Consider the following 230,686-nt stretch of genomic DNA (forward strand, 5'->3'; position numbering starts at 1 on the left):
GAGCACGTCGAGCAGCTCGGGACGGGAGGCCACGGTGTCCCAGAAGTACTTCTCGCGGTCGCCGCCGTACTCCTGGAAGCGCTTCTTCTGGCTGACGACACCGATCGAGGTGATGGTGTCGGTGATCGGGATCTGCCAGACCCAGGTGTCGATGACCGGCAGGAAGTGGATGAAGATGTAGTCCGCCTGGTCCTTGTTGACGGCGAGGGCCTTGCGGTCCAGGCCCTCGAACCAGGTGTGCACGGCGTACTGGTTGAAGACCGGGTCCGGGACCTTGGTCTTGAGCTGGTTGCCCAGACGGGTCTGCCGGCCGCTCGCGTCGACCACCATCTTCACCGGGATGTGCGTCGACGAGGCGCCGACCTTGACCTCCACGACGGGCAGTTCGCCGTCGAAGTCGACCTTGCCGACCCGGACGCCCTGGAACACCTTGGCGCCCAGCTCCTCGGCGTGCTTGAGGAGGATGTGGTCGAACTTGCTGCGGTCGACGTGGAAGGTGTGGTCGCGGTCCACGCCGTCCTGGTCCCGCTCGCTGAACAGGACCTCAGCGGCGCGGAAGTCATGGTTCAGGCCACGGAAGCCGTTGTGGTTGATGTCGCGGTCCTCGGCGGAGGTCCAGGCGGCACCGTACTTCTTCGGGAAGCCGGCGGCCTCGACCTTGTCCATGGCCCCTATCTCCAGGAGCACCGGGGTGGTGGCCGGGACCAGGGACTCGCCGACGTGCTCACGAGGAAAGTTCTCCGCCTCGAACACGGCCACGGACAGCCCGGCCTTGGCCAGGTACGAGGCCACGGTCGATCCCGCGGGGCCGCCGCCGATGACTGCGACGTCGAATTGTGCGTCCACGATGCTCTCTCTTCCTTCGGTCGGTTCAGGCAGCGGGCTGCGGGGCCAGGGAATGGACCATGTCCGTGATGGCCGCCAGGTTCGCGAAGTTCCGGCCGGTGATGTGGGTCGGGGGCACGACGACCCCCAACTCGGTACGGATGAACGAGAGCAGCAGAGAGGTGTTCATGGAGGTGAGGACGCTCCACTCCAGCAGCGGGGTGTCGTCCGTCAGCTCCGAAACCTCGCTCTCGCCGAGGAACTGCTGCTCGATGTACTCGCTGATCCTCTGACGGATCTCTTCATGGGACAGCGCCGCCACTGGGGCCTCCTGATGGTCTCGGGCTTGGGCGTGGGGGGAGAGCCGTACAGGCGGTGATGCTGGGCGCTCGCGGTTGAGGTTCACTCGGCAACCGCTCGGGCGACCGCCGCACGGGCCGCCGGGAAGCGGCGCGCGGTGGCCGCGAACCGGGTCAGCCGGACGCCCAGCGCGGCCCTGAACTCCGGTTCCTGGAGGAAGAAATGGCCACCGGAGACCAGCGTGAGATCGAAGACCCCGGTGGTGATCCGGGACCACGCGGCCATGGACGAGGCATCGGTCAGCACGTCCTTGCGCCCGGCGAAGGTGGTCACCGGAACCGTCAGCCGGGGGCCCGGGGCGTGCGTGTACGTCTCGACGACCTTCAAGTCGGCGCGGATCGCCGGAAGGTAGAACTTCAGCAGCTCCGGCTCGGCGAGCAGCGCCTCGGGCAGACCGCCGATCCGCTGCAGCCCCTGCACGAAGCCGTCGTCGGGCAGATGGTGGAAGGGGCGGTGCGAGAGCGGCTCGGTGGGCCCGTTGCGCCCGGACACCAGCAGCAGCTCCGGCGGGGTGCCCTGGGCGGTCAGCGCCCGGGCGGCCTCGTAGCCGAGCAGGGCGCCGAAGCTGTGCCCGTACAAGGCGTACGGCTCGTGCCGGCGCTCGCCGATCAGCCGTACCGCCTCCTCGGTCAGCGCGGACAGACCGTGCAGCAGGGGTTCTCGTACCCGGGTGCCGTGCCCGGGCAGTTCCAGCGGTACGACCGTGACGTGGTCCGGCAGATCGGCCGAGAGCCGGATGTAGGGATGCGCGCTGCCGCCCGCGTGGGCGAGACAGAACAGCGTCAGCTGTGGGTCGGTGGTCAAGGGAGAGTTTCCTTCCGTGCTCGCAGGAAGGTCGGCGGACCTTGTTCGACCGCGATCGCAACAGGGGGCGCTCAAGCCGCCGTCAACAGGTGTTCAAGGGGGGAGGGGCCCCGTCCGCCCGCTCCTGGCCGGAAGGCATCGCACCGGCGAGGCCGTCGACGGGCAGGCCAGACGGCCGGGTTCGACGGGCCGGACGCACTCGACTCCTCGCGCTCCCCCGCCCGTTCACCGCCCTCGCGGGGGCGAACATCGGCCAACCTCCCGCTCTCTCAAGGGCGTCTTGAGTCCGCCTCCCTACCGTCGCTTTCGGCCGCACTTGAGGATGAGAGGTGCCACGGTGAGCGGACCTGCGAGGGAGATCACTTCCGAAGCGGTGGAGAACTGGCTGGTGGAGCAGATTGCCCAAAGGACCTTGCTGCCCCCGGCGATGGTGTCGGTTCACCTGTGCTTCGACGAGTTCGACATCGACTCTGCCGACAGCCTGGTGATCACCACGGCCCTGGCGGACTGGCTCGGCGACGAGGTTGACCCGCGTGCACTAGTCCGGCATCCGACGATCCGGTCGCTCGCCGGATACCTGGCCGGCCGACGTGGCCAGGTCACAATGGGAGGTACTCCGGTCCATGGCTGAGAACCGACGGTACGAGCCGCGCCCCGACGACATCGCAGTCGTCGGGGCCGGTTGCCGCTTCCCCGGCGGGGTACGCGACCTCGACGGGCTGTGGCGGGTGCTGATGGACGGCGTGGACGTCATCACGCCGGTGCCCGCCGACCGTTGGAGCGAGGACTTCCACCACCCGGACCGGCACAACCCGGGCACCACGTACTGCCGTGAGGGCGGATTCCTCGACGAGATCGACCGGTTCGACGCCGACTACTTCGGCGTCTCCCCACGCGAGGCCCGGGGCATGGACCCCCAGCAGCGGCTGCTGCTGGAGGTGTGCTCCGAGGCCATGGAGGACGCGGGCCTGCCGCGCGGCGACTGGGAAGGCAGCCGGACCTCCGTCCATATGGGCATCCTCGGCTCCGACTATCTGCTGCTGCACGCGCGGACCTCCGGGATCCGCGCCATCGACCCGTACTTCGCCTCCGGCAAGGAGTTCAGCTTCGCCGCCGGACGCATCGCCTACACCTTCGGGCTGCACGGTCCCGCGATGACCGTCAACACCGCCTGCTCGTCCTCGCTGGTCGCCGTCCACCTGGCCTGCCAGGCACTGCGCAACGGCGAGGCCGACACGGCGCTGGCGGGCGGCGTGAACGTGATCGTCGCGCCCGAACTCTCCGTTTTCATGGGCAAGGTGCAAGCGCTGTCCCCCACCGGACGGTGCCGCCCCTTCGACGCCCGCGCCGACGGCATCGTCCGCGGCGAGGGCTGCGGCGTCGTCGTGCTCAAGCGCTACGCCGACGCCGTGCGCGACCACGACCGCATCCACGGGCTGATCCGTGGCTCGGCCGTCAACCAGGACGGCCGCAGCGCCGGACTGACCGCCCCCAACGCCCTCGCCCAGCAGGACCTGCTGCGCGCGGCGCTGGCGTCGGCGTCCATCGCGCCCGAGGAGCCGGTGTTCGTGGAGGCGCACGGCACCGGCACCCCGCTCGGGGACCCGCTGGAGATCTCCGCGCTCACCGAGGTGCTCGGCCGGGTCCGGCCCCCGGAGGAGCCGCTCCTGGTCGGCTCCCACAAGGCGCACTTCGGGCACATGGACTCCGCCGCCGGTATCGCGGGCCTGCTCAAGACCCTGCTGGTGCTGCGGCACCGCACGGTCCCGGGGCAGATCCACCACGTCTACCCGGCCCCGATGATCGACTGGGAGTCCTCCGGGACCCTCGTCCCGGTGGAGCACGTACGGCTGCCCGGCGAGGACCTTGCACTGACCGCGGGAGTGAGCGCTTTCGGCCTCTCCGGCACCAATGCGCACGTGGTCCTCGGCAGCGCGCCGCAGACCGCGGCCGGCACCGGCGCCCCCGCCGGACCGCACACCCTCCTCGTCTCCGCGACCACCGCGGAGGGACTGCGCAAGCTGGCCGCCGACTACGCCGGAACGCTCGCCGACCCGGTCGGACCGGCCGCGGCCGCCTCCGCCGTGCGCCGCACCCACCTCAAGCACCGGATCGCCGTCGTCGGCAAGGACGCCGCCGAACTCACCGCGGCGCTGGGCGATGCCGAGGGCAGCCGGGCGGCCGAGAACCCGCCGAAGCTCGTCCATGTCTTCTCCGGGCAGGGCTCGCAGTGGCCGCGTATGGGCCTCGACCTCGCCGAGACCGAGCCCGTGGTCCGCGAGACCCTCGACGACTGCGACGACCTGCTGCTCTCCGAGGCCGGCTGGTCCCTCTACGACGTCCTGCGCGACCCCGACCCGGCCCGCGTGAAGGCCACCGACGTCGCCCAGCCCGCGATCTTCGCGGTCCAGGTCGCGCTCGGCCGGCTCTGGCAGTCCTGGGGGGTCCGCCCCGACGCGGTGATCGGCCACAGCATGGGCGAGGTCGCCGCCGCGCACATGGCCGGGGCGCTCGAACTCGAGGACGCCGTACGGCTGGTGGCCCACCGCGGGCGGCTGATGCACCGCGCCGCCGGCACCGGCCGGATGGCCAACGTCGAGCTCGGCGCGGACCAGGTCCGCGAGCGGCTCGCCGCCCGGCACCCCGAGGTGGTCGTCGCCACCGAGAACGGGCCCGCCTCCGTCGTCATCGCCGGGCCCAAGGAGGCCGTGGAGGCCGCGGTCCGGGACCTCACCGAGGACGACGTGAACGTGGTCGCGCTCCCCGTCGACTACGCCTTCCACTCCCCGCTGATGCAGCCCTACGCCGATGAACTCGCCGAACTGCTGCAGGGGTTGACGCCCAGCACGCCCACGGTGCGATTCCTGTCCACCGCGCTGCCGGGCCAGGACGCCCCGCTGGACGCCGCGTACTGGAGCGCCAACCTGCGTGAGCCGGTGCGGCTGTGGCCCGTCGTGGACGGGCTGCTGGCCGAGGGCGAGACGGCGTTCGTCGAGATCGGCGCGCATCCCGTGCTGTCCCGTCCGCTGCAGTCCGCGCTCGCCCATCGCGAGCGGCGCGGACCGGTCGTCTCCTCGCTGGTCCGGGCCCAGGACGGTCCGACCATGCTGGCCCGCTCCCGGGCCACGCTGCACGAGGCGGGCGTCGACATCGACTGGGCCACCGCGCACGGTTCACCGGTGCGTCCGGTGACGCTGCCGCCGCACCGCTGGGCCGATGAGCGGTTCTGGCTGGACGGCGTGGAGCGGGGCGAGCAGGGCTCGGGGCCTGCCGAGCTGGACGGACTGCGGGCCGAGGTGCGGCTGGTGGACGCGAGTGGGCGGGTGGTCGCGGAGCTGGCGGCCGGCGCCGAGTCCGCGACGCCGGTCACTTCGGTCGCCCCGGTCACTCCGGCCGCGGTGCCTGTGGCTCCGGCCGCCGTCGTTGCGGAGGAGCCCGTCGAGGAGGCTGCGCCCGCTGCTCACGACCGGGAGCATGTCGCGTCCACTGTGCACGCCATGCTCATCAAGGTCCTCGGGCACGGGCCGCGCAAGCGGCTGCCGCGTACTCGGGGGTTCTTCGAGTTGGGTATCGACTCGATCTCCGTCGCGGAGTTCGCGCGGCGGGTGGCGGAGCAGCTGCATGTCGCTGTTGATGGGGCGGATGCGCTGGCTCACGGCACGATTGAAGGATTCACGGACTACATCATGACGCTTGTGCCTGAGCACTCCGTTGAGAGTGCCGGCGAGAGCGCCTCTGAGAGTGCCGCGACGGGTAGTGGGGCGGGTGCGGCGCCGTCTGAGCCGGTCGCGCCCCGCGGCGGAGCCGCAGATCGATACAGCCCCGCGCCCCTTGGCGGCGCTGCCGAACCGGGCGTTTCGAAGGAGCCGGTCGCCGTCCCCCAACCCGACGACGGCTTCGAGTACGACACCGTCGAACCCATCGCCATCGTCGGTATCGGATGCCGCCTCCCCGGTGGTGTCGCCGGGCCCGAGGACTTCTGGCGGCTGCTCGATCAGCGCGTTGACGCCAGCGGTGATGTGCCTGCCGAGCGCTGGGACGCCGCCGCCCTCGACGGGGTGCCTGCCCGGGGGTCCTTCCTCGGTGCGGTGGACGGATTCGACAACTCCTTCTTCCGGATCTCGCCCCGCGAGGCCCGCACCATGGACCCGCAGCAGCGGCTGTTCCTGGAGGTGGCCTGGGAGGCGCTGGAGGACGCCGGGGTTCCGGCCGACCGGATCGGCGGCACCCGTACCGGTGTGTTCGTCGGTCTCAACACCACCGACTACCAGCAGCTGGTGACCCGCCGCGAGTCCGATGTCGACCTGTACTACGGCACCGGCAACTCCTTCAGCGCTACGGCGGGCAGGATCTCGTACTTCCTGGGACTGCGCGGTCCGAGCATCGCCGTGGACACCGCCTGCTCCTCCTCCCTCACCGCCGTGCACCTGGCCTGCCAGAGCCTGCGCGCGGGGGAGAGCCGGCTGGCGCTGGCCGGCGGGGTGAATGTGATGGCCACCCCGACGGTCTTCCTCTCCATGGGGGCGGCCGGGGCGCTCGCCCCCGACGGACGGTGCAAGACCTTCGACGACTCCGCCGACGGCTACGGCCGGGGCGAGGGCGCGGGTGTGGTCATCCTCAAGAAACTCTCGAGCGCGCTGCGCGACGGTGACCGGGTGTACGCGATCATCCGCGGCAGCGCGGTCAACCAGGACGGGGCCAGCGGCGGATTCACCGTGCCCAGCGGCACCGCCCAGGAAGAGGTCATCCTCACCGCGCTGGAGCAGGCCGGAATCGCACCGCACGAGGTCTCGTACGTCGAGGCGCACGGCACCGGCACCCGACTCGGCGACGCGGTCGAACTGCGCGCCCTCGCCGGGGCGTTGGGTACGGGCCGCCCTGCCGATCAGCCGCTGGTCGTGGGCTCGGTGAAGACCAACATCGGCCATCTGGAGGCCGCCGCCGGAGTCACCGGGCTGATCAAGACGGTGCTGGCGCTCGGCCGGGAGCGTATCCCCGCCCAGCTCCACCTGTCCGAGCCGACCCGCCAACTGGACTGGGCCAAGCTGCCGTTGAACGTGGCCGCAGACCCCGTACCGTGGCCGCGCGGCGCACAGCCCCGGATCGCCGGCATCAGCGCGTTCGGCTTCACCGGCACCAACGCCCACGTCCTGGTCCAGGAGGCCCCCGTGCAGCCGGTGCCCCCGGCCGCACCCCGGCCCGTACGGCCCTGTGTGCTGACCGTGTCCGCCGCGACACCGGAGGCCCTGACCGCGGCGGTGGCCCTGATGCGCGAGCGCGTCGCCGCCACCGCCGACAGCGAACTCGCCGACCTGTGCTGGACGTCGGGCGCCCGCCGCGCCCACCTCGCGCACCGGATCACCGCCGTCGGACGCACCCGCGACGAACTCCTCGCCGCCCTCGACCGGGCCCGCCCGGTACAGGCCCGCGACGAGGCGTCGGTGCTGTTCGTCTACGGCCGCACCCCCGCCGACATGTCGGCCTACGAGGAGGCGCTCGCCGGCGACCCGGAGGCCGCCGAGACCTACCGCACCGCCCTCGCCGAGGCCCACGAGGCCCTGCGCGCCGAACTCGGCGAGCCGGAGGGCCCGCCGCACCCGGGCAGCGTGGAGCACGCCGGCGAGGTGTTCGCCGGCCAGCTCGCCACGACCGCCCTGTGGAAGGCGCTCGGCGTGCAGCCCGACGCGGTCGTCGGCTGGGACATAGGCGAGTACGCCGCCGCCGTGGTCGCGGGCGATCTCACGCTCCTGAACGCCGTACGGCTGCTCGCGGCCGGGGTGCCCGTCCCCGCCCAGCCCGACGGGGCGCGGGTGGCCCGCCACTCCGCCGCGGACGGCTGGTCGTCGCTGGCCAACGAGGTCATCGTGGCCGGCACCGACGTCCTGCTGGACATCGGCACCGGCAGCCGGGCGATCCGGATGCTGGGCGCCGCCCTGGACGCGGCGGCCGAACCCGGCGAGAACGTCCCGGCCCAGCTCACCGCGCCGCGCAAACGTCAGCCCAGCGGCGTCGAGAAGGCCTACCTCGGCCCGGTCGAACTGCTGGAACTGGCGGCCGCGCTGCACGCCCACGGTGTGAGCGTCGACTGGGACCGGCTGGTGCCGGGACCGCACCGCCCGGTGCCGCTGCCCGCCTACCCCTGGCAGCGCAAGGCCTATTGGGTGGACACTGCCTACTCGGTGGAACCCCGGCCGCAGTCCGAGCCGCAACCCGCGGCCGAGACCGCACCGGAGCCCGCCGGTGATCTCGCCACCGAACTGCTCGCGCTGTCGCCCGACCGGCGGGAGGAGCGGCTCGTCGACCTGCTGCTCAAGCTTGTTGCGCAGGTGCTGGGCGAGGAGGCCGATGTCGCCCCCGACCAGGGCTTCTTCGACCTCGGCATGGACTCGGTGCTCTCGCAGGACCTCAAGCAGCGCGCCGAGCGCGAGCTGGGCCTCGAACTGCCCGGCACCGTCATGTTCGAGTGCCCCAACGTCACGTCCTTCGCCCGCTTCGTCCTCGACGAGGTGCTCACCGAACCGCAGGACACGACCGAACCCGCCGCGGCGACCGCAGCCCCGGAGGAACCGGCCGAAGATCTCGCAGACCTCGACGACGACTCCCTGCTGAGCCGTCTCGACGACGCCCTGGCGTCGTCCGAAGCCCTGTTGACCGAGGGAGACTGACCATGACGACCCCGGACTACCGGGCCCGCCTCGTCGAAGCCGTCCGCACCATCGAGAAGCTCCAGGGCGAGCTGGCGAAGAACCGCAGCCGCCCGCTGGACGAGCCGATCGCCGTCATCGGACTCGGCTGCCGGCTCCCCGGCGGCGCCAACAGCCCCGAGTCGTTGTGGCGGATGCTGGCCGACGGCACCGACACCATCCGGGACTTCCCGGCCGAACGCGGCGACGCGCAGGCGGTCTTCGACGACGACCCCGACCAGCCCGGCAAGGCGTACGTCACGCAGGGCGGCTTCCTCGACGAGCGCGTGGACCTGTTCGAGCCCGGCGTGTTCGGTATCTCGCCGCGCGAGGCCGTCGGCATGGACCCGCAGCAGCGGATCGTGCTGGAGGTCTCCTGGGAGGCGCTGGAGCGGGCCGGCTACGCGCCGGACCGGCTGACCGGCAGCGCCACCGGCGTCTACTTCGGCGTCTCCACCACCGACTACGCCCGGCTGCGGCAGAGCGAGGGAGACATCCGGGACGTCGACGCCTACCAACTGGTGGGCGAGCCCAGCTTCGTGGCCGGACGGATCTCCTACACCCTCGGCCTGATGGGACCGAGCAAGGTCGTCGACACGACCTGCTCCTCCTCCCTGGTCGCGCTGCACGAGGCCTGCCAGGACCTGCGCACCGGCGAGTGCGACATGGCGCTCGCAGGCGGCGTCAACCTGATGCTCTCGCCGTACGGCTTCGTCATGATGAGCAAGTTCGGCGGGCTCTCCCCGGACGGGCGCTGCAAGACCTTCGACGCGAGCGCGAACGGCTATGTGCGCGGCGAGGGCGCCGGTGTGGTCGTCCTCAAGCGCTACTCCGACGCGCTGCGCGACGGCGACCCGGTGCTGGCCCTGGTGCGCGGCTCGGCCGTCAACCACGACGGGCGCAGCAGCGGGCTCACGGTGCCCAACCCGGCCGCCCAGCAGGGAGTCATCCGGGGCGCCCTGGAGCAGGCGGGCATCGCCCCCGGCGACGTGGACTACATCGAGGCGCACGGCACCGGCACCTCGCTCGGCGACCCGATCGAACTGAGGGCCCTGCAGGCCGTGATCGGCCGCAACCGCCCGGCGGACAGCCCGCTGAAGGTCGGCTCGATCAAGACCAACATCGGCCACCTGGAGTCGGCGGCCGGCATCGCCGGTGTACTCAAGCTGGTCCTCGCCCTCCAGCACGGCCACCTCCCGCCGCACCTGCACTTCAACGACCCCAACCCGAACGTCGACTGGGGCAAGCTGAACGTCGAGGTAACCAAGGACGGCGGCCCCTGGGGCGCCACCGGCGACCGGCCCCGGATCGGCGGCATCAGCAGCTTCGGCGCGAGTGGCACCAACGCGCACGCCGTCATCAGCGCGCCGCCCGTGAAGGCCGAGCCCCCGGCGTCCGCGGGACCCCAGGTGCTGACCCTGTCCGCGCACTCCGCCGAGGGTCTCGCCGAACTGGCCGGACGGTACACGGGGCATCTGCGCGACCACCCCGAGGAGCCGCTCGCCGACATCAGCTGGACCAGCCAGGTCGGCCGGTCCCGGCAGCGCAACGGAGTCGCCGTCACCGGCTCCACCGGAGGCGAACTCGCCGACGCGCTGGAGGCGTTCGCGCGCGGTGAGCGTGCCTCCGGCGTCGTCACCGCCGAACTCCCCGTCCACAAGCACCGCAAGACGGCCTGGCTGTTCACCGGCCAGGGTTCGCAGTACGCCGGAATGGCCCGCGGCCTTGCCGACGAACCCGCCTTCCGCACCCCCTTCGACGAGGCCGCGGAGCTGTTCGACGCGCACCTGGACCGCCCGCTGGCGTCCGTGGTGTGGCCGGAGCCCGGCCAGGAATCCCCGGTCGACGACACCCGCTACACCCAGCCCGCGCTGTTCGCGGTCGAGTACGCGCTCGCCCGGATGTGGCAGTCCTGGGGGCTCAAGCCCAGCGGACTGCTCGGCCACAGCATCGGCGGCATCGTCGCCGCCTGTATCGCGGGTGTCTTCGAACTGCCGGACGCCGTCCGTCTGGTCGCGGCGCGCGCCGCCCTGATGGCCGCGCTGCCCGCGGGCGGTGCGATGGCCGCCCTGGACTGCGACGAGGCCACGGCCCGCGCGGCCATCGCCGGCTACCGCGACACCGTGTCGCTGGCCGGGGTCAACGGCCCCTCCAGCGTGGTGATCTCGGGCGCCGCCGCCGATGTGGACGCGGTCCGCACGGCGCTGGAGCAGCGCGGGATGCGCACCACCCGGCTGACCGTCAGCCACGCCTTCCACTCCCCGTTGCTGGCGCCGATGCTGGCGGAGTTCCGCGCGGTCGCCGAGTCGCTGACCTACCGGATGCCAAACCTGCCGCTGATCTCCGACCACACCGGACGCGCCTGGACCGCCGAGGACAGCGGCCCGGAGTACTGGGTGCGGCACGCGGCCGGCACGGTCCGCTTCCACGACGGCCTGACCGCGCTGCACGCGGAAGGGGCCCGCACCTTCCTGGAGATCGGACCCGCCCCGGTGCTCAGCGGCATCGGGGAACGCACCGGGCTGGACGGCGACTGCCTGTACGTGCCGTCCCTGTACAAGCCGAGGGCCGGCGCACCCGAGGACCGCACCGCCGTCCAGCGGGCGCTTGGTCTGCTGCATCTGCGCGGCGAGACCGTGGACTGGACGGCGGTGCACTCGGGTTCGGGCCGCACTCCGCGTCGGGTGGCCCTGCCGGTCACCCCCTGGCACGGCGAGCGCTACTGGTACGAGGAGCGCCGTGAGGCGCCCCGGGCCTCGGCGGGCACTCCGGTGCCGCAGGCCGGGATCCGGCTGCACAGTGCCGTACCGACCTATGAGCTCCAGCTGGACGCGCCGGACTGGGACCGCTTCGCGCGCACCGGATCGGACGGCTTCCGGTTCCTGCCCGTCGGCTCGCTGGGCCGCGCGGCGCGGGCGGCGGCCGCGGACGCGCTCGGCGGAGTGTGGTCCTGCGTCGAGAAGCTCGATGTGTTCCAGCCGCCGCCGATGGACCGGGCCGGGCGGGTCCTGCAGATCACCGTCAACGGCGACGACGACGGCTGCGCGATCGTCGAACTGCACAGCCAGACCCCGGCCGAGGCGGCCGCCGGAGCACCCTGGACCCGGCATGCCCGCGCGCTCCTGCGGCGCCGGGCGAGCACCCGCTCGCGGCACTCCGGCAGCAACGCCCCGACGCTGGCCGGGCAGGAGTACAGCGACGAAGTCCACTACGAGACCGCGTCGTTGTCGGACGCCCTGATCGGTGCCGTCGTCTCGGCGCACCGCGGTGACGAGGGCGTGCTGGTGGCCCTCGGCCTGGACAGCGGGGAGACCGCCGACCACGCCGTGCAGGTCTTCGACGCGGCTGTCGCGGCCGTGTCCTGGGACGCGGGGCTCAGCGAGGCGGGCTTCGCCGGGCGGGTCGTCGAGGCCACCCTCGAATCCCTGGACGGCGCCCGCTACATCCGGGCCATCGCCCAGCCGGGCAAGGAGCCCGGCACGGTCTGCGGCAGCGTCGACCTGTTCGCCGAGGACGGCGCCTACCTGGGCGGCATCCGCGAGCTGATGGTCGTCAGCCAGCCGGCGACCGCCGCCCCCGCCCCGGCGCCCTGGCGGCACCCGGACGAGCTGCTCACCCGGCTCGAATGGCAGGAGATCGAACCGGCCACCGCCGAACCGGACCTGTCCGGGCAGAGCTGGCTGCTGGTGCCCGACCGCACCGGCACCGCCCGCCGGCTGGCCACGGCCCTGCGCGCCCGCGGTGCGCACTGCCGGATCGAGGAGTCCGGCGCCGCCGACCTGGACGACTGGCTGCGCGAACTGCCCGACGGGGTCGCCCCGCACCGGGTCGTGCTGCTGACCGGCCTGGACGCGCCGCGCCCGGACGCCGCCGACGCCGAGTCGCTCACCGCCTTCCGGGACCGCTCCGAACTGGCCGCCGTCGCCCTGGTCCAGGGCATGACCGCCCGCTCGGCCTGCACCAAGACCGGGCTCAGCCTGGTCACCCGGGGCGCCGTGCCCGCGCTGCCGGAACAGGGCGTCACCTCGCCCTTCGCCGGAACGCTGTGGGGCCTTGGCCGGGTGGTCGCGCTGGAGCACCCCGAGCACTGGGCCGGGGCCATCGACCTGGACCCGGCGGCGGGGGAGACCGACGAGGGCGCGGCGCTGGTCGCGGCGCTCGCCGACACCGCCGCCGAGGACCAGCAGGCACTGCGCGGCCAGACCCGCCGGGTGGCCCGTCTGGTGAAGTTCCCGCTGACCGCCGAGGAACTCCAGCGGCGGCCGCGGATCGACCGGCAGGGCACCTATCTGATCACCGGCGCGTTCGGCGGCATCGGGCAGACCCTGGCCCGCAATCTCGCCGACAGCGGCGCGGGCAAGCTCGTCCTGCTCGGCCGCACCCCGCTGCCGCCCCGCCACCAGTGGAACGACCCCGCCCTCACCGGCTCCGTCCGCGAACGCGTCGACTTCGTCACCTCGTTGGAGGAGACCGGCGTGCAGGTCGACGTGGTCGCGGCCGACGTGAACGACATCGAGGACATGCTGCCGGTGATCCAGGGCCTGGCGACGGGCCTTCGGCCGCTGCGCGGTGTGGTGCACGCGGCCGGTGCCTCCGTACCGCAGTTCCTGCGGGACATCCCGGTGTCGGATCCGCACGAGTACGACGCGGTGTGGCGGTCCAAGGTGGTCGGCGGCTGGCTGCTGCACCAGCTGACCGAGGGACTCGAGCTCGACTTCTTCCTGGGCTTCTCCTCGATCGCCGCCACCTGGGGCTCGCAGCACCTGACCAGCTACGCCGCCGCCAACTCCTTCCTCGACGCGCTCGCCGAGTACCGGCGCGCCCAGGGTCTGACCGCGCTCACCGTGAGCTGGGGACCGTGGGAGCTGGCGTCGAACCTGTTCGGCGCCGACGTCCTGGAGTTCCTGACCTCCACCGGTCTGCGCACCCTGTCCGCACCGCAGTGCCTCAAGCTGCTGAACGCCCTGCTCGCCGGGGACGCCCCGCAGGCCGTGGTGTGCGCCGCCGACTGGTCGGTGTACAAGCCGGTCATGGAGGCCCGCGCCGACCGTCCGGTGCTGCGCACCGTCGAGATCGACGAGGGCATCGGCTCGGGTACGTCGACCGCGGTGCTCCAGGCCCTGGAGGGCGCCGACCCGGCAGGCCGTACGACCGTGCTGACCGGCTATCTCCAGCAGGTGCTCGGCGAGGTGCTGGCGGTGGAGCCGGAGTCGGTGCTGCCCGAGGCGGACGTGATGTCGCACGGCCTGGACTCGCTGATGGTCATGGAGGTCGTCAAGCGCTGCAAGGGCGATCTGGGCATCAGCGTGCGTCCCGGCCAGTTCTTCGAGCGGACCGCGCTGGAGGACTGGGTGCGGCTGCTCGACACCGAGCTCGGCGGCGAGGGCGAGGCCGCCCCTGAGCCGGCCGCGGACTGGACGGAGCCGGCGCTCATCGCCGCCGATGTCTCCCTCGACCCGGCGATCGTGCCGGCCGGACCGCTCGGCGACGGCTACACCGACCCGCGCAACGTCCTGCTCACCGGCGCCACCGGCTTCCTCGGGGCCTACATCCTCGACGAGCTGCTCGGCACCACCGAGGCCACCGTGCACTGCCTGGTCCGGTGTGACACACCGGAGTCGGGCCTGGCCCGGATCCGGCAGAACCTGGAGCAGTACCTGCCCTGGCGCGAGGGCGCCGAGGACCGGATCACGGTCGTCCCCGGCGACCTGGGCAAGCCCCGACTGGGCCTGACGGACGCGGACTTCACCCGGCTCGCCGGCTCGCTGGACGGGATCTACCACAACGGCGCCTGGGTCAACTTCTCCTACACCTACGAGCAGTTGCGCCCCGCGAACCTGATCGGCACCGAGGAGATCATCCGGCTCGCCTGCGCGGGCCCGACGCAGATCCCGGTCTCGTACGTGTCGACGTACGGCATCTGGGGCATCCCCGCCGACGGCCGTACCGTGATCGGCGAGGGTGACGACATCCTCGGCGCCGGGAAGCTGGTGACCGGATATGTCCAGACCAAGTGGGCGGCCGAGCTGCTGGTCCGCCAGGCGCAGGAGCGCGGTATCCCGGTCGATATGCACCGGCCCGGCCGGGTGCTCGGCGACTCGCGCACCGGGGCCTGTCTGACCACGCACTTCACCACCCGGGTGATCAAGGGCTGTGTGCAGCTCGGGATGGCTCCGGATCTCGATCTGGAGATCGAGATGACCCCGGTCGACTATGTCACCTCGGCCCTGGTGCGGATCTCCCGCGGGGCGCACGAGTGGGGGCTGACGTACCACCTGGTCAACCGGCGCAAGGCGGCCTTCAAGGAGCTGCTGTCCGCGATGGCGCGGCACGGCTGGGAGTTCCGCACGGTGCCGGTGGAGCAGTGGTGGGGGGCGCTGCAGGAATCCTTCGGCGTCAACGACAACGAGCTGCACCCCGTCATGGGGGTGGTCGAGGAGTTCGTCGTCGGCGGCGAGGAGGCCATCGACTACGACGCCACGAACACTGTGCAGGCGCTGGCAGGGTCGGGTATCGCTTGTCCTCCGCTTGACGAGTCACTGCTCTCGCTCTACTTCGGGTGGATGGTCCGAACTGGGTACTTGCCTGCACCGTCGCGCAGGGAGAATAATTCATGGCAGGATGAATCCATCAACGGGTGAATTCATGTCGCGGTGACGCCCCCGCCCCTTGCGGCGGCCGACCCGCCCGGCCGAGCAAAGGACCGCGGCCCCCGCTGGGGGCCGCGGAACACGACGGAGAAAGGCATCTCCCCCCATGACCACATCCGAAGACCGGGTCCCCGGCGGTACCGCCGTCGGAGCGGCCCCGTTAGCGAACCCCAAGCGCTGGACGGCCCTCGTCTTCATCTGCCTGGCCCAGCTGATGGTGGTTCTCGACATAACGATCGTGAACATCGCGCTGCCGGAGATGCAGTCCGACCTCGCCTTCTCCAATGAGAACCGGCAGTGGGTCGTCACCTCGTACACCCTGGCCTTCGGCAGCCTCCTGCTGCTCGGTGGCCGTATCGCCGACTACACCGGCCGCAAGCGGGCCTTCCTGATCGCCCTGGCCGGCTTCGCGATCGCCTCCTGCCTGGGCGGCGCGGCCGGCAACATCGAGCTGCTGCTCACCGCGCGTGCCCTCCAGGGTGTCTTCGGCGCCCTGCTGGCCCCCACCGCGCTCTCCCTGATCTCGGTGAACTTCACCGACCAGAAGGAACGGGCGAAGGCGTTCAGCATCTTCGGCTCCATCGTGGCCAGCGGTGCCGTCATCGGTCTGCTGCTCGGTGGTTTCCTCACCGAGTACATGGACTGGCGCTGGTGCATGTACGTGAACGCGCCGATCGCCGTGCTCGCCGCGTTCGGCGTGCTCTACCTCGGCCCGGAGCAGCGCGCCGCGGTGCGCGCCCGCTTCGACATCCCCGGCGTCCTGCTGGTCACCAGTGGCCTGGTCGCCGTCGTGTACGCGTGCAGCGAGGCCGAGTCCGAGGGCTGGGACTCCAGTCTGGTGATCGGTCTGTTCGTGGCCGGGGCCGTGCTGCTGGGGGCGTTCATCGCCGTCGAGGCCCGCTCCTCGCATCCGCTGCTGCCGCTGCGGGTGATCGCCGACCGCACCCGTGGCAGCGCCTACCTCGCCATGGCTGTCGGCATGATCGCCATGCTCGGCGCGCTGTTCTTCCTGACCTTCTACCTCCAGCTGGTCAAGGGGTACTCGCCGGTGGAGACCGGTCTGGCCTTCCTGCCGATGCCGGTCGGCGTCGGCATGTTCGCCGGCGGTCTGTCGCCCAAGATCCTGCCCAAGGTCCCGCCGCGCGCCATGGTGGTGCCCGGCATGGTCATCGCGGCCACCGCGCTGTTCTGGCTGGCCGCGCTGGACGCCGACTCCTCCTACTGGGGCACCGTCATGCCCGCCCTGTTCGTCCTGGGCGCGGGTATGGGTCTGCTGATCGCGCCGTCCGTCAACTACGCGACCTACCGGGTCGCCGACGAGGACGCCGGTGTGGCCTCCGGCAGCGTCAACACCGCCCAGCAGATCGGCGGTTCCATCGGTACGGCGCTGCTCAGCACGCTGGCCGCGGACGCGGCCGCCGAGTCCCTCGCCGAGCACGGCGCACAGGCGAAGGACCCTGCCGTGGTGCAGGCGGCGATGGTGGAGGGCTTCACCACCGCCTTCACCTGGGCCGGGGCCATCATGGCGTGCGGTGCGGTGATCCTGGCCGCGCTGATGAACACGCCGAAGCCGGCGCCGGGGGAGGCCTCGCACGGGTCTCCCATGGCGCACCTCGGCTGAGTTCTCGACCGAACACAACGGCCGGCTTCCCCTTCGGGGGAGGTCGGCCGTTGTGTTGTTGGTCGTCCTGCTGTGTTCATCTGTTGTTCTAAGGCGTGACGGATGGTCGACCGCGGGCGTTTGTGTGACTAAACGTGCGGTTACCCGCGGTTATAGATCAGCCTGACCGGAATGTGAGCGAGCCTTGAGGGGCTGCTTCTAGCTTGGCCGAAACGAAAGCCCGAAGGGCTAAAAACGGCTAAGGAGAGGCTCATGCCGACTGCCGCCCTCCGCTCGATGCACCCCACGTCACCGCAGTACGACGTGGCCATCCTGGGGTCAGGCCTGGCCGGAACCACGTTGGCCGCGTGCCTCGCACGCAACGGGGCGAAGGTGATCGTGCTCGACGCCGGCACGCACCCCCGTTTCGCGATAGGCGAATCGACGATCCCGTACACCTCGATGCTGATGCGACTGGTCAGCGAGCGGTACGGCGTGCCGGAGATCAAGTGGCTGACGACCTTCGAGGCCGTACAGTCGAAGATCTCCACCAACTGCGGGGTGAAGCGCAACTTCGGCTTCCTCTACCACCGCGAGGGCGCCCGGCAGAACCCGCTGGAGACCAACGAGTTCCCGATCCCGAAGATCACGCACACCGAGAACCACTTCTTCCGCCAGGACACCGACGCCTGGATGCTCGGCGTGGCCGTCAACTACGGCGCCGAGGTCCGTCAGCAGACGAAGATCGTCGATGTCGACATCGACGACAACGGCGTCACGGTCATCCCCGACAAGGGCGACCCGGTGCGGGTCAAGTTCGTGGTGGACGCGAGCGGTCACCGCTCGCCGCTGGCCCAGAAGTTCGGCGTACGCGAGGAGCCCAGCCGGCTGCGCCACCAGTCCCGCTCCCTGTTCACCCACATGGTCGGCGTGAAGCCGTACGAGGCGACCGTCCCCAAGGGCACCCACCACAACCCCAGCCCGTGGAGCGAGGGAACCCTCCACCACATGTTCAAGGGCGGCTGGATGTGGGTCATCCCCTTCGACAACCACCCGCGCGCCACCAACGCGCTGTGCAGCGTCGGCCTCAACCTCGACCCGCGCATCCACCCCAAGCCGGACTGCTCCCCCGAGGAGGAGTTCCGCTCCTTCATCGCCAAGTACCCGGACATCGCCCCGCAGTTCGAGGGCGCGGTCGCGACCCGGGACTGGGTGAGCACCGGGCGGCTGCAGTACTCGTCCAAGCAGACCATCGGCTACCGCTGGTGCCTGACCTCGCACGCGGCCGGCTTCGTGGACGCGCTCTTCTCGCGCGGTCTGTCCAACAGCATGGAGATCATCCACGCGCTGGGCTGGCGGCTGCTGGACGCCATCAAGGAGGACGACTTCTCCGTCGAGCGGTTCGAGTACGTCCAGGAGCTCGAGCAGGGCCTGCTGGACTTCAACGACGACCTGGTGGCCAACGCGTACACCTCGTTCGGCAGCTGGTTCCTGTGGAACGCCTACTTCCGGGTGTGGTCGCTCGGCCAGATCCTGGCCACCTTCGAGATCAACCGCTCCTACGCCCGCTTCCTGGAGAACCACGACCCGAAGGTTCTCGAACGCCTGGAGCGGCAGGCACCCGACGGCGCCATCCCCGACTACGCGCCGGCCCGGGAACTGCTCAAGGCCATGAGCGAGACGGTCCAGGAGGTCCAGAACGGGCACCGCGACCACCGCGAGGCAGCCGACATCCTCATCCAGCTGCTGCGGGACGCCGACTTCGTGCCGCCCGCCTTCGGCCTGGCCGACCCGGACAACCACTGGACCGACGCGTCGACGGCCAAGATCCTGCAGACCCTGCACTGGGCGCGGACCCAGGCTCCCAAGGAGATCGGGGATCTGACCTGGGAGGGGCTGACGCTCTTCATCAAGAAGCGCTTCGACAAGGACGAGTTCAAGATCTCGGAGGAGCTCACCCACATCGCCGCGGGCTGGCCGTTGATCGGGCGGGCGCTGCGCGTGCCCGAGCCCAAGTGACCGCACCCGAACACAGCCCGACCTCCCATCGGCTCCACATTCCTCAGGAGTTCCTCATGTCCGACACCCCGACCTCGGCCGGCGGCTCGTCCCCCGTGCATGACGTGGCCATCCTGGGGTCCGGCATCGCCGGCTCCATGCTCGCCGCAGTCCTCGCCCGCAACGGCGTCAAGGTGCTGCTCCTGGACGCCTCGGCCCACCCGCGCTTCGCGATCGGCGAGTCCACCATCCCGTACACGCTGGTCTGCCTGCGCACCATAGCCGAGCGCTACGACGTGCCGGAGATCAAGACGCTCGCGACCTTCACCAACGCCACCAAGGTGCTCGGACCCAGGTTCGGGGTGAAGAAGCACTTCGGCTTCCTGCTGCACCACGAAGGCCAGCCGCAGGACCCGCAAGAGGTCAACCAGTTCGGTACGCCCGGGCTGCTGCACGAGGCGAGCCACCTGTACCGGCAGGACACCGACGCGTACATGTACCACGTCGCCCTGAAGTACGGCGCCGTGGCCCGGCAGAACTTCCGGGTCGCCGATGTCGACTTCGACGACGCGGGCGTCACCCTGAGCACCGCCGAGGGCGAGCAGTACCGCGCCCGGTACGTCGTCGACGCGAGCGGTCACCGCTCCCCGCTGGCCGAGAAGTTCAACCTGCGCGAGGACCCCTGCCGGTTCAGCCACCACTCCCGGTCGATCTGGAACCACATGACGCGGGTACGGCCCACCGACGAGCTCTTCGACCGCGCCCCCGAGGACACCCCGCCCTCGCCCTGGTACCAGGGCACGGTGCACCACCTCTTCGAGCGCGGCTGGTTCTGGGTGATCGGCTTCGACAACCACCCCGTCTCCCGCAACCCGCTGTGCAGCGTCGGCCTGACCCTCGACGAGCGCACGTACCCCAAGTCCGCGGACATGACGCCGGAGGAGGAGTTCTACCACCACGCGGCGCGCTTCCCGGACATCGCCCGCCAGTTCGAGGGCGCGCGCCCGGTCCGCTCCTGGACCTCCACCGACCGTCTGCAGTACTCCTCCCGGCAGTGCGCCGGCGACCGCTGGTTCCTGCTCTCCCACGCGGCCGGCTTCATCGACCCGCTCTACTCCCGCGGCCTGTCCAACACCGCCGAGGCCATCAACAGCCTCGCCTGGCGACTGCTGGACGCCGTCAAGGACGGCGACTTCTCCCGCGAGCGCTTCGACTACGTCGACCGCATGCAGCAGGGGCTGTTCGACTACAACGACTCGCTCGTCAACGCCTCCTTCATCTCCTTCAGCGACTACGACCTGTGGACCGCCGTCTACCGGATCTGGTCCTGGGGTGCCAACGCGGGCACCTACCGGCTGTCCGAGGGCCTGTTCAAGTACTTCAAGGACGGCCGCGACCAGCACTTCAAGGACCTGGAGAAGGCCCCGCACCTCGGTCTGTACTGGCCCGACCACGACGGCTTCAAGGGTCTGTACGACAGCCTGATCGAGGAGTGCCTGGCCTACGAGGCCGGCAAGGTCACCGCGAAGGAAGCGGCGGACACGGTCTACGCGCAGCTGGAGAGCGCGAACTTCGTGCCCAAGCACTTCGGCTTCGCCGAGCGGGACCTGCGCTTCATGATCCCCAACGCCAAGGTGATGGCGAAGACCGCGCGTTGGCTGGCCACCGAGGCCGACCCAGTGGTCAAGCGGATGATGCAAGGCAATGCTCGTGAGGCGGTCAAGGCGAAGTTGAAGGGCAGGCGCATCTTCTGACGGCGCCGGAACCTCCTGCCCAGACGGCCGCCGGCCCCGACGCCGCCGCGTCGGCCACATCCGCGGCAACCCAGACAAGAGAGGCCATCGTTGTGGACAAAAAGACCGCCGCGTACGACGTGATCATCGCCGGCGCCGGCCCCACCGGTCTGATGCTGGCGGGGGAACTCGCCATGGCCGGCGTGCGCTGCCGGGTGGTCGAGCGTCGCGAGGACCGCACCAGGGAATCCAGGGCGCTCGGACTGCACGGACGGACCATGGAGGTCCTGAACATGCGCGGGCTCGCCGAAGAGGTGCTGGCCCGCGCCAACCCGGTGCCGCGGGTGCGGGTGTCGCTAGGTGACTCGCTCTTCGACATGGGGCGGCTCGCCACCGACTACGGGCAGCTGACCATCATTCCGCAGGGCGAGACCGAGGAGATCCTGGAGAAGCGCGCCACCGGTCTCGGAGTGGTCGTGGACCGCGGGGTCGCGCTCACCGACTGCCGGCAGGAAGGCCGTATCGTCTCCGTCACCCTGGAGCAGGACGGCCGGGAGTGGGAGGAGACCGCCTCCTGGCTGGTCGGCTGCGACGGCTCGCGCAGCCGGGTGCGGGAGGCCATGGGTGCCGAGTTCACCGGCGCGACCTACCCGTACACGATCATCGTCGCCGATGTGAAGCTGGGCACCCCGCTCGACGACCAGCTGCTGATCCGCGTCGGCCGTGCCGGGCTCGTGGTGGCGACCGACTTCGGCAACGGCTGGTACCGCATGGGCGTCATCGACCGGGACAAGCCCTGGTCGGACAACCCCGTCACGCTCGCCGAGGTCGACCAGACCCTGCGCAAGCTGTTCGGGAAGGACATGCGGCCCAGCGAGCCGCTGTGGACCTCGCGCTTCCACATCCAGGAGCGGCAGGCGTCGTTCTACCGCAAGGGCCGCATGGTCATCGCCGGTGACGCCGCGCACGTCCACTCCCCGCTCGGCGGCCAGGGGCTCAACCTCGGTATCCAGGACGCCATGAACCTCGGCTGGAAGCTGAGCGCGGTGGTCAAGGGGCGGTCCGCCGACGACCTCATCGACACCTTCGCCGAGGAGCGGCGCCGGGTGTCGCAGGGCGTGATCAAGGTGACGGACATCGCCACCCGCATGATGACGTCCGACCGGCTGCCCGCACGGATCGCCCGCAAGGCCGTGATGACCGTGGCCAGCCGGGTCCCCGCCACCCACCAGACGGCGGTCGGGCATCTGTCGGGCATCTACACCAGCTACCCGTCGATGGGCGCCGCCGCCGGGGCCTCGCCCCTCGTCGGCACCCGGGTCCCCGATCTGAAGATCGCCGGGCGCGGCACCCCGCAGCGGGTCCACGAGGCGCTGCGCCAGGGCGGGTTCGTCCTGATCGACTCCGGCACCGGTGCCCCGCTGCTGCCTTCGGTACCGGAGACGGACGTCAACCTCGTCCGCCTCGCCGGCCGGGTCGTCGCGGACTCCGGACAGTGGCGCAAGCCGGAGGTCATCCTGATCCGCCCCGACGGCTACTGCGCCTGGGCGGGCACCCGTGCCCGCGCCCAGGCCGAGCTGTCCAACACCTATCTCCGCTGGATCCAGGCCTGACCCAGCACCCGGTCCGCCCGGCGTGCCGCCGCCCCACGACGGCGGCGGTACGCCGTGGACGGTGGCCGGGCTGAAGTGCGGTGGCCCTGAGCGGTGGCCGAGTCTGCCTCAAGCGGGCGTTCTTACGGTGTGCCGAAACGGATGCCGGGACCACTGAGGAGAGATCTGATGCCCCCTGCCACCACGCCAAAACCCATGGCGGCACCGCAGTACGACGTGGCCATTCTCGGGTCCGGTCTTGCTGGTACGACGCTGGCCGCGTGCCTCGCCCGCAACGGCGCGAAGGTGATCGTGCTCGACGCCGGCACGCACCCCCGTTTCGCCATCGGCGAGTCGACCATTCCGTACACGTCGATGATGATGCGGCTGGTCAGCGAGCGGTACAACGTGCCCGAGATCAAGTGGCTGACGACCTTCGAGGCCGTGCAGTCGAAGATCTCCACCAACTGCGGGGTGAAGCGCAACTTCGGCTTCCTCTACCACCGCGAGGGCGCACGGCAGAACCCGCTGGAAACCAGCATGTTCCCCATCCCGAAGATCACGCACACCGAGAACCACTTCTTCCGTCAGGACACCGACGCCTGGATGGTGAACGTCGCCATCAAGTACGGCGCCGACATCCGCCAGCAGACGAAGATCGTCGATGTCGACATCGACGACAACGGGGTCACGGTCATCCCCGACAAGGGTGACCCGGTGCGGGTCAAGTTCGTGGTGGACGCGAGCGGTCACCGCTCCCCGCTGGCCCAGAAGTTCGGCGTACGCGAGGAGCCCAGCCGGCTGCGCCACCAGTCCCGTTCGCTCTTCACACACATGATCGGTGTGAAGCCGTACGAGGACACGCTGCCCAAGGACACGCACCAGAACCCCAGCCCGTGGAGCGAGGGCACCCTCCACCACCTCTTCGAGGGCGGCTGGATGTGGGTCATCCCCTTCGACAACCACCCGCTGTCCACCAGCCCGCTGTGCAGCGTCGGCATCAACCTGGACCCGCGGATCCACCCGTTGCCCGAAGGCCTCTCCCCCGAGGAGGAGTTCCGCGCCTTCATCGCCAAGTACCCGGACATCGCCCCGCAGTTCGAGGGCGCGGTCGCGACCCGGGACTGGGTGCGCACCGGTCGGCTCCAGTACTCCTCCAAGCAGACCGTCGGCTACCGCTGGTGCCTCACCTCGCACGCGGCCGGCTTCGTCGACGCGCTCTTCTCGCGCGGTCTCTCCAACACCATGGAGATCATCCACGCGCTCGGCTGGCGCCTGCTGGACGCCATCAAGGAGGACAACTTCTCCGTCGAGCGGTTCGAGTACGTCCAGGAGCTCGAGCAGGGTCTGCTCGACTTCAACGACGACCTGGTGGCCAACGCGTACACCTCGTTCGGCAGCTGGTTCCTGTGGAACGCGTGGTTCCGCGTGTGGTCGCTCGGCCAGATCCTTGCCACCTTCGAGATCAACCGGGCCTACGCCACCTACCTGGACCGCCGGGACCCGGCCGGTCTCGAACGGCTGGAGCGCCAGGCCCCGGACGGCGCCATCCCCGACTACGCCCCGGTCCGCCAGCTGCTGAAGAACGTCAGCAGCCTGGTGCAGGAGGTCCAGAAGGGGGAGGTCGATCCGCGGGACGCCTCGGAGGAGATCCTCGCGCAGCTGCGCGCGGCCGACTTCGTGCCCCCCGCCTTCGGTCTCGCCGACCCCGACAACCACTGGACGGACGCCACCACGGTCAAGGTCCTCCAGACGCTGCAGTGGGCCAAGAAGGACGCCCCGGACGAGATCGGCGAGCTGGTCTACGACGGTCTCACCCTCTTCCTGCGCAAGCGGTTCGACAAGGAGGAGTTCAAGGTCACCGAGGAGCTGAAGCACATGGCCGCGTACTGGCCGGTGATCGGCCGGGTCATCAAGCAGCGGAACGCGAGCGCGAGCTGATGGCCACCGAGACGAGGAGTGAGATGAAGCAGCAGTCGAACGACACCTACGACGTCGTCATCCTCGGTACCGGCCTGGCCGGCTCCGTCCTCGGCGCCATCCTGGCCAAGGCCGGAAACAAGGTCCTGCTCATGGACGCCGGCTCCCACCCGCGGTTCGCCATCGGCGAGTCCACCGTCGGCTACACGCTGGTCCACCTGAGGATGCTCGCCCACCGCTACGGCGTGCCGGAGATCGGTCACCTCGGCAGCCTGGAGGAGTGCAACAAGTACATCAGCACCTCCTCCGGACTGAAGCGGCACTTCGGCTTTATGATCCACCGCGACGGCCAGGAGCCCGACCCGCGGGAGATCAACCAGTTCCGGCTGCCGAAGGTCCTCCACCTGGCCAGCCACTACTTCCGCCAGGACATCGACCAGTATCTGTTCCATGTGGCCCTGAAGTACGGCTGCGAGGCGCTGCAGAACTACCGCGTCGACAAGGTGGACTTCGACGACGACGGCGTCACGGTCATCGGTGAGGACGGTACGACTCACCGGGCCCGCTTCGTCGTCGACGGCAGTGGATTCCGCTCCCCGCTCGCCGAACAGCTGGGCCTGCGGGACGAGCCGACCAAGCTCAAGCACCACGCCCGCTCGATCTTCACCCACATGATCAACGTCGACCGCGTCGACGACCACACGCGGATGGGCCCGAACGATGTGCCCCCGCGGCCCTGGCACGAGGGCACCATGCACCACATGTTCGACCGCGGCTGGTTCTGGATCATCCCGTTCGACAACCACCCCAAGAGCACCAACCCGCTGTGCAGCGTCGGACTCCAGCTCGACCCGCGTCGCTACCCCAAGCCCAGCGACATGACGGCCGAGGAGGAGTTCTGGCACCACGTCGACCGGTTCCCGCTGGTCAAGCGGCAGCTGGCCAACGCGCGCAGCGTCCGCCCCTGGGTCAGCACCGGCCGGCTGCAGTACTCGTCCAAGCAGGTCGTCGGCGAGCGCTGGATCCTGCTGCCGCACGCGGCCGGCTTCGTCGACCCGCTGTTCTCGCGCGGTCTGTCCAATACCTCCGAGATCCTCAATGTGCTCGCCTGGCGCCTGATCCGGGCGCTGAAGCGGGACGACTTCGACCCGGCACAGTTCGAGTACGTCGAGAAGCTGGAGCAGAACCTGCTCCACTTCAACGACCGCCTGGTCAACTCCGCGTTCATCAGCTTCTCGGACTACGACCTCTGGAACGCGGTCTTCCGGATCTGGAGCTACGGCTCCCTGCCCGGCGCCTTCCGCGTCATCCACGAGGACCTCAAGGCCCGGCGGCAGAACGACCCGGAGATCTGGAAGGCGATGGAGGACGTGCCGAGCCCCGGCCTGTGGTGGCCGGACAAGCCCGAGTACCGGGAGATCTTCGACGAGATGGCCGACTACTGCGAGGCCGTCGACGCCGGGGAAATGGATTCCCAGGACGCCGCGGACAAGCTGTTCGCCAAGCTGCGCCAGGCCGACTGGATTCCGCCCTCCCTGCAAATCGCACAGCGTGACGTCAGGTTCATCGACCCGAGTCCCAAGCGGCTGCGCAACATGCTGCTCTGGTCCCGCACCAAGGCGCCCGAGGACATGCGGCCGTACATGGTGGGAACCGCGGTCGAGGCGATCAAGCACTTCGTGAAGGGCAAGCGCATCTTCTGAGCGGGCCGAGGGGGCCCGCTTCAGGCCGACGGGACGTCATGTCCCGTCGGCCACAGGGCTGTTACGGCGAACTCGCGCCGTACACGAACGACATGCCAGACATCAGGAGGAGAGCGTGACGAAATCCCAGGCGGCCGCACTGCCCGACCCGGGCAGCGCCCGGGCCCCCGATCCCGCGGAGAAGTACGACGTGGCCATCCTCGGCGGCACGCTCGCGGGCGGCCTGCTCGGCGCCGTGCTGTCGAAGCAGGGCGTGCGGGTCCTGCTCGTACCGTCCGCACACGACCGCACCGAGGCCTCCGGGGAGACCACGGTCCCGTACACGGCCGAGGTCTTCCTGCTGCTGGCCAAGCGCTTCGGCATCCCGGAGATCGCGGCCTTCGGCCTCTTCCCGGACCTGCCCGAGGACATCCGCCGGGACAGCGGCATCAAGAAGAGCCTCGGCTTCCTCTACCACCGCCCGGGCGAGGAACAACGCCCCGACGAGAGCGTGCAGTTCAACGTGCCCGGCGAGCATGCCGAATGGCACCTGGAGCGGCGCAGCGTCGACATGTACACCGTGCGCCTGGCACACCGCTACGGCGCCGCCGTGCTCAACCACGGCGTGCACGCGACCGACGCCTGGACCGATGTCGACGGGGCCCGGGTCGAGACCAGCGACGGCCATGTGTGGCGCGCCCGCTACATCGTGGACGTCAGCGGCCCCGGCTCCCCCCTGCTGGCCCGCAACGGCGGCGACGACACCGAGCCCCGGCTCGCCCTGCGCTCGAGGGTCGTCGCCACCCATATGACGGGCGTCGCCCGCTTCGAGGAGGTGCGCAGCGCAACGGACTATCCGCGCACCACCGCCTGGTCCCAGGGCACGGTGCACCACATCTTCGACGGCGGCTGGATCCAGCTCGTCCGCTTCGACAACCACCGCGACGGCGCCAACCCCGCCACCGGCGTGACGCTCAGCCTCGACCCCGGCCGCTGGGAGCACCTTCCGGAGGACCCCGAGAAGGCCTTCCGGGTCGTGGTCGAGCAGTACCCCGACCTGGCACGGCAGTTCGCCTCCGCGCAGGCGGTGCGGCCCTGGACGAGCGCCCCGCTGTACCAGCGCACCGCCGCCCGCACCCACGGCGACCGCTGGTTCGCGCTGGAGCGGACCGCGGCACGCAACGACATGTTCCTCTCCCGTGACGTCACCATGGCCGCGGAGCTGGTCCACGCCCTCGCCACGGCCCTCGTCCCCGCGGTGCGCCGCGACGACTTCTCGACCGCGCCCTTCGCGCGCATCGCCGCCTTCCAGGACGAGCTCGCCGCCTTCAACGACCGGTGGCTGGCCGGCGCCCGCATCGCGAGCCAGGACTTCCGGCTCTGGAACGCCTTCTCCCGGGTCTGGCTGCTCTGGCAGATCCTCGCCGACCTCTCGCTCAAGCGGGCCCGTCTTGACGTCGAGGCGAGCCACGGGCGGGACTGGACGCCGGTGGAGCGCTTCGAGCTCGGCGGCATCTGGTTCCACGTACCCGAGGGACTGCGGGGCATCATCGACCGCTCGCTCAGGACGATCGAGCGCGTGGGCGCCGGCGAACTGTCGGCCGCGCCGGCGGCCGACGGCATCTTCGCCGAACTGCGCCGGGAGAAGTTCATCCCGCCGCTGTACGCCTTCGGTGACCCCGAGGCCAAGGTCTACCACTTCACCATCCCCAAGCGCCTGAAGATGCTGTGGTGGGTGAAGACCTCGGCCCCCGCGGACTTCCGCCGCCTGCTGACCCGCGACAACGTGACCTCGGTGACGTCGGCAACATCCCGCTGACCGCACCGCCTCCCCAACACCGCGCCGCCCCCTCACAAAGGGGGCGGCGTGGTGGTGTGTGCGGGCCCGCCCGGTCTCGTGAACCCCAAAGCCCGCCACCGAGTCCGGTGGCGGGCTGAAGGGGAGGCCGGGCCGGGAGAACTACGAGGCGTTGGGGAGGAGTCGGGCGTAGGCGCCTCGCCAGTAGGTGAGCGGGAAGCGGTTCTCCGCGGTGCCGCCGCCCACCACCCGGCCTATCAGCAGGGTGTGGTCGCCGGCCTCCACCGCGTCGTGCAGCTCGCACTCCGCGTGGCCCACGGTGACCGCCAGCAGCGGGGTGCCCGTCTCCGGGCCCGGGGTCCAGCGGACGCGCTCGAACTTGTCCGTCGCGCCGGAGGCGAACAGCTGCGAGGCCATCTGGCCCTGCGAACCGAGGATGTTGACCGAGAACTGGGCCCGGTCCAGCACCGCCTGGAGCGTGCCGCTGCGGTTGCTGACGCTCGCCAGCAGCAGCGGCGGGTCGACGGAGACGCTGCACACCGCGGAGCAGGTCAGACCGCGCGGCTCGTCCTCCTTGTCGAGTGTGGTCACGATGGAGACGCCGCTGGCCAGGGACGCCATGACGGTACGGAACAGCTGGATGTCGACGGACTGGGCCAGCGTGGGCATGGCGGTCTGCATCACAGCTCACCCGCCTCTACGGCCGTGACCAGCGCGGCCCGGTGGAGCTTGCCGTTCGGCGTCCTGGGCAGATCCTCTGCGATGTGCAAACGGTCGATGTTCATATAGGTGGGCAACCTTTCCGCACAACGGCGTTTGATGGCGAGCAGGGAGGGCCGCTGCCCCGGCGAGGGGACGACGACCGCGTGCAGTTGGGACGTGAGGCCGGTGCCGATCACCAGAACCGTCACCTCGGCGACGGACTCGAGGGTGCCGATGGCCGCCTCGATCTCGCCCAGCTCGATCCGGTTGCCGCGCACCTTCACCATGTGGTCGCGGCGTCCGACGTACTCCAGGTTCCCGTCCGCCCCGAGGCGCGCGATGTCGCCGGTGCGGTACGGACCCTCGTGGGGGCCGCGCCCCCAGTAGCCCAGCATCACCGTCGGACCGGTGACGACCACCTCGCCCTCACCGCCCTCGGGGCCGTCGAGGGTGACCGTGTCACCGGAGCAGGCCGTGCCGATCGGCAGCGGGGTGTCCCGCTTCAGGTCGGCCTCGGTGACCTCGTAGGAGGTGCAGACATTGGTCTCGGTCGGGCCGTACCAGTTCAGCAGCCGCACCCCGGGCCAGGCCTTGCGCAGCTCCTGGACGTGGTGGATGGCGAACGGCTCGCCGGCGAAGAGACAGACGCGCAGCGCCGACGGGACAGGCCCGTCCAGCAGACCGCCCTCCCGCATCATCAGGCTGATCGCCGACGGCACCGAGTACCAGACGGTGATCAGCCGCTGCCGCATGAACTCCGCCAACTGCAGCGGGGCGTAGGCGAGTTCCTCGGGGACCAGATGCACCGAGGCACCGGAGGCGAAGGCGCCGTACAGATCGAAGACGGACAGGTCGAAGTTGAACGGCGCGTGGTTCGACAGCCGGTCGGAGACGGTGAGCTGAAGCTCCTCGACCGCCCAGTCCACGAAGGCCAGCGCATTGCGGTGGCTGATCACCACGCCCTTGGGCTCACCGGTGGAACCGGAGGTGTAGAGGATGTACGCCGGGTCGTCCGCGTCGTTCACGAAGTGCTTGGGACGCGCACCCTCCTCGGCCCGCCCGAACAGCTCCTCGAACCCGGCCAGCGGCGCCGCGTCCCACTCGGCCGCCTGCGCCCGCTCCACCCCGCCCGCGTCTGCCACGACCAGCGCCGGCTCACAGCCGGCGGCGATCCGGGCCACCCGGGCGGGCGGGTTGGAGCCGGTGACCGGCACATACACGGCGCCGATGCGCAGCGCGGCCTGCATGACCGCGATGGCCTGGACGCTCTTGTGGCTCCATATGATCACCCGGTCGCCGGGGCCCACCCCGCTCGCCAGCAGGGCCTCGGCGGCCCGGTCGGCGAGGCGGTCGAGCTTGCGGTAGTCGATCGGGCCGTCCGCCCCGTGCACCGCCACCGAGTACGGATAGCGCCGGGCGGAGTCGTACAGCAGGCGGTGCAGGCTGACGTTGGTGCTCATAGTCCCAGCTCCCTGGAGATGATGTCGCGCTGGATGTCCGATGTGCCGGAGAAGATGACGGAGGGCACCGCGTCCCGCAGCGCGGCCTCGATGCCCTCGGCGCGCTGGTAGCCGCGACCGCCGAAGAGCCGGATGGCGTCCAGCGCCGTGGCCACCACGCCCTCGGAGACCGCCAGCTTGGACAGGGCGATCCACAGGGTGGCCGGGCCGCCCCGGTCCATCTCCCAGGCCGCCCGGTACAGCAGCAGCCGGGCGCTCTCGGTGCGCAGCTTCATGTCCGCGATCCGGTGCGACACGGCCTGGAAGCGGGAGATCCGGCGCCCCGACTGCTTGCGGGTGCGGGCGTGTTCGACGGCCCGGTCCAGCAGATGGTCGGCGAGTCCGAGGAACCCGGCGAACAGACAGCACCGCTCCCAGCCCATCGAGTGCTGGAAGATGAAGCCGCCCTGGCCCTCCTCGCCGAGGAGCTGGTCGTCCGGCACGAAGCAGTTGTCGAACGTCAGCCGCCCGGCCGGGACATGAGCCATGCCCATCTTCTCGAAGGGCTCACCGATCGTCAGACCGGGCGCGGAACGCTCCACCACGAACCCGGTGACGCCCAGATAGCCTGCCTTGGGGTCGGTCGTCGCGTACGTGGTGAAGACGTCCGCGGCCGGCCCGTTGGTGACGAAGCTCTTCTCGCCGTTGAGGATCCAGCCGCCGTCGGTGCGCTCGGCGACCGTGCTGAGCCGGGAGACGTCCGAGCCCGCCTCGTCCTCCGTCATCGCGTTGCCCGCGATCAGCTCGCCCGCGCACATCCCGGGCAGGATCCGGGACTTGAGGGCCGCACCGGCGAAGTCGACGATCGGCATGGCGCAGGCGAACAGATGCGCCGAGGCACCGAAGACAAGACCGGTGCGGTCGCAGCCGCGGCCGAGGGCCTCCACCTGCCGTGCGGTGTCCATCGCGCCGAGCCCGCCGCCGCCGTACTCGGCCGGCACCGAAAGGCCCAGCAGACCGAGCTCACCGAGCTGCTTCCAGTCGGCCCGGTCGTAGTACTCGGCTGTGCCGTCGCTCGCGGGGAACGCCTCACGCACGGCGGCCAGGGTGCGGTCGTATGCCTGACGCTGTTCCTCGGTCCAGGCGAAGTCCATGGTGCGTGCCTGCCTTTCAGTCACTTTGGGGAGGTGAGCACGGAGTCCTGATGGACCGCGGGCCGGGACTTCAGCAGCTCCTCGTGGGCGCGCTCGTTGGGCCGGGCCAGCAGGGCGGACAACAGCGGCGCGGCCATCGCGGTCGTGACCAGCGCCATGATGACCATGGCGCTGAACAGCTCGACGGTGAGCAGGCCCAGTTGCAGACCGACGTTGAGGATGACCAGCTCGGTCAGACCGCGGGTGTTCATCAGCAGCCCGAGCGTGGTGGCGTCCCGCCAGTTCATCCCGGTCAGCTTGGCCGGGATCGCCACGCCGCCGAGCTTGCCGAGGCAGGCCACCGTGATGACGGCCAGCATCACGAGCAGACCCTGACCGGTCATCGTGGTGAGGTCGACGGACAGACCGGTCACGACGAAGAACAGGGGCAGCAGCAGCTTGCTGGCGCTCTCCATCGGACCGAAGGCCGACTGCATCAGCATGCGGTCGCGCGGCATGACCAGACCGAAGAAGAACGCGCCGAAGATGGCGTGGATGCCGATCTCCGAGGTGAGCCAGGCGGAGCCGAAGGCACCGCACGCGGCGAAGACCATGATGTAGGGGCCCGCCGACTGCGACAGCTTGGCGGAGACCTTGGCGAGCAGCGGCTTGGCGATCCACAGCATCCCGGCGACGTACACCAGCGACCACAGCAGCATCGTGACGAACGCGCCCGTGCCGGAGGCCGTCACCAGCGCCACGACCAGGGCGAGCATGCACCAGGCCAGTACGTCGTCGGCGGCCGCCAGCGCCAGCGAGAGCGCGCCGGCCCGGCTGAACTGCAGGCCCTGGTCGGCGACGATGCGGGCCAGTACCGGGAAGGCCGTGATCGACATGGCCACACCGAGGTAGAGGGTGAACTCGAACATCCCTGTCTCTTTGCCGTTCACCGTCCCGTAGGTGCCGTAGATCAGCGCGGCCAGGCCCATGCCCAGGGCCAGCGGGCAGGCGATGGAGCTCAGCCAGATGATGCCGGTGGACTTGCGGCGTCCGCTGAAGCTCGTGCCGTCGAACTCCCAGCCGATGACGAACATGAAGAGGATGAGGCCGATCTGGGCCGCGGTGCCCAGATGGGCCCGAGCCTCGGCCGGGAAGAACTTCTCCGGTAGATCTCCTGGCAGCAGACCCAGCAGACTCGGGCCCAGGCAGATGCCCGCGGCGATCTCACCGACGACCGCGGGCTGGCGTACGCGGCGGGCACCGATGGCGAAGGCGACACCTACCAACAGCGTCAGTGCGACGCCACCGATCACTGTTGTGGTCAACCACTCGGAGTGGGCGGCAGCAGCAGAGCTCACTGGGTCTCCTTACATACGGGCGGGGCGGGCACGGATCAGCGGCTCCATGTGTCGCTGCCGGCGAGGACGGCCGCGAGGTCGCCCTTGCCGTTCTGCTCGATGGCGGCGTCCAGTTGGTCGGCCATCGTCGTGTCGTAGACCGGCCGCTGAACGTCCCGGAAGACTCCGATCGGCGTGTGGTGCAGGGTCTGCGGGTCCGCCAGCCGGGACAGCGCGAAGGCGGTCGTGGGGGAGGTCGAGTGCGCGTCGTGCACGAGGATCCGGTCCTCGTTCCGCGCGGTCACCTCGACCACCTCCAGATCGCCGGTGGCCGGGTCACGGACGACGCCCTTGGCGCCGTCCGCTCCGAAGCGGATGGGCCGGCCGTGTTCCAGACGGATCACCGACTCCTGCGCCTGCTGCTTGTCCTTGAGGACGTCGAAGGCGCCGTCGTTGAAGATGTTGCAGTTCTGGTAGATCTCCACCAGCGCGGTGCCCGGATGCTGATGAGCGGCGCGCAGAACGTCGGTGAGGTGCTTGCGGTCGGAGTCGACGGTCCGGGCGACGAAGGAGGCCTCCGCGCCGATCGCCAGCGACACCGGGTTGAAGGGTGCGTCCAGCGAGCCCATCGGCGTCGACTTGGTGATCTTGCCGAGCTCCGAGGTGGGGCTGTACTGGCCCTTGGTCAGGCCGTAGATCCGGTTGTTGAAGAGCAGGATCTTGAGGTTCACATTGCGGCGCAGGGCGTGGATGAGGTGGTTGCCGCCGATGGACAGCGCGTCGCCGTCCCCGGTCACCACCCACACGCTCAGGTCGGGCCGGGTCACGGACAGGCCGGTGGCGATCGCCGGGGCGCGGCCGTGGATGGAGTGCATGCCGTACGTGTTCATGTAGTACGGAAAGCGGGAGGAGCAGCCGATCCCGGAGATGAAGACGATGTTCTCCCGTGCCACCCCGAGCTCGGGCATGAAGCCCTGCACGGCCGCGAGGATCGCGTAGTCACCGCAGCCCGGGCACCAGCGCACCTCCTGGTCGGACTTGAAGTCACGGGCGAGCAGGTCAGCCGGCATGGATCTCCTCCTTCAGAACCGAGGCGAGCTGCTCCGCCTTGAATGGCATGCCGCTCACCTGGGTGTGGCCGCGTACGTCGACGAGGTAGCGGGCACGCAGCAGTGCCGCGAGCTGGCCGAGGTTCATCTCGGGCACCACGACTCGCTCGTAGCGGCCGAGGACCTCGCCGAGATTGCGCGGGAACGGGCTGAGATGGCGCAGATGCGCCTGCGCGATCGGCTCCCCGGCCCTGCGCAGCCGGCGCACGGCCGCGGTGATCGGGCCGTAGGTCGAACCCCAGCCCAGGACCAGGGTCCTGGCGCCGTGCGGATCGTCGACCTCGATGTCCGGCACCCAGATACCGTCGATCTTCCGCTGCCGGGTGCGGACCATGAAGTCGTGGTTGGCCGGGTCGTAGGAGATATTGCCCGTGCCGTCCTGCTTCTCGATGCCGCCGACGCGGTGCTCGAGACCCGGCGTGCCCGGGATCGCCCAGGGGCGGGCCAGCGTCAGCGGATCGCGCTTGTACGGCCAGAAGACCTCGGTGCCGTCCGCCAGCGTGTGGTTGGGACCGTCGGCGAAGTGCACCCGCAGATCGGGGAGTTCGTGCAGCTCCGGGATCCGCCACGGCTCGGCACCGTTCGCCAGGTAGCCGTCGGAGAGCAGATAGACCGGGGTGCGGTAGGTCACCGCGATCCGGACCGCCTCCAGCGCCGCGTCGAAGCAGTCGGCAGGTGTCTGCGGCGCCACGATCGGCACCGGGGCCTCGCCGTTGCGGCCGTACATCGTCTGCAGCAGGTCGGCCTGCTCCGTCTTGGTCGGCAGTCCCGTCGAGGGGCCGCCGCGCTGGATGTCGACGATGACCATGGGCAGTTCGAGGGCGACGGCGAGGCCGATCGTCTCGCTCTTGAGCGCCATCCCGGGACCCGAGTTGGAGGTCACCGCAAGCGAGCCGCCGAACGCCGCACCGAGCGCCGCGCCGGCCGCCGCGATCTCGTCCTCCGCCTGGAAGGTGCGCACCCCGAAGTTCTTGTGCCGGCTCAGCTCGTGCAGGATGTCGGAGGCCGGGGTGATGGGGTACGAGCCCAGGAACAGCGGCAGATCCGCCTGCTGGGCGGCGGTGAGCAGACCGTAGGACAGGGCGAGGTTGCCGGAGATGTTGCGGTAGGTGCCGGACGGGAACGTGTTCGCCGCCGGGGCGATCTCGTAGGAGACCGCGAAGTCCTCCGTCGTCTCGCCGAAGTTCCAACCGGCCTTGAACGCGGCGATGTTCGCTGCCGCGATCTGAGGCTTCTTCGCGAACTTCGACTTCAGGAACTTCTCCGTGCCCTCGGTGGGCCGGTGGTACATCCACGACAGCAGACCGAGCGCGAACATGTTCTTCGCGCGCTGGGCCTCCTTGCGGGTCAGCCCGTACTCCTTGAGCGCCTCGACGGTGAGGCTGGTCAGCGGCACGGGGTGCAGGCGGTACCCCTGGAGCGAGTCGTCGTCCAGCGGTGAGGTCTCGTACCCGGCCTTGGCCAGCGCGCGGGCGTCGAACTCGTCCCTGTTGACGAGGAGTTCGCCGCCGGAGCGCAGGTCGGACAGATTGGTCTTCAGCGCCGCCGGGTTCATCGCCACCAGCACGTCCACGGCGTCGCCGGGCGTGAGGATGTCGTGGTCCGCGAAGTGCAGCTGGAAGGAGGAGACACCGCCCAGGGTGCCGGCGGGGGCGCGGATCTCAGCGGGGAAGTTCGGCAGGGTCGACAGATCGTTGCCGAACGACGCGGTCTCCGACGTGAACCGGTCACCCGTCAGCTGCATGCCGTCTCCGGAGTCGCCCGCGAACCGGATGACGACACGGGACAGTTGCTCGGTCCGCTGCTCGGTCCGCGAGTCGGCGGCCGAGGCCGCCGGTGGATGGATGCTGGGGTGAGGAGCTGCAGTCACCGAGCCTCTACCTCTCTCTCGGGGGGTGCCCACGGCGGTTGCAGTTTGGGTAGATGTCCTAGAGAGGTGGTCAAGAAGCGGTGCACCAGGGGAGCTTGTGTCAACCGACGCCGGTCGGCCATCTCCGGGTCACCCGGGGCCCCCTCTACCGCTCCACCGCCGCTTGAGCGAACGCCCCGACCATCCCCGCATGACCCGACGCGCAGTGATCACAGGGCTGGGTGTGGTCGCCCCCGGTGGGATCGGCACCAAGGACTACTGGGCGCTGCTCACCGGCGGCCGGGCCGCGACCCGGCACATCAGCTTCTTCGACGCCTCCACCTATCGCTCCCGGGTCGCCGCCGAGGTCGACTTCGACCCCGCGGCCGCCGGCCTCGGCGTCCGGGAGATCCACCGTATGGACCGCTCCGCGCAGTTCGCCGTGGTCAGCGCCTGGGAGGCGGTCGCCGACAGCGGCCTCGCACTCGGCGGCCTCGACCCGCTGCGCACCGGCGTCAGCATCGGCAGCGCGGTCGGCGCGGCCACCAGCCTGGACCGGGCCTACCCGCTGCTCAGCGACGAGGGCCGCGACTGGCGCACCGACACCACCTACGCCGTCCCCCAGCTGTACGACTACATGGTGCCGAGCGCGCTCGCCCGCGAGGTCGCCTGGACCGTCGCCGCCCAGGGCCCGGTCGCGCTGGTCTCCACCGGCTGCACCTCGGGCCTGGACGCCCTCGGTCACGCCGCCGGGATCATCGCGGAGGGGTCGGCCGATGTGATGCTCGCCGGGGCGGCCGAGGCGCCCGTGTGCGCCATCACCGCGGCCTCCTTCGACGCCATCAAGGCCACCACGCCGTACGAGGGCGACGACCCGACCGAGGCCTGCCGCCCCTTCGACCTCAACCGCGACGGGTTCGTGCTCGGTGAGGGCGGCGCCATCCTCGTACTGGAAGAGAAGGAGCACGCCCGCCGCCGCGGCGCGCATGTCTACGCCGAGATCGCCGGGTTCGCGACCCGGGGCAACGCCTACCACATGACCGGACTGCGCCGGGACGGCATCGAGCTCGCCGCCGCCGTCGGAGCCGCCCTGGACGAGGCCCGGCTGCCCGCCGACGCCATCGACTACGTCAACGCGCACGGCTCCGGGACCCGGCAGAACGACGTCCACGAGACCGAGGCGCTCAAGAAGAGCCTCGGTGCACACGCCTACGACGTGCCGGTCAGCTCCATCAAGTCGATGATCGGCCACTCGCTGGGTGCCATCGGCTCCCTGGAGGCGGCCGCCTGCGCCCTGGCCCTGGAGCACGGCGCCATCCCGCCGACCGCGAACCTTCACACCCCGGATCCGGAATGCGATCTCGACTACGTACCCTTGACCGCACGGGCTCAGCCCCTCAACACGGTACTCAGCGTGGGCAGTGGTTTCGGGGGCCTGCAGAGTGCCCTCGTCCTGAGGAAGCCCGAATGACCCCCGACCCCTCTGCCGCCCCACCCGCCCGGGTGCGCGCGGCCGTCACCGGACTCGGTGTCGTCGCCCCCAACGGCGTCGGCACCCGCGCCTGGTGGCAGGCGACTCTGCGCGGCGTCAGCGCCCTGCGCCCCGCGAGCGACGCACCCATGAACCGCACCCCGGTCGCCGGTGAGGTCACCTCCTTCGTCGCCGAACAGCACGTGCCCAGCAGGCTGTTGCCGCAGACCGCCCGCTTCACCCGGCTCGCGCTGGCCGCCGCGGCCGAGGCCCTGGACGACGCCGCCTTCGACCCCGCCGCGATGGACGAGTACGGCACCGGCGTGTTCACCGCCAGCTCGGCCGGCGGCTATGAGTTCGGGCAGCACGAGATGGGCGCCCTGTGGCGCACCGGCAGCGACAGCGTCAGCGCCTACCAGTCCTTCGCCTGGTTCTACGCCGCCTGCACCGGCCAGGTCTCCATCCGGCACGGACTGCGCGGCGCCAGCGGCACCCTCGTCACCGAACAGTGCGGGGGACTCGACGCGGTGGGCCAGGCCCGGCGCCGGCTCGGCGACGGCACCCGGGTGCTGCTCGCCGGCGGCTCCGACGCGGGGCTGTGCCCACTGGGCTGGGCGGGCCACCTCGCCACGGGGCAGGTCAGCCCGCACAGCCACCCGGCCCGCGCCTACCTGCCCTTCCACCCCGAGGCCTCCGGCTACGTCCCCGGCGAGGGCGCCGCCTACGTCGTACTGGAGGAACGTTCGGCCGCCGAGGAGCGGGGCGCGGAGGTCCTCGGCGAGGTCGCCGGGTATGCCGCCGCTTTCGACCCGCCGAGCGGACCCGGCAACCTCGGGCTCGCGGCCCGGCTCGCCCTCGCCGACGCCTCACTGACCCCCGGCGACATCGACGCCGTCTTCGCCGACGCCTCCGGGGTGCCCGCGCTGGACGAGGCCGAGGCCGAGGTGATCGGCGACCTCTTCGGCCCTTACGGCGTCCCGGTCGCCGTACCGAAGACGATGACCGGACGGATCGGCGCCGGCGGCTCCACGCTCGACCTGGTGGCGGCCCTGCTGGCGCTGCGGGACGGGGTGCTGCCGCCGGCGGTGCATGTGGACCGGCCCAAGGACGGCTGGCATCTCGACCTGGTCACCGGCGCCCCGCGCCCGGTCGACCTGCGCGCGGCGCTGGTGCTGGCGCGCGGACATGGTGGATTCAACTCGGCGGCGGTGGTGGTGAGATGACGATCCAGAAGGCCGTACCCGGCGCCTGGGCCGGTGCCTTGGAGAGCGGTGAGCCCAAAGGCCGCAAGGGGCCCGGCCGTACCGCGCTGGTGACCGGCGCGACCAGCGGCATCGGACGGGCCGTCGCCGAACGCCTCGCCGACGAGGACTTCGACCTGTTCGTCTGCGCACGGAGCGCCGACGCGGTCGCCGTGACCGTCGCCGCGCTGCGCGCCAAGGGAGTGAAGGCGGACGGCCTCGCCGTCGACGTACGCGACCCGAAGGCGGCGGGCGAGCTCGTCGAGGCCGCCGTCGCCTGCCACGGCCGCCTCGACGTCCTCGTCAACAACGCGGGCCGCAGCGGCGGCGGAGTCACCGCCGAACTCACCGACGAGCTCTGGCTCGACATCATCGAGACCAACCTCAACAGCGTCTTCCGCATCACCCGGGAGATGCTCCGCCAGGGCGGCGCCGTCGACCGCGGCTGGGGGCGGATCGTCAACATCGCCTCCACCGCCGGGAAACAGGGCGTCGTCCTCGGCGCCCCCTACTCCGCCTCCAAGCACGCGGTGGTCGGCTTCACCAAGGCCCTCGGCCTGGAGCTCGCCGCGACCGGCGTCACCGTCAACGCGGTGTGCCCGGGCTATGTGGAGACCCCGATGGCCGAACGGGTCCGCCAGGGCTACGCCGACGCCTGGGGCACCACCACCGACGAGGTGCTCGACCGCTTCAACGCCAAGATCCCGCTGGGCCGTTACACCACCCCGGAGGAGGTCGCCGGCATGGTCGGCCACCTGGTCACGGACAACGCCGCGGCCATCACGGCCCAGGCCATCAATGTCTGCGGCGGCCTGGGAAGTTACTGACCGTCATTGACACCGAGGGGACCTGGCACATGCCGAACACCGTCCACACCACCCGGATCGCGGCGCCTCCGGAGGCCGTGCACGCGCTCATCGCCGATGTGACCGTGTGGCCGCTGATGTTCGAGCCGAACATCCACACCGAGTACGTCGGGGGCGCGCCGCGCACGGAGGGCCGGGAACGCATCCGCATTTGGGCGTTCGCGGGCTCGGAGATCCGCAGCTGGACCTCCGAACGGGTCCTCGACCCGCACGCGCTGACCGTCGACTTCCGTCAGGAGGAGCCGGCCGCGCCGCTGACGTCGATGAGCGGACGCTGGCTGGCCAAGGACATCGGCGGCGGTGAGACCCTCCTCGAACTCCACCACGAGTTCGAGGCGTTCACCGACGAGCACTTCGTGCTGCACGCCCTCCACCAGAACAGCCCGGCCGAGCTGGCCGGAATGCGGATCGCCGCCGAGAACCCCAGGACGCCGTACGTCTTCGAGGACAGCCTGCGCATCGAAGCACCGCCTCGGGCCGTCTACGACTTCCTCTACGCCGCCGACCGCTGGCCCGAGCGCCTCCCGCACGTCGCCTCCTTGGACCTCTCGGAGCCGGCGCCGGGCATTCAGCGGATGGTGATGGAGACCCGCAGCCCCGACGGAACGCTGCACAGCAGTGAGTCGGTACGGGTGTGCAGGGCCGAGGTCGGCAGCATCGCGTACAAGCAGATCCGTACGCCCACGGTGCTCGTGGCCCACACGGGGGAGTGGCGGCTGACCCCGCTGCCCGACGGCACGACGCTGGCGACGTCCCGGCACAGCGTGATCCTGGCGGACCCGAAGGTCCGGGAGGCGGTGCGGGGCGCGCTGGGGGCGAACAGCAGGGCGACCCTGCGCAGGGCGAAGGAGTTCACGGAGACACGCCGGTCATAGGCGCGTGGCGCTGACCGCGCCCCCCGGAGAGGGGGTGCGGTCAGCGCAGGTGCGTTCCGCCGTCCGTCAGCAGCACCTCTCCGGTCGTCCACCGGGACCGGATCATCCCCAGCACCGCCTCCGCCACCTCCTCGGGCGTCCCCACCCGCTGCAGCGGTGACTGCTCGCGCATCCAGCGGCGGGGCTCCTCGAAGGACGCCGTCCAGGCGGTGTCCGTCAGACCGGGCGCCACCGCGTTCACCCGGACCTCGGGACCGGTCACCGCGGCCAGCAGCCGGGTCATATGGTTCAGAGCGGCCTTGCTCACGGCGTACGGGATGGAACTCCCGGCCGGCCGTACGCCCGCCACCGACGACACATTGACCACGCACCCGTCGCCGCTCGCCCGCAGATGCGGCATCGCGGCCACGCACATCTGCCAGGTGCCGATGACATTGACGTCGAAGATCTCCCGCCACACCTCGGCGTTCGCGCCCTCGAAGTCCTGGTGCGGCACGATCCGGGTGACCCCGGCGGAGTTGACCAGCACATCCAGCCGGCCGTACCGCTCGACGGTCGCCGCGACCAGCGCCTCGGCCTCCTCGCGCACCGCGATGTCGGCGGCGACGTACATCGCGTCGGGCAGCTCGGCCGCGAGCTCCTTGCCGGCCTCGGGGCTGCGCGCGGAGTTCACGACCACCCGCATGCCCTCCGCCGCGAGCCGCCGCGCCACGGCCTCCCCGATTCCCGAGGTGGACCCCGTCACCAGGGCGACCGGCGCCCCGGCCCGCGCCTCAGTCATTGCGCACCGACCTGTGCCGCACCAGGAACGCCTCCCCGTCCGCCTCCAGAATGTCCTCGGCGACCGTGCTGGAGTGGAACGACGGCACGCCCTCACCGGCGGCGGTCGACAGCGCCAACGCGTAGTAACGGGTGTGGAGTACGCCGGGCTCGGCGCCCTCCGAAACCTCCAGCATGCCCAGCCAGTGCCGCCGGACCCGCCCCTGTGCGGCCAGCGCGCCCACCCGGCGCCGGGCCGCCTCGACCAGGACCGGACGCCCCTTCAGCGGCTCGGGCAGCGACGGCTCCTCGAAGACGGCGTCCTCGGTGAAGGTGTCCGCCCACTCCTCTACGGCGCCCTCGTCGAGCAGCCGCATCTGACGGGCATAGAACTGACTGATCCTGCCGTGCACTTCGCCGGATCCGTACGTCATGGGACCCCTTCCCCTCGCTCCCCATGCGGACGCCCCGATGGTCTGCCGCGATGGTCGAGTGCGGCTCGACGGCCGAAAGAGCACTCCCTGGCACGCTCCGCGCCAGGTACGCGCACCGGCGCTCAGTGCGGGGGACACAGCTTTCTTAAGCCCCGCTCCACCAGCCCTCCAGCTCAGCGACGCACTCTGTCGCCCACGCGTTCCGAGAACGGGCTGAACAAGCCTCTTGACGACCTGTGAGGAGCGTCAATGGACCGCTTTCCACCTCCACTCCGGGAACGAACGGCCGAACTCCACGAACTGCGCGAGTCGGTGCACCGCGGTCCCTCGGAGCGGGCGACCCAGGCACAGCACGCCAAGGGGAAGCTGACCGCACGCGAACGGATCGACCTGCTCTTCGACAAGGGCACGTTCACCGAGACCGAGGGACTGCGCCGGCACCGCGCGACCGGCTTCGGCCTGGAGGCCCGCCGCCCGCACACCGACGGTGTGATCACCGGCTGGGGCCGGGTGAACGGCCGTACCGCCTTCGTCTACGCCCATGACTTCCGTATCTTCGGCGGCGCCCTCGGCGAGGCGCACGCCCAGAAGATCCACAAGCTGATGGATCTGGCCACCGCGGCCGGGGCCCCTGTGATCGGCCTGTGCGACGGAGCCGGCGCCCGGATCCAGGAGGGCGTCACCGCGCTCGCCGGGTACGGCGGCATCTTCTCCCGCAATGTGCGCAACTCCGGGGTCATCCCGCAGATCAGCGTCATCATGGGCCCGTGCGCGGGCGGCGCCGCCTACTCGCCGGCGCTCACCGACTTCGTGTTCATGGTGCGCGGCACCTCGCAGATGTTCATCACCGGTCCCGATGTCGTCCAGGCGGTGACCGGCGAGGAGATCACCATGGACGGGCTCGGCGGCGCCGACCCGCACTCCACCTCCTCCGGCGTGGCCCACGCGGTCTTCGACGACGAGGAGGAGTGCCTGGAGAACGTCCGCTTCCTGCTCTCCCTGCTGCCCTCCAACAACCGCGAACTCGCCCCGTCCGTCGCGGAGTCCGACCCGGTCGACCGGCGCACCGAGGCGCTGCTGGACATGGTCCCGGCCGACCCGCGCTCCTCCTACGACGTCCGGGACGTCATCGAGGAGATCGTCGACGACGGCTTCCTCTTCGAGGTCCACGAGAACTGGGCGCGCAACGTGGTCTGCACGCTGGTCCGGATGGGCGGCGACGTCACCGGCATCATCGCCAACCAGCCGATGGTGCAGGCCGGTGCGCTCGACATCCAGGCCTCCGAGAAGGCGGCGCGGTTCGTGCGGTTCTGCGACTCCTTCAACATCCCCCTGGTCACGCTGGTGGACGTGCCGGGGTTCCTGCCCGGCGTGGACCAGGAGCACGGCGGCATCATCCGGCACGGGGCGAAGCTGCTGTACGCGTACTGCGACGCGACCGTCCCGCGGGTCCAGCTGATCATGCGCAAGGCGTACGGTGGCGCGTACATCGTCATGGACTCCCGCTCCATCGGCTGTGACGTCTCCTTCGCCTGGCCGGTCAACGAGATCGCGGTGATGGGCGCGGAGGGCGCGGCGAACGTCGTCTTCCGGCGCGAGATCGCGGCGTCGGACGATCCGCAGGCGACGCGCGAGCAACTGGTGAAGGAGTACCGCTCCGAGCTGATGCACCCGTACTACGCGGCCGAGCGAGGCCTCGTGGACGACGTCATCGACCCGTCGGAGACCCGGGCCCGGCTGATCGACGCGCTGCGCACCCTGCGCCGCAAGCACGCCGACCGCCCGTCCCGCAAGCACGGGAACCAGCCGCAGTGACCGAGGACCGGGTGATCCGAGTGCTACGAGGCGAACCGACACCTGAAGAACTCTCCGCCCTGCTCACGGTGTTGCTGGCGCTGTCCGGGCGCCGGGCGGAGTCGGCGGAGGTGGAAGGGCTGCCGGTCCAGCCGCCGGCGGTGGCCTGGACGCAGACCGGCGGAGGGGGGACGAGTTGGGCGGCGCCCGGGTACCCGGACTGGGCGGACGTGTCATGAGCGGACCCGCCACGAAACTGCGCACCGAGCTCACCGAGGTGGCCGACGGGGTCTATGCCCACCTCCAGCCCGACGGGGGCTGGTGTCTGAGCAACGCGGGTGTGGTCGCCGGTCCCGAGGGCCTGCTCCTCGTCGACACGGCGGCCACGGCGGCGCGGGCGGCGGCGCTGCGGGAGGCCGTGCAGGGGCTGGGCCGGGGTCCGGTCCGGGTCCTGGTCAACACCCACCACCACGGCGACCACACGCACGGCAACGGCGCGTTCGAGGGCGCGACGGTGGTGGCGCACGCCCGCACCAGGGCGGAGATGGCCCGCAACGGCCTGGCCCTCACGGGGGTCTGGCCGGATGTGGCGTGGGGGGAGCTGACGGTCCGGCTGCCGGACCTCACCTTCACGGACGAGCTGAGCCTCTACCAGGGCGACCGCGAGATCCGTCTGCTCCATCCGGGCCCGGCCCACACCAACGACGACGTGGTGGCCTGGCTCCCCGAGGACCGGGTCCTGTTCGCCGGGGACATCGCGATGGCGGGCAGCTCCCCGTTCGTCCTGATGGGCTCGGTCTCCGGCTCCCTGGCTGCCCTGTCGCGCCTGCGCGCGCTGAGGCCCCGCACGGTGGTCTGCGGCCACGGCCCGGTCCGCGGCCCGGAGGTCCTGGACGAGACGGAGGAGTACCTGCGCTGGATCCAGCGGGTGGCGGCGGAGGGCCGAGCCCAACGCCTGACCCCGCTGGTGGCGGCAAGGGAAGCGGGCAAGGGCGCCTTCAGCCACCTCACGGAATTCGAGCGCATCGTGGGCAACCTCCACCGCGCCTACGCCGAGTTGGACGAACGCGAGGCGATCGCCTCCGGCCGGACGGTGGATGTGGCGGAGGCGTTCGGGGAGATGGTGACGTACAACGGCGGCAGCCTGCCGACCTGCCACGCGTAATTTCAGCCCGTCCGGCGTTTGAGGACGAGGCCCGTTCAGGGCCGAAGCGGGGGTCTGGGGGCGCAGCCCCCAGGGACGGGATGGGTAGGGGCGGCGGGGGCGAGACTCCGGGACGGTACCCCGACCTACGGGGCCGTCCCGGCACGCGCCAGCAGCTCCGCCAGATGCACTGCCTCATGCCCACCCGAGTCCAACTCATGGATCTGCGTCCGGCAGCTGAACCCGTCCGCCAGTACCACCGTCTCCGCCGGCGCCTCCCGTAGCCGCGGCAACAGCACCCGCTCCGCACACGCCCGGCTCACCTCCAAATGCCCACGTTCGAAGCCGAAGTTGCCCGCAAGACCGCAGCACCCGGACTCCAGCCGCTCCACCGAGACCCCGGCCCGCCGCAGCAGCACACGGTCCGCGCCCCAGCCCAGTACCGCGTGCTGATGGCAATGCACCTGTGCGAGAGCCCCGTCGGCCCGAACCCTCGGCGGCGCGTACCCGGGCGAGTGCTCCGTCAGCAGCTCCGCCAGCGTCACCGTCTGCCGCCCCAACAGCCGTACATCCCGATCACCGGGGAGCAACTCGCCCGCGTCCGACCGGAACACCGCCGTACAGCTGGGTTCGAGGCCCACCACCAGACCGCCGTCCCGCAGATGCCCGGAGAGCCGCCGCACGGTCCTGGCCAGCGCCCGCTCCGCCATCCCGAGCTGACCCGTCGAGATCCAGGTCAGGCCACAGCACAGCGACCCGGACGGCAGCTCCACCCGCCATCCCGCCCGCTCCAGCACCTCGACCGCGGCCCGCCCCACCCGCGGATGGAAGAAGTTCGTGAAGGTGTCCGGCCACAGCAGCACCACCCCGTGCTCCCCGTCGCCGTACGGCTCGTGCCCGGCGAACCACCGCTGCAGCGACCGCCCGGCGAACAGCGGCAGCTCCCGGTCCGCCACCCCGGCCACCGCGCGCGCCGCGCCGGACAGCGGCGGGGTGTGGGTGACGGCATTGACCACCCGAGCCAGCCGCGCCCGCCCCACCGCCTGTGCCACCACCGGCAGCCACCCCATCGACCAGTCGGAGCGCGGCCTGCGCCACGGCCGCCCCGCATAGTGGTGCGCCAGGAACTCCGCCTTGTACGTGGCCATGTCCACATCCGCCGGACAGTCGGACTTGCACCCCTTGCAGGCGAGGCACAGATCGAGCGCCTCCCGCACCGCCTCGGACCGCCAGCCGTCCCGGATCGCACTGTCCCCGTGCCCGTCGAGCATCTCGAACAGCAGCCGCGCCCGCCCGCGTGTGGAGTGCTCCTCCTCCCACGTCACCTGGTACGAGGGACACATCACCGAACCACCCTCGGTGGACAGCTGCCGGCACTTGCCCACGCCCACACACCGGTTCGCGGCCTCGACGAAGGACCCGCCGTCGTCCGGGAACCGGAAATGCAGCCCGCGAGGATCCCGCGGCTTCCAGTCCCCGCCGAGCCGCAGCTTCTCGTCCAGCCGGTACGGCGCCACCACCTTCCCGGGGTTCATCCGGTCCGACGGATCGAAGACCGCCTTCAACCGCCCGAACGCCTCGACGAGTTCCGTGCCGAACATCCGCGGCAACAGCTCTCCTCGGCTCTGCCCGTCCCCGTGCTCCCCGGAGAACGACCCGCCGAACTCCACCACCAGATCGGCCGCCCGCTCCATGAACCTCCGGTACGCGGCGACCCCTTCGACGCTGTACAGATCGAAGGGGATCCGCGTGTGCACGCACCCGTGCCCGAAGTGGCCGTACAACGCGGGCCCGGTGTCGCTCAGAAACCCGAACTCCTCGAACAGCGCCCGCAGTCGGCGCAGATAGTCGCCGAGCCGCTCCGGCGGCACCGCCGAGTCCTCCCACCCCTCGAAGGTGTCCGGCCGACCCGGCACATGCGCGGTGGCACCGAGCCCGGCCTCCCGGACCTGCCACAACTGCTCCTCGTGCGCGGGGTCGTCGAGATAGGCGACCTCCGGATCGTGCTCGGACTCGTCGAGCGCGTCCAGCATCCGATGCGCCCCCTCGTCCGCATCCTCGGCCGTCTCGGCCCCGAACTGCACCATCAAGTAGGCGCGCCCGGCGGGCAGTTGGTCGATGGCCTCGGGATTGAGGTGCTTGAGCCGCTCGTCGTGCACCAGCCGTGAGTCGACACCTTCCAGCGCGATCGGCTCGTACGGCAGGATGTCCGGCACCGCGTCCGCGGCCGCCGCGATGACGTCGAACCCCAGCACCACCAGTGTCCGTTCCTTCACCACGGGCACGAGCTTCAGCTCCGCCCGCACCACCGTCACCAGCGTCGACTCGCTGCCCACCAGCAGCCCGGCGACATCGAAGCCGTACTCGGGCAGCAGCGAGTCGAGGTTGTAGCCGGAGACCCGACGCGGGATGTCGGGGTAGCGGCGGCGGATCTCGTCGGCGTAGGTGTCGCGCAGTGCCCTCAACTGCCGGTACACGGCAGCTCGTAGATCCCCGTGCCGCTCGATCTCGGCGTACTCCTCGTCATCCGTCGGCCCGCACCAGAACCGGGTGCTTTCGTAGAGGAGCACCTCCAGGCGGGCGATGTTGTCGACGACCTTGCCGTGCGCCTGAGCCGTGGCTCCGCAGGAGTTGTTGCCGATCATCCCGCCGATGGTGCAGTTGGCGTGGGTCGCGGGCTCGGGCCCGAAGCGCAGCCCGGTCGGCGCGAGTTGCTGGTTGAGCTCGTCGAGCACGATGCCGGGCTGCACGACACACGTCCGCCGCTCGGTGTCGACGGACTCCAGCCGGTGGCAGTACTTCGACCAGTCCAGGACGACGGCGGTGTTCGTGCACTGCCCGGCCAGACTCGTGCCCCCGCCCCGGGACAGCACCGGCGCCCCGTACTCCCGGGCGACGGCCACCGCCGTGACCGCCGCCTCCGGGTCACGCGGCCGCACCACCCCGATGGGTGTCTGGCGGAAGTTGGAGGCGTCGGTCGCGTACGCCGCCCGGCTCCCCGCGTCGAACCGCACCTCCCCGTCGACCCGCGCCCGCAGCGCCGCCTCCAGCGCCCCCGGGTCGACCGACGGCATACCCGGCCGCCGTACGACGGGACCCGGCAGATCCGCCGTGACCATGAAGCCTCCTCGGCACCGCCCCTCGGAACGGAATGCCGGGTACCCCGCGGGGTCGTGGCTCAGTCGTCGGCGAGATCGGGCAGCAGCCCGCTCAGCGCCTCGCGCTCGGCGGGGCCGAAGATCTGGGCGAGGGCCTCGGTGACGGTCCCGGCGAGCGGCGCCGAGGCCTGCGTCAGCAGGTCGCGGGCCTTGGTGGTGAGGGCGACCTCGACCCCGCGCTTGTCGCCGCAGACCGACTGCCGGGTGACGAGCCCGGCGTGCTGCAGACAGGCGATCTGGTACGTCAGCCGGGTCTTCGGGCGGCCCAGCAGCTCCGCGATCCGGCTCATCCGCAGGCCCTCGCGGGGCTGCTCGGCCAGCAGGCACAGGATCAGGAACTCGTCGTGGGAGACATCGAGCGTCTCCTTGACCACGGAGCGCAGCCGCTGCTCCACGGCGGCCGTCGCGGCCAGCATCCGCATCCAGGAGCGCAGCTCGGCCGGGAGCAGGCTGTCGCCGGATGCGGCGGGGCATCCGAGCTGGTCGGTGGGGGTCTCCTGCGGGTCGGCCATGACGTCGATTCTACCTGTTGTCCAATTTTGGACCAGGGGGTTGTTCAAATTTGGATCGTCGGCTAGCGTGAGGTCATCCAATTTTGGAGTACTTCTCACGCTCAGGAGAACGACCATGACCGTCGCCGTTGAGACCGGCCTGTGGCAGCTCGACCCCGCCGCCACCAAGGTGGCCCTCAAGCACCGCACGATGTGGGGTCTGGTCACCGTGAAGGGCGCCTTCGCGGGCGTCGCGGGCCAGGGCGAGGTACGGCCCGACGGGTCCGCCGTCGGCAGCGTCACCCTGGACGCGTCCTCCCTGGACACCAAGAACACCAAGCGCGACGAGCACCTGCGCTCCGCCGACTTCCTCGACGCCGCGAACCACCCCGAGCTCACCTTCGCGGTACGCGGCGCCGAACTGCGCGGCGGCGACACCGTGCATGTCGACGGCCAGCTCACCGTCCGCGGCATCAGCAGGCCGCAGACCGTGACCGCCCGCCTGGCCGGCAGTGACACCACGTCCGTCACGCTGGAGGCCGAATTCACCGTGGACCGCGGGCAGTTCGGCATGGGCTGGAACCAGCTCGGCATGATACGCGGCGTGGCCACGGTCACCGCGACCCTCCGCTTCATCCGCAAGGACGCCTGAGCCGTTCCCGGGGCGGCCCGTGTCGGTGTTGGGCCGAACGGGTGACTTGGCGTAAGAATTGGCTGGTGCAGGCATTGAGTACCAGTCAGTTCGGGGGGAGCCGGTGAATCGCTACGACGCCACCGATGAACAGTGGGAAGGGCTCGCCCAGGTGGTACCCCTGCGCGGCCGGGACGCATGGCCGTCGGCGGTGGACCACCGCTCGCTCCCCGAGGCGGAGACGGAGCGGCGCCGCCGCTTCGTCGTCCTGCGGGTCAACGTGTTCGGCGACGCCCGGGAAGTCGCCGAGACCCTGATGGCCGGCATCCCGGTCCTGCTCGACCTCACCGGCGCGGAGACCGAGGTCGCCAAGCGCGTCCTCGACTTCAGCACGGGTGTCGTCTTCGGCCTGTCCAGCGGCATGCACCGAGTCGACCGCAATGTGTTCCTGCTGACCCCGAACGGCACCGAGGTCAGCGGGATCATGGAGGGCGCGAAGGTGCCCGAGGCCTGAGACCTCGGGGGAGGTCCCCCGATCGTAGGAAGCTGCCGACGCCGGAACGGTTCGCCAACCATCGGAGTCCTACGGTCCGCATATGGCCGTGCCTTCCGCGTCCCCAAAGTCTCCCAGCGCACCCGAACCCTCGGCGCCACCGGAGTCCGGGTCTGTTACGTCCCCCCTGCCGCCCGCGCCCGCCGTGCGACCGGAGTCCCCGCGCGCGTCCGGGTCTTCTACGTCTGCCCTGGCGCCGGAGCCGTCCGCGCCCCCGGCACCTCGGGTCCCCGCGTCCGCCGTGCGACCGGAGTCTTCGTGCGCGTCCGGGTCTTCTACGTCTGCCCTGGCGCCGGAGCCGTCCGCGCCCGCCGTGCGACCGGCGTCCCCGCGCGCGTCCGGGTCCTCTACGTCCGCCGTGGCGCCGGACCCGCCCGCGCCCCCGGCGCCTCGCGTACCCGCGCCCGCCGCGCCACGCGAGTCCTCGCACGCGCCCGGCCCCTCCACCCCCGGCGGGCCCGGGCACCCCGGGCGGCCCCGCATCACGGAGTTGCGGCTTTCCGCCTTTGCCGGGCATCGGCGGGTCGGCGTGTCGCTCGGGGCGTTTACGGTGCTTGCCGGGCCCAGCGGGTCCGGGAAGACGAGTGCGCTGCGGGCGTACGAGGCGCTGGCTCGGCTCGGTGGGGGTGCCGAGCTGGCGGAGGTGTTCCCGGATCCTGTCGCCTGCGTTCCCGAGGGGGCCCGGCCCGATGCCCAGCGCCGTCGGGGCTTCCGGATCGGCTGTACCGCCGACGGTCCCGAGGGGCCGGTCCGGCTCGATGTCGCCGTACAGGCCGAGCCCGAACTGCGCATCGTGGGCGAGCGCCTGACCGCGGACGGGGTCACCCTGCTGGAGACCGCCCTGCGCGACCCCGGCCGGCGTGCCGTCCAGGCCGCCTGGCACACCGCCGGATCCGCGCCCGTCACCCGCGCCCCGCTCCCCGACGACCTTCTCGGCACCGCGCTGCTGCCCCTGCGCGTGGCCGGCAAGACGGACGGACAGCGTCGGGTTCTCGCCGCCGCCGAGCAGATGGTCGTCGCCCTGCGCTCGGTCTTCCCCTGCGATCCGCGCCCGGACTGGATGCGCGCCCCCGTCCCGACCGGCTCGGGACGGCTCCTCGGTGGCTGCGACAACCTCGCCGACGTCCTGTGGCGCACCCGGGTCGAATGCGCCCGCCGTCATCAGCAACTGGTCGCCGCGGTACGCGCCGGATGCTCCGGCCCCGTCAGCGACGTCCTGGCCGAACAGCTCGGCGACGGCACCGTCCGCGGCGTGCTGGACCGGGGCGACCGCACCCGCACGGACTTCGGCCGCCTCGGCGACGGCGAACTGCGCTATCTCGCGCTCGCCCTGGTCCTGCTCACCGGCCCCGGCGTACTGGAACTCGACGCCCCGGGCGAGGTACCCCCCGCCATGCAGACGCTCACCGTCCTGACGGACGGCCTCGAACGCGCCCTGGACCCACGACAGCGCACCGAACTGCTGCGGCTCGCGGCCCGTATGTGCGAGCGCGGCCACATCCGCCTCGTCGGCACGGTCAGCGACGCGACCTGGGCCGACGGGACGCCCGGAGTCACGGTGGTACACCTGAACCCGTGACAGAACCCCTCGACGTGGCAAAGCTCCAGCGCAGGCTGGCCGAGTTCGCCGTCGCCCGCAACTGGCAGCCGTACCACACCCCCAAGAACCTCGTCGCCGCGCTCAGCGTGGAGGCCTCCGAACTGGTCGAGATCTTCCAGTGGTTGACGCCCGAGGAGTCGGCCCGCGTGATGTCCGACCCCGACACCGCGCACCGCGTCACGGACGAAGTCGCCGACGTGCTGGCCTATCTGCTGCAACTGTGCGAGGTGCTCGGCATCGACCCCCTCGCGGCACTGGACGCGAAGATCGACCGGAACGAACGCCGATTCCCGGCTCCGTAACTCTCCGTGTCTATTCAGCTGCCCGAAACCGATTTGTTGTCCACAGATTTCCGTCTTCCTCTGGCTTTTCGTCTCAGGCACCCTCACTCTGGGTAGTGGACAAGGGAGTTCGGGTGGACGCGCACGGGCGCGTCGGGAGCAGACGGGGGCAGCGCATGGACGCGGTGCGGCTCATCGTGACGAGCAGGCGTGCCCTCGCGGGAAGCGACCGTGCGCCGGAGATCATGACCGAGGTGTGGCAGGCGCAGGCGCTGGCCCAGGCGATAGGCAGCCGGCTCGCGGTCTTCGGCCCACCCGAACTGCGCGGCGAGGCACTGGGGTTGACCGAACTCGCGGGCCGGGGCTGCGGGGTGCTGGACACCCCCTTGCTCGACACCAAGGATCTGCGCGCGGCCCAGCTCAGCGAACTGGGCGACGCCCGCCAGGCGTTGATGTACCTGGGCGGACTGCTCGGCGAGGTGGGTATCGCCCTCGTCGGCGTGGCGAGCGCGGCGGACGACGAGGGCACGTACTGGCAGTGCATGGAGGCCATCGACGCGGCCGACGAGTCCCGCGACCGCGTCCTGGAGATGCTCCGCAGACTCGCGGACCGGGACAGAGACCAGTTGTTACGGCAGGAGGAGAGAGAAGCGGGCTGAGAGCGGCTCGGTCCGAGACCGGACAAGCTCAGCTCATCCGGTCGCCGTCCTCCACCACCCCCGCACCCCGCCCCGGCCCCCCGGCCGACTGCAGATCCGCATCCAGCGCGGACAGATCCGCGTTCAACGCCGCCATCAGCTCCTCCATCTGCTGCAGCAAGCCCTTCGGTTGACCGGCGACACCCCCGCCGCCCTGCTGCGGCACGGATTCTTCGGACATGACGGCCTCCTAGGCCCCCGGCCCCAGGTTTCGGAGGCCGACACAGGTGACACTCCGGCGGCGAGCAGGCCGGTGCGGGAGCCGGGCGGTCCGGCTCCGCCCGAGCCAACGATCACCGCCGAACCGGGTCACTGGCCCGGGCCCGCCCCCGGCACCCCGCCCGCGTTTTTCACCCGACCGTGGCGGAGTGGGGCCGGTGGGACCGATGGGGTTGACCACCATTTGACCGTGCAGGATGGAGGTATGGATCTTCGCATCTTCACCGAGCCCCAGCAGGGGGCCACCTACGACACCTTGCTCACCGTGGCGAAGGCCACCGAAGACCTGGGATTTGATGCCTTTTTCCGGTCTGATCACTATTTGAGCATGGGCTCCGTGGACGGCCTCCCCGGTCCCACCGACGCCTGGATCACCCTCGCCGGACTCGCTCGCGAGACCAAGCGCATCCGCCTCGGCACCCTCATGACCGCGGGCACCTTCCGCCTGCCCGGCGTGCTCGCCATCCAGGTCGCGCAGGTCGACCAGATGTCCGGCGGCCGGATCGAACTCGGCCTGGGCGCGGGCTGGTTCGAGGAGGAGCACAAGGCGTACGGCATCCCCTTCCCGAAGGAGAAGTTCGCGCGTCTGGAGGAACAGCTCGCCATCGTCACCGGCCTGTGGGCCACGGACATCGGCAAGACCTTCGACTTCCACGGCACCTACTACGACCTCACCGACTCGCCCGCGCTGCCCAAGCCCGCGCAGCCGAAGATCCCGGTGCTCATCGGCGGCCACGGCGCCAGCCGCACCCCGCGGCTCGCGGGCCAGTACGCCGATGAGTTCAATATGCCCTTCGGCAGCATCGAGGACAGCGTGCGCCAGTTCGGCCGGGTCCGGGCCGCCGCCCAGGCGGCAGGCCGCGGCGCCGACGCGCTGACGTACTCCAACACCCTGGTCGTCTGCGTCGGCAAGGACGACGCGGAGGTCGCCCGCCGGGCCGCCGCCATCGGCCGCGAGGTGGACGAGCTCAAGACCAACGGCCTGGCCGGCTCCCCGGCCGAGGTCGTCGACAAGATCGGCCGCTACGCCGAGACCGGCTCCCGCCGGATCTACCTCCAGCTCCTCGACCTCTCCGACCTCGACCACCTGGAGCTCATCTCCTCCCAGGTGCAGTCGCAGCTGTCCTAGAACCGTAGGAATAAACAAAGGCGCCGGTCGCGCCCCCTGTGCGATGGTGTGAGCGTCGTCCTGAAGGCCCCCAGGATCACCCTCCTGGGGGCCTTCGCGCGTATGGCGGCACACCTGTCCATCGAGCCTCAAAGGCCCTGCCCATGTTCCTGACGATCAGTACCACCGGCACCCCGGAACGCCCCGCCACCGACCTCGGCTTCCTGCTGCACAAGCATCCCGAGAAGGCGCAGACGTTCTCCACGTCCTACGGCACGGCCCATGTCCTCTACCCCGAGGCGGACGCCGAGCGCTGCACGGCGGCGCTGTTGCTTGAGGTCGATGCGGTGGCACTGGTCCGGCGCGGCAAGGGCAAGGGGCGCGGCGGCGCCCCCGACGCGGCGCTCGCGCAGTACGTCAACGACCGCCCGTACGCCGCCTCGTCCCTGCTCGCGGTGGCGCTGAGCGCGGTGTTCTCCAGTGCGATGAAGGGCACCTGCACGGCCAAGCCGGACCTGCCGGGACAGGCCCGCCCGCTGCGCATCGAGGTCCCCGCGCTGCCCGCCCGCGGTGGCCCCGAGCTCGTACGGCGTCTCTTCGAGCCGCTCGGCTGGGCGGTGACCGTCGAACCGGTGGCCCTCGACGAGCAGTTCCCGCAGTGGGGCGATTCGCGCTACGTCCGTCTCGTCCTCGAATCCGAGGCGCTCACCCTCGCCGAGGCGCTGCGTCATCTGTATGTCCTGCTGCCCGTCCTGGACGACGCCAAGCACTACTGGGTCGCCCCCGACGAGGTCGACAAGCTGCTGCGTGCCGGTGAGGGCTGGCTGTCGGACCACTCCGAGCAGAAGCTGATCACCAGCCGCTATCTGTCCCGCCGTTGGTCGTTGACCCGTCAGGCCATGGAGCGGCTCGAGCTGGTGCGGCTCGCCGAGGCCGACGACAGCGAGGTCGAGGACATCGACAACGCCGTCGAGGCCGAGGCCGAGGAGGAAGAGCGCCCCACGCCGCTCGCCGTGCAGCGCCGGGACGCGATCCTCGCCGCGCTGCGGGAGTCCGGTGCCGCCCGGGTCCTCGATCTCGGCTGCGGCCAGGGCCAGTTGGTGCAGGCGCTGCTCAAGGATGTGCGCTTCACCGAGATCGTCGGCACCGACGTCTCGATGCGGGCGCTCACCATCGCCTCCCGCCGGCTCAAGCTGGACCGCATGGGCGAGCGACAGGCGTCCCGGGTGAAGCTCTTCCAGGGCTCGCTCGCCTACACCGACAATCGCCTCAAGGGGTACGACGCCGCCGTGCTCAGCGAGGTCATCGAGCACCTCGACCTGCCGCGGCTGCCCGCCCTGGAGTACGCGGTGTTCGGCGCCGCCCGCCCGCGGACGGTCCTGGTGACCACGCCGAACGTCGAGTACAACGTCCGCTGGGAGTCCCTCCCGGCCGGGCACGTCCGGCACGGCGACCACCGCTTCGAGTGGACCCGCGAGGAGTTCCGCGGCTGGGCGGAGGCGGTGGCCGAACGGCACGGGTACGGCGTGGAGTTCGTCCCCGTGGGACCCGACGACCCCGAGGTCGGGCCGCCCACCCAGATGGCTGTGTTCAAGCGTGACGACAAGGAGGCGAAGGCCGCATGACCGAGAACCAGGGGCGCACCCTGCCCGTCACCGACCTCTCCCTCGTGGTGCTCATCGGCGCCTCCGGCTCCGGCAAGTCCACGTTCGCGCGCAAGAACTTCAAGCCCACCGAGGTGATCTCCTCCGACTTCTGCCGCGGCCTGGTCGCCGACGACGAGAACGACCAGAGCGCCTCGCGCGACGCCTTCGACGTCCTGCACTACATCGCGGGCAAGCGCCTCGCGGCCGGTCGACGCACCGTCGTCGACGCCACCAGCGTCCAGCAGGACTCCCGGCGTCAACTGGTCGAGCTGGCCAGGCAGTACGACGTCCTGCCGATAGCCATCGTGCTGGACGTACCGGAGGAGGTATGCGCCGAGCGCAACGCGACCCGCACCGACCGCGCCGACATGCCCCGCCGGGTGATCCAGCGGCACATCCGCGAACTGAGGCGGTCCATCAGGCACTTGGAGCGCGAGGGCTTCCGCAAGGTGCACATCCTGCGCGGAGTCGAGGAGGCCGAGCGCGCGACCGTCGTCACCGAGAAGCGGTTCAACGACCTGACCCACCTCACCGGCCCCTTCGACATCATCGGCGACATCCACGGCTGCGCCGCCGAACTGGAGTCGCTGCTGGGCAAGTTGGGCTACGTGGACGGCGTCCACCCGGACGGCCGCACCGCCGTCTTCGTCGGCGACCTCGTCGACCGCGGCCCGGACAGCCCGGGCGTGCTGCGCCGGGTGATGTCGATGGTGAAGTCGGGGCAGGCGCTGTGCGTGCCGGGCAACCACGAGAACAAGTACGGCCGCCACCTCAAGGGCCGCAAGGTCCAGCACACCCACGGCCTCGCCGAGACCATCGAGCAGATGGAGGGCGAGAGCGATGAGTTCCGCGCGGAAGTACGGGAGTTCATCGACGGCCTGGTGAGCCACTACGTCCTCGACGGCGGCCGACTGGTCGTCTGCCACGCCGGTCTGCCGGAGAAGTACCACGGCCGCACCTCGGGGCGGGTCCGCTCGCACGCACTGTACGGCGACACCACCGGGGAGACCGATGAGTTCGGCCTGCCGGTGCGCTACCCGTGGGCCGAGGACTACCGGGGCCGCGCGGCAGTGGTCTACGGCCACACTCCCGTCCCGGAGGCCACATGGCTGAACAACACCATCTGCCTGGACACCGGTGCCGTCTTCGGCGGCAAGCTCACCGCGCTGCGCTGGCCGGAGCGGGAACTGGTCGACGTACCCGCCGAGCGGGTCTGGTACGAACCGGCCAAGCCGCTGCGGACCGAGGCACCGGGCGGGCACGACGGACGGCCGCTCGATCTCGACGACGTGCACGGCCGCAGGGTCGTGGAGACACGGCACACGGGCCGGGTGGCGGTGCGCGAGGAGAACGCCGCCGCCGCGCTCGAGGTCATGAGCCGCTTCGCCGTCGACCCGCGGCTGCTGCCGTACCTCCCGCCGACGATGGCGCCGACGGCGACCAGCCAGGTCGAGGGCTATCTGGAGCACCCGGAGGAGGCCTTCGCGCAGTACGCGGCGGACGGGGTCGCGCGGGTCGTGTGCGAGGAGAAGCACATGGGCTCGCGGGCCGTGGCGCTGGTGTGCCGGGACGCGGAGGTCGCGCAGAAGCGCTTCGGCGTGACCGGCCCGACCGGATCGCTCTACACCCGCACCGGACGCCCCTTCTTCGACGACGAGTCGGTGACGGAGACGATCCTGGAGCGGGTCCGGGCCGCCGCGACCGAGGCCGGGCTGTGGGAGCAACTCGACACGGACTGGCTGCTGTTGGACGCCGAGCTCATGCCGTGGTCGCTGAAGGCGTCCGGGCTGCTGCGCTCGCAGTACGCGGCGGTGGGCGCCGCCTCCGGGGCGGTGTTCCCGGGCGCGCTGGCCGCGCTTGAGGGCGCAGCGGCGCGCGGAGTCGACGTATCTGATCTGCTGACCCGGCAGCGCGAACGGGCCGCGGACGCCTCGGCGTTCACCGAGGCCTACCGACGCTACTGCTGGACCACCGAGGGCCTGGACGGCGTCCGCCTGGCACCGTTCCAGATCCTGGCGGTCCAGGGCCGCAGCCTGGCGGGCCTCCCGCACGACGAGCAACTCGCCCTGCTGGACCGGCTGGTGGAACACGACGGCACGGGACTGCTCCAGACGACCCGGCGCCTGTACGTCGACACCGCGGACCCGGAGTCGGTGCGGGCAGGCGTCGACTGGTGGCTGGAGATGACCGGGCGCGGCGGCGAGGGCATGGTCGTCAAGCCGCTCGGCGCGCTGGTGCGCAGCACGGAGGGCCGCCTGGTGCAGCCCGGCATCAAGTGCCGCGGCCGCGAGTACCTGCGGATCATCTACGGCCCCGAGTACACCCGCCCGGACAACCTCACCCGGCTGCGCCGGCGCTTCCTCAACCACAAGCGCTCGCTCGCGATCCGCGAGTACGCGCTCGGCCTGGAGGCGCTGGACCGACTGGCCGAGGGCGAGCCGCTGTGGCGGGTGCACGAGGCGGTGTTCGGAGTACTGGCCCTGGAGTCGGAGCCGGTCGACCCGCGGCTGTGACTCAGGGCCTGCCCTACCCCGCGAGCCGCAGCCGCTCCCGGCACACGCCGACCTGTACCGACTGTCCCCAGGTCAGTTCCAGGGCGTCGGTTTCCATGCCGTCCCCGAAGGCGACCAGGCGTTCGGATTCGACGGTGAGGGTCAGCCTGGCCGGGGCGGCCAGCTCCCCGGCCACCAGGGAGGCCCCGGTGGCCGGGGACGGCCAGGCCTCGCGGACGAACCAGAGCAGCCGTTCCTCCGCCGGGGAGGGCAGCCGCAGCCGCGCTCCCCGGTCCTGCCACACCGACCGGAGCCAGCCGGTCGCCCCGGTCCCGGTGCCGATCAGCACCCCGGAGGAGGCCTGGGCCTCGACGACACCCCCGTCGTCCTCGAGGCCCAGGCGGTATCGGGCCGTCTGGTGTCCGGCGGCGCCCAGATAGATCTCGTTCAGCGCGACCAGCCGCTGGGTGTCGTCGGCGACGGCCTCGACCATGGTGAGTTCGTCCGCGGCGGTGCCTGCGGATGCCAGCAGTTTCGCCGCGTCCGCCGGCCGGTGCCGTACCAGGACACCAGGGTTGCGGCCCGGGTCGGTGTCGATGCCGATCACCGGCTGCCCCGACAGATACTTGGCGACGTTCGCCACCAGACCGTCCTGTCCGACCACGACCACCACGTCCTGCGGCGCGAACAGGAAGCGGTCCAAGTCGGACCGCTCGACCCGCGCCTGACGCCAGGTCAGCGGAATCGCCGAGACCACCTCGGCCAGCGCCCGCCGCGTGCGCCGGTGCCGGTCCGCGATCTCCTCGATGTCCCGGCCCCGGGAGCGCAGGAAGTAGGCGGCCTGGCCGTGCGTGCCGTGCCGGGCCACCAACTCCTCGTACTCCGTGGTCCGATGGACGAGCACGGCCCGCGGGGCGAGACTCACGCCCGCTCCCCGTCGCCGAGCCGGGCGAGCAGTCCGGTGAGCACGTCCGGCGAGATGGTGACGCTGTCGACGCGGGGCAGGTTCTCGGCGAGCCGGGTCCCGGTGAGCGCGTGCAGGACGGCGACGTCCACATCGGCGTGCACCCGCAGCCAGGCGGCCTGCGCCTGAGCCTTCGCGTCGCCGACCTCCCGCACCCCCTCGGCCTCCGCCCGGGCCAGCCGTACGGAACGAGCCGCCTCCGCCTCGGCCCGTACCGCATCGGCCGCCGCGTGCTCCTCCGCCTCACGGCGGGCGTTCGTGCCCCGCTGCTCGACCAACTGCTCCTCGCGGCGGGCGAGTTCGATCTGGCTGGCCAGTTCGTTCTCGGCGATCGTGCGCTCCCGCTCGACGGCCACCGCCCGCCGCTCGTAGGTGGCCCGGTCGGCCTCCTGCTGGATCACTTCCCGGGCCGGGGTCCGCAGCGCCCGCTCCACCTCCGGCTCGGGCCGCAGCGCCACCACGCGTACGGCCACGATCTCGATGCCGGTGGCGGGGAGTCGGGGCTCGGCGGCCAGACCGGCGGCGACCCGCTCGCGTACCGCGCTCACCCCGTCCACCAGCGCCGATGCCAGCGGCGTACGGGCCAGCACGTCCAGGGCGTGCTGCTGGGCCGTGCCGAGCTGTTCCAGCGGTGTTCCGCGCCAGGCCCCGGTGTCGGGGTCGATCGAGAAGTCCAGGCGGGCCGCGGCGACGGCCGGGTCGCTGATCCGGTAGGTGACCGTCGCCTGTACCGCCACGTCCTGGAAGTCGGCCGTACGGGCATGGAAGGTCATCGCCAACTCCCGGTCGTCGACCGGCACTTCGGACAGCGCCGCGCTGAGCGCCCGGAACCAGAAGCTGATCCCCGCCCCGTCGTGGGCCGGCCGGCCGGACCGGTGGTGCCGGATGTGCGCCGTAGGAGCCCCGCGCAGATGGCGCCAGCCGAGGCGCCGGGTGATGTCGGCCATGAGCGACCCCCTCGCTGATTTTCGTCAACAGGACGATAAGTGGTGAGCCTGTTTATCGTCAAGAGGACGAGAATCGGAAGTGGTCAAGAAGGGGGTGAATAACGTCCCCGATGGTCAGGATGGAGTCATGGGATTCCATGTCGACTCCGAGGCCGGGCGGCTCAGCCGCGTCATCCTGCACCGGCCGGATCTCGAGCTCAAAAGGCTCACCCCCAGCAACAAGGACGCGCTGCTCTTCGACGATGTGCTCTGGGTGCGCCGGGCGCGCGCCGAACACGACGGCTTCGCCGACGTCCTGCGCGACCGAGGGGTCACCGTCCACCTCTTCGGCGACCTGCTCACCGAGGCCCTGGAGATCCCGGCGGCCCGCACCCTCGTCCTGGACCGCGTCTTCGACGAGAAGGAGTACGGCGTCCTCGCCACCGACCATCTGCGCGCCGCCTTCGAGAACCTGCCCGCACCCGAGCTGGCCGAGGCCCTGGTCGGCGGCATGACCAAGCGCGAGTTCCTGGATGCCCACCCGGAGCCGACCTCCGTGCGCTTCCACGTCATGGAGCTCGACGACTTCCTGCTCGCGCCGCTGCCCAACCACCTCTTCACCCGCGACACCTCCGCCTGGATCTACGACGGCGTCTCCGTCAACGCCATGCGCTGGCCGGCCCGTCAGCGCGAGACCGTGCACTTCGAGGCGATCTACCGGCACCACCCGCTGTTCCGTGACGAGACGTTCCACGTCTGGTCCGAGGGGCAGGCCGACTACCCGTCCACCATCGAGGGCGGCGACGTCCTGGTGATCGGCAATGGCGCCGTATTGATCGGCATGAGCGAGAGAACCACGCCCCAGGCCGTCGAGATGCTGGCGTACAAGCTGTTCGCTGCGGGCTCGGCCCAGTCGATCGTGGCCCTCGACATGCCCAAGCGGCGCGCCTTCATGCACCTCGACACTGTGATGACGATGGTCGACGCCGACATCTTCACCCAGTACGCCGGGCTCGGCATGCTCCGCTCGTACACCATCGAGCCGGGCGTCGACGGCAAGGAGCTGAAGGTCACCGACCATCCGCCGGAGCATATGCACCGCGCCATCGCCGCCGCTCTCGGGCTGAGTGAGATCCGCGTCCTGACCGCGACACAGGACGTGCATGCGGCCGAGCGGGAGCAGTGGGACGACGGCTGCAATGTCCTCGCGGTCGAGCCGGGTGTCGTCGTGGCCTATGAGCGGAACTCCACCACCAACACCCACCTGCGCAAACAGGGCATCGAGGTCATCGAGATCCCGGGCAGTGAGCTGGGCCGGGGGAGGGGCGGACCGCGCTGTATGAGCTGCCCGGTCGAGCGCGGGCCCGTATAGGCCGCCTATGGTGGCCTGTATATAAATGTGAAACGTCGTATAGACTTCCAAGGTCATTGTTCACGTATCTCTGGAGCGCCCCCATGGCGACAGTCCCGACCGCCCTCGCCGGCCGCCACTTCCTCAAGGAGCTGGACTTCAGCGTGGCGGAGTTCCGCGGTCTGATCGAGCTGGCCGCCGAGCTCAAGGCCGCCAAGAAGGCCGGGACCGAGCCCCAGTACCTGCGCGGCAAGAACATCGCGATGATCTTCGAGAAGACCTCCACCCGTACCCGCTGCGCCTTCGAGGTCGCCGCCGCCGACCAGGGCGCCTCGACGACGTATCTGGACCCGACCGGCTCGCAGATCGGGCACAAGGAGTCGGTCAAGGACACCGGGCGCGTGCTCGGGCGGATGTTCGACGCCATCGAGTACCGCGGGGACAGCCAGGAGAAGGTCGAGGAGCTGGCCGCGTACGCGGGCGTGCCGGTCTACAACGGCCTCACCGACGACTGGCACCCCACCCAGATGCTCGCCGACGTCCTCACGATGCTGGAGCACACCTCCAAGACGCTCGACGACCGCATCGTCTTCGCCTACCTCGGCGACGCCCGCTTCAACATGGGCAACTCCTACCTGATCACCGGCGCGCTGCTCGGCATGGACGTGCGGATCGTCGCGCCCAAGGCGTACTGGCCCAGCGAGGAGGTCGTCGCCGAGGCGCGCAGGCTCGCCGAGGACAGCGGCGCGACCGTCACCCTCACCGAGTCCGTGGCGGAGGGCGTTTTGGGCGCCGACTTCGTCGCCACCGACGTCTGGGTCTCCATGGGGGAGCCCAAGGAGGTCTGGGCCGAGCGGATCAAGGCCCTGGTCCCGTACGCGGTCACGATGGACGTCCTGCGCGCCACCGGCAACCCGGACGTGAAGTTCCTGCACTGCCTCCCGGCCTTCCACGACCTGGGCACGAAGGTCGGCCGCGAGATCTTCGAGACCTACGGCCTGGACTCCCTGGAGGTCACCGACGAGGTCTTCGAGTCGCCTCACTCGGTGGTCTTCGACGAGGCGGAGAACCGTATGCACACGATCAAGGCGGTGCTGGTCGCGACGCTGGCCTGAGGTCGCCTACGGCTGAGCCCGATTACGAGGGCCGACGCTGCGGCGGTATCGCCGGCAGCCGGAACCACACGGCCTTGCCCGACGAGGTCGGCCGATGGCCGCAGGACGAGCTCAGTGCGCGGATCAGCAGCAGTCCCCGGCCGTGCTCCTGCCAAGGGTCCGGCTCGCCGTCGCACGGACGGGTGAGGTTTCCCGGCGGCGCCGGGTCCGGGTCGTGCACCTCGACCTGGCAGCCGCTCGGCAGCAGCTCCACCACCAGCTCTATCGGCCCCTCACCCGCGGTGTGCTCCACGGCGTTCGCCACCAGCTCCGCGGTCAGCAGCTCCGCGGTGTCGCTGTCGGCGCTGTGCTCGAGATCGGCCAGAGCCGTACGGACCAGGGCGCGCGCGACCGGCACCGCCGCGGTGGTGTGCGGCAGTGCGATGCGCCAGGAGGCGGAAGCGGGGAGGCGATCGTGCACGGCGGGTCCGTTCATCAAGCAGGCTGTCCTGCTTTCAACCTTATGAATGGTACGGCGCCCGCCATCGGAGTCGTCCGGCGGGCACCGTCCGGGACTTTTGGCCCCGTAGCGGGCGGCTTACCCAGATGAACGGCGCGCCTCGCACGCCTGATCCCGCCGTTACGGGGGCGTCGACGAGCCGTGACACCCCGGTGGCCTCCGTGACGTATCGCGCTATCATGACGACAGTCACGGATGGGTGATAAATTCGAGGGGTAAGACCTCAGTGAGACAGCGCCGCCCGCAGTCCGCCCGAGGAGGCCGCCCGCTATGAGTCCCTTCACCGGCTCCGCCGCCCGCACCGACCGCTGGCGGCATCTGCGTGTGGACCTCACCGACGGCGTCGCCACCGTCACCCTCGCCCGCCCCGAGAAACTCAACGCCCTCACCTTCGGCGCCTACGCCGACCTGCGCGACCTGCTCGCCGAGCTGTCCCGCGAGCGGACGGTACGGGCCCTGGTGCTGGCCGGCGAGGGCCGCGGGTTCTGCTCCGGCGGCGACGTGGACGAGATCATCGGCGAGACGCTGTCCATGGACACGGCCCAGCTGCTGGACTTCAACCGGATGACGGGCCAGGTCGTCAGGGCGATCCGCGAGTGCCCCTTCCCGGTGATCGCGGCGATCCACGGGGTGGCGGCGGGCGCGGGTGCGGTCCTCGCCCTGGCGGCGGACTTCAGGGTGGCCGACCCGACGGCACGGTTCGCCTTCCTCTTCACGCGGGTCGGCCTGTCGGGCGGCGACATGGGAGCGGCATACCTGCTCCCGAGGGTCGTCGGACTGGGCCACGCGACCCGCCTCCTGATGCTGGGCGACCCGGTACGAGCCCCGGAGGCCGAGCGCATCGGCCTGATCAGCGAACTGACGGAGGAGGGCCGAACGGACGAGGCGGCCCAGACACTGGCCCACCGACTGTCCGAGGGCCCAGCGCTGGCGTACGCCCAGACAAAGGCGCTACTGACGGCAGAATTGGACATGCCGCTCGGCCCGGCAGTGGAACTGGACGCATCGACGCAGGCCTTGCTGATGACGGGCGAGGACTACGCGGAGTTCCACAAGGCTTTCAAGGAGAAGCGCCCCCCAAAGTGGAAGGGGCGTTGAGGGATGCATCCGCTACGCGTAGCGATCATCGGCGGCGGCCCGGGAGGTCTGTACGCCGCCGCCCTCCTCAAGCGCCTGGACCCCACCCGCAAGATCACCGTCTGGGAACGCAACACCCCCGACGACACCTTCGGCTTTGGAGTGGTCCTCTCCGACGAAACCCTGGGCGGCATAGAACACGCGGACCCCGAGGTCTACACAGCCCTACAGCAACACTTCATCCGCTGGGACGACATAGACATCGTCCACCGAGAATCCCGCAACACCTCCGGAGGCCACGGTTTCGCCGCCCTCGGCCGCAAACGCCTCCTGGAAATCCTGCACAACCGCTGCCGGAACCTGGGCGTAGAGCTCCGCTTCGACTCCGAGGCCCCCTACCCCGCCTGGCTGGCCGAGACCCACGACCTGGTCATCGCCGCCGACGGTGTGCACAGCACCACCCGCGAGGCCTACGCCCATGTGTTCCGCCCCCATGTGACCACCCACCACTGCCGCTATATCTGGCTGGCCACCGACTTCGCCTTCGACGCCTTCCGCTTCGAGATCGCCGAGACCGAACACGGCGTGATGCAACTGCACGGCTACCCGTACGCCCCCGATGCCTCGACGGTCATCATCGAGATGCGCGAAGAGGTATGGCGGGCGGCCGGTTTCGAGGAACTCGACCCGCAGGAACCCATCGAGAGCTGCGCCAAGATCTTCGCGGAAGCCCTGCGCGGACACCCCCTGCGCTCCAACAACTCCGCCTGGACCACCTTCCGCACGGTCGTCAACGAACGCTGGTCGCACGAGAACATCGTGCTGCTGGGCGACGCGGCCCACACGGCCCACTTCTCCATCGGATCGGGCACGAAGCTGGCGGTCGAGGACGCCCTCGCACTCGCCGCCTGTCTGGAGGAACACCCCGATATCCCCAGCGCGTTGAGCGCGTACGAGGAGGAACGCAAACCCGTCGTCGCCTCCACCCAGCGCGCCGCCCGCGCCAGCTTGGAGTGGTTCGAGAACATCGCCCTCTACCTCGACCAGCCCCCACGCCAGTTCGCCTTCAACCTCCTCACTCGCAGCCGCCGCGTCACCCACGACAACCTCCGCCTGCGCGACGCCCGCTTCACGGAATCGGTGGAACGAGCCTTCGGGTGCCCGCCCGGTACGCCGCCGATGTTCACCCCCTTCCGGCTGCGCGGCCTGACCCTGCGCAACCGGGTCGTCGTCTCGCCGATGGACATGTACTCGGCCGTCGACGGACTCCCCGGCGACTTCCACCTCGTCCACCTGGGCGCCCGCGCCCTCGGCGGGGCAGGGCTGGTGATGACCGAGATGGTGTGCGTCAGCGCGGAGGGGCGTATCACCCCCGGCTGCACGGGCCTCTACACCGGCAAACAGTCCGAGGCCTGGCGCCGGATCACCGACTTCGTGCATACGCAGGCGCCCGGTACGGCAGTCGGCGTGCAACTCGGCCACAGCGGGCGCAAGGGCTCGACCAAGCTGATGTGGGAGGGCATCGACGAGCCGCTCCCCGACGGCAACTGGCCACTCGTGGCCGCCTCCTCGCTCCCGTACAAGCCCGAAAGCCAGACCCCGCGCGAGCTGTCCCGCGCCCAACTCACCGACCTCCGCGAGCAGTTCACGGCAGCGGCGTGGCGTGCGGCGCGGGCCGGATTCGATCTCCTCGAACTCCACTGCGCGCACGGCTACCTGCTCTCCGGCTTCCTCTCCCCGCTGACCAACCGCCGCACCGATGCCTACGGCGGGTCCCTGGACAAACGCCTGCGCTTCCCGCTGGAGGTGTTCGACGCGATACGGGGCGTATGGCCCGAGGAACGGCCCATGACCGTCCGTATCTCCGCCACGGACTGGGCCGAGGGCGGCACCTGTGCGGAGGACGCCGTGGAGATCGCCCGCGCCTTCGCCGCGCACGGCGCCGACGCGATCGACGTGTCGACCGGGCAGGTCGTGGCCGAGGAGCGACCGGAGTTCGGGCGCTCGTACCAGACGCCTTACGCCGACCGCATTCGCAACAGCACCGGCATCCCGGTGATCGCGGTGGGCGCGATCTCCTCCTGGGACGACGTCAACTCCCTGATTTTGGCGGGCCGTACCGACCTGTGCGCCCTGGCCCGCCCCCACCTCTACGACCCGCACTGGACCCTGCACGCGGCGGCGGAACAGTCGTACGACGGTCCCGGTGTCGTCTGGCCGGCCCCGTACCGAGCGGGCAGCCGCCGCCCCCAGACCGGCCGTACGGACGCCCCCAAGCCCCGCCTGACGCTCGGGACTTGAGGGCGTGACTGTCCGGTCGAGTTACCGTTCGACCATCCCCGCGGTAAGCGTCGCCCCGTCCGCCGGGTCGATCACGAGGAACGCCCCCGTGCGCCGGGAGACCGCGTAGTCGTCCACCGCCAGCGGTTCCGCCGTGCGCAGGGTGATCCGGCCCAGGTCGTTCGCGGTGAGTTCCGCCGCGTCCCCGAGATCTTGGACGATCGCCTTCACCGTCCGAGTCGTGTGCCGGACCAGGACCCGGTCACCGACCTTCAGCGGACGATCCGCCAGATGGCACACCGCCGCCCGGACCTCCCGTGTCAGCGCCGGTACATCCACCCCGGCGGTGATCATGTCGCCGCGCGACACATCCCGCTGATCGGCCAGCCGTACGCTGATCGACTGCGGCGCGTATGCCACCTCCTGAGCGGACCCGAGCACATCGATACCGGTGATCTCCGAGGTCTCGCCGGACGGATGCACGGTGACCCGGTCACCGACCCGCAGCGCGCCGGACACCAGCTGGCCCGCGTAGTAACGGACTTCACCGTCCCGGATGACGTACTGCACCGGGAAGCGGGCCGGAGCGTCCGCCGCCTCGACACCTACGGGGACGTCCTCCAGGAACTCCAGCAGGGCCGGACCCCGGTACCAGTCCATGTGCGCCGAGCGATCCACCACGTTGTCGCCGACGAGCGCCGACACCGGGATCGGCGTGAACCCGGGCAGCCCCAACTCGGCCGCGTGGCCCGCGAAGTCCTCGACGATGCGCTCGAACACCTGCTCCTCGTACCCGACGAGGTCCATCTTGTTGACCGCGAGGACGACATGCGGGACACGGAGCAGGGCGGCCACGGCGGCATGCCGGAGGGTCTGCTCGACGACCCCGTTGCGGGCGTCCACGAGGATGATCGCCAGCTCGGCGGTGGAGGCGCCGGTGACCATGTTCCGCGTGTACTGCACATGCCCCGGGGTGTCGGCGAGGATGAACCGGCGCCGGGGGGTGGCGAAGTAGCGGTAGGCCACGTCGATGGTGATGCCCTGCTCCCGCTCGGCGCGCAGACCGTCGGTCAGCAGCGCCAGGTCGGGGGCCTCCTGGCCACGGTTGCGGGAGGCGTGCTCCACCGCCTCCAACTGGTCGGCCAGCACCGACTTGGAGTCGTGCAGCAGCCGCCCCACCAGCGTGGACTTGCCGTCGTCGACCGAACCGGCCGTAGCGAAACGCAGGGTGTCGATGGTAGTGCTCATGCTTAGAAGTACCCCTCGCGCTTACGGTCTTCCATCGCGGCCTCGGACATCTTGTCGTCGGCGCGGGTCGCACCGCGCTCGGTGAGCCGGGAGGCGGCGATCTCGGCGATCACCTTCTCGATGGTGTCGGCCTCGGAGTCCACCGCACCGGTGCAGGACATGTCGCCGACCGTGCGATAGCGCACCTGACGCTTCTCGACGGTCTCTCCGGCCTTGGGCCCGCCCCACTCACCCGCGGTCAGCCACATGCCGCCCCGCGCGAACACCTCGCGGTGATGGGCGTAGTAGATCTCCGGCAGCTCGATGCCCTCGCGGGCGATGTACTGCCAGACGTCCAGCTCGGTCCAGTTGGACAGCGGGAAGACCCGGACATGCTCACCGGGAGCGTGCCGGCCGTTGTAGAGGTTCCACAGCTCCGGCCGCTGCCGACGCGGATCCCACTGCGAGAACTCGTCCCGCAGCGAGAACACCCGCTCCTTCGCCCGCGCCTTCTCCTCATCGCGCCGCCCGCCACCGAAGACCGCGTCGAACATCTCCGCCTGGATCTTCTCCGTCAACGGCAGCGTCTGCAGCGGATTCCGCGTCCAGTCGGCACGTTCGCGCAGCACACCCCGGTCGATGTAGTCCTGTACGGAGGCCACATGGAGCCGCAGCCCATGTGCCGCCACCGCACGGTCGCGGTAGTCGAGGACCTCGGGGAAGTTGTGCCCGGTGTCGACATGCAGCAGCGAGAACGGCACCGGCGCCGGCGCGAACGCCTTGAGCGCGAGGTGCAGCATGACGATGGAGTCCTTGCCGCCGGAGAAGAGGATCACCGGCCGCTCGAACTCGCCCGCCACCTCGCGGAAGATGTGCACCGCCTCGGACTCCAGGGCGTCCAGGTGAGAAAGACCGAAACTCACACCAGCCCCCGCTCCACCAGCACCGCGTACACGGCATCCGCGGACTCGCCCGGGCTCTGCTCCTGCGTCCGCAGCACCAGCGCCGGGTCCACCGGCGGCTCGTACGGATCGTCGACGCCGGTCAGCCCGGACAGCTCGCCCGAGGCCTGCCGGGCGTAGAGCCCCTTCACATCCCGCTCGCTGCACACGTCGACCGGGGTGGCGACATGGACCTCGATGTACGGCGTCCCGCTCGCCTCATGGCGCCGGCGCACGGCCTCCCGGCTGTCGGCGTAGGGCGCGATCACCGGGACGACGGAGAGCACGCCGTTGCGGGCGAGCACCTCGGAGACCAGGCCGATGCGCTGCACGTTCGTATTGCGGTCCTCCTTGGAGAAGCCGAGGCCCGCGGAGAGGAAGCGGCGAATCTCGTCGCCGTCGAGGACCTCCACGCGATGTCCCTGGGCCTTCAGCCGGTCGCCCAGCAGACGGGCGATGGTCGTCTTGCCCGCGCTCGGCAGCCCCGTGAGCCAGATGGTGGCTCCCTGAGCCCTTGCCGTGGTGGTCATGCGTCAGATCCTCTTTCGTTACCCGGCGTGCTGAGTGGACGCTAGGTAAGAACTTTGAGAAGAGCGATAGAGGAACCTGAGGGTTCCATTAGTGACGCATGTTGTGGGCGGGATCACGCGAGGGCCTCAGAGCCCGGCGAAGACGGCCCCCGCATCCCTGAGCCGCGCATGCAGCGCCCGGAACACCGCCGCCGACCGCACCCCGGGCCAGTCCTCGGGCAGCAGCCGGGCGGGCAGCCCCGGATCGACGTAGGGCAGATGGCGCCATGAGTCCAGGGCGAGGAGGTAGTCGCGGTAGGCCTCCTCGGGCGGGGTGTCCGAGCGCTGCTCCCAGTCGTGCAGCACGCGCGCGTGGCGGTCGAGGAATGCCTCGTGCTCCTTGGCTACGGCGGCCAGGTCCCACCAGCGGGTGACGGCCTCGACGGTGGGTGCGAAGCCGAGGTGCTCGCCGCGGAAGAAGTCGACGTACGCCTCCAGGCGCAGCCGTGCCAGGGTGTGCCGGGTCTCCTCGTACAGCCGCGCCGGCGCGATCCACACGCCGGGGGCGGCCGTGCCGAAGCCGAGGCCGGCCAGACGGGAGCGCAGCAGATGGCGCTTCTGCCGCTCCGACTCCGGTACGGAGAACACCGCGAGCACCCAGCCCTCTTCGTCGGGCGGCGCGGTGGCGTAGATGCGCCGGTCGCCGTCGTCGAGCAACTGGCGGGCGTCCGGGGAGAGTTCGTAGCCCGCGGCGCCCTCGGCGGTGCGGGCCGGCACGAGCAGCCCGCGCCGTTTGAGCCGGGACACCGACGAGCGCACCGAGGGAGCGTCCACGCCGACCGCAGCCAGCAGCCGGATCAGTTCGGCGACCGGAACCGGGCCGGGCACGAAGCGGCCGTAGGCGCCGTAGAACGTGACGATCAAAGACCGTGGTGCATGCTGGTCGGACACGTTGATCATCTTAGGTCGTCGGCATCACTGCCGGTCACCCTCGGCGTCGGCCGCAAGGCGCAGCTTGAACCGCTGGAGCTTGCCGGTCGCCGTGCGCGGCAGCGCGTCCAGGAAGACGATCTCGCGCGGGCACTTGTACGGCGCGAGTTCCGCTCGTACAAAAGTGCGCAGCGCCTCCGCGTCCCGCCGTGCGCCCGGCCTGAGCACGGCGAACGCCATCACGACCTGCCCGCGCGCAGCGTCGGGCCGGCCGACGACCGCCGTCTCGAGCACGTCCGGGTGGCGCAGCAGCGCCTCCTCGACCTCGGGGCCCGCGATGTTGTACCCGGCCGAGATGATCATGTCGTCCGCGCGGGCGACGTAGCGGAAGTAGCCGTCACTCTCCCGGACGTAGGTGTCGCCGGTGATGTTCCAGCCGTGGCGGACGTACTCGCGCTGGCGTGGGTCGGCGAGATAGCGGCAGCCGACCGGTCCGCGCACCGCGAGCAGCCCCGGCTCCCCGTCGGGCTTCTCCCGGCCGTCGGCGTCGACCACGCGCGCGTGCCAGCCGGGGACCGGCACCCCGGTGGTGCCGGGCCTGATGTGCTCGTCGGCGGCGGAGACGAAGATGTGCAGCAGCTCGGTGGCGCCGATGCCGTTGATGATGCGCAGCCCGGTCCGCTCGTGCCAGGCCCGCCAGGTGGCGGCGGGCAGGTTCTCGCCGGCCGAGACACAGCGGCGCAGCGAGGAGATGTCGTGCCCGTCCAGTTCGGCGAGCATCGCGCGGTAGGCGGTCGGCGCGGTGAACAGCACCGTCACCCGGTGCTCGGCGACGGCGGGCAACAGCTGCTTGGGACCGGCCTGTTCGAGCAGCAGCGCGCTCGCCCCGGCGCGCAGCGGGAAGACCACGAGCCCGCCGAGTCCGAAGGTGAAGCCGAGCGGGGGACTGCCGGTGAAGACATCGCCCACATGTGGCTGGAGCACATATTTGGAGAAGGTGTCCGCTATCGCCAACACATCCCGGTGGAAGTGCATACAGCCCTTGGGCCGTCCGGTGGTGCCGGAGGTGAAGGCGATCAACGCCACGTCGTCGCAGGCGGTGTCCACGGCGGGGTACGGCGTGCTCGGCGCCGCCCGCTTCAGCAGGTCGTCCGGGGCATCACCGCCGTATGTGGCGATCCGCAGCCCGGGTATCTCCGCCTTGGCGAGGTCGTCGACGGCCCGGATGTCGCACAGCGCGTGGCTCACCTCGGCCATCTCGCACATCGTGCGCAGCTCGTGCGGGCGCTGCTGGGCCAGCACGGTCACGGCGACCGCGCCCGCCTTCAGCACCGCGAGCCAGCAGGCCGCGAGCCAGGGGGTGGTGGGGCCGCGCAGCAGGACCCGGTTGCCCGGGACCACCCCGAGGTCGCCGGTGAGCAGATGCGCGAGCCGGTCGACACGGGCGCGCAGCTCGCCGTAGGTCCAGGTCCGGCCGGTGGCGGTGTGGAACGCCGGGCGGTCGTCCGGGGGGCCGTGCAGCAGCTCGGCGGCGCAGTTCAGCCGTTCGGGGTAGCGCAGCTCCGGCAGGTCGAAGCTGAGCTCGGGCCACTCGTCGGACGGCGGGAGGTGGTCGCGCGCGAAGGTGTCGAGATGCGCCGAGACGTTCATGACGGTGCGCCCCCTTGCCTTGTGGGCTCCCTGGTGGGCTCGCTCGATGAGCGTATCGTGTTGGTGACGGCAGTCAACTGCGCGCGATACCGTCGAGGGAGTGGCCCTGATGGCCGCGGGGAGAGAGGTACGGCGATGCCCGCATTCTCACTCGAACCGGAACGGACCGCATGGTGTGCCGAACTGCGTCTGCTGGCCGCCGAGCGGCTGCGTCCGCTCGCCGAGAAGGGCGAGCCCGGCCAGGTCAACCGCCCGCTGGTCGCCGAACTCGGCCAACTCGGGCTTCTGCCCCGCCTGTTCACCTCCGGCGCCCTCGACGTCTGCCTGATGCGCGAGTCCCTGGCCTACGCCTGTACGGAGGCGGAGACCGCGCTCGCCCTCCAGGGCCTGGGCGCCCACCCGGTCCACGCCCACGGCACCCCGGCCCAGCGCGCACACTGGCTGCCGAGGGTCGGCGAGGGCACGGCGGTGGCCGCGTTCGCACTGAGTGAGCCGGGGGCGGGCTCGGACGCGGCTGCCCTGTCCCTGGCCGCAGAGCCCGACGGCCCGGACGCCTGGCGCCTGACCGGCGAGAAGTGCTGGATCTCCAACGCCCCCGACGCCGACTTCTACACCGTGTTCGCGCGCACGACCCCGGGCGCAGGCTCCCGGGGAGTGACGGCGTTCCTGGTACCGGCCGACCGCCCCGGCCTCACCGGCACCCCCCTCGACATGCTCTCCCCGCACCCCATCGGCACGCTGACCTTCGACGAGGTCCCGGTCTCGGCCGACGACATCCTTGGCGAGCCCGACCGCGGCTTCCGAGTGGCGATGGGCACCCTGAACCTCTTCCGCCCCAGCGTCGGCGCCTTCGCGGTCGGCATGGCGCAAGCGGCCCTGGACGCGACCCTCACCCACACCGCCCAACGGGACGCCTTCGGCGGCAAGTTGAGGGACCTTCAGACGGTCGCCCACCAGGTCGCCGAGATGGCCCTGCGCACGGAAGCGGCCCGTCTGATGGTGTACGCGGCGGCGACGGCGTACGACGAAGGCGCCCCGGACGTCCCGAAGCGCGCGGCGATGGCGAAGCTGCTGGCGACCGAGACGGCGCAGTACGTCGTGGACCAGGCCGTCCAATTGCACGGAGCCCGAGCCCTGCGCCGAGGTCACATCCTGGAGCACCTGTATCGAGAGGTCCGGGCCCCTCGCATCTACGAGGGCGCGAGCGAGGTCCAACGAGGCATCATCGCCAAGGAGCTGTACGCCGACCTGGAGGCCCGAGCATGACACCGGACCGAGTCAACCCGCCCGAGCTGTCCCCACCCACGGGGTTCTCCCACGCGGTGGTGGCGACGGGAACCAGGTTGGTGTTCCTGGCGGGCCAAACGGCCCTGGACACGGACGGCAAGATCGAGGGCGCCACCCTCCCGGCCCAATTCGAGAAGGCCCTGCGCAACCTGCTGACGGCCCTGCGAGCGGCGGGCGGCACCCCGGCCCACCTGGCCCGCGTCACGGTCTACGCCACGGACATCGAGGAGTACCGCGCGCACGCCCCTGAACTGGGCGGCATCTGGCGGAGGTTGGCGGGGCGGGACTATCCGGCGATGGCGGTGGTGGAGGTCGTACGCCTGTGGGACAAGCAGGCGATGGTCGAGCTGGACGGCTTCGCGGTGCTGCCGTAGCGGACTAGGCCGCCATCGCCAGCCGGTCCACCGGCGCACGGTGAGGCGTGACGACCCGACCGTCCGGCAGCAGCTCACCCGAGTCGTCGAAGACGATCGTGCCGTCGCACAGCAGGCTCCACCCCTGCTCGGGATGCGCGGCGACAACGCGCGGAGCATGCGAACCGGTCAAGGAACACGAAGCGTGGGCACCCATGGCGCACCTCCACGTAGGTCGGTCACTTCCTATGGGTAGACCATGCTCCGGGCCTGAACTCATCGCCACGGGCCGACCGTAAGCGTGACAACACGGGGACAACTCCCGGACGGTTCCACGACGGTCGGCGCGGACTCGCCACCGAAGGGGTGACGATCACGCGCGTGGGCGCGCGCGCCCGGTACTGGTGGAGGCCCCCGAACTCCGCTCACCCGGAAGGTCTCCCCATGCCCGTACGCACCGCCCTCGGCGTAGCCGCCGCCTCCGCCCTGCTCCTGCTCGCCGCTCCCGCCACCCCGGCCGACGCCGACCCCTACGAGACGGTGACCGTCGACCCGACCGGCACCCTCGCCGCCGACGGCACGGTCACTCTGTCCGGTACCTACCGCTGCACCGGCGGCACCGGCCCGGTGTTCGTCAGCTCCTCGGTGGGCAAGCGCTCGTCGAGTCTTCGCCACGGCATCGGCGGCACCCGCGCGATTTGCGACGGCATGGAACACCGCTGGGAGAACACGGGCAAGCCGTCCCCGGGTTCGCTCGAACCGGGCCCGGCCCACGTGGAGGCGACCGTCATGGAACTGGACTCCTCGGGCGGCCTGCCGCTGCCCTCCTTCCACGCCTCGCAGCAGCAGGACGTCACCCTCGTCGAGAACTGACAGAGCCGGCTCGGGGGGCCGTCAGTGCACGTGCGGCCCCCCGGTCAGCTGCGGCTTCCCGCGCGGTACGAGCCCTCCGGCCACTGCCGCGCTCACGCCGGCCGCGAGGGCGCAGGCGGTGAAGGCGTCCGTGAAGCCCCCGACCGTCCCCGCGTCGATGCCCGCGGCGGCGATGGTCGAGACGACCGCCACCCCGATCGAACCGCCCACCTCGTGGAAGGTGTTGACGACCCCGGACGCGAGCCCGGCGGTGTGGTGGTCCACCATTCCCAGCGCGGTGGTGGTGGCGGTGACAAACACCGCGCCAAGACCGAGCGAGGCCACGACAAAGCCCGGCAGCAGACCCGTGTACACGCTGCCGTCGTCGGAGAGCCGGGTCAGCGGTACGGAGCCGAGTGCGGCGATCACCATCCCGCCGACCGCGACCGCACGGCTGCCGACCCGCCCCACAAGACGCGCGGCCAGATGGGCGCCCAGGGCAGTCGCCACGGCCATCGGCAGGAACAGCAGCCCCGTCCTCAGCGGACTGAAGCCGCGCACGTGCTGGAGGTAGACCGAGCCCAAGAAGAAGTACGCGATCAGCAGCGCGGTGGCGACCAGCATCAGGAACGCCCCCGCGAGCACCGGTCGCCGGGTGAACATCCCGAGGTCCATCAGCGGTGCCCGGGCGGCCCGTTCGACCGCCGCGAACCCCGCGTACAGCACCGCCGCCCCGGCCAACGGCACCAGCGTCGCGCTGTCGCCCCACCCGGAGTCCCCCGCCTCCACCAGGCCGTAGATGAGCGAGGCGGTGCCCGCGGTGACCAGCAGTGCCCCGGGTATGTCGAGCCGGGCCGGCTGCGGCGCGCGGGCGGGGACCAGTGCGGGCAGAGTCGCGAGGACGGCGAGGCCGATCGGGACGTTGACGTAGAAGACCCACTGCCAGCCGGGTCCGTCGGTCAGGACGCCGCCGATCAGGACTCCGGCCGCCGCGCCCGAGCCGCCGATCGCGGCCCACACGCCCAGGGCCTTGTTGCGCTCGGTGCCGTGGAAGGCGGTGGTGACGATCGAGAGCGCGGCGGGGGAGAGCAGGGCGGCGCCGACGCCCTGCGCGATACGGCCGCCCAGCAGCGTGGGCGCGTTCTCGGCGAGCCCGGTGACCAGCGAGGCGGCCGTGAAGACCGCGAGCCCGGCGAGGAGCGTGCGGCGGGCGCCGAGGGCGTCGGCGAGCCGTCCCCCGAGCAGCATCAGACCGCCGAAGCAGAGCGTGTACGCGGTGACGGCCCAGGTCAGGGTCGCCCGGTCGAGGCGGAGATCGGCGGCCATGTCGGGCAGCGCGACGTTCACCACCGTGACGTCGAGGATCAGCATGAACTGCGCCACGCAGATGACCGCGAGCGCCGCCCAGCGGCGTGGGTCGGCGGGCGGGTGGTGGTGCGCCTGGGTGTGGCTTGCGGAGTGAGTCATGAGACGTCCCTGGCTTGTGACGACAACTGAACTGTACGGCTCAGTACATATGAACTCAACTGTTCAGTTCAGTCAATTGCTAGGATCGGCCCATGAGCGTGGACAGCGGCAAACAGCCCCCCAGCGGCCCCCGCGCCGAACAGAAACGGCAGGCCATCGTCCGGGCCGCACGTGAGCTGTTCCTCCGGGACGGCTTCGGCGTGGGCATGGACGCCATCGCCGCCGAGGCCGGCGTGTCCAAGGTGACCGTCTACAACCACTTCGGCAGCAAGGAAGCGCTGTTCACCGCGGTCATCACCAGCGCCCTCGACGAACCCCTCGGCCACGCCTCATCGGCCGCGCTGGAAGGTCTGGCAGAGGCCGAGGATCTCCGTACGGCCCTCATCGAGGCCGCCCGCGCATGGGTGGACGCGGTCCGCACGAACAAGGACGTCACCGCCCTGCGCAACCTCGTCGCCGCCGAACAGCACCGCTTCCCCGAACTCACCCGCGCCTGGCAGGGCCACACTCCGGAAGGCCATCACCCGGCCGTCGCCGGCGCCCTGCGTACCCTCGCCGACCAGGGCCGCCTCGTCATCCCGGACCTGGAGACCGCGATCATCCAGCTGTACGCGCTGCTGGTCTTCCCGCACATGGTCTTCAGCACCTACGGCACCCACATCGACGACAGCCTCACGGACCGGCTCATCGTCGGCGGGGTGGACATGTTCCTCGGGTACTACGCCCCGGCGTAGCCGCCCGGGCTCCGCGGCGGGAGCCCGGGCAACCGCGTTACGAGAGCCGGTCGAGGGCGCCTTGGAGCTGCTCGACCTCGGCCGACTGCCCCTTGACGATGGCGTCGGCCATCTTCTTGGCGTCGGCGTACTTGCCGTTCTTCTGCTCGTCCTCGGCCATGTCGATCGCGCCGTTGTGGTGCTCGATCATCATCTCGGCGAAGGCCTTGTCGAACTCGGTGCCCTTGAGGGCCGTGAGCTCTTCCATGTCCGTGCCGGACATCATGCCGTCACCGCCGTGGCCTGAGCCGTGGTCCATGCCCGGCATGGAGTCCGCCGTGGTCGGCTGCTTCCAGGACTTCAGCCAGCCCTTCATCGTCCGGATCTCGGGGTCCTGGGCCTGCTCGATCTGCCCGGCGAGCTCCTTGACCTCCGCGTCCGAGGCCCGCCCGTCGGCCAGCTTCGCCATCTCCAGGGCCTGCTCGTGGTGCGGGATCATCATCTGGGCGAAGGTGACGTCCGCGTCGTTGAACTCCCTGGCCTCACCGGATTCTTCGGCGCTGTCGCCGCAGGCGGCGAGGAGCAGGGCGCCGGCGACGACGAGTCCGGCGCGCGTGAATGCAGTCATGGGTGATCTCACCTTGTGTGTCGGTTCTGTTCGTGGGCATGCCGAATCACGGGCTCACGCCCGTGAGAGGGATCGGCCTATTGCCGAAGCACCGACAGCTGGGTGAGATCAGGCGCGCGAGGCGGGGGATGGGGCCGCAGTACGGCGGCGACCTGGGCGAGCAGCCGCGCCAGCCACTCCCCGTGCCGGGTGAACGCCGACTTCAGCAGCGCGGCGAGCACCCAGGCGCCGAAGAGAACAGCCACGCACAGCGAGGCCATGTCCATGGGCATGGCGGGCTCGTGGGTGGACGAGGAGTACGTGGTCTCGCTCGCCTCGTGTGCCATGGCCGAGGCGTGGGAGGCGGTCTGCGTCCCGGAGTGGGACGAGTCCTCGGGGTGCCCGAGGGTGTGCATGACGAAGACACCGAGGGCGAGCACGACAACGAGCAGGAGCTGCCCGAGGGCGCCTCCTGCTCGTACGTACCTGCTTCTGCGAGCGTTCGGCATGTCGTGTCCGACAGTACCCAATGCGATTGCGGCTAGCCGAGGTCGGTGGCGCCGACGACCACCTCGACGGCATGGCGGCGGTGCGTGGCGAACAGTTCGAGGGCGGCCTCGGTGTCGCGGGCGCGCAGGGCGGCGACGAGCTCACGGTGCTCGCGCGGGATGCAGTCGAGATAGCCCTCGGTGGTGAGACCGATCCGGGTCAGCAGAAACAGATGGACCTGACACCGTATGCCGTCCCACGCATCCGCGAGGCGCTGATGGCCCGCGGCGGCGAACACCGCGTCGTGGAAGGCGATGTCGCAGCGCACCATCTCGTGCGCGTCCACGGCCCGCTCCATCATGTCGGCCGTCTTGGCGAGGGAGGCGAGGTCCTCGTCCGAAGCGCGAGCGATCACCTGCCGGACGGCCAGGTCCTCCAGCGCGCCGCGCAGACTGTCCAGCTCGGCCACGTCCTCGGCGGAAGGCAGCGCCATGACCGCTCTCGACTCCCCGATCCCGCGGTTCCATCTGGCCGTGCCGGTCGACGACCTGGCCGCCGCGCGCCGCTTCTACGGCGATGTACTGGGCCTGGAGCGGGGCCGCAGCGCGGAGACCTGGGTGGACTGGAATCTGCACGGGCACCAGTTCGTCACGCACCTCGCGCCGGAGCGCGGGCAGCGCATCCACAACCCGGTCGACGGCCATGACGTCCCGGTGCCGCACTTCGGACTGATCCTGACGATCCCCGAGTTCCACAGGCTCGCTGAGCGGCTGCGCGCGGCGGGCAGCGAGTTCGTCATCGAGCCCTATGTGCGCTTCGAGGGCCAGAAGGGCGAGCAGTGGACGATGTTCCTCCTCGACCCGGCCGGCAACGCCCTGGAGTTCAAGGCGTTCGCCGACGACTTCCAGGTCTTCGCCGCCTGACTTCGAGCCGGTGCTCGTCAGATGTCCCTAAAGATCTCGATCTGCGCCCCGATCGAGTTCAGCCGCTCCGCGAGATCCTCGTAACCGCGGTTGATGACATACACGTTGCGCAGCACGGACGTGCCCTCCGCCGCCATCATCGCCAGCAGGACGACCACCGCGGGGCGCAGGGCCGGGGGGCACATCATTTCGGCGGCGCGCCAGCGGGTGGGGCCCTCGACCAGGACGCGGTGGGGGTCCAGGAGTTGGAGGCGGCCGCCCAGGCGGTTGAGGTCGGTCAGATAGATAGCGCGGTTGTCGTAGACCCAGTCGTGGATGAGGGTCTTGCCCGAGGCGACGGCCGCGATGGCCGCGAAGAACGGGACGTTGTCGATGTTCAGGCCCGGGAAGGGCATGGGGTGGATCTTGTCGATCGGCGCCTCCAGCTTGGAGGGCCGGACCGTGAGGTCCACCAGCCGCGTACGGCCGTTGTCCGCGAAGTACTCGGGCGTACGGTCGTGGTCGAGGCCCATCTCCTCCAGGACCGCGAGCTCGATCTCCAGGAACTCGATCGGCACCCGGCGCACCGTCAGCTCCGACTCCGTCACTACCGCGGCGGCCAGCAGGCTCATCGCCTCGACCGGGTCCTCGGAGGGGGAGTAGTCCACGTCGACGTCGATGGTCGGCACGCCGTGCACGGTGAGCGTGGTGGTGCCGATGCCCTCGACCTTGACGCCGAGCGCCTCCAGGAAGAAACACAGGTCCTGGACCATGTAGTTGGAGGAGGCGTTGCGGATCGTCGTGACGCCGTCGTGCCGCGCGGCGGCCAGCAGCGCGTTCTCGGTGACCGTGTCCCCGCGCTCGGTCAGCACGATCGGGCGGTCCGGGGAGATCGCGCGGTCCACCTGGGCGTGGTACAGGCCCTCGGTCGCCGCGATGTCCAGACCGAACCGGCGCAGCGCGATCATGTGCGGCTCGATGGTGCGCGTACCGAGGTCGCAACCGCCCGCGTAGGGCAGCTTGAAGGCGTCCATACGGTGCAGCAGCGGGCCGAGGAACATGATGATGGAGCGGGTGCGGACGGCGGCCTCGGCGTCGATGGCGGCCATGTCCAGCTCGGCCGGGGGCACCAGTTCGAGGTCGACGCCGTCGTTGATCCAGCGCGTCCGCACGCCGATGGACTGGAGCACCTCCAGCAGACGGTAGACCTCCTCGATCCGGGCGACCCGGCGCAGCACCGTGCGCCCCTTGTTGAGGAGTGAGGCGCACAGCAGGGCCACGCACGCGTTCTTGCTCGTCTTTACATCGATCGCGCCGGACAGCCGACGGCCGCCCACCACCCTCAGATGCATCGGGCCCGCATAGCCCAGAGAGACGATTTCGCTGTCCAGGGCTTCACCGATTCGGGCGATCATCTCAAGGCTGATGTTCTGATTGCCGCGCTCGATCCGATTGACGGCGCTCTGACTGGTGCCGAGCGCCTCGGCCAGCTGCGTCTGTGTCCAGCCACGGTGTTGCCGGGCGTCACGGATGAGCTTGCCGATGCGTACGAGGTAGTCGTCTGCCATGAGGTTGAGGCTATCTCAGATATGAGATGGCGCCTCCTGGGGGGTCCGTTCGGGTGACGGGGTGTCAACGTCGCCTGGAGGTACGGGTACGGCGCCACCCGAAAGGTCCGGGCAAATCCACCGATGTCGTACGACGTCCAGTGCTGCTGTGTGTCCGCCGCGGCCCGTGCCGGCCACCGGTGGTGATGGACCAGGAGTGCCGGTTGATGTTCAGCCGAACCCCGGGCAGGATTCGGAAACTCTTGCGAAAGGTGAGGGGCATGGATGCCTCCCATGGTCGAGGTAGAGGTACCTTTCGGCTACCCCGACCTCGCGAACTGATGGCAGAACTCGATGGGTTCGTCGAAGGTGACCGCGGCTATGGGGGCGCCGGTGACGACGTACGAGTGCCGTGACACCCGCCCGTCCTCCGTCCGCAACTCCAGCAGCCCCGGCTCCGGGCATCGCCAGGTCAGCCGTGTGACGCATTCTCCGAGGGCGTTGGCCAGATTGCTCCACCCCTGGCCGTTGGCGCGCAACTCGAACTCCGAGCACTCCATCACGCCGTAGTCGAAGGGGATGCTGCTCCAGTACCCGATGAGCGCCTCGTCCAGGCCGGTGCGTGGATTCGCGGCGTCCTCCTCCGCGATCCGGCGCAGCGTGGCGATCTCGGGTCCGCCCAGGTCCACCACGCGCGTGCCGTGCAGGGCGACGCCGAGGTCACGGAACTCGACGCCGACGTAGGGGATGCCGTCCCGGGAGATGGGGTGGATGTGGACGGCGCGTACGTCGAGCCCCTCGGGGAAACCCTCGTAGTGCGCGCACACTGCGTGTCGTAGTGCGGTGAAGAGGTCGGGCAGATGGGCGGCCGTCCAGACGGCGCGCGCCAGATCGGCGTCGGTCAGCAGGGGGCAGCGCAGCGGGGCGCGCCCGGGACGCAGACGCGTCCATGTGGTCGTCGGCAGCGGTACCCACTTTGTCCAGCCGCCCGCATGCCGGTGGAAATCGCCTCGCTTCATGGTCGAAGAAGGACATCACAGGGAGGCCGGGCATGACCATCCCGGCCCCATGTACTAGAGTTATCTCGACATCGAGATATCTGCCGAGGCGTACCGCAGCCGTCACCCCAGTAAGGGTTACCTAACTTAGCCTGACCTTAGCGGATCGGCCAAGTCGTCGTGGCGGCAGGATGCGGTGGGAACGCGCACATCAAAGAAGGAGACTGTCGTGTCGGCGAACAGCTTCGACGCCCGCAGCACGCTGCAGGTGGGCGACGAGTCGTACGAGATCTTCCGGCTGGACAAGGTGGAAGGCTCGGCCCGCCTTCCGTACAGCCTCAAGGTCCTGCTGGAGAACCTGCTCCGCACGGAGGACGGCGCGAACATCACCGCCGACCACATCCGCGCGCTCGGCGGCTGGGACTCGCAGGCCCAGCCCTCGCAGGAGATCCAGTTCACGCCCGCCCGCGTGATCATGCAGGACTTCACCGGCGTGCCCTGTGTCGTGGACCTCGCCACCATGCGTGAGGCCGTGAAGGAGCTCGGCGGCGACCCGGCGAAGGTCAACCCGCTCTCCCCGGCCGAGCTGGTCATCGACCACTCCGTCATCGCCGACAAGTTCGGCACCAACGAGGCCTTCGCGCAGAACGTCGAGCTGGAGTACGGTCGCAACCGCGAGCGCTACCAGTTCCTGCGCTGGGGTCAGACCGCCTTCGACGACTTCAAGGTCGTCCCGCCCGGCACCGGCATCGTCCACCAGGTCAACATCGAGCACCTGGCCCGTACGGTCATGGTCCGCAACGGCCAGGCCTACCCCGACACGCTGGTCGGCACCGACTCGCACACCACCATGGTCAACGGCCTCGGTGTCCTCGGCTGGGGCGTCGGCGGTATCGAGGCCGAGGCCGCGATGCTCGGTCAGCCGGTTTCGATGCTCATCCCGCGTGTCGTCGGCTTCAAGCTCACCGGTGAGCTCAAGCCCGGTACCACCGCCACCGACCTGGTGCTGACCATCACCGAGATGCTCCGCAAGCACGGTGTGGTCGGCAAGTTCGTCGAGTTCTACGGCGAGGGCGTGGCCGCCACCTCTCTCGCCAACCGCGCCACCATCGGCAACATGTCGCCGGAGTTCGGCTCCACCGCCGCGATCTTCCCGATCGACGACGAGACCATCAAGTACCTGAAGCTGACGGGCCGCGACACCCAGCAGCTCGCCCTCGTCGAGGCGTACGCCAAGGAGCAGGGCCTCTGGCTGGACCCGAAGGCCGAGCCGGACTTCTCCGAGAAGCTGGAGCTGGACCTCTCGACGGTCGTCCCGTCCATCGCCGGCCCGAAGCGTCCGCAGGACCGTATCGTCCTCGCCAACGCCGCCGAGCAGTTCAAGCAGGACGTCCGCAACTACGTCGACGACGTGGACGAGGCGGGCAAGGAGTCCTTCCCGGCCTCCGACGCCCCGGCCGTCCACCCCAACGGCGCCCCGTCCAACCCGGTCACCGTGACCGCCCCCGACGGCTCGACGTACGAGATCGACCACGGTGCCGTGACGGTCGCCGCGATCACCTCCTGCACCAACACCTCCAACCCGTACGTCATGGTCGCCGCCGCGCTCGTCGCGAAGAAGGCCGTGGAGAAGGGCCTGACCCGCAAGCCGTGGGTCAAGACCACCCTCGCCCCGGGTTCGAAGGTCGTCACCGACTACTTCGACAAGGCCGGTCTGACCCCGTACCTCGACAAGGTCGGCTTCAACCTGGTCGGTTACGGCTGCACCACCTGCATCGGCAACTCCGGCCCGCTGCCGGAGGAGGTCTCCAAGGCCGTCAACGACCACGACCTCGCGGTCACCTCGGTCCTTTCCGGCAACCGGAACTTCGAGGGCCGGATCAACCCCGACGTCAAGATGAACTACCTGGCGTCCCCGCCGCTGGTCGTCGCGTACGCCCTCGCCGGCTCCATGAAGGTGGACATCACCAAGGACGCCCTGGGCATCGACCAGGACGGCAACCCGGTCTTCCTGAAGGACATCTGGCCCTCCGAGGCCGAGGTCAACGACGTCGTGGCCAACGCCATCGGCGAGGACATGTTCAACAAGTCCTACTCCGACGTCTTCGCGGGCGACGCCCAGTGGCAGGCGCTGCCGATCCCGACCGGCAACACCTTCGAGTGGGACGCGGAGTCGACGTACGTCCGCAAGCCCCCGTACTTCGAGAACATGACGATGGAGACCACCCCGGTCTCCGACATCACGGGCGCCCGGGTCCTGGCCAAGCTGGGCGACTCGGTGACGACGGACCACATCTCGCCCGCCGGTGCCATCAAGGCCGACACCCCGGCCGGCAAGTACCTCACCGAGCACGGTGTGGAGCGTCGTGACTTCAACTCCTACGGCTCCCGCCGAGGCAACCACGAGGTCATGATCCGCGGCACCTTCGCCAACATCCGCCTGCGCAACCAGATCGCGCCGGGCACCGAGGGCGGCTACACCCGCGACTTCACCGTCGAGGGCGCGCCGGTGTCGTTCATCTACGACGCCTCCCGCAACTACATCGAGCAGGGCATCCCGCTGGCCATCCTGGCCGGCAAGGAGTACGGCTCCGGCTCGTCCCGCGACTGGGCCGCCAAGGGCACCGCGCTGCTCGGCGTCAAGGCCGTCATCGCCGAGTCGTACGAGCGCATCCACCGCTCGAACCTCATCGGCATGGGCGTCCTGCCGCTGCAGTTCCCGGAGGGCGCCTCGGCCGCCTCCCTCGGTCTGACCGGCGAGGAGACCTTCTCCTTCACCGGTGTCGAGGAGCTCAACAACGGCACCACCCCGCGCACGGTCAAGGTCACCACCGACACGGGCGTCGAGTTCGACGCGGTCGTCCGCATCGACACCCCCGGTGAGGCCGACTACTACCGCAACGGCGGCATCATGCAGTACGTGCTGCGCTCGCTGATCCGCAAGTAACGGTCGCGACAGGGATTCTCCCTACGGCGCTCGGGCCGCACTCCTCAGCCATGCGAGGGGTGCGGCCCTCGCGTTCTTTCCGGACGGGGATGACGGGCTACAGGCCAATCCGTCCGCCACTTCGTGACGAATCCTTCACAGCATTGCCATACTCCACCGTGCCGCACCGCTCTGCGGCGACTCCACGGGGGTGGACATGGTCCGCAAGGCCGGCGAGACTCCGCGCGGGAACGACCTCGGCTCGACCCTTGTGCTGGGGGCCGCCCTGTACCAGTGCCGCCTTGAGCAGGGCCTGTCGTTGCGCTCACTGGCGCGCCGGCTCGGCCTCGGCTCGCACAGCGGGCTCCTCGACTATGAGCGGGGGCACCGCATCCCCCCGGAGTATCTGCTGATCGCGTACGAGCGGGAGTTCGGTCCCGCGGCCGGGCATCTGCGGGGGTTACGGGACCGCGCCCTGCGCGAGCGGGCCGAGGCCCTGGTCGGCGACCTGATCGACCGCTACGGCGTACCGCCCGCCGTCGCCCGGGCGGCGCCCGGCACGCCGCCCCTCGTCGGACTGGTCTCGCGGCTCGCCCACACCCTGCACGCCCTGCCCAGCTGCATGGCCTCGGCGGTGACCGAGGCCTGGCAGACGAGCGCGGAGCGACCGCCGCGCCGGGGGTCGGAGGCCGAGGGTCAGAGCGGGTCGCCCAGGGCGAACAAGGTGTGGTAGCCGCGGTCGTAGTACAGCAGCGGAGCGCCGTCGGTGACATCGGCGTGCTCCACCAGTCCGATGACCACGCTGTGGTCACCCGCCGGGACGACCGCGTACCGGCTGCACACCACCGTCGCCAGCGCGTCCGGCACCCTCGGCACCCCGTCCCGCTCGCCCCGGACGAGACCGGCCGTACGGTCCTCGCCCGAGGCTGCGAACCGGGAGGCAAGCGGCTGCTGTCCGGCGCCCAGCACATGCACCCCGAACCGCTCGGCGGCGGTGACGACCGCGTGCGCCGAGCCCCGGTGGTCCAGGCAGAACAGCACCAGCGGCGGTGTGAGCGACAGCGAGCACAGCGAGCCGACGGTCACGCCGTACGGCCGCCCCTCGGCGTCGAAGGTGGTGACCACGGACACCGAGGTGGCCACTTGGGACAGGGCCCGGCGGAAGGCGGCGGAGTCCACGGACACCCTCATCACCTCAGCGGCACAGCGCCAGTTGTTCGAGGATCTCCTCGCGGTCCGCGCCCGGAAGAGCGAGCGCGCGCCGGAAGTCCTCGGCGGCCGGCTCCGGATGCCCGGCGGCCAGCTGGGCGGCGCCCCGGTTGTACAGCAGATCGGGGTCGTCGCCCGACTGCTCCAGGGCCCGGCCGAGCAGCCGTACCGCCTCCCCGTACTCGCCCTCGGAATAGGCGAGCACCGCCTGGTTGACCAGCGCCTGGTACAGCTCGGGGTCGGCCTTCAGAGCGGCGTCGAAGGAGTTCCGCGCGGTGTCGGCGTCCTCCCGCTCCAAGGCCAACAGGCCCTGGGTGCACAGCAGATGAGCGCTGTCTGGGTACAGCCGCAGCCCTTCCGCCACCGACGCAGCGGCCTCGGCCAAGTGGCCCGACTCCAGCAGCAGCGAGGCGTGGTTGATCCGTGAGTCCAGATGACCGGGCTCCAGCTCCAGGGCGTAGCCGAAGTCAGCCACGGCGCCTTCGAGATCACCGTGGGCGGCACGGACGTCCCCGCGGTTGTAGTACAGCTCGGGGAACGGCGGGCCCATCTTCATCGCCGTCTCGTAGTCCGTCAGCGCCGCCTGGTCGTCACCGAGGCGGCGGTGCATATTGCCGCGGTCCAGGTAGTACTCGGGGTAGTGGGGATCGAGGGCGATCACCGTGTCGAAGTCCGCCATGCTCTCCTTGAGCATCCCCATGCCCGCATAGACGTTGGCCCGGTTGTGGATCAGGACGGACTTGTGCAGCCGGTACTTGTCCGGGTGCGTCTCGCGGTTGAGCCGGTCCACTCCCTCGGCCACCAGCTTCAGGGCCGTCTTGAGGTGCCCCAGGTGCATCTCCACCAGGGCAAGCCCGTTCTGCTGGAACACCGTGTAGAACGCCCGGTCCTCGAGGTCCTCGGTCAGCGCGGCCAGGGCCACCCCGTTGCTCGCGTATGCCCGGGCCAGATGGTGGTCCAGCTCCTCCTTGGGCAGGAACCGGGTGTACAGCATCGCCATGTTGTAGCTCGTGGACATGTGGACGCGCGGCAGCGGATACCGGCCGCGCAGTTCGGTGTACAGGTCCCGGGCCCGATGGGCCTGCCCGAGCGAGATGAGGGCGAGCGCGGCCTTCGCGGCGAAGTGGCAGTACTCCAGCTGACGGGTCTCGGGGTCGGTCAGCGCGTAGCCGCGCAGGCCCAGGTCGGCGGCAGCGGCGTAGAAGCCGAGATCGACGCAGTAGTCGAGCGCCCGGCGCAGCGCGGCGGTGCCGGCCCCCGTCGGGTCGCTGCCGTGCTCGCGGTGGAACGGGATCGCGCCCAGCGTGTGCCCGACGGCCCCGTCCTCCTCCAGTACGGCGGCCCGCGCGTCGTGCGCCGCGGCCCGCGCCGCCGGTTCGGCGTCCAGCCAGGCGGCCGGCTCCGCCGGATCGTCACTGGTGCCGTCCGAGACGACGTAGGCCCGCCACAGCTCGTCCGCGGTGCGGTCCACTTGGGGCGGCCCGGCCGGGGCGTCGACGGTGTCCGTGAACCGGTCGACGGCGGCGCCGAGTTCACCCGGCAGGTCCTCGGAGCCGGTCCCCACAAAGAGCCGTACCGCCATCGGATCGCACCGGCGCAGCATGATCGTCAGGCATTCACGGTCGGTCGCGTCGGCCTCGTGGACGTTGTCGAAGAACACCGTGCGAGGGCCGCCCGGAATCTCCTTGAGGAACTCGACGATCCCGTGCGGCGTACGCCGGCTGCGCGCCTCGCTGTAGAAGCGCGTCCGCTCCTCGCCCACGGCGAGCCGGGTCAGCGTCTCCGGCTCCGCCTCGAGCAGCGCGTGCAACTCGGGCGCACCGGTGAGGATCTCGACCTGGTGGTCGCGGACCAGATCGGGGCGGCTGGTGTAGACGGACGGGACGAGCGCGCGGAGCAGGCCGCCGAGGCCGGTGTACGGGCCGCGCAGCCGGCGGTGGCAGTCCACCCGGACCGCGTCGGCCGGCAGCAGAGTCCGAGCCGTACGGTCCCGGTCGTTCGCGCGGTCGCCGCGGATCCGCAGATGGCGGTGGTCAGATACGGGCGAGGCCATGGTCGTTCTCCGTTTCCCTAGGAGGTCGGCGGTCGCGCAGCCGGTCGCGGAGGCCGAGGACGAGGAGGATGCCGAGCGGGACGAAGGCGGAGGCCGCGGAGACCGCGCTGTCCCAGAAGCGCACGCCCCAGGTGCCTTCGACGGTGCCGTCCCAGACCCGTTCGACGAACTCCACGCCGATCGGGGTGAGCGCGGCGACCACCGTGGCGGTCAGCACCAGGGCGCCGGCGACATAGAACGGCTCGTACCAGCACGCCACTTGGCGGTCCCGGTCGCTCCACACGCTCTCGTCGACGACGGGTGTACGGCGGACCAGACGCCGTGCGCGGTTGCGCAGCCGGGCGTCGGTGGCGCCGTGCAGGTCGTGACAGCCGAGCACGGAGGCGACGAGGAAGTACAGATCGGTGCGGAGGAACAGATAGAACTGCCAGGTGAAGCGGAGGATCGTCAGGAAGGCCAGTGCGAGGGCCAGCCGGCCGGTCACTCCGAGGACACCGTCCGAGCCGCGGTCGGCGGCCGCGTACAGCGTCAGCCCGCAGTACATGAGGACATCGCCGACCATGCCCGCGAGGAACGGCAGATAGCGTTGCCGCTTCGCCACCCCGAGCAGCCCCTTGAGGGTCGTCTCGAACACGATGAAGTACATCCGGCGCCCGACCGAGAGCCGGCAGGGCAGCCCGAGCCGCCGCCCGCTGAGCACATGGAACCCCTCGTGCCAGGCGATCCCGGCCGTCTGCCCCACGAGCAGCACGAGCTGGACGGTCACCAGGGACTCGGTGAAGAAGACCTGGCCGGGATCCGGGCGCAGCGCGGGCTCCCGGACGAGCGCGATCACGGCGGCGAGGACCAGCAGCGCATACGCCGCCCAGGCGGCCGGGGCGAACACGGCGCGGCCGAGCCACTGGAAGGTCACCGGGGCCGTCCGCGCCGGGGAACCGGCCTGTTCGGCCACGAAGCCGAGCTCGCGCAGGGTGTCGAGGAAGTCCTCGATGTCGACGGGCTCGCCGTAGGTCTCCTCGTGCCAGCGCGCGGCCTGGCGGGGTGTGTCGCCGTCGATCATGCGGCGCAGCAGCGCGGTGCCGTCTGCCGGCAGGACCGCGTAGTCGTCGGTGTCCGGCCGGCCCACCACGATCTCGTCGGGGCCTTCCGCGACGAAGGTCAGGTGATGGAACGGGACGCGGTCGTCGAAGGCATCGGCGGTGCTCTCGGTCATCTCTCCCCCCAAGGCCTGAGCCTGTGCGCGGCCGGGGTGCGGCCGCGCACAGGTGTGTCGGTCACTGGTCGCCAGGCACCGATCAGAAGACGAACGTGGAGTACGAGGAGCAGGCGCTCGTCAGACGAATCGGGCCCGCCTTGCGGACAGTGATCTTCTTCACCGGGGCGGGCTTGATGACCTTCTTCACGGTGTTTCCCTTCTGGTTGACAGCGCTCGGACCGTCGGGCCGCCACCGTCCGGCAGCGGCCCGCCGACATCTCTAGCAGCGCCGAGCACTGGTCGGCGGCGTGCCGAACGAGCGGGCGCCGACCCCGGACCGGGCGCCGAACCTCCGCCGAACACGGGGGGACCGGCAGGACATCGGCGCAGCTCAGGTGGAACACAGGGTTCCCCAAGGCGACCGGGACAGGATCGAGACATGTCTGGCACCTGGGGGTCTCGAACCGGTCGTGTGCGTATGCGTATGCGTATGCGTGGTCGTGTGCTCCGCTCCATCCGCGCACGCCTGCTGCTCTTCATCAGCGTCACCCTCGTAGTCGTCTGCACAGCCATCGCGCTCACCACCGTCTGGGTGCAACGCGCCGCGCTGCTCGGCGACTTGGACGACCGGGTGACAGATGCAGCCGAACGCAGCCTCGGCGGGGCGCAGTTGCACGACGGCCTCGGCTTCCTCGACGAGGTCGGCCACCCCGCGGGCCTCCTCGCCGCCCGGCTGGACGAGGACGGCGACGTCGTTTCCGCGGCCGTCGTCAGCCAGAACGCCGCCCCCAAGGACCTGACCACCGTCCAGCGGACCGCCCTGGAGGGCATCGGGCCCGACGGCTCCCGGCACACCCGGACGGTCCCCGGCGTAGGCACCTACCGCGTCACCGTGCTCGACGGCGAGGGGGCGCGAGTGCTCACGGGGCTCCCCATGGAGGACGTCCAGCAGATGATCAGCGGCATGGTCGTCGCCGCGGCCGCCGTCACCGCCGCCGGTCTGGTCGTCGCGGGCTGCGCCAGCGCGGTGGTGATACGCCGTCAACTGCGCCCGCTCGGCCGGGTCGCCGAGGCGGCCGTCGAGGTCTCCCGCGCCCCGCTGAACCGCGCCGGCGAGGTCACCGCCCTCACCCGGGTCCCCGTCCGGGACACCGACCCGGCGAGCGAGGCGGGCCAGGTCGGCGCCGCGCTCAACCGCATGATCGACCAGTTGGAGTCCTCACTGTCGGAACGCCGGCGTACCGAGGAACGCATGCGCCGCTTCCTGGCCGACGCGAGTCATGAACTCCGCACACCGCTGGCCTCGATCGCCGGCTATGCGGAGCTGATGAACCGGGGCGCGGACCGGATGGAACCGGCCCTGGCCTGGCGCCGCGTCACCGCCGAGTCGGCCCGGATGACGGGCCTGGTCGAGGACCTCCTGCTGCTGGCCCGCCTGGACGAGGGGCGTCCACTGCAGTCCGCCGAGGTGGACCTCACGGCACTGGTCGCCGAGGCGGTGTGGACCGCGCGGGCCGTGGGCGACGGGCACGACTGGCAACTGGTCCTGAACATCGACACACCGGCGCTGGTGATGGGCGACGAGGCCAGGCTCCACCAGGCGGTCGTCAACCTCCTGACCAATGCGCGCGTGCACACCCCCGCGGGCACGAGGGTCGTCGCCACGGTGGAAACGAACGGCCCCGACTGCGCCGTACGCATCACCGACGACGGCCCCGGAATCCCGCCCACGCTGCTCCCCACAGTCTTCGAACGCTTCACGCGAGCCGACACCTCCCGCACCCGCACCCCCGGCCTGGGCGGCGGCTCCGGCCTGGGGCTGGCCATCGTCGCGGCGATCACGACGGCCCACGGAGGGCGGATCGACGTACAAAGCGAGCCCGGTCGAACGGAGTTCACCGTACGACTTCCGCTCGCGGGGGCGGTTCCTCCGCAGCCGGTGTGCGCAGGGTCCGAAGCGGTGACAGGAAGGTCGCAAGGGAGCTGAGCGTCATGCCGAGGGCGCCGATCCACAGGGTCGCCGCCGCCCCGAACGCGGACCCCGAGACACCACCGAGGATCCCGCCCAGCGGAATACCGCCCCACGACACGAACCGGGCCGTCGCACTCACCCGGCCCAGCAGCCGGTCCGGGGTGAGCGTCTGCTGAAGGCTGGACTGAGCCACGAACCGGACGACGCCGCCCAGCGAAAGGACCGCGAGCCCGACGGCGGCCAGGTACAGGCTCCATCCCGGCCGCGCCGGCGGCATCAGAGCGGTGAGCGGGCAAGTGGCAAGGGAGGCAAGCCAGATGATGCGCCCTTGCCCGATCCGCCGGGAGAACCAGGTGGCCGAAAGCGCACCCAGCAGGGCACCGCACCCCATTCCCGAGAGAACGAGTCCGATACCGAGGGGGCCGATGTCTGCTTCCCTCTCCAGGAAGACCAGCAGCATGGTCTGATACATGACCAGAGAGAGATTGAAGATCGCATCCCCCAGCATGATCGCGCGCAGGCAGGAATTCCGGAGGACGAACCTCAGACCCTCCCTGATTTCCGACCCGAGTCGAGGGCGCTGAGCGGGCTCGGGTTTCCGCTCGGGTTTCCGGATACCACTCGCGAGCAGGCCCGAAAGGGCCATCCCGACGGCGCTCGCCAGGACCGTCACGGGAGCCCCGACCCAGCCCACCAGCGGCCCTGCCACCCCCGGCCCACCGATACTGGTCACCGAACGTATCGCCGAGAGCTTCGAGTTCCCTTCGACAAGCTTGTCGCGTCCCACCAGATGAGGCAGATAGCTGACATAGGCGACGTCGAAGAAGACGGTCAGCAGGCCATGAACCAACGCGACGGCGTAAAGCCACGGGATGGACAGCAGATCCGCCCACCAGGCCAAGGGGATCGTCACGAGGACGAGCGCCCGTGCGAGATCGGTGCTGATCATCACCGATCGCTTCCGCAGACGGTCCACCCACGCACCGGCCGGCAGCCCCACGAGCAGCGACCCCGCCGTGGTCATCGCTGTCAGCAGTCCGACCTGGAACTCATCGGCGTGCAAGGCGGTGATGGCAACCAAGGGCAATGCCAGAAAGCTGACGCGGTCGCCCAGTTGACCGAGTGCGGTGGCGGCGGACAACCGACCGAAGTCCGGATCGCGCAGCAGCCCGAACCGGGACGTCATGGCCGGTCCACTCCGAACTCGTAGGCCACTTCTCTGCGTACGTCAGGAATGACGATGTCGGCAGTTTCGACCGGGCGTCCTTCGGTGTCGTAAATGGTCCGCTCGATCTGGAGCACGAGGTCGCCGAAGCTGATCCCGAGCAGGTTCGCCTGTTCCCGGTTGGCACGGGCGGGGCGCGGCAGTTCGACCACGGTCTCGATGTCGACGCCAATGGAACGCATGCGCTCGACAACTCCCTTGCCCGCGAGGGGCCCCTTCTCGGGCAGCACGATCGGAGTGCCGCCGGTGATGGCCATCGGCTCCCAGGACTCGGAGAGCTGAACGGGCTGTCCGTCGGCGAGGAATTCGTAATGCGTGTGAACACAGAGGTCGCCGGGCTCCATCGCAAGCCGCTCGGCGATGCCCTCGGGGGCGGGCACGCGCACCTGGCTGTGCGCGTCCCAGGCACCGGCCCGACCCCGTTCCTTGAGGGCGGCAAGCGAAGGGGAGCCGTGCCGCGAACGAACGATCCGCAGCCGCTCGCGCGGTACGCGCACATACGTACCCGATCCAGCCCGCCCTTCGAGCAACCCCTGAACGATCAGGTGATCCACGGCCCGCTGGGTGACGTTGCGCCCGACCCCGTACTCCTCGGCAAGCCGGGCCCGAGACGGCAGCCGAGCCCCGACCTCCCACTCACCAGCGAGAATCCGAGCCCGCAGAGCATCGGCAACGACTAGATACGGCGACCTTCGAAGCATGCTGGGGAAGCTACTTCACCGGGGGGAAGCTGCTGGAGCAGGAATACGGAGGGGGGTCAGAGGCCGAAACGGACGGCGAGGTCGATCTCCACGGGGAACGGCAGCTCGGTGATGAGCTTGTCGTGGTGCACTGGGTGGCTTGGAGCGGGGAAGTACGAGAGGGTGTCCGCGTTGAGCCAGTACTCGTGCACCGCGACCCTCTGATCGCGGCCCAGTTCCGCGCGCCAGTAGTACGGGACCTTGTGCGCGGCGAAGAGCGCGGGTTTGCGTACCCGGTCGTCTTGGCGAGAGCCGGGGGAGACGACTTCCACGACCAGGGTGAGCTTGTTCACCGGGACGCACTCAAGTTGCAGGGGCTCCAGTTTGTGAGGCTCGAAGACGATCACGTCGGGCTTGGAGATGTTGCTGTCGTCGACCATGACGCACTGCTCCGTCACGACCTCGTACCGCTCGGTACGCGCCGCTTCAAGCGCGATCAGCAGCCTGTCCCGCACGCGGTTGTGCCAAAACTTGGTCTGTCCCCGAACCACGATCTGTCCATCCACGAGTTCCCAGTCGAAGGGCAGCTCCAAGTCCTTGACCTGGTCGAAGGTCCAGCCGTCGGCCGGCGGGAACATCCAGGTGTCCTCGGTGGCCCGTCCTTGCTGGGGTGTGGTCATGACTGCTCCCATGGCCGCCAGTCTGGACGCCGACACGCGGCGTGATCGTAAGTACGAAGGTACCGCCACCCGAACCGGCGATGCCACGGCACACGCTTGACGCATGTGCGCCCCCCGTTTACAACCACGCCCCACAGCGCTACTTTCCGAACCAAGTGAGGTGGGAGCGCTCCCACATACGGTGGACCGGAACCCGCCCCAGGACCGCTCCCACCCCACGCATCCGCACACACACATCCGCACGGACCGCACTTGACGGAACGGACCTGTATGTCATGATCCTGACAAGCACTGCCACACCCGACAGACCCCCACACCGATTAGCGCTCACCCTCCGCACCAAGGCCCTCTTCCTCGTCCTGGTCTCCCTGCTCGCCACGATCCCGGCCCTCGCGCTGGTCATGTCGGCCGGCGGTGCGGCGGAGGCCCACGGGACGCCGATGAAGCCCGGCAGCCGTACCTTCCTGTGCTGGCAGGACGGGCTGACCGACACCGGGGAGATCAAGCCGGTCAACCCGGCCTGCAAGGCGGCACAGCAGGTGAGCGGGACGACCCCGTTCTACAACTGGTTCTCCGTGCTCCGCTCGGACGGCGCCGGCCGCACCCGCGGCTTTGTGCCGGACGGTGAGCTGTGCAGCGGCGGCAACACCAACTTCACCGGCTTCAACCAGGCCCGGAGCGACTGGCCGCTCACCCATCTCACCTCGGGTGCGACGGTCGACTTCTCCTACAACGCCTGGGCCGCGCACCCCGGTTGGTTCTACGTCTACATCACCAAGGACGGCTTCGACCCGACCCAGACCCTCACCTGGGACGACATGGAGGAGCAGCCGTTCCTGAGCGTGGACCACCCGCCGCTCAACGGTTCCCCGGGCACGGTCGAGGCCAACTACTCCTGGACCGGGCAGCTTCCGGCGAACAAGTCGGGCCGCCACATCGTCTACATGGTCTGGCAGCGCTCGGACAGCGCCGAGACCTTCTACTCCTGCTCCGACATCGTCTTCGACGGCGGCAACGGCGAGGTGACGGGCATCAAGGAGCCCGGCAACCCGACCGATCCGGTCCCCGGCACCTGCACGGCCACCCGTAAGACGACGGGCAGTTGGAACGGCGGCTACCAGTCCGAGGTGACCGTCACCAACTCCGGGAACGTCCCGATGCTCGGCTGGATGGTCGACTGGACGCTCCCGAGCGGCCAGAAGGTCGACAGCCTGTGGAACGGCACGCCGACGTACAACGGCCAGGCGGTGATGGTCCACAACGCCAACTGGAACGGCTCGCTCGATCCCGGCGAGAGCACGACGTTCGGCTACGTCGTCACCGGCTCCGGCGGTGATACGGCAACCACCCTGCCCTGCCGGGTCGGTTGACCGAGCCGCTCCGGGCGGACCCGGTGGGAGCTGAGCCGACATCCACCGGGTCCGCGAGCCGGGCCGACGAGGGGGGAGTGCCGGTCCGGGTGGTGCTTGGCTTGTGAAATGGAGGGGCGCGCGACAACGTTGTCTAATGGTCTGTACATGATGCTACCGCCTCAACCGACAACGACGTCAAGCGAGTTGCGGAACTGAGCCGTCCGGCTGGCCGTCACTCGCGCCTCGGGCCGATGACGCGCTCTTCCGTGGTACCGCTGGCGCACGCTACTGTCCCTGCGGCTTGTGCGACCTGTGGTGCGCGACCCGTCCGGAGGAGGAGGGGCCGCGTCATGCGTTTCCGTCCCATGTCCTTGCTGTTGGCCGTCGTACTGGCGGTCGGCGGCGGCACGCCCGCCCTGGCGGCGACATCCCCGCCCGACCTGATCGACGACCCGACCGTCTACGTCGACCCGCTCATCGGCACCAAGAACGCCGGCAATGTCTTCCCCGGTGCCGTCACCCCGTTCGGCATGTTCTCCTTCAGCCCGGAGAACACCCGAGGCGACGCCACCCGCACCGCGGCCCCCGGCGGCTACCACTACGACGCCACCCGTATCCGCGGTTTCAGCCTCACCCATATGTCCGGCACCGGCTGTGCCGGAGGCAGCGGCGACATCCCCCTCTTCCCGTACGCGGGCGAGGTCACCTCCTCCCCGGCGAGCGACACCAAGGACCAGGTGTACGCCGCCGACTTCCGCCACGCCGACGAGACCGCCGAGCCCGGCCGTTACCGCGTCGGTCTCGCGTCCGGCGTCACGGCCGATCTCACGGCCACCGCCCGCACCGGCTCGGCCCGCTTCACCTACCCCGCGGACAAGCCCGCCTCACTGCTCATCCGTACCGCCAACTCCGAGGTGGGGTCCACGGATTCGACGGTCACCATCGATCCCGAGTCCCGGACCGTCTCCGGCTCCGTCACCTCCGGCAACTTCTGCGGCTATCTCGACCCCGAGGGCCGACGCGCCTACTACACCCTGTACTTCACCGCCCGCTTCGACCGCCCCTTCAAGGCGACCGGCACCTGGCAGGACGACAAGCTCAACCACGGATCGCGCACTGCGAGCGGCGGCACCGGCGGTTTCTCGAACGGCGGGCGGCCCGTCCCCGGCAAGGGCGCCGGCGGCTACGTCGAGTTCGCGCCGGGCGGCGATCCGGTGAACGTCAAGGTCGGGATTTCGTACGTCAGTCAGGCCGGGGCGGAGGCCAACCTGGCCGCCGAGAATCCGCCCGCCCGCTCCTTCGACGCCGTCCGGAGCGCGGCCCGCGCCGCCTGGCGGGACCGTCTTGACGCCATCCGCGTCGGCGGCGGCACCGACGAGGCGCGCACCACCTTCTACACCGCCCTGTACCACTCCCTTCTGCACCCGAACGTCATCAGCGACGCCGACCGCAGATATCGCGGCCCCGACGGAAAGGTGCACACCGTCACTCGCGGTCACCGTGCCCAGTACGGCACCTTCTCCGGCTGGGACGTCTACCGCGACCAGGTGCAGTTGCTGACCCTCCTGGAACCCCGCACCGGCTCCGACATCGCCCAGTCGCTCTACGAACTCGCCGAGCAGAACGGCGGGATCTGGGACCGCTGGCTGCACGGCGCGAGCGGCACCCATGTCATGAACGGCGACCCGTCACCCATCGCCCTCGCCGGTATCCGCGCCTTCGGCGGCACCGACTTCGACCTGCGCGGCGCCTTCGCCTCGCTCCTCAAGGCGGCGACCGTCCCCACCGAGAAGGATCTGTCCCCGGCCGGGAAGCCAGTGCTCTCGGTCGGTCAACGCCCCTCCCTCGACAAGTACTTGAAGCACCACTACATGCCGTCCGTCTCCAACGCCTGGGGCGGTGCCGCCGAGACCCTGGAGGTGTCCGGCGCCGACTACGCCCTCGGACAACTCGCCACGGCCGCGGGTCGCAAGGACACCGCGGCGGACCTCGGCCGGCGCTCCCAGTGGTGGCAGAACAACTTCAATATCGCCGCCCACCCGTCCGGCGGCTATGTCGCCAACCGCAAGGCCGACGGCAGCTGGGTCACCGGCTTCACCCCGGCCACCGGCAACGGATTCGTCGAGGGTACGGCCGCCCAGTACACCTGGATGGTCCCGCACAACCCGGCCGGACTGTTCGCGGCAATGGGCGGCAAACAAAAGGCAGTTGAGCGCCTCGACACCTTCTTCCACGACGCCGACGGCGGCTGGGCCTTCACCGGCAGCGGCGGTGAGAAGTCCGAGCTGGACAACGAGCCGTCGATCAACGTGCCCTACCTGTACGCCTACGCCGGCGCCCCGTACAAGACGCAGGAGACGGTCCGCGCCGCGATGCGCGAGCTCTGGTCCGCACAGCCCGGCGGCATCCCCGGCAACGACGACCTCGGTGCCATGTCCGCCTGGTACGTCTTCTCCGCGCTCGGCATGTATCCGCAGGTCCCCTCCCGTGCAGAACTCGTCCTCTCCTCACCGCTGTTCCCCCGGATCGAGATTGACCGCCCGTCCGGCAACGACATCTCCGTGCGCGCCGAAGGAGCCGCCGCGGACGCCCCGTACATCCGCTCTCTGAAGGTCAACGGCCGTACCAGTGAACGGGCTTGGCTCCCGGCCTCCTTCGTGCGGGACGGCGGCAGGCTCGATCTCACGCTCTCCGGTACGCCGGACAAGGCCTGGGGGAGCGCCCCCGCCGACGCCCCGCCGTCCTTCCGCGACGGCGAGCAGCCGTACCAGATCGGTGTCGGCCCGACCACCGCGACGCTCGCCCCGGGCGACAGCACGAAGGTCGGCATCCGCGCCCTTTCGATGAGTGGGACAGGCACGGGCCCCGAAGTCCGCTTCCGTGTCGAGGCGCCCGACGGCATCACCGCGACGCCCGCCGAGGGCACGGTCGTCGACGGCGCCCAGGAGATCACCCTCGGCACGACCGAGGACACCCCGCAGGGCTTCCATGATGTGACGGTCTCGGTGACCTCCGACGGCACCTCCTACGAGCAGCCCGTGTCGCTGACCGTCGCCGCCCCCGGCACCCTCCTCGCCGCCTACAACAACACCGGGATCTCCGACGACTCCGGCGAGCACGACGAGGCCGACTACGACGGCGGCGGCTGGAGCTACTCCCGTCAGGCCCTGTCGGCGGCCGGGCTGAACCCGGGCGCGCAGGGCACGGTGAACGGGCTCTCCTTCACCTGGCCCGACTCACCGAGCGGCCGTCCTGACAACGCCACGGCGAACGGTCAGAGCATTCAACTGCCTGGAAATAGCGGCCAGTTGTCCTTCGTCGGCAGCGCCGTCAATGGCAGCCGGCAGTCCGAGGCGACCGTCACCTACACAGACGGCACCACCGACACGATCCCCCTCGGCTTCACCGACTGGACCATCGGCGGCGGCAGCGGCAGCATCCAGTACGGCAACGAGGTCGTCGCCAGGACGGCGTACCGGAATGTCGCGGGCGCGGATCGCGATCCGGTGGCCACGTACGTGTTCGCCACCCGGCCGTTCACCGCGCCGGAGGGCAAGACGATCGCGAGCGTCCGGCTGCCGCGGGACGGGAATCTGCACGTGTTCACGCTGGCTCTCGGCTGACCTCCAACACCTCGGCCAACCAGTCGAGTTGGCGCCGCACATGCACCGCGTCCCCGCCCTCGTGCCCGTTGAACGGGTAGGCGTGGATCTCCTTGCGCGGTGCTGTGCCCGTCAGTTCGGCGTACTGGTTGAAGGCCGCGTACGCCCCGCTCGGTGGGCACACCGTGTCGCGCAGACCGACGCCGAAGTGGGCCGGGGCCTGGGCGCGGCGGGCGAAGGAGACGCCCTCCATATGGGCGAGGGTGTCGTACGCGGCGCCCTCGGCGCCCCGGTGGACCGAGAGATACGCGGCGATCTCGCCGTAGGGGCCCTGGTCCGTGAGGTCCAGGGCCCTTCGGATGCCGCACAGCAGCGGGGCGGTGACCAGGGCCGCCGCCAGGTCGGGGACCAGGCCCGCCACGGCCAGGGCGAGCCCGCCGCCCTGGCTGTTGCCGACGGCGGCGGTGCGTGAGGGGTCCACGCCGGGCAGGGCACGTACGGCGGTGACCGCGCGGACGGCGTCCGTGATCAAGCGGCGGTAGTGGTGGTCGTGCGGAGCGAGCAGCCCGCGTACCGCCGGGCCGGGGCCGCCCGGAGCCTGGGCGTGCGGGTCGGGGGTGGCGCCGCCGTTGCCGTACTGGTCGCCCTGCCCGCGGTTGTCCATCAGCAGATGCGCGTACCCGGCGTTGACCCAGGTCAGGCGCTCATGGGGGAGGCCTCGACCGCGGCCGTATCCGGCGAACTCGACCACCGCGGGCAACGCGTCCGGCGCATGTGCAGGTCGGCTGAACCACGCGCGTACCGGATCCCCCGCGAAGCCCCGGAACGTCACGTCCCAGGTGCGGATCAGGCGCAGTCCCGTTTCCACCGGGCGTACCGACACCAGTGGTTCGGCCTGTGCGGCGCCTTTCAGGGTGTCCCGCCAGAACGCGTCGAAGCCGACGGGCTCGTCCAAGGGCGGACGGTAGCGCTCCAGTTCGGGCAGGGGAAGGTCGAACGCGGGCACGGGCGGCACCTCGCAGGAGTCGGTGACGGGCCAGAAACTTGCGATGATTCAAGGGCTGGATTTCCCCGTCCTACCCAGACGAGGGTGGGTTTCAACGCTACCCGTGCGCCTCAACTGACCGTTGCCGCACCCATTGACAGCGCTTTCTGGCGGCCTTAAGTTGCCGCGAGTTACCGGTAAGAGCTCGAAAGTTTCGGTTCCGCATACCCGCACAGGAGACCGAGCATGAGCACCTCCACCCGCTCTGCGCTGCGCCGCGACTGGCAGTTGTACTCGCTGGCCGTGCTGCCCCTGCTGTTCTTCCTGGTGTTCCGCTATCTGCCGATGCTCGGCAATGTGATCGCCTTCCGCCGCTTCGAGCCGGGCGGGTCGATCTTCGGTGAGCAGTGGGTGGGCCTGCGCTATGTGGAGATGTTTCTCTCCGACCCCACCTTCTGGCAGGTCTTCCGGAACACCCTGTGGCTCGGCGGGCTCACCCTCGTCTTCTGCTTCCCGCTCCCGATCGTGCTGGCGCTGCTGCTCAATGAGGTGCGCCGGCGGTCCCTGAAGCGGTTCGTGCAGTCGGTGTCGTACCTTCCGCACTTTCTGTCGATCGTGATCGTCGCCGGTATCACCCTGCAGATGCTCGCCACCGACGGCCCGGTCAACCATGTGCTGGGCTGGTTCGGGCATGAGCCGATCCGCTTCATCCAGGAACCCGAGTGGTTCCGCACGATCTACGTCGGTTCGGAGATCTGGCAGACCGCCGGCTGGGGCACGATCCTCTACCTCGCCGCGCTGACCACGATCGACGAGGACCTCTACGAGGCCGCCCGCATCGACGGCGCGGGCCGCTGGCGGCAGACCTGGCATGTCACCCTGCCGGGCATCCGGCCCACCATGATCACGCTGCTGATCCTCAATGTCGGCACCTTCATGGCCGTCGGCTTCGAGAAGGTCCTGCTGCTGTACAACCCGCTGACGTACCAGACCTCCGATGTGATCTCGACGTACGTCTACCGGACCGGTGTCGAGTCCAACAGCTTCAGCTACGCCGCCGCCATCGGTCTGTTCGAGGCGGTCATCGGCCTGGTCCTGATCACGTCCGCCAACACACTCTCGCGCCGCACAGTGGGGACCAGCCTGTGGTGAAGCCGAGCCGTTCCTACCGGGTCTTCCAGGGCGTCAACGGGGTCATCCTCACCCTCGTCGTGGTCGTGACCCTGTACCCCTTCCTCAACATCATCGCGAGGTCGTTCAGCGGGGAGCGGCAGATCCGCGCCGGTGAAGTCACCTTGTGGCCCAAGGGGTTCAACCTCACCACGTACGAGATCGTCTTCAAGGACTCGATGTTCTGGCGGAACTACGGCAACACCGTGCTCTACACGGTCGTAGCGACCGTCGTGGCCATGGTTCTGACGACCTGTTATGCCTACGTCCTGTCGAAGAAGCAGCTCAAGGGGCGCGGATTCCTGGTGGGCATCGCCGTGTTCACCATGTTCTTCACCGGCGGGCTCATCCCCAACTACGTCCTGATCACCAGCCTCGGTCTGAAGAACAGCGTCTGGGCGATCGCCCTGCCCAACGCCATCAGCGTCTTCAACCTCCTGGTGATGAAGGCCTTCTTCGAGAGCCTGCCGACCGAGCTGGAGGAGGCCGCGCAGATCGACGGGCTGAGTACGTACGGCATCCTCCTCAGGATCGTGCTGCCGCTGTCCAAGGCGGTCGTCGCGACGATGGTGCTCTTCTACTCGGTGTCCTTCTGGAACTCCTGGTTCAGCGCCTTCCTCTACATGGACCGGACGGATCTGATGCCGGTCACCGTCTACTTGCGCAATCTCATCCAGGGCGCCACCGGAGGCTCCAACGCGGGCGCCGGGACCGAGCAGCTCAGCCAGGTCGGGGCGAACATCCAGGCGGTCACGATCGTGCTCACCGCGCTGCCGATCCTCTGCGTGTACCCGTTCGTCCAGCGCTACTTCGTCTCGGGCGTGATGCTCGGCGCCGTCAAGGGCTAACAAGGGAGTACCTGTGAACAACTCGGGACAGCTGTCGCGGCGTCAGATCCTTGCCGCCGCCGGTTTCATCGGCCTCGCCACCCTCACCGGCTGCGGCAGCGGCGACGAAGGAGGCGACTCCAAGGACCTGTCGAAGAAGCAGAACGGCGCGATGAAGGACTATCGCGCCGGACAGCAGTTCAAGGCCGCCGAGCCGCTCTCCTTCTCGCTCCTGCACAACAACAACCCGGTCTACCCGACCAAGAACGACTGGATGTTCTGGAAGGAGGTCGCCAAGCGCACCGGGATCACCCTGAAGCCCGTCGACGTCCCCCTCGCCGACTACGAGAAGAAGCGAAGCGTCCTCATCGGTGCCGGTGACGCTCCCTTCCTGATCCCGAAGACGTACCACCCCTCCGAGGTCGCCTTCGTCTCCTCGGGCGCGATCCTCCCGGTCAGCGAGTACGTGCACCTGATGCCCAACTACCAGGACAAGGTGAAGAAGTGGCAGCTCGAACCCGAGCTGGACTCCATACGCCAGTCCGACGGCAAGTACTACCTGCTGCCCGGCCTGCACGAGAAGGTCAAGTCCGGCTACTCGCTGTCCTTCCGCACGGACGTCCTCGACAAGCTCGGCCTGACCCTGCCGACGACGTGGGACGAGGTCTACGACGTCCTGAAGGCGCTCAAGGAGGAGTATCCCGACAAGTACCCGTGGACCGACCGCTGGTCCACCAACACACCCTTCCCGTGCGGTGCGTTGTTCAGCTACCTGGGCCAGTCGTACGGGGTCAAGGCGGGCTGGACGTACGACAACATCACCTTCGACACCAAGGCGCAGAAGTTCGTCTTCACCGCCGCCACCGACAGTTACCGCCAGATGGTCGAGTTCCTGCGGAAGATCGTCGCCGAGAAGCTGCTGGACCCGGAGAGCTTCACCCAGCAGGACGATCAGGCCGTGCAGAAGCTGCTCGCCGAGAAGTCGTATGCGATCAGCGCCAACCCCCAGGAGCTGGTGCAGAACTACCGCTACAACCTGGAGAAGCAGGTCAAGGGAGCGAAGATCGAGATGGTGCCGGTGCCGCTCGGCCCGGCGGGCCCGGTGGTGATCGGCGGGGCTCGTCTCGAGAACGGCGTCATGGTCTCCAGCAAGGCCCTCAAGAGCGACACCTTCGTCGCGATGATGCAGTTCGTCGACTGGCTCTGGTACTCGGACGAGGGCCAGAAGCTCTGCAAGTGGGGCGTCGAGGGCGTCACCTACACCGAGTCCGGCGGCACTCCCGCGCTCAAGTCCGGCATCAGCCTGATGGGCTCCGACCCGGACGCCCCGAAGGATCTCCAGAAGGACTACGGCTTCTTCAACGGCGTCTTCACCTACGGCGGCAGCTGGGCCCTCGTCTCCTCCTCGTTCAGCCCGGACGAGAAGAAGTTCCAGGACGCCATGGCCCAGCGCGAGCAGCTCCCCATCGACCCCGCGCACCCGCTCCAGTCCATGGAGCAGGAGCAGGCCACCCTCTGGGACACCCCGCTCAAGGACCACGCCATCCAGAACACGCTCAAGTTCGTCCTCGGCAACCGCCCGCTGTCCGAATGGGACGACTACGTCACCGAGTTGAAGGCCAAGAACATGGAGCAGCTCGTCGACCTGCACAACAAGGCGTACGAACGCTTCAAGAAGGAGAACGGGTGATCCGCGTCCCCGCCGAGCCGGCAGGCCGGCTCCCCGACGCCTGGCGCCACTGCGTCGGCACCGGCCGCATCGAACTCGCCCTGCGCCGCGACTACCAGGACTCGCTCGCCCTGATCCAGCGCGACATCGGCTTCCGGTACATCCGGGGGCACGGGCTGCTGAGCGACGGCATGGGGGTGTACCGGCCGTACGAGTGGGAGGGCGCCCGGCGCGTCCATCACTCGTTCACCTACGTCGACCAGGTGATCGACGCCTATCTGAGCCTCGGCATCCGTCCCTTCCTCGAACTCGGCTTCATGCCCGCCGAGTTGGCGTCGGGGGAGCGGACGGTGTTCTGGTGGCGGGGCAACGTCACCCCGCCCCGCTCGCACCGGGAGTGGGCCGAGCTGGTCAAGGCCACCGTGACCCACCTCGTCGACCGCTACGGCCTCGACGAGGTCCGCACCTGGCCCATCGAGGTGTGGAACGAGCCCAATCTGCCGGACTTCTGGGAGAACGCCGACGAAAAGGCGTACCACCGGCTGTACGAGGTGACCGCGGGCGCCGTGAAGGAGGTGGACGCGTCCCTCCAGGTCGGCGGTCCCGCGATCTCGCCGGGCGCGGACGAGTGGCTGGACCGCTTCGCCGAGTTCGTCGAAGAGCGGGACGTGCCCGTCGACTTCGTCTCCAAGCACGCCTACACCTCCGGCCCGGCCCAGCACGTTCCGTTCGGCTCGTACCAGACGCTCGCACCGGCGGAGCGCCTGCTGGAGCAGTTCGCCACGCCCCGCGAGCGCCTGAAGGGCACCCGTCTGGCCGAACTCCCCGTCCACATCACCGAGTTCAATTCCTCCTACTGCCCCGACAACCCCGTCCACGACACCGCGTTCAACGCCGCCTACCTCGCCCCCGTCCTCGCAGGCGGCGGCGACCACGCCGACTCCTTCTCCTACTGGACGTTCAGCGACATGTTCGAGGAGGCCGGCGTCCCCACCGCGCTCTTCCACGGCGGCTTCGGGCTCCTTACCCACCGACAGGTGCGGAAACCGACGTACCACCTCTACGCCTTCATGGCCCGGATGGGCCCCGATCTGCTCGCCCGGGGCGAGGACCACCTGGTGACACGGCACGCCGACGGTCGTGTCACCGTCCTCGCCTGGGCGCCCGTCGACGCGAGCGGCGAGACACCCGGGCCGTCGCGGCACCGGCTGCGCCTGCAGCTGCCCATGGGTTCCTGGGAGGCGTTCGTCCGCCGGTCCACCGTGGACGAGGAGTACGGCAACGCCCGTACCGCCTGGCAGCGGATGGGCAGCCCCCGCTCACCCGACGCGCACCAGCTCACCGTACTCCATGAGGCGGCCGAGCCCGGGCGCCGGCATCTGCGGCTGCCGGTGGCGGACGGGCGGGTGGAGCTGGACCTGACGCTGGGGCGGCACGAGGTGACGCTCGTCGAGGTCAGCCCGGTCGCGGACGAGAGTCCGCCCTGGTCGGACGAGCGCCGGCTGCTCGGTAGGGAGCCTCGGTGAGCGCGCCCTCGGTCTCCTTCGGCGCCGGACCGCTCTCCCGCGCCGCCGCCCTGATCCACACCCTCGTCACGGTCCAGGCCCTGCTCCTCGCGGCCTCCGCGCCGGGCCTTGCGGGCCTGCTCCTGCTGGGTCCGGACGCGTCGAACCTCCCCCTCGCTGCGCTCTGCCTCCTCCCGCTGGTCCCCGCCCTCTCCGCCGCCGTCTACGCCCTCCACCACCGCGACCACGACCTCACCGACCTCCATCCGGCGCGCACCTACTGGCGCGGCTTGCAGCTCAACTGCCTGTCCGCGCTGAAGCTTTGGGCGCCCCTGCTCGGCTGGCTGACCGTCATCGCCTTCACCCTCACCCACTTCTCCGCCACCGGTCTGCCCGGCTGGTGGGCTCTGCTGCTCGCGGCCATCGGCCTCGCCTCCCTCCTGTGGGGCGCGCATGCCCTCGTCCTGACCTCCCTGTTCTCCTTCCGCACCCGCGACACGGCCCGGCTCGCCGCGTATTTCCTGTTCCGGCACGGCCGGGCCACCCTCGCCGCCACCTCCCTGCTCGTCCTGGCCGGCGGACTGACCGCCCTGCTGACCGAGGCCATGCCCGCGCTGCTCGCCGCCCCGCTGCTGCTGTCCCTGCTGCACGCCGCCCGCCCGGTGATCGCCGAGACCGAGGAGGACTTCACCGCATGATCGACAAGATCCGTTACGGCGGTGACTACAACCCGGAGCAGTGGCCGGAGCCGGTCTGGGACGACGACCACCGGCTGTTCGACCGGGCCCGGATCGACACCCTCACCGTCGGCGTCTTCTCCTGGTCCCTCACCCAACCGGGCGAGGACATCTACGACTTCACGATCCTCGACCGCATCCTCGACCGGGCCGCCGCCGAGAACCGCCGGGTCTGCCTCGCGACCGGCACCGCCGCGCTCCCGCCCTGGCTCGCCCGGCGCCACCCCGAGGTCAACCGCACCGACTTCGAGGGCCGCCGCCACCGCTACGGCCAGCGCCACAACTTCTGCCCCAGCTCACCCGCCTACCGCCGACTCTCGACGGCCATGGCGGCGAGGCTCGCCGAACGCTACGCCGACCACCCGGCGCTGCTCGCCTGGCACATCAACAACGAGTACAGCGGCGCCTGTTACTGCGAGCTGTGCGCCGAGGCCTTCCGTGACTGGCTGCTGGACCGGCACGGCACTCTGGACGCCCTCAACGACGCCTGGTGCACGACCTTCTGGTCCCACCGCTACACGGATTGGGCGGAGATCGAGCCCCCCAGCGCCCTCACCGAGCACTGGCGCGGCCCCGACCACACCGCCTTCCAGGGCCTCACCCTGGACTACCACCGCTTCACCACCGACGCGCTGCTCGGCTGCTTCCTCGCCGAGAAGGAGGCGATCCGGCGGCACGACGCGGTCACCCCCGTCACCACCAACTTCATGGGCATGTTTCGCCCCCTCGACTACCACCGCTGGGCGTCCCACCTCGACTTCGCCTCCTGGGACAGTTACCCGCCCCTCGACGCCCCGCCGACCTGGCCCGCCCTCGCCCACGACCTGATGCGCGGCCTGAAGGACGGCGCCCCCTTCTGGCTGATGGAACAGACCCCGTCGACGATGGCCTGCCGTGATGTGAACCCCCTGCGCAGGCCAGGGGAGTTGCGCCTCGCCACCTTCCAGGCGATCGCCCACGGCGCCGACGCCGCCCTGTACTTCCAGATGCGCGCCTCCCGGGGCGCCTGCGAGAAGTACCACGGTGCCGTCATAGGCCACGCGGGACGCGACGACACCCGGGTCTTCCGCGAAGTCGCCGAGCTGGGCCGCGAGTTGGAGCTGCTCGGTGAGACGACCCTCGGCGCCCGTACCCCCGCCCGCACCGCGCTCCTCTTCGACTGGGACAGCTGGTGGGCCCTGGAGATGTCCGACGGCCCCTCCCGGCTGGTCAAGTACCAGGACGTGGTGCACGCCTACTACCGGGCCGCCCGCGAGGCCGGCGCCGACGTGGACGTCGTCCCGGTCACCGCCGACCTCACCCCGTACGACGTGGTTCTCGCCCCCGTCCTGCACATGGTCAAGGACGACCTGGTGACCCGCCTGGAGGCGGTGACCGCACGCGGCGGAACCGTCCTCGCCACCTTCCTCTCCGGCCGCGTCGACGTCCACGACCGCGCCTTCCTCACCGACGTCCCCGGTCCGCTCGCCCCGCTCATGGGCGTCCGCGTCGACGAATGGGACGCCCGGCAGCCGGAGTTCGCCCAGACGGTCCGCTTCGGCGAACTGGCCTGCGAGGCACGCCTGGTCTTCGAGCTCGTCCAGTTGCGCGGCGCCACCCCGATCGGCACCTACGGCACCGACTTCTACGCGGGCACCCCCGCCGTCACCCGCAACAAGACCGGCCGAGGCGAGGCCTGGTACGTCGCCACCGCCCTCGACCGGCCCGGCGTGGACTGGGTCGTACGCCGGATCCTCGCCCGCCACGGCCTGCTCGGCCCGTACGCCGACCGCCCGGAGGTGGAGACCGCGACCCGCGTCGCCCCCGACGGCACCCGCCTGCTCTTCGTCCTCAACCACGACTCAGAAGCAGTCCAGTTGACGGCAACGGCATCCTCCATCGACCTGCTGACCGGCAAACGGGTCGAGGAACACGACCCGTTCACTCTCGACCCGGTCGGCGTCGCGATCCTCCGCCTCAACTGATGTCGACGACACGTGCCCAGGACGGCGGGGTGTCAGGGACGTAGTCCGGATTCGCCTCGTTCACGGCGCCGGCGGGACGGGGGAAGAGGCCGACGACGGTACGGCAGGGCGGCGGCGCGGAGGGCCACGGTGTCTGACCGTCCGTCAGGGCGACGATCACGTCCGGGCGGGGCCGGGAGCGGAGCGCCCGGGCGAAACCGGAGCGCAGATCCGTGCCCCCGCCGCCGATCAGCTCGATGTCCTCGGCGCGGCAGAGCGGGACGGCGACCCCGGCCGCCGCGTCGCAGGAGATCACCGAGACCAGGTCGCGCCGTCCGCCGACCGCCCGCGTGATCGCCGCCACCTCCAGCAATGCGCAGCCCAGTTCGGCATCGCTCACCGACCCGGAGGTGTCGATCACCACGCAGACCCTCGGCGGGGTACGGCGCAGGCTCGGCAGGACCACCCCGGGGAGGGCGGCCGAGCGCCGGGACGGACGCCGGTAGGTGTGGTTCTCGCCCACCCCCGGCGCACTCGCCGCGGAGCGTATCGCTGCCCCCAGCAACTGCCGCCACGGCTGCGGGGGATGGAAGGCCTCGTCCGCCCATCGGCGCCACCCCTCCGGAGCGTCGCCCGGTCGGCCCTTGATCCCCTCGGCGACCCGGAAGCGCACCGCGTCCCGCTGTTGCCTGGTCAGCCCATGGGCCCCCTCGGGTCCCAGCTCCCACGGCCGCGCCTCGCCGTCGGCACCGCCGCCGCAGTCCAGCCAGGCCAGGTCGGCGGCGAGCCCGGACAGCGACGCCCTGCTCAGGTACTCCTCCATCAGCAGCCCGTCGGGCAGCCGCAGCAGAGACGGCAGGATCGCACCGGCGGGCCGGGGCAACCCGTCGCCGTAGATGTCGTCGTTGATCTCGAAGTCGGCGGCGATGTTCCGCCGCAGCCTCCCCCAGCCTTCGGCCGGGGGGACCCCCATCTCGCTTCGCTCGCCGGACCCGTACTCCTCGTTCTCCCGGGCATAGCGCTCACCCCGCGCATGGTGGTCCCGGAGCAGATGGGAGACCTCGTGCACCCAGACGCCCGCCAGCTCCTCGACCGGGGTGCGCGCCACGAAGCCGGGGGAGACATAGCAGCGCCAGTGCGCGTCGACCGCCATCGTCGGCACCGAACGGTCCTCCACGACCTGGAGTGCGAAGAGCGCGACGGCGAGGTAGGGGCGGACCTTGACCGCGTGCAGGCGGGCGGCCAGCAACTTCTCCATGTCCAGGGGGAGTCCGGGCGGGCTGTGCGTTCGGCCGGGACCGACCGGTGCTGCCGGCACGGTCGCCCGCACCGGGCGCGGCGGCGGAGGTGGGGACATCGGGCGCGGCAGGGGGCGCCGGCGCTTCACGGTCCCCGTCGTCGCCGTACCCCCGAGGCCCACAACCCCCGTCATCGGCGCACACCCTGCGCCAGTGCGGCCTCCGCCCGCTCCACCGACCGGTCCGCGCGCTCGGCGAGACCGACGACCGCTGCCAACCGTTCCACCGCCTCCGGTACCGCCCAGTCGTCGCGCCGCACCGCGGCCAGCGCCTTCGCCGGGGCGACCAGCAGGTCCGGCGCGCCGGTCTCGAGGGCGCGGACCAGTACCGCCCAGCCTGCCTCCCAGCGCTCCCGTTCCGGCCGTGCTCCGACGGCGGCCACCACCGCCTCCAGCGCGGCCTGTCGCAGATCGCCCCGCTCCGGCAGCTCGGCGCCTGCGGGATCGGCCAGCAGCGACTCCGGGTCCGGCAGGTCCATCCGGTCCAGGTGGGCGAGGAGCTCAAGACCCGGTCCGTCTCCCACCGCGCCCCGCACCAGCAGCGCCAGCACCTCCCGGGAGACGGCGGCCGCCGTACCGAAGGCCAGCAGGGTCAGCGCGGCCTCCCAGCTGCGGGGTGAGGGCCAGGCTCCGCCGCGCCGGGTCTCGGTGCTCGGCAGCCGGTGGATCAGCGTCGGCCGGGCCTTCAGGAAGCCGCACACCGCGCGCCGCGCGAAGGCCACCGCCTCCGACAGCCGGTCCGGCTCCAGACGGGGCAGCTCGGCCCGGGGCCAGACCCCGCCGAGACCCCGCACCACCACGTCCCGGTCGTGCACCCAGTACAGGTGCACGAACCGGTTGGCCAGCGGCGGGCTCAGCTCCCACCCGTCCGCCGCCGACGCGCGCGGGTTGGCGGCGGCCACGATCCGTACCCCGGGCGGCAGTTGCAGTGCACCGACCCTGCGCTCCAGCACGACCCGGAGCAGCGCGGCCTGGACGGCCGGGGTGGCGGTGGACAGTTCGTCCAGGAAGAGCAGGCCCCGCCCGGCTCGTACCAACTCCACGGCCCACTGCGGCGGCGCCATCGGCACGCCCTGCACCGCCGGGTCGTCGCCCACGATGGGCAGCCCGGAGAAGTCGGTCGGCTCGTGGACGCTGGCGATCACGGTCGTCAGCGGCAGATCGAGGGAGGCGGCGAGCTGGGTCAGCGCCGCGGTCTTGCCGATGCCCGGCTCGCCCCAGAGCAGCACCGGCAGATCGGCCGCGACGGCCAGGGTGAGCGCTTCGAGCTGCTCGTCGGGGCGCGGTTCGGTGGTCGTCGTCCGAAGGAGTGTCAGGAGGTCGTCAGCGAGGGCGAGTTGGGGGTCGATGGACAGCAGCGTGCTGGAAGTCATGGGCATCACCTATGCAGGTCGAGAGCGAGGGACAGCCGCGAGGGCCGAAGATGAAAGGGGACGAGGTCGTCCCGGTCAGGAGGCCATGCCGGTACGGGGCCGGGCCCGGTTGCCGCGCTTGCTGCGCCACATGGGGGGCGTACGTCGGTCGAGCCGGGGACGATGCGCGTCGCCCCCGCCACCGGCAGCGGGGTGCACGGCGACCAGCCCCGAGCGGAAGAGCCCGTGCTCGATGCGGCGGGCCGCGGCCGACTCCAGTTCCTCCCGGAGCGGCCCGTCGCGCAGCATCGCACCGGGACCGAGCAGCCCTTCGACCACGGCCAGCGCCCCGGCGACATCACCGTGGCGGAGCCGCTCCCGGACCGCCGGCAGCGCCTCCGGGCTGCGGTGCACCGCGTCGATCGCCCGCAGACAGGGCAGCGGTGGCCCGCCGAGCGCCACCAGCAGCTCCTCCCGGCGCAGTTCGGCCGGGTGATGGTCGACCGCTGTCAGTACCCCGTCCCGCAGCGCGATCCGATGCACCTCGCCCCGGCACTCCACCCGATGCGGATCGCCGGGTTCGGGAACCGGGCGGTTCACCGGTGCCGAGCCATACCCCGCCAACGCGGCGGCGACGAGCGGATGCAGCCGGTCGGCCGTGATCAGCCCGGCCCGCAACAGCTCCAGATCCGGCAGCACCCGGGCCGCCGCCTCCGGCAGCACCGGAAGCGCCGCGACCTCCTGCGACGGCAGCGCCCGACGCAGCGGCCGCAGCGTCGGGACATGGCTGTCGTCGGGGGCGACGAGTTCGAGCACGGCGCGGCTGCGCGCGTCGAGCCGTACGGTGAAGGCCCCGCGAGGGCGGCCCTCGGCCCGCAACAGCAGTTCGGCCTCGGTGGCCCAACTCGCCGTATTCCACGTGGAGTCGGGAACGCCGTCGGCAGCGCATCGCCGCGCCAGCTCGCCGCTGCGCCCGGAGTCCCAGAGGTGTCGGTGCAGATCGAGCCGGAAACGCCGGTCGGGATACGGGTGCGGATGGTGCCCGGGGGCGGGGCTCCCGGACTCCTCCCACAGGGCCAGGGACATCCGCTGTCCGGCGTCCGCCCAGGCGGGAGGCGTCCGCACCACCAGCTGCGCCGACCCTGGATAGCGGGCCAGCGTGAGCGTGAGGCCGGGCCGCAGCCGCCCGTCGGGGGCGATCCGCGGCATGTGCCAGCGGAGCAGATCCGGCGCCAGCCGACGCAGATCCGCTCTGAGGCGGGTGACGAGTTCGGTGCCGTGGCGGTCGCGCACGGCGCGCAGATCGAGATCGACGTCGACCCGGGCGGCAGCGCAGGCCCCGGCCCAGTCACCGGCTGCACGCCGCGAGGTCGCGGTCTCGATCATGGACAGTGGCACGGCGTACTCACGTACGCGCTGCCACATCGACAGGCGGGTCGGAATCTCCTTCGCGAAGTGAGGTGCCATCAGCACTCACCTTGCGTGGACGATTCCCCCAATCCGAATGAGGTGAAGTTCTTCATCGTCGGCATCATAAGCACGGCGATCACGATCTGTCAGTAGAGGGTCCGCCCACGCTCGTCCGGCACCCCGGACTTCCGGAAGAAGTAACTGTTGATCTGATCCCGCCACTCCCGGGCGCTGCGCAGCTGCTCCTCGAACCGCTCCGCCACCCGCGCATGGCGCGCCGGATCGACGAGGCCGTCGAGCGAGGCCCACACCTCCCGGGCCGCCGCCACCTCCTCCACGCCCTCGAAGTGCGTGTCGTAGATGTGTTGGATCACCGTCTTCCCGCTGTGCAGCATGTGGCCGTACACCACATGGTGGAAGAACAGCAGCAGTTCATCGGGACAGGACGACGGTGACTCGTAGACCTCGGCCCAGGGCTTGGCGTACTGCGCCGCGTACCCCGTCCCGGTCGCCGCGCTCCGGTCCACGCCCACGCCGTCCCGGTCGGCGAAGTGATAGGTGCCCCAAGGGCTGTACTCATAGCCGTCCACGCTCGGCCCGTAGTGGTGCCCCGGCTGCACCATGAACCCCACTCCCAGCGGCGCGGTGTACTTCTCGTACGTCCGCCAGGAGCCGTCGAGCACGGCGTGCAGCCCGCCGACGAGCCGCTCGGGGGCGTCCGGGAAGGTGAGCCGGATCCAGTCGTCCAGCACCGCACGGGGGTCCGCGTCCGGTTCCCAGGCGAGCCGCCCGAAGGTGTACAGGTTGGCCTGGGCCAGCGGATGCCCGGTCCAGAAGGGGTCGGCACCGGCGTTGGACACGGCGACCAGACCGTCGGCCAGGTCGCCGACCCGGGTCGTGCCCTCAGGACGGAACCGCAGCGCCTCGCTCCACATCGGGCCCAGCCAGCACACATGCCGCTGCTGCCCGGTGTACTCCTGCGTGGCCTGCACCTCCACCGCCAGCCGGGTGTTCGGCATCGCGCCGATGAGCGGCGAGACGGGCTCGCGCACTTGGAAGTCCATCGGCCCGTGCTTCACCTGGAGCACCGCGTTCTCCGCGAACTCCCCGTCCAGCGGCACGAAATGGTCGTACGCCGCCCGCGCCCGGTCCGTCGAGCGGTCCCGCCAGTCCTGGCGATGGTCGTAGACGAACGCCCGCCAGCGGACCGTGCCGCCGTACGGCTCCAGCGCTGCCGCCAGCATGTTCGCCCCGTCGGCATGGCTGCGGCCGTACGCGAACGGGCCCGGCCGGCCCTCGGAGTCCGCCTTCACCAGATACCCGCCGAAGTCCGGAATCGCCTCGTACACCTCCGCGGTCGCCCGCTCCCACCACCGCCGCACCCGGGCGTCCAGCGGATCGGCGGTGTCCAGGCCCCCGAGCACGATCGGCGCGGCGAAGGTCACCGACAGATGCGTGCTGATCCCGTACGGCCTGAGTGCGTCGGCGATCCGGGCCACGTCACCGATCCGCTCGGTCAGCAGCCGGGCCTCGGTCTCGTGCACATTGACGTTGTTCACGGCGACGGCGTTGATCCCGCAGGCCGCCAGCAGCCTGCCGTACACCCGCACCCGCTCCAGATCGCCGCGCGCCCGTCCGTCCCGCCAGAACAGGGACCCGCCGGAGTAGCCGCGCTCGACCTGGCCCATCACCGGATGCACGGCCACGTTGTCCCAGTGGTCCAGCATGCGCTGGGCGAGCGTTGGACGGTGGGTCTGCCGAGGGCGTTCGCCCTGGAACGCCGCTTCGCCGAGGCGGACGACGTGGAAGAAGCCGTACAGCAGTCCGGCCCCGCCGGTCGCGCGGACGGTCGTACGGCCGTCCGCTCGCTCGCTGGTGAACGCCTCCGAGGCATCGGCGCCGGAGAGCTCCAGCACCAGGTCGCACGGTTCGGGGGAAGCATCGCGCTCGACGCTTCCCCCGAACCGCGCACAGGCCTCCGCCACTTCACCGTGCACCGTGTCCACCAGCGGACCCGATCCGCGGATCAGGGTCCGCCGGCTGCCGAGGGGCCGAAAGGCCTCGGGCGGCAGCCAGGCAGGGTCGACACCCTCGGGCAGCACGGGCACGGGAAGCGGCATGAGACCCCAACTCTCCTCACCCGGCGAGGAGTTCGACCTCCGAAACGGTCGCCTCGCCGTCCAGCACCAGGCGGTACCTCTCGTACGTACCCGGTGACCCCACCGAGAACGCCCGGGTCTGCCGGTCCCATGCGAAGGACTCCCCGGTACGCCGGTCCAGGGTCGTCCACTCGGTCCCGTCGGAGGAGCCCTGGAGGGTCCAGCCGGTCGGCGCCTTGGTGCGGTCGAAGGAGGTCAGCGTGTACTGGACGGCCTCGGCGGCATCCGGCGTCGGCAGGTCCACGGAGGTCACCGCCGCCTGAGTCGCCGAGGTGTTGTCGAACAGGGCGCCCTCACCCTTCAGCACGTCCGTCCGGGGGGTGGGCACCTTGTCGTCCTTGGTGATCGACACGGGCGCCGCGTTCTTGCCCGTGCCCCAGGACGACGGCCGCGGGCCCATGTCGAACTCCAGCACCCCGCCCTTCGCGAGCAGCTTGTGCGGCAGCGAAGTCGACGTCCACGTCTTGCCGTTGACCTTCAGACCCTGCACATAGACATTGCGTGCGCTGTTCTTCGGGGCCTTGACGACCAGGTCCTCGCCGTTCTCCAGATGCACGGTCGCCTTGGTGAACAGCGGGGAGCCGACGGCGTATTCGCCGCTGCCCATCACCAGCGGGTAGAAGCCGAGCGCGGAGAAGAGGAACCAGGCCGACTGCTCGCCGTTGTCCTCGTCGCCGTGGTAACCCTGGCCGATCTCGCTGCCGGTGTAGAGGCGGGAGAGCACTTCGCGGACGTTCTTCTGCGCCTTCCACGGCTGCCCGGCCGCGTCGTACATGTAGATCGCGTGGTGGGCGACCTGGTTGGAGTGCCCGTACATGCCCATCCGCACATCCCGCGCCTCGGTCATCTCATGGATGACACCGCCGTAGGAGCCGACGAAGTCGGGGGAGGCCGTCTCCGGGGTGGAGAAGTACTCGTCGAGCTTGTCGCCGAGCTTGCCCCGGCCGCCGTAGAGGTTGGCGAGACCGCGCGAATCCTGCGGGGCGGTGAAGGAGTACCCCCAACCGTTGGTCTCGGTGTAGTCGTAACCCCACACGCGCGGGTCGTACTTCGACGACTCGACGCGCCAGTCGCCCTCGGCGTCCCGGCCCTGGAAGAAGCCCGCCTTCGTGTCGAAGAGGTTGACATACTCCTGGGCGCGGTTGAGGAAGTACTCCGACTCCTCCTGGTAGCGCTTCTCGCCGGTCTTCTTGTACAGCTCCTGGCCCATCCGCGCGATGCCGTAGTCGTTGAGGTAGCCCTCCAGCGCCCAGGAGAGGCCCTCGTGGGTGTCGGTGCTGGTGTAGCCGAGGAACGGCGAGGTCGCCATGCCCTTGCGGCCCACGCCCGAGGAGGGCGGCACGACGGTGGCGTTCTTCACGGCCGCGTCGTACGCCGACTTCGCGTCGAAGCCGACGCCCTTGACGTAGGCGTCCGCGAAGGCGACATCGGAGGAGGTGCCGGTCATCAGGTCCGCGTACCCCGGCGAGGACCAGCGCGAGGTCCAGCCGCCGTCCTTGTACTGCTGCACGAACCCGTCGACCATCTCGCCCGCCTGAGTGGGGGTCAGGAGTGAGTACGCCGGCCAGGTGGTCCGATAGGTGTCCCAGAAGCCGTTGTTGACGTACACCTTGCCGTCCACGATCTTCGCGCCGGTGTGCGTCGGTGTGTCCGGATTCGGCATCGGCGAGAAGGGGGAGGCGTACTGGTACTTCGAACCGACCTTCTCAAAGCCCGAGTTGGGGTACAGGTACAGCCGGTACAGGCTGGAGTACAGCGTGGTCAGCTGGTCCGGGGTCGCGCCCTCGACCTCGACCTTGCCGAGGATGCGGTCCCACTGCTGCTGGGCACGTGACTTGACCTTGTCGAAGGAGGTGCCGTCCGGGATCTCCTGGCGCAGATTGGCCTTGGCCTGGTCGACGCTGATGAGGGAGGTCGCCAGGCGCAGGGTGACGGTCCGGTCGTCGCCGGCGTCGAAGCGCAGGTACCCCTTGACGCCGCTGGAGTCGCCCTCGGTCACCGGCCGGTCGAACTCGCCGTACACGAAGAGCCGTGTGGCGCCGGTCGAGAGGCCGGACTTCACGTCGGAGTACCCGGTGAAGGTCCCGCTGTCCTTGTCGAGGGTCAGCCCCGCCTGGTCGGTGACGTTGTCGAAGAGGACGCTCGTGTCGTCGCCGGGGTAGGTGAAGCGCAGGACGGCCGCGTGGTCGGTCGGCGTCATCTCCGCCTTCAGCCCGTTCTCGAACCGCACCCCGTAGTAGTACGGCCGCGCGGTCTCGTTCTCGTGCCGGAAGGCGAGCTCGCGGGCCTCCCGGCCGGTCTCCGGCACACCCGCGGCCACCGAGGGCATCACCTGGAAGGTCTGCCGGTCGCCCATCCAGGGACTCGGCTCATGGCTCGCGCTGAACGCCTGGATCGTGGGGAGATTGTCCGCGTTGTTCGCACGTGCGTAGTCGTACAGCCAGCTCAGCGAGCCCGCGTTGGTGACCGGAGTCCAGAAGTTGAAGCCGTGCGGCACGGCCGTCGCCGGGAAGTTGTTGCCGCGCGAGAAACCGCCGCTGGAGTTGGTGCCGCGGGTGGTCACCGCGTAGTCCGACAGATGGGCCTTGGGCCGCTCCTGCGGCACGTTCTTCAGGGCCACGTCGTCCAGCCAGCCGCGGAACTTCGCCGGGCCCTTGGGGGAGTCGTAGGCGACCAGGATCCGGTCCACCGTCTTGCCCGCCGCGACCGAACCGATCCGCGAGGCGACGTTGTTCCACTGGTTGACGTAGAGGACCTTGGACGCCCCCTGCCCCTGCGGGGTCAGCGCGAACCCGTGCTGGTCGGTGGCCTTCAGGTCGCTGAGATACGTGCCGTCCGTGAAGGCCAGGTCCACGGAGACATTGGTGGCGTCGTAGTCGAGATCGCGGTCGGCCATCGAGGGGAAGATCCGGTACGAGAGCCGGGTGTCCCGGCCGACCGCCACATCCACGTCGAAGACCTTGTTGTACGAGTACGCCCGCCCGTCCGCCGTATGCCGCCCCGCGTAGCGCAGCGCCCGCTTGCCGGTGAAGCCGGCGCCCGCCTTCGCCGTCGGCGAGCCGCTCGGACCGCGATCGACCAGCGAGAGCATGTCCTCGGGCACCGGCCCCTCGCTGCCGCCCGTGGAGAACTGGACATCGGCGAGCTGGAGTATGCCGGAGGCGCCGTTGTTCTTGGTGACCTCGAGCCGGAAGTGCCGGTACTCGGCCGGCTCGGCGATGTCGTACGTCTTTGTCTGGAACCGCTCGGCGAAGCTCTCCCCGGAGCGGGTGTCGAGGGTCGTCCAGTTCGTGCCGTCCGTGGAGCCCTTCAGGGTCCAGTCCCGTGGATCGCGCTCGGCGACGTCATTGGCCGAAGTGAGCGCGTATTTCGCCACCTTCACCGGTTTGTCCAGGTCGAACTCGACCCACCCGGTCGGCTGGAAGACCAGCCATTTGCTGCTCGGCTCGCCGTCGACGAGGTTCTCCTTCACCTCGCCGGCGCCGGAGTTCTCGCCGTTCGCCCGTACGTCCGTGACATGGTCGGTCACATTGCCCGGAATGCCGGAACTGTAACCGCCGTCCACGCCTGCGGCCCGCTTCGAACCGTCCGGTGCCTCATCGACCGTATTGAGCCAGTCCGGGGTAGGCTCGCCGGTCTCGAAGGAGGAGCTGAACTCCCGGTCGACGGTGGGGGCCTCGGGCAGGGCTACCGCCACGCCCTGTGATCCCACCGCCAAAGCGAAGGCGGTCGCCCACACGACCGCCGTGCCACGTCTGTGCCTCATGGGTAAGCACTCTCCCTGCGCTCTGGACAACGTTGTCAGCTTCGATGCGCAAGGCTTAGTTGTGACTCAAGTAGCCTGTTGTGTCAAGGGTGTTGGCTGTGGCATTCGGGGGTGATGGCGGGGATTTTTCCGCCAGGCGGTGCACGGGCCGCTCATATTTCCGAGAGGTCTCAACTCGGAAAAGACCAATGGCCAACCTTGCATTCGATCTTGCTCCGTTGGCGGGAAGTGGACTATACCTGTCGGCGATTCACGGTACTTCCTGCACGACCCTGCTTGACCTGACCGCGGTGCCCGGGAGGATCCGGTACACCGCCTGAGTCCTGGAGAAGGCGAGGACTTGAGCATGGGATCCACTTCCGACCCGAACAGCACAAACGGGGGCACCAACCGCCGCGATCTGATCAAGCGGTCCGCCGCACTCGGTCTGATCTCCGTACCCACCATGAGCTTCCTGTCCGCCTGCGCGAGCGGCGGCGGAGGCGATGAGTCCGACAACGACACCGAGGGCAAGACGTCCGAGTCGAACCCGTTCGGCGTGAAGGACGGCAGCAAGCTCGATGTCGTCGTCTTCAAGGGCGGCTACGGCGACGACTACGCCAAGGCGTGGGAGGCGTCCTTCAAGAAGAAGTGGGGCGTCACCTCCACCCACACCGGCACCCAGGAGATCACCGGCAAGCTCCAGCCGCGCTTCAACGCCGGCAACCCGCCGGACATCGTGGACGATTCGGGCGCCCAGCAGATCCCGATCGACGTGCTCCACAAGAACGGCCAGCTCCTCGACCTCGCCGAGGTCCTGAACTCCCCGTCGATCGACGACCCGAGCAAGAAGGTCCGCGACACCCTGATCCCGGGCACGCTGGACGCGGGCATGCAGAGCGGCAAGGTCGTCGCGCTCAACTACATCTACACGGTGTGGGGCCTTTGGTACTCCGGCAAGCTCTTCGAGGAGAAGGGCTGGGAGGCGCCCCAGACCTGGGACGACTTCCTCGCCATCTGCAAGGACGCCAAGTCCCAGGGCATCGGGGGCCTCGCGCACCAGGGCAAGTACCCGTACTACATCAATGTCGCCATCATGGACCTGATCGCCAAGACCGGCGGTCTGGATGCCATGAAGGCGATCGACAACCTCGAACCCAACGCGTTCGTGGGTTCCGACGCCGCGACGGCTGCCATCGAGGCGGTCTACGAGGTCGTCGAAAAGGGCTACTTGATGCCCGGCACCAACGGCCTGACGCACACCGAGTCGCAGACCCGGTGGAACCAGTACAAGGCGGCCTTTATCACCAGCGGTTCCTGGCTGGAGAACGAGCAGCTGAAGCAGACGCCGGAGGACTTCGACATGAAGTTCCTGCCGATGCCGCTGCTGCCGGACAGCAAGCTGCCGTTCGAGGCGATCCGGGCCGGCTCCGGGGAGCCGTTCATCATCCCGGCCAAGGCGAAGAACCTGCCCGCGGCCAAGGAGTTCATGCGGATGATGCTGTCCAAGGAGTGGTCGACGCTGTTCGCGAAGGAGGCGAACTCGCTGACGATCCTTCAGGACGGAGTCGACTCCAGTGTCCAGCTGCGGCCCGGTACTCAGTCGACGGTGGAGGCTTCGAAGGCCGCCGGTGACAACACCTTCCGGTTCCTGTACACGGAGTGGTACAGCGAGATGGGCACGGCCATCGAGAACGCGTCCAATGAGCTGATGGCCAAGCGTATTCAGCCCAAGGAGTGGCTGAAGCGGGCGCAGGCGGCGGTGGACAAGCAGGCCAAGGACCCGGCTTCCAAGAACAACCGCCGGGACTGATCTCGCTCGACCGACCGCGTTCCGGGCCGGACATCACCGGCCCGGAACGGGACTTCAGGGGCAGGAAAACGCCTATGCGTAAAGGGCAGCACCGGTTCGTCGCGGGATTTCTGTTCGCTCCCGTGGCGCTCTATGTGATCTTTGTGATCTGGCCGTACATCCAGACGTTCGGCTATTCGCTGACCGACTGGAAAGGGCAGTCGCAGACGTTCAACTTCGTCGGCCTGGACAACTACACCGCGTTGTTCAAGGACGACATCTTCATGGGGGCGATCTGGCACAACATCCTGTTCCTGATCTTCATCCCGGCGATCACGATCCTGCTGGCGCTGTTCTTCGCGTTCATGCTGAACGCGGGCGGGCGCGGGCGGGCCGGCGGGGTCTCGGGGGTGGCGGGCTCCTGGTTCTACAAGGTCGTCTACTTCTTCCCGCAGGTCCTGTCGCTGGCGATCCTCGCGGTGCTGTTCGGAGCCGTGTACCGCAGTGACGGCGGCGGCATGCTCAACGGCGCCCTGATCAAGCTCGGCCTGGTCGACGAGAACAGCCCCGTCGAATGGCTCAACGAGCCCAACATCGTGCTGTGGGCGCTGATCGCGGTCGTCGTCTGGCACGGCGTCGGCTTCTACCTGGTGCTGTTCTCCGCCGCCATGCAGTCCATCCCCCGTGACATCTACGAGGCCGCGCTGATCGACGGCGCGGGCCGGGCCCACACCTTCTTCCGCATCACCCTGCCGCTGCTGTGGGACTCCGTGCAGACCGCCTGGGTCTACCTCGGTATCGCCGCGATGGACATGTTCATCCTGGTCACCACCATGACCTCCGGTGACTACGGCGGCGGCCCCGATCACCACAGCGAGGTCATGGCGACGGTGATGATGCGGAACTTCCTGCTGTACGGAAAGAGCGGCTACGCCTGTGCCATGGGCGTCATCATGCTGCTGCTCACCCTGATCGTGTCCGTGGTCACGCTGCGCGCCACCCGCCGCGAGCGCATCGAGTTCTGAGCGGGGAGAGACGACAACGATGAGCGCACCCATCAAGGAATCCGCGCCCCCCACCGGCCGGCCGCCGGTGCACAAGACCACGGCCCGCCCGGGCGACGAACGCAGCGAGGGCGTCGTACTGAACGTCTTCTCGCACGGCTTTCTCGCCCTGTGGGCGCTGCTGATCGTGCTGCCGCTGCTGTGGCTGGTGCTCAGCTCCTTCAAGTCCGACGTCCAGATCGGCTCCTCGGCCTTCGGCTGGCCCGAGAACTGGTCCCTGGACGTCTTCTCCCGGGCCTGGGACAAGGGCATCGGGGACTACTTCCTCAACACCGTGATCGTGCTGATCTTCTCGGTGCCGCTGACCATGCTGCTCGGCTCCATGGCGGCGTACGTACTGGCCCGCTACCAGTTCTGGGGCAACAGGTTCCTGTACTACTTCTTCGTCGCGGGCGCCATGTTCCCGGTGTTCCTGGCGCTGGTCCCGCTGTTCTTCATGGTCAAACGGCTGGACATGCTGAACACCTACCAGGGCCTGATCCTGGTGTACATCGCCTACTCGATGCCGTTCACGGTGTTCTTCATGCACGCCTTCTTCCGGACCCTGCCCTCGGCGGTGTTCGAGGCGGCGATCCTGGACGGCGCCTCGCACACCCGGACCTTCTTCCAGGTCATGATGCCGATGGCGAAGCCGGGACTGCTCAGCGTCGGCATCTTCAACACCCTCGGCCAGTGGAACCAGTTCATCCTGCCGACGGTGCTGATGCAGCCGCAGAGCGGGGACGATCCAGAGCGCTATGTCCTGACCCAGGGGCTCATCCAGCTCCAACAGCAGCAGGGGTACGCCTCCGACCTTCCGGTGCTCTTCGCGGGCGTGACCATCGCGATGATCCCCATGCTGGTCGTGTACCTGTCGTTCCAGCGTCAGGTGCAGGCGGGTCTTACCTCCGCGACCTTGAAGTAAGCCTCGAAGTAACCCTCGGCAGTCAGTCGTACGCACGCCGTTCCCGCCCCTGGGAGCGGCGTGTGTCGGTGTGTGCTGCGCCCCGGATACTGTTCAACCTCTTGACGGGAGGCAACCCGAACGGCTCAGCTTAGAGTTCACTAGTTGGACATAGACGGGGCCTCACTGAAGCGGTCCCGCGCGCAGGAGGTCGTCGTGGAGACTCCGGGGTCGCAGTCGTCGCTGCACCGAGCCAACCTGGAGCGGGTCGTCCGGGCCGTGCGGCTGGCGGGTTCGCTCACCCAGGCGGAGATCGCCAGGACGACGGGTCTGTCGGCGGCGACGGTATCCAATATCGTCCGGGAACTGAAGGACGGCGGAACCGTCGAGGTCACGCCCACTTCGGCGGGCGGCCGCCGGGCCCGCAGCGTCTCCTTGAGCGGGGACGCCGGCATTGTCATCGGCATCGACTTCGGGCACACCCATCTGCGGGTCGCGGTCGGCAATCTCGCCCATCAGGTGCTGGCGGAGGAGTCCGAGCCGCTGGATGTGGACGCCTCCTCGACGCAGGGCTTCGACCGGGCGGAAGAGCTGGTCAACCGCCTGATCGCGGCGACCGGAGTGGACCGCTCGAAGATCGCGGGCGTGGGTCTTGGCGTGCCCGGACCGATCGACGTGGAGTCCGGGACCCTGGGCTCGACCGCGATCCTGCCGGGCTGGACCGGCACCAAACCCGCCGAGGAGCTGCGCGGACGGCTCGGCGTGCCCGTCCATGTGGACAACGACGCCAACCTCGGAGCCCTCGGCGAGATGGTCTGGGGGAGTGGCCGTGGGGTGCGGGATCTGGCGTACATCAAGGTCGCGAGCGGTGTCGGTGCCGGGCTTGTCATCAGCGGCAAGATCTACCGAGGTCCCGGCGGCACAGCCGGAGAAATCGGACATATTACACTTGACGAGTCCGGCCCGGTCTGCCGTTGTGGAAACCGTGGCTGCCTGGAGACCTTCACAGCCGCGCGCTATGTGCTCCCGCTGCTCCAGCCCAGTCACGGCAACGATCTGACCATGGAGGGTGTCGTACGGCTGGCCAGGGACGGAGACCCGGGCTGCCGTCGGGTGATCGCCGACGTCGGCCGCCATATCGGCAGTGGAGTGGCCAATCTCTGCAATCTTCTGAACCCGAGCCGGGTGGTCCTCGGCGGTGATCTCGCGGAGGCCGGCGAGCTGGTTCTCGGACCCATCAGAGAGTCCGTGAGCCGGTACGCGATCCCCAGCGCAGCACGTCAACTCTCCGTTCTTCCAGGGGCCCTTGGAGGCCGCGCGGAAGTGCTCGGAGCGCTCGCTCTCGCACTCAGCGAGATGGGCGATTCGACACTTTTGGACGGCACCCTGCATGCAGCGGCACCCGCCTTCACTTAGAGAACGGATGGCACCGTTGCCAACCCGTTAAGGATTTACTTCTTGACGTCGCACGCGTGGCCGAGTTGACTTCCAGCCACCTCGGCCGCAACGACGCGGCCTCGTCAGGGAGGTTTCTGAAGTGAACACGCGTATGCGTCGTGCCGCTGTTGCCGTTGCCGCAGGTGCTATGGCCGTCTCGCTGGCCGCCTGTGGCAGCGCCGATGAAGCGGGCGACAACGGATCCACCACGTCGGGCGCCAAGAAGGGCGACGACATCAAGGTCGGCCTCCTCCTTCCGGAGAACCAGACCGCGCGTTACGAGAAGTTCGACCGCCCGCTCATCGAGAAGAAGGTCGGCGAGCTCACGAACGGCAAGGGCGAGGTCATCTACGCCAACGCCAAGCAGGACGCCAGCCAGCAGAGCCAGCAGGTCGACTCGATGATCACCAACAAGGTGGACGTGATCATCCTGGACGCGGTGGACTCCGCGGCCATCAAGTCCTCCGTGCAGAAGGCCAAGGACGCCGGCATCCCGGTCGTCGCCTACGACCGCCTGGCGCAGGGCCCGATCGACGCCTACACGTCCTTCGACAACGTGACGGTGGGCAAGACCCAGGGCGAGGCCCTCCTGGAGGCCCTTGGCGACAAGGCCAAGGACGGCCAGATCGTCATGATGAACGGCTCCTCCACCGACCCGAACGCCGCCCAGTTCAAGGAGGGCGCGCACTCCGTCCTCGACGGCAAGGTGAACATCGGCAAGGAGTACGACACCAAGGAGTGGAAGCCGGAGAACGCCAACGCCAACATGGAGGGCGCGATCTCCTCCATCGGCAAGGACAAGGTCATCGGCGTCTACTCCGCCAATGACGGCATGGCCGGCGGCATCATCACCGCCCTCAAGGCCGCCGGCATCGACGACGTCCCGGTGACCGGCCAGGACGCCGAGCTCGCGGGTGTGCAGCGCATCGTCACGGGTGAGCAGTACATGAGCGTCTACAAGCCGTACGCCCCCGAGGCCGACGCCGCCGCCGAGATGGCCGTCGCGCTCGCCCAGGGCAAGTCGCTCGACTCCGTCGCCCAGGACAAGGTCGACAGCCCCACCAACAAGGGCATCCCGTCCGTCCTGGTCGACGTCACCTCGCTGACCCAGGACAACATCCAGGACACCGTCATCAAGGACGGCGTCTACACGGTCGCGGAGATCTGCACCGCCAAGTACAAGGCGGCCTGCGAGAAGATCGGCCTCGAGTAAGTAGCCGCAAGTCCCTTTCCATGTAAGGGAATTCGTCCTTGAATTCCCTTACGGGACTTGAGCTCCAGGCTTCCTCCGGCGCCTCGCGCACTCGACAGCCCCGCAAGCTCGGCGCGGGGCGCCGGACGGAACTCCGAAACCCCCTACTTTTTCTGCACAACCTCCCGCCGGGTCAGGCGGCGAAGGAGATGGTTCACGTGTCCGCTACGCCCGTGCTGGCGTTGCGCGGGGTCTCCAAGCGATTCGGTGCCGTTCAGGCGCTCACCGACGTAGAGCTTGAGGTCCACGCCGGTGAGGTGGTCGCCCTGGTCGGCGACAACGGCGCCGGAAAGTCCACGCTGGTCAAGACGATCGCCGGCGTGCATCCCATCGATGACGGTGTCATCGAGTGGGAGGGCAAGTCCGTAACGATCAACAGGCCGCACGACGCCCAGAACCTGGGCATCGCGACGGTCTACCAGGACCTCGCGCTGTGCGACAACATCGATGTCGTCGGCAACCTCTACCTGGGCCGGGAAGTCCGCAAGCGCGGCATCCTGGACGAGGTCGAGATGGAGCGCCGCTCCCGCGAGCTGCTGGACACGCTGTCGATCCGCATCCCCAGCGTCCGTATCCCGATCGCCTCGCTCTCCGGCGGTCAGCGTCAGACGGTCGCCATCGCCCGCTCCATGCTGGGCGAGCCCAAGCTGGTCATCCTCGACGAGCCCACCGCCGCCCTCGGCGTCGAGCAGACCGCCCAGGTCCTCGACCTCGTGGAGCGACTGCGCGAGCGCGGGCACGCCGTCATCCTCATCAGCCACAACATGGCGGATGTGAAGGCGGTGGCCGACAAGGTCGCCGTCCTGCGCCTCGGGCGCAACAACGGCGTCTTCGAGGTCAAGTCGACCTCGCAGGAAGAGATCATCTCCGCCATCACCGGCGCCACGGACAACGCCGTGACCCGTCGTGCGGCGCGCTCCAATGGGGAGATCAAGAAGTGAGCAGCATCGACAAGACTTCCACGCCGCCCGAAGACCACGCGGTGGAGAACCCCGAAGCGGCGGCCGCGGCCGTCACCGTCGTCGACCCCCGGCTGCTCGTGCGCGAGCAGGGCCTCGCGGGCTACGTCTCCGAGTTCAAGCGCAAGATGAAGGCCGGTGACCTGGGCTCCATCCCGGTCGTCATCGGTCTGGCCATCATCTGGATCATCTTCCAGAGCCTGAACTCCAACTTCCTCACCGCCGGCAACCTCTCCGACATCTCCGTCGCCATGGTCGGCACGGGCATGATCGCCGTCGGCATCGTGTTCGTCCTGCTGCTGGGCGAGATCGACCTGTCGGTCGGCTCGGTCTCCGGTGTCGCGGGCGCCAGCTTCGCGGTGCTGAACGTCACCAACGGCATGAACGAGTGGCTCGCCTTTGTGCTCGCCATCCTCACCGGCACGGCCGCCGGCGCCATCCACGGCTTCTTCTTCGCGAAGATCGGCGTCCCTGCCTTCGCCGTGACCCTGGCCGGTCTGCTGTTCTGGAACGGCTTCATGCTCAAGATCCTGGGCGACAGCGGCACCATCAACCTGGACAGCGAAGGCCTCGTGGGCAAGCTGACCAGCTATTACTTCTCCGATGTGGCCGCCGCCTACGGTCTCGCCATCGCCGCGACCGCGCTGTACTTCCTCAGCTCCTTCTACGACAACCGCCGCCGCGAGGCCGCGGGCGTGCCGTCCCGGCCGCTGAGCGACACCATCCTGCGCACCGTGCTGCTGGCGGTCGTCTCCTTCGCCGCGGCCATGGTCTTCAACTCGCACAGGGGCCTGCCGCTGGCCGTGGTGCTCTTCATCGCGGTCCTGCTGCTCACGGACTTCGTCCTGCGCCGCACCTCCTACGGCCGCAAGGTGTTCGCGCTCGGCGGCAGCGTCGAGGCGTCCCGCCGTGCCGGTATCAACGTGGAGATGGTCCGGATCTCGGTCTTCGCGATCTCCGGCACCTTCGCCGCCATCGGCGGTCTGTTCATCGCGTCCAAGATCGCCTCGGCGAACCAGGGCGCCGGCGCCGGTGACCTGCTGATGAACGCCATCGCGGCGGCCGTCATCGGTGGCACCTCGCTGTTCGGTGGCCGGGGCCGCACCTGGAACGCCCTGCTCGGTGTCCTCGTGATCGTCTCGATCCAGTACGGCCTGGCCCTGGAGGGCATCGCCTCCCCGGTCCAGTACATGATCACCGGTGGCGTGCTGCTGGCGACCGTCGTCATCGACGCGGTCACCCGCAAGACGCAGAAGACCGCCGGTCGCGCCTAGCGCGTCAGGTAGACCTGTTGCCCGGTACCAATGGGGGTACCGGGCAACAGTCATGTCGTAGGAACGCCTGATCGTGGGTACAGCCGATCGCGTGACGTACGACGCACCGCCCGGGCGCAGTCCGCAAAGACGGAACATTAGACTCGACAAGCCCGGCAACAGCTCGAACAGCTCTACTGCAAGGAGGCACGGGTGCCGCTGCTGACCCGCATCAGGGGACCGCGCGATCTGGACCGGCTCAGCCTGGAGCAGCTGGACCAGCTGGCAGAGGAGATCCGGACCTTCCTCGTCGACGCCGTCTCCAAGACCGGCGGCCACCTCGGCCCCAATCTCGGTGTGGTGGAGCTGACCATCGCCCTGCACCGGGTCTTCGAGTCGCCCAAGGACAAGGTGCTGTGGGACACGGGCCACCAGTCCTACGTCCACAAGCTGCTCACCGGCCGGCAGGACTTCTCCAAGCTGAAGATGAAGGGCGGCCTGTCCGGCTACCCCTCGCAGGCCGAGTCCGAGCACGACGTCATCGAGAACAGCCACGCCTCGACGGTCCTCGGCTGGGCCGACGGCCTCGCCAAGGCCAACCAGATCCGCAAACGCGACGACCATGTCGTCGCCGTGATCGGTGACGGCGCCCTCACCGGCGGTATGGCCTGGGAGGCGCTGAACAACATCGCCGACGCCAAGGACCGCCCCCTGGTCATCGTCGTCAACGACAACGAGCGCTCCTACGCGCCGACCATCGGCGGCCTCGCCAACCACCTGGCGACCCTGCGCACCACCGACGGCTACGAGCGCTTCCTGGCCCGCGGCAAGGACCTCCTGGGGCGCACCCCCGTCGTCGGCAAGCCGCTCTACGAGACCCTGCACGGCGCCAAGAAGGGCCTGAAGGACTTCATCGCCCCCCAGGGCATGTTCGAGGACCTCGGCCTGAAGTACGTCGGCCCCATCGACGGCCACGACATCGAGGCCCTGGAGTCGGCCCTCGCCCGCGCCAAGCGCTTCGGCGGCCCCGTCATCGTGCACTGCCTCACCGAGAAGGGTCGCGGCTACCAGCCCGCCCTCCAGGACGAGGCCGACCGCTTCCACGCCGTAGGCAAGATCCACCCCGACACGGGCCTGCCGATCGCCTCCTCCGGCGCCGACTGGACCTCCGTCTTCGGCGCCGAGATGGTCGCGCTCGGCAAGGAGCGCGAGGACATCGTCGCCATCACCGCCGCCATGCTCCAGCCGGTCGGCCTCGACAAGTTCGCCAAGGCCTTCCCCGACCGCGTCTACGACGTCGGCATCGCCGAGCAGCACGGCGCCGTCTCCGCGGCAGGCCTCGCCACCGGCGGAGTGCACCCCGTCTTCGCCGTCTACGCCACCTTCCTCAACCGCGCCTTCGACCAGGTCCTGATGGACGTGGCCCTGCACAAGTGCGGGGTGACCTTCGTCCTGGACCGCGCCGGGGTCACCGGCACCGACGGCGCCTCCCACAACGGCATGTGGGACATGTCGATCCTCCAGGTCGTCCCCGGCCTCAGGCTCGCCGCCCCGCGCGACGCCGACCAGGTCCGCGCCCAGCTCCGTGAGGCCGTCGAGGTCAAGGACGCGCCGACCGTGGTCCGCTTCTCCAAGGGCGCCGTCGGCCCCGCCGTACCCGCCGTGGGCCGCGTCGGCGGCATGGACGTGCTGCGCGAGCCCGGCACCGACCGGCCCGACGTGCTGCTCGTCTCCGTGGGCGCCCTCGCCCCCATGTGCCTGGAGATCGCCGCCCTCCTCGACCGGCAGGGCATCTCCACCACCGTCGTCGACCCGCGCTGGGTCAAGCCCGTCGACGAGGCCATGGCCCCCCTTGCGGAGCGGCACCGCGTGGTCGTCACCGTCGAGGACAACTCCCGCGTCGGCGGCGTCGGCTCCGCCGTCGCCCAGGCGCTGCGCGACGCCGGTGTCGATGTCCCGCTGCGCGACTTCGGCATCCCGCCGCGCTTCCTCGACCACGCCTCGCGCGCCGAGGTGATGGCCGAGATCGGCCTGACCGCCCCCGACATCGCCCGCCAGGTCACCGGCCTCGTGTCCAAGCTGGACGGACGCTACGACCGCAATCCGGCCGAGGTCGACTCGGTGGAGCCCGCCCGCGACTGACGTACCGCCGAATGGGCCGGTCCCACCCTCCTAAACGGTGGTGGAACCGGCCCATCCGTGTGACATCGCCGGTGTCCGGGCATACGCACCACGCCCCCTCTCGATCATGTCGAGGACGACAAGCGTGGGAGGTACGCCCGTGAGCAACACCCTCTTCCGGACGAAGAAGGTCGAGCAGTCCATCCTCGATACCGAGGAGCCCGAGCACGCGCTCAAGAAGTCCTTGTCCGCGCTCGATCTGACGGTCTTCGGCGTCGGTGTCATCATCGGCACCGGAATCTTCGTCCTGACCGGCACCGTCGCCAAGAACAACGCCGGGCCGGCCGTCGCGCTGGCCTTCGTCGCCGCCGGCGTCGCCTGCGCGCTCGCCGCGCTCTGCTACGCCGAGTTCGCCTCCACGGTCCCGGTTGCCGGGTCCGCCTACACCTTCTCGTACGCCTCCCTCGGAGAGCTGCCCGCCTGGATCATCGGCTGGGACCTGGTCCTGGAGTTCGCGCTCGGTACGGCGGTGGTGGCCGTCGGCTGGTCCGGCTATGTCCAGTCGCTCATGGACAACGCGGGCTGGGAGATGCCCGTGGCCCTGGGCAGCCGGGAGGGCGCCGGCGAGTTCGGCTTCGACATCCTCGCCGCCGCGCTCGTCCTCGTCCTCACCTTCATCCTCGTGCTCGGCATGAAGCTGTCCGCGCGCATCACGTCCCTCGTCGTCGCCATCAAGGTGACCGTCGTCCTGACCGTGATCATCGCGGGCGCGTTCCTCATCGACGGCGACAACTACGACCCCTTCATCCCGAAGCAGCAGGCAGTGGAGGCCGGAGAGAGTCTCCAGGCCCCACTGATCCAGCTGATGTTCGGCTGGGCGCCCTCCAACTTCGGCGTGATGGGCATCTTCACGGCCGCCTCGGTCGTGTTCTTCGCCTTCATCGGCTTCGACGTCGTGGCCACGGCAGCCGAGGAGACCAAGAACCCGCAGCGCGACATGCCGCGCGGCATCATCGGTTCCCTCCTCATCTGCACCACGCTGTACGTCGCCGTGTCGATCGTCGTCACCGGTATGCAGCACTACAGCCGACTGTCCGTGGACGCCCCGCTCGCCGACGCGTTCAAGGACACGGGACACCCCTGGTTCGCGGGCTTCATCAGCTTCGGCGCGGCGGTCGGCCTGACGACGGTCTGCATGATCCTGCTCCTCGGCCAGACCCGGGTGTTCTTCGCGATGAGCCGCGACGGACTGCTGCCCCGCTTCTTCTCCCATGTCCACCCGAGGTTCAGGACCCCGCACCGGCCGACCATCCTGCTCGGCGTGATCATCGCGATCCTCGCCGGCTTCACCCCGCTGACCGAACTCGCGGCCCTGGTGAACATCGGCACCCTGTTCGCCTTCGTGGTCGTCGCGATCGGCGTGATCATCCTCCGTCGGACCCGCCCCGACCTGCACCGGGCCTTCCGCACCCCATGGGTGCCGTTCATCCCGATCCTGTCGGTCCTCGCCTCCCTCTGGCTGATGATCAACCTGCCCGCCGAGACCTGGGTCCGGTTCGGCATCTGGATGGCCGCCGGCTTCTTCGTGTACTTCCTCTACGGCCGCGGCCACAGCCGTCTCGGACGCCACGAGGAGACCACGGTCGGCCAGATCATGAAGCCGCCGCGGGGTGACGAAGAGTAACTGACGCACCGAACGCTCCGGCCCCGTATGTCCCGCTAAGTCAGGGACTGCGGGGCCGGATAGCGTTAATTCCATGTACGCCGAGCCCCTCGCCCCGCAACGCTCCGTCACCGCACCGCGAGTCGGCCACGGCTACTGGCGCCGCCTGCTGCCCCTGCTGACGGTCCTGGCGTGCCTCACCCGCGTCCCGTCCTTCGCCCAGCCCCTCTGGAACCCCGACGAGGGCTATCTGGCCGTACAGGCGCGCATGCTGGCCCACGGCGGGGAGCTGTACGAGACGGTCGTGGACCGCAAGCCCCCGCTCGTTCCGTGGCTGTACCAGGGGGCGTTCGCGCTGGCGGGCTCGGATTCGCTGGTGTCGGTGCGGCTGCTGGCCGTACTGGCCCAGCTGCTGACCGCGGCCCTCCTCGCCGCACTGGCCCGCCGCCGCTGGGGAGATTCGGCGGGCCGCACCGCCGGAGTCCTGTATCTGCTGATCTCCGTCGGCCTGAACCCCGAGGACGCGCAGGCGGCCGGCTTCGAGGTGTTCATGCTGCCGTGCACGGCGGCCGCCCTGTGGTGCGCGGACCGCGGGCGCTGGGTCGCGGCGGGTACGGCGGTCGGCTGCGCGTTCCTCGCCAAGCAGACCGGCGGGGCGGTCCTGTTGCCTGTGCTGTGGCTGTGCGGGGCGTCCTGGGGCGGGCTGCTGCGGCTCGGGGCCGGGGCGGCGGCGCCGGTACTGACGGCGGCGGTGCTGACCGACCCGGAGGGCTTCCTGTTCTGGACGGTCACGGGATCGGGCGCGTACGCGTCCTTCACGGGTTCCGAACTCCACGTCCTGGCAAGGGCCCTGACGAACACGGCGATCCTGACGGTGGCCTGCGCGGGCCTGCTCCCGCCGGTGGTGCGGGCGCGTACGGGCTCGGCGGACCTGTGGCTGTGGCTGGCGTCGTCGGCGGGCGCGGTCGTCCTGGGCTTCCACTTCTTCGGCCACTACTACCTGCAACTGACGCCGCCGCTGGCCCTGTTGGCGACGGCGGCGCTGCGGACCCTGCCCCGGGCCCGCCGCACGCGCGCGGTCGTGACCTCGGCCTGCTGCTGCACCCTGTTCCTGACCTGGGGCCTGCTGGCTCCCCGCCCGGAACTGACCCACGCCCAGCGCCTGGCGGACGCGATCGCCCACCGCACCGCACCGGGCGACCGGATCCTGCTGTGGGGCATACACCCGGAGACGTACTGGCTGGCGCACCGCGCTCCGGCCACCCGCTATCTGACGGCGGGTCTCCTGACGAACTACAGCGGCGGCAGGGACGGCCCAGGGGTGGGCGAGAAGCATGCCATGGAGGGCGCCTGGACCACACTCCACCGGGAAATGACCGCCCACCCACCCCAGTTGATCGTCGACGACTCCCGGGGCAAGCCGTATGCCCCGGACCGGATCAGGCCCCTACGGCGGCTGCTGGAGGGGTACGAGGAGGTCGCGGTGGTGGACGGAGCCGTACTGCACGCCCGAGCGCGCTAGTCACGGCCGTACCGTCCGAGGCCCCGCCACCTCCGCGCCCAGCTCCGTGACCCGCCTGCGCAGTTCCCGGTCCGCCGTCACCACCAGGCACGGACGCTCCGCCGCCCGCCCGGCGACCAGGCCCACCATGTGGTCGTCGCCGCTTCCCGGCGCGGACTCCACCCGCACCCCCGCCACCGACGAGACCCCCCGAGCCGCCCCCTCCACCACGAGCACGATCTCCACCGGCTCCGCCCGGCCCGGCACCCCGTCCGCCGCCAGCCGGTCCCTGAGCCGCTCGGCCGCCCCCTTCCGATCCCGCCACCAGCCGTCCGGGACCGACCCGACGACGTTCGCGGCATCGACGATCACAAGCAACTCGGGCTCCATGGACCCAGGGTCGCACGCGGTGCCCGGGACGCCCCCGTTTAGAGTGATCCGGTGAACGGCGACTGGCTCATACGCGGTCGAGATGGCCGCCTCAGCGTCTACTGGCACACCCAGGACGCCGTCCTGTGCCGTGCGGAGCAGGTCCCCGGCGGATCCTGGGACGCACCGCGCCGAGTGGGCGGTGACCAGAAGGTGCAGACGGGCTTCGCCCTGGGCCGGGGCGCGGACGGGTACGCCCATCTCGTCGCCTGGCGGCCCACCCGTTCGGGCGAATCGGGCCTGGTTCATTCCACGCACTTCCGTCCGCTCCTCGCCGCCCTGGACTGGCTCCCCATCGGCCACCCCAACAAGCAGGGCGAGCGCACCGGCACCCCGGCGGTCGCCGTCGACACGGAGGGCCGCGCCTACCTCTTCGTACGCAATCGCGGCAAGGGCGTCCACACCATCAACCAGAAGGAACGCGGCGGCTGGAACGCCTGGCACGATCTGAAGGGCTCCAAGGTGGGCGAGGAACTCGTCGCCCTCACCGCCGAGTCGGGCCTGGTCGAGGTGTACGCCACCAACCCCACCGGCGTCCTGCGCTGGCTCCAGCAGGAACCCGGCGGCCGCCCGATCGCGGCCGACCCCTTGGCCGTACCGATCGCGCCCGGGACCCTCAGCGCCCTGCCGACCTCGAAGGAACACACGACCCTCTTCTTCGCGGACCCCGAGGGCACGCTCCACGCCTGGCGGCCGGACGGTGACCCGATGCCCCTGCTCGCCGCCGCGGGCCCGGGTCCGGTGTCCGCCGTCCGCTGCGTCCTGGACGGCCACGACTGCACCCTGCTCGCCCAGCGCTCGTCCTCCGGCCGGGTGGCGTTCGCCGCGTATCCGACGGAGCAGGAGTCGGCGGGCCTGTGGTGGACGGAGTCGGGACCGACCCTCCCGGCGAGTACGCGGGTCGCGGTGGCGGAGGACGCGGAGGGGCGCGTGGTGGCGGCGACCCTGACGCCGGACGGTGTCCTGCGCCTGGCCCGGCAAAAGGACGAGCCTGGCCTGGCGTTGGCGGCGTGGCGGACGATTTAGCCCGTCCGGCGTTTGAGGACCAGGCCGTTCAGGCCGATACGGGGGTCTGGGGGCGCAGCCCCCAGGAGCGAGAACGCCGGTGCCTCGCACACCAACTGGCATGCGAGGCACCGGCGTTCACAGCGGAGCGCCTACGCGGGCACGGAAGCCACGCCCGGCGCCAGGAACTTCTTGCCGTTCACGCGCTCCGAGACACCCTCGCGGTCCAGGTACGGCGTGATGCCGCCCAGGTGGAAGGGCCAGCCGGCGCCCGTGATCAGGCACAGGTCGATGTCCTGGGCCTCGGCGACGACGCCCTCGTCGAGCATGAGCCCGATCTCCTGGGCGACGGCGTCCAGGACGCGCTCGCGGACCTGCTCCTCGGTCAGGACGACATCGCCCTGCTTCAGCAGCGCGGCGACCTCCGGGTCCAGCTCCGGCTTGCCGGAGTCGTACACGTAGAAGCCGCGCTTGCCCGCCTTGACGACGGCCGCGAGGTTCGGGGAGACCGTGAAGCGGTCCGGGAAGGCCCGGTTGAGGGTCTCCGAGACGTGCAGACCGATCGCCGGACCGACCAGCTCGAGCAGGACCAGCGGGGACATCGGCAGGCCCAGGGGCTCCACCGCCTTCTCCGCGACCTCGACCGAGGTGCCCTCGTCGATGACGTTCTGGATCTCGCCCATGAAGCGGGTGAGGATGCGGTTCACGACGAACGCCGGGGCGTCCTTCACCAGAACCGCGGTCTTCTTCAGCTTCTTGGCGACGGCGAAGGCCGTGGCCAGCGAGGCGTCGTCGGTCTGCTCACCGCGGACGATCTCCAGCAGCGGCAGGATCGCGACCGGGTTGAAGAAGTGGAAGCCCACGACCCGCTCGGGGTTCTTCAGCTTCGACGCCATCTCCGAGACGGAGAGGGAGGAGGTGTTCGTCGCCAGGATCGCGTGCGCCGGGGCGACCGCCTCGACCTCCGCGAACACCTGCTGCTTGACGCCGATCTCCTCGAAGACGGCCTCGATGATGAAGTCGGCGTCGGAGAAGCCCTCGGCCTTGTCCAGCACACCGGTGACCAGGGCCTTGAGACGGTTGGCCTTGTCCTGGTTGATACGGCCCTTGCCGAGCAGCTTCTCGATCTCGGCGTGGACGTAGCCCACACCCTTGTCGACGCGCTCCTGGTCGATGTCGGTCAGCACGACCGGCACCTCGAGGCGGCGCAGGAAGAGCAGCGCGAGCTGGGAGGCCATCAGACCGGCGCCGACGACACCGACCTTGGTGACCGGGCGGGCCAGGTTCTTGTCCGGGGCACCGGCCGGACGCTTGCCGCGCTTCTGCACCAGGTTGAAGGCGTAGATGCCGGCGCGCAGTTCGCCACCCATGATCAGGTCGGCGAGGGCCTTGTCCTCGGCGTCGTAACCCTGCTGCAGGTCGCCGTTCTTGGCGGCGGCGATGATGTCCAGGGCACGGTAGGCGGCCGGAGCGGCACCGTGCACCTTGGAGTCCGCGATGAAGCGGCCCTTGGCGACGGCCTGGTCCCAGGCCTCACCGCGGTCGATGACCGGGCGCTCGACCTCGACGTCGCCCTTCAGCACCTGGGCGGTCCAGATCAGCGACTGCTCCAGGAAGTCGGCGCCCTCGAAGATGGCGTCGGCGATGCCCAGGTCGAAGACCTGCTGGCCCTTGAGCTGCTTGTTCTGGTTGAGGCTGTTCTCGATGATCACCGAGACGGCCTTGTCGGCGCCGATCAGGTTCGGCAGGATCGTGCAGCCGCCCCAGCCGGGGACCAGACCGAGGAAGACCTCGGGGAGCGAGAAGGCCGGGAGGGCCTTGGAGACGGTCCGGTACTTGCAGTGCAGACCGACCTCGACGCCGCCGCCCATGGCCGCGCCGTTGTAGTACGCGAAGGTCGGCACCGCGAGGCCCGCGAGGCGCTTGAAGACCTCGTGGCCGCCCTTGCCGATGGCGAGCGCGTCGTCGTGGTTCTTCAGCAGCTCGACGCCCTTGAGGTCGGCGCCGACCGCGAAGATGAACGGCTTGCCGGTGACTCCGACGCCGACGATGTCGCCGTCCGCGGCCTCCTTCTCGACCTGGTCGATGGCGGCGTTGAGGTTCGCCAGCGACTGCGGTCCGAAGGTGGTCGGCTTGGTGTGGTCGAAGCCGTTGTCCAGCGTGATGAGCGCGAAGCGCCCGGCGCCGTACGGCAGGTCGAGGTGGCGTACGTGCGCCGACGTCACGACCTCGTCGGGGAACAGCTCGGCCGCGCCCTTCAGGAGTTCAGCGGTGCTCACTTGTTGCCTCCGGCGTCCTTGTGGTGCGGGTTCTCCCAGATCACCGTGGCGCCCATGCCGAAGCCGACGCACATGGTGGTGAGGCCGTAACGGACCTCCGGCTGCTCCTCGAACTGGCGGGCCAGCTGCGTCATCAGACGGACGCCGGAGGAGGCGAGCGGGTGACCGTAGGCGATGGCGCCGCCGTACTGGTTGACGCGCGCGTCGTCGTCCGCGATGCCGTAGTGCTCCAGGAAGGCGAGCACCTGGACCGCGAAGGCCTCGTTGATCTCGAAGAGGTTGATGTCCTCGATCGACAGGCCCGCCTTGGCGAGAGCCTTCTCGGTCGCCGGGATCGGGCCGTAGCCCATGACCTCCGGCTCGACGCCCGCGAAGGCGTAGGAGACCAGGCGCATCTTCACCGGGAGGTTGTTCTCCCGGGCGAAGTCCTCGGACGCGATGATCGACGCGGTGGCGCCGTCGTTCAGACCGGCCGCGTTACCGGCGGTGACCCGGCCGTGGACGCGGAACGGGGTCTTGAGGCCGGAGAGGTTCTCCAGCGTCGTACCCGGGCGCATCGGCTCGTCGGCGGTGACCAGGCCCCAGCCCGTCTCACCGGCCTCCGGGTTGGTGCGGCGCACCGAGACCGGCACCAGGTCGGCCTGGATCTTGCCGTTGGCGTACGCCTTCGCGGCCTTCTCCTGCGAGCGCACGGCGTACTCGTCGGCGCGCTGCTTGGTGATGGTCGGGTAGCGGTCGTGCAGGTTCTCGGCGGTCATGCCCATGAACAGGGCGGACTCGTCGACCAGCTTCTCGCTGACGAACCGCGGGTTCGGGTCGACGCCCTCGCCCATCGGGTGGCGGCCCATGTGCTCGACACCACCGGCGATGACGGCGTCGTAGGCACCGAAGGCGATCGAACCGGCGACGGACGTCACGGCGGTCAGCGCGCCGGCGCACATCCGGTCGATCGAGTAGCCGGGCACCGACTGCGGCAGACCCGCGAGGATGCCGGCCGTGCGGCCGAGGGTGAGGCCCTGGTCACCGATCTGCGTGGTCGCGGCGATGGCGACCTCGTCGATCTGCTTGGGGTCGAGACCGGGGTTGCGGCGCAGCAGCTCCCGGATCGCCTTCACGACAAGGTCGTCGGCACGGGTCTCGTGGTAGATGCCCTTCGGGCCCGCCTTGCCGAACGGGGTGCGGACGCCGTCGACGAAGACGACGTCCCTGACGGTACGAGGCACGATGGCTCTCCTCCAGGGTGCGGGACTGCACTGCTGCGGCACGCATGCACTGAGCGCGCGCTTACGACCATGCTACTTATGAGTAACGTAGCTGCACAGTCCCGCAGGACCAAGCGGTGAAGGTCACACCCCGGGGGGTGCCGTCGAACCGCGTGGGGTGAGGACCGGGGTCGGTACGGGATGGGAGCCGGGCCCGTCCCCCGTGATCACCCCGAACAGGGTCCGAGCCACCTCCGCCCCGAACCCGTGCACGTCATGACTCATCGCGGACAGCGTCGGATGCGTGAGCCGGCACAGCTGAGAGTCGTCCCAGGCCAGCAGGGACACGTCGGCCGGGACCCGGAGCCCCATCTCCGCCGCCACCGACAGTCCCGCCACGGCCATGATGTCGTTGTCGTACACGATCGCCGTCGGCCGGTCCGGCGCCGCCGCCGCCGTCAGCAGGGACCTGGTCGCCCGCGCACCCGCGTCCCCGGAGAAATCCGTCGCCACCTGCCACGCCCCGGCCAGCGCCAGCGTCCGCGACGCCTCGTCGAAGGCCGCCGTACGGATCGCCGTGTGCCCCAGCGCCGCCGCACCCCCCACCCGGGCGATCCTCCGATGCCCGAGCGCCGCCAGATACCGCACGGCCTCCGTCACGGCCGTGGCGTCGTCGGTCCACACCGACGTCAGCCCGCCGGTCAGCGACGGATGTCCTACGGCGACCACCGGCATCCCCAGCCGCTCCACGGCCGCCACCCGGGGATCGTCCGCCCGGAAGTCGACGAGGATCGAGCCGCCGATCTGCCGCCCTCGCCACCACGTCTCCTGGATCCCGACCTCCTCCTCCACATTCCGCACCAGCCGCAGCAGCAGCGAGCAGGACTGCTCGGTCAGCACGCTCTCCACGCCCGAGACGAACTCCATGTAGAAGGGTTCGAGCCCGAGCTGCTTGGCGGGCCGGCAGATCGCGAGGCCCACGACATCGACCCGCGCCCCCGCCAGCGACCGCGCGGTGAGGCTGGGCGCCCAGCCCAGCTCGCGGGCGGCCCGGAAGATCCGGTCCCGGGTCGCCTCGGAGAGTCCCGGCTTGTGGTTGAAGGCGAGGGACACGGCACCCTTGGACACCCCGGCACGTGCGGCGACGTCCTTGATGGTGACGCGATCAGTGGTCATCGGGATGGCTCCACGCAGTACAGGGCCGAACGGGCGGTCTCCGGATCCGGAGTCTCCCAGCCCCGCACCCCGATGGTCACCTCTTCGCCGGGCAGCAGCGTGACCAGCCCCCGATCCGCCCGGGCCCCGGGGTCCAGCCGATCGGCCTGCAGCAGCAGATCCCGTACGAGGGTCAGGGCCGTCACGCGTACTCCGTCCGGCACGATCTGGACCTCGAACTCCGGCCGGGGATAAGGGATTTCCCGGTCAGGGGCGGGGAAGTGCAGCGCCCGCAGCCCGTCGGCGTCGGCGACCAGGAACTCCTTGGGACCGGCCGGCTCCAGATCCCGGTCCACGCCGACGAGCGCCACGGTCCGCCCCTCGGCCGTGAACCGAGAGCGACCCTCGCCGATGACGACCCCCTCGACGGACATCCGGCGCAACCGCACCGCCCCCGCCCACACCTCGGCCCCCTGATTGACGGCGGCCAACACCAGCCCCCGCTCCTGCACTTGAAGCGTCAGTAGCCGGTCCGCGTACAGCCGCCGCAGCTCGTGATAGAGCGGCTTCTCCCGCCCGTCCCCGTCGATCGCGGCCCAAGAGGTCACCGGCCAGCAGTCGTTGAGCTGCCACAGGACCGTGCCCGCGCATACCGGCCAGTGCGAGCGCCAGTGCTCGATCCCGGTGGCGACCGCACGGGCCTGATTGACCTGGGTGAGGTAGTGCCAGCGGTCGAAGTCCCCCTGGGGGAAGGCGAAATGCCGCTCAAGACCGCGCCGCAGCTTGCCATTGCCGTCGTCCGCCTTCTGGTGGTGCAGCATGCCGGGGGAGTCGGCCGCGAGCTCCTCACCCGGCAGTGCCCGCCGCAGCGTCGCGTACGCGGGCGGCGCCTGCCAGCCGAACTCGGCCATGAACCGCGGCACATCGGCCCGGTACTCCGCGTAGTCCTCCCGGTTCCACACCTCCCACGAGTGATGCGTCCCGTGCGCCGGATCGTTCGGATGCCGCTCCCAGCTCCCCGACCAGGGACTGCCCGCCGCATAGGGCCGCGTCGGATCCAACTCGGCCACCACACGCGGGAGTAGGCCCAGGTAATACCCCTCGCCCCAGGACTCACCGGCCAGTCGCCGCTCCCACCCCCAGTCCCTGAAGCCCCACAGGTTCTCGTTGTTGCCGTTCCACAGCACCAGCGAGGGGTGCGGCATCAGCCGTACGACGTTCTCGCGGGCCTCGGCCTCGACCTCCCCGCGCAGCGGCTGCTCCTCGGGGTAGGCGGCGCAGGCGAAGGGGAAGTCCTGCCAGACCAGCAGCCCCAACTCGTCGCAGGCGTCGTAGAAGTCCTCGCTCTCATAGATCCCGCCGCCCCAGACCCGCACCAGGTCCACGCCCGCGTCCGCCGCCTGCCCGAGGCGCTCCCGGTACCGGGCACGCGTCACCCGGGACGGGAAGACATCGTCCGGGATCCAGTTGACCCCCCGCGCGAAGAGCCGTTCGCCATTGACGACGAAGGTGAAGCCGGTGCCGTGTTCGTCCGCCGACCGGTCCAGCTCCACGCTCCGGAAGCCGATCCGCCGACGCCACACATCCAGCGGCTCGTCCCCGTGCAGCAGCCTCAACTCGACGTCGTACAGCGGCTGTTCACCGTAGCCGCGCGGCCACCACAGCCGCGGCGACGGCACCTCAAGACGTACGACCCCCTGCGTGCCGTCGATCGAGGCGCGCGCCCGCACTCCGCCGACCGTCGCTTCGATGGTCAGCGGCGCCTCGACCCGGGTCCGCTCGACATCGACGGCCAACTCCACACGCCCCACGCCCTGTTCGACGGTCACCAGCGGACGTACCCGGGCGATCCTGGCCGTCGACCAGTGCTCCAGACGCACCGGCCGCCAGATCCCCGCCGTGACCAGGGTCGGCCCCCAGTCCCAGCCGAAGGAGCAGGCCATCTTGCGCACGTACTGGAAGGGTTCGGCGTAGGCGGCGGGCCGCTCACCCAGCTTCCCGCGCACGGCCTCGGCCTCGGCGTACGCGGAGGCGAACCGTACGGACAGCCGCCCGCTCAGGCCGGTCACGTCGAACCGGTGGGAGCGGTGCATGTTGCGGGTGCGGCCCAACAGCCGCCCGTCCAGCCGGATTTCCGCGACCGTGTCGAGGCCGTCGAAGACGAGGTCGGTCTGCTCGTGTCCCGAGGCCGCGTGCAGGTCCCGCTCGTAGGTCCAGTCCCGCCGGCCCACCCAGGCGACCTCGGTCTCGTTCCGTCCGAGAAAGGGGTCCGGGATCACTCCGGCCGCCAGCAGATCGGTGTGCACGCACCCCGGCACCGCGGCCGGAACCTCCGCCGCAGTGCTTCCCGGGGTCCGCAGGATCCATCCCTCGCCCAGCGGTGTGGCCTCCAGCATACGCACTCCCTAAACCGGTCAACCCCAGTGCGGGGCAAGTTTTTGGCGTCGTTGGCGGGATAGGGACTTTACCGGTCGAGAAAGCGCTGTCAGAGTTCCGAACCAGCCAACCCGCAAGTGCTCGTCCGTCTCGTGAACGGAGCTGATGCACATGTACCGCCGTACAGTCCTCGCCATGGTCACGGGTGCCGCCCTGCTGCTCTCGGCGTGCACCGGCACCGGAGGCTCGTCGAAGGGGGCGGACGCCAAGGCGCCCACCGACCCGGCCAAGGTCAGCGGAACCATCAAGGTCCTCACCGTCCGTACCGACCTCGTGCAGGACGGCACGATGGACAAGTACGCCGCCGAGTTCAACAAGACCTATCCGAAGGTCAAGGTCGAGTTCGAGGCGCTCACCAACTACGAGTCCGAAGTCAAGATCCGTATGAACACGGAGAACTACGGCGACGTCCTGCTGATCCCCGCGGTGATCAAGAAGGCGGACTACCCCAAGTTCTTCGCCTCGCTGGGCACCGTCGAGGAGCGCAGCGAGAAGTACCGCTTCACCGACTTCACCACCGTCGACGGCAAGGTCTACGGCCAGAGCCCGGTCGGTGTGACCCCCGGCTTCATCTACAACAAGAGGGTCTGGCGGGAGGCCGGCGTCACCGAATGGCCCACCACTCCGGCCGAGTTCCTCACCGCGCTGAAGGCCATCAAGGACAAGACCGACGCCGTCCCGTACTACACCAATTTCGCCGCCGGCTGGACGCTGACCTCGTGGACGTACGTCAACGGCTCGGTGCACTGCGATCCGGGGGCCACCACCAAGCTGGCGGAGGGCGACCCCTGGGCCGAGGACGCCGATCTGCGCGTCGGTGACACCCTGCTGCACGACATCGTCGAGCAGGGCTTGGCCGAGAAGGACCCGACCACCACCAACTGGGAGGAGTCCAAGCCCCGTACGGCCAAGGGCGAGATCGCCACCCAGTGGCTCGGCACCTGGGCGATCGTCCAGTTCCAGGACGCCGCGAAGAAGGCCGGCGTGAACCCCGTCGACATCGGCTTCATGCCCTTCCCGGCCCAGACGGACGGCAAGTTCTGCGCCCCGGTCGCCCCGGACTACAACCAGGCCGTCAACGTCCACTCCAAGCACAAGGACGCGGCCCGCGCCTGGATCGACTGGTTCACCGACAAGTCCGGCTACGACAAGGACAATCTGGCGATCTCCCCGCTCAAGAACGCCCCGCTCCCCGCGGTGATGCAGCCCTACGAGGACGCGGGCGTGAAGTTCATCGAGGTGGACGACTCCAAGGGCGCCCAGGTCAAGCAGATCGACAACCAGTCGGAGACCGGCATCTACGCCCCCGAGTACCGCCAGAAGCTGGTGGACCTCGCCCGGGGCGCCACGAAGGGCAGCCTCGACGACTTCTTCGCCGACCTCAGTGAGCGGTGGACCGAGGCGCAGCGCTGATGGCCGCCACCGCGCAGAAGGCGGTCGAACAGCCGGTCGCGGGGGCGGAGTCCGCCGCCCCCGCGCGGGCCCGCCGGTGGCGCGGCCTGACGCCGTGGCTGTTCCTGATCGCCCCGCTCACGCTGCTGATCGTCTTCACCTACGCACCGATCGCCAACATGGTCGCGTACAGCTTCACCGACTGGGACGGTGTGAGCCCCGAGCTGAACTACACGGGCGCCGACAACTACACGGAGATCTTCACCCGCGAGGATCTCTTCCGGGTGTTCTTCGTCAGCGGCTACTACCTCGCGGCCTCCGCCGTCCAGATCGCGGCCGCCCTCTACTTCGCGACGATCCTGAGCTTCAACGTCCGCTTCCGGAACTTCTTCAAGGGCGTGCTGTTCTTCCCGTATCTGATCAACGGGGTCGCGATCGGCTTTGTGTTCCTCTACTTCTTCCAGGACGGCGGCACCCTCGACTCGGTGCTCAGCCTGCTCGGCGTACACACCGACCACGCCTGGCTCGGCACCTCGACCTCCGCCAACACCTCGCTCGCGGGCGTCTCGGTCTGGCGCTATCTGGGCCTGAACTTCGTGCTCTTCCTCGGCGCCATCCAGTCGATCCCCGGGGAGCTGTACGAGGCGGCCGAACTGGACGGTGCGAACCGCTGGCACCAGTTCCGCTACATCATCGCGCCGGGCATCAGGCCGGTGCTGAGCCTGACGGTCATCCTCTCGATCTCCGGCTCGCTGTCGGTCTTCGAGATCCCGTACATCATGACCGGCGGGGCGACCGGCACCGAGACCTTCGTCATCCAGACGGTGAACCTGGCCTTCCGCTTCAACAAGACGGGGCTCGCCTCGGCGGCCGCGGTCGTGCTGCTGCTGATCATCCTGCTGGTGACCTGGGTCCAGCGGCGCCTCGTCCCCGACGAGAGGGTGGACCTCGTATGACGCGCCGAGCCGTAGCCCGTACGTTCGTCTATCTGTCGCTGATCGCGGCGACCGTGGTGGTCCTGCTCCCGCTGGTCGTGGTCCTGCTGACGTCGTTGAAGACCGAGCAGGAGATGGCGGAGGCGGACGGAGCTCTCTCGCTCCCCGGCAATCTGCTGAACTTCGACAACTATGTGACGGCGTTCCAGGACGGCCGGATGCTCTCGGCGTTCGGCAACACGGCCCTCATCCTGCTGGTCGCCATCGGCGGCACCGTTCTGATCGGTTCGATGACGGCGTACGCGATCGACCGCTTCAGCTTCCGCTTCAAGAAGCTGGTGGTCGCGCTCTTCCTGGTCGCCGCGCTGGTCCCCGGGGTCACCACCCAGGTGGCGACCTTCCAGATCGTCAACAGCTTCGGCATGTTCGACACCCTCTGGGCGCCGATCGTGCTCTACATGGGCACGGACATCGTGTCGATCTACATCTTCCTGCAGTTCGTCCGGTCCATCCCGATCTCCCTGGACGAATCGGCACGGCTGGAGGGCGCCAACGCGTTCACGATCTACCGAAAGATCATCTTCCCGCTGCTGAAACCGGCGATCGCGACGGTGGTGATCGTGAAGGGGATCACCGTCTACAACGACTTCTACATCCCCTTCCTCTACATGCCCTCCGAAGACCTTGGCGTGATCTCGACGTCCCTGTTCCGCTTCCGCGGCCCGTACGCGGCGCACTGGGAGACGATCTCGGCAGGAGCGGTGCTGGTGATCCTGCCGACGCTGATCGTCTTCCTGTTCCTTCAGCGGTTCATCTACAACGGGTTCATGCGGGGGGCGACGAGGTGATCAGCGGCTACGCTGACAGCGCCGCCACCAGAACCGGCGTCACCTGCTCGACCTGCCAGGGCCGAGCCCCGTGATGCGTGAGCGCGGCCCCGACGGTCTCCGCGTCCACGTCCGTCGGCGGCTCCCAGCACACCCGCCGCACCGTGTCCGGAGTGATCAGGTTCTCCTGGGGCATGTTGAGCCGCTCGGCCAGTGCGGAAACTCCGGCGCGGGCCGCGGACAGACGCGCGGCGGCCGCGGGGTCCTTGTCGGCCCACGCGCGCGGCGGCGGAGGACCGGTCACCGGCTGCCCGGGCTGCGGCAGCTGCGATTCGCTCAGCGCCTTGGCCCGGTCGACGGCCGCCTGCCACTGCTCCAGCTGCCGTCGCCCCATCCGATGCCCGAATCCGTTCAACGCGGCCAGCCCATGCGCGTTCGCGGGCAGCGCGAGCGCCGCCTCCACGATCGCGGCGTCCGACAGCACCTTGCCCGGCGACACATCCCGGCGCTGCGCGATCCGGTCCCGCGTCTCCCACAGCTCGCGCACGACGCCGAGCTGCCGACGCCGCCGTACCTTGTGCATCCCGGAGGTGCGGCGCCAGGGGTCCTTGCGCGGCTCGGCCGGCGGCGCGGACGCGATCGCGTCGAACTCCTGCCGGGCCCACTCCAGCTTGCCCTGCCGGTCCAGCTCCTTCTCCAACGCGTCACGCAGATCGACGAGGAGCTCCACGTCCAGCGCGGCATAGCGCAGCCAGGGCTCGGGCAGCGGGCGGGTGGACCAGTCGACCGCGGAGTGCCCCTTCTCCAGGACGAAGCCGAGGACGCTCTCGACCATCGCGCCGAGCCCGACCCGCGGGAACCCGGCCAGTCGGCCTGCCAGCTCGGTGTCGAACAGCTGGGTGGGGACCATACCTATTTCCCTGAGACAGGGCAGGTCCTGGGTCGCGGCGTGCAGCACCCACTCCGTACCGGAGAGCGCCTCGCCGAGACCGGAGAGATCGGGACAGGCCACGGGGTCGATCAGCGCCGTACCCGCGCCCTGGCGGCGCAGCTGCACCAGATAGGCGCGCTGTCCGTAGCGGTAGCCGGAGGCGCGCTCGGCGTCGACGGCGACGGGGCCCGAGCCCGCGGCGAACGCGGCGATCGCGCGGGCGAGGGACTCCTCGTCGGCGATCACGGGCGGAATGCCTTCGCGCGGTTCCAGCAAAGGGGTCGGTTCAGGGTTCGGTGCCCCGGCCGGCGCCCCCGTAACAGAAGATCCGCCGTCGTCCGGAGGGGCGCCTCCGGTGGTTCGCAGTGAGCTGTCTGCTGCGGTGTCTTGGGCGTCGGTCACCTGTCAAGGGTATCTGTGTATGGACAGCGCCCGTCGACGGAACGTTCCGTCGACGGGCGCCTGGGGGTCGTAAACCAGTCAGGTCGGTGAATCATCCGGTTCACGACAGGTGGGGCACGGGCGGGGGTGGATCAGCGGCCGATCCGTTCACGTCCGTGAATGGTGGGGTCGGGGGTCAGTGGATGATGCCGGTGCGCAGGGCGACGGCGACCATGCCGGCGCGGTCGCCCGTGCCGAGCTTGCGGGCGATCCGGGCGAGGTGGCTCTTGACGGTCAGTGCGGACAGGCCCATCGAGACGCCGATGGCCTTGTTCGACTGGCCCTCCGCCACCAGTCGCAGTACCTCGACCTCACGGCCGGACAGTTCGCGGTAGCCGCCCGGGTGGCTCGGGGCACCCGGGGGGCGGCGGTGCATACGGGCGGCGGCGGCGCCGATGGGGGCGGCACCGGGCCGGGTGGGGAGCCCGACGTTGGTGCGGGTGCCGGTGACGACGTAGCCCTTCACGCCTCCGGCCAGTGCGTTGCGGACGGCGCCGATGTCGTCGGCCGCGGAGAGGGCGAGGCCGTTGGGCCAGCCCGCTGCGCGGGTCTCCGACAGAAGGGTCAGGCCGGAGCCGTCGGGCAGATGGACGTCGGCGACACAGATGTCGCGGGGGTTGCCGATGCGGGGACGAGCCTCCGCGACGGACGAGGCCTCGATGACGTCGCGCACACCGAGCGCCCACAGATGGCGGGTGACGGTGGAGCGGACGCGGGGATCGGCCACGACCACCATGGCGGTCGGCTTGTTCGGGCGGTAGGCGACCAGGCTTGCGGGCTGCTCGAGGAGAACGGACACCAGGCCTCCTGGGGTGCGGGACGGCTTTGAAGGTCACAGTCGTCTTCGGCACCAAACCTGAAGTTCTTTAGAGAATGATCACGATCTAGTGAGTAACAATTGGTGCAATTCGGACGTACGGTCGATCGTTCGGTGAGCAAATCGGTTCGTTCGAGTGTCTGCTCATGACTGAAAGTGGCCGTATCGACAAAGTGATGCTTATCGCGACTGCGGTCCACGGCGCTGCGGCAGCGTCACCACCGCCGCGTCTCCGGGACCGGCCGGCGGCAAACCCGCGACCTGCGCGAGCAGATCGGCCCACGAGGCGAGATGCGCCGCGGTGTCCGGCACACCGCCGAGGCCCTCGCGCGGGGTCCAGGATGCGCGGATCTCGATCTGCGAGGCCGACGGACGTTCGGACAGACCGCCGAAGTAGTGCGAACTCGCGCGCGTGACGGTGCCGCTCGGCTCGCCGTACGTCAGTCCGCGCGCCTGCAGCGCACCGGTCAGCCAGGTCCAGCACACCTCGGGCAGCAGCGGGTCGGCCGCCATCTCCGGCTCCAGCTCCGCCCGCACCAGCGTCACCAGCCGGAACGTTCCGCGCCAGGCGTCGTGCCCGGCCGGATCGTGCAGCAGCACGAGTCGTCCGTCGGCCAGATCCTGATCGCCGTCGACGACGGTTGCCTCCAGCGCGTACGCGTGCGGGGCGAGTCGCTGCGGGGCGCGCGTCGACTCCACCTCGATCTGCGGCCTCAGCCGACTGCTGCGCAGGGCCTCCACCGCGGCTCGGAAGACGGGCGGCGCACCACTGCTCGCCTGCCCGTCAGCCTCCCCGGTGTCCTTCGCGTCATCCATTCCACCCGACAGTCGTCCCTGAGCCGCAGCCATGCGGGAAGATTAAGGGGAATCGGCGTCCGGTGCGGGTCTAGACACCCGGTCGACCTCCCGGCCTGCGGGCGGGAGACGATCGCCCCCGTGCGAGACTGACCACCGTGAGTGCCAACGACACGCAGCCGACAGCGACGTACGACTCCGCCTTCATGAAGGCATGCAGGCGCGAGCCCGTGCCGCACACCCCGGTGTGGTTCATGCGGCAGGCCGGCCGCTCCCTGCCGGAGTACCGCAAGGTCCGCGAGGGCATTCCGATGCTCGAGTCCTGCATGCGCCCGGAGCTGGTCACCGAGATCACCCTCCAGCCCGTGCGCCGTCACAACGTGGACGCGGCGATCTACTTCAGCGACATCGTGGTCCCCCTCAAGGCCATCGGTATCGACCTCGACATCAAGCCCGGCGTCGGCCCGGTCGTCGAGAACCCGATCCGTACCCGCGCCGACCTGGCGCAGCTGCGTGACCTGACCCCCGAGGACGTCTCCTACGTCACCGAGGCCATCGGCCTGCTCACCCGCGAGCTCGGGTCCACCCCGCTCATCGGTTTCGCGGGCGCGCCTTTCACCCTCGCGAGTTACCTCGTCGAGGGCGGTCCGTCGCGTACGTACGAGAACGCCAAGGCGATGATGTACGGCGACCCCGAGCTCTGGGCCGACCTCCTCGACCGTCTCGCCGAGATCACGGCCGCCTTCCTGAAGGTCCAGATCGAGGCCGGCGCCTCCGCGGTCCAACTCTTCGACTCCTGGGTCGGCGCGCTCGCCCCCGCCGACTACCGCCGCTCGGTCATGCCCGCCTCGGCCAAGGTCTTCCAGGCCGTCGCCGGATACGGCGTCCCGCGCATCCACTTCGGCGTCGGAACCGGCGAGCTGCTCGGACTGATGGGCGAGGCCGGCGCGGATGTCGTCGGCGTCGACTGGCGCGTCCCGCTGGACGAGGCCGCCCGCCGGGTCGGCCCCGGCAAGGCGCTCCAGGGCAACCTCGACCCGACGGTGCTGTTCTCCACCACCGAGGCCGTCGAGAGGAAGACCCAGGAGGTCCTCGACGCCGCGGCGGGCCTGGAGGGCCATGTCTTCAACCTCGGCCACGGCGTCATGCCGAACACCGACCCGGACTCGCTGACCCGGCTCGTCGAGTACGTCCACACGCACACCGCGCGCTGACTCACCACGTCTCCCGGGGCCGCGCCCGCCTGCCGAAGAGCAGACCGCGCGGTTCCGGCGGCGGTGGTGTGCCGGGTTTGAGTGGCCAGGCGAGCAGCATGCCCGCGATGAAGCCGACGACATGCGCCGTATACGCGACGGTCCCGGCATCGGAGATGCCCTCGCCGGACGAGTACACCGCCTGGAGCCCGAACCAGAAGCCCAGCACCAGCCAGGCCGGCAGCCGGAGCGGCAGGAAGATCAGGAACGGCACCAGGACCCACACTCTGGCCTTCGGATACAGCACCAGATAGGCGCCCAGTACCCCGGCGATGGCTCCCGAGGCGCCGATCAGGGGGTCGCCGGAGTCGTCGTTGAGGAGCGCGAAGCCGTATCCGGCCGCGTAGCCGCAGACGACGTAGAAAAGGAAGTACCGCACATGGCCCATGCGGTCCTCGATGTTGTTGCCGAAGATCAGCAGGAAGAGCATGTTGCCGAGCAGGTGCAGCCAGCCGCCGTGCAGGAACATCGCGGTGAAGACCGACAGCAGGGGTGACTTGTCGTAGCCCGGCTCGCCGACGACACAGCCGGGGCCCTGCGGGCCGACCGCCACATCGCCGGTCGGGACCAGGCCGGGCATCTGATCGTGGATCAACTCCCGTGGTACGGCGGCGTAGTGGTCCAGGAACGCGTGCAGCTCGCAGGTCTGGGCGAGCCGGCTCGCCCCGGGCACGCCCACCGTGCCGGGCATGGCGAGGAAGACGAGGACGTTCGCGGCGATCAGGCCGTACGTCACCCATGGGGTGCTGCGTGCGGGGTTCACGTCATGGACGGGGATGACCACGAGTCTCTTCTTCCCTGGATGGGGTCCGGGAATCGGTGAACGCCGGGGTCTTTGCGTGCGTATGGCTTCTCAACCGGGTCTACGTGAGGACGGGCGATGAACGATCGAGTTGCTGCTTCGATGCATGCGCTGCCTGATGGTGAAGCGGAGCTCTCCGTGGTGGTGCGGCTTCCCTGGGAGGACGTCGCACGGCTGGGTCAGGAGGCGGGACGGCTCGCCGCGCAACTGGGGCGGCCGGTGACGCTGGACGAGGCCGTGAGCCACCGGCTGCGGTCCGCCCGGGTCTCCGCGGCGCATGCGAAGCCGGGCGGTGAGCAGCCGATCGCCGCTCCGTCCACTGCGTCCGTGGCTTCCTTGCCGCGGATCAGCGGGTCGGCTTAGGAGCCTTTCAACACCGCCTTCGTCGCCTTGCGGGCCGCCACCAGTACGGGATCCCACACCGGGCTGAACGGCGGGGCGTAGCCGAGGTCCAGGGACGTCATCCGGTCCACCGTCATGCCTGCCGTCAGGGCCACGGCCGCGATGTCGACCCGCTTGCCCGCGCCTTCCCGGCCGACGATCTGGACGCCCAGCAGGCGGCCCGTGCGGCGTTCGGCGAGCATCTTGACCGTCATGGCGGAGGCGCCGGGGTAGTAACCGGCCCGGCTGGTGGACTCGATGGTGGCCGTGACGTACTGGAGCCCCGCCCGGCGGGCGTCCTTCTCGCGCAGGCCCGTGCGGGCGATCTCCAGGTCGCAGACCTTGCTGACCGCGGTGCCGACCACACCGGGGAAGGTGGCGTAACCGCCGCCGACATTGGTGCCGATGACCTGGCCGTGCTTGTTGGCGTGGGTGCCCAGGGCGATATGGCGCTCCTGGCCGGAGACCAGGTCGAGGACCTCCACGCAGTCGCCGCCCGCCCAGATGTTCTCGTGGCCGCGCACCCGCATCCCGAGGTCGGTGAGCAGGCCCTGGTGCCGGCCCAGGGGCAGGCCCGCCACGCGCGCGAGCGTCGTCTCCGGGCGGACCCCGATGCCGAGGACGACGACGTCCGCCGGGTACTCGGCGTCCTCCGTGGCCACTGCGCGGACCCGGCCGTCGTCGCCGGTGAGCACCTTGGTGACCTCGGCGTCATCGACCATGGTGATGCCGAGGCCCGTCATGGCCTCGTGCACCAGCCGGCCCATGTCGGGATCGAGCGTGGACATCGGCTCCGAGCCACGGTTGACGACCGTCACCTCGTACCCGCGGTTGATCAGCGCCTCGGCCATCTCCACACCGATGTAACCGGCGCCGACCACGACCGCGCGCCGCCCACGCGTGCGTGCCAGCGTGTCCAGCAGGGCCTGGCCGTCGTCGAGGGTCTGCACCCCGTGCACCCCCGGCGCGTCGACGCCCGGCATGTCCGGGCGGATCGGGCGGGCCCCGGTCGCGATCACGAGTTTGTCGTACGACGTCCAGGACTCGGCCCCGGAATCGACGTCACGCGCGCGTACCCGCTGCCCGGCCACGTCGATCTCCATGACCTCGGTGCGCATGCGCAGATCGATGTCCCGCGCGCGGTGCTCCTCGGGCGTACGGGCGATCAGCTCGTCGCGCTCGGAAACCTCGCCGCCCACCCAGTAGGGGATGCCGCACGCCGAGTACGAGGAGAAGTGGCCGCGCTCGAAGGCCACGATCTCCAGTTCGTCGGCGCTCTTCATACGCCGTGCCTGCGACGCCGCGGACATCCCCGCGGCGTCGCCGCCGATCACGACCAGCCGTTCCCGCGTACCCCGCCCAAGGCTCATGTTCATGCGAACACGCTACGGGCGCAGATCATTTCGGGCTCGGGTTCAGTCCTCCTCGCGCGTGGGCTGCGGTGCCTGCCGGGCCGTCGGCAGCGGGCCGAGTGCGCTCGTCGCGGGCGCGGGCTCCGGGCGGCGCGCCAGCCGGGGGCGGACCAGCCACAGCCAGAGCACCACCAGCAGGGCCGCACCCACGGCGAACGGCAGCACCGCGGCGACCGCCATGACGATCCACCGCAGCATCGTCACGAAGGCGTCCCAGCCGCCCGTCAGCGCATCCGCGACCCCGGGGTCGTCGTCCTCGGCCGTCGCCTTCTTCACCGGAGTCTCGGACAGGGAGAGGGTGATGGTGGCGAGGCTCGTACGGTCCTTCAGGGAGGCCTGCTGGGCCAGCAGCGACTCCAGGTCCGCCTGGCGGGCGCTCAGCTCGCCCTCCAGCGTCACCACGTCGCTCAACTTGGTGGCCTGGTCCATCAGCTCACGGATCCGGATCACGCTGGCCCGCTGCGTCTTGATGCGGCTCTCCACGTCGACGACCTGGTCGGTGACGTCCTGCGCCTTGGCGGTGCGGTCCAGCAGCTTGCCCGTGCCCTCCAGGTCGGCGAGGACGTCCGCGTAGGAGTCCACGGGCACGCGCAGGACGACCCGGGTGCGCTCATTGCCCTTCTCGTCGCGCGTGGTCGTCTCGTTGCCGACGTAGCCGCCCGCGTTCTCGATGGTCGTACGGGCCTCGTCGAGGGCCTTCGGTACGTCCTTGACCTGCACGGTCAGCGAGGCCGTGCGGATGATGTGGCTCGCGGTGATTTTGGGTGGGGCGTCCGCCTTCTCGGCTCCCGAGTCGCCGGCGGCCGGGCCCGCGGCGCTGTCCGCCTGGGACTTGGCGGCCTCATTGCTGCCGGCGGAGTCACTGGAGGCGGCGCCGCCGGTGCATCCGGTCAGCGCCAGGGCTGCCGCCAGCAGGAGGCCGGCGACGGCATGGACAGGTCGTACGGAACGTCGTGCGCGCATGGTGGCATTACCCCCGAGGGTCGTGACGACTGATGCTTCTTCGACGCCGGGAGGGGCCCGGACGTTGGCCCGCGACGGTTCCGATGCGGTCACGGTCGGGACTCGGGGCGGGCACACGGCGGTCCGGCGCCGAAGGCCGAACGGCCCTGGCGGAACTGTCAGTGGCGTTTGAGAGAGTGGGATCATGCACGCAGCGGACACTCCAGCGGAACACGGACAGGTCGTCGTCATCGGAGCCGGGATCGCCGGACTCGCGGCGGCCCACCGGCTGCTGGGCGGCAGCGGCAGACGCGTGACCGTGCTGGAGGCCTCGGACCGCATCGGCGGCAAGCTGCTGCCCGGCGAGATCGCGGGCGTCCGCGTGGACCTCGGCGCCGAGTCGATGCTGGCGCGCCGCCCCGAGGCCGTCGCTCTCGCCCGCGAGGTCGGCCTCGCCGAGCGCCTTCAGCCGCCGGCCACCGCGACCGCCTCTCTGTGGACCCGTGGCGCCCTGCGCCCTATGCCCAAGGGCCATGTCATGGGGGTGCCCGGCACCGCCTCCGCACTGGCCGGCGTCCTGTCCGAGGAGGGCCTCGCCCGGATCGAGCGCGACGCCGAGCTGCCTCGCACCGAGGTGGGCGACGACGTGGCGGTCGGGGCGTATGTGGCGGAGCGGCTGGGCCACGAGGTCGTCGATCGGCTGGTCGAGCCGCTGCTGGGCGGGGTGTACGCGGGCGACGCCTACCGCATCTCGATGCGCTCGGCCGTCCCGCAGCTCTTCCAGGCCGCGCAGACCCATGACTCCCTGACGGAGGCGGTCCGCGAGATCCAGGCCAAGGCGACCGCCAACCAGCAGACCGGCCCGGTGTTCATGGGCATCGAGGGCGGCATCGGCACACTTCCGCTCGCCGTCGCTCAGTCGGTGCAGGCCAGGGGCGGCGAGATCGTCACCGGCGCGCGGGTCACCGAACTGCGCCGCGCGGAGTCGGGCTGGCGGGTCGTCACCGGCGACCGGACGCTGCACGCGGACGCCGTCGTCATCGCCGTACCCGCGCGTGCCGCCGCCGAGCTGCTGCGCGCCGAAGCCCCCGCTGCCGCCACGGAACTGGCCGCCGTCGAGTACGCCTCGATGGCCCTGGTCACCCTCGCCTACCGCCGCGCCGACACCGCGCTCCCCGAAGGCAGCGGCTTCCTGGTGCCGCCCGTCGACGGCCGCACCATCAAGGCCTCGACCTTCGCCTCCCAGAAGTGGGGCTGGATCGCCGACGAAGACCCGGACCTGCTGGTGCTGCGCACCTCGGTCGGGCGGTACGGCGAGACGGAGATCCTTCAGCGGGACGACGCCGGCCTCGTCGAGGTCTCCCGGCACGACCTCGAGGCGGCGACCGGCCTGGCCGCCACCCCGGTAGCCACCCGCGTCACCCGCTGGACCGACGGACTGCCCCAGTACCCCGTCGGCCACCACGCGCGCGTGGCCCGCATCCGCGAGCACATCGGCAAGGTGCCGGGCCTGGCCGTGTGCGGCGCGGCCTACGACGGGGTGGGCATCCCGGCGTGCATCGCGAGCGCGTACGCGGCCGTCGACCAGATCCACGGTGACCTGCGCGCTGTGCAGGAGCTCACCGCCCACCCGGTGCAGAGTCTGCACGGAGGAGCAGGAGAATAAGGACCATGAGTGACGACGCCCCCACCACCGAGTCCGGCAGGATCCCGAACAAGGGCAAGCTGGCCAAGGACCTCAACGAGGTCATCCGCTACACCCTCTGGTCCGTCTTCAAGCTGAAGGACGTGCTCCCCGAGGACCGCGCGGGCTACGCCGACGAGGTCCAGGAGCTGTTCGACCAGCTCGCCGCGAAGGACGTGACGATCCGCGGCACGTACGACGTGTCCGGCCTGCGCGCCGACGCCGACGTCATGATCTGGTGGCACGCCGAGACCAGCGACCAGCTGCAGGAGGCGTACAACCTCTTCCGCCGCACCAGGCTCGGCCGCGCGCTGGAGCCGGTCTGGTCGAACATGGCGCTGCACCGCCCCGCCGAGTTCAACCGCGCGCACATCCCGGCGTTCCTCGCCGACGAGACGCCCCGCGACTACGTCAGCGTGTACCCCTTCGTGCGCAGCTACGACTGGTACCTCCTGCCCGACGAGGACCGCCGTCGCATGCTCGCCGACCACGGCAAGATGGCCCGCGGCTACCCGGACGTCCGCGCCAACACGGTCGCCTCCTTCTCGCTGGGCGACTACGAGTGGATCCTCGCCTTCGAGGCGGACGAGCTGTACCGCATCGTGGACCTGATGCGCCACCTGCGCGCGTCGGAGGCAAGGATGCACGTACGCGAGGAGGTCCCGTTCTACACGGGCCGCCGCAAGTCGGTGGCAGATCTCATCGCCGGGCTCGCTTAAGCGCCCTCATTTGGCAGGACGAGGCTCCGGTCGCGGCGCACACGCACTGCGCCGCACCGGAAGCCTCCCCTCCAACAAATACGCATCCACATACGCGTTGACGCACGCATTGGGGCCACCCGCAATCCCATGCGTCCCCGCATCCCGCTCGGTGACCAACACCGAGTCCCAAAGCCGCCGATGCAACTCCAGCGCCCCCTCATAAGGCGCCGCGGCATCCCGCTCGGCGGCCAGAATCAGCGTCGCCGGCAGCTCACCAGGCCCCGTCCGCACATCGACCGCCTGCTGACGCGGCGCGGGCCAGTACGCGCAGGGCAGATTCATCCACACGTTGTCCCACGTCTCGAACGGCGCCACCCGCGCGAGCCGCGTGTTGTCCCGGTCCCACACACTCCACTCGGTGGGCCAGGCCGCGTCATTGCACTCGACGGCCGTGTACACCGCCCGGCTGTTCTCCGCCTCGACGGCCGCCTCCGTCACCGGCGAAGCGATCTCGATCAGCGGCTTCGGGTTGCCCTTGAGATACGCCGACAGCGCCTGCGCCCGGTGCGGCCAGTAGTCGTCGTAGTACCCGGCCTGCAGAAACGCCCCCTGCAACTGCCCGGGACCCACCTTCCCGCCCGCCGGTTCGACGGCGAGCCGCGCCGCCGCCTTCTCATAGCTGCGCAGCACCTTCGCGGGCGTGTCGCCGAGGCCGTACACCTTGTGGTGCTTGGCGATCCACTCCCGCAGGTCCGCCCAACGTCCCTCGAACGCGGCCGACTGGTCGAGGTTGTTGCGGTACCAGATCTGCTCCGGATCGGGATTCACCGCCGCGTCGAACACCATCCGCCGCACGTGCGAGGGGAAGAGCGTCGCGTACAGCGCGCCGTAGTACGTGCCGTACGACGCGCCCATGAACGTCAGCTTCTTCTCGCCCAGCGCGGCCCGCAGGACGTCCAGGTCGCGGGCGTTGTTGAGGGAGTGGTAGTGCCTCAGCGCGCTGCCGGACCGTTTGGCGCAGCCGCGTGCGTACGCCTTCGCCTGCGCGATGCGTTCGCGCTTGTACGACTCCGAAGGGTAGGTGGGCGCCTGCGACGGCCTTTTGAAGAACTTCTTGGGGTCCTGGCAGGACAGCGGCGCGCTGTGGCCCACCCCGCGCGGGGCGTAGCCGACGAGGTCGTAGGCCGCCGCGAGGCGCTTCCACTCGGGCATCAGACCGATCAGCGGGAAGTACATGCCCGAGGCGCCCGGGCCGCCCGGGTTGAAGACCAGGGCGCCCTGCCGCGGCACCCGGCGCTTGCTGTTGTGCGGGTCCTTGTGGGTGGCCCGCACCCGGCTGACCGTCAGCTTGATCTGCTTGCCCTTCGGATTCGCGTAGTCGAGCGGGACGCTCACCGTGCCGCACTGCAGACTGCCGGGCATGTCCTGCTCCTTGGAGCAGGAGCCGAAGACGATGCCGGTCGCCTTCGCGCGCTCGGCGGCCACGGCGGTGCCGCGCAGTTCGGCCAGGCCCGGAACGGCCTCCGCGCTGCCGGCCGGGGTGGCGGTGAGGGTCGTCACGAGCAACGACCCGGCGGCCGAGTAGAGGGCGGGGGCTCTCATCGCGTATCCCTTCGGTGCACGGACGCAACAAAAGGGATGTTTCGTTCGGTCGTTGGCGAAGGCAAGCACCGTCCGCCCGGTGTCGGCGCCAATGCCCCCTGTGCGCCCCCTCCGTGTCAGTCGCGCCAGAGAGGCTCACGCTGCTCGAAGGCCGCCCGCAGATCCGGCTCACCGATCGCGCGGACCCCGCGTACCGCGACCGAGGTGAGGTACGTACGGTCGTCCCCGCCGCCCGTGTGCCGGGCCAGGGTGCCCAGCAGCCGCTGTCCGGCCGGGGAGGCCCAGCGCGAGTACGGGTGGATCTCGACGCGCGCGATGGCCAGACAGCTCAGGGTGAGCGCGAGCGGCAGGCCGAACCAGAGGGCGACCAGATGGCGGGGCATGTCGGCCATGCCCGGCATGAGCAGCGCGGTCGCGCCCAGCGCCAGTACGGCGGCTGCCGCGAGCTGCACCTGGCGGAGTGCGGCCGCTATGCCGGTGCGTGCTCCGTCGGGCACGGCGAGACCGGCCCGGACGAGCCGGTCGGCGAGGCTGCCCACCGCCTCCGCGTCGGCCGCGGCGTCCCGCACCGGCGCGATACGGGACTGACCCTCGGGCCCTATGGCGCCTATGACGGACCGTTCGATGTCGTCCCGGCCGCGCGGGTCGACGACCGTCGCCCAGCCCGTGCGGGCGAGCAGCAGCCGGCGCTGACGGGCCATGGAGACCAGGGTCAGATCGGCGACCCGGCGGGGGCCGCCGGACAGGAACGCGGCCTCGTACAGCGTCAGATCGTGTTCTCGGCCCGCGTTCACATCCACGGCCGCCGCGTGTACGGCGGTCAGGCACAGCCGGGTGCACGCGGTGCCGGCGACGGCCCAGGCCACGAGCAGAAGAAGGACCCAGAACATGGCACCATTCTGCGGCTAAACCGCCGCTGCTCTCGCGGACTTGGTTGCTCGCCGTGGGGGTTCCTCAATTAATGGTTGCGGTTTTGGGTCGTTTGTCAGGACTTACCGGCATTGCTGGGTGGGCGACTGGTGGCGGCCGGCGGGAGGGTGTACGTGGGGGTCGGCACCGGGGACGGGGTGACCGGGATCGCCGGGGAGGGGTCGGTCACCGGGCCGGGCGGCGCCGGGGTGCGGGTGAGCGGGGGAGTGCTGCCGGCGGCCATGTCGCGGGCCAGGGCGTCGAAGTCGACGTACCCGGTGGCCTCCAGGACCTTGATGTGGTCCAGCACCGTGGTGTTGGCGTCCTCGGCGAGTTCGCGCACCAGGGTGTTGCGGGTGCTCGCGCGGACCTGGGCGACCACCGAGAACACCTTGCCGTGCGCCACCCGAAGGATGTTGGCGAACTCCCACTCGTACTCGGCGCCCTGGGTCGAGTTCAGGGTGTCGAGCCACTGTCGCTGCTGCTCGTTCGGTTCGTTGGGCAGGGTGAGCGAGAGCTTCGCGGCTACGTCACGGACCCGTTCGTCCAGGAACATATGCCCCTCGACGAGATGCTCGCCCGCCGTCTTCACGGCCGCCGTGGTGCCCTTCTGCTGGGCCTGCTGACCGGCCGGCAGCTCCCAGAGCCCTGCCAGCCGGACCTTGGTGATGAACTCGCGGTCCAGACCCGACAGCGGGCCGTACTGCGTCGACACGGTCTCGGAGTTGAGCACGTCGAGACCGGTGCCCGACCGGTCGGCGTACGACCAGATCGGGACGATCAGCGCCACGAGGGTCGCCGTCAGGCCCGTGATGATGAGCCCGGTACCGCTGAGAATGCCCCGGCCGGGGACAGGGGATCGCGGTCGCATGGTGCCTCCAGTTGCGGCACCGCACGTCAGTGCGCTTCGAGGGGTGGGATGGGCATATTAACTATTAATCAGGGCCCCTCGTTCACCGGCGGGTCAAAGTCCGCCGTATCCGCGCCAGACGCGAGTGCGAGCGCGGGGCCGGGCCCGAGCGCTCCAGCCGCCACTGGCTCAGCCGCCTCCTTGCGAGCGGGTCCAACTTGCTGGGAACGTCCAGCAGTTGACCCGCGAAGTCGAGCGCGTCATGCCGGTAGCCGCTGGTCATGGGGTTGCGCTGGGCGTAGGCGAGGAAAGTGGGACGGTACCGCGGGCCGAGGATCACGGGCAGTTCGGGCGCGACCTTCGCCACGACATCCGCCCGCTTCCCGGCGAGCGCCCGTGCCTGTACGCCGAGACGCGTCCGGTCGAATCCCTCCGGTACGGGCGTGCCGGCGACGAGCGCGGAGAGCAGCGCGGTCTGGGCGAGGGCGAGGCGTTCGCGGGCGGAGGCGGAGGCCGGCTCCGGCGTGGTGGCCGGTGCGGTGCCGCCTGGCGTCGGCTCCTGGCCGCTCTTCTCGACGGCCGCCCGGATCTCGGCCAACTCCCGCTCCAGCTCGGCCGGTTCGGGGAAGTTCTCGTCGCGTTCCAGCAGGACTCCGGGCGGTGCGACCCGGGCGGCGAGGTCGGTGAGGATGTCGAGGACCGGCCGCGGGACCGGGTGGGCGTGGCTGTCGTGCCAGACGCCGTCCCGCTCGAAGCCGCCCGCGACATGGACGTACGCGATGGCCTCCAGGGGAAGTTCGGCGAGCGCCTCGGCCGGGTCCTCGCCCCGGTTGACGTGGTTGGTGTGCAGGTTGGCGACATCGATGAGCAGCCGCACTCCGGTGCGGTCGGCCAGCTCGTACAGGAACTGTCCCTCGGTCATCTCCTCGCCGGGCCAGGAGATCAGCGCGGCGATGTTCTCGACGGCGAGCGGCACGGGGAGCGCGTCCTGGGCGATACGGATGTTCTCGCACAGCACGTCGAGCGCGTCCCGGGTGCGCGGGACGGGCAGCAGATGGCCCGCCTCCAGACGCGGCGACGCGGTGAGCGGGCCGCCCGCCCGCACGAACGCGATGTGCTCGGTGACCAGCGGCGAGCCCAGCGCCTCGGCCCGCTCGGCAAGAGCGGTCAGCCGTCCCTCGTCGGGCCGGTCGGCGCCGCCGAGCCCGAGCGAGACACCGTGCGGGACGACGGTGATGCCGCGCTCGCGCAGCCGCAGCAGCGAGTCGGGAAAATGCCCCGGACAGACATTCTCGGCGACGACCTCGACCCAGTCGATGCCCGGCATCCGCTCCACGGCCTCCGCGATCTCCGGCCGCCACCCGATCCCCGTACCCAGTCGCTCCATCGTCGTCCCCCTCCTTCACGTGCGTGGAGGGGGTATGGCCCCGGGGAGGGGAGGTGAATCCCTTCGGCCGGGCCTTCAGAGCAACATTTGAGGTTGGGGCTAGCGCAGGGCGGGGTGGTCGGCCACGACCGTGCAGGAGCCGGGGGCGATCTCGGTGAAGCCCGCGTCCCGTACGACGGGAAGGCCGCTGGTCGTGAGCTCCTCCCAGCGCGCGGGGTCGGCCGTCCGCACGGCGAGCTGGAAGCCGGCCTCGCGCCAGGCGGTGCGCTCCTCGTCGGAGAGCGCCCACCAGGCGAGCTGGGCACCGTGCCCGGCCTGGGCCATTGCCTTGCCGGCCGACATGTCGAGGTCGGGGTTGAGCCACAGCACGGGCGCCGCCGGATCCGCCCCCATCGGCGGCTCCGGGTCGTCGAGGTCGGTGCCGGAGACCTGGAGCTTGGCGAGTTCCTTGGGCCAGCCGTCGAGGGGGACGGGCGGAAACACGCGTACCTCGGCGGCCTTACCGGTCACGGTGATCCCCGGCAGCGCCTCGGCCCGCCGCCACTCGGCGCCCCGAGCCCGCCGTACGACCTTACGAATCCGCGCATCCTGCCAGTCCCGCACAGCCGCGGCCCACTCCCCGTCCCCGACGGCCCGCGAGTCGCCGAGCAACACCAGCACGGCACGGGCCGCGGTCTCCAGAGCGTCGGTACGGGCGGGCGGAGCGCCGCGCTCGATCCGGACGACGAGCGGCAGGACGAACTGGGGGGCAAGATCACGGGCGGGGGTGGGTTCATGGCTCACGCTTCCAAGTCTGCCAGTCAGAAGATCGGTCCTGGTCCGACCCAGTAGGGGCGCGGGGCTGTATCGATTTGCGGCTCCGCCGCGTGGGCGCGATCAACCCCCACCGCCCCGCAGCCGCGATACGACAGGATGACCCCCATGCAACGCGATCTTCGTCTGGACAACGTAGGCCGCCGCTACGGCCTACGCGGCCCGTGGGTGTTACGAGGCGTCCACCTCACCGTGACCCCCGGAAATCTCATCCGCGTCGAAGGACCGAACGGCACCGGAAAGTCCACCCTCCTACGCCTGCTCGCCGGCATCGACGCCCCGACAGAGGGTCGCATCACAGGTCGCCCAAGAACCGCCTACGTCCCCGAACGCTTCCCCACAGCCCTCCCCTTCACGGCCCTCGGCTACCTCACCCACCTCGGCACCGTCCACGGCCTCTCCCGTACATCGGCCAAGCGCGCCGCAGGCGACTGGCTGGAGCGATTCGGCGCCACCGCCTACGCCCGTACCCCCATGGCTCAGCTCTCCAAGGGCAGCAGCCAGAAGGTCGCCGTGGCCCAGGCCCTGCTCGCCGACCCGGAACTCCTCGTTCTCGACGAGGCCTGGACCGGCCTGGACGAGGACGCCCGCGCCGAACTGGAGCGTGCGGTGGCCGAACGCACCGCCGTCGGCGCCTCCGTGGTCTTCGTCGACCACGACCCGCGCCGACTGGCCGGGGTCCCGGACGTGATCTGCACGGTCCGGGACGGCGGCATCAACCGCCGTACGGAACAACCGACGTCGCAGGCCACAGGAGCCCAGACCGTCGTAGTCGCTCAGGGCCCAAGAGGCGGGGCACTGCCCACCGAGACGGCCGGACTTCCCCTCACGTCCCTCGAAGAGACAACCGCGGGCACGTACCGCATCACCGTCCCCGCGTCCCACTCCGACGTCCTGCTCCGCGCGCTGCTGACGTCCCGCCCGCCCTGGCACGTGGTGGCCGTGGGCCGTGAGGAGACCTCATGACGGCACTGTTCCGCTACCAGACCGCCCTGCTCATCAGCTCCCAGCGCTGGCTGCCGCCGTTCATCCTGTACGCCGTGTTCCTGGCCGTGGGTGTCCAGAGCGGCCAGCCGATACTCGACTCGCTCGGCTACGCGGCCGCAGCCCTGCTCCCGGTCGCCGCCTGGCTGGTACGGATCTGCGTCACCAACGAGCCCGCCGCGGCCCGGAGTTGCGTATCCGCGGCCGTAGGACCGGGACGAGCGCACATGGCACCCCTGCTGGTGGCGCTGACGGCTGCGGCGACCCTGGGCGCGCTGGCGACCGTCGTAGTGACGCTCATCAGCGACCCCACCACCGCGGACCACCAAACCACCGTGCCCCGCCTCCCGGCCGCCGCATCCGGGCTGCTCGCCGCGCTGGTCTGCGCTCTGCTCGGCACGGCCGTGGGCGCGCTGACGACCTGGCCGCTGCTGCGCTCGACCGGCCGTGCGGTTCCGGCGATGTTGCTGACGGCGCTGCTGTCCGTGGTGGTGACCGGTTCCCCGGCGCAGGCGGCGGTCAGCGGACTGGTCACCGGCTCCCGCTCGGGCACGGTCCCGCTGCCCTTGCTGCCACTGACCGGGGCGGCCCTGTTCACGGCCGTGGCCACCGCCCTGGCCTGCGCGCTCAGCTCCCGCAGATCACCCTGAACAGGCGGTCCGCTCGGCCTCGCGCCACTCGCACACCGGGCACAGCGTGAGGCCCTTGTACGACTCCGGGTACTCCGTCTGCTCCCGGCACAGCACACACTCCGCGTACGGCGGCCCCTCCGCCTTGGGCGGCTTGGTCGCATCGGCGATCGTGCAGTAATCGGCGTCGCTCATGTCTCCAGCGTAGAACGCTCACCGCCGGTCACGGGCGGCCCCGATCAGCTCGGACACCTTCACGAACCGGAAGCCCTGGCGCCGCAGCTCGGGCACGATCGTGCGGACGGCCTGTTCAGTGGTGGGGGCGGCGCTGCGGGTGCAGTGCATGACGACGACCGAGCCCGGCCGCACCCCGTCCAGCACCTGCCGGGCCACGGCATCGGCATCGGTGGCGAAGGCGTCTCCGCTCACCACGTCCCACTGCACGGCGGTCACTCCCGCCGGGGTCAACGCCTTCAGCGCACGCCGGTCGTAACAGCCACCGGGAAAGCGGAAGTACGGCATCGCATCCGGCACGCCCGCCTTCCGGAAGGCCGCGTACGCCCGCTCCACGTCCGCCCGCATCCGGTCCCCGGAGACGGTCGGCAGCCCGTAGCAGTCCTCGGTGAAGGCGTAGTGGCTGTAGGAGTGATTGGCCACCTCGAACAACGGATCCCGCCCGATGCCCCGAGCCTGCGCGGGATACTCCTCGGCCCACCGCCCGGTCATGAACACGGTCGCGGGCACATCCAGCTCCCGCAGCGCGGCGATGAGCCCCGGATTGTCGAACCGCTCACCTGCCGCCGCCCTCGGCCCCTGATCGGCGGTCATATCGGCGTCGAAGGTGAGCGCGACGGTTTTCTCCACGCTCCGAGACCCGTTCTTGAACACGGGCGTGACCCCGGCGGGCCCCGGCGCGAGCGTCGGAGGCTTCGACGGGGCCACGGAGGTCGCGGAAGGCGCCGGACGAGCGGGGCGGGGGGCCTGGGGGGCGCCGCAGGCGGCGAGTGCGGCGCCCAGGACACAGATGGCGGTGATGCTGCGTACATGAGTGATCACCGTATGAGAATTACGGCGATATGCCCTTTATCCGATCGCGGGTGCCGCCGACACGGTGAGGTGTCACCCGGTCAGAGGCCGGTCAGCGGCGCCAGGGCCCCGTCACCGCGAACGTAGTGCCCGGGGTGTAGCAGTTGACGTACATCGTCTCGCCGTCGGGGGAGAAGGTGACGCCGGCGAACTCGCCCCACTCCGGTTCCTCGGGGGTGCCGATGTTCTGGGCGTTGCGGGCCATCGTGTAGACCTCGCCTTGGCGGGTGACGCCGTAGACGTGCTGGGCGCCGTTGCCGTCCTCGCAGACCATGAGGCCGCCGGAGGGGGCCAGGCAGATGTTGTCGGGGGATTCGCCGGGGAGCTGGACGTCCGTGTCGGGGCCGAAGAAGATCACCAGGGTGAGGCGGCGGTGCTCCGGGTCGTAGCGCCAGATCTGGCCGTAGTGGTCGGCTGCCGAGCCCTCGGCGCTGCGGGCGAAGGACGAGACGAAGTAGACCGAGCGGCCGCCCCAGTAGCAGCCCTCCAGCTTCTGGGCGTGGGTGATGCCGCGGGGGCCGAAGTCCTGGAGGCGGATGGGGGTTTCGGTGGCCAGGGGGTCCGGTACGTCCACCCACTCGATGTGCTCGAAGGTCGCTCCCGGTTCCTGGATCGAGGACAGGTCCGGTACGTCCGGCACGCGCATCGCCTGAAGGCGGCCGCCCGCGCGCAGGGAACCTCCGCCGCGCAACGGCTCGTTGGGGAGGAAGCGGTAGAACAGGCCGAAGGGTTTCTGGAAGGCGTCCTCGGTCTCGTAGACGATGCCTCGCCTCGGGTCCACCGCCACCGCCTCGTGCTGGAAGCGGCCCATTGCCGTCAGGGGTACCGCGCCGCTGCGGTGCGGGTTCGCCGGGTTCACCTCGAAGATGAAGCCGTGGTCCTTCGTGTAGCCGTTGGTGCCTGCCTTGTCCTCGGTCTCCTCGCAGGTCAGCCAGGTGCCCCAAGGTGTGGGCCCGCCCGCGCAGTTGACCGCCGTACCGGCGATCGCGACCCATTCGGCCAGGACCTTGCCGTGGGCGTCCAGGGTCAGCGTCGTGCAGCCGCCCTTGCCCTCGGGGTCGTACGTCAGGCCCTTGACCGTCGGGACGGGGAGCTTCGCGGTGTTGCGGTTCTCGTGGTTGCGGACCAGGTGGACTCTGCCGTGGCGGCCCGGGAGGGCGGTCATGCCGTCGTGATTGGAGGGGACCTTGCCTTCTCCCGAGCGCAGGGGGTCACCCTCGCGGGACAGGACCCGATAGCGGAAACCTTCCGGCAGGTCGAGGAGGCCGTTCGGGTCGGGGACGAGGGGGCCGTAGCCCGTGTGGCCCAGGTTCTGCGCGGCGGCGGTGCCCGCGAAGAGTTCGCTCAGGTTTCCGGCGAAGGCGATCGAGACGCCCAAGGCGCTGGTGCGGGCAAGCATCTGACGGCGGCTCTGGAAGCCGTATTCGGGCATGGAGGAACCTTCCTGCTGGCGGACAGGACTGTGTCGACGCCGTGTCTACCATCTGGATCCGGCCAGGTGAACCACGCGCGTAGAACGTGTTCACTTTCCGTCGGAGCGGTCCGGCTGCGGCTGGGCCCTCTCCAGGAACCGCAACAGCTCCACGGGGAACGGCAGCACCAGCGTCGAGTTCTTCTCGGCCGCGACCGCCACCACCGTCTGGAGCAGACGCAACTGGAGCGCGGACGGGGTGTCCTCCATCTGCTGTGCCGCCTCCGCGAGCTTCTTCGACGCCTGGAGTTCCGCGTCGGCGTTGATGATCCGGGCCCGCCGCTCCCGGTCGGCCTCCGCCTGGCGGGCCATGGAGCGCTTCATCGACTCCGGCAGGGAGACGTCCTTGATCTCGACGCGATCGATCTGCACACCCCAGCCGACGGCCGGACTGTCGATCATCAGCTCCAGGCCCTGGTTGAGCTTCTCCCGGTTGGACAGCAGATCGTCGAGGTCGCTCTTGCCGATGATCGACCGCAGCGAGGTCTGCGCCATCTGCGAGACCGCGAACCGGTAGTCCTCGACATTGACGATCGCCGCGGACGCGTCCACGACCTTGAAGTACACGACCGCGTCGACGCGCACCGTGACGTTGTCCCGGGTGATGCCCTCCTGGGCCGGCACCGGCATCGTCACGATCTGCATATTGACGTGGCGCAGCCGGTCCACGCCCGGCACGACCAGGGCGAGACCCGGCTGGCGCACGGCGCCCCGCAGCCGCCCCAGCCGGAAGACGACCCCACGCTCGTACTGCTTGACGATCCGCGCCGCGGAGGCGAGATAGATCAGCCCGGCGGCCCCGACGGCAGCGCCCGCGGCCAGCAGCTCCTCGACCATGACGACCTCCCTGTCAGAGGTCCGGTGTATTCGCTTATTAGACGATATGCCCAGGTTCTCGGTAGGGGTATGCCTCGGTCCGGGGTCAGGGTCGGCCCCGGACCGAGGCGGGCGTCACGGACTGGTGACCCGCACCGGTTCGGTACCGGCCGCGCTGTGCCGCTCGGCCCAGCTCTCCAGTGCCGTACGGCAGGCGTGGTCCAGGTGGTGCAGGCCCGACAGGTCCAGCTCCACCGGCCGGTCCTGGGGCAGCGCCTCCAGGCTGTCGAGGATCTTCGGCAGCCTCAGGAAGGTGGCATTGCCCGACAGATACGCCTGGACCGGCCCCGCGCCCTTGTCTATGACCTCCAGCTTCAGGTGCGAGGCCTCCCAGGCCGTCTTGGCGACGGCCAGCGCGAGACCGATGAGGACGCCCTCGAACATGCTGACCGCGACGATCGACACGGCTGTGACCATGAGGATCAGCGCCTCCCCGCGGTGCTCGCGCCACAGCGAGCGGACCGCCGTCACGGGGATCAGCTTGGCTCCGGCGTGCACCAGGATGCCCGCCAGCGCCGGGATCGGGATGTAGGCCAGCGCGGCCGGCAGCAGCGCCGCGAACAGCAGCAGCCATACGCCGTGCAGCACCCTGGACGCCTTGGTCCGCGCACCGGCCTGGACATTGGCCGCGCTGCGCACGATCACCGCGGTCATCGGCAGCGCGCCCAGCGCCCCGCACACGGTGTTGCCCGCGCCCTGGGCGATCAGCTCCTTGTCGTACTCGGTGCGCGGACCGTCGTGCAGCCGGTCCACCGCTGCCGCGCTGAACAGCGACTCCGCGGACGCGATCAGCGTGAAGGCGATGATCGTGGCGAGCAGTCCTACGTCGGCCAGCTCGCCGAAGGAGCTCAGCGAGGGCGGCTGGATCGAGCCCAGCAGACCCTGCACCTCGACGGTGGCCACGGGCAGCGAGAACGCCACCGCGACCAGCGTCGCGAGGCCGACCGCGGCCAGCGGCCCCGGCACCGTGCGCAGCGCGCCCGGCATCCGCTTCCACAGCACCAGGACGGCGACGGTGCCCGCGCCGAGCCCCAGTGAGGCCAGTGCCCCGGTGTCGCCGAAGGCGTCGGCGAGCGCGCCGGGCAGCCCGGCTATCTTCGCCAGGCCCGAGGCGGGAGCCTCGGCGTCGGCCATGGCGTACAGCTGTCCGGCGATGAGCACGAGGCCGATGCCGGCCAGCATGCCCTCGACGACCGAGACCGAGATGGCCCGGAACCAGCGCCCGAGCTTCAGTGCGCCCATGAGGAGCTGGAGCACGCCCGTGGCCAGCACGATCACACCGAGCGCGGGCAGCCCGAACTCCTGGACGGCCTCGAAGACCAGCACGGTCAGACCCGCCGCGGGGCCGGACACCTGGAGACTGCTGCCCCGCATCAGACCGGTGACGAGGCCGCCCACGATGCCGGTGACCAGGCCCAGTTCGGCCGGAACACCGGAGGCGACGGCCACGCCCACACACAGCGGCAGCGCGACCAGGAAGACGACCAGAGAAGCGGCGAAGTCCTGCCGCAGGTGAGGGTATTTGGTCATCATCGTGCTCACAGCGCCTCGAACGTGTCGGTGTCCGCACGGTGTTCCTGCACGGCGCCGGTGTGGACCTCGTAGTACCAGCCGTGCAAGGTCAGTTGACGTTCCTTCAGCTTCTTCTCGATGAACGGGTACGAGCGCAGCCGCAGCAGCTGCGTCAGGACATGACCGCGCACACCCTCGGCGACGGCCGGGTCCTCGGCCGCTCCGGTCGGGCGCGGGGTGGCGTGTGCCAGCCAGTCGCGCACGGCGGGTACGGCGTCCAGGTCGTCGCCGCGCACCAGCGCGCCGACCGCACCGCAGTGGGAGTGGCCGCAGACCACGATGTCGCTGACGCCGAGCACTTCCACGGCGTACTCGATGGTGGCCGCCTCGCTGGTGGGGTGCTCGGAGGCGTACGGCGGGACGATGTTGCCCGCGGTGCGCAGCTCGAAGAGCTCGCCGGGGCGGGCGCCCGTGATCAGGGCCGGAACGACTCGGGAGTCGGAGCAGGTGATGAACAGCACCTGCGGGGACTGGCCTTCGGCGAGCTTGGCGAACTCCTCAGGGCGCTGTCCGAACGTACGGGCGTTGTCGATGAGGGGCTGCATATGTGGTGATCCTCCTGGCGCGCCGCTATGGCGCGTCGGACGGGCAGGACAAAGCAGAGTGGGGGGCTGCTCCGCTTCTCAGCAGCGGAAGACCTGGAGCGCGGCCGGGGTGTGGGCCGTCGAGGGTCTCGATGTGCGGTGGTGCGCGGCGCCGGGCGGTTCGTGTTCGGCCGCGGGGTCCAGCGCCATCAGGGGGCGCTCGGGCGCCTGCGGTCCCGAGTCGAGGGTGCCGACCCGGTCGCGGGTGCGCAGCGGCCCGGTCGGGCCGTTCGCCGGGGCGCAGTGGCCGGGCGTGAGTGACTCCTCGCGCAGCGCCTTGGAAAGCAGTGCGATTCCGGGCTTGGCTTTGGCCTCTGCGTGACCGGCTGTGTGCGCTTTCGCGAAGGAGGCGGTGGGAGCGAAGAACTGGAGGGCGAGCAGGACGGCGGCGAGGGCCGTTACGGCGGTGCGGGCCGTCGTACGTCGGAACATTCGCCCCCCTCCCCGCAGTTCACGCCTCTTGTACAGACCAACGGTTGGTCAACGGCTGGTCAAGAAACACGTTAACCCTGCAAAGTTGTTTGCAGGGTTAACTTAACGTTTCGGGCTGAAGAGAGCCTGAAATGTGAGGCTGGGTTGGCGTGAACTAGCCGGTTTGAACGAGGCTCTTGGCGTCCCGGGCCAGCGCTGTGAGCCGGGAGATCGCGCGGAAGTACTTCTTGCGGTAACCGCCCTTCAGCATCTCCTCGCTGAACAGCTGGTCGAACGGCAACCCCGAGGCCAGCACCGGCACTTCACGGTCGTAGAGCCGGTCCGCGAGCACCACGAGCCTGAGCGCCGTCGACTGGTCCGGAACCGGCCCCACATCGGTCAGGCAGACCGCGGTCACCCCGTCGGTCAGCGCGCCGTACCGGCTGGGGTGCACCTTGGCCAGGTGCTCCAGCAGATGCGGGAAGTCGTCGAGCGAGGCGCCCTCGGTGGCGTACGCCGCCTTCGTCACCTGCTCGTCGCCGAACGGCGCCGGCGCCTCGGGCAGACCGCGGTGGCGGTAGTCCTCGCCGTCGATGCGCAGCGGGCGGAAGTGTGCCGACAGGCCCTGGATCTCCCGCAGGAAGTCGGCCGCCGCGAAGCGGCCCTCGCCGAGCTTGCCGGGGAGGGTGTTGGAGGTGGCGGCGAGGGCGACACCGGCGTCGACGAGCTTGCCGAGCAGGGTGGAGACGAGGACGGTGTCGCCGGGGTCGTCCAGCTCGAACTCGTCGATGCACAGGAGTCGGTGGCCGGAGACTGTCTTCACCGTCTGCTGGAAGCCCAGGGCGCCGACCAGGTTGGTCAGCTCCACGAAGGTGCCGAACGCCTTGAGGGACGGCTCCGCGGGGGTGGCGTGCCAGAGGGAGGCGAGGAGGTGGGTCTTGCCGACGCCGTAGCCGCCGTCCAGGTAGACGCCCCTGGGGCCTGCGGGGGTCTTGGGGGCCTTGGGTTTGCCGAAGCCGAAGAAGCCGCGTTTGCCGCTGCCGGTCGCGTGCGCTCCGCCGAGGCCGGCCGCGAAGGATTCCAGGACCTGGACCGCCTCCGTCTGGCTCGGCTGGTTCGGGTCCGGGATGTAGGTGCTGAAGCGGACCGAGTCGAAGCGGGGCGGGGGGACCATCTCGGCCACGAGGTGCTCCGCTGGGACGTGCGGTTCTCGTGTGCTGAGGGCGATCGGTGCGGCTTGGGCTATGGGGGGTTCGCCGGCCGTGGTGGAGGAGGACACGTTTATCGATTTTAGGGGGTGGATTTGGGTTCGAGAGCGGGTGCGGGCCCGGTGGGGCCGGCCGCGCCCATGCGGCGGAGCCGCAAATCGATACAGCCCCGCGCCCCTGTAGAGGTCGGACGCGGTGCCGTGCGTTGTCACGTGGAACACTTCCCGACATGCGACGCCTGTTCCCCCCGTCCGATCAGACGGACGACCGTGAGTGGACTCTCGACGAGCTGGCCGAGGTCTATGCGTATCCCGACTCCGGCGGGCCCTGGCTGCGGGCCAACATGGTGTCCACGCTTGATGGGGCCGCCCAGCACGACGGTCGGTCGCAGCCGATCTCCAGCGCCACCGATATGCGGATCTTCGGCACCTTGCGGGCGCTGGCGGATGTCGTGGTCGTCGGTGCGGAAACGGTACGGCAGGAGGGGTACCGGCCGGCACGCGCGCGTGCGGAGTTCGCGGCTCGGCGGGAGGCGGCCGGACAGGCGCCCGCGCCCGCCGTCGCGGTCGTCAGCGCCAGCCTTGGCCTGGACTTCTCCCTGCCGCTCTTCACCTCGCCGCTGGTGCCGACCGTCGTCCTGACCGGCGCCGCCGCGGCCCCGGACCGGGTCGCCGCCGCGGAGAAGGCGGGCGCTCGGGTCGTATTCGCCGGTGACGGTGTCGGTGTCGAGCCGGATCGTCTCGTACGGGGTCTCGCCGAGCTCGGGTACCGACGGCTGCTGACCGAGGGCGGGCCCCGCCTGCTCGGGCAGATGGTGGCCGCGGGCGTACTCGACGAGATCTGTCTGACCGTGTCCCCGATGCTCACCGCGGGGGGCGCGCAGCGGATCGCCGGAGGGCCCACAGTGGAGGTGCCTAGGCGATTCGCACTGGTGTCCATGCTGGAGGAGGGAGGCTTTCTCTTCACCCGGTACGGGCGGGTCTGACGAAAACGGCGGAATCGGTCGTTCCGTTTAGCTTCCGGCGGGCACACTAAAACTCGCAGTCCCCGTGCGATCACGGGGCAGGATGGTTTCCGCAGGGCCTCGCAGGGCCTGCAGGAGAAGGGGCGCCTGGTGTTCAGAAGCGTATTGATGATCGAGAAGGCTCTGACGTCCGCAGACGTGGAGTTCGTCACCACGTTGCACGGGGACGAGCCGGTCTCCTTCCATGTCCTGCTCCAGCCGCGCGGCGACCAGGCGGATCGCCTGCTGCGGGCCATCGACGACGTCGCGCTCGGGGAGCTGGACGAGGCGGCGCGGGAGCGGGAGACGCCGGAGGGCGAGGAGGCGAAGGGGTTCGGGGAGCGGGCGCTCGCCGTGTCGCTGCAGGCGTTGCGGGCCTCCGGGAACGAGGCGGAGGGGCGGTTGATCGAGGATCATCCGCTGGATGTGCTTCGGTCACTGGTCGAGGAGGTCGGGGCGGATGAGGTCATCGTGCTGACCGATCCGCATTACGTGGAGGAGTTCTTCCATCGGGACTGGGCTTCTCGGGCTCGCCACAAGGTTGGGGTGCCGGTGTTGAAGCTGTTCTCGCACAGTAAGGCGTAGTTCTTCGAGGGTCACCGCACCCCATAGGCTGGGGGGACCTTCGTCGTCGTACCGGATCTTGGGAGATACACGCATGGCAGCCGGACTTCCCCCCGCCATGGACCGACCGCACTTCATCGGCATCGGCGGGGCCGGGATGTCGGGTATTGCGAAGATCCTCGCGCAGCGCGGGGCCGTCGTCGCCGGTAGTGATGCCAAGGAGTCCGCCACCGCCGAGGCGCTGCGGGCCCTGGGGGCCACCGTGCATATCGGGCACGCCGCCGGGCATCTCGCCGAGGATGCGAGCTGTGTCGTCGTGTCGTCGGCCATTCGGAGTGACAATCCGGAGCTTGCTCGCGCTGCTGAGCTGGGGATTCCGGTGGTGCACCGGTCCGATGCGCTCGCCGCGCTGATGGACGGGCTGCGGCCCATCGCCGTCGCCGGTACGCACGGCAAGACGACCACCACCTCGATGCTGGCCGTGTCGCTGAGCGCGCTCGGGCTGAAGCCGTCGTACGCGATCGGTGGGGACCTGGACGTGCCGGGGTCCAACGCGCTGCACGGTGACGGTGAGATCTTCGTCGCCGAGGCCGATGAGTCGGACCGCAGCTTCCACAAGTACGCGCCCGAGGTGGCGATCGTGCTCAATGTGGAGCTGGACCATCACGCGAACTACGCGTCGATGGATGAGATCTACGAGTCCTTCGAGACGTTCGCGGGCCGGATCGTGCCCGGTGGGACGCTGGTGATCTCCGCCGATCACGAGGGTGCGCGGGAGCTCACGCGGCGCCTGGAGGGTGTCCGCGTGGTGACGTACGGCGAGGCCGCGGACGCCGATGTGCGGGTGCTGTCCGTGGTCGCCCAGGGCCTCAAGAGCGACGTGACCGTCCTGCTGGACGGTCAGGAGCTCACCTTCACCGTGTCCGTCCCCGGCCGGCACTACGCCCACAACGCCGTGGCCGCGCTGGCGGCGGGTGCGGCGCTCGGGATTCCGGCCGCCGAGCTCGCCCCGGCCCTCGCCGCCTACACCGGCGTCAAGCGGCGTCTGCAGCTCAAGGGCGAGGCCGCCGGGGTCCAGGTCATCGACTCCTACGCGCACCACCCGACCGAGATGACGGCGGACCTGGAGGCCATGCGGGCCGCCGCGGGGGACGCCCGTATCCTCGTCGTCTTCCAGCCGCACCTGTTCTCGCGGACGCAGGAGCTGGGCAAGGAGATGGGGCAGTCGCTGGGTCTCGCGGACGCCTCGCTGGTGCTGGACATCTATCCGGCCCGTGAGGACCCGATCCCGGGAGTCACCAGCGAGCTGATCATCGAGGCGGCCCGGGTCGCGGGCGCCGATGTGACGCCCGTGCGGGACAAGGGCGAGGTGGCTTCCGTCGTGGCGGGAATGGCGAAGCCGGGTGATCTCGTTCTCACCATGGGCGCGGGTGACGTGACGGACCTCGGCCCGCAGATCCTGGACCGCCTGTCGAAGTGAGGGGCTGAGGCTCATGTCGTACGACGTCGAGAAGCCGGACGAGCAGTGGCGAGCGGAACTGACCCCGGCCGAATACGCCGTGCTGCGCCAGGCCGGTACCGAACCGGCGTTCACCGGTGAGTACACCGACACCAAGGCCAAGGGCGTCTACTCCTGCCGCGCCTGCGGTGCCGAACTGTTCACCTCGGAGACCAAGTTCGAGTCCCACTGCGGCTGGCCGTCCTTCTTCGACCCGAAGGACACCGACGCGGTGGAGCTGCTTTCGGACACCTCGCACGGCATGGTGCGCACGGAGGTGCGGTGTGCGCGGTGCGGATCGCATCTCGGGCATGTGTTTGAGGGCGAGGGGTATGCCACGCCGACCGATCAGCGGTACTGCATCAACAGCATTTCGCTGCGGATGACGCCCGACGAGGGGTGACGCGGGCTTCACTGCCCGAGCAGGCTGAGGAGCTGCGTCGTCACGCCCTGCGTCTGGTGAAGCCTGCGTCGAGCAGGTTCCGGATACTGCGTACCTTCGACGGGCCGGAGACCGATCTCGGTGCCCGGGCCAAGGACGTTGTGCGGGAGGAGATCGGCGAGGACGATGCTGATCGTTGACTCCGGTCCGCTTGTCGCCTTCCTTAACCGCAACGATCCTGATCACGAGGCCTGTGCCGAGCTCTTGGAATCACACGAGGGCGTTTCCCGATGAACGGGACATGGCCCGTATCGCCGAGTTGATGCACCGGTAGCGTTGCTTCCTTGAAATGGGGAGGGGTGGATGAGTCACCCCGGGCCGGCTCCACGCCCCGGTCCGGGCAGGCGAAGGGCTCCAGGTCGGCGAGGCCACGAAGACGCCAAAGAAGTCATCGGGCCCGACGACGTCGCCTACCACTCGGTTCACCCATGACCCATTGCACGCAATCAGGGCGAGCGCCTGTGCGTACTCGGCAGAATTCATCGACGGCAGCCAGTACCCATCACTGACGTGCCCGCTCCGCGGACAACCAAGAACTTCGGCAACCGCAGCGGCGATTGTGCCTCGCACCTTGCGTCTGGCCGACCGTCCGCGCTCGGGGTCATTCCGACTTCAGCCGCCGGGTGAGCTTCTCGAATACGGACCATGCCTGGGGGTCGGTTCCGTTGCCCAGGTGATAGTGGAGTGCGGAGCCGAGCCGGATGGGTGTGGGGTCCGAGAGGTGGCCGATGCGTTCTGCCTTGTCGTGGCCGAGGGTGAACGCGAGGGGGATTGGGGGGAGTTCCAGGCGTGGGGGGACGGTCAGGTCGTGGCGGGCTGAGCGGAGGGACGTGAGCAGGGTGACGAGGCCGTGCTGGGCGTCGAGTTCGGCTGCGAGGTCTTCGATGGCGTCCAGGGGTGGTGTTTCGTTGCCGCCGTAGCCGAGGGCGAGGGTGATGTTCTCCTCGACACCTGCCGCGGTGCGGGTGACGCGGACGGTGGCGAGGGCGGGGCGGTCGGGGTGGCCGATGGCGATCAACCAGGTCGGTCGGGGTGCGCGGGCGCGGGCGAGGTCTGTCAGTTGCCTGCTGGACCAGGGGAGGTTGACGGGTTCGGCGGTGCTCCAGCCGGTGGGAGGGGCGCCCGTCAGGTGATGGAAGGCGCATTCGAGGGCGCCGCCGAGGACAAGGTCCTTGTCGGCTGGGTGCAGGGTGCCCAGGGTGAGAAGGAGTTGGCGGTCGTCGGGTTCGGCCGCTGTTGTGAAGGCCTTGGCCGTTCGCGCTGTGCCGTTCTTGTCGCGTACGGGGGTGAAGGTGCCGTCCTTCCAGTGCAGTACGGCACCGGACAGGCCGTCGTAGTAGCCGTGTTCGGGGTCCTGGACGACCCAGCGGTTGGGCGCTCCGCGCAGGGCCGTGCGGGTGGGCAGGGTGAGGCGGGTGGTGGGCGGGGTGACGATGTGCAGGGCGCGGTCATCCTCGGCGGTGGTGCGCAGGGCGTCGGAGAGCCAGCTGGTCAGCGCGACGAGAGGGCGGTCCTGGATCACTACGGCCGTGGTGGCGGTGAGGACGTCGACGGCCGGGGGCGCGGTGGCGGGGACGGGGATCGCCGAGACGTCGGTGGTGAGGGGGACGACGTCCGTGGTGGCGGCCTCCGGCGGCCAGACCGCGCCGCCGAGCACGGTGGCCAGCCGTCCGGCGAAGGAGCCGGCGAGCCGCCCTGCCTCCGCGACGGCGGTGGAGGCGCGGGCCTCGGTCCACCACACGGGCTCGTCCGCCACCGGATGGTTCAGCAGCCGTGCGGTCTCGCCGGGGACCTGGACCAGGATGGGCGCCTCTACGGAGACCAGGGGGCGGCCATCGGGCGTGCAGAGCTGTACGACGGCGCCGTCTGCAGTGGTGTTCACGCCGAGGTCGGGGCCGCCGGCGTAGAGGCCTGCCAGCAGGGTGGGCAGGTCCGGCATCTTGGGGGTGAGGGCGATGACGTCCTTGGTCACGGGCTCTCTTTGTCTGCAACGGCGGTCTGGATGAGCTGGTGGGGTCGGCCGCGGCGGACGAGCGTGCCCCGGCCGGGTGGCTGCTGGGAGGCGTACAGGCCGGGGAAGAGCTGGCCCTCGGTGCGCTCTCCCGTCATGACGAGGGCGGCGGTGCCGGTTTCGCGCAGGGCGGTCAGCAGGGGTTCGTACAGGGCGCGGGAGGTTCCGGCGGTGCGGCGGGCGATGACGAAGTGCAGGCCGATGTCCCTGGCGGAGGAGAGGTATGGCAGGAAGGGCGCGAGCGGCTGCTGGCCGGCTGCGGTCAGGATGTCGTAGTCGTCGACCAGGATGACGATCCGTGGTCCGGTGAAGGCGGGTTCGTCGGTTGGCGGCGCGTCGGGGTCTGCTGTCTCCGGCAGGCGCTTTTCCAGCTCGGTGGCGATGCCGGTGGACAGGGCCGCGGCGAGCTTGGCGTTGTGCGCGTATCCGCCGCGGTAGGGCTCGGGGACCGTGCCGCGCAGGCCGCGGCGTGGGTCGTAGACGCCGAAGACGAGTTCCTTGTCGCCGTATCGCTCGATGAGCTGGGTGGTGATCAGCCGCAGCAGGTTGGTCTTGCCGCATTCGTTGTCGCCGAGGATCAGCAGGTGCTGGTCGGTGTCGAACAGGTCGAGCAGGACCGGGGCGAGGGCGTCCTGGTCGACGCCGAGGGGGATCTTCTCCGGTTCGGCGGCCGGGGTGGGCAGTTTGGCGGCGGGCAGGCGGGTGGGCAGGACCCGTACGGGTGGGGCGAGTTCGCCGTGCCAGGAGGCGCGGATGGTGCGGGCGGCGCCTTCCAGGGCCGGGCCCAGGTCACCGGTGGTCGGGAGGCTGTCGATACGGGGCAGCGCGACCTGCGCGAACAGTTTTCCGTCGGTCAGGGCTCGGCCGGGGGTGTCGGGGGTGAGCGTCTCGGACAGTTTGCGGTCGATGGAGGAGTCGGCGGGGTCGTTGAGGCGCAGCTCGATGCGGGTGCCGAACATCGACTGGGTGGCGATGCGGACGTCGTTCCAGCGCAGCATGCCCGCGACGACGTGGATGCCGTAGCCGCTTCCGCGTTTGAGGAGGTCGGCGATGGGGTCGTCCAGGTCGGCGAACTCGTCGCGCAGGGCGCCGAATCCGTCGATGAGCAGCACGATGTCGGTGGCTCCCAGTTCGGGCAGCCGTCCTTGTCCGCGCAGGTGGCGCAGCTGGTCGGCGGAGTCGATGCCGTGTGTACGAAACAGTTCCTCGCGTGCGGTCAGCATGGCGCGGACCTCGGCGACGGTGCGGGCGGCCCGTTCGTGGTCGGCGCGTGACGCTACGCCGCCGACGTGCGGCAGATCGGCCAGGGGGGACAGGCCTCCGCCGGCCAGGTCAAGTCCGTACACGGCGACGTCGTAGGGGGTGTGGGTGAGGGCCAGGGAGAGCGCAAGCGTTCTGAGCAGTGTCGTCTTGCCGGACTGCGGGCCGCCGATGACGGCCATGTGCCCGCCGGCGACGGTGAGGTCGACCAGCCATGGCTGTTGCCACTGCCGGGCCGGGTCGTCGAGGGTGCCCAGCGGGACGCACATCGGGCCGCCTGCCTTGGCCAGACGCAGACCGTCCGGGCCGGCCTGCAGGGGCCCGGCGGCCGCGTCGAGCGTCGTGGCGTCGGGCAGCGGGGACAGCCAGATACGTCGTACCGGGGATGCGGCGGTGGCGAGTTGGCCGACCATGACGGACAGGACGCTCGGCCCGGTGTCCCGCTGGGTGGCGACCGGCTCCTGAGCGACCTCGGCGTGGTGCGGGGTGTTGTACGCCGGGTAGGGCCGGGCCAGCGGTTCGTCGTCGCGTTCCTTGCGCACGGCCGGGCCGCGGTAGGCGCCGGAGACGTAACCGGCCTTGAAGCGTTCGTAGGTGGAGGTGTCGACCTTGAGGTAGCCGAAGCCGGGGAGCGGCGGCAGGTGGAAGGCGTCGGTGGTGTCGAGCACGGTGCGGGACTCGTCGGCGGAGAAGGTGCGCAGGCCGAGGCGGTACGACAGGTAGGTGTCCAGGCCCTTGAGCTTTCCGCCCTCGATGCGCTGGCTGGACAACAGGAGATGGACGCCGATGGAGCGGCCGATCCGGCCGATGGACAGGAACAGGTCGATGAAGTCCGGTTTGGCGGTGATGAGTTCACCGAACTCGTCGATGACGACGAACAGGTGAGGGAGGGGTTCGAGGTCTGGCCGCGTCGTCGCGCGCAGGGCGGCGTAGTGGCCGATGTCGGCGATGTTCCCGGCGTCCTTGAGCACCTGCTGGCGGCGTTTGACCTCACCGGCCAGGCTTGAGTGGACGCGTTCGACGAGGCCGGCCTGGTTCTCCAGGTTGGTGATCATCCCAGCCACGTGCGGGAGTTCGGCGAGCGGGGCGAAGGTGGCGCCGCCCTTGTAGTCGACCAGGACGAGGGCGAGGTCTTCGGGGGAGTGGGTGGCGGCGAGGGCGAGCACGAGGGTGCGCAGCAGCTCGCTCTTGCCGGATCCGGTGGCGCCCACGCACAGCCCGTGCGGGCCCATGCCGAGCTGCGAGGACTCCTTCAGGTCCAGGAGCACCGGTTCGTGGCGGTCCGTCAGGCCGATGGGGACGCGCAGGAAGTCGCGTTCGCCGCGCGGCGCCCACTGCCGGGGCAGATCGAGGGCGGCGGGGTCGTCCATGCCGAGCAGGGTGGGGAAGTCGACCGGCCCGGACACGGGCGTGCCCTCGGCGGCAGACTCCGGCGACAGGCGCAGCGGGGCGAGCATACGGGCGATGCCCTCGGCCCCGGCCGTGCTCAGCGTGTCGACCGTGCCATGGGCGACGTTTCCGTGCAGGTCGTCCACGACGATTCGGACGCCGTCGACGGTGATGCGCACGCTCACCTGGTCGGGCTCGTGAATCTGCTGCTCCAGCAAGTGCAGCACGGTGACGCCCATGTCGGGCAGTCCTACGGCCGAGTCAGGCGGCGGGAGTTCGGTGGCGGTGGCCCCGTAGGAATCGCTGATCACCAGCATGCGGGAGGTCAGCCGTAGCGCGTCCTTGCCCCGGCCGGACAGGCCGCGCCGTACCTCGGCCGCGTATCCGGCGCGCCGGCGCAGGTCGGCTGCGCAGAGCCGGGCCAGTTCGGGCAGGTCGCGGGCGATGCGACGGGCGGCGACGGGGCCGTCGTATGTTTGTGGATCGAGGATGTGCGGCAACCACTTCGCCCAGGACCAGTCCCATTCGTGCGGGGTGCCGAGGGCGATGGCGACATCGTCCGGGGCGTGCGTCACGGCGGTCTGCAGCAGCAGGGCTCGGGCGACCTGGAGGACGCCCTCGCGGTCGCCGATGATGCTGACGTTCCCGGCGCGGTCCAGCGGCACGGTGAGTGGGAAGTCCGTCGACGTGCCGAAGCGGTTCTGGAGCGCGCGGGCCTCGTTCAGCATGAAGGGGTCCGGCGGGGTGAGGACACCGCCGGTGCCGTTCTGCGCGATGACTGGTGTCGGGGCAGGTACGTCGCCGGTGCCGGCCCGTACCGAGAGGAAGTCGGCGTCCCCACGGCGGCGTTCCCACAACCTGGCCGGGTCCCTGACGAGGTCGTAGAGAGCCTCGGGCGGTGGGTTCAGTTCGCGTGCCGTCTGCCGTCGTGCCCGCTCGGCGGAGCCCAACTCCTCGCGCAGCTCCTCCAAGTACTCCAGATAGCGCTCACGCTGCACGCGTCGGGTGCGCTGGGCCTTGCCGCGCTGGGAGAGGAACAGTGCCACGGCTCCGAGCAGTGCGACGACCAGCACGAGGGCGCCGATCGCGGCGAACTGGCTGTTGCGGATGACGGTCATCAGCACGACGGAGCTGACGACACCGGCCATGGGCAGGAGTGCGGTGGCCGCGTTGCCGACCTTGCCCTCCGGCAGGTTGGGCGGCGCCTCGACGGTCCGGGCCTGGGCAGGCGCGAGCGGTCGGGTGCTGCGGGCGGGCCGGTGGACGAGGCGCTGCGTCACCTGACCCTCACCGCCCGCTGCATCACCTCGGCCGCGAGGCGGACGACCGCGTCACGGGTGCTCCGGCCCAGCATGGCGGTGTGGATGGGGCCTCCTTGGGCGAGATGACGGTCGTAGGGCAGCGGAACGACGAGCACGCCGGGTTCGCGCAGGTGCGCGACGGCGGTCTTCTCGTCGAGCGTGGCGTCAGGGGTGTTGGCGCTGAGCGCGACCACCGTGGTCGCCAGGGCGGTGTGCGGCAGCCGGGCCAGCCAGTCGAGCACCTGCCGGGTGCCGTGGATGCCCTCGGCGGTCATCGGAGCGACGACCACCCGCGCGTGCGCCGTGTCCATCGCCGTACGCGCCACCTCGCCGGGCAGCGTCTCGCAGTCCACCACCGTCACCCCGAAGTACCGCCGCAAGGCCAGCGTCACGGTCCGGTACGTGGGCACGTCCAGCGGGGCGCCGACCCGCCCCTGGCCCGCGGGCAGCAGCCAGCCGCCATCGGTCACCGGCACCAAGTAGCCGGTGACATCGGTGAGTTGCATGGAGGGGGTGAGGATCCGGGCGAGGTCGGCGCACGACCAGCGCACCGTGTCCGCGCCCATGCGGACCGGGAGCGTGCCGAGGGCCGCGTCGGCCTCCAGGGTGAGCACCGGGTCGTGCCGGTAGTGGTTGAGGGTACGGCCGAGCAGCGCGGCGACCGTGGACTTGCCGACGCCGCCACGGATCGAGGTGACGGCGATGACCCGGCCGGTGGTGACCGGCTGCTGCAACTCCTGGGCGAGGCGGGTCTGTTCGGTGACTTCCCGGGTGGCGGAGGCGGTGAGTCTGCGCAGCGATGACCCGGCGCGGCGCGTGACCGAGTCGCCGTGTTGCGGGCTGCCCAGGGCGAGGGCGAGCCGGGGGTCGACGGTGGGGAGGGACTCGGGGACCGGGACGGGGACGCGTGGGTCACGTATCTGGCGGGAGGCCGGGGGTGAGGGCGGTTCGGGAACGACCTGGGGCGACGGGGCGGGTATGGCAGGAGCAACCGGCTCCGGTGCGCCGTCTGCCAGCTCCCGCAGCACGTCCCGCTGCCAGTCTCCGCCCTCTGCCATGTCCGCCACCGTGCCCTATGCGAAGGTGTCGAGCAGCCGCCCATACACCCCGAACACGCCGATCACCAGCGGGAACAGGGCGATCACGGCCACCGACTCCACCAGGTCCCCGGCGCGCCGCAGCCGCACCCGCACATGCTCGGCCGGCTCCACGGCCAGCACGACCAGCGGTACGACGGCGAGGAGGCCGAGCGTGGCGACAGGACCCACGGCCGTGGAACGCTCGGCCCATACCGTGACGAGCCGCACCGCCACCAGCGCCGCAGCGACTAGCAGCACCACCACCTCGGCGGCGAGCGGGAACGCCCGCGCCCGCAGCGCGAGCACCACCATCACGACAATGCCCAGCGACACCGTCCACACCGACGTCACGCGCAGCACGAGAACCCCGGCCGCGCCCGTGGAGGCGGCGAGGACGACGGTCGCCATAACCAGCCCACGGTGGGTGGCCGCGAGCGCGGTGCCCACCTGGTAGCGGCTCACCGATACCCCGCCCGTACGCCGGTCATCCAGCCCGGTCAGCCCCGACGCCACCAACGCAAGTCGCGGCAGCACCCCGAGGACCACGACGGACACCACCGCGAGCAGCGCACCGACCCGGGCCTGCTCGGGCGCGGTCGCGGCCCCGCCCTGAAGCCCGAGGGCTGCCTCCCATGTCACCACGCAGCCGATCACGGCCGCGGCACCGACCAGCGCCCCACGCCCCAGCGGCGTGAACCACCCCGCCAGCGACAACGCAAGCGCGATGGCCCCCGCAACACCCGCCAACCGCACGGCACTCGACCAGCCATAGGCGTCGGCACAGGCCCAGATGCCCAGGACGGCCAGTACGGCGGCCGTGGCGATCAGGGTGGCAGCGAGGGCGTGCCGCCGGGCTCGCCCGCACAGGACGCCGACGGCGGAACCGGCGAGAGCGACGGCGAGCAGCCCCGCCCCGACCACGGAGAGATCGAAATGGCTTCTGGCCAGCAAGCCGGCGGCCAGTGCCCAAAGGACGGTGGCGCATCCGGCGACAGCGCGCCGCACCGCAGGCCGCCACCGCCAGGCTCGCAGGTCGAGATCGTCAGCGACCTCGTCGGTGACGTCATGGACGACTGGAGCGGAGGGCGCGTCCTCGACCCGCACGAGCCGCAATACCGCCCCGTCGGACACACCGGCCGACTCCAGGGTGCTGTCGTGGGCGAGCGCGGATCCGTCCGGGGTGATCAGGTGCCGCAACTCGGGCCGGTCCCCGACTTGGTCGTCCAGCAGCCGCATGACCTCCGGCAGCAGCACTCCGACGGGCTCCCGCGACGGCAGTACGAGGTCGACCCGACGCCGCTCACCGACCAGGGTCACCCGGCTGAGCGCCGTACGACTGCCGGTCGCCGAACGACTCAAGGGCCCCGTGGATATCACGCGTTCGAACCTATCACCGAGAAGAAGCAGCAGATGGGGAGGGAGCGGTGGAGGAGGACTGCCCCGAGGGCGTCGTCACGGCGGCCCCGTACGGGCTTTTCCCGATGACCCGGTGCGACACGAAGGACCACCCCACGCATCCGGCACACACGACGGCCGCGATCACTACCCCGGCGAAGACTTTCCCTGTCCGCTCGTCCAGGGACCGGCGTTGGCGCTGGGCGCCGAAGAGGAGGGCGTCACGGAGACGGCGACGGCGTACCGACACCGACTCCAGGAGCTGACTGTCGTAATCCTGTGCTGTCACGGTTGCCTGCCATCCGTCCTTCGCTCACCGGCCGTCATGACTTGTACGTGTTGCCCTGCTATGTGCTCTGTCCCTTGACCTCGTCGATGAATGCGACCGCTTCCGCTTCACTGATCACCGCGTGGTCGACCTCGTTGTTCCCCAGCTCGTAGAGCCGCAGGTAATCGGTCGGTTCCCAGCGCAGGTTCCTGGTGAACGCCTCGTCATGCGCTACGCCGTTCACCATGCGGCGTCTGACGATGCCCTGAGGATTGCTCGGCGAGTATCCCTCGCCGAATTTGGCGTAGTAGATGATGCCATCGGAGCGCGGTCCGAGCACACGCACCCTCGCACCGCGGTCGTTCAGCCACCGCTCCAGTTCCATTCCGTCGATCTCGCGCCGTATGCCGTCCTGGTCGATGACCGCAGGGCCGAAGAGCGTGCCGGAGAGTCCACGTACGACTGTGTGCTCGTCGAGTATTGCCTTCAGGGACGTCTCACGCACGGATGCGTCGGTGAGATCGGCGCCCTCCAGCCTGACGTCGATCAAGGAAGCGCCGTTGAGCCTCGTCTCCCGGAAGCAAGCAGACCGGGCGTCGACTCCGTAGAGGCTGGCACTTCCGAGGTCCGCTCCTTCCAAAGCGGCGCCACGCAGTGAGGCCTCATCAAGTTCGGCCTTGACCAGCACAGCATTTGAAAGCTCAGCCTCATCAAGCACAGCACCTTCCAGGTGTGCCCGATAGAGGTCCGCGCCGACGAGCCTGGCCTTTCGGAGGACCGTTTCCACGAGCAGCGCCATGGCAAGGTCAGCGCCGGACAGATCGGCTCCGGACAGGTCGAGTGCCGAGACGTCCAGAAGCGAGTCCGCCTGCTCAACCCACTCCTGCAAGACCTCGGTGGCTTCCGCGTCTGATGGCATCAGCCGAACGGTTCGCCTCACGTTGCGGTTCTCATTCGTCATGTGGGGAATTCGCCGTCGTGAGCCCGGCAAGCAATCGTCAGAGGGATCCGAGCGATGCTGCCGTCGATGTTCGCCGCCCGTTCCTCGCTCAGGGGCCAGTGCGCCTGATGCAGCTTCAGCGCCTCGATCAGAGCCGGTGAGAAGCCCTCCCGGTCGTTTTGCACGGGGTGGTAGAAGAGGTTGATCGCCGGATAGAGCAGGTCGCGCGGTGCGATGCGTGCCACTGAACGGTTCGAGCTCTGCAATGTGGCGGTGAGTTTCTCCACCAGCCCGGGCCGTCGCAGCCAGTACGTCTGCAGCGTGTTCGCCAAGTAGCAGATGTACTCGTCGTACTGCCTCTCCGGCGATCGCAGCCGCTCCGTCGGGATTTCGCAGAGCTGAGTCATGCGCTGCGGCTCGCGGCAGATGACCGACAGCCAGAAGGCGGCGAGCCAGTTGCCCGCATCGGCCGTCGGCAGCGGCCCGACGGCCGGGAGGCTGCGCACCTTGTAGTTGATACGGCACTCGACGGACCCTCGCTCGCACTCGTGAGAGCAAACAGTGCCGAGCCCAACTGCGTCGCGTATGACTGCCTGGAGTGCATACCGGGAGATCAGTGCGGTATTCGTCAATTGTCAGCTTCCCCCGGATGCCGCGTTCCGGCCAGGCTCTTCTCTCGGAATGAACCGAGTCGATATTTCGGGATTTCTTCAGGAAAGTTCGGTGTTTACGTGTCGTACTCGCCCACCCAGGCACGCTGCAGCAGCGCCTTGGGGAGGTATTCGGACTCGACCTCGATCGGCATACCTGCGTCATAGGCCATGCAGGCGATGGCAAGCGGGCCGAGAGCGACGAGCCCTTCGCCACTCAGGGACCGTGCTTCGTTGGCAGTCCAGTACTCCTTGTGCCAGGTGATGGCGTCGACCAGAGCTGCATTGAATTGTTCAGCCTGCTGCCGTTGGTACCGATGGAAGAGCTCAAGGGGCGGATAGAGGATCTTCAACATCAGCTCTTTGCTGGCGATGCGCGTGGCCTCAGGATCGGTTCCGTTGACGGCAGTGACTAGAGTGTCCCAAGTTTCCCGTCGACCGAACCATGCATTCTGCAGGGTCTCCACCCATGCGTAGATGTATTCGTCGAACTCAGCACCCGACGCACGGAGAAACGAGATGGGCACTTGAGCCAGCTGGTTGGCCCGGTCGTTCTCCCGGCAGATCGCTGCAAGGTAGAAGGCGGTAAGCCAGTTTCCCGCATGAAGGTAGTCCTGGGGGCCGGTCGCTGGAAGGTGCTTCACCTCACCCATGCTCCCGATGCGGCAGGGCACGGTCCCTTCCGCCGCCGTGCCCGCGGCGAACAGCGCGGAGCCCACTTGCATCGCAGTGACCCACGCCTCCCAGGTCGGGAACTCTCCTGCTACCGGATCCGTCAGGCAGCGCCACTTTGCAACAGCCAGCGTGAGCATCTGAGCGTCGTAGCGGTCGTCTTCCGACGTCTCGATCTCGTCGAGCATTTCCTTTGTACTGTCAATGATGGGCGCCATGGCTTCGGTGGCATTGTCTGTGCGGAATTCGTGGCGTGGAATACGCGTGACCACTTGTCCTCCCTCTTACTAGATCTTCAAGTGTTCCAGCACGGCACCAGCGTAGGAGGAGCCTGGGTTGTCGTTCGCCTTGACCAGGACGTACTGAAGTTTCCCTTCATTCAACGCGGTACGGAGGGCCTTCGCGATCTCGCCGTCCCGTCTGCCACGTAGCGTCATCTCAGCAAGGATCGTACGGATGTACGGCTTGGTCCCCTGCTTGACCCTCATGCCCTGGGCACCACCATCGTCGCCGATGTGGGGGTTCGCCAGGTCCTCCGGGTCAGCGCGTCCACGGCGCCAGTCGAGGTCTCCCGTCGGCGCTTTTTCCTCAACGATGAGGTAGTGGCCATCGTCGCCGAGGCTGTACACATCGTCGAACATGTTGGCGCCGTTGGGCGTCTTCGGAAGCGTGATCCTTTTGGCTGTCGGGAACTCGTGCGGAATTATATGCAGCCTGGCTGCCTGCTCGCCGAGGGCCTCGGAGATCTTGCTGTTGTTGGGCACGTCGGCGAGCCGCGCAGCATACGCCTCCTGTGCCTTTGTAAGGGCGTCCTGCGCCGCAGCGGAGGGCGTCTCCTCAAAAGCCTTTGTCGCGTTGGTGAGGTCTACCGACGCCCTGCGGTTTGCTGCTGCGGCATCAAGGTCAGGCAGGTTCCCGTCCGGGACCGTGTCCGTTCCGAGGTTCTTCGGCCCCCACTTGACTTCGGACGGTCCGCTTGGCAGGTCGTGTGCCCGGACCCACTTGCCTTCTGCGTTCTTGGCCAATTGGGGAAGCTCGACACCGTCCACGAACTTCGGGGTGCCATCCTTGTTCAAGAGGTGCCTACGGCGGCCCAGAGCATCGTAGTGTTCCTTGAACCACGTTTGATCTGGGTCGTTGGCTTTCCGGATGTGCTCGTCCTCAATCTGCTTCCGCTGTGCGGCGCTCAGCTCCCGGTCCCCATCATTGCTACCTGTCCCGGTGCCTTGGTCCGCATCGTTCGTGGTCCGGGCAGCCTCGTCGCCGGCGTGGCCTGTGCCGACCACGGCGTCGTCGCCGGGCCGACTGAGGTCGTCCAGCCCGGCAGCTCCAGGACCACCGGAGCCAGTACCGACATTGCCGTTGCCGGCCACTCTGGTACCCGAGCCGGGCGTCCCGGAATCACCGGCGCGTGCGACTCCATTGCTGCCAGCCACTTCCCCCGCCCCACGCGGCGCATCCCCACCGCTTCCCCCGGACGGTGCCTGATGTCCCGGCTGGGGCGGAAGGTTGTGCCCGGCGTGAGCAGTTGCCTGCTGCGGCCGCGAAGTCGCCCCGACACCGGCGAATTCTCGATCCCGTACCGACGGCACCTGCTTCGGCATGGCCTGCGCCGTGACAGAACGTTCTTGCAAAGGCATGTCACTGACGGCCTTACCGTCCCTGAGGACGACGAACTTCCCGTCCTCGATCACGAGCACGGAGCGTCCGGAGTCGTCGGCGAACTCCAGGACGCTGTGCGGCGCGGTCACTTCGGGGATGCTGTTCGTGCCGCGCAGGCTTGCCGCGACGTCGGCGATCTTCGGTGCGGCGTGCCCCGTCACCTTGACCGCAGCGCCGACCGGGTCGATGACCTCGCCGACCTTCCCGACCGTATTGGCGACCTTGGCCGCCGTGCCCGCCTTCCCCGCTGACGCCGCCTTCAGCGGGCCCGCGCCCAGCGTGAGGATGTTGAAGGTGACCATTCCGGCCGCGCGGGCCGGGTTTTCCTTCCACTGGTCCCAGGCGACGAAGCCCTTGGCGAACTCCTTGGCGTAGACCTTGCTCTCCTGGGCGAAGTCGGACGCGAAGACGCCGGTTGGCGGTTGGCCGCCGGACTCCATGAGGTAGGTCTCGGCGCCGACCACTGCGCGGACGATGCCTTCCCAGGACTGCGCGGCCGCGTCCGAGCCATGGAAACCGGCGAGCGTCGCGAGGCCGTCGACGGTGCCCCAGACGCCGTCGACGATCAACCCGTCCCAGAGGTAGCTCTTGGCGTAGTAGCCGAGATCGGAGGGGTCCCACCAGTCGTGGGACTGGGTGACCGGCGTCCCCCAGGGCAGTTCCTTCGCCTGGTCCAGCACCGCCGCCGTGTAGCCGTACAGCTCCGCACCGCGCGGTATGAACTGCTTGGCCCCGGTGCCCAGGACGTACTGGGTTCCGCCGACCAGTGCCGTGATCTTGTTGTGGCAGGCGATCTCAGCGGCGTAGAACTGCTCCCGGGCGACGTTGATGTCGTGCAGCAGGGACTGATGCTCGGCGACCTTGTCCCCGTCGTCGGTCCAGTTCGCGTCGAACTCCCCGGTGTCGGTCTTCAGGCCGGCCACGAAGCCCACCGCCTGCCGCTGAAGAGCTTCCAGTCGCTTGGCGATCGGCCCGACCTCGACCGCATACGCCGACAAGGCCTCCACCACCGTCGCGACCTTGTCCGCGTACGTGTCGGCGGTGTCCCGCACTGGTGTGGTGGAAGCGAAGAGTTCCTCCGCCTCTGGGGCCTCGTAGAAGGCCGAGAGCCCCTGGAACTGCCGATGCGCCTCCCCGCCTGCCCGGCGGATACCGTCCCCTTCGACGCGCAAAGCGTCGATATGCCGCTCCAACTCGCCCAGGTCGCCGGTGAACAGCGGGATCGACTCCGGCTGGATCACAGACGACCTGCCTTCCATCCGTCCGGCATGTCCGGCCGGACCAGCCCGGAGGCACGGTGCTGCGCCTCGGCGGCCATCTCCAGGTCGCCGTCCCGGTAGGCGACGGTGGCTTCCACCGCACCGTTCACCGACTTACCGACGCGCATGCCGATGAACTGCAACTCCTCCGCCGTACCCGTGAGGAACTCCGCGAGGGCCGCGGCCACCAGCCCGGTCTGCCCCTTATGCTCTCCGCTCGCCCCGCCCGGAGCGAGCGTGCCGGCCGACGTGGCCGCGCCCTCCATGTCGTCCGAGTACGCCTTGACGATGTCGTCCAGGACCGTCATCACGTCCCCGACGTTCGAGACCACGTGCCCGACCCCGGACGGCGAGATGTCCCACTTCGGCATGCGCCGACCCCCGTTTCAAAAACCGTCCGACGTCAGCCGATGTTGTCGACGGCCGCCTTCGCCTTGGCCAGCGTCGACTGCGCGGTCCCGTCGTTGTTCTCCATCGTCGAGCGGACCAGCCGGATGATCTCGCGGACCTCACCGGCGGCACGGTTCCAGCGCATTTCCTTGCCGTGGTACTCGTCTGCGACGCCGTCCGCGGTGAAGTCGGCCATCGCGGCCTTCACCGCGTTGTCGCGGTCGGTGAGTACGCGTTCCAGCTGGCCGATGATGCCCTGCAGGCTCATCTGCACCTCGGCCGAGGCGCCGGTGTCGTACGAACGGCGGTCGAGGTTCTGCCCCATGGTCGAGTTCCCCCTTGAAAACAGTGACAGTGAAGAGGCGTTACAGCCGTACGGCCTACCGTGCGCCGAATCGCGCCGCATCGAAGTTGGCGACACCCATGTTCTGATGGGCGTTGTCCTCCAGCTCCGTATCACCAGTACCGAACGCGGTGTCCATGCCGGACTGCCCGCCCAGAATGGCGTCGAGCGAGCTGTTCAACGCGTTCGTGATCTCGTCGGCGTGCAACTTGAACGTGTCGAACGCCGCCTTGCCCGCCCCGTTGAACTTCCCCTCCAACGGCTCCGCCGCCTGAACCAGCCAGCTGATCAGCGTGCCGAGATCCTGCACCGAGCCCCCGGTGCTCTTCCCAAGATCCGCCAGGGTCGTCGACCCCATGTCGAACTTCATCCACCCACCCCCGTAAGCGTGTTGTGCGCTGCGGTTGGATGGTCGCCACTGCGTCATCGTGGGTCACGCATGGCTCACAGCGCGTCGAACACTCTCTCGCATCAAGCGTTGCAGGCGCAACGCGGAGGGAGTCAAAGTGGCGTGATCTAGGTCATGAGCGGCTGCGAAAGGTCTGTCGGGGTGGTGCCTGCGACACGGTGTGGCTGGGTTCGGGCAGCGTCTGCTCCAAAAGGCGCATGGTGGCTCTCCGTTGACGTGCACGTTCCCCAGGGAACGTTGGGCGGACCGCTGTTTGTGGAGGCTGTCGGTGGCGTGGTGATCCCGGCCAAGGTGTCGTTGCGATCACGCCAAGTCCGGTACGCGGTCCGTGATTTCGAACTTCAATTCTTCTCAGGAGGTGGTGGGTCCTGCTGCCTCGTACGCGCCGCTGTCGCGGCGAGCATCCGGTTCGGCGCCGGTCACCCATACCGAAGGTGCGCGTTCGTCTGTGGGCGCGCGGGCCACAGCTCCGGAGCCTGCGCGGACATGACGTTCGAGGAGTGCGAGAAGGGGCTGGGAAGAGACAAGAAGTTCGTCGTCGAGTCCCGGTTCGCGGTGTGCAATGGGGCTTCGTCGACGAAGGGGAACATCCCGCAGAGTTGGCCGTCTGGGGTGCGCTACACGCGGGGCTGGAACGTGCCCGGGACGAAGACGTTTGCCGAACTGAAGGCACTGCGTACCTTTACGCAGACGGCGAACGCCAAACCTGGTCAGGGCAGCAGCGGTTCCACGGACCTGTGCACAGGGCGGCAAGCTGTTCTTGCTGGCCCCTCGGTGGGATGCCGCGAGCCGGGCGCCAACTTCAGTCAGGGAAGCACCCGCGAGTGCGACGAGTACCTCTTCGCCACCACCTACGAGGGGGCAGCCGAGCATGACTTCGACGAGGACGCGCGTCTCGGTCATGTGTTTGAGGGGACGGGCCACGCCGACCGATCAGCGGTACTGCATCACAGCATCTCGCTGCGGCTCGTAGAAGGGCCGAAAACCGGTCAACCCCCTCCACGGCACGGGATACTTGGTTCTTCTCGTGACGTGGCGACCAGGGGAGTCGAGCGGTGAACTCTGCCGAGCAGACGGGACGGCACGCGGTCGTCGTGGGCGGGAGCCTCGCGGGGCTTCTTGCGGCGCACGTCTTGGCCGGGCACGCCGACCGGGTGACCGTCGTCGAGCGCGACCGCTTCCCGGACGGTGGTGAGCCGCGGCCGGGTGTGCCGCAGGGCCGGCATCCGCATGTGCTGCTCCAGGGCGGTCAGGTGGCACTGGAGTCGCTGCTGCCGGGCTTCCTGGCCGAGTTGGGGGAGGCGGGGGCGCCGCGCGTGGGTATGCCGTCGGACCTGGTGCTGTGGCAGGAAGGCCGCTGGTTCCGGCGGACGTCCGCGTCGACGCACATCTACACCGGTTCCCGCGCGCAGCTCGAGGCGCTGGTGCGGCAGCGGGTCCTCGCCAATCCGCTGATCAGCGCCGTGCAGGGGACCGAAGTCGTCGGGCTGCTCGGGGATGCCGCACGCGTGCGGGGCGTGCTGCTGCGGGACCGCTCCGGCGACACCCGCGGGGAGCAACGGGCCCTGGAGGCCGACCTGGTGGTCGACGCCTCCGGCAGCGGCACCAAGGCTCCGCAGTGGCTCGAGGCGATCGGCGCCGAGGGCCCGCACGAGGAGACCATCGACACCGGGCTCGCCTACGCCTCCCGTGTCTACCGGGGCAGGGACGGCGTCCTCGACGGCGAGACGCTCGGCTACTACGTCTATCCCGGCCCCGCGCAACTCCACGGCGGCGGTGCGCTGCCGCTGGAGGACGGCAGTCATCTGGTCATCGTCTCGGGGCTGCGCGGTGACGAACCGCCCACGGGGGACGACGAGTTCGTGGCGTACACCAAGCGGCTGGCGCATCCGCTCCTGGACCGGTGGCTGGAGGACGCCGAACCGCTGTCGCCGGCGTTCGGCTACCGGCGGACCGCGAACATCCGGCGCCGCTATGACCTGCCCGGCCGCCGCCCGGCCGGGTTCCTGGCCACCGGCGACGCCCTGTGCACCTTCAACCCGATCTACGGACAGGGCATGGCCGTCGCCGCGATGAGCGCGGTCGCCCTGCGGGACGCGCTGGCCGACCGGCGCCGGACGCCCACCACGCGGCGCGTGCAGGGGGCGCTGCTCGCGGCGTCCCGGCAGGCGTGGGACATCTCCGCTGGGGCGGATCGCTCGATGCCGGGCGTGGTCGGCACCGCGGCCGAGATCGGGCCCGCGGACCGGATGGCCGGCTGGTATCTGCGCCGGGTCCAGGAGCGGTCCCCGGGCGACCCTGCCGTGGGACGCGTCTTCCGTGCGGTCCTGACCCTCTCCGAGCCCGTCACCGCCCTGTTCGCCCCGTCCGTGGCCCGGGCCGTCCTCTTCGGCGCTCCCGCGCCGTCGCCCGCCGAGCCGCAGGAGACCCCGGAGCGACCGGAGGGACCGGAGGACTGAGCGTGCCCGCTCGGGAGAAGCCGTCGGCAAGTGGTCTAGACCTGACCTGTCCGGTCGGGCATGATCGGGTCATGGAGAAAGCGCATCTGCCGACCACCGAGGCCGCTGTCGTCGCGATCCGTGACGTTGCGGTGGAGTTCGAACTGACCATGTCGGTCACCGACGACATCGGCGCGGACCAGACCTCGCGGCGCACGGCGGCCGAGCTGTTCACGGTGTTCGACCCCGACGGCTCACTGCCGCACGAGGCGTTCGTGGAGCTGGCGGGCTCGCCGGCGGTGAGCGTCCGGCTCTTCCCCGAGGACGACGCGAAGATCACCGTCGACGGGGTCGAGTTCCATGACGTTCCCCGGGACTCCGTCCCCGCGTTCCTCCGGTCCGTCTACAGCGGACTCGCGCGCACGAAGGGGCGGCTGTTCCCGCCGGGTCAGTGGCTCGTCGTGCCGCTGCCCGGGGACGAGACGTACAAGGAACTGATCGTGGACTCCAACCTGACGCCCTGGCTGGCCCGCAGTGCGCGCGGCTAGGTGACGGCTCGCTCGGCCGCCTCCGTACGGACGTAGCGGGCGATGAGGCGGTCGAGGTAGGCGGGGCCGAAGCCGAAGTGCTCGGACTCGGGGACGTAGGACCGCATGCGGTGGTTGGAGATCCGGAGGGACTCCGGTGGCACCTGGCGCGGGATCCGGTGTGCTCGCTGTCCCAGCGCCGACTCCACGGCCGTCACGATCTCCTCGGCCGAGAAGGAGACTCCCGAGGCCACATTGACGACCTGGCCGTGCACACCGAGGCCCAGCAGCCTGTCCAGTACGGTGCGGAAGTGCCGGACGTCCAGCAGGTCCCGACGCGCTCCGTGATGGACCACGACCGTGCCGGACCGGACCTGGCGCACCAGTGCCGGTATGAGCTGGGCCGGGTTCTGGCCCGGGCCGACGAGGTGGCTGAGCCGTAGCGTGAGCCAGGGCGCGCCGGAGTCGGAGACGAGCCGCTCCATGGCGAGCTTGTGCCGGCCGTAGGGGGTCACGGGGGTGATCGGGGCGTCCTCGCGGCCCTCGCCCTGTCGGCCGTAGAGACCGCCGGCGGCTGTGGACAGGAAGACCATCAGGCGTCGCCGCTCGCGGCAGCGGCGGGCCGTTTCAATCACCAGGGCCGCCTCGCGGGCGAAGTGCTCGGGTGCGGTTTCCGACGTTCTCGAGACTCCTGCGGCCAGTACCGTCACCGGCCCGTCCAGCGGCAGGTGTTGGCGTATGTACCGGGCTATGAAACCGTCGCCGATCACCTCGCCGGTCATGCGGAGGTGAGGCGTCGTACGACGGCGTCGGCCGCTGCTCGGGCTCCTCCGGAGCGGCGGATCTCCTCGCGCATCGCGTTCACCCGCCGCCGTACGCCTTCGTGGGCGTGCAGCTGGAGGACGGCGGTGCGCAGGGCGGTGGGTGTGACGGAGCGGAAGGGGATCGCCGTGCCGAGCCCCAACTCCCGTACGCGTCTGGCGTTGCCGGTCTGTTCCGGCAGACGGGGGACCACGAGGGACGGCACGCCGTGGTGGAGGGCTTCCATCGTGGTGGCCATTCCGCCGTGGTGGATCGCAAGTTCGGCGTGGCGGAGGACGGCCGTGTTCGGTACCCAGGAGTGTGCTTCGACGTTGGGTGGCAGCTGGGGTGGTGCGCAGCGGTCGCCGGTGGCCATGACCACGTGCCAGGGGAGGCCGGTGAACGCCTCGGCCACCGTGGTGAAGAACTCCGGGTGGGCGTGGTCGATAGAGCCCAGGGAGACCAGGACGACGGGGTCCTTGCTCTCCGGCGGTGTCCAGGCCGGCGGTTGGGGCTCGGGGGCGGGGGCCGGTCCGGTGAAGGTGTACTCCGCGCCGAAGCTGTCGCCGTCCGGCTGGAAGGAGCGGGGGATCAGGACCAGTCCGCCCGCCAGGGCTGTGGTCAGGTGCTCCCGTGCCGTGGCCGTCAGGCCCTCTTGGGCCAGGAACTTGCCGAGCCGGGACAGGAATTCGGCGGCCACGGGGTTCGCGGTGGCCGTTCCCGGTTCGGTGAGCGACCAGTGGCGGGCCGCCGCCAGATATGTCCAGACCTGCATGGACGGGATGCCCCACTTCGCGGCGAGGACACTGCCCGCGCCGGCCGGGTCCTCGGTGAGGACGAGATCGGGCCGGTCGCCGGTGAAGGACGCCGCCAACTCCGGCAGCGTGGCCCGGGCGTCGTCGAGATAGAGGAGCGGGAGGCGTCGGGTGTCCGTGGGCCAGGCGGCCGGATCCGAGGGCAGGGCGGAGCGGAAGACCACGGCCGTGGCACCCGCGGTCTCCACCAGGGGCGCGAACTCGCGGGTGGTGGCGTAACTGACCTTCAGGCCGCGCCGTACGAGTTCGGCCACCGTGCCCAGCAGCGGGTTGATGTGGCTGTACGCGGCGGCCGTGAAGACCGCCACGTGGCCGCCCTCAGCGGGCACCGTTCACCGCCTCCCGGGGCTGCCGGGCGCGTCGTAGGTCCTCCAGGCTGCTGAGGAGGTTGGGGAGCGTGTCCGGCTGATTGCCGTCATGGCGGCCCGTGGTCATGCTCAGCCCCATCACCGGCGGCTGGAGGACGACGTTTGCGCGCCGGTCGAGCCGGGCCCGGTGGTCGCTCATGGCGGCGCTCTCCCAGCCGCCCGGCGGCAGCGCGGCGGCCAGCGCGATCGGGGCCTCGGTGCACTGGAGCGCCATCGTCACCGGGGTGTCCGCGAGGCCCTGCGCGAGCCGTGCGATGAAGTGCAGTCCCGCCGGATAAACGGCGATCGCATCCGGCCAGCTCGCCAGTTCCACATGGAGTTTGCGGGTCTGCGGTTCCTCGGACCAGGAATCCTCGAAGACCGTTCTGTTGGTGAGAACGGAAAGGCCCTCCCTGGTCACGAAACGCTGGGCGGAGCGAGTGAGGACGATACGCAATTCGATCTGCGGATAACTGACCTGGAACCAGTTCACCCACAGGGGAAGAAAAGCGGCATTAGACGATCCCGTACCGACCAGGAGAAGCCGTTTCACCCCGAGGGGCGGAATCGGGATGGGGGGCATTCCCCAGTTCTCTTCACTTGTCATCTCGCACTCCGACCTCCTAGCGCCCCCCGGGAGGCGGAACCTCCCGGGGGACGAGCATCAGGACCGATACTCAGCAGCCGCACCAGGAGCAGCAGCACGCGCACAGGATGGCCTGCGCCTCGTTGTCGTCCGCCTCGACCGTGAGGAGCTCGTCCTCGGTCAGGGCGTCCAGCTCCAGCAGGTCGTCGGCGAGCAGATCGGCGATCGGCATGGTTGCCTCCTTCGACAATGGATATTCCGACGGATGGGGAATGCATCCGCGGGACCGCCCGATGGCCGGGCAGCCGTCGCCATGCTGTCCGGGGAGCATCCCGAATTCTTCCGCCGCCTCGCTGGTTTCTCGATCCCCGCACGAGTATGAACCGAACCTGCCGTCTCCCACCCGGGTGCGAGACGAGGCCTCACCTTCCTGATTACTGTTGCGACGGAACTCGTGAGCGCATACCGAACGGGCAGAATCCTTTGCTACGTTGCCGGTCCGATGTCAGTTCTGCCCGCCCGGAAAACAGGTGGTTCGATGTCCCATATCGCCTTCTTCAACATTCCTGGAACCGGTCACGTCAATCCGACGGCGGGGATCGTCGCGGAACTCGTGGCGCGCGGCCACCGCGTCAGCTATGCGGTGACCGCACGCCAGGGCGCGGAGGTCGAGGAGGCCGGCGCCACGCTGGTGCCGTACGAGACGACGATGCGGCAGACCCGGAACGCGATGAACGACCTGGAGAGCGTCGACCGGTTCACCACGGGCGACTTCGTACAGGTGCTGCGGGGCCTGGTGACGGAGACCGAGGCGGTGTACCCGACGCTCGACCGGGCCTTCGCCGATGACCGTCCGGACGTACTGGTTCACGACGGTCTGTCCGGCTGGACGGGCCGGCTGCTCGCGCACAGCTGGGGCATACCGTCGGTGCGCAGCATCCCGACGCTGGCCGCGAACGAGCACTGGTCGCTCGGCACGGACGGGGAGTACGCCACGTTCGAGCCGGAGCACGCCGGGCTGAATGCCGTGTACGGGGAGATCGCCGCCATGCTGGACGGGCTCGGGGTGGGCCTCACCGCGCAGGAGTTCTTCGGGGCCAGCGAGTCGGGGCACGCGCTGGTGTTCATCCCCCGCGAGTTCCAGTTCAAGGGCGAGACCTTCGGCGAGGACTTCCACTTCGTCGGGCCGTGCTGGTCGGAGCGCCGGTTCGACGGGGAGTGGCGCCGGACGGGTGAACGACCTCTGGTTCTGGTGTCGTTGGGCACGATCCACAACGACGATCTCGGGTTCTTCCAGACGTGCGTGGACGCCTTCGCGGATCTTCCGTGGGATGTGGTGATGGCGGTCGGGGATCGGGTGGATCCCGGTGCGCTGTCGGGGGTGCCCGCGCATGTGGAGGTCCATGCCCATGTGCCGCAGCTTCAAGTGCTGCGGCAGGCTGATCTGTTCGTGACGCATGCGGGGATGGGCAGTGTGATGGAGTCGCTGTCCTTCGGGGTGCCGATGGTGGCCATTCCGCAGATGAGTGAGCAGCGGGCCAATGCCGACCGGCTGGCCGAGCTGGGGCTCGGGGTCATGCTGCACCGGACCGAGGTCACAGCCGACGCGCTGCGGGAGGCGGCCCTCAGGGCGCTGGGCGAGCAGTCTTATGCCGATCGTGTGCGGGACATGCGCGGCCACATCCAGAACGCGGGCGGTGCGTCCGCCGCGGCCGACGTCATCGAATCCCTCCTGGTGAAGGCAGAGGTGGGACGGTGAGGGACGAGGCGCACATCGCGTTCTTTGCCCTGCCCGGACACGGGCATGTGAACCCGGCCCTCGGTGTAGCGGAGGAGCTGACGCGGCGAGGTCACCGGGTGAGCTTCGCCACGACCGACCGGTTCGCCGCCGCGGTGGCCGAGACGGGCGCCGCGCCCCTGCGCTACGAGTCCACCATGGACGGGCTGCCGGCCAAGGACAGCGCCGCGGACCGCCCGGACCGCTTCGGCAGCGACGACCTCGCGAGGGTGCTGCGCGATCTGCTCCGCGAGACCCTGGCCGTACTCGCCCCGCTGGACCGGGCGTTCGCACAGGACCGGCCCGATCTGGTGGTCTACGACGATCCGTCCGGGTGGGCGGCCCGGTTGATCGCGGCGCGGCGCGGCATTCCGGCGCTGCCCTACCGGACCACCTTCGCCGCGAGTGCCGACTGGTCGCTCGCGGGAGAGCGGACCGAGGTCGATCCGCTGCACCCGGAGATCATGCGGGTGTTCCACGGCATCGCCAAGCTGTTGGACCGGGTGAAGGTTCCCTTCGGACCCAAGGAGCTGATGACCGGCAGCGAGTCCGGTCCGGCGCTGGTGTTCCTGCCGCGCGAGTTCCAGTTCAAGGGCGAGACGTTCGGCGACGACGTCCATTTCGTCGGGCCCTGCCTCGGGCGGCGGGCGTCGGACGGGGAGTGGAGTCGCAAGGGTGAACGGCCGCTGGCTTACGTGTCGTTGGGCACGATCCACAATGACGATCTGGGGTTCTTCCAGACGTGTGTGGACGCCTTCGCGGATCTTCCGTGGGATGTGGTGATGGCGGTCGGGGACCGAATCGACCCGGCCCTGCTGTCGGGCGTCCCCGGGCATGTGGAGGTCCATGCCCATGTGCCGCAGCTTCAAGTGCTGCGGCAGGCCGATCTGTTCGTGACGCATGCGGGGATGGGCAGTGTGATGGAATCGCTGTCCTTCGGGGTGCCGATGGTGGCCATTCCGCAGATGAGTGAGCAGCGGGCCAATGCCGACCGGTTGGCCGAGCTGGGGCTCGGAGTCATGCTGCATCGCACCGCGGTCACAGCTGAGTCGTTGCGGGATGCGGCCGTCAGCGTGCTCAGCGACCCCTCCTACGCCGCGCGCGTCCTGGCGATGCGGGAGCACATCCAGCAGGCGGGCGGGGCACCCGCCGCGGCCGATGTCATCGAATCCCTGCTGGACTCCCCGTGAGCCGGCCGACCGAGATCGACACCCCCTCCTTCTTCGCCGATCAGCACGGCTACTACGCCGACTTGAGGCAGACCCCGGGCCCACGGCTCGTCCGCAACCCCCAGGGCCTCGCCTACTGGCTGATCACCCGGCACGCCGAGGCCAAGGCGGTCCTGCTCGACCCCCGTTTCTCCAAGGACCCCCGGCTCGCCGAACAGGCGCTGAGCGCCGCCGGGTACGGGATCTCGGGCGCGGACAGCTTCTTCCTCCCCCTGGTCAACAGCGACCCCCCGGACCACACGCGGCTACGGCGGCTGGTCTCCGGGGCGTTCACCCCGCGCCGGGTCGAGGAGCTCAGGCCGCGAGTGGAGAAGCTCACCCATGAACTCCTCGACGCCGTCCCGGACGAGAACGACGTCGACCTCATGACGGCCCTGGCCTTCCCGCTGCCGGTCCTGGTGATCAGCGAGCTGCTGGGCGTGCCGCACGGCAGTCGGGGCGCGCTGCTGACCTGGGCCACCCGGATGCTCACGGTGTCCGGCTCCGGAACGGGCCCCGCGGAGCGCACACGCAGGCTCCACCGCTGGTTCGCCTCCCTCGTGGCCGCGAAACGCCCGCACGTCCGCGCCGACCTGCCCCAGGACGAGCAACCCGACCTGCTCGCCGCCCTCGTGGTGGCACACGACCAGGGGCAGCGGCTCAGCGACGAGGAACTGGTCGGCCTGCTGGTGCTGTTGCTCGTCGCCGGCCACGAGACCACGACGGGGATGATCGGCAACGCCGTCGACGCGCTGCTGCGCCATCCGGACCAGCTCGCGCTGCTGCGCCGCCGCCCGGAACTGGTGCCCTCGGCCGTGGACGAACTGCTCCGCTACGAGGCGTCGTTGGCGCGGACCACGCTGCGCGTGGCACGGGAGGACGTGGAGGTCGCCGGCACCGTCATCCCGGCGGGCAGTGTGGTCAGCGTCGCCCTGTCGGCCGCCAACAGGGACCCGGACGTTTTCCCCGAGCCCGACCGGCTCGACCTCACCCGCGCCCGCGGCCCCCATCTCTCCTTCGGCCACGGGATCCACTTCTGCCTGGGCGCACCGCTGGCCCGGCTCCAGACGGAGACCGTGCTCGCCGTACTGCTGCACCGCTGTCCGCAACTGGCCGCGGCCGATCCGCACGCGCCGCAACTGTGGCGGCCCGTCGGCGATATGCGCGGGCTGCTGACGCTGCCCGTACGGCTGCGTCCCGCCGCCTGACCGCCCCGCATCGAACCGTCCATCGAGGAGAACCCGTGCCCCCACCACCTCTCGACGCCGCCGCGATCGAGGTGCGCGGTCTGCGCAAACGGTTCGGGACGACAGCCGCGCTGGGCGGAGTCGACCTCACCGTCGAACCCGGCACCGTCTGTGGGCTGCTCGGGCCCAACGGAGCGGGGAAGACCACGATGGTCCGGATCCTGGCCACCCTGTCGCTCCCGGACGGCGGTGTGGCCCGCGTCGCCGGGCACGATGTCGTCCAGCAGCCCGCCCGGGTGCGCGGAAGCATCGCGCTGACGGGACAGTACGCCTCGGTCGACGAGGTGATCAGCGGCCGCGACAACCTGGAGATGTTCGCCCGTCTGTACCGGATGCGCGGACCCGCCGTACGGCGAAGGGCCGAGGAGCTGCTGGAGCGGTTCGGTCTGCGGGACGCGGCGCACCGGCCGGTGCGGACGTACTCCGGCGGTATGCGGCGACGGCTCGATCTCGCCGTCTCTCTCGTCGTCCCGCCCGGCGTGATCTTCCTCGACGAGCCGACGACAGGGCTCGATCCACAGAGCCGTATCGGGCTCTGGGAGAGCGTGCGGGAGCTGGTGCGGGCCGGTACCACCGTCCTGCTCACCACGCAGTACCTGGACGAGGCGGACCAACTCGCCGACCGGATCGCCGTCCTGGCCGATCCGGACGGCACCGGAGGCCGGATCGTCGCCGAGGGCACGCCCTTCGAGCTGAAGTCCGCGCTCGGCGGCGAGTCCATCGACCTCACGGTCCGCCACGCCCAACAGCTCGGTTGTGCCGTCGAGATCCTGACCCGCGCGGGCGGCCGGTCCCCCGCGACCGGTGACGATCCACGCCGGGTGACCCTGGCCGTCGGCGCCGACACGATGTCCGGTACGGCCTTACTCGCCGCCGTACTGGGCGAGTTGGAGGCCGCGGGGATCGCCGTAGAAGATCTCGCCCTGCGGCGCCCGACCCTGGACGAGGTCTTCCTCAATCTCATGAACCGGCAGCGGGAGGCCGTGTGAACACGCCCTTGCCGCCGACCGCCTGGACCACCTCCGACGAACCCCCGCTCTCGCGGCTGCGCTGGGCCGCCGGCGATGCGGCGACCGTGGCCCGGCGCTATCTGATCCATCTGCGCAGCGCCCCGGAACGGGCCGCCATGGCACTGGTGATCCCGCTGCTCTTCACCCTGCTCTTCGTCTATGTGCTCGGCAGCAATATGCGGCCGCCGGGCGGTGGTTCGTACGTCGACTTCCTGGTGCCGGGCATGCTGGCGCAGATGGCGGTGTTCGGCATCGCGGCGAGCGCGGCCGTGGTGGCCGAGGACAAGGAGCGAGGGGTCACCGACCGCTTCCACTCCCTGCCCATGAGCCGTACGGGCGTGCCCGTCGGGCAGTCGCTGGCCGAGTGTCTGGGCGGGGTCATCACGCTTGTGGTGATGGCGGGTTGTGGGCTTCTGGTCGGCTGGCGTCCGACGGGGGTGGTCGCGGGGCTCGCCCTGCTGCTGCTCGTCCGCTACGCGTTCAGCTGGCTGGGGATGTGGATCGGTCTGGTCATGCCCTCGCGGTCGGCCACGGATTTCGTCGGGATGCTGATGTTCCCGCTGACCATGATCTCCAACATCTTCGTCCCCACCGAGGGGCTGCCGGCCGGGCTGCGCCTGGTCGCCGACTGGAATCCGGTGAGCGCGGTGGTGTCGGCCGTACGGGAGCTGTTCGGCAACCCCGTCGCCGTACCCGCCGACGCCGCCTGGCCGATCGCGCACCCGGTGGTCGCCACGCTCGGCTGGTGCCTGCTGCTGCTCGTGGTCTTCGGCCCGCTGACGGTGGCCGCGTTCCGCGCGCCGAAGCACTGACACCGAAAGGAGCCTTGTGAAAGCCCTCGTGCTGGCGGGCGGCGCGGGCACGCGACTGCGCCCGATCACCCACACCTCCGCCAAACAGCTCGTCCCCATCGCCAACAAGCCTGTGCTTTTCTACGGCCTGGAGGCCATCGCCGATGCCGGGATCAAGGACGTCGGTGTGGTCGTCGGCGACACCGCCGACGAGATCCGTCGTGCCGTCGGCGACGGCTCCGACTTCGGGCTGCGCGTGACCTATATCCCGCAGTCCCGGCCGCTTGGGCTCGCCCACGCCGTCGTGATCGCGCGGGAATTCCTCGGCGACGACGACTTTCTGATGTATCTCGGCGACAACTTCATTGTCGGGGGCATCGCGTCGCTGCTGGACGAGTTCCGTGCACAACGGCCGGACGTCCAGCTCATGTTGACCAGGGTTCCGAACCCGAGCGCGTTCGGCGTCGCCACGCTCTCCGCCGACGGTCGGGTCACGGACCTCGTGGAGAAGCCGGAGCGGCCCGCGAGCGATCTCGCCATCGTCGGCGCCTATCTGTTCACCCCCGCGGTCCACGCGGCCGTCAGCTCCATCGCCCCCTCCGACCGGGGGGAACTGGAGATCACCGACGCGCTGCGCCTGATGCTCGCCCAGGGCCGGGACATCCGGCCGACGGTGATCACCGGCTACTGGAAGGACGCCGGCACCGTCGCCGACATGCTGGAGGCCAACCGCAGCGTCCTGGAGGTGCTCGAACCCGCGGTCGAGGGCACCGTCAGCGCCGACAGCGAACTCGTCGGAAGGGTACGGGTGTGCGCGGGCGCAGTGGTGCGCGGTTCCCGGATCGTCGGTCCGGCCCTGATCGGTGCGGGGTCGGTCGTCGTCAACTCCTATGTGGGGCCCTCGACTTCGATCGCCGAGAACTGCCGGGTCGAGGACAGCGAGATCGAGTTCTCCATCGTGCTGAACAACGCGTCCATCAGCGGGGTCCGCCGTATCGACGCCTCCCTCATCGGCTGCCATGTCCAGGTGGCGCCCGCGCCCCGCGTTCCCACGTCCCACCAACTGGTACTGGGCGACCACAGCACGGTACGGATCGCCTCATGACGCACTTCCTTGTCACCGGAGCGGCCGGTTTCATCGGCTCCCACTACGTTCGCGATCTCCTCGGCGGACCTGAGGACATCGAGGTCACCGTCCTGGACGCGCTGACCTACGCCGGGGACCCGGCGAACCTCGCGCCGGTGCTGGGCGACCCGAGACTGCGGTTCGTGCACGGGGACATCGCCGACGCCGCGCTCGTCCAGAAGCTGCTGGCACCCGGCTCGGTAGTGGTCAACTTCGCCGCCGAGAGCCACGTCGACCGTTCCATCGCCGCCGCCGACGCCTTCGTACGCACCAATGTCCTGGGCACCCAGGTCCTGCTCGACGCGGCGCTGACGGCCGGCGCCCGGTGCTTTGTGCAGGTGTCGACGGACGAGGTGTACGGCTCCATCGAGGAGGGCTCCTGGACCGAGGAGGCCCCCGTCCGGCCGAACTCCCCGTACGCCGCCACGAAGGCCTCCGCCGACCTGCTGGCCCTCGCCTACGCCCGAACCCACGGGCTCGACGTACGGATCACCAGGTGCAGCAACAACTACGGGCCGGGGCAGCACCCGGAGAAACTGATTCCGCGGTTTGTGACGCTGCTGCTCGCCGGAGAGACCGTGCCGTTGTACGGCGACGGCGGCAACGTCCGCGACTGGCTGCATGTCTCCGACCACTGCCGGGCCATCCGGCTCGTCCTCGAACGCGGCGCGCCCGGCGAGGTCTACAACGTGGGCGGCGGCACCCAGTTGACCAACCGGGAGCTGACCGGGCTGCTGCTCAACGCCTGTGGTGCCGACTGGAGTTCGGTGCGCCCGGTCGCGGACCGCAAGGGGCACGACCGCCGCTACTGCGTGGACGACTCCAAGCTCAGGCGCCTCGGGTACCGGCCCCAAGTGCCCTTCGCGCAGGGGCTCGCGGACACCGTCGACCGGTACCGCCTCTCCATCGATCACCCTTTGACAAGCCCGACAAGGAAGTAGCCAGCCGTGCGTGTCCTGTTCGCCGTCTTTCCCGTCGCGGAGCGTGCCTTCCCCGTGGTCCCGCTCGCCTGGGCGCTCCAGAACGCGGGCCACGAGGTGCGGATCGCCACCCACCCGGACCTGGTGGACGCGGTAACCGGGGCGGGGCTCGCCGCCGTCCCCGTGGGCCGGGGCGAAGACCTCGCCGCCCTCACGGACTTCAGCCGGAACCCCGCCCTGTCCGGCCTCCCCGGCGGCGGCCTGGACGTCGGCCCGGGGGAGTGCGCCGACTGGGGGGCGAAGTGGTTCCGGACGACCCGGGTGTTCGCGGCGCAGCGGCCCCTACTGGAGGAGCTCACCGGCGTCGCCGTGCGCTCGCGGCCCGACCTGGTCCTGTGGGACCCGTTCTGTCTCCCGGCCGCCGTCGCCGCCAGGGTCAGCGGAGCCGCCCACGCCCGGCTGCTGTGGGGACGGGACAACATCGCCTGGCTGCGAGGGCGTTCGGCACGCTACCGGGACCAGGCGGCCCCGGACGGCGGCTGGCACGAGCCGCTCGAGGAGACGATGCAGCAGCTCCTCGAACCGTACGGACTGCCCTACGAGGAGGAACTGGTCCTCGGCCAGTGGACCGTGGACCCGATGCCACCCGGGATGCGCCTGCCCGCACGGGGCGTCCGGTACGAGAACGTGCGCTGGGTGCCGTACGGCGGAGGACTGACCGTGCCGGAGTGGCTGCACAGGCGACCGCTGCGGCCACGGGTCTGGGTGGCACCGGACGCGACGGACCTGATCGGATCCCTGGCCGAGCCGGCCATCGAGCTGATGTCCGCCGGGGACTCGGAGCCGCAGGTCCCCTTGCCCCAGCTGCTCCCCACCTGCTCCGCCGTCGTCCACCGCGGCGGAGCCGAGCTGTTCGCCTCCGCCGCCGCGGCGGGCGTACCCCAGCTGATCGTGCCGGTGCCGACCTGGGACGAAGAGGCATCGGCCGCGCAGCTCACCCGCAAGGGAGCCGGAATCGCCGTCAGCAGGGGCGAGTTCAGCCCCGCACTGCTCCTGACACTCCTTCAGAACCCCTCCTTCCAAGAGCGGGCCACCGCCTGGCGCGAGGAGCTCGCCAGGCTTCCCGGGCCCGCGGAACTGGTCCCGGTGCTGGAGAGACTGACCAGCCATCACCAGCGGATCTGAGAAGCGGGCCCCCACACCAGTGGGAGACCGGGCCCTTGCGCGGCTCCACGGCGGAGGCAGGAATGCAGACTGCCGACGGACGACTGGAGGCGGGCCCGCTGACACGATCGAGATCACGACTCGCCCGGGCAGACCGGCCCGACCAGCCGAACGCGGAGTCCTCCACCATGCAGAGCACCATCGCGGCCATGCGCCCGCGCATGAGAACTGGCGTCTTCTTCACCCCGACCCCGGAAGGGGACGGCGTCCTGCTGACCAAGGGCAGCGAAATCGTCACCTTCCAGGGCGCCTCCACCTATGCGTGGCTGGAGAAGCTCTCCCCGCATCTCGACGGCCGCCACAGCCTCGGCGACCTCACCGCGAGCATGCGGCCCGCGACGCGGGAGATGGTCGAGCGGCTCGTCGGGGCGCTGCACGACGCCGGTCTGGTGCGCGATGTCGGCGAGGACGCGGAGCACTCCCTGACGGAGCGTGAACTGGAGGAGTACGGCGCCGAGATCGCGTTCGTGGAGGCGTTCCGGGAGTCGCCGGCGCTGCGCTTCGAGCGGTATCGCCGGACGCGGTTGCTGATCGTGGGGTCGGGCTCTGTGCTTGCCGCCGCGGGGGAGGGTGCGCTGCTCACGGGCGTGGCTCAAGTGCGGACTCTGGACGCGGGGTCGCTGGACGCGACGGAGCTGCAACGGGCCGTCGAGGCCGCCGACTTGGTGCTGTATGCCGCCGACCGCGTCGATCCCGGCCTGCTGGCGACGGTCGACCTGTCGTGCGCGGAGCTCGGGCGGACTTTGATCCCCGTGACGCTCCTCGGCGAGGAGGCGTGGGTCGGGCCGGTGTGCCCGGCGGACCGTCCGGCGATGCGCTGGGGGAGTCTGTGGCGGCGGCTGGGCAGCCCGGTGGCGGACGCGCGGAGCGACTTTCTCACCGGCCCGGTTCCCGGCATTGTCGCCAACCATCTGGTGTTCCGCGCCTTTGAGTACGTCACCGGGGTCGCCGAGGAGGACACGTCGGCGGGTGGTGTCGTCCGTATCGACTTGGAGACCTTGCAGACGTCCGTTCACAGACTCCCCGCGGTGTCGGACGCAGGGGAACTCGCCGAGCGCGTGGTCGGGTTGACCGACGAGCGGCTCGGCGTGTTGGGCCCGGTGTCCGAGGGGCACTACGAGCAGTTCCCGCTGCGGGTCGTACGGGTAGCCGTTGCCGACCCCTTGAGCCCTGGTGTGTCCTTCCCGGTGTGGGGTGCGGGCGCCGACTTCGCGCAGGCCCAGGAGTCCGCCCTGCGGCACGGACTCGCGGCGTACGCCGTGCGCTCGGGGCCGGGGGCGCAGGCCCATGACGAGGCGCTTCCCGTCGGTACGGCTGCCGGGGCGACGCGGGACGCCGCCGTGGAGCGGGCGTTGCTCGACCTCTGTCTGCGCGGGCTGCTCGGGGCCGCCGTACCGGAGGAGGAGAACCCCCTGGCGCTCGACGAGCTCGAACTGACCGCCGGCGCGGGCAGGTTCCGGGATCTGCTGCTGACCACGGGGGAGGAGCTGTCGGGGTACGCGCTCCGGGCTCCGGCCGGGGTGACCGCGTACGCCTTCCGGCTCGGTGACGCGCAGACGGGCCTGGTCGAGCGTGGCGTCGGCTTCACGCCGGACGAAGCCGCCGAATCGGGCCTCGGACGGCTGCTGTTGGCTCACCAGGCCCACAGCCACGGCCAGCGCGAGTACGCGCCGTCGGCCGCGGTCTCCCTGTGGACCTCCGCCGAGACGGAGGCCGCCCCGGAACGGTACGGCCCGCTCCTCGACGCCCTGCGCGCCGACGGCCTCGACCCCGTCGTCGTACCGCTCGACCAGGACCCGGCCGTCCACGCAGTACTGCCGCACATCGTCCGGGTGGTGCTGGGCGATGCCTGAGACAACACCCTGCGCCCCTGCTCGGCCGGTCGCCGTGCTCGGCGACGGCGGTCTGCTCGACCGGGCCACCTCCGCCGTCGTGGCCCGTACCTTCCCGCTGCTCCGGCCGGACAGCAGCGCGCTCGGCGACTGTGCGGCGGTCCTGGTCGCCTCGGACACCGCCGACACCGCTCTGTACGACGAGGTGCGCAAAGCCGCGGAAGCGGCCGGCATCCCCTGGCTCCCGCTCCGCACCGACGCGGACGCCATCCACGTCGGGCCCATGGTCAGCGGCCCCGATGACGCCTGCCCGACCTGCGCCGACTGGCGCCGCCGCCTCGCTCGCGACAAGGCGCAGCACCACGAGACCCTCCGCGCCCGGCACGGCGCCGCCCTCACCGGGCACCGCTCACCGCTGCGCACCAGGTCGGCGGCGGCGGTGGCGGCCGAGCTCGCCGTGGAGTTGCTCGACGCGACCCTGTCCGGCAGACCTGTGCGCGAGGTCGTCGCCGAGGGCCGCCGCTCCGGGGCTGTGCCCGTGGTCGTCGCCGAGGGCCGCCGCCCCGGGGCTGTGCCCGAGGCCATCACCGAAGGCCGCCGCCCCGGCGACCGTTTCCTCCGCGTCGACCTGGCCTCGCTCGCCGTCAGCTCCCATCGCTATCTGCCCTACTCGCTCTGCGAGGACTGCGGCGGTCTGCCGCCCGACGGCCCCGAAGCCGCGCGGATCACGCCGGTCTCCCGACCGAAGCCCGCGCCCGATGTCTTCCGGGTGCAGAACGTGGTGGCGCGCGAGCAGGAGCTGTACGACCTCTACGTCGACAGCGCCGCCGGTGTCGTGCCGTCCGTGGACGACGAGCGCGGCGGGTCGCTGCCCCGCGCCGTGGCGCCGCTCAGCTCGCTGCGCGGCAACAGCTCCCAGCACGGCTGGGGCCGTACGACCGACTACCGCACCTCACGGATCACGGCCGTGCTCGAAGCGCTGGAGCGGTTCGGCGGGGAGCAGCCCCGGGGTCGGCGGACCACGGTCACGGCGAGCCGGCGGGAACTGGGGGAGCGGGCCCTGGATCCGCATGTCTTCGGGCTTTACCCGGACGACCGGTACGAGCTTCCCGGGTTCCCTTACCTCCGGTACCACGAGGACCTGGTGATGCCCTGGGTGTGGGGCTACTCCTTCGCCCGCGCCGAGCCCGTGCTCGTACCGGAGCGGTACGCCTACTACGCCGCGCACAGCCATGACGATCCGCGCTTCGTCTACGAGATCTCCAACGGCTGCGCCATGGGCGGCTGTCTGGAGGAGGCCATCCTGTGCGGCCTGCTGGAGGTGGCCGAGCGGGACGCCTTCCTGATGACCTGGTACGGGCGGATGCCGATCCCGCGCGTCGACCCGGGCTCCGCACGGGACCGCGCCATCCCCATGATGATCGAGCATCTGCGGCATCGGACCGGGTACGAGATCCAGCTCTACTCGGCCACCCTGGAACAGGGCGTCCCCTGCTTCTGGGCGGTTGGCCTGGACGCGCTCGACGACCCGGGCAGGCCACGCGTCCTGTGCGCGGGCGGCTCCGCACTGCTGGCCGAGAAGGCCGTGGTGAACGTCCTGCACGAGATGGCGCATCTACTGGAGCACGCCAAGATCTACGACGCCGAGGAGCGGGCGCGGGCCGCCGCGATGGTCCGGGACCCCTCCCTGGTCAAGGTGATGGGCGACCACTCCGTGCTCTACAGCCACGAGGACGCCTTCGATCGGTTCGACTTCCTGCTGGGCGAGCGCGAGGCACGGCCGTTCGCGAGCTTCGAGGAGCAGTGGCGGTGGCCCGCGCACAACGATCTACGGGCGGATCTGGAGGAGATGCTCCGCCGCTATCTGGACCGGGGCATGGATGTCGTCGTCGTGGACCAGACGACCCCGGAACACCGGGCGGGCGGCTTCGCCTGCGTCAAGGTCATGGTGCCGGGCACGCTGCCGATGACCTTCGGGCATCAGAACCGACGGGTCGACGGACTGCCCCGGCTGCTGCGAGTGCCGTACGAACTCGGCTACCAGGACCGCGAATTGACGTCCGAGGACATCAACCCCCACCCCCACCCCTTCCCGTGAGGACGACCGCGCGGATGACCACCATCGAACGGCCCGCCCGGGCCCCCGAGTCGCCCGGCGCGCGGTACTGGCACCGGTCCCTGCACGACTACGCCACCCTGATCGGGCAGGGACCGGGCGGCCGGGAGGGCGGACCGAAGGAGCCGGAGCGATTCACCCGCTTCGGCGCGCTGCCCCGGTATCCGCTGCCGCCGCCACCCAGCGAACTCGGCGCACTGAGCCGGGCCTTCGGGGACGGTACGGACGGACCGCCGCCGCTGTCCGCACCGACCGCCGCCTTCCACTCGGCGCTGCTCCACTACACCTGCGGGGTGCTGCGCACGGAGTTCGGCCCGACGGCCCGCTGGCCCTACCACCGGGCCGCCCCCTCCGCCCGGTGCTTCGCGCCGGTCGAGACGTACCTGTGGACCCCCGGGCACGAGGAACTCCCCGCCGGCGTCTACGCGTACGACCCGGCCCACCACACCCTGGTCCTGCTGCGGGCCGGTGACTTCCGGGCCCTGCTCGGCGCGGCCCTCGGAGCGGACCTCGGGGACGCGGTCGGGGTGCTGCTGCTGTCCACCGTCTTCTGGCGCACGGCCTTCCGGTACGGCGCCTACGCGTACCGTCTGTGCGCGCAGGAGACGGGTCTGGTGGCCGGGAACGCCCTGATGGTCGCCGGCGCCCTCGGTGCGCGGGGGCATCTGCACCATCAGTTCCTCGACGGGGTGCTGGAGCAACTCATGGGCGTCGCGCGTCCGGACGAGAGCGTCGCGGCGGTGGTGGCGCTGTACGGCGGCGATGTCAGCCGGCCGATCCTGCGCTCGACGGTGCGGCACACCGAGGCGGAGCTGTCCGCCGGGATCGGGGGAGTCGGCCGCCCCGCACCGGCGGCCACCGGCATCCGCTCGCTCACGGAGCTCGTGGAGGTGGACAGCGCTGCCCGCGTCACCGATACGGCGTCCTTCGCCCGGCTGCCCCACCAGGCACCCTCGCCCATGGAGACCGGTCCCGGGGAGCTCGCCCACTGTCTGCGCCAACGCACCTCCGGTGCCCCGGCGTTCCACCCGAAGCGGCGGCCGGTCCCGCTGGAGACGATCCTGGGAACCGTCCGGCCCGCCTTCGCGCCGTTCATGTCCGACGCCGTGCCGCACGGGTCCGCACCTCCCGTCACCGCGCACCTGTGGGCGGTCGACGTCACGGGAGCCGAAGGCGGCGTATATGAGGTGACTCCGCAGGGCTTGCGATATGTGGGCCCCGCCCGGGCCGCGGACCTCGGTCTGGAGGCGGCCAATATCAACTACCCCACGGTGAACGCCGTGGTGTTCCTGTCGGTGCCGGCGCGGGAGGGTCAAGTGGCGTTCGGCGACCGGGGATTCAGGGTTCTGCATCATGAGGCCGGGGCCGTGGCCCAACGCATGTGCGTACTGAGCGCCATGACCGGGCTCGCCGCGCGCATCCACAACGGCTACGCGGCCGGAACCCTGGCGGGCGCACTCCAACTCCCGCCGGGACATGAGCCGGTGTTCCAGATCGCCCTCGCCACGCCGGGCGCCGACGAACGCTATCTGATGCCACTTCCCACGCCTTGGAAGGCGGTGCCGGCCGCATGACCACATACGCCACTTCGGCAGCCCTGGACTATCTCACCTCGGGCCACCAGCCCCCGGACGCGCTGCCCGCCGCCGACCCGCTCCGGCTTCCGCCCGTTCACAAGCGCTACCCGTCGGCGGCCCGCCAGGCCCTGCCGCCCTGCGAGGACCCACGGCAGGACGATCCGCTCCCGCGCCTGTCCTGGCTGCTGCACCGGACCAACGGCCTGACCAGGATGCGCTGGATGAGCGGCATCATGCCCCTCGGCCTCGGCAGCCCCGCCGCCCGAAGGGTCCTGCTGTCGCCCGGCCGCGTGGGAGCCTCCTCCGGTTCCCGCTATCCCGTCGAGGTCTACGTCGCCCACAGCGCCGGACTCTCCCACTACGACCCGGTGCACCACGCCCTGGAACGCCTGCGCGAGGGCGACGGACGCGGCCTGCTCACGCCGCTGCTCGCCGAACCGCCCTCCCAGGAATCGGAGTTCATCCTCCTGCTGAGCAGCGTGCTGTGGCGCAACGCGGCCAAGTACGGCGTCTTCGGCTACCGCCTGCAGAGCCTCGACGTCGGTGTCGCGGTGGCGCAGGCGACGGCCGCCGCCGAGGCGACCGGGCTGACGGCGACCGTCCATCTGCGGTACGACGACGCGGCGTTGGACGAGATGCTGGGCCTCTCACCCTTCGCGGAGAGCGTGTTCGCGGTGGTCACGCTGCACCGGCCGGAGGGCCCGCGAACGGCAGGCGCGGTGGCGACCTGGCACGGCAAGGTACCTTCTGCCACGCCCGACCCGGTGCCCATCACCGGGATCCCCGCCATGGCGGAGGTGGCCGCACTGCACGCCGCCGTCCGCAGCCCTTCGCCGGGCGGCTCAGCTCCCCTCCCGCCCCTTCCCGACGCGCCCCGCCACCCGCTGCCCCCCGCCTCCCTCGATGTGACGGACGGCTTCGCGGGCAGGCGCACGGTGTACGGCTACCGCCCGGGCCCGGTCCCGCAGCAGACGCTCGCCGCCCTGCTGGCCACGGCCGCCGAACCGGTCGTCGGCGACATCCCGGTCCAACTTGCCGGGGTGGTACAGCGAGTCCCCGGCGTGGACACCGGCGCCCACCTGTACGACGCCGCCGCCCACGCCCTGATCACCACTCGGGGTACGGACGCCGTGACCGCGGTCATCACCGCAGCCAAGAGCCCCATGCTGGCCGACGAGTGCCGTACCGCCACCGCCGTCCTCGCGCCCTGCGCCGATCTGCGGACCGGTATCGAGCGCCTCGGCGACCGCGCGTACCGCGCACAGAACATCGCGGCCGGTGCGGCGGCCCAGCGGATCGCACTGGCCGCCGCTGCCGCGGGACTTGAGAGCCATGTGCACTGCGATTTCGACCCGGAAGGCGTGCGGTCCGCCCTCGGCCTGACCGCGGGCCCGCTCCAGCCGCTGGTGCTGGTCACCGTGGGACCCCGCGCACCGCACCGCACGGATCCACAACTGCCCCTGTGGGCAGAAGGGGGCATCAACTGATGGAGTCCTACGACGTGGTGGTCGTCGGCGCCCGGAGCGCCGGTGCCTCGACCGCGATGCTGTTCGCCCGAGCCGGATACCGGGTCCTGCTGGTGGACCGTGCGCAGTTCCCCAGCGACACCCTCTCCACCCAGCACATCCACCGGCCCGGACTGCGGCTGCTGAAGCAATGGGGGCTGCTGGAGCGGCTCGCGGCGACCGGATGCCCGCCGGTGCGCCGGATCTCCTACACGCTCCAGGACGTCCGGCTCGCGGGCCCCGTGCCCGTGGAGGAGGGGATCGACGCGGTGTACGCGCCGCGCCGGTACATCCTGGACAGCCTGCTGATCGACGCGGCGGTCGAGGCCGGGGCCGAGTTCCGCCAGGGCTGCACCGTCACCGGCGTCATGACCGAGGGCGGCCGGGTGACCGGGGTGCGCTGCGGCGAGTTCGAGGTGCGGGCCCGGCTGGTCGTCGGCGCGGACGGGATGCGCTCGACCCTGGCCGGGCTGTGCGGGGCCACGGCAGAGCACGAGGACACCCCGCGCACCTGTGTGTACTACGGCTACTGGGAGGGCCTGCCCGCACAGTTCGAGGTGTACGAGCGGACCGGACGGCTCATCGGCGTGGTCGGCACCCACGACGAACTGACCCTGGTGGCCGCCTACTTCCCGCAGGCGGAGTTCCAGGACGTACGACGGGACGCCGACGCCGCGTATCTGGAGGCCATCCGCACCACCGCCCCCGCCCTGGCCGAGCGCGCCCGGTCGGCCCGGCGCGTGGAGCGCCTGCGGGGCACCGGCAGCCAGCTCAACTTCTTCCGTACGGTCAAGGGTCCTGGCTGGGTCCTGGTCGGGGACGCCGGTTGCCACAAGGACTCCATCACCGGGACCGGCATCAGCGACGCCTTCGAACAGGCCGCGCTGCTGGCCGAGTCGGTCGGCGCCGGGCTGCACGAGGAACGGGAGCTGGATGCCGCGCTGGACCGCTATGCCACCGGTCACCGTCGGCTGATGGAACCGCGCTATCGGATGGCTCTGGACACCGCCCGGCTCGAAGTCACCGAGGAGCGGCTGGAGTTCACCCGGTGGATCGCGAGCGATCCGGCGTCCGCCGGAGCCTTTCTCTCGGTGGCGGTCAGCCATGTCGACGCGGCCGAGCTCATGCCGGTCAGGGGCTGAGGGTGGTCCCGGCGAACGGAACCACCCTCAGGCACATGATCACGCCGCGCAGGGTCTGACCAGGCCCGTCTCGTACGCGAGGATCACCGCCTGGGTGCGGTCGCGCAGGCCGAGCTTCTGGCACAGATGGTAGAGGTGGGATTTGACCGTCGCCTCGCTCAGCGACAGCATCTTGGCGATCACCAGGTTGGAGTGGCCGTTCGCGACGAGGGACAGCACATCACGCTCCCGGCTGGTGAGCAGCGACAGTTGCCCGGAGCCGGCGGAGGCGACCTCGGGCGAACGGCTGAGCAGTCTGCCGATCAGCTGGACGGCGTTGGGTGACTTCAGGACCATCGCGCCGCCCGCGATGTCACGGATGGCGGCGGGCAGCGTACGGGGGTCGCAGTTGCCCGGCAGTAATCCGCGCACCCCGCCTTTCAGGGCCGACAGCAGTTCCGCCTGCTCCGTCCGGGAGCTGAGCATGAGCACACCCGGCGCGGTCTCCGGGGACATTCTCCGCAGGCTCCGCGCCATGGCGATGCCGTCCACGGCGTCGGCGTCGTGATTGATGAGTGCGACATGCGGGCGCAGGCTCTGCACCGCGGCGATCATCTCGCGGCCGTCGAGTGCCTCGCCCACCACACTGATGTCCGGTTCTCGCTCCAGGACGCTGACCAGCCCCGCTCGCATCAGATGGCGTGGGTCGCAGATCAGGACCCGTATACAGTCAGCCCCAGTTTTGTTCGTCATGCTGTGAAATAACCCCCATGAGTGCATGAATCCCGAAGACGGACATACGGGAAACCGGTCACGACCGATGGTCTGGACCACTCGTCTCGTCTTGCAGACTACTGACATCGCACGGCAAAGATCTAGCGACATCCGAGCCCGGCTTCGTAGCCCCAGGTGACGCGTGGTGGAGAGCCGCCCGAAGGCTCAACCCCCAGTCTGAGAAGCAAATCCGGACCACGGACGGACGACACCGTCCGGCCCCGGTGCGAAGGTGATCCGGTCGGTCGGCTCAGGGGGAAAAGGTGCACACTCAGCCGGATCTCGATCCATTGCTCGGCTTCAGCCCGTACCGGCTGCTCACGGAACCGGACGCGGTCCACCGGCGGATGCGCGAGGAACCACCGGTCCGTCTCGTAAGGGAGGACAGCGGCTTCACGTACTGGCTGATCTCCCGGTACGCCGAGGCCCGCCAGGCGCTGCGCGACCCCGGGCTGTCCAACGACCCGCGGCGACTCGGCCACGCGGTGGACACGGACAACGCGTACTCGCCGATGGCCAACAACGACCCACCGCACCACACCCGGCTGCGCGGGCTGGTCTCCCACGGCTTCACCCGGCGCCGGATCAGCGCCCTGGCGCCCCGGGCCGAGGAGATCACCGAAGGTCTCCTCGACGCGATCGCGCCCGCCGGGCGTGCGGATGTGATCGCCGACCTTGCCTTCCCGCTGCCGGTGCTGGTCATCTGCGAGTTGCTCGGAGTGCCGACGCAGGACCGGGAAGCCTTCCGCACCTGGGCCGCGCGCACCCTTTCCACCGCCGCCGGACCCCGCACCCGCGAGGAGCGCTCACGCCGGCTGCGCGCCTACTTCACCCGGCTCGTCGCCGCCAAACGAGCGGCCGTACGGCCCGACCTGGCGCCGGACGAGCAGCCCGATCTGCTCAGCGCCCTCATCGTGGCTCAGGAACAGCACAGCAGCCTCGACGACGAGGAACTCATCGGCCTCGCCGTGCTGTTGCTGGTCGCCGGTCACGAGACGACGACCAACCTCATCGGCAACGGACTGCTGACCCTGCTGCTCCACCCCGACCAGGTGCGGCTGCTCAGGGACGACCCGTCCCTACTGCCCTCCGCGGTGGAGGAACTGCTGCGCTACGAAGGATCCGCGGGGCAGTCCTCCCTGCGTGTCGCGGTCGACGACGTTGTCATCGGCGGGACCACCATCCCGAGGGGCTCGGTCGTCAACATCGGGCTGTCCCTGGCCAATCGGGACCCCGAAGCCTTCCGGGACTCCGACACCGTCGACGTCCGGCGCGACCCCAATGCCCATCTGGCCTTCGGACACGGCATCCACTACTGCCTCGGTGCGCCGCTCGCGCGGATGCTCGCGGCGACGGCGCTCGGAGCGCTGCTCGGCAGGTTCTCCCGGCTCCAACTGGCCGTATCACCGGATGAGTTGCGCTGGCGTCAGATCAGCATCCTGTGCGGGCTGACCGCACTCCCCGTCTCCTTCGATCCCGTTCGTCCGGAAACGAGTCGCACGTGACCATGATCGACCCGATGGCGGCAGCCAACCTCTACCGCCTCGCCTTCGGATTCATCCCCGCACAGATGATCCACGCCGCGGCCCGGCTGCGGCTGCCCGACCTGCTCGCGGAACAGCCCCTGACCGCCGAGGAGCTGGCGGCACGCACGGATACGCAAGCCCCCGCACTCCGGCGGCTGCTGCGCGGCCTCGCCTCCATCGGTCTGGTGGAGGAGCAGGGCGCGGACGGCTTCCGGCTGGCTCCGGCGGGCCATTTGCTCCGCTCGGACGTCGAAGGCTCCGTCCGTCCGATGCTGATGCCGTACTTCGGCGAGGCCGTCTGGGCCTCCTGGGGACGGTTCACCGAATGCCTGCGCACCGGCCGGCCGTCCGTGGAGTCGGTCACCGGAGGCTCGGTGTTCGACCTGTTCGCGGCCGATCCGGAGCTGGGCACGGAGTTCCACGCGGCGATGGCGGTCAGCGGCGGGGCGGAGGCCCGGGCACTGGCGCGGTCGTACGACTTCGCCGACGTCAAGACCGTCGTGGACGTCGGCGGCGGCAACGGCGCCCTGCTCGCCGGGGTGCTCGGGCACCACCCCCATCTGCGCGGCGTCCTGGTCGACACCCCGGTGGGCGTGGCCGGAGCCCCGGACACCCTCGCCGCCGCCGGGGTCGCGGACCGCTGCGAGATCCGGGCACAGGACTTCCTCGCCTCCGTGCCCGAGGGCGGCGACCGGTATGTGATCAAGAGTGTGCTGCACGACTGGGACGACGACAGCTGCGTGACGATCCTGCGCAACTGCCGCCGGGCCATGCCGGACACCGCCCGGGTGCTGATCGTCGAGGTCGTCGCACCACCCGTCGTGGACACCACGACCGACCCCTTTCTCACCGTCAGCGACCTCAACCTGATGGTGCTCACCCCCGGCCGGGAGCGGACCGAGGAGGAGTTCACGCACCTGCTCGAGGCCGCCGGTCTGCGGCTGACAGGCATCGGCGCTCCGCTCGGCTTCAGCGGCTACCGGGTCATCGAGGCCCGCAGCAGCACCGGAGCGGCCGAGTGACGCGGCAACACAACGGAGGAACGCAAGCGTTGGGAACCATCGAGCAATCCACCGACCACGTCGGGCCTTCCACCCTCCGCCGGCTCGCGGCGGCCTGGCCCCGGCGGGCCACGGTCCGCACCGACATGGACCAGGTCACCGGTGCGCAGGAGTACGACCCCGAACTGCTCGACTACCCGATCGCGTTGATGCCGTTCGCAGAGCACCCCGACTTCCGGAGCGCGCCCGAGGACAAGCGGCGCCTGGTGAACACCCTGGGCTGGATCGCGTACAACGAACGCGTCGTGGCCGCCGAGGAGTTCGTCGTCAACCCCACCTTCGAGAAGCTCGGTCACGCCGTCTACCCCGGGGTGGACCGCTTCGAGGTGAAGGAGATCGTGCGGCAGTCCCATATCGACGAGGTGTGGCACACGTACATGCACATGCTGGGTATGCAGCGCACCCGGGAGGCCAGAGGGATCACCGCCGAACCCGACTGCGGCCACCCGGTGACCAACCGCCTGCTGTACGAGGCTCAGGACGCGGCCGGCGAGCGCTGGCAGGGGGACCTGCTCTATCTGCTGTGGACGACGGTCGGCGAGGTCAGTGTCAACGCCTTCCTCGATCTGATGGCACGGGACACGACCGTGCAGCCCCTGCACTCGACCATCGCCCGGCTGCACGCCCGCGACGAGTCCGCGCACGGGCCGGTCATGGTCGAGGTGATGAAGGACGTCTTCGTCAACCTCAGCGGACGGCAGCGGGACTTCTTCGTGGCGTCCTTGCCCGCCGGTATCAACGCCTTCTGCGCCGAGGACTTCGACTGGTGGCTGAAGGTCCTCGAGTTCACGGGCATTCCGAAGGCCAGGGACATCATCGGGGACTCCCGGGGCGGAGGGCTCGCGGAGCTGCTCGTCACCGACTTCTCCGGGATCGTGCGCATGCTGCGGGAGCTGGGTGTCGCGGACCGGGTGGACTTCGACTTCGAGGGGGCCGCGGCATGATCCTCACCGGTCCTGAGATCAGCGAGGCCGCGGTCGACGGGCGGATCGTCATCTCCCCGTTCAACCCGGCCCAGGTGAACCCCAACAGCTACAACGTCTGCCTCGGGGACAGGTTGCTGACGTACACCGACGACGTCATCGACCCCTACCGCCCCAACGCCACCCGGGAGATCACCATCGGGGAGGACGGTTACGTCCTGCGCCCCGACCAGCTCTATCTCGGGCACACCGTGGAACAGGTCGGCTCCGACCAGTATGTGCCGCTGCTCTTCGGGCGGTCCTCGGTCGGGCGGCTCGGGCTCTTCGTGGAGATCACGGCGCCCATCGGGGACATCGGCTTCCATGGCCAGTGGACGCTGATGCTGTCCCCGGTCCGGCCGCTGCGGGTGTATCCCGGGATGAAGATCGGCCAGATCATGTTCTTCGTGTCGCTCGGCGAGGTCGACCTCTACCGCGGCAAGTACCAGTCCTCGGCGGGCCCCCAGGAGTCCCGCTACTGGAAGGACGTGGCGGTGCCGACGACATGATCCTCACCCGGGAAGCCATCGCCACCGCCGTGGAACGCGGTGACATCGTCATCGAGCCCTTCGACGCCGACCGGATCTCCCCGAACGCCTATGACTGGCGCCTCGGGGACCGGATCCGGATCTGCGAGGGCGACGAACTGGACGCCGCGGCCGCGACCCGCGTCACCGAGCACCTCATTCCCGCCGAGGGCATGGTGCTCCGTCCTGGACAGCTCTACCTCGGCGTCACCCACGAACGCACCCACTCCGAGCACTACGCCCAGATGATCAACGGCGACCGCAGCCTCGGCGCGCTGGGCATCTGGGTCCATGTGTCCGCTCCGCTCGGGCATGTCGGTCACGCCATCCACTGGACCCTGGAGATCCGGGTGGCGCGGCCGGTCCGGGTCTATCCGCTGATGCCGTTCGGGAAGATCGTCTTCCTGGTCGCCTCCGGGGCGGTCTCCAGCTACCAGGACCTGGGCCGCAAGTACACCCGGACCAGCGGGATCGACATCTCGCGGCTGTACGAGGAACTGCGATGAGCGGGCCGCGGGTGCTGACCGGGCTCGATCTGCCGTGGGGCAGCCCGGGCGGCAGCGTCGAACTGCTCAAGGACCTGTATCTGGACCCCTCCGGGCCGCTGACGGCGAGCACGTTCATGCTGGTACCGGACGGCTCCCCGCCCCCCGCCGAGGGCGTCCCCGCCCTGCTGGACGTCCCCGGCAAACAGCTGACCGGCGACGGCTTCTGGGCCTACGTCGACCGGCTGACGGACGCTGTCACCGCCCGCTTCCCGCACGCCGAGCAGGACGTCGTCCATCTCCAGCACCTCGCCTTCGGCGCCACACCGGCGCTGCTGCGGGGCTATCCCAAGCAGCCCGCCATCGGCCTGGTGCACGGCACGGACCTGCTGTTCGCCGCCGAGTACGAGACCCAGGGCGAGGTACTGCGGGAAGCGGTCTCGGCCGCGCGCTCCCTGGTCGTGCCGACCGCCGGGATGGCCGACCAACTGCGTCGCCTGGTCCCGGAGTTGGAAGACGGCCGTATCGTCCACATCCCCTGGGGAGTCCCCGACGCGCTGCTGGCCGAGCCGCCCGCGCGGAGCCGCCGGGACGACGGGGAGCTGCGGGTGCTGTACGCCGGCCGGCTCACCGCGGAGAAGGGGGCCGCCGAACTGGTCGCCGCGCTGTCCGGCGTACCGGGACTGCGGCTGAGCATGGCCGCGCCGGTGGCCGAGTTCCGGCGTCTTGCCGCCGAGCGGGACCTGTCGGCCGTACACCATCTGGGCTGGCTGAGCCGGCGGGAGCTGTGGGCGGCGTTCGCCGAGCACGATCTGCTGGTGGTGCCGTCCGCGAAGCTCGAGGCGTTCGGTCTGGTGGCGGTGGAGGCCCAGGCCTGCGGGCTTCCGGTGGCCTACCAGCCGGTGCCGGGGCTCAAGGACGCGCTCGGCGACTCGGCCCTGCCCCTCGACCTGCTCGCCGATCCGCGGCGCGCCCTGGCCGAGCTCACCGGGCTGCGCGACGACCCCGGTGCGCTGGAGGAACTGCGCCGGTCCGGATTCCGCAACGCGGCACGCTTCCCGCTCTCCAGGACCGCCCGCGAACTGGCCGCCCTCTCCACCCAGGTGCAGTGAGCCACCGACCGTCCGAAGGAACACGACATGTACACCGCCGCGCTGTTCGACCTAGACGGCACCCTGATCGACACGGAGCCCCGCAGCCATGAAGCGTGGTCGCGGCTCTTCCGCAACCATGGAGTCCCCTACGACGAGGCCACCATCAAGGGCTTCGCCGGCCGGCCCGGCAGAGAGGCGCTCCACGACCACCTCCCGCGCTTCCCCGGCCACACCGCGGACGAACTCTTCGCGGAAGCCCTCGGTTACACGACGCTCCCCGACATGCCTCCCGTCAAAGCCGTACCCGGAGCCCTGGAACTGGTCGTCCGGCTGAAGGGGTTGGGGGTGCCGCTCGGCCTGGTCACCTCGGGCACACGGGAGTACGCCCGGCACGAGCTCGGTGCGGTGGGGGCGTTGGGCTTCTTCGATGTGCTGGTCACGTCGGACGATGTGAGCCGGGGCAAGCCGGATCCGGAGGGATGCCTCAAGTGCTGTGCGGCGCTGGGCGTCGAGCCCTCCACCGTCGTGGTGTTCGAGGACGCCCCGGCCGGGGTGGCGGCGGCGAAGAGCGCGGGCGCCGACTGTGTGGCGATCACCTCCACCCAGTCGCCCGAGGCGCTGGCGGCGGCGGATCTGATCGTCCCGGATCTCACCGGTGTGTCCTGGCCGCCGCAGATCTCGTCCTCCTCGGAGGGCTGAGCCGTGGCGATTCTGGAAGTGGTCGTCACCAGTGCCGAGGAGGCCCTCGTGGCCGTCGCGGGCGGCGCCGACCGGCTGGAGCTGGCGGCGGACATGGAAGCCGACGGTATGACCCCCTCGCTCGCGGAGTTCGTCCGCACCCGGGAGGCCGTCGGCGTTCCGCTGCGCGTCATGCTGCGCGACAAGGGCGGCTTCCAGGCCGCCGACCTCGACGAACTCCGCGCCGAAGCAGCGGCGTTGAGGGCGGCCGGCGCCGAGGAGTTCGTGCTCGGATTCCTCAACCCCGACGGTGCGCCGGACCTGCCCGCGGTCCGCGCCGTGCTCGACGCGGTTGACGGCTGCCGCTGGACGTTCCACCGGGCCGTGGACCACGCGGCCGACCGGACCGCGGTCCGGCGGGCCATCGAGGGGCTGCCCGGCCTCGACACCGTCCTGTCCGCGGGCAGCGCCACCGGTGTCGCGGCGGGCCTGGACACCCTGCTCGCGGAGGCGGACCGACAGGGCGAGCCGGGCTACACCATGGCCGTCATGGCCGGCGGAGGGCTCACCGCGGAGCATGTCCCCGCGCTGCGCGCCCGCGGTGTCGACGCCTTCCACGTCGGTACGTCGGTCCGCCGCCGGGGCTGGGACAGTCCCGTCGACCCGGCCGCCGTACGCCGATGGCAGCGCGTCATCGAGGCGGCGCGGAACGACGCGGGCTGACATGGCGGCCGAGTGCGTGTTCTGCGACATCGTGGCGGGCCGGCTCCATGCGGAGATCCTCTTCGAGGACGAGCGGACCGTCGCCTTTCTCGACAACACCGCGGTGATGGAGGGCCACACCCTCGTCATCCCCAAGCAGCACGCGGCCGACATCTGGGCGGTCTCCGAGGACGACGCGGCGGCCGTGATGCGTACGGTCCACCGCATGGCCGCGGTCCTCGACGGCGTCCTCGAGCCGGACGGCATGACCCTGTTCCAGGCGAACCGGCCCGCGGGCTGGCAGGACGTGTTCCATCTCCACGTCCACCTGGTGCCGCGGCTGGACTCCGACCATCTGCACCGCCCCTGGTACGTGGACCGCGCCGACCCGGCCGCCCTGGCGAGGACCCGCCACCGCATCCTCGCCCCCTGAAACGAGCCTGGAGTACCGCATGCACTACCTCCATCGAGCGGCCTCGAACCGCCCCTACTTCAGCGCGGACGCGGAGACCTACCTCAGTCCGACGCCACTGCGGAAGATCGAGAAAACACGGCCGCTGCGCGTGCTCTCCGAAGAGGACTTCGCGTTCTGGCAGACGTACGGCTATGTCGTCGTCCGCGAGGCGATATCCCCCGCGGCCGCGCAGCGCCTGCTGGAGTTCGCCTGGGACTTCCAGGGACTCGACCCCGACCGCCCCGAAACCTGGTACGAGGAACGGGAGTTCCGCTCCGACCTCGACCGCGACCTGTACGTCTACGGCTTCGTGGAGGCGTACCACCACCAGCTCATCTGGGACAGCCGCCAGACCCAGCGGGTCCACGACGCGTTCGTCGACGTCTGGGACTGCGAGGAGCTGTGGGTCACGCTGGACCGGCTCAACCTCAACCCGCCCAACATCAAGAACCGTTCGCGCTCCCTGATCGAACCCACCGACGAGGGTTTCGACATCGAGCTGCACTGGGACGTGGACACCACCCTCGAGGTGCTGCCGCAGCGCGTCCAGGGCATCATCGCGCTCAACGACACCGCGCCCGAACTGGGCGGCTTCCAGTGCGTGCCGGAGCTGTTCCGGCAGTTCGACCAGTGGCGGGTCGCCCAGCCGGCGGCCCGCGATCCCATCCGGCCCGCGATCGACCGCAGGGACTTCCCGCTGGTCCGGCCCGACCTGCGCGCCGGTGACCTGCTGATCTTCAACGGGCTGCTGGCGCACGGCGTGGCGCCCAACTCCGGCGGCTCGGTCCGCGCGGTCCAGTACCTGTCGATGATGCCCGCACTGGAGGAACACGAGGAGCTGAAGCGCTCGCGCGTCGACTCCTGGCGCACCCTCAGCACACCGGACTGGAACGGGACGTTGCTCGGAGACGCGGTGCGGCACGAGTCGCTCCGGTACGGCGCCGCGACCCTGAACAGCCTCGGCCGGAAAGTCCTGGGCCTGGACTCCTGGGGCGCACGGTGAACCCGCGCGGTGTCTGCCTGGTCCTCCCCACCAACCGGGCGTGTTCCCCCATGATCTCCGCCATCGGCCAGGAGGCGAACCATGCGGCCCGTCACTTCGACGTCGACGTCCACCTGCTGATCCTCGACTCCTGCGACGAGCGCACCTACGCCGAGCACGCCCGAGTCGTGGCCGGGCTGGACCCGGCGCCGAACGTGACCGTCCACCATCTCGACGAGGCCCGCCAGCGGGACTTCCTGCGGACCGTGATCGACCGGGCCCGGCTCCCGAAGCCGGACCTGATGCTCGACCTGATGCTCCCGGCCGACGTCTCCTACGGAGCCTGCACCAACCGCGCCTTCCTGATCGCCGCCGCGCTCGGCTGCCGCTCGGTGCACCGCCGGGACTCGGACGCCAACTACCAGGCCTGGAAGGGCAGTCAGGCCTTCCCCGTACACCCTGAGCTGACCTCGCTGGGAAAGCGCGCTGCCGAGGCATCGGCCGGAGTCTCGGAGACGGACCTCGATCCCGCGTACACCGATCGCCCGGTCTCGATGGTGGGCGGCTCCTTCATCGGTGAACCGTCCGTGGACCTCGGTGAGATGCGGCGACTGGACGCTGCGGTCCACGACAACGTAGTCAGCCTGTGGGCGCCCGGCCACTGGTCGGACGAGCAGAAGCGACAGCTGGTCGAGGAGTCCTTCACCGGAGCGGGCACCGCCCCGTACACCGGGGACCACTCGACGCTCACCCTGGTCGACCCCATGCGGGTGGACATGTGCAACATCGCCTTCGACAGCAGGGTGTACGAGCGGCTGCCGCTGCCACCCGCCCGGAACACCATCGGCAGCGACTACTTCCTCATCCACCTGGTCCACGACGCCACCCTCCCCGGCGTCCTGCACAACCGCCACATCGAGAACTTCCACACCCCGGAACGCCGCGCGGACGCCGGGTTCATGGCCTACCAGACCCGGTTCGTGAAGTTCCTGCTGTCGATGCTCTACTTCCACTTCGTCTACGACCGGATGGCCGCGGCCGGCGCCTCGCTCCTCGACGACCGGCAACAGGTCCGTGCCGAGGCAGTCGCCGAACTCCTGTGGGAGAGCACCGAGTTGGACCGCGCCGAGAACGAATGGCGCCTGGAGCGCGTGGACAGCGCGTACCGCAAGCTGGGGGGCAGATATGCGCGGTTCGCCGAGGCGCTCGCGCCGCGTCGTGCGCGGCTGCTCGACGAGGCCCGGCAGGACATCGAGGACTTCGCGCTGCTGGCCGAGGCCTGGGGCCCGCTGGTGCGGGCGAGCCGGGACACCGGAGTGGTCACGTGAGTGGGCGGCTGAGCCCGCGGCTGCGCGCGGCACTGGCCGCCGCCGCGGAGGACCGCATCGTGTTCGACCTCGACGGCATCGCGGCCCAATACGACGAGCTGGTCCGGGAGTTGCCCGGCCTCGACGTCCGCTTCGCCGTCAAGGCCTGCCCGCTCGACGAAGTGCTGACCCGCCTCGCGGACCAGGGCGCCGGCTTCGACGCGGCGAGCCCCGGCGAGATCGCACTGGCGCTGCGGACCGGCGTACCGGTGGACCGGATCCACTACGGCAACACCGTCAAGTCCGACACCGACATCGCCGAGGCCCACCGGCTCGGCATCCGGGACTTCGCGACCGACAGCATCGAGGACGTCGCCGCGATCGCCGCCCACGCCCCCGGTTCCCGGGTGTTCTGCAGGCTCGCCACCAGCGGAGAAGGGGCGCTGTGGGGGCTGAGCCGGAAGTTCGGCTGCTCGGGGGAGGACGCCGTACGGGTGCTGGAGGCGGCACGGGCGGCGGGCCTGACTCCGGCCGGTCTGTCCCTCCATGTCGGCTCCCAGCAGATGACCACCCGGGCCTGGCGGCAGGCCTTCGACTCGCTGGCCGAGGTGCTGGAGGCGCTGCACCGGCGCGGGATCGTGCCGGACCACGTCAATCTCGGCGGCGGCCTGCCCGCGCTCGGCTATGTCGACCGGCGGGGCAGAAGGCTCGAACCCCCGCTGGACAAGATCTTCGTGGTCATCCGCGAGGGCATCGAACGGCTGAGGAACCTCTCCCCGGCCCCCCTCGACCTCCGCATGGAGCCGGGACGCCATCTGGTCGCCGACCACGGCGCGATCAGGGCGCATGTCTCCCGGCTGACCGAACGACGGCAGCCGGACGGCGAGCGGGCGCGCTGGCTGTACCTGAGCTGCGGAAAGTTCAACGGCCTCTATGAGATGGACCAGTTGCGCTACCGGCTCGTCTTTCCCACTCACCCCGGCACGGAGTACGTGCCCGCGGTCGTCGCCGGTCCCACCTGCGACAGCGACGACGCCTACCCAACGGACCACCCGGTGCGCGTGCCCAGGGCCGCCGCGTCGGGCGACCCGGTCTGGGTGCTGTCCGCCGGTGCGTACGCCACCAGCTATATGACGCGGGGCTTCAACGGCTTCCGTCCGCTTCCGTACACCTGGACCGACGGCCACGGAAGGTCCTGAGCATGCGCATACGGACCATCGCCGACGCCGACTGGCCGGGCGTGGCGGCACTCGAAGCCGCCGTGTACGGGGGCAGTTCGCTGCTGGAGGGGCGGGCCGCGCTGGAGTCGCGGGGCCGCGCCTCACCGAGCACCTGCTTCGTGCTGGACCTCGACGACCGCATCGCGGGCTATGTGCTCGCGTTGTCGTATCCGGCCTTCCGTTACCCGGATCTGGGCCGTTCGGAGCGGAACGTCTTCCGCTCGCCCAATCTCCATCTGCACGACCTCGCCGTCGCCGAGCAGCTGCGCGGCAGGGGGTGGGGCAGCGCCCTCCTGCGCCAACTCACCGTCGCGGCAAGGTCGCAGAGGTATCGGCGGATCTCCCTGATCGCGGTCGGCGGCATGGAGACCTTCTGGTCCGCACACGGCTACCTCACGCACCGCGAGGTCCAACTCCCCCCGAGCTACGGCAAGAACGCGGTCTACATGTCGACGGCACTGCACGGTGCCGAAGCAACGACTCGCAGAAAGCAGGCTGATGTCCGTGTTCCGCGTCCCTAGCGAGTTCCACCGCACGCAATTCGCGATCGCGGCGCTCTTCTGCTTCCTCGGCTTCCAGTACGCCACCTGGGCCGCCCGGCTCCCCGCGCTCAAGACCCGGCTCGACATGACCGAGGAGGAGCTGGGCCTGCTGCTCATGGCCTGCGGTGCGGGCGCCGCTGCCTCGTTCCCGCTGGTCGCGGTACTGATGAGACGGCTCGGCTCCCGACGGCTGGCCCTCGTCTCCGCCCTGTGCCTCGGGGCGCTCCTGCTGGCGCTGTCCGCGGCCCCGAACTACCCGGTCGCGCTGGTGATCATCTGCCTGGACGGGGTCGCCGTAGGCTGCCTCAACGTCGCCATGAACGCGCAGGGCGCCGCCCTGGAGGCCCGCTACCAGCGGACCGCCATGGCGCAACTGCATGCCACCTTCAGCGCCGGATCCCTCGGCGCCGCGCTCCTGGCATCCGGCATCAACGTCCTGACCTCGGCCGTCACGGCACACTTCGCGGTGGCCGCCGTCATCCTGGTCCTCCTGCTCGGCTACGCACAGCCCCGCCTGCTGACCGACGAGCAGCAACAGCCGGAGGAAGAGAAGAAGACCCGTCGCCGAGGACTCGCCCTGCCGTCCGGGCTGACGCTGTGGATGGGCGGCGCCATGGCCTTCGGCACCGTGACCGAAGGCGCCATGAATGACTGGTCGGCGCTCTATATGGAGGACGTCGTCAAGGCGCCGGAGCACCTGGTGCCGATGGGCATCGCCGTCGTCTCGGTCGTGATGGTGCTGGCCCGCCTCATGGCCGACAGCTGGCGCAGCCGCTGGGGCGACGCCCGTATCGTCCGGCTCGGCAGCGCCCTGGCGGGCACCGGACTGGCCCTCGCCCTCCTGGCCGGCGGGGTGGTGCCCACCCTGATCGGATTCGCCTGCGTCGGCCTGGGTGTGGCAGCCGTCACACCATGCGTCTACGTCGCCGCTGCCGCCCGGGGCCCGGAGGCCCTGGCCCTGGTCGCCGCGACGGGCACCACCGGGCTGCTGGCGGGCCCGGCCCTGATCGGCTTCGTCGCCGGTGCCACCAGCCTGGTCTGGGGCATGGCGCTGGTCGCCGCCTCGGCCCTGGCGGTCTCCCTGTGCGCGACCCGGATCCGCTGGAACGCGCCCGCCGTCGAACCCGTGGAGGCGGCGAAGTAGAGCTCCGCGCACCCGGCCGCGGGCAGCGCATCCGACAGCCACCCCGAGCGAATCGTTAAAGTCGGACACAGCACAGGCGCGACGCACAGGCGTTCGAAATGAAAAAACCTGGTCGTTACCTGTTCTGGTTCAGCGTGCTTTTAGGGTGGTACTTGTGGCGCGATCGTTCGAGTCGTTTCAGAGTCCGGCGACGGCTGAGCCTGCCGATTCCGCCGGCTCGCCCCCCTGGGGCGCCGGCGGCTCCCAGCTGAGCGCGCTGCGCTCGGCGGCCGCCCGCATCGGCACCACCCTGGACGAGGACACCACCTGCGCCGAGCTGACCCAGGAGATCGCCGGACAGGTGGGAGCCGCGGTGGCGGTCCTGCGCGAGCGCGGCGAAGGCGACCCGGAGTACGACTGGGTCACCGGGAACCCGGAGATGCTGCCCGACGCCCGCTGGGCCGACGAGGTGGCCCGGAAGGCCGGCGAGAACGACGCCGTACGACTGACCTCCGGCGGCTCCCGGCCCGCCCTGTGCGTGCCCCTCGCCGTCAACGGCCACCGCTACGGCGTGCTGGTCTGCGCCCGGGAAGGGGCGCCCTTCACCCACGCCGAAGAGGAAGTCGTCGCGTTCCTGACCGAGCGCGCCGCCTCGAACATCCGGCACGCGCGCGAGCACGACGCGGTGAGCGGCATCGTCGGCAAGCTCCAGCGGGCCCTGCTCGCCGAACCCGGCCGCCCGCATCCCAACCTCGACGTCGCCATCCGCTATCTGCCCGTCGGACAGCGCGCCCTGGTCGGCGGCGACTGGTGCGAGACCGTACGGCTGCACTTCGGCCGTACGCTGCTCGTCGTCGGCGACGTCATGGGGCACGGCCTGGACGCCGCCGTCGACATGACGGCCTACCGCTCGGCCCTGCGCTACATAGCCTCCGCCGATCTGCCCCCGCACCGAGTGCTGCGCCAACTCGACGACATCGCCTCAGCGGAGCCCGACCGCCGCCCGGCCACCTGCCTCATCGCGCGCGTGGACCCCGTCCGCGGACTGGTCACCCTGGCCAGCGCCGGTCACCTGCCCCCGGCCGTGATCGACGGAGACGGCAAGGTCTCCCTGCTCCCGGTGCCGGTCGGCCCGCCCCTGGGCACCGGGCTCGGCGGCTACGAACCGGCCACCTACCGCCTCGACCCCTCCCAGGCGCTCATGCTCTTCACCGACGGCCTCGTCGAGCGCCGCGGCGAGGACATCGACCAGTCCCTGGACCGGCTGGCCAGGCTCAGCTTCTCGTCCGCCACCGGCGTCCAGGACGTCCTCGACACCGTGCTCGCCCGCCTCGACGCCCGGCACGCCGAGGACGACGTGGCGGTCCTGGCGGCCCGCCTCCAGCATCGCTCCGGGCCCACCTCCGACACCCAGTGGCCGTAGGGCGGCTCACAGCACCTTGCGGTGGACCAGCGCGGAGAGCATGAGCACGCCGGGTATGAGGGGCAGCCAGACCGTCAGCACGCGGTAGCCGATCACGGTCGCCGTGGCCGGTGCCAGGGCGGCGCCGAAGGCGACCATCGTGAACACCAGCGCCGCGTCCACCGGACCGATCCCGCCCGGCGCCGGGACCGCCCCGACCGCCGTACTGGCGGCGAGAAACGCGAACACCATCTGCGCCCACGACAGCGGCAGCCCCAGCGAGGCCCCCACCGAGGCGACCACCCCCGCCTGAAGCAGCGGGGTGACGGCCGCCCCGCCCCACAGCGCGAGCACCCGGCTGGGCATGGTGTGCAGCAGCCGCGCATCGGTCAACGCGGTGTGCAGGAACCCGAGACACCCGCGGCGCAGCGGCCTTACGGTCGCCAGCAGCAGGGCCAGCGTGGCGAGTACGGTCGCCACGCCCACCGCGACCATCAGCAGGGTCCCGCCGTCCGGGACGAGTCCCTCGAGACGGATCAGCTCCGGGGCCGCCAGCAGCAGGGCGAGCAGTACGAACGTCTTCGCAATCGGCTTGACCAGGGAGTACAGGGCGAGCGAGGCGGCGGCCCGGGGCAGGGGTATGCCCTGGCCCTGGAGGAAACGCAGGGTGACGGCGTGCGCGCCGATGCTCGCCGGGAGCACATGGTTCGCGGCGCCCGCCGCGAACTGCGACGCGACCAGCAGCAGCGGCGGCAGCCGCTCCGGGATGGCCCCCTGCCGGACGACGGCGGCGGCGACCCAGGTCAGACAGGCGAAGCCGAGCCCGGCCAGCAGCCACCAGGGGTCGGCGGAGGTCAGCCGGGAGGCACCGGCGTACAGGCCGCGCCAGTCGGCCGCCATCCAGACGCCGATGAGCACGAGCGGCAGGACGGTCAGCACATGACGGGCTAGGCGGGCGGGGGAGGCGGAGTACCGGCGGGCGGGGGCGGCGGCCGCGGTGGGGAGCGGGGCGGCCGGAGCGGGGGCGGGGAGCGGGAGAAGGGACATGGGGCACGTCGTCCTTCCGCGTCACGCCCACGCGGCGCAGGGCGGACGGATCACAAGGCGAAGCAGTGGGGACGAGCGAAAGGTGCCCGCTGGATGTGACGCCGCGGAGTCCGGAAACCGACGGCCCATCGAAGAAACGGGTCAGGGCGCCTGTTGTGTGGGTGCTTGCGGTGCGAACGGTGACGATGAGCCGGAATTCGGGTCGAGTGTCAGTGGGGCGTCGTACGCTGAACCGCGTAAGCGGAGCGCACTCGTGGAGCTACACGGTGTGATCTTGGCGGGTGTGCGCCGGGGCGGAGCGACGACGGGGGAGTGGGGCGATTGGGTACGCGACTGGGGTGGCCCTTACTGATGGACGGGCCGGAGCCGCCCGGCGATCCGCTCGGGGTACTGCACGACGACCGGCCCGAGCCGGAGCGGGTGGCGGCCCTGAGACGGCTCGCGGATCTCGCCGCGGGCGCGGGCCCGGGGGCGCTCAACCGGTATGCGGCGGGGCTGTTGGCCGCGGGGCGCCGCGAGGAAGCGGAACAGGTCTGGGCCCAACTGGTGGCCGGGCGTCCGGACATGGTCGTCGCGCGCTTCAATCTCGCCACCTGCCTCGTCGCGGGCGGCGATGTCGAAGCCTGCGCGCGCGTCCTGCGGGCGTGCCTGGAGGGCGCCCCGCCGGGCAGCAGGGAGTGGCAGTTGGCCGAGCGGCGGCTCGACGACCTGGCCGAGGCCGGTGACGACGCCGAGCGGCAGAACCGGATGCTGAGACTGCGGGTTGCCGCGCTGCGTGAGCGGGTCGCGCTGGGGCTGGCCGAGCCGGGCGACTTCAAGCGGCTGGCGCGGGCGCTGTACGGCCAGATGCATGTCGCCGACAGCGGTGTCACCGGCCGCGACATGCTGGAGGCGGCGCGCCTGGCGTACGCGGCGGAACCGGAGGACCCGGAGGCGCTGGAGGCGTTGGTCCTCGGGCTGCTGGTCGCCGGAACCGAGCGGGAACTGAGCGAGGCGCTACGGAAGTTGGAGAAGGTGGCGCCGCACTCCAGGGCGCTGGGCCTGGCCCGCACCATGCGGACGGACCCCGAGTTCGAGGAGGCGGCCCGCGCCCGCCGGGACACCATGCGGGAAGTGATGCGCCGGGCGGTCGCCGGAGACCGGGCCGCCGAGGACGAACTGCGCGCGGAGAGCCAGAAGTTCGCGGGCAACTTCGAGTACCGCGTCGCGCTGCTCTTCGCCGCGTACCGGCGCGGCGACCACGCGGAGACCCGGCGACTGGCCGACGCGCTCGCCGCCGAGCCGGCCGCCGACCATCACGTCCACTTCCACATCGCCCAGTTCTACTGGTTCCTGGGCGAACACGAGCGCAGCAGACACCACTTCGCGCTCGCCCATCAGACCGCGGCCACAGAGGGGGACCGGGAGGATGCCCGAGAAGCGCTACGCACGGTGGGTGCGGGCACTCCGGAGGAACTCGGGCTCGAATGACGGGCCGGGGGTGAGGGGAGAGGCCTCGGCGCCGAGTGGCACGGAGGGGGGAGGGGCGGCCCCGAGCGGCGCCCCGTCCGTAGAGGCTTGGGGCGAGCCGGGCGCGGGGGCGGTGGGGAGTGGCGGCCCGTACGCAGGGGCGCGCGGGGAGCCGGGTGCGGATGCTGCGGCGGCGCGGGGTGGCGGTGCCTCGCTGGGGGCTCACGGTGAGTCGGGTGGGGCGGCGGTCCCGGGCGGCGGCCGGTCGGCGCAGACCCGCGGCGAGCTGGGCGGGGATGCGGCCGTTGCCCCGCGCGATGGCTTGGCCGCCGAGACCGGTCGTACTCAGCGCGGTGAGCTGGGCGGGGATGCGGCGGCTGCCCGGCGTGGTGGCTCGGTCGCCGAGACCGGTCGTACTCAGCGCGGTGAGCTTGGCGCGGATGCGGCGGCTGCCCCGCGCGGTGGTCCCGCCGTCGAGACCCGCCGTACTCACCGCGGCGAGTTGGGCCCCGATGCCGCAGTAGCCCGGCGCGGCGGCCCCGGCGTCGAGCCTCGTCGTGCTCGCCGCGCCGAGCGTGCCCTCGTTCAAGAGCTCATGGCTGCCGAGACCGCTCAGCGTGCCGATGGGCTGCTCACCGCGCGGGTCGGGCGGTATGACCCCGAGGGGCTGGTGCGTGAGCTTGCGGTGCTGCGGGACGAGTTGAGGGCGGCCGGGCGGCCCGCCGAGGGTGCGTTGGCCGAATTCCATCGGGAGAACGTCGAGCGCAGGCGGCCGTTTCTGGGGCGCGTGGGGCGGATGCTGGACCGGGCCGAGGCGCCCGGAGGCCGGGACCGGCCCGTCGGCTTCCCCGAACCCGTCCACGAACCCCGGCAGTTGCTGGAGCGCGAGGCCTCCGAGCTGACCGGCCGCGGTGACCTCGACGGCGCGCTGGCCGTGCTGCGGCGGGCCGAGCAGGTCCCCGCGACGGACCCGGAGGACATCGTCGGATTCGCCGGACTGCGCTGGCACATCGCCGGAAAGCTGCGCGACGCCGGACGGGCCCGGGAGGCGCTCGCCCTGCTCGACACCGCGCGGCTCGGTCCGCACGACGGCGGCCGGCTCGCCGGGGAGGCGGACACCAACCGGCTGCGCAGCCGCTTCCACCGGCTGCGCGGGCTGCTCTGCGACGACACGGGCGCCTACGAGGACGCCCGGCACTCCTTCCGGGAGGCGATGCAGGCGGGCCGGGCCTGCGGCGACCTGGAGGCCGAGTACCACGCGCACACCGACCTCGCCGCCTCCTACCTCAAGGCGGGCCGGTCCCGGGAGGGCATCAGGGAGTTCCGCCGGGTGCGGGCCTTCGTCGAGGCCAACGGCGGCCGACTGGTCGGCGTGCTCAACAACCTCGGCGGCGCCTATGCGGACGCGGGCGAGAAAGAGGCCGCCCGCGCCTGCTACCGCCGCGCGCTCACGCTCCTGGAGGCCGAGGGCGGCGAGGGCCTGAGCATGGTCACCGCCCTGCTCGGCCTCGGCGACCTCGCCTCCCACGAGGGCGACGAGGAGGAGGCCGTCGAGCTCTACCGCCACGCCCTGCTGAAGAGCATCAGCCCCGTCGCCGGCGTCCTCCACACGGGCCTGCCCCTGGTGCTGACCCGGCTCGACGGCCTGGGCGAGGCCGGGGAGCAACTCCTCGCCATGGCCGAGGTGCTCTGCGAGGAACTCGGCGTCACCTTCGACTCCTGGATGGGCCGGAGCCTGTTCCGCCTGGCCCACGCCGACCGGGACCTGAGAGCCGGACGGTACGCCGAGGCGGTGGCCGACCTGCGCGCCCTGAGCGAACTCGCCGAGCGGCAGGCCCCGGACGTACAGATGCGGCTCATGGTCACCAAGCGGCTGGCCGACGCCCTCGCGCGATGGGCGGCCGAGCGGCCGGTGGCCCGGCAGGAGGCGTTCGACGTCCTGTGGGAGACCCGCGCACGGCTGCTGCGGTCGACCGCGGACGGGACCGGCAACCTGCACGACCGGCCCGCCCTCGTGGCACTCCACCACGGCATCTACGACCGCCTGATCGAGCTGCTCACGGAGCACGGCACCGAACTGCGCACGCCCACCGGCAGGCCCGCGCCCGAGCTCGCTTTCGATCTGCACGAGGAGTACAAGACATGGACCGGCGGCGCCGGCCACGAGCACATCGAGCCCGCCCGCTTCACCGCCCTGCGCGACTGGCTCAGCGCCCACCCGGACGCCGCCGACTGCGCCTATGTGTCGTACTTCTGCGGACACGGCACGCTCACTGCCTTCGTCCACCTCCCCGGGACCGGCAGGCTCACCCACGTCCGGGTGCCCTTGGGAAGGGGCACCCTGCGGCAGGCCGCCGAGCGGCTGCGCCGGACCTTCGACGGCGACCCGGACGCCTTCCCGCCCCTCGGTCCGCTCCCGGCCCGGCGGCCCTGGCGGCGCCGCCTCGACTTCCTCGCCGACCTGGCGCCCGGGCTGCTCGCCGTACTGCCGGAGGTGGCCGGGCGGGAGCTGCTGTGCGTGGCGGCCGACGGCCCCGTGCACGACCTGCCCCTGCACGCGCTGCCCCTGCCCGACGACGGCCGCCCCCTGATCGAACGCCACGCCGTCGTCCAGGTCACCGGCGCCACCACCCTGCTCCGGCTGGCCGCCCTCCCACCCGCGCACGGCGGCCCGGCGGTGTACGTCGGCGCGGTGGCCGACCGCGACGACCCCGAGCCCGAGCGTCTCGAACGGGACGCGGACCTCGTGGCGGCCGCGGGTCGTCCGGTCACCGGGGCAGCCGGCATCGAGGCCACCCCCGACGCGGTCGCGGCCGGTCTCGCCACCGCGTCCGTGGCGCATCTGGCGGCGCACGGCTGGTTCGACCCCGCCGAGCCGATGGACTCCGGAGTGTTCCTGGCACACGGCGGCCGACGGCCCGCCCGGGACCCGTACGCCGTGGACGTGGGGACCCGGCTCGACCATCTGCTCACCGCCCGGCGGCTGGCCCGCGAGGGGCTCCGGCTCGACCTGCTGACCCTGCGCGCCTGCTCGACCGCGCGCCGGGACGCCCGGAGCACAGGGCAGCTGGAGGGCATCGTCCAGGCCCTGCTCAACTCCGGCGTGCGGACGGTCGTGGCCACGCACTGGGACGTGGACGACACCAGTTCCCGCAGGCTGTTCGCGGACTTCCACCGTCGGCTCGCGGACTCGGACGAACCGCCCTGGCGGGCCCTCTGGCAGGCACAGCGCGCCATGCTGCACCAGCCCGAGGACCCCTGGGAGACCCACCCCTTCCACTGGGCCGCACCGGCCCTGTTCGGCCTTTGGAGGCACCCATGACCGCGCCCCTCGTCGCCGATCTCGACGAACGCTCCCTGCTGCTGGCCCTCCAGGAGGTGACGGAGGAACTGACCGCCGAGACCCCGCCCGAGGCGCTGCCCATGGACCAGGACGAGGCGAACGCGCTGCTGACGGCCCTGCTGCAAGCCGGCGGCCACGGCGGCACGGGCCTCGCGGAGCTCGACGAGTACGAGCAGTACGCCGCCGCCCGCCGTGTCCTCGTCGCGCTCGCCGAGGATCCCGGGACCCGCGCGGCGGCGGCGCCCGTGCTCGCGGACCCGCCCGCCGACACCCGTCTCGGGGCCGACCTCGCGGTGCCCGCGCTGGCCGCGGTGGCGGGCGTGGTGGCCTGGCTGCAGACCAAGGTGGACGTACGGATCAAGCGGAAGGACGGGAAGACGGAGTTCGAGTTCCGGGTGGTGAAGGAGGCCGCCTCCGCCGGGCTGCTCAAGGAGCTGGCGGGAGCCGTTCTCCGGCTGTGGAACGGCCCCCCTCAGCAGTGACCTTTACGCCTTGCGGCCCACTCCGCAGTAGGCGTCCACGGCGACCTCGGGAGCCGCCGGGCCGGTCTCGTCCGGGCGCCACTCGGTGACCTGGACGATGCCCGGCTCCACCAGCTCCAGGCCGTCGAAGAAGCCGCCGATCTCCTCGATGCTGCGCACGTAGTACGGCACCGCGCCGCTCGCGTTGTAGGCCTCCGACGCGGCGATCATGCCCTCGCTGGTGGCCGTGCTGTCGCTGATCACCAGATAGCTGCCCGACGGCAGGCCCGCCATCAGCCGCTGCACCAGGTCCTTGGCCTGCGCGTGCTCGGCGACATGGCCCAGGGTGTTGAGAATCATCAGCGCGACCGGCTGGGACAGGTCGAGGGTCTCCTCGGCGGCCGCGAGGACGGCCTTCGGGTCGTACAGGTCCGCGTCCAGATAGGCCGTCCTGCCCTCGGGGGTGCTGGTGAGCAGGGCGTTGGCGTGGGCCAGCACGATGGGGTCGTTGTCGACGTAGACGATCCGGGCGTCCGGGGCGACGCGCTGGGCGACCTCATGGGTGTTGTCGGCGGTGGGCAGACCGGTGCCGATGTCCAGGAACTGGCGAATGCCCTGCTCCCCGGCCAGATGACGGACGGCACGGCCCAGGAAGTGCCGGCTGGTGACCGCGACATCGACCAGACCGGGGAAGATCTCCTTGATGTGGTCGCCGATCTCCCGGTCGACCTCGTAGTTGTCCTTGCCGCCGACGAAGTAGTTCCAGAAGCGCGCGGAGTGCGGCTTCGTCGTGTCGATGCGGGCGCGTATCTCCTTCGACGCACGGATCTGAGGATCGACGTCCGACACGGTGCGGCCTCCTGCGGTGGCTTCGTTGATCAGGTGGTGCCCAACCTAGGCGAACTGAGTTTCGCCGTATGCGGCTTGGGTACCCAGAGTCCCGCGAACAGTCGATTTTCGGCCACCTTGATTGAACTGTTGACGAGGGCGATCAAGGGACCAGCCAGCGCGGTACCCGCCCGACAGGAGCACACTGTGAGTGTGCTGTCGGTGCTCTCCAGGGGGTGTCGGCCGATGGCTGAGACACGGTACGAGCGCATACGGATGTGGCGGTGGCGGCGCAGCCCGCTGAGGCGGCGCTGCGATCTCGTCGAGGCCTGGGTGGTGCTCGGCGGCTGGGTGCTGGCCCTGGTGGGCGGGGTACTGGCGGGCTTCCTCGCGGTCGGCGCGGTGGAGCGGGCCGCCGAGGAGCAGCGGGCGCAGAGCCGGCAGGTGTCGGCGGTGGTGGTGGAGGACGCGGACGACAAGGTGCCCGCACGGGTACCGGCCGACTACCGGGTGTGGGCCAAGGTGAGCTGGACCGGCCCCGACGGCACCACCCACACCGACGACGCGCGCGTGTCGCCCAAGACCAAGGCCGGGACCAAGGTCCCCGTCTGGACCGACGGCGATCGGGTCACGGCCGAGCCCCTGAGCAGCGGCGAGATCAAACTGCACGCCATCTCCGGCGGCGCATTGGCGGCCCTGTGCACGGCCGGGGGCGTCCTCTGCACGCTCTGGTGTGTCCGGCAGCTGATGGAGCGCCGCCGTCTCGCACAGTGGGCCCTGGAATGGGAGCGGATCGACACCCGCAACGGCTGGAAGACCGGCTGATCGCCCGGGCGAGGGCACCGGCCCACGCATGTTCACGCAGCCCCGCGCTAGAAACTCGTCGGAAAACGACGTAGAAAACGATGTCAGCACCACACAGGTGTGAGCACGACACAGCGGAGAGCGGGGTAGCGCGCATGGCGGGGCCGGACGCGTTCGCGGAGTATCTGACCGGCTACTCCGGCATCCTCGCCGACGCCTCCGCGACCGGCCGTCGGCTCACCCGCGCGGAACTCGACTCCCGCCGTGTCCTGGGCGAGCGGGCCGCCGAGGCCGGGCTCGGACTGCGCGCCATGGTCGCCGCCCACATGGCCGAGACCCGCGCCCACCGGCCGACGGGGAACGGCATCTCCGTGGACGCCGTCCTGGCCGCCGCCGCCCAGGCCCTGGACGCCTTCGCCGAGGGCTATGAACGCGCCCAGCGGGACGCCGTACGCCAGGAGGAGGCCGCCCGCCGGGAGTTCGTGGACGATCTGCTGTACGGCCGCAGCGACCTCGGCCTGCTGGCGCAGCGCGCGGAGCGCTACGGGCTGCGGCTGTCGCACGCGCACGCCGTCGCCGTGGCCCGCGGCCGGACCGCCTACGACGACGGCGACCCCGTTCCCCGCGAGGTGGAGCGCGGGCTGATCGGCCGGTTCGGGGACCGCAGCATCCTGCTCACCACCAAGGACGGCCGGATGGTCTGCATCGCCCCCGGCCACCACGACGATGTCCTCACCCACTTCGCCAAGCACGCCCACGCCGCCACCGACGGCGGCCAGGTGGCGATCGGCCGGGCGCACACCGGACCGGCCGGTGTCGTCCAGTCGTACGAGGAGGCCCTGAACGCCCTCGATCTCGCCGAACGCCTGGACCTCACCGAGCCGGTGCTGCACGCCTCCGACCTGCTGGTCTACCCCGTCCTCACCCGGGACCGGCAGGCCATGGCCGATCTGGTGGCCAGCACGCTCGGCCCGATGCGCCGGGCCCGCGGCGGCGCCCGGCCGCTGCTGGACACGCTCACCGCCTATTTCGACTCCGGCTGTGTGGCCGCGGAGGCGGCCCGCCGGCTGTCGCTCAGCGTGCGGGCCCTGACCTACCGCCTGGACCGCGTCCGCCAGCTGACCGGCGCGGACCCGGCCGACCCGGTGCAGCGGTACACGCTCCAGACCGCGGTGATCGGGGCACGGCTGCTGGACTGGCCGGCGAAGCCGCTGTGAGCGGACCTCAGCCGACC

General features: G+C 70.3%; 192 protein-coding genes (2 of these 192 cut by a window edge). 106 read left to right on the forward strand and 86 right to left on the reverse strand.

What is annotated here, in order from left to right:
* The 3 genes from OHT76_RS31975 to OHT76_RS31985 form a co-directional block, all read right to left on the reverse strand.
* Nucleotides 1-846: the 5' portion of an NAD(P)/FAD-dependent oxidoreductase gene (locus tag OHT76_RS31975; protein ID WP_328874307.1), read on the reverse strand. Its footprint begins 498 nt before the window's first position; the window shows 846 of its 1,344 coding nt (coding positions 1-846); its start codon is at nt 844-846; its stop codon lies off the left edge, out of view.
* A 25-nt stretch (nt 847-871) separates the two neighbouring features.
* On the reverse strand, nt 872-1,147 hold the full coding sequence (locus OHT76_RS31980; protein ID WP_186286218.1) for an acyl carrier protein: 276 nt from the start codon (nt 1,145-1,147) through the stop codon (nt 872-874).
* Nucleotides 1,148-1,227: 80 nt separating this feature from the next.
* On the reverse strand, nt 1,228-1,989 hold the full coding sequence (locus OHT76_RS31985; RefSeq protein ID WP_328874308.1) for a thioesterase II family protein: 762 nt from the start codon (nt 1,987-1,989) through the stop codon (nt 1,228-1,230).
* Between the two features lie 337 nt (nt 1,990-2,326).
* Here OHT76_RS31985 and OHT76_RS31990 point away from each other — a divergent pair, with 337 nt between their 5' ends.
* From OHT76_RS31990 to OHT76_RS32035, 10 genes are all read left to right on the forward strand, one after another.
* Nucleotides 2,327-2,620 carry an acyl carrier protein gene (locus OHT76_RS31990; RefSeq protein WP_328874309.1) on the forward strand — a complete coding sequence of 98 codons (294 nt, stop codon included), beginning with the start codon at nt 2,327-2,329 and terminating at the stop codon, nt 2,618-2,620.
* On the forward strand, nt 2,613-8,654 hold the full coding sequence (locus OHT76_RS31995) for a type I polyketide synthase (RefSeq protein WP_328874310.1): 6,042 nt from the start codon (nt 2,613-2,615) through the stop codon (nt 8,652-8,654). Before OHT76_RS31990 ends, OHT76_RS31995 begins: the two co-directional genes overlap by 8 nt.
* Before the next feature lie 2 nt (nt 8,655-8,656).
* Nucleotides 8,657-15,313, forward strand: a complete 6,657-nt coding sequence (locus OHT76_RS32000; RefSeq protein ID WP_328874311.1) for a polyketide synthase — start codon at nt 8,657-8,659, stop codon at nt 15,311-15,313.
* Between the two features lie 115 nt (nt 15,314-15,428).
* Nucleotides 15,429-16,943, forward strand: coding sequence for an MFS transporter (locus tag OHT76_RS32005; RefSeq protein WP_328874312.1), 1,515 nt, complete (start codon nt 15,429-15,431; stop codon nt 16,941-16,943).
* A 252-nt stretch (nt 16,944-17,195) separates the two neighbouring features.
* Nucleotides 17,196-18,941 carry an NAD(P)/FAD-dependent oxidoreductase gene (locus OHT76_RS32010; RefSeq protein WP_328874313.1) on the forward strand — a complete coding sequence of 582 codons (1,746 nt, stop codon included), beginning with the start codon at nt 17,196-17,198 and terminating at the stop codon, nt 18,939-18,941.
* A 56-nt stretch (nt 18,942-18,997) separates the two neighbouring features.
* Nucleotides 18,998-20,674: an NAD(P)/FAD-dependent oxidoreductase gene (locus tag OHT76_RS32015; RefSeq protein WP_328874314.1), complete on the forward strand. Its 1,677-nt coding sequence runs from the start codon at nt 18,998-19,000 to the stop codon at nt 20,672-20,674.
* A 92-nt stretch (nt 20,675-20,766) separates the two neighbouring features.
* Nucleotides 20,767-22,266, forward strand: coding sequence for an FAD-dependent monooxygenase (locus OHT76_RS32020; protein WP_328874315.1), 1,500 nt, complete (start codon nt 20,767-20,769; stop codon nt 22,264-22,266).
* A 168-nt stretch (nt 22,267-22,434) separates the two neighbouring features.
* Nucleotides 22,435-24,186, forward strand: coding sequence for an NAD(P)/FAD-dependent oxidoreductase (locus OHT76_RS32025; RefSeq protein WP_328874316.1), 1,752 nt, complete (start codon nt 22,435-22,437; stop codon nt 24,184-24,186).
* Between the two features lie 23 nt (nt 24,187-24,209).
* Nucleotides 24,210-25,868, forward strand: a complete 1,659-nt coding sequence (locus tag OHT76_RS32030; RefSeq protein ID WP_328874317.1) for an NAD(P)/FAD-dependent oxidoreductase — start codon at nt 24,210-24,212, stop codon at nt 25,866-25,868.
* Nucleotides 25,869-25,983: 115 nt separating this feature from the next.
* Nucleotides 25,984-27,666, forward strand: a complete 1,683-nt coding sequence (locus OHT76_RS32035) for an NAD(P)/FAD-dependent oxidoreductase (protein WP_328874318.1) — start codon at nt 25,984-25,986, stop codon at nt 27,664-27,666.
* Nucleotides 27,667-27,807: 141 nt separating this feature from the next.
* Here the strand turns inward: OHT76_RS32035 and OHT76_RS32040 are convergent, their stop codons facing one another.
* The 6 genes from OHT76_RS32040 to OHT76_RS32065 are packed head-to-tail and all read right to left on the reverse strand — an operon-like array spanning nt 27,808 to nt 35,211.
* On the reverse strand, nt 27,808-28,326 hold the full coding sequence (locus tag OHT76_RS32040; RefSeq protein ID WP_328874319.1) for a flavin reductase family protein: 519 nt from the start codon (nt 28,324-28,326) through the stop codon (nt 27,808-27,810).
* Complete coding sequence (locus OHT76_RS32045) at nt 28,326-29,807, reverse strand: amino acid adenylation domain-containing protein (RefSeq protein WP_328874320.1); 1,482 nt, start codon at nt 29,805-29,807, stop codon at nt 28,326-28,328. Before OHT76_RS32045 ends, OHT76_RS32040 begins: the two co-directional genes overlap by 1 nt.
* Nucleotides 29,804-30,940: an acyl-CoA dehydrogenase family protein gene (locus tag OHT76_RS32050; RefSeq protein WP_328876673.1), complete on the reverse strand. Its 1,137-nt coding sequence runs from the start codon at nt 30,938-30,940 to the stop codon at nt 29,804-29,806. The genes OHT76_RS32045 and OHT76_RS32050 overlap by 4 nt, the downstream gene beginning before the upstream one ends.
* Before the next feature lie 20 nt (nt 30,941-30,960).
* Nucleotides 30,961-32,277 carry a cation:proton antiporter gene (locus tag OHT76_RS32055; RefSeq protein ID WP_328874321.1) on the reverse strand — a complete coding sequence of 439 codons (1,317 nt, stop codon included), beginning with the start codon at nt 32,275-32,277 and terminating at the stop codon, nt 30,961-30,963.
* Between the two features lie 35 nt (nt 32,278-32,312).
* Nucleotides 32,313-33,326: a 2-oxoacid:ferredoxin oxidoreductase subunit beta gene (locus OHT76_RS32060; RefSeq protein ID WP_328874322.1), complete on the reverse strand. Its 1,014-nt coding sequence runs from the start codon at nt 33,324-33,326 to the stop codon at nt 32,313-32,315.
* Entirely contained in the window at nt 33,316-35,211 is a 1,896-nt protein-coding gene (locus OHT76_RS32065; protein ID WP_328876674.1) for a 2-oxoacid:acceptor oxidoreductase subunit alpha, read from the reverse strand. Before OHT76_RS32065 ends, OHT76_RS32060 begins: the two co-directional genes overlap by 11 nt.
* 214 nt (nt 35,212-35,425) lie before the next feature.
* On the opposite strand from OHT76_RS32065, the gene OHT76_RS32070 reads away from it, so the two are divergent.
* From OHT76_RS32070 to OHT76_RS32085, 4 genes are read left to right on the forward strand one after another with little or no spacing between them, the layout of a single operon-like run.
* The gene (locus tag OHT76_RS32070; RefSeq protein WP_328874323.1) at nt 35,426-36,685 is read left to right on the forward strand and encodes a beta-ketoacyl-[acyl-carrier-protein] synthase family protein; all 1,260 of its coding nucleotides are present in this window, start codon (nt 35,426-35,428) and stop codon (nt 36,683-36,685) included.
* Nucleotides 36,682-37,908: a beta-ketoacyl synthase N-terminal-like domain-containing protein gene (locus OHT76_RS32075; RefSeq protein WP_328874324.1), complete on the forward strand. Its 1,227-nt coding sequence runs from the start codon at nt 36,682-36,684 to the stop codon at nt 37,906-37,908. The genes OHT76_RS32070 and OHT76_RS32075 overlap by 4 nt, the downstream gene beginning before the upstream one ends.
* Nucleotides 37,905-38,753 carry an SDR family NAD(P)-dependent oxidoreductase gene (locus tag OHT76_RS32080; protein WP_328874325.1) on the forward strand — a complete coding sequence of 283 codons (849 nt, stop codon included), beginning with the start codon at nt 37,905-37,907 and terminating at the stop codon, nt 38,751-38,753. Before OHT76_RS32075 ends, OHT76_RS32080 begins: the two co-directional genes overlap by 4 nt.
* Nucleotides 38,754-38,782: 29 nt before the next feature.
* Complete coding sequence (locus OHT76_RS32085) at nt 38,783-39,667, forward strand: aromatase/cyclase (RefSeq protein WP_328874326.1); 885 nt, start codon at nt 38,783-38,785, stop codon at nt 39,665-39,667.
* 40 nt (nt 39,668-39,707) lie between these two features.
* On the opposite strand, the gene OHT76_RS32090 is transcribed toward OHT76_RS32085, so the two are convergent.
* Both OHT76_RS32090 and OHT76_RS32095 read right to left on the reverse strand, forming a co-directional pair.
* Entirely contained in the window at nt 39,708-40,448 is a 741-nt protein-coding gene (locus OHT76_RS32090) for an SDR family NAD(P)-dependent oxidoreductase (protein WP_328874327.1), read from the reverse strand.
* Nucleotides 40,441-40,860, reverse strand: a complete 420-nt coding sequence (locus OHT76_RS32095) for a nuclear transport factor 2 family protein (RefSeq protein WP_328874328.1) — start codon at nt 40,858-40,860, stop codon at nt 40,441-40,443. Before OHT76_RS32095 ends, OHT76_RS32090 begins: the two co-directional genes overlap by 8 nt.
* Before the next feature lie 249 nt (nt 40,861-41,109).
* On the opposite strand from OHT76_RS32095, the gene OHT76_RS32100 reads away from it, so the two are divergent.
* Genes OHT76_RS32100 through OHT76_RS32110 form a run of 3 tightly spaced genes read left to right on the forward strand, consistent with a single transcriptional unit; the run spans nt 41,110 to nt 43,819 of the window.
* Nucleotides 41,110-42,675: an acyl-CoA carboxylase subunit beta gene (locus OHT76_RS32100; protein WP_328874329.1), complete on the forward strand. Its 1,566-nt coding sequence runs from the start codon at nt 41,110-41,112 to the stop codon at nt 42,673-42,675.
* Complete coding sequence (locus tag OHT76_RS32105; protein WP_328874330.1) at nt 42,672-42,893, forward strand: acyl-CoA carboxylase subunit epsilon; 222 nt, start codon at nt 42,672-42,674, stop codon at nt 42,891-42,893. Before OHT76_RS32100 ends, OHT76_RS32105 begins: the two co-directional genes overlap by 4 nt.
* The gene (locus OHT76_RS32110) at nt 42,890-43,819 is read left to right on the forward strand and encodes an MBL fold metallo-hydrolase (protein ID WP_328874331.1); all 930 of its coding nucleotides are present in this window, start codon (nt 42,890-42,892) and stop codon (nt 43,817-43,819) included. The genes OHT76_RS32105 and OHT76_RS32110 overlap by 4 nt, the downstream gene beginning before the upstream one ends.
* Nucleotides 43,820-43,944: 125 nt before the next feature.
* On the opposite strand, the gene OHT76_RS32115 is transcribed toward OHT76_RS32110, so the two are convergent.
* A complete protein-coding gene (locus tag OHT76_RS32115; protein ID WP_328874332.1) occupies nt 43,945-46,917 on the reverse strand; it encodes an FAD-binding and (Fe-S)-binding domain-containing protein in 2,973 nt (990 codons plus the stop codon).
* 59 nt (nt 46,918-46,976) lie between these two features.
* Entirely contained in the window at nt 46,977-47,468 is a 492-nt protein-coding gene (locus OHT76_RS32120) for a MarR family winged helix-turn-helix transcriptional regulator (protein WP_328874333.1), read from the reverse strand.
* A 115-nt stretch (nt 47,469-47,583) separates the two neighbouring features.
* On the opposite strand from OHT76_RS32120, the gene OHT76_RS32125 reads away from it, so the two are divergent.
* The 5 genes from OHT76_RS32125 (at nt 47,584) to OHT76_RS32145 (ending at nt 51,171) form a co-directional block, all read left to right on the forward strand.
* Nucleotides 47,584-48,099: a YceI family protein gene (locus tag OHT76_RS32125; RefSeq protein WP_328874334.1), complete on the forward strand. Its 516-nt coding sequence runs from the start codon at nt 47,584-47,586 to the stop codon at nt 48,097-48,099.
* A 103-nt stretch (nt 48,100-48,202) separates the two neighbouring features.
* Nucleotides 48,203-48,592, forward strand: coding sequence for a cell division protein SepF (locus tag OHT76_RS32130; protein WP_328874335.1), 390 nt, complete (start codon nt 48,203-48,205; stop codon nt 48,590-48,592).
* A gap of 325 nt (nt 48,593-48,917) precedes the next feature.
* The gene (locus tag OHT76_RS32135) at nt 48,918-50,210 is read left to right on the forward strand and encodes an AAA family ATPase (protein ID WP_443049938.1); all 1,293 of its coding nucleotides are present in this window, start codon (nt 48,918-48,920) and stop codon (nt 50,208-50,210) included.
* Nucleotides 50,207-50,533 (forward strand): nucleotide pyrophosphohydrolase, encoded by a 327-nt coding sequence (locus OHT76_RS32140; protein ID WP_328874336.1) that lies wholly within the window; start codon nt 50,207-50,209, stop codon nt 50,531-50,533. The genes OHT76_RS32135 and OHT76_RS32140 overlap by 4 nt, the downstream gene beginning before the upstream one ends.
* Before the next feature lie 155 nt (nt 50,534-50,688).
* On the forward strand, nt 50,689-51,171 hold the full coding sequence (locus OHT76_RS32145) for a DUF6099 family protein (RefSeq protein WP_328876676.1): 483 nt from the start codon (nt 50,689-50,691) through the stop codon (nt 51,169-51,171).
* Nucleotides 51,172-51,199: 28 nt separating this feature from the next.
* Here the strand turns inward: OHT76_RS32145 and OHT76_RS32150 are convergent, their stop codons facing one another.
* Nucleotides 51,200-51,391 carry a hypothetical protein gene (locus OHT76_RS32150; RefSeq protein WP_328874337.1) on the reverse strand — a complete coding sequence of 64 codons (192 nt, stop codon included), beginning with the start codon at nt 51,389-51,391 and terminating at the stop codon, nt 51,200-51,202.
* A 243-nt stretch (nt 51,392-51,634) separates the two neighbouring features.
* Between OHT76_RS32150 and OHT76_RS32155 the strand changes: the two genes are divergently transcribed.
* The 3 genes from OHT76_RS32155 to OHT76_RS32165 all read left to right on the forward strand — a co-directional run bounded on the left by OHT76_RS32155 (nt 51,635) and on the right by OHT76_RS32165 (nt 56,696).
* Nucleotides 51,635-52,558 (forward strand): LLM class F420-dependent oxidoreductase, encoded by a 924-nt coding sequence (locus OHT76_RS32155; protein WP_328874338.1) that lies wholly within the window; start codon nt 51,635-51,637, stop codon nt 52,556-52,558.
* A 143-nt stretch (nt 52,559-52,701) separates the two neighbouring features.
* Complete coding sequence (locus tag OHT76_RS32160) at nt 52,702-54,162, forward strand: 3' terminal RNA ribose 2'-O-methyltransferase Hen1 (RefSeq protein WP_328874339.1); 1,461 nt, start codon at nt 52,702-52,704, stop codon at nt 54,160-54,162.
* Entirely contained in the window at nt 54,159-56,696 is a 2,538-nt protein-coding gene (locus OHT76_RS32165; protein ID WP_328874340.1) for a polynucleotide kinase-phosphatase, read from the forward strand. Before OHT76_RS32160 ends, OHT76_RS32165 begins: the two co-directional genes overlap by 4 nt.
* A 13-nt stretch (nt 56,697-56,709) precedes the next feature.
* Here the strand turns inward: OHT76_RS32165 and OHT76_RS32170 are convergent, their stop codons facing one another.
* Both OHT76_RS32170 and OHT76_RS32175 read right to left on the reverse strand, forming a co-directional pair.
* A complete protein-coding gene (locus OHT76_RS32170; protein WP_328874341.1) occupies nt 56,710-57,600 on the reverse strand; it encodes a hypothetical protein in 891 nt (296 codons plus the stop codon).
* Nucleotides 57,597-58,586 (reverse strand): SPFH domain-containing protein, encoded by a 990-nt coding sequence (locus OHT76_RS32175; protein WP_328874342.1) that lies wholly within the window; start codon nt 58,584-58,586, stop codon nt 57,597-57,599. Before OHT76_RS32175 ends, OHT76_RS32170 begins: the two co-directional genes overlap by 4 nt.
* 127 nt (nt 58,587-58,713) lie before the next feature.
* Here OHT76_RS32175 and OHT76_RS32180 point away from each other — a divergent pair, with 127 nt between their 5' ends.
* Together OHT76_RS32180 and argF are read left to right on the forward strand one after the other, a co-directional pair.
* Complete coding sequence (locus tag OHT76_RS32180) at nt 58,714-59,937, forward strand: arginine deiminase (RefSeq protein ID WP_328874343.1); 1,224 nt, start codon at nt 58,714-58,716, stop codon at nt 59,935-59,937.
* 83 nt (nt 59,938-60,020) lie between these two features.
* The gene (gene argF, locus OHT76_RS32185) at nt 60,021-61,031 is read left to right on the forward strand and encodes an ornithine carbamoyltransferase (protein ID WP_328874344.1); all 1,011 of its coding nucleotides are present in this window, start codon (nt 60,021-60,023) and stop codon (nt 61,029-61,031) included.
* 22 nt (nt 61,032-61,053) lie between these two features.
* On the opposite strand, the gene OHT76_RS32190 is transcribed toward argF, so the two are convergent.
* Nucleotides 61,054-61,506 (reverse strand): ATP-binding protein, encoded by a 453-nt coding sequence (locus tag OHT76_RS32190; RefSeq protein WP_328874345.1) that lies wholly within the window; start codon nt 61,504-61,506, stop codon nt 61,054-61,056.
* 294 nt (nt 61,507-61,800) lie between these two features.
* Between OHT76_RS32190 and OHT76_RS32195 the strand changes: the two genes are divergently transcribed.
* Both OHT76_RS32195 and OHT76_RS32200 read left to right on the forward strand, forming a co-directional pair.
* On the forward strand, nt 61,801-62,628 hold the full coding sequence (locus OHT76_RS32195) for an enoyl-CoA hydratase family protein (RefSeq protein WP_328874346.1): 828 nt from the start codon (nt 61,801-61,803) through the stop codon (nt 62,626-62,628).
* A 3-nt stretch (nt 62,629-62,631) separates the two neighbouring features.
* The gene (locus OHT76_RS32200; RefSeq protein ID WP_328874347.1) at nt 62,632-64,908 is read left to right on the forward strand and encodes a bifunctional salicylyl-CoA 5-hydroxylase/oxidoreductase; all 2,277 of its coding nucleotides are present in this window, start codon (nt 62,632-62,634) and stop codon (nt 64,906-64,908) included.
* Between the two features lie 21 nt (nt 64,909-64,929).
* Here OHT76_RS32200 and OHT76_RS32205 read toward each other — a convergent pair whose 3' ends face one another.
* The 5 genes from OHT76_RS32205 to OHT76_RS32225 all read right to left on the reverse strand — a co-directional run bounded on the left by OHT76_RS32205 (nt 64,930) and on the right by OHT76_RS32225 (nt 70,144).
* Nucleotides 64,930-66,135, reverse strand: coding sequence for a sulfate adenylyltransferase subunit 1 (locus OHT76_RS32205; protein ID WP_328874348.1), 1,206 nt, complete (start codon nt 66,133-66,135; stop codon nt 64,930-64,932).
* 2 nt (nt 66,136-66,137) lie between these two features.
* Nucleotides 66,138-67,037: a sulfate adenylyltransferase subunit CysD gene (gene cysD, locus OHT76_RS32210; protein ID WP_328874349.1), complete on the reverse strand. Its 900-nt coding sequence runs from the start codon at nt 67,035-67,037 to the stop codon at nt 66,138-66,140.
* Nucleotides 67,034-67,585 carry an adenylyl-sulfate kinase gene (gene cysC, locus OHT76_RS32215; protein WP_328874350.1) on the reverse strand — a complete coding sequence of 184 codons (552 nt, stop codon included), beginning with the start codon at nt 67,583-67,585 and terminating at the stop codon, nt 67,034-67,036. The genes cysD and cysC overlap by 4 nt, the downstream gene beginning before the upstream one ends.
* A gap of 126 nt (nt 67,586-67,711) precedes the next feature.
* Nucleotides 67,712-68,524: a PaaX family transcriptional regulator gene (locus OHT76_RS32220; RefSeq protein ID WP_328874351.1), complete on the reverse strand. Its 813-nt coding sequence runs from the start codon at nt 68,522-68,524 to the stop codon at nt 67,712-67,714.
* 15 nt (nt 68,525-68,539) lie between these two features.
* On the reverse strand, nt 68,540-70,144 hold the full coding sequence (locus OHT76_RS32225; RefSeq protein WP_328874352.1) for an AMP-binding protein: 1,605 nt from the start codon (nt 70,142-70,144) through the stop codon (nt 68,540-68,542).
* Between the two features lie 135 nt (nt 70,145-70,279).
* On the opposite strand from OHT76_RS32225, the gene OHT76_RS32230 reads away from it, so the two are divergent.
* A complete protein-coding gene (locus OHT76_RS32230; protein WP_328874353.1) occupies nt 70,280-71,410 on the forward strand; it encodes an acyl-CoA dehydrogenase family protein in 1,131 nt (376 codons plus the stop codon).
* On the forward strand, nt 71,407-71,805 hold the full coding sequence (locus OHT76_RS32235; protein WP_328874354.1) for a RidA family protein: 399 nt from the start codon (nt 71,407-71,409) through the stop codon (nt 71,803-71,805). Before OHT76_RS32230 ends, OHT76_RS32235 begins: the two co-directional genes overlap by 4 nt.
* Nucleotides 71,806-71,809: 4 nt before the next feature.
* Here OHT76_RS32235 and OHT76_RS32240 read toward each other — a convergent pair whose 3' ends face one another.
* Nucleotides 71,810-72,001: a DUF5999 family protein gene (locus OHT76_RS32240; RefSeq protein ID WP_328874355.1), complete on the reverse strand. Its 192-nt coding sequence runs from the start codon at nt 71,999-72,001 to the stop codon at nt 71,810-71,812.
* A gap of 227 nt (nt 72,002-72,228) precedes the next feature.
* Between OHT76_RS32240 and OHT76_RS32245 the strand changes: the two genes are divergently transcribed.
* Nucleotides 72,229-72,657 (forward strand): DUF6299 family protein, encoded by a 429-nt coding sequence (locus OHT76_RS32245; RefSeq protein ID WP_328874356.1) that lies wholly within the window; start codon nt 72,229-72,231, stop codon nt 72,655-72,657.
* 21 nt (nt 72,658-72,678) lie between these two features.
* Here OHT76_RS32245 and OHT76_RS32250 read toward each other — a convergent pair whose 3' ends face one another.
* Nucleotides 72,679-74,103, reverse strand: coding sequence for an MFS transporter (locus OHT76_RS32250; RefSeq protein WP_328874357.1), 1,425 nt, complete (start codon nt 74,101-74,103; stop codon nt 72,679-72,681).
* 92 nt (nt 74,104-74,195) lie between these two features.
* On the opposite strand from OHT76_RS32250, the gene OHT76_RS32255 reads away from it, so the two are divergent.
* Nucleotides 74,196-74,837 (forward strand): TetR/AcrR family transcriptional regulator, encoded by a 642-nt coding sequence (locus OHT76_RS32255; RefSeq protein WP_328874358.1) that lies wholly within the window; start codon nt 74,196-74,198, stop codon nt 74,835-74,837.
* A 37-nt stretch (nt 74,838-74,874) separates the two neighbouring features.
* Here the strand turns inward: OHT76_RS32255 and OHT76_RS32260 are convergent, their stop codons facing one another.
* The 3 genes from OHT76_RS32260 to OHT76_RS32270 form a co-directional block, all read right to left on the reverse strand.
* Nucleotides 74,875-75,444 (reverse strand): DUF305 domain-containing protein, encoded by a 570-nt coding sequence (locus OHT76_RS32260; protein WP_328874359.1) that lies wholly within the window; start codon nt 75,442-75,444, stop codon nt 74,875-74,877.
* Nucleotides 75,445-75,521: 77 nt separating this feature from the next.
* A complete protein-coding gene (locus OHT76_RS32265; RefSeq protein ID WP_328874360.1) occupies nt 75,522-75,932 on the reverse strand; it encodes a DUF6153 family protein in 411 nt (136 codons plus the stop codon).
* Nucleotides 75,933-75,964: 32 nt separating this feature from the next.
* Nucleotides 75,965-76,405 (reverse strand): GntR family transcriptional regulator, encoded by a 441-nt coding sequence (locus tag OHT76_RS32270; protein WP_328874361.1) that lies wholly within the window; start codon nt 76,403-76,405, stop codon nt 75,965-75,967.
* On the opposite strand from OHT76_RS32270, the gene OHT76_RS32275 reads away from it, so the two are divergent.
* Complete coding sequence (locus OHT76_RS32275) at nt 76,404-76,835, forward strand: VOC family protein (RefSeq protein WP_328874362.1); 432 nt, start codon at nt 76,404-76,406, stop codon at nt 76,833-76,835. The two genes, OHT76_RS32270 and OHT76_RS32275, sit on opposite strands and share 2 nt — an antisense overlap.
* A 17-nt stretch (nt 76,836-76,852) precedes the next feature.
* On the opposite strand, the gene OHT76_RS32280 is transcribed toward OHT76_RS32275, so the two are convergent.
* The 3 genes from OHT76_RS32280 to OHT76_RS32290 all read right to left on the reverse strand — a co-directional run bounded on the left by OHT76_RS32280 (nt 76,853) and on the right by OHT76_RS32290 (nt 79,380).
* Complete coding sequence (locus tag OHT76_RS32280; RefSeq protein ID WP_315882493.1) at nt 76,853-78,382, reverse strand: helix-turn-helix domain-containing protein; 1,530 nt, start codon at nt 78,380-78,382, stop codon at nt 76,853-76,855.
* Nucleotides 78,383-78,446: 64 nt separating this feature from the next.
* Nucleotides 78,447-78,644 (reverse strand): DUF4236 domain-containing protein, encoded by a 198-nt coding sequence (locus OHT76_RS32285; RefSeq protein WP_328874363.1) that lies wholly within the window; start codon nt 78,642-78,644, stop codon nt 78,447-78,449.
* Nucleotides 78,645-78,681: 37 nt separating this feature from the next.
* A complete protein-coding gene (locus OHT76_RS32290; protein ID WP_328874364.1) occupies nt 78,682-79,380 on the reverse strand; it encodes a hypothetical protein in 699 nt (232 codons plus the stop codon).
* A 208-nt stretch (nt 79,381-79,588) separates the two neighbouring features.
* Between OHT76_RS32290 and acnA the strand changes: the two genes are divergently transcribed.
* Nucleotides 79,589-82,306 (forward strand): aconitate hydratase AcnA, encoded by a 2,718-nt coding sequence (acnA, locus tag OHT76_RS32295; RefSeq protein ID WP_328874365.1) that lies wholly within the window; start codon nt 79,589-79,591, stop codon nt 82,304-82,306.
* Nucleotides 82,307-82,502: 196 nt separating this feature from the next.
* Nucleotides 82,503-83,018, forward strand: a complete 516-nt coding sequence (locus tag OHT76_RS32300) for a helix-turn-helix domain-containing protein (RefSeq protein ID WP_328874366.1) — start codon at nt 82,503-82,505, stop codon at nt 83,016-83,018.
* Here OHT76_RS32300 and OHT76_RS32305 read toward each other — a convergent pair.
* Genes OHT76_RS32305 through OHT76_RS32315 form a run of 3 tightly spaced genes read right to left on the reverse strand, consistent with a single transcriptional unit; the run spans nt 82,982 to nt 86,760 of the window.
* Complete coding sequence (locus OHT76_RS32305) at nt 82,982-83,470, reverse strand: flavin reductase family protein (protein WP_328874367.1); 489 nt, start codon at nt 83,468-83,470, stop codon at nt 82,982-82,984. The genes OHT76_RS32300 and OHT76_RS32305 overlap by 37 nt on opposite strands.
* Before the next feature lie 10 nt (nt 83,471-83,480).
* Nucleotides 83,481-85,547 (reverse strand): tetratricopeptide repeat protein, encoded by a 2,067-nt coding sequence (locus tag OHT76_RS32310; protein ID WP_328874368.1) that lies wholly within the window; start codon nt 85,545-85,547, stop codon nt 83,481-83,483.
* Nucleotides 85,528-86,760, reverse strand: a complete 1,233-nt coding sequence (locus tag OHT76_RS32315; RefSeq protein ID WP_328874369.1) for a hypothetical protein — start codon at nt 86,758-86,760, stop codon at nt 85,528-85,530. The genes OHT76_RS32310 and OHT76_RS32315 overlap by 20 nt, the downstream gene beginning before the upstream one ends.
* A gap of 466 nt (nt 86,761-87,226) precedes the next feature.
* Between OHT76_RS32315 and OHT76_RS32320 the strand changes: the two genes are divergently transcribed.
* Nucleotides 87,227-88,729 (forward strand): HAMP domain-containing sensor histidine kinase, encoded by a 1,503-nt coding sequence (locus OHT76_RS32320; protein ID WP_443049858.1) that lies wholly within the window; start codon nt 87,227-87,229, stop codon nt 88,727-88,729.
* Here the strand turns inward: OHT76_RS32320 and OHT76_RS32325 are convergent.
* From OHT76_RS32325 to OHT76_RS32335, 3 genes are read right to left on the reverse strand one after another with little or no spacing between them, the layout of a single operon-like run.
* The gene (locus OHT76_RS32325; RefSeq protein WP_328874371.1) at nt 88,638-89,855 is read right to left on the reverse strand and encodes an MFS transporter; all 1,218 of its coding nucleotides are present in this window, start codon (nt 89,853-89,855) and stop codon (nt 88,638-88,640) included. The two genes, OHT76_RS32320 and OHT76_RS32325, sit on opposite strands and share 92 nt — an antisense overlap.
* A gap of 41 nt (nt 89,856-89,896) precedes the next feature.
* The gene (locus tag OHT76_RS32330) at nt 89,897-90,640 is read right to left on the reverse strand and encodes a GntR family transcriptional regulator (RefSeq protein WP_328874372.1); all 744 of its coding nucleotides are present in this window, start codon (nt 90,638-90,640) and stop codon (nt 89,897-89,899) included.
* 56 nt (nt 90,641-90,696) lie between these two features.
* Nucleotides 90,697-91,299, reverse strand: a complete 603-nt coding sequence (locus tag OHT76_RS32335; RefSeq protein WP_328874373.1) for a Uma2 family endonuclease — start codon at nt 91,297-91,299, stop codon at nt 90,697-90,699.
* Nucleotides 91,300-91,574: 275 nt separating this feature from the next.
* On the opposite strand from OHT76_RS32335, the gene OHT76_RS32340 reads away from it, so the two are divergent.
* Nucleotides 91,575-92,669, forward strand: coding sequence for a lytic polysaccharide monooxygenase auxiliary activity family 9 protein (locus tag OHT76_RS32340; protein WP_328874374.1), 1,095 nt, complete (start codon nt 91,575-91,577; stop codon nt 92,667-92,669).
* A 332-nt stretch (nt 92,670-93,001) separates the two neighbouring features.
* A complete protein-coding gene (locus OHT76_RS32345) occupies nt 93,002-96,274 on the forward strand; it encodes a GH92 family glycosyl hydrolase (protein WP_328874375.1) in 3,273 nt (1,090 codons plus the stop codon).
* Here OHT76_RS32345 and OHT76_RS32350 read toward each other — a convergent pair.
* Entirely contained in the window at nt 96,255-97,259 is a 1,005-nt protein-coding gene (locus OHT76_RS32350; protein WP_328874376.1) for an acetylxylan esterase, read from the reverse strand. The genes OHT76_RS32345 and OHT76_RS32350 overlap by 20 nt on opposite strands.
* Before the next feature lie 225 nt (nt 97,260-97,484).
* Here OHT76_RS32350 and OHT76_RS32355 point away from each other — a divergent pair, with 225 nt between their 5' ends.
* The 6 genes from OHT76_RS32355 to OHT76_RS32380 are packed head-to-tail and all read left to right on the forward strand — an operon-like array spanning nt 97,485 to nt 105,110.
* Complete coding sequence (locus OHT76_RS32355; protein ID WP_328874377.1) at nt 97,485-98,390, forward strand: ABC transporter permease; 906 nt, start codon at nt 97,485-97,487, stop codon at nt 98,388-98,390.
* Nucleotides 98,384-99,256 carry a carbohydrate ABC transporter permease gene (locus OHT76_RS32360; protein ID WP_328874378.1) on the forward strand — a complete coding sequence of 291 codons (873 nt, stop codon included), beginning with the start codon at nt 98,384-98,386 and terminating at the stop codon, nt 99,254-99,256. The genes OHT76_RS32355 and OHT76_RS32360 overlap by 7 nt, the downstream gene beginning before the upstream one ends.
* A gap of 13 nt (nt 99,257-99,269) precedes the next feature.
* Nucleotides 99,270-100,925, forward strand: a complete 1,656-nt coding sequence (locus OHT76_RS32365; protein ID WP_328874379.1) for an ABC transporter substrate-binding protein — start codon at nt 99,270-99,272, stop codon at nt 100,923-100,925.
* Complete coding sequence (locus tag OHT76_RS32370; RefSeq protein WP_328874380.1) at nt 100,922-102,430, forward strand: GH39 family glycosyl hydrolase; 1,509 nt, start codon at nt 100,922-100,924, stop codon at nt 102,428-102,430. The genes OHT76_RS32365 and OHT76_RS32370 overlap by 4 nt, the downstream gene beginning before the upstream one ends.
* Nucleotides 102,427-103,107, forward strand: coding sequence for a hypothetical protein (locus OHT76_RS32375; RefSeq protein WP_328874381.1), 681 nt, complete (start codon nt 102,427-102,429; stop codon nt 103,105-103,107). Before OHT76_RS32370 ends, OHT76_RS32375 begins: the two co-directional genes overlap by 4 nt.
* Nucleotides 103,104-105,110 (forward strand): beta-galactosidase, encoded by a 2,007-nt coding sequence (locus OHT76_RS32380; protein WP_328874382.1) that lies wholly within the window; start codon nt 103,104-103,106, stop codon nt 105,108-105,110. The genes OHT76_RS32375 and OHT76_RS32380 overlap by 4 nt, the downstream gene beginning before the upstream one ends.
* Here the strand turns inward: OHT76_RS32380 and OHT76_RS32385 are convergent.
* From OHT76_RS32385 to OHT76_RS32405, 5 genes are all read right to left on the reverse strand, one after another.
* Nucleotides 105,103-106,347: a vWA domain-containing protein gene (locus tag OHT76_RS32385; RefSeq protein WP_328876677.1), complete on the reverse strand. Its 1,245-nt coding sequence runs from the start codon at nt 106,345-106,347 to the stop codon at nt 105,103-105,105. The two genes, OHT76_RS32380 and OHT76_RS32385, sit on opposite strands and share 8 nt — an antisense overlap.
* Before the next feature lie 170 nt (nt 106,348-106,517).
* Nucleotides 106,518-107,759, reverse strand: a complete 1,242-nt coding sequence (locus OHT76_RS32390) for an AAA family ATPase (RefSeq protein WP_328874383.1) — start codon at nt 107,757-107,759, stop codon at nt 106,518-106,520.
* 75 nt (nt 107,760-107,834) lie between these two features.
* Nucleotides 107,835-109,205 carry a hypothetical protein gene (locus OHT76_RS32395; protein WP_328874384.1) on the reverse strand — a complete coding sequence of 457 codons (1,371 nt, stop codon included), beginning with the start codon at nt 109,203-109,205 and terminating at the stop codon, nt 107,835-107,837.
* Between the two features lie 89 nt (nt 109,206-109,294).
* Entirely contained in the window at nt 109,295-111,268 is a 1,974-nt protein-coding gene (locus OHT76_RS32400; protein WP_328874385.1) for an alpha-glucuronidase, read from the reverse strand.
* A gap of 16 nt (nt 111,269-111,284) precedes the next feature.
* Nucleotides 111,285-115,073, reverse strand: a complete 3,789-nt coding sequence (locus tag OHT76_RS32405) for a GH92 family glycosyl hydrolase (protein WP_328874386.1) — start codon at nt 115,071-115,073, stop codon at nt 111,285-111,287.
* A gap of 346 nt (nt 115,074-115,419) precedes the next feature.
* Here OHT76_RS32405 and ngcE point away from each other — a divergent pair, with 346 nt between their 5' ends.
* The 10 genes from ngcE to OHT76_RS32455 all read left to right on the forward strand — a co-directional run bounded on the left by ngcE (nt 115,420) and on the right by OHT76_RS32455 (nt 128,998).
* Nucleotides 115,420-116,865 (forward strand): N-acetylglucosamine/diacetylchitobiose ABC transporter substrate-binding protein, encoded by a 1,446-nt coding sequence (gene ngcE, locus OHT76_RS32410; RefSeq protein WP_328874387.1) that lies wholly within the window; start codon nt 115,420-115,422, stop codon nt 116,863-116,865.
* A gap of 74 nt (nt 116,866-116,939) precedes the next feature.
* Nucleotides 116,940-117,869, forward strand: a complete 930-nt coding sequence (locus OHT76_RS32415; protein ID WP_328874388.1) for a carbohydrate ABC transporter permease — start codon at nt 116,940-116,942, stop codon at nt 117,867-117,869.
* A 19-nt stretch (nt 117,870-117,888) separates the two neighbouring features.
* Nucleotides 117,889-118,812: a carbohydrate ABC transporter permease gene (locus OHT76_RS32420; RefSeq protein WP_328874389.1), complete on the forward strand. Its 924-nt coding sequence runs from the start codon at nt 117,889-117,891 to the stop codon at nt 118,810-118,812.
* Nucleotides 118,813-119,007: 195 nt separating this feature from the next.
* Nucleotides 119,008-120,207 (forward strand): ROK family transcriptional regulator, encoded by a 1,200-nt coding sequence (locus tag OHT76_RS32425; RefSeq protein ID WP_328876678.1) that lies wholly within the window; start codon nt 119,008-119,010, stop codon nt 120,205-120,207.
* Between the two features lie 133 nt (nt 120,208-120,340).
* Nucleotides 120,341-121,441 (forward strand): substrate-binding domain-containing protein, encoded by a 1,101-nt coding sequence (locus OHT76_RS32430; RefSeq protein ID WP_328876679.1) that lies wholly within the window; start codon nt 120,341-120,343, stop codon nt 121,439-121,441.
* Nucleotides 121,442-121,629: 188 nt separating this feature from the next.
* Nucleotides 121,630-122,421, forward strand: coding sequence for an ATP-binding cassette domain-containing protein (locus OHT76_RS32435; protein WP_328874390.1), 792 nt, complete (start codon nt 121,630-121,632; stop codon nt 122,419-122,421).
* Nucleotides 122,418-123,713 (forward strand): sugar ABC transporter permease, encoded by a 1,296-nt coding sequence (locus OHT76_RS32440; protein ID WP_328874391.1) that lies wholly within the window; start codon nt 122,418-122,420, stop codon nt 123,711-123,713. The genes OHT76_RS32435 and OHT76_RS32440 overlap by 4 nt, the downstream gene beginning before the upstream one ends.
* A 192-nt stretch (nt 123,714-123,905) precedes the next feature.
* The gene (gene dxs / locus OHT76_RS32445) at nt 123,906-125,834 is read left to right on the forward strand and encodes a 1-deoxy-D-xylulose-5-phosphate synthase (RefSeq protein ID WP_328874392.1); all 1,929 of its coding nucleotides are present in this window, start codon (nt 123,906-123,908) and stop codon (nt 125,832-125,834) included.
* Between the two features lie 139 nt (nt 125,835-125,973).
* Nucleotides 125,974-127,497 carry an amino acid permease gene (locus OHT76_RS32450; protein ID WP_328874393.1) on the forward strand — a complete coding sequence of 508 codons (1,524 nt, stop codon included), beginning with the start codon at nt 125,974-125,976 and terminating at the stop codon, nt 127,495-127,497.
* Between the two features lie 73 nt (nt 127,498-127,570).
* Entirely contained in the window at nt 127,571-128,998 is a 1,428-nt protein-coding gene (locus OHT76_RS32455; RefSeq protein ID WP_328874394.1) for a glycosyltransferase family 39 protein, read from the forward strand.
* On the opposite strand, the gene OHT76_RS32460 is transcribed toward OHT76_RS32455, so the two are convergent.
* Nucleotides 128,999-129,367, reverse strand: coding sequence for an NTP pyrophosphohydrolase (locus tag OHT76_RS32460; protein WP_328874395.1), 369 nt, complete (start codon nt 129,365-129,367; stop codon nt 128,999-129,001).
* Nucleotides 129,368-129,418: 51 nt separating this feature from the next.
* Between OHT76_RS32460 and OHT76_RS32465 the strand changes: the two genes are divergently transcribed.
* Nucleotides 129,419-130,432, forward strand: a complete 1,014-nt coding sequence (locus tag OHT76_RS32465; protein WP_328874396.1) for a hypothetical protein — start codon at nt 129,419-129,421, stop codon at nt 130,430-130,432.
* A 131-nt stretch (nt 130,433-130,563) separates the two neighbouring features.
* Here the strand turns inward: OHT76_RS32465 and OHT76_RS32470 are convergent, their stop codons facing one another.
* The 4 genes from OHT76_RS32470 to OHT76_RS32485 form a co-directional block, all read right to left on the reverse strand.
* Nucleotides 130,564-132,690: a 3-hydroxyacyl-CoA dehydrogenase NAD-binding domain-containing protein gene (locus OHT76_RS32470; RefSeq protein ID WP_328874397.1), complete on the reverse strand. Its 2,127-nt coding sequence runs from the start codon at nt 132,688-132,690 to the stop codon at nt 130,564-130,566.
* Nucleotides 132,687-133,913 (reverse strand): thiolase family protein, encoded by a 1,227-nt coding sequence (locus OHT76_RS32475; protein ID WP_328874398.1) that lies wholly within the window; start codon nt 133,911-133,913, stop codon nt 132,687-132,689. Before OHT76_RS32475 ends, OHT76_RS32470 begins: the two co-directional genes overlap by 4 nt.
* Nucleotides 133,914-134,036: 123 nt before the next feature.
* Complete coding sequence (locus OHT76_RS32480) at nt 134,037-135,068, reverse strand: LacI family DNA-binding transcriptional regulator (RefSeq protein WP_328874399.1); 1,032 nt, start codon at nt 135,066-135,068, stop codon at nt 134,037-134,039.
* Entirely contained in the window at nt 135,065-137,443 is a 2,379-nt protein-coding gene (locus OHT76_RS32485; protein ID WP_328874400.1) for a glycoside hydrolase family 2 protein, read from the reverse strand. The genes OHT76_RS32480 and OHT76_RS32485 overlap by 4 nt, the downstream gene beginning before the upstream one ends.
* 145 nt (nt 137,444-137,588) lie before the next feature.
* Between OHT76_RS32485 and OHT76_RS32490 the strand changes: the two genes are divergently transcribed.
* The 3 genes from OHT76_RS32490 to OHT76_RS32500 are packed head-to-tail and all read left to right on the forward strand — an operon-like array spanning nt 137,589 to nt 140,658.
* A complete protein-coding gene (locus OHT76_RS32490) occupies nt 137,589-138,896 on the forward strand; it encodes an extracellular solute-binding protein (protein ID WP_443049859.1) in 1,308 nt (435 codons plus the stop codon).
* Nucleotides 138,896-139,831 (forward strand): carbohydrate ABC transporter permease, encoded by a 936-nt coding sequence (locus OHT76_RS32495; protein WP_328874402.1) that lies wholly within the window; start codon nt 138,896-138,898, stop codon nt 139,829-139,831. Before OHT76_RS32490 ends, OHT76_RS32495 begins: the two co-directional genes overlap by 1 nt.
* The gene (locus tag OHT76_RS32500; protein ID WP_328874403.1) at nt 139,828-140,658 is read left to right on the forward strand and encodes a carbohydrate ABC transporter permease; all 831 of its coding nucleotides are present in this window, start codon (nt 139,828-139,830) and stop codon (nt 140,656-140,658) included. The genes OHT76_RS32495 and OHT76_RS32500 overlap by 4 nt, the downstream gene beginning before the upstream one ends.
* A 7-nt stretch (nt 140,659-140,665) precedes the next feature.
* Here OHT76_RS32500 and OHT76_RS32505 read toward each other — a convergent pair whose 3' ends face one another.
* The 3 genes from OHT76_RS32505 to OHT76_RS32515 form a co-directional block, all read right to left on the reverse strand.
* On the reverse strand, nt 140,666-141,970 hold the full coding sequence (locus tag OHT76_RS32505) for a ribonuclease D (protein WP_328874404.1): 1,305 nt from the start codon (nt 141,968-141,970) through the stop codon (nt 140,666-140,668).
* 175 nt (nt 141,971-142,145) lie between these two features.
* Nucleotides 142,146-142,808 (reverse strand): response regulator transcription factor, encoded by a 663-nt coding sequence (locus OHT76_RS32510; protein ID WP_053751649.1) that lies wholly within the window; start codon nt 142,806-142,808, stop codon nt 142,146-142,148.
* A gap of 198 nt (nt 142,809-143,006) precedes the next feature.
* On the reverse strand, nt 143,007-143,642 hold the full coding sequence (locus OHT76_RS32515; RefSeq protein ID WP_328874405.1) for a DUF3000 domain-containing protein: 636 nt from the start codon (nt 143,640-143,642) through the stop codon (nt 143,007-143,009).
* Nucleotides 143,643-143,779: 137 nt separating this feature from the next.
* On the opposite strand from OHT76_RS32515, the gene hemE reads away from it, so the two are divergent.
* Complete coding sequence (hemE, locus tag OHT76_RS32520) at nt 143,780-144,835, forward strand: uroporphyrinogen decarboxylase (protein ID WP_328874406.1); 1,056 nt, start codon at nt 143,780-143,782, stop codon at nt 144,833-144,835.
* Nucleotide 144,836: 1 nt separating this feature from the next.
* Here the strand turns inward: hemE and OHT76_RS32525 are convergent, their stop codons facing one another.
* Nucleotides 144,837-145,658, reverse strand: coding sequence for a rhomboid family intramembrane serine protease (locus OHT76_RS32525; protein WP_328874407.1), 822 nt, complete (start codon nt 145,656-145,658; stop codon nt 144,837-144,839).
* A gap of 96 nt (nt 145,659-145,754) precedes the next feature.
* On the opposite strand from OHT76_RS32525, the gene OHT76_RS32530 reads away from it, so the two are divergent.
* Nucleotides 145,755-146,039: a hypothetical protein gene (locus OHT76_RS32530; protein WP_328874408.1), complete on the forward strand. Its 285-nt coding sequence runs from the start codon at nt 145,755-145,757 to the stop codon at nt 146,037-146,039.
* Here the strand turns inward: OHT76_RS32530 and OHT76_RS32535 are convergent.
* Nucleotides 146,036-147,433 (reverse strand): FAD-dependent oxidoreductase, encoded by a 1,398-nt coding sequence (locus tag OHT76_RS32535; protein ID WP_328874409.1) that lies wholly within the window; start codon nt 147,431-147,433, stop codon nt 146,036-146,038. The two genes, OHT76_RS32530 and OHT76_RS32535, sit on opposite strands and share 4 nt — an antisense overlap.
* A 39-nt stretch (nt 147,434-147,472) precedes the next feature.
* Nucleotides 147,473-148,432, reverse strand: a complete 960-nt coding sequence (locus OHT76_RS32540; protein WP_328874410.1) for a DUF4349 domain-containing protein — start codon at nt 148,430-148,432, stop codon at nt 147,473-147,475.
* A gap of 184 nt (nt 148,433-148,616) precedes the next feature.
* On the opposite strand from OHT76_RS32540, the gene hemG reads away from it, so the two are divergent.
* Nucleotides 148,617-150,077 (forward strand): protoporphyrinogen oxidase, encoded by a 1,461-nt coding sequence (hemG, locus tag OHT76_RS32545; protein WP_328874411.1) that lies wholly within the window; start codon nt 148,617-148,619, stop codon nt 150,075-150,077.
* A 5-nt stretch (nt 150,078-150,082) separates the two neighbouring features.
* Nucleotides 150,083-150,814, forward strand: coding sequence for a hydrogen peroxide-dependent heme synthase (hemQ, locus tag OHT76_RS32550; RefSeq protein ID WP_328874412.1), 732 nt, complete (start codon nt 150,083-150,085; stop codon nt 150,812-150,814).
* 6 nt (nt 150,815-150,820) lie between these two features.
* Here hemQ and OHT76_RS32555 read toward each other — a convergent pair whose 3' ends face one another.
* From OHT76_RS32555 to OHT76_RS32575, 5 genes are all read right to left on the reverse strand, one after another.
* On the reverse strand, nt 150,821-152,398 hold the full coding sequence (locus OHT76_RS32555; RefSeq protein ID WP_328874413.1) for an alpha/beta hydrolase: 1,578 nt from the start codon (nt 152,396-152,398) through the stop codon (nt 150,821-150,823).
* A 116-nt stretch (nt 152,399-152,514) separates the two neighbouring features.
* A complete protein-coding gene (locus OHT76_RS32560) occupies nt 152,515-153,288 on the reverse strand; it encodes a TIGR04222 domain-containing membrane protein (protein ID WP_328874414.1) in 774 nt (257 codons plus the stop codon).
* Between the two features lie 95 nt (nt 153,289-153,383).
* Nucleotides 153,384-154,178 (reverse strand): DUF4142 domain-containing protein, encoded by a 795-nt coding sequence (locus tag OHT76_RS32565; protein ID WP_328874415.1) that lies wholly within the window; start codon nt 154,176-154,178, stop codon nt 153,384-153,386.
* Between the two features lie 82 nt (nt 154,179-154,260).
* Entirely contained in the window at nt 154,261-155,544 is a 1,284-nt protein-coding gene (locus OHT76_RS32570) for a DUF692 domain-containing protein (protein WP_328874416.1), read from the reverse strand.
* A 99-nt stretch (nt 155,545-155,643) separates the two neighbouring features.
* On the reverse strand, nt 155,644-156,327 hold the full coding sequence (locus OHT76_RS32575; RefSeq protein WP_328874417.1) for a peptidyl-tRNA hydrolase: 684 nt from the start codon (nt 156,325-156,327) through the stop codon (nt 155,644-155,646).
* 138 nt (nt 156,328-156,465) lie between these two features.
* On the opposite strand from OHT76_RS32575, the gene OHT76_RS32580 reads away from it, so the two are divergent.
* Both OHT76_RS32580 and OHT76_RS32585 read left to right on the forward strand, forming a co-directional pair.
* Entirely contained in the window at nt 156,466-157,323 is an 858-nt protein-coding gene (locus OHT76_RS32580) for an ABC transporter ATP-binding protein (protein ID WP_328874418.1), read from the forward strand.
* On the forward strand, nt 157,320-157,991 hold the full coding sequence (locus OHT76_RS32585; RefSeq protein WP_328874419.1) for an ABC transporter: 672 nt from the start codon (nt 157,320-157,322) through the stop codon (nt 157,989-157,991). Before OHT76_RS32580 ends, OHT76_RS32585 begins: the two co-directional genes overlap by 4 nt.
* On the opposite strand, the gene OHT76_RS32590 is transcribed toward OHT76_RS32585, so the two are convergent.
* The 8 genes from OHT76_RS32590 to zapE all read right to left on the reverse strand — a co-directional run bounded on the left by OHT76_RS32590 (nt 157,983) and on the right by zapE (nt 165,249).
* Entirely contained in the window at nt 157,983-158,165 is a 183-nt protein-coding gene (locus OHT76_RS32590) for a hypothetical protein (protein ID WP_328874420.1), read from the reverse strand. The two genes, OHT76_RS32585 and OHT76_RS32590, sit on opposite strands and share 9 nt — an antisense overlap.
* 18 nt (nt 158,166-158,183) lie before the next feature.
* Complete coding sequence (locus OHT76_RS32595) at nt 158,184-159,026, reverse strand: polysaccharide deacetylase family protein (protein ID WP_328874421.1); 843 nt, start codon at nt 159,024-159,026, stop codon at nt 158,184-158,186.
* Nucleotides 159,027-159,108: 82 nt separating this feature from the next.
* Nucleotides 159,109-160,488 (reverse strand): PhoX family protein, encoded by a 1,380-nt coding sequence (locus OHT76_RS32600; RefSeq protein WP_328874422.1) that lies wholly within the window; start codon nt 160,486-160,488, stop codon nt 159,109-159,111.
* Nucleotides 160,489-160,578: 90 nt separating this feature from the next.
* On the reverse strand, nt 160,579-161,364 hold the full coding sequence (locus OHT76_RS32605) for a slipin family protein (protein ID WP_328874423.1): 786 nt from the start codon (nt 161,362-161,364) through the stop codon (nt 160,579-160,581).
* A 114-nt stretch (nt 161,365-161,478) separates the two neighbouring features.
* Nucleotides 161,479-162,936, reverse strand: coding sequence for a SulP family inorganic anion transporter (locus OHT76_RS32610; RefSeq protein ID WP_328874424.1), 1,458 nt, complete (start codon nt 162,934-162,936; stop codon nt 161,479-161,481).
* Nucleotides 162,937-162,941: 5 nt separating this feature from the next.
* Nucleotides 162,942-163,520, reverse strand: a complete 579-nt coding sequence (locus OHT76_RS32615) for a carbonic anhydrase (RefSeq protein WP_328874425.1) — start codon at nt 163,518-163,520, stop codon at nt 162,942-162,944.
* 78 nt (nt 163,521-163,598) lie between these two features.
* Nucleotides 163,599-163,991: a hypothetical protein gene (locus tag OHT76_RS32620; protein WP_328874426.1), complete on the reverse strand. Its 393-nt coding sequence runs from the start codon at nt 163,989-163,991 to the stop codon at nt 163,599-163,601.
* Nucleotides 163,992-164,145: 154 nt separating this feature from the next.
* Nucleotides 164,146-165,249 (reverse strand): cell division protein ZapE, encoded by a 1,104-nt coding sequence (gene zapE, locus OHT76_RS32625; protein ID WP_328874427.1) that lies wholly within the window; start codon nt 165,247-165,249, stop codon nt 164,146-164,148.
* A gap of 158 nt (nt 165,250-165,407) precedes the next feature.
* Between zapE and OHT76_RS32630 the strand changes: the two genes are divergently transcribed.
* The 4 genes from OHT76_RS32630 to msrB all read left to right on the forward strand — a co-directional run bounded on the left by OHT76_RS32630 (nt 165,408) and on the right by msrB (nt 168,646).
* Complete coding sequence (locus OHT76_RS32630; protein ID WP_328874428.1) at nt 165,408-166,163, forward strand: pyrimidine reductase family protein; 756 nt, start codon at nt 165,408-165,410, stop codon at nt 166,161-166,163.
* 129 nt (nt 166,164-166,292) lie between these two features.
* The gene (locus OHT76_RS32635; RefSeq protein ID WP_328874429.1) at nt 166,293-166,766 is read left to right on the forward strand and encodes an indole-3-glycerol phosphate synthase; all 474 of its coding nucleotides are present in this window, start codon (nt 166,293-166,295) and stop codon (nt 166,764-166,766) included.
* A gap of 73 nt (nt 166,767-166,839) precedes the next feature.
* Nucleotides 166,840-168,225 (forward strand): UDP-N-acetylmuramate--L-alanine ligase, encoded by a 1,386-nt coding sequence (murC, locus tag OHT76_RS32640; RefSeq protein ID WP_328874430.1) that lies wholly within the window; start codon nt 166,840-166,842, stop codon nt 168,223-168,225.
* A gap of 13 nt (nt 168,226-168,238) precedes the next feature.
* Entirely contained in the window at nt 168,239-168,646 is a 408-nt protein-coding gene (gene msrB / locus OHT76_RS32645) for a peptide-methionine (R)-S-oxide reductase MsrB (protein ID WP_328874431.1), read from the forward strand.
* Nucleotides 168,647-169,286: 640 nt separating this feature from the next.
* On the opposite strand, the gene OHT76_RS32650 is transcribed toward msrB, so the two are convergent.
* From OHT76_RS32650 to OHT76_RS32705, 12 genes are all read right to left on the reverse strand, one after another.
* A complete protein-coding gene (locus OHT76_RS32650) occupies nt 169,287-170,657 on the reverse strand; it encodes a DUF6177 family protein (RefSeq protein ID WP_328874432.1) in 1,371 nt (456 codons plus the stop codon).
* Nucleotides 170,654-174,625 (reverse strand): type VII secretion protein EccCb, encoded by a 3,972-nt coding sequence (gene eccCb / locus OHT76_RS32655; protein WP_328874433.1) that lies wholly within the window; start codon nt 174,623-174,625, stop codon nt 170,654-170,656. The genes OHT76_RS32650 and eccCb overlap by 4 nt, the downstream gene beginning before the upstream one ends.
* Nucleotides 174,622-175,704, reverse strand: coding sequence for a hypothetical protein (locus OHT76_RS32660; protein WP_328874434.1), 1,083 nt, complete (start codon nt 175,702-175,704; stop codon nt 174,622-174,624). Before OHT76_RS32660 ends, eccCb begins: the two co-directional genes overlap by 4 nt.
* 15 nt (nt 175,705-175,719) lie before the next feature.
* Nucleotides 175,720-177,102 carry a type VII secretion integral membrane protein EccD gene (gene eccD / locus OHT76_RS32665; protein ID WP_328874435.1) on the reverse strand — a complete coding sequence of 461 codons (1,383 nt, stop codon included), beginning with the start codon at nt 177,100-177,102 and terminating at the stop codon, nt 175,720-175,722.
* A 13-nt stretch (nt 177,103-177,115) separates the two neighbouring features.
* Nucleotides 177,116-177,409 (reverse strand): hypothetical protein, encoded by a 294-nt coding sequence (locus OHT76_RS32670; RefSeq protein ID WP_328874436.1) that lies wholly within the window; start codon nt 177,407-177,409, stop codon nt 177,116-177,118.
* 58 nt (nt 177,410-177,467) lie between these two features.
* A complete protein-coding gene (locus tag OHT76_RS32675; protein WP_328874437.1) occupies nt 177,468-178,349 on the reverse strand; it encodes a pentapeptide repeat-containing protein in 882 nt (293 codons plus the stop codon).
* Nucleotides 178,346-178,834 (reverse strand): immunity 49 family protein, encoded by a 489-nt coding sequence (locus tag OHT76_RS32680; RefSeq protein ID WP_328874438.1) that lies wholly within the window; start codon nt 178,832-178,834, stop codon nt 178,346-178,348. The genes OHT76_RS32675 and OHT76_RS32680 overlap by 4 nt, the downstream gene beginning before the upstream one ends.
* 221 nt (nt 178,835-179,055) lie before the next feature.
* A complete protein-coding gene (locus tag OHT76_RS32685) occupies nt 179,056-179,922 on the reverse strand; it encodes an immunity 49 family protein (protein ID WP_328874439.1) in 867 nt (288 codons plus the stop codon).
* Between the two features lie 15 nt (nt 179,923-179,937).
* The gene (locus tag OHT76_RS32690) at nt 179,938-182,553 is read right to left on the reverse strand and encodes a hypothetical protein (RefSeq protein ID WP_328874440.1); all 2,616 of its coding nucleotides are present in this window, start codon (nt 182,551-182,553) and stop codon (nt 179,938-179,940) included.
* On the reverse strand, nt 182,550-182,942 hold the full coding sequence (locus tag OHT76_RS32695; RefSeq protein WP_328874441.1) for a DUF6507 family protein: 393 nt from the start codon (nt 182,940-182,942) through the stop codon (nt 182,550-182,552). Before OHT76_RS32695 ends, OHT76_RS32690 begins: the two co-directional genes overlap by 4 nt.
* 32 nt (nt 182,943-182,974) lie before the next feature.
* Entirely contained in the window at nt 182,975-183,286 is a 312-nt protein-coding gene (locus OHT76_RS32700; protein WP_328870972.1) for a pore-forming ESAT-6 family protein, read from the reverse strand.
* A 55-nt stretch (nt 183,287-183,341) separates the two neighbouring features.
* Nucleotides 183,342-183,674: a hypothetical protein gene (locus tag OHT76_RS32705; RefSeq protein WP_328870971.1), complete on the reverse strand. Its 333-nt coding sequence runs from the start codon at nt 183,672-183,674 to the stop codon at nt 183,342-183,344.
* A 525-nt stretch (nt 183,675-184,199) separates the two neighbouring features.
* Between OHT76_RS32705 and OHT76_RS32710 the strand changes: the two genes are divergently transcribed.
* The 3 genes from OHT76_RS32710 (at nt 184,200) to OHT76_RS32720 (ending at nt 186,699) form a co-directional block, all read left to right on the forward strand.
* Complete coding sequence (locus tag OHT76_RS32710; protein ID WP_328874442.1) at nt 184,200-184,772, forward strand: hypothetical protein; 573 nt, start codon at nt 184,200-184,202, stop codon at nt 184,770-184,772.
* A 35-nt stretch (nt 184,773-184,807) separates the two neighbouring features.
* On the forward strand, nt 184,808-186,172 hold the full coding sequence (locus OHT76_RS32715) for an FAD-dependent oxidoreductase (protein WP_328876680.1): 1,365 nt from the start codon (nt 184,808-184,810) through the stop codon (nt 186,170-186,172).
* A 71-nt stretch (nt 186,173-186,243) separates the two neighbouring features.
* Complete coding sequence (locus OHT76_RS32720; protein ID WP_328874443.1) at nt 186,244-186,699, forward strand: hypothetical protein; 456 nt, start codon at nt 186,244-186,246, stop codon at nt 186,697-186,699.
* Here OHT76_RS32720 and OHT76_RS32725 read toward each other — a convergent pair.
* The 4 genes from OHT76_RS32725 to OHT76_RS32740 all read right to left on the reverse strand — a co-directional run bounded on the left by OHT76_RS32725 (nt 186,696) and on the right by OHT76_RS32740 (nt 189,459).
* Nucleotides 186,696-187,460, reverse strand: coding sequence for an NAD-dependent epimerase/dehydratase family protein (locus tag OHT76_RS32725; protein ID WP_328874444.1), 765 nt, complete (start codon nt 187,458-187,460; stop codon nt 186,696-186,698). The genes OHT76_RS32720 and OHT76_RS32725 overlap by 4 nt on opposite strands.
* Nucleotides 187,457-188,623 (reverse strand): macrolide family glycosyltransferase, encoded by a 1,167-nt coding sequence (locus OHT76_RS32730; RefSeq protein ID WP_328874445.1) that lies wholly within the window; start codon nt 188,621-188,623, stop codon nt 187,457-187,459. Before OHT76_RS32730 ends, OHT76_RS32725 begins: the two co-directional genes overlap by 4 nt.
* Complete coding sequence (locus OHT76_RS32735; protein WP_328874446.1) at nt 188,613-189,248, reverse strand: flavoprotein; 636 nt, start codon at nt 189,246-189,248, stop codon at nt 188,613-188,615. Before OHT76_RS32735 ends, OHT76_RS32730 begins: the two co-directional genes overlap by 11 nt.
* A 70-nt stretch (nt 189,249-189,318) precedes the next feature.
* The gene (locus OHT76_RS32740) at nt 189,319-189,459 is read right to left on the reverse strand and encodes a hypothetical protein (protein WP_328874447.1); all 141 of its coding nucleotides are present in this window, start codon (nt 189,457-189,459) and stop codon (nt 189,319-189,321) included.
* A gap of 306 nt (nt 189,460-189,765) precedes the next feature.
* Between OHT76_RS32740 and OHT76_RS32745 the strand changes: the two genes are divergently transcribed.
* The 13 genes from OHT76_RS32745 to OHT76_RS32805 all read left to right on the forward strand — a co-directional run bounded on the left by OHT76_RS32745 (nt 189,766) and on the right by OHT76_RS32805 (nt 206,702).
* Nucleotides 189,766-190,986 carry a macrolide family glycosyltransferase gene (locus tag OHT76_RS32745; RefSeq protein WP_328874448.1) on the forward strand — a complete coding sequence of 407 codons (1,221 nt, stop codon included), beginning with the start codon at nt 189,766-189,768 and terminating at the stop codon, nt 190,984-190,986.
* Nucleotides 190,983-192,194 carry a macrolide family glycosyltransferase gene (locus OHT76_RS32750; protein WP_328874449.1) on the forward strand — a complete coding sequence of 404 codons (1,212 nt, stop codon included), beginning with the start codon at nt 190,983-190,985 and terminating at the stop codon, nt 192,192-192,194. Before OHT76_RS32745 ends, OHT76_RS32750 begins: the two co-directional genes overlap by 4 nt.
* Nucleotides 192,191-193,420 carry a cytochrome P450 family protein gene (locus OHT76_RS32755; RefSeq protein ID WP_328874450.1) on the forward strand — a complete coding sequence of 410 codons (1,230 nt, stop codon included), beginning with the start codon at nt 192,191-192,193 and terminating at the stop codon, nt 193,418-193,420. Before OHT76_RS32750 ends, OHT76_RS32755 begins: the two co-directional genes overlap by 4 nt.
* 35 nt (nt 193,421-193,455) lie before the next feature.
* Nucleotides 193,456-194,448, forward strand: coding sequence for an ATP-binding cassette domain-containing protein (locus OHT76_RS32760; protein ID WP_328874451.1), 993 nt, complete (start codon nt 193,456-193,458; stop codon nt 194,446-194,448).
* Nucleotides 194,445-195,281: an ABC transporter permease gene (locus OHT76_RS32765; RefSeq protein ID WP_328874452.1), complete on the forward strand. Its 837-nt coding sequence runs from the start codon at nt 194,445-194,447 to the stop codon at nt 195,279-195,281. The genes OHT76_RS32760 and OHT76_RS32765 overlap by 4 nt, the downstream gene beginning before the upstream one ends.
* Before the next feature lie 16 nt (nt 195,282-195,297).
* Nucleotides 195,298-196,365 (forward strand): glucose-1-phosphate thymidylyltransferase, encoded by a 1,068-nt coding sequence (locus OHT76_RS32770; protein ID WP_328874453.1) that lies wholly within the window; start codon nt 195,298-195,300, stop codon nt 196,363-196,365.
* On the forward strand, nt 196,362-197,327 hold the full coding sequence (rfbB, locus tag OHT76_RS32775; RefSeq protein ID WP_328874454.1) for a dTDP-glucose 4,6-dehydratase: 966 nt from the start codon (nt 196,362-196,364) through the stop codon (nt 197,325-197,327). The genes OHT76_RS32770 and rfbB overlap by 4 nt, the downstream gene beginning before the upstream one ends.
* A gap of 6 nt (nt 197,328-197,333) precedes the next feature.
* Entirely contained in the window at nt 197,334-198,491 is a 1,158-nt protein-coding gene (locus tag OHT76_RS32780) for a nucleotide disphospho-sugar-binding domain-containing protein (RefSeq protein WP_328874455.1), read from the forward strand.
* A gap of 167 nt (nt 198,492-198,658) precedes the next feature.
* Nucleotides 198,659-200,383 carry a hypothetical protein gene (locus OHT76_RS32785; RefSeq protein WP_328874456.1) on the forward strand — a complete coding sequence of 575 codons (1,725 nt, stop codon included), beginning with the start codon at nt 198,659-198,661 and terminating at the stop codon, nt 200,381-200,383.
* Entirely contained in the window at nt 200,376-202,460 is a 2,085-nt protein-coding gene (locus OHT76_RS32790; protein WP_328874457.1) for a TOMM precursor leader peptide-binding protein, read from the forward strand. Before OHT76_RS32785 ends, OHT76_RS32790 begins: the two co-directional genes overlap by 8 nt.
* Before the next feature lie 14 nt (nt 202,461-202,474).
* The gene (locus OHT76_RS32795; RefSeq protein ID WP_328874458.1) at nt 202,475-204,052 is read left to right on the forward strand and encodes a SagB/ThcOx family dehydrogenase; all 1,578 of its coding nucleotides are present in this window, start codon (nt 202,475-202,477) and stop codon (nt 204,050-204,052) included.
* Entirely contained in the window at nt 204,049-205,542 is a 1,494-nt protein-coding gene (locus tag OHT76_RS32800) for a nitroreductase family protein (protein WP_328874459.1), read from the forward strand. Before OHT76_RS32795 ends, OHT76_RS32800 begins: the two co-directional genes overlap by 4 nt.
* Entirely contained in the window at nt 205,542-206,702 is a 1,161-nt protein-coding gene (locus tag OHT76_RS32805; RefSeq protein WP_328874460.1) for an NAD(P)/FAD-dependent oxidoreductase, read from the forward strand. Before OHT76_RS32800 ends, OHT76_RS32805 begins: the two co-directional genes overlap by 1 nt.
* A 39-nt stretch (nt 206,703-206,741) precedes the next feature.
* On the opposite strand, the gene OHT76_RS32810 is transcribed toward OHT76_RS32805, so the two are convergent.
* A complete protein-coding gene (locus OHT76_RS32810) occupies nt 206,742-207,434 on the reverse strand; it encodes a response regulator transcription factor (RefSeq protein WP_328874461.1) in 693 nt (230 codons plus the stop codon).
* Between the two features lie 284 nt (nt 207,435-207,718).
* Here OHT76_RS32810 and OHT76_RS32815 point away from each other — a divergent pair, with 284 nt between their 5' ends.
* From OHT76_RS32815 to OHT76_RS32885, 15 genes are all read left to right on the forward strand, one after another.
* On the forward strand, nt 207,719-208,960 hold the full coding sequence (locus tag OHT76_RS32815) for a cytochrome P450 family protein (protein WP_328874462.1): 1,242 nt from the start codon (nt 207,719-207,721) through the stop codon (nt 208,958-208,960).
* Nucleotides 208,961-208,962: 2 nt separating this feature from the next.
* Complete coding sequence (locus tag OHT76_RS32820) at nt 208,963-210,003, forward strand: methyltransferase (RefSeq protein WP_328876681.1); 1,041 nt, start codon at nt 208,963-208,965, stop codon at nt 210,001-210,003.
* Nucleotides 210,004-210,032: 29 nt separating this feature from the next.
* Nucleotides 210,033-210,986 (forward strand): diiron oxygenase, encoded by a 954-nt coding sequence (locus OHT76_RS32825; RefSeq protein ID WP_328874463.1) that lies wholly within the window; start codon nt 210,033-210,035, stop codon nt 210,984-210,986.
* Complete coding sequence (gene dcd, locus OHT76_RS32830) at nt 210,983-211,513, forward strand: dCTP deaminase (RefSeq protein WP_328874464.1); 531 nt, start codon at nt 210,983-210,985, stop codon at nt 211,511-211,513. Before OHT76_RS32825 ends, dcd begins: the two co-directional genes overlap by 4 nt.
* Nucleotides 211,510-212,037, forward strand: coding sequence for a dCTP deaminase (locus tag OHT76_RS32835; protein WP_328874465.1), 528 nt, complete (start codon nt 211,510-211,512; stop codon nt 212,035-212,037). The genes dcd and OHT76_RS32835 overlap by 4 nt, the downstream gene beginning before the upstream one ends.
* Entirely contained in the window at nt 212,034-213,128 is a 1,095-nt protein-coding gene (locus OHT76_RS32840; protein ID WP_328874466.1) for a glycosyltransferase family 4 protein, read from the forward strand. Before OHT76_RS32835 ends, OHT76_RS32840 begins: the two co-directional genes overlap by 4 nt.
* Before the next feature lie 27 nt (nt 213,129-213,155).
* Nucleotides 213,156-213,809 carry an HAD family hydrolase gene (locus OHT76_RS32845; protein WP_328874467.1) on the forward strand — a complete coding sequence of 218 codons (654 nt, stop codon included), beginning with the start codon at nt 213,156-213,158 and terminating at the stop codon, nt 213,807-213,809.
* A gap of 3 nt (nt 213,810-213,812) precedes the next feature.
* Nucleotides 213,813-214,511: a copper homeostasis protein CutC gene (locus OHT76_RS32850; protein WP_328874468.1), complete on the forward strand. Its 699-nt coding sequence runs from the start codon at nt 213,813-213,815 to the stop codon at nt 214,509-214,511.
* Between the two features lies 1 nt (nt 214,512).
* Nucleotides 214,513-214,923, forward strand: coding sequence for an HIT family protein (locus OHT76_RS32855; RefSeq protein ID WP_328874469.1), 411 nt, complete (start codon nt 214,513-214,515; stop codon nt 214,921-214,923).
* Between the two features lie 19 nt (nt 214,924-214,942).
* Nucleotides 214,943-215,947, forward strand: coding sequence for a phytanoyl-CoA dioxygenase family protein (locus tag OHT76_RS32860; RefSeq protein ID WP_328874470.1), 1,005 nt, complete (start codon nt 214,943-214,945; stop codon nt 215,945-215,947).
* 50 nt (nt 215,948-215,997) lie between these two features.
* Complete coding sequence (locus OHT76_RS32865; RefSeq protein WP_328874471.1) at nt 215,998-217,254, forward strand: DUF6271 family protein; 1,257 nt, start codon at nt 215,998-216,000, stop codon at nt 217,252-217,254.
* Entirely contained in the window at nt 217,251-218,432 is a 1,182-nt protein-coding gene (locus tag OHT76_RS32870) for a type III PLP-dependent enzyme (protein WP_328874472.1), read from the forward strand. The genes OHT76_RS32865 and OHT76_RS32870 overlap by 4 nt, the downstream gene beginning before the upstream one ends.
* 2 nt (nt 218,433-218,434) lie before the next feature.
* Nucleotides 218,435-218,974 (forward strand): GNAT family N-acetyltransferase, encoded by a 540-nt coding sequence (locus tag OHT76_RS32875; RefSeq protein WP_328874473.1) that lies wholly within the window; start codon nt 218,435-218,437, stop codon nt 218,972-218,974.
* A complete protein-coding gene (locus OHT76_RS32880; RefSeq protein ID WP_328874474.1) occupies nt 218,952-220,139 on the forward strand; it encodes an MFS transporter in 1,188 nt (395 codons plus the stop codon). Before OHT76_RS32875 ends, OHT76_RS32880 begins: the two co-directional genes overlap by 23 nt.
* A 154-nt stretch (nt 220,140-220,293) precedes the next feature.
* Nucleotides 220,294-221,541: a PP2C family protein-serine/threonine phosphatase gene (locus OHT76_RS32885; protein ID WP_328874475.1), complete on the forward strand. Its 1,248-nt coding sequence runs from the start codon at nt 220,294-220,296 to the stop codon at nt 221,539-221,541.
* A gap of 6 nt (nt 221,542-221,547) precedes the next feature.
* Here the strand turns inward: OHT76_RS32885 and OHT76_RS32890 are convergent, their stop codons facing one another.
* Nucleotides 221,548-222,567, reverse strand: coding sequence for a lysylphosphatidylglycerol synthase transmembrane domain-containing protein (locus OHT76_RS32890; protein WP_328874476.1), 1,020 nt, complete (start codon nt 222,565-222,567; stop codon nt 221,548-221,550).
* Nucleotides 222,568-222,918: 351 nt separating this feature from the next.
* On the opposite strand from OHT76_RS32890, the gene OHT76_RS32895 reads away from it, so the two are divergent.
* The 4 genes from OHT76_RS32895 to OHT76_RS32910 all read left to right on the forward strand — a co-directional run bounded on the left by OHT76_RS32895 (nt 222,919) and on the right by OHT76_RS32910 (nt 227,841).
* The gene (locus OHT76_RS32895) at nt 222,919-224,037 is read left to right on the forward strand and encodes a tetratricopeptide repeat protein (RefSeq protein ID WP_328874477.1); all 1,119 of its coding nucleotides are present in this window, start codon (nt 222,919-222,921) and stop codon (nt 224,035-224,037) included.
* Between the two features lie 119 nt (nt 224,038-224,156).
* Nucleotides 224,157-224,540 carry a hypothetical protein gene (locus tag OHT76_RS32900; RefSeq protein WP_328874478.1) on the forward strand — a complete coding sequence of 128 codons (384 nt, stop codon included), beginning with the start codon at nt 224,157-224,159 and terminating at the stop codon, nt 224,538-224,540.
* Nucleotides 224,541-224,611: 71 nt separating this feature from the next.
* Nucleotides 224,612-227,338, forward strand: coding sequence for a CHAT domain-containing tetratricopeptide repeat protein (locus OHT76_RS32905; protein WP_328874479.1), 2,727 nt, complete (start codon nt 224,612-224,614; stop codon nt 227,336-227,338).
* A complete protein-coding gene (locus OHT76_RS32910; protein WP_328874480.1) occupies nt 227,335-227,841 on the forward strand; it encodes a hypothetical protein in 507 nt (168 codons plus the stop codon). The genes OHT76_RS32905 and OHT76_RS32910 overlap by 4 nt, the downstream gene beginning before the upstream one ends.
* Nucleotides 227,842-227,844: 3 nt before the next feature.
* Here OHT76_RS32910 and OHT76_RS32915 read toward each other — a convergent pair whose 3' ends face one another.
* Nucleotides 227,845-228,669, reverse strand: a complete 825-nt coding sequence (locus OHT76_RS32915) for an SAM-dependent methyltransferase (RefSeq protein WP_328874481.1) — start codon at nt 228,667-228,669, stop codon at nt 227,845-227,847.
* A 225-nt stretch (nt 228,670-228,894) separates the two neighbouring features.
* On the opposite strand from OHT76_RS32915, the gene OHT76_RS32920 reads away from it, so the two are divergent.
* Together OHT76_RS32920 and OHT76_RS32925 are read left to right on the forward strand one after the other, a co-directional pair.
* Nucleotides 228,895-229,473, forward strand: a complete 579-nt coding sequence (locus tag OHT76_RS32920) for an Rv1733c family protein (protein ID WP_328874482.1) — start codon at nt 228,895-228,897, stop codon at nt 229,471-229,473.
* A gap of 134 nt (nt 229,474-229,607) precedes the next feature.
* Nucleotides 229,608-230,669 (forward strand): PucR family transcriptional regulator, encoded by a 1,062-nt coding sequence (locus tag OHT76_RS32925; protein WP_328874483.1) that lies wholly within the window; start codon nt 229,608-229,610, stop codon nt 230,667-230,669.
* Between the two features lie 7 nt (nt 230,670-230,676).
* Here the strand turns inward: OHT76_RS32925 and OHT76_RS32930 are convergent, their stop codons facing one another.
* Nucleotides 230,677-230,686, reverse strand: the end of a protein-coding gene (locus OHT76_RS32930) for a DUF4142 domain-containing protein (protein WP_328874484.1). It continues 737 nt past the right edge of the window; 10 of the gene's 747 nt are visible here — the last part of the coding sequence; the start codon falls outside the window, past its right edge; the stop codon is at nt 230,677-230,679.

Source organism: Streptomyces sp. NBC_00287, from assembly GCF_036173105.1.
GTDB lineage: Bacteria > Actinomycetota > Actinomycetes > Streptomycetales > Streptomycetaceae > Streptomyces.

Coding starts and splice junctions, on each gene's coding strand:
- OHT76_RS31995 (WP_328874310.1), top strand. CDS start 2,613: ATGGCTGAGAACCGACGGTACGAGCCGCGCCCCGACGACATCGCAGTC.
- OHT76_RS32000 (WP_328874311.1), top strand. CDS start 8,657: ATGACGACCCCGGACTACCGGGCCCGCCTCGTCGAAGCCGTCCGCACC.
- OHT76_RS32005 (WP_328874312.1), top strand. CDS start 15,429: ATGACCACATCCGAAGACCGGGTCCCCGGCGGTACCGCCGTCGGAGCG.
- OHT76_RS32010 (WP_328874313.1), top strand. CDS start 17,196: ATGCCGACTGCCGCCCTCCGCTCGATGCACCCCACGTCACCGCAGTAC.
- OHT76_RS32015 (WP_328874314.1), top strand. CDS start 18,998: ATGTCCGACACCCCGACCTCGGCCGGCGGCTCGTCCCCCGTGCATGAC.
- OHT76_RS32025 (WP_328874316.1), top strand. CDS start 22,435: ATGCCCCCTGCCACCACGCCAAAACCCATGGCGGCACCGCAGTACGAC.
- OHT76_RS32030 (WP_328874317.1), top strand. CDS start 24,210: ATGAAGCAGCAGTCGAACGACACCTACGACGTCGTCATCCTCGGTACC.
- OHT76_RS32040 (WP_328874319.1), bottom strand. CDS start 28,326: ATGCAGACCGCCATGCCCACGCTGGCCCAGTCCGTCGACATCCAGCTG.
- OHT76_RS32045 (WP_328874320.1), bottom strand. CDS start 29,807: ATGAGCACCAACGTCAGCCTGCACCGCCTGCTGTACGACTCCGCCCGG.
- OHT76_RS32050 (WP_328876673.1), bottom strand. CDS start 30,940: ATGGACTTCGCCTGGACCGAGGAACAGCGTCAGGCATACGACCGCACC.
- OHT76_RS32060 (WP_328874322.1), bottom strand. CDS start 33,326: ATGCCGGCTGACCTGCTCGCCCGTGACTTCAAGTCCGACCAGGAGGTG.
- OHT76_RS32070 (WP_328874323.1), top strand. CDS start 35,426: ATGACCCGACGCGCAGTGATCACAGGGCTGGGTGTGGTCGCCCCCGGT.
- OHT76_RS32075 (WP_328874324.1), top strand. CDS start 36,682: ATGACCCCCGACCCCTCTGCCGCCCCACCCGCCCGGGTGCGCGCGGCC.
- OHT76_RS32080 (WP_328874325.1), top strand. CDS start 37,905: ATGACGATCCAGAAGGCCGTACCCGGCGCCTGGGCCGGTGCCTTGGAG.
- OHT76_RS32085 (WP_328874326.1), top strand. CDS start 38,783: ATGCCGAACACCGTCCACACCACCCGGATCGCGGCGCCTCCGGAGGCC.
- OHT76_RS32090 (WP_328874327.1), bottom strand. CDS start 40,448: ATGACTGAGGCGCGGGCCGGGGCGCCGGTCGCCCTGGTGACGGGGTCC.
- OHT76_RS32095 (WP_328874328.1), bottom strand. CDS start 40,860: ATGACGTACGGATCCGGCGAAGTGCACGGCAGGATCAGTCAGTTCTAT.
- OHT76_RS32100 (WP_328874329.1), top strand. CDS start 41,110: ATGGACCGCTTTCCACCTCCACTCCGGGAACGAACGGCCGAACTCCAC.
- OHT76_RS32110 (WP_328874331.1), top strand. CDS start 42,890: ATGAGCGGACCCGCCACGAAACTGCGCACCGAGCTCACCGAGGTGGCC.
- OHT76_RS32115 (WP_328874332.1), bottom strand. CDS start 46,917: ATGGTCACGGCGGATCTGCCGGGTCCCGTCGTACGGCGGCCGGGTATG.
- OHT76_RS32120 (WP_328874333.1), bottom strand. CDS start 47,468: ATGGCCGACCCGCAGGAGACCCCCACCGACCAGCTCGGATGCCCCGCC.
- OHT76_RS32125 (WP_328874334.1), top strand. CDS start 47,584: ATGACCGTCGCCGTTGAGACCGGCCTGTGGCAGCTCGACCCCGCCGCC.
- OHT76_RS32145 (WP_328876676.1), top strand. CDS start 50,689: ATGGACGCGGTGCGGCTCATCGTGACGAGCAGGCGTGCCCTCGCGGGA.
- OHT76_RS32150 (WP_328874337.1), bottom strand. CDS start 51,391: ATGTCCGAAGAATCCGTGCCGCAGCAGGGCGGCGGGGGTGTCGCCGGT.
- OHT76_RS32155 (WP_328874338.1), top strand. CDS start 51,635: ATGGATCTTCGCATCTTCACCGAGCCCCAGCAGGGGGCCACCTACGAC.
- OHT76_RS32160 (WP_328874339.1), top strand. CDS start 52,702: ATGTTCCTGACGATCAGTACCACCGGCACCCCGGAACGCCCCGCCACC.
- OHT76_RS32165 (WP_328874340.1), top strand. CDS start 54,159: ATGACCGAGAACCAGGGGCGCACCCTGCCCGTCACCGACCTCTCCCTC.
- OHT76_RS32175 (WP_328874342.1), bottom strand. CDS start 58,586: ATGGCCGACATCACCCGGCGCCTCGGCTGGCGCCATCTGCGCGGGGCT.
- OHT76_RS32180 (WP_328874343.1), top strand. CDS start 58,714: ATGGGATTCCATGTCGACTCCGAGGCCGGGCGGCTCAGCCGCGTCATC.
- argF (WP_328874344.1), top strand. CDS start 60,021: ATGGCGACAGTCCCGACCGCCCTCGCCGGCCGCCACTTCCTCAAGGAG.
- OHT76_RS32190 (WP_328874345.1), bottom strand. CDS start 61,506: ATGAACGGACCCGCCGTGCACGATCGCCTCCCCGCTTCCGCCTCCTGG.
- OHT76_RS32195 (WP_328874346.1), top strand. CDS start 61,801: ATGAGTCCCTTCACCGGCTCCGCCGCCCGCACCGACCGCTGGCGGCAT.
- OHT76_RS32200 (WP_328874347.1), top strand. CDS start 62,632: ATGCATCCGCTACGCGTAGCGATCATCGGCGGCGGCCCGGGAGGTCTG.
- OHT76_RS32205 (WP_328874348.1), bottom strand. CDS start 66,135: ATGAGCACTACCATCGACACCCTGCGTTTCGCTACGGCCGGTTCGGTC.
- cysC (WP_328874350.1), bottom strand. CDS start 67,585: ATGACCACCACGGCAAGGGCTCAGGGAGCCACCATCTGGCTCACGGGG.
- OHT76_RS32220 (WP_328874351.1), bottom strand. CDS start 68,524: ATGATCAACGTGTCCGACCAGCATGCACCACGGTCTTTGATCGTCACG.
- OHT76_RS32225 (WP_328874352.1), bottom strand. CDS start 70,144: ATGAACGTCTCGGCGCATCTCGACACCTTCGCGCGCGACCACCTCCCG.
- OHT76_RS32230 (WP_328874353.1), top strand. CDS start 70,280: ATGCCCGCATTCTCACTCGAACCGGAACGGACCGCATGGTGTGCCGAA.
- OHT76_RS32235 (WP_328874354.1), top strand. CDS start 71,407: ATGACACCGGACCGAGTCAACCCGCCCGAGCTGTCCCCACCCACGGGG.
- OHT76_RS32240 (WP_328874355.1), bottom strand. CDS start 72,001: ATGGGTGCCCACGCTTCGTGTTCCTTGACCGGTTCGCATGCTCCGCGC.
- OHT76_RS32245 (WP_328874356.1), top strand. CDS start 72,229: ATGCCCGTACGCACCGCCCTCGGCGTAGCCGCCGCCTCCGCCCTGCTC.
- OHT76_RS32250 (WP_328874357.1), bottom strand. CDS start 74,103: ATGACTCACTCCGCAAGCCACACCCAGGCGCACCACCACCCGCCCGCC.
- OHT76_RS32255 (WP_328874358.1), top strand. CDS start 74,196: ATGAGCGTGGACAGCGGCAAACAGCCCCCCAGCGGCCCCCGCGCCGAA.
- OHT76_RS32260 (WP_328874359.1), bottom strand. CDS start 75,444: ATGACTGCATTCACGCGCGCCGGACTCGTCGTCGCCGGCGCCCTGCTC.
- OHT76_RS32265 (WP_328874360.1), bottom strand. CDS start 75,932: ATGCCGAACGCTCGCAGAAGCAGGTACGTACGAGCAGGAGGCGCCCTC.
- OHT76_RS32275 (WP_328874362.1), top strand. CDS start 76,404: ATGACCGCTCTCGACTCCCCGATCCCGCGGTTCCATCTGGCCGTGCCG.
- OHT76_RS32270 (WP_328874361.1), bottom strand. CDS start 76,405: ATGGCGCTGCCTTCCGCCGAGGACGTGGCCGAGCTGGACAGTCTGCGC.
- OHT76_RS32280 (WP_315882493.1), bottom strand. CDS start 78,382: ATGGCAGACGACTACCTCGTACGCATCGGCAAGCTCATCCGTGACGCC.
- OHT76_RS32285 (WP_328874363.1), bottom strand. CDS start 78,644: ATGCCCCTCACCTTTCGCAAGAGTTTCCGAATCCTGCCCGGGGTTCGG.
- OHT76_RS32290 (WP_328874364.1), bottom strand. CDS start 79,380: ATGAAGCGAGGCGATTTCCACCGGCATGCGGGCGGCTGGACAAAGTGG.
- OHT76_RS32300 (WP_328874366.1), top strand. CDS start 82,503: ATGGTCCGCAAGGCCGGCGAGACTCCGCGCGGGAACGACCTCGGCTCG.
- OHT76_RS32310 (WP_328874368.1), bottom strand. CDS start 85,547: ATGGCCTCGCCCGTATCTGACCACCGCCATCTGCGGATCCGCGGCGAC.
- OHT76_RS32315 (WP_328874369.1), bottom strand. CDS start 86,760: ATGACCGAGAGCACCGCCGATGCCTTCGACGACCGCGTCCCGTTCCAT.
- OHT76_RS32320 (WP_443049858.1), top strand. CDS start 87,227: ATGCGTATGCGTGGTCGTGTGCTCCGCTCCATCCGCGCACGCCTGCTG.
- OHT76_RS32330 (WP_328874372.1), bottom strand. CDS start 90,640: ATGCTTCGAAGGTCGCCGTATCTAGTCGTTGCCGATGCTCTGCGGGCT.
- OHT76_RS32335 (WP_328874373.1), bottom strand. CDS start 91,299: ATGACCACACCCCAGCAAGGACGGGCCACCGAGGACACCTGGATGTTC.
- OHT76_RS32340 (WP_328874374.1), top strand. CDS start 91,575: ATGATCCTGACAAGCACTGCCACACCCGACAGACCCCCACACCGATTA.
- OHT76_RS32345 (WP_328874375.1), top strand. CDS start 93,002: ATGCGTTTCCGTCCCATGTCCTTGCTGTTGGCCGTCGTACTGGCGGTC.
- OHT76_RS32355 (WP_328874377.1), top strand. CDS start 97,485: ATGAGCACCTCCACCCGCTCTGCGCTGCGCCGCGACTGGCAGTTGTAC.
- OHT76_RS32380 (WP_328874382.1), top strand. CDS start 103,104: ATGATCGACAAGATCCGTTACGGCGGTGACTACAACCCGGAGCAGTGG.
- OHT76_RS32385 (WP_328876677.1), bottom strand. CDS start 106,347: ATGGAGAAGTTGCTGGCCGCCCGCCTGCACGCGGTCAAGGTCCGCCCC.
- OHT76_RS32390 (WP_328874383.1), bottom strand. CDS start 107,759: ATGACTTCCAGCACGCTGCTGTCCATCGACCCCCAACTCGCCCTCGCT.
- OHT76_RS32395 (WP_328874384.1), bottom strand. CDS start 109,205: ATGGCACCTCACTTCGCGAAGGAGATTCCGACCCGCCTGTCGATGTGG.
- OHT76_RS32400 (WP_328874385.1), bottom strand. CDS start 111,268: ATGCCGCTTCCCGTGCCCGTGCTGCCCGAGGGTGTCGACCCTGCCTGG.
- OHT76_RS32405 (WP_328874386.1), bottom strand. CDS start 115,073: ATGAGGCACAGACGTGGCACGGCGGTCGTGTGGGCGACCGCCTTCGCT.
- ngcE (WP_328874387.1), top strand. CDS start 115,420: ATGGGATCCACTTCCGACCCGAACAGCACAAACGGGGGCACCAACCGC.
- OHT76_RS32415 (WP_328874388.1), top strand. CDS start 116,940: ATGCGTAAAGGGCAGCACCGGTTCGTCGCGGGATTTCTGTTCGCTCCC.
- OHT76_RS32420 (WP_328874389.1), top strand. CDS start 117,889: ATGAGCGCACCCATCAAGGAATCCGCGCCCCCCACCGGCCGGCCGCCG.
- OHT76_RS32430 (WP_328876679.1), top strand. CDS start 120,341: ATGCGTCGTGCCGCTGTTGCCGTTGCCGCAGGTGCTATGGCCGTCTCG.
- OHT76_RS32435 (WP_328874390.1), top strand. CDS start 121,630: ATGGTTCACGTGTCCGCTACGCCCGTGCTGGCGTTGCGCGGGGTCTCC.
- OHT76_RS32455 (WP_328874394.1), top strand. CDS start 127,571: ATGTACGCCGAGCCCCTCGCCCCGCAACGCTCCGTCACCGCACCGCGA.
- OHT76_RS32460 (WP_328874395.1), bottom strand. CDS start 129,367: ATGGAGCCCGAGTTGCTTGTGATCGTCGATGCCGCGAACGTCGTCGGG.
- OHT76_RS32480 (WP_328874399.1), bottom strand. CDS start 135,068: ATGACCACTGATCGCGTCACCATCAAGGACGTCGCCGCACGTGCCGGG.
- OHT76_RS32485 (WP_328874400.1), bottom strand. CDS start 137,443: ATGCTGGAGGCCACACCGCTGGGCGAGGGATGGATCCTGCGGACCCCG.
- OHT76_RS32490 (WP_443049859.1), top strand. CDS start 137,589: ATGCACATGTACCGCCGTACAGTCCTCGCCATGGTCACGGGTGCCGCC.
- OHT76_RS32495 (WP_328874402.1), top strand. CDS start 138,896: ATGGCCGCCACCGCGCAGAAGGCGGTCGAACAGCCGGTCGCGGGGGCG.
- OHT76_RS32500 (WP_328874403.1), top strand. CDS start 139,828: ATGACGCGCCGAGCCGTAGCCCGTACGTTCGTCTATCTGTCGCTGATC.
- OHT76_RS32515 (WP_328874405.1), bottom strand. CDS start 143,642: ATGGATGACGCGAAGGACACCGGGGAGGCTGACGGGCAGGCGAGCAGT.
- OHT76_RS32530 (WP_328874408.1), top strand. CDS start 145,755: ATGAACGATCGAGTTGCTGCTTCGATGCATGCGCTGCCTGATGGTGAA.
- OHT76_RS32535 (WP_328874409.1), bottom strand. CDS start 147,433: ATGAACATGAGCCTTGGGCGGGGTACGCGGGAACGGCTGGTCGTGATC.
- OHT76_RS32540 (WP_328874410.1), bottom strand. CDS start 148,432: ATGCGCGCACGACGTTCCGTACGACCTGTCCATGCCGTCGCCGGCCTC.
- hemG (WP_328874411.1), top strand. CDS start 148,617: ATGCACGCAGCGGACACTCCAGCGGAACACGGACAGGTCGTCGTCATC.
- hemQ (WP_328874412.1), top strand. CDS start 150,083: ATGAGTGACGACGCCCCCACCACCGAGTCCGGCAGGATCCCGAACAAG.
- OHT76_RS32555 (WP_328874413.1), bottom strand. CDS start 152,398: ATGAGAGCCCCCGCCCTCTACTCGGCCGCCGGGTCGTTGCTCGTGACG.
- OHT76_RS32560 (WP_328874414.1), bottom strand. CDS start 153,288: ATGTTCTGGGTCCTTCTTCTGCTCGTGGCCTGGGCCGTCGCCGGCACC.
- OHT76_RS32565 (WP_328874415.1), bottom strand. CDS start 154,178: ATGCGACCGCGATCCCCTGTCCCCGGCCGGGGCATTCTCAGCGGTACC.
- OHT76_RS32570 (WP_328874416.1), bottom strand. CDS start 155,544: ATGGAGCGACTGGGTACGGGGATCGGGTGGCGGCCGGAGATCGCGGAG.
- OHT76_RS32580 (WP_328874418.1), top strand. CDS start 156,466: ATGCAACGCGATCTTCGTCTGGACAACGTAGGCCGCCGCTACGGCCTA.
- OHT76_RS32585 (WP_328874419.1), top strand. CDS start 157,320: ATGACGGCACTGTTCCGCTACCAGACCGCCCTGCTCATCAGCTCCCAG.
- OHT76_RS32590 (WP_328874420.1), bottom strand. CDS start 158,165: ATGAGCGACGCCGATTACTGCACGATCGCCGATGCGACCAAGCCGCCC.
- OHT76_RS32600 (WP_328874422.1), bottom strand. CDS start 160,488: ATGCCCGAATACGGCTTCCAGAGCCGCCGTCAGATGCTTGCCCGCACC.
- OHT76_RS32605 (WP_328874423.1), bottom strand. CDS start 161,364: ATGGTCGAGGAGCTGCTGGCCGCGGGCGCTGCCGTCGGGGCCGCCGGG.
- OHT76_RS32610 (WP_328874424.1), bottom strand. CDS start 162,936: ATGATGACCAAATACCCTCACCTGCGGCAGGACTTCGCCGCTTCTCTG.
- OHT76_RS32615 (WP_328874425.1), bottom strand. CDS start 163,520: ATGCAGCCCCTCATCGACAACGCCCGTACGTTCGGACAGCGCCCTGAG.
- OHT76_RS32620 (WP_328874426.1), bottom strand. CDS start 163,991: ATGTTCCGACGTACGACGGCCCGCACCGCCGTAACGGCCCTCGCCGCC.
- OHT76_RS32630 (WP_328874428.1), top strand. CDS start 165,408: ATGCGACGCCTGTTCCCCCCGTCCGATCAGACGGACGACCGTGAGTGG.
- murC (WP_328874430.1), top strand. CDS start 166,840: ATGGCAGCCGGACTTCCCCCCGCCATGGACCGACCGCACTTCATCGGC.
- msrB (WP_328874431.1), top strand. CDS start 168,239: ATGTCGTACGACGTCGAGAAGCCGGACGAGCAGTGGCGAGCGGAACTG.
- OHT76_RS32660 (WP_328874434.1), bottom strand. CDS start 175,704: ATGGCAGAGGGCGGAGACTGGCAGCGGGACGTGCTGCGGGAGCTGGCA.
- OHT76_RS32675 (WP_328874437.1), bottom strand. CDS start 178,349: ATGACGAATGAGAACCGCAACGTGAGGCGAACCGTTCGGCTGATGCCA.
- OHT76_RS32695 (WP_328874441.1), bottom strand. CDS start 182,942: ATGCCGAAGTGGGACATCTCGCCGTCCGGGGTCGGGCACGTGGTCTCG.
- OHT76_RS32700 (WP_328870972.1), bottom strand. CDS start 183,286: ATGGGGCAGAACCTCGACCGCCGTTCGTACGACACCGGCGCCTCGGCC.
- OHT76_RS32705 (WP_328870971.1), bottom strand. CDS start 183,674: ATGAAGTTCGACATGGGGTCGACGACCCTGGCGGATCTTGGGAAGAGC.
- OHT76_RS32710 (WP_328874442.1), top strand. CDS start 184,200: ATGACGTTCGAGGAGTGCGAGAAGGGGCTGGGAAGAGACAAGAAGTTC.
- OHT76_RS32720 (WP_328874443.1), top strand. CDS start 186,244: ATGGAGAAAGCGCATCTGCCGACCACCGAGGCCGCTGTCGTCGCGATC.
- OHT76_RS32725 (WP_328874444.1), bottom strand. CDS start 187,460: ATGACCGGCGAGGTGATCGGCGACGGTTTCATAGCCCGGTACATACGC.
- OHT76_RS32735 (WP_328874446.1), bottom strand. CDS start 189,248: ATGACAAGTGAAGAGAACTGGGGAATGCCCCCCATCCCGATTCCGCCC.
- OHT76_RS32740 (WP_328874447.1), bottom strand. CDS start 189,459: ATGCCGATCGCCGATCTGCTCGCCGACGACCTGCTGGAGCTGGACGCC.
- OHT76_RS32745 (WP_328874448.1), top strand. CDS start 189,766: ATGTCCCATATCGCCTTCTTCAACATTCCTGGAACCGGTCACGTCAAT.
- rfbB (WP_328874454.1), top strand. CDS start 196,362: ATGACGCACTTCCTTGTCACCGGAGCGGCCGGTTTCATCGGCTCCCAC.
- OHT76_RS32785 (WP_328874456.1), top strand. CDS start 198,659: ATGCAGAGCACCATCGCGGCCATGCGCCCGCGCATGAGAACTGGCGTC.
- OHT76_RS32790 (WP_328874457.1), top strand. CDS start 200,376: ATGCCTGAGACAACACCCTGCGCCCCTGCTCGGCCGGTCGCCGTGCTC.
- OHT76_RS32795 (WP_328874458.1), top strand. CDS start 202,475: ATGACCACCATCGAACGGCCCGCCCGGGCCCCCGAGTCGCCCGGCGCG.
- OHT76_RS32800 (WP_328874459.1), top strand. CDS start 204,049: ATGACCACATACGCCACTTCGGCAGCCCTGGACTATCTCACCTCGGGC.
- OHT76_RS32805 (WP_328874460.1), top strand. CDS start 205,542: ATGGAGTCCTACGACGTGGTGGTCGTCGGCGCCCGGAGCGCCGGTGCC.
- OHT76_RS32810 (WP_328874461.1), bottom strand. CDS start 207,434: ATGACGAACAAAACTGGGGCTGACTGTATACGGGTCCTGATCTGCGAC.
- OHT76_RS32820 (WP_328876681.1), top strand. CDS start 208,963: ATGATCGACCCGATGGCGGCAGCCAACCTCTACCGCCTCGCCTTCGGA.
- dcd (WP_328874464.1), top strand. CDS start 210,983: ATGATCCTCACCGGTCCTGAGATCAGCGAGGCCGCGGTCGACGGGCGG.
- OHT76_RS32835 (WP_328874465.1), top strand. CDS start 211,510: ATGATCCTCACCCGGGAAGCCATCGCCACCGCCGTGGAACGCGGTGAC.
- OHT76_RS32840 (WP_328874466.1), top strand. CDS start 212,034: ATGAGCGGGCCGCGGGTGCTGACCGGGCTCGATCTGCCGTGGGGCAGC.
- OHT76_RS32845 (WP_328874467.1), top strand. CDS start 213,156: ATGTACACCGCCGCGCTGTTCGACCTAGACGGCACCCTGATCGACACG.
- OHT76_RS32855 (WP_328874469.1), top strand. CDS start 214,513: ATGGCGGCCGAGTGCGTGTTCTGCGACATCGTGGCGGGCCGGCTCCAT.
- OHT76_RS32860 (WP_328874470.1), top strand. CDS start 214,943: ATGCACTACCTCCATCGAGCGGCCTCGAACCGCCCCTACTTCAGCGCG.
- OHT76_RS32865 (WP_328874471.1), top strand. CDS start 215,998: ATGATCTCCGCCATCGGCCAGGAGGCGAACCATGCGGCCCGTCACTTC.
- OHT76_RS32875 (WP_328874473.1), top strand. CDS start 218,435: ATGCGCATACGGACCATCGCCGACGCCGACTGGCCGGGCGTGGCGGCA.
- OHT76_RS32880 (WP_328874474.1), top strand. CDS start 218,952: ATGTCCGTGTTCCGCGTCCCTAGCGAGTTCCACCGCACGCAATTCGCG.
- OHT76_RS32890 (WP_328874476.1), bottom strand. CDS start 222,567: ATGTCCCTTCTCCCGCTCCCCGCCCCCGCTCCGGCCGCCCCGCTCCCC.
- OHT76_RS32895 (WP_328874477.1), top strand. CDS start 222,919: ATGGACGGGCCGGAGCCGCCCGGCGATCCGCTCGGGGTACTGCACGAC.
- OHT76_RS32905 (WP_328874479.1), top strand. CDS start 224,612: ATGGCTGCCGAGACCGCTCAGCGTGCCGATGGGCTGCTCACCGCGCGG.
- OHT76_RS32910 (WP_328874480.1), top strand. CDS start 227,335: ATGACCGCGCCCCTCGTCGCCGATCTCGACGAACGCTCCCTGCTGCTG.
- OHT76_RS32920 (WP_328874482.1), top strand. CDS start 228,895: ATGGCTGAGACACGGTACGAGCGCATACGGATGTGGCGGTGGCGGCGC.
- OHT76_RS32925 (WP_328874483.1), top strand. CDS start 229,608: ATGGCGGGGCCGGACGCGTTCGCGGAGTATCTGACCGGCTACTCCGGC.